Raw genomic sequence first — 230,686 nt, 5'->3', positions numbered from 1 at the left:
AGCTGCAAAACTAGCTAAAAAGGCTGCTGCAAATTAATCTCTACTCAAAAAATAAAGAAACCGTCTCAATAGAGGCGGTTTTTTTATTACATTTATGTTTCATTAGGTAGCAGGTGATAGAAAATAGGCAGCAGATGTCAGAAAATTTCTATTAAGTTTTGGCTGAAGCCCTATGAATATTTATATATTTTGAAGGCGGGGCTAAAGCCCACCCCTATTGAATTTAATAACTGCATTTTTTTAATTTTTAATCTTAAAAATATATGGACACCAATTTCTCAGATGACTTTAAGGTAAACGGAAAATTTTCCATCAAAAAAACATCAACCTCATATAAAGGAAAACTCACCAAAGAAGAAGGGGGACAAATGCTTATTCAGGAGAAAGAAAAGCTTCGTGAGCTTCAGGAAAGATTATATGCAGACGGAAGCCAGTCTCTTCTGGTTGTATTACAGGCTATGGATGCCGCCGGAAAAGACAGTATGATAGAACATGTTTTCGGAGGGGTAAATCCACAAGGGTGTAATGTGACCAGCTTTAAAACACCAAGTTCTAAAGAATATTCCCATGATTTTTTATGGAGACATTATCTCGCATTGCCTCAGAAAGGAATGATTGGAATTTTCAACCGTTCACATTATGAGAGTGTTTTGGTCTGCAAAGTACATCCAGAATATAATTTAAGTGAAAAAACATGGTCTTCTGTAAAAGACTTTGATAATAAGTTCTGGGAAAACAGATATGAAAGTATCCGGAATTTTGAAAAACATCTTGCTCAGAATGGAACAACTGTCGTAAAAATATTTTTAAATGTTTCTAAAGACGAGCAGAAAAAAAGACTTCTGGACAGAATCAATGAACAGGAAAAAAACTGGAAATTCTCTGCGGCCGATCTTCCGGAAAGAGAATTATTTGATCACTACATGGAAGCCTATGAAACCGCGATCAATGAAACATCCAAGGATCATGCCCCATGGTATGTACTTCCTGCTGACAATAAATGGTTTGCAAGAGTTGCTGCTATACAGATCATCATTGATACCCTTGAAAAAATGAATCTTAAATATCCTACCCTTTCTGATAAAGACCAACAGGAATTATTGGAAGCAAAAAAACAATTGGAAAACGAGTAAATTGTGGTGGAAGGTGGAAGCTTGAAGAGTGGAGGTTTAAAAAGCTTCACTCTTCAAGCCTCTAACTTCCTTCTTTTTAAAAAAATCACGAGAAAATCTATAAGCCGGATTCTGTACCTCCGAAGAAGTGCCTGTTATTTATCTACGCCTTACATTGCTACAAGACTTGAGCTGATTACCCCTCGGTTTTCAGGACGAGCCGCCCCTATTTCCATTACTGAAAAGAACCGATATACTTACCATTGCACCGCAAAGAGTTTACCTGGTTTCACTACAGCCGAACTGTACTTGCTTTCTGTTGCACTTGTCCTACCCTCACGGGTGACGGATGTTATCCGCTTTGCTGCTCTATGGTGTCCGGACTTTCCTACCTCCTGCAAAAACAGGAAATCAACAAGCTGATTTTCTCGCGGAGGCAAAGATACATAAATTCTGTGGTAAAAAGGTGAAGAGGCAAAGGAAGCTCAGAACACGGAGAACAGAATTTCGCTCATCCTTCTTTTTTCAATTTTATCTTTTCACGATTTTGAATGATATTTTTCACCAATTACCACTTTATTATTATCTTCGTGCCATTATATATCTATGGATTCCAGAGAAAAAGAATTTGCGCAGCTTATCAAGGATAATCAGGGACTGATTATCAAAGTATCGCGTCTGTACACCAATTCTCTGGAGGATGAAGAGGATCTTTTTCAGGAAATCGTGTTACAGCTCTGGAGAAGTTATGATTCCTTTAAAGGAAATTCCAAAATTTCCACATGGATGTACCGTGTAGCGCTCAATACAGCCATTACCCTCTTTAGAAAAAAAAGCAAAAGTCTTCCTACCAACGAACTGGACATCAACCACAAAGATTTTGTGGAAGATGATGATGAAAAACAGCAACAGGTATCACTTTTGTATACTGTAATCAAGACTCTCCCTAATGTGGAAAGAGCTATTGTCACGATGTATCTTGATGATCTGCCTTACAAGGATATTGCAGAAAACCTCGGAATCACTGAAGTCAATGCACGCGTGAAAATGAACAGATTAAAGAAAACCCTTAAAGAACAGATGGAAAAATATGCCTGAATTTGATTTAGATAGCTTTAAGAAAACCTGGCAGGAACAAGCTGTTCAGCCCAAATATGACAACAAGGAGATCCTCCAGATGTTGAATAGAAAGTCACGCAACTACATCAAGTACATTTTCTGGATCAGCGTTGTAGAATTCCTGTTCTTTTCTGTATTGGGTCTGTTTTACTTTTTTCAGGAAGAGGAATCTGAAAGTTTCCGTAAAATGCTGGAAAGACTGGGAGCACAGGAAGCACCTGAAGTAGAAAACAACTTCGGTCATGTTTATTTGGCGATAAAAGTTTTAAGCTTGTTGATCACCGCTTATTTTGTTCTAAAATTTTATCAGAATTATCGCAGAATAAAGATTGAGGAAAACCTCAAGGGACTTATCACCCGAATTATTAAGTTCAAAACAACCGTCAATGCATTTATCCTCATCAGTATTGTATTATTGATTGCCTTTACCTTCGTATTGTCGGCTTTCATCTTCTATACATTGAATGCTCAGAACATACAGCCTACCAGCTCTAATCTTACCATTATTATCGTAGGCATAGTGGTGAGTACCTTATTGGCTATATCCATGATCTGGTTATATTACCGGCTTGTATATGGTACCATTATTAAAAAGCTTGATAAAAATTTAAAACAACTTAAAGAGATAGATTCTCAGGAAAGTTAATATTCATAGGCATAGTTCGGGATATAATTATTAATTTTAGCCCACCAAATCTTAAACTATGCCCTTATCTTATGTTTATGGAACTTCTGAGGTTCCATTATTAGGACAGACCATTGGAGCCAATCTTAAAAGGACTGTCGAAAAATACCCCCACCAGGAAGCATTAGTCTGTGTTCATCAGAATTACAGAGCTACTTACCAAGAATTTTACAATCAAACAACAGCTGTTGCAAAGGCTTTATTGCTTTTAGGAGCAAAAGCGGGTGACAGAATCGGAATATGGTCTTCCAACCGATATGAATGGGTACTTCTGCAGTATGCCACCGCGAGGATAGGAACTATTTTAGTGAATATCAATCCGGCCTACAGAACCCATGAACTGACGTATGTTCTTAATCAATCTGAAATTCGTTTTATTTTTTCTTCTTTAAGCTTCAAAACCAGTAACTACAAAGAAATGGTGGAGTATGCTAAAGAAGTATGCCCCTCCCTCGAACATGAAATATTTTTTGATGAAAACTGGGAAGAGTTTGTCAATAACGGACAGGATATTTCAGATGAATTCCTTCACAGCTTTGAAGAACATGTACAGTTTGACGATCCTGTCAACATTCAATATACTTCAGGAACTACTGGCTTTCCAAAAGGAGTAACTCTTTCCCACCATAATATTTTAAATAATGGATATTTCATTGGTATCAGACTAAAATATACTGAAAAAGACCGTGTCTGTATTCCTGTTCCTTTTTATCATTGCTTTGGTATGATTATCGGAAATATGTGCTGTACCGCACATGGAGCCTGCATGGTTATTCCCAACGACAGTTTTGATCCCGACATTACCTTAAAAGCCGTTTCGGACGAAAAATGCACCTCTTTGTATGGGGTACCTACTATGTTTATTGCTGAACTGGCGATAAAAGATTTTGAAAAGTATGATTTTTCAAGCTTAAGAACGGGAGTTATGGCTGGCTCAGTATGTCCGCCGGAAATCATGAAAAAGGTGGAGAACCTTATGAATATTAAAGAAATGAGCATTTGCTACGGAATGACGGAAACTTCACCCGTATCTACTCAAACTTTAATAGGAACACCATTGGAAAAGCAGGTGGGCACTGTAGGAACCGTTCAGGATCATCTTGAAATCAAAATCATTGATGAAAATGGCAGAACCCTGAAGCGCGGGGAGCATGGTGAGCTTTGCACAAGAGGTTATTCTGTGATGCTGAAATACTGGAATGATCCTGAAAATACGAAAAAAGTACTGGATGATGCCCGCTGGATGCATACCGGAGACATGGCCGTAATGGACGAAGATGGCTATATTACTATTTCCGGAAGAATAAAAGACCTCATCATCCGCGGTGGAGAAAATATTTCGCCCAAAGAAATTGAAGATTTTTTATATACATATACCAACATCCTGGATGTTCAGATCATTGGAGTCCCGAGTGAAAAATACGGGGAAGAAGTAATGGCCTGGGTAAAAGTGAGAAAAGGATTTACCATCACCGTTGAAGAACTTCATGAATACTGCAAAGGAAGAATAGCCCACTATAAAGTCCCGAAATACTGGAAGTTTGTAGATGAATTCCCAATGACTATTTCCGGAAAAATAAGAAAGGTGGAGATGCGGGAAGTTTCTATGAGAGAATTAGGGATGGAAAATGTAAAAAATCATAGCTAAAACTCCGTTTTTTCGAAAAAAAAATCAATAACTCTAATTTTTTTGGAAAAATTAGAGTTATTAAAACACGAACAAGTGAAAAATATGAAAAACAGACACTCTGTCAAACTTTAGATTAAATATAAATTTGATACATATTTTTCCACTTAAACCACAAATAACCATAAAATACAAACAAAAATGATAAATATGATAAATATTTTATTTCATTTTTTTCCTTATCAGGTGATTAATATGAAATAAAATAATATATTTACAAAAAAGCTGAAACATGAAAATTGTATTGGTACTAAGTACTCTCTTGCTTAGTATAAGTATTTATTCACAAAAAATATCAGGGAAGGTTGTCAATGAAAATAATGAAGTTGTTTCTTACTGCTCAGTAAGCTTGGAGAATATAAATACAAGTACAATTACAGATATCAATGGTAACTATTCAATAGAAATCCCTGAAAATGCAAAAAAAAGTGATTTTATCATTTTTGAATCCAATGGTTATGAAGATAAAAAGGTTACCCTGCAAGGAATAACCACAGATGCCAATATCAAGTTAAGCAAAAAGACCAATGCTATTCAGGAAATTAATATAACCGGAAAAAAAACAAAGAAAGACGTTCTGGGGGCTAAAAGCAGGCCCATGCTCACTTTTTCTAAAATGTTTGATCAAAATGTTCCTACCATTGAACAGGGACAAATATTCAACATTTATAAGTGGACTAAGCTTAACAGCTATAATTTTTTCATTATTCCGAGCTCTAAATTCAAAGAAATTACTTTAAAGCTCAATATATATTCTGTAAAAAATAATTTACCCGATGAATCTCTCCTTCAGGAAAATATAATATTTAAAACCAATACTACAGGCTGGCAAACCATTGATCTGGAAAAATATAAACTCATTTATAACGACCTGGACCAGCTGGCGATTACCTTACAGCTTGTAGAAAATGTACCCCAGGATAATATAGATTTCGTATTTGGAATCTCTGCAAAAAAAACATTGTCCAATGACTTGCTGTTCCGTTATCAAAGTCAGGGAAAATGGGAAGCCGGCGGAGGAAGCTTTATCTCCAATATTGATATTAATTATATGAAGGATAAAAAGGAAAGCGTTTCTAATAATGTAGGCCCAACAGACAACAGCCCTGAGGATAAGATGCTGATGGATTATTATCAAAATAAAGAGAAGGCCAAGAAAACTGTTTATGGAAAAAATAAATCCGGAAAATATATTGACCTCAAGAATGCTAAAATATATTATGAAGAATATGGAAGCGGAGAACCACTTGTCCTGCTTCATGGGAACAATGGCAGTATATCAGATTTCTATAACCAGATTCCTGATTTGGCCAAGCAATTCAAAGTGATTGTATTGGATACAAGAGGACAAGGAAGAAGTACAGATCTTTCCACAGAGGATTATACCTATGAAGAGTTTTCTGAGGATTTATTAGCCGTAACAAAAGAACTTAATATCAACAAATTCAATATCGTAGGATGGAGCGACGGTGGAATTACAGGTTTGTTATTTACCATTAATCATCCTGATTTAGTTAATAAGCTGATCGTTATTGGAGCGAATACCAATCCTGAAGGCATAGAGCCTAAAACCCTGGATATCTTCAAAAAACAGCTAGAAATAAAAGATGCTCCTAACCAAAGATTAATAAAACTGATGGTTCAGCATCCTCATATAGAAACAGAGCAGCTAAAAACAATTAAAAACCCTGTTTTGGTTATCGCAGGAAGCAATGATGTGATCAAGGAAGACCATACAAAATTGATCAATAGCAGTATTCCCAACTCAAAGCTATTGATTGTTCCCGATGCGTCTCATTATGTTCCGTTTGAAAAACCGGACATACTCAATAAGTCGATCATCAACTTTTTAAAAATATAATTTAATTGATAATAAAGCGGAAACCGAAAAGCTAACGAGTAGGTACAAATTAAAATTTTTACACCATGAGCAAAAAGCTTACAAAAAAGTTAACTTTCAAAAAAGAAAAGTTATCTCATTTAAACTCTGAAGAAATGAAATCTGTAAAAGCTGGAAAAGAGCTAGTAACATCTGTTTTTGATTGTTCACACTGGACATGTACAGCTGGAAGCAGCAGATCTACAAACCTTTGCGTTTGTCCTGCTTAGTAAATCAGAAACATTTTACAAAAATTGTAGCTACTCCGTAAGGGGTAGCTGCTTTTAATAGCTCTATTATGGCAAATAAATTAAAAATAGGCCTTTTAGAATTTGGCATAAGAGAAAACTCACTCAACAATTCTAAGAAATCATTATACGATATCATTGACTATGCTACAAGAGCTGATGAACTCGGTTTCTCCAGATTCTGGGTTACTGAAAACTATTTTTCAAAAGCACATGACATGGCCTGGTCTACTCCCGAAATGCTGATTCCCATCTTATTAGGATTAACAGAAAAAATAAAAATAGGAATCGCCGGAGTTATTTTACCCTTACAAAGCCCATTCAGAGTGGCTCACAATTATAAGTTGTTATCCAGTTTATATCCCAAAAGATTAGATTTAGGGTTCGTTAAAGGACTCGTTGGTGAATATGATCTTCAATATTTTAATGTGGATGTAGATAAAGAAAACTACTTTTCGTCATTTCTTCCAAAGCTGGAATCTACATTAAGCTTTCTGAGAGAGGAAAGTGAATTTCTAAAAAAAGATTTAATTATCCCTCCTTACAAAGGAAATATTCCGGATGTATGGTATATGGGATCATCACACTCAGGCTTAAAAGTCGCTTTAGAGCATGATCTTAATTTTGCAAGATCCATCTTTCATGGAGAATCAAACAAAGATTATCTTAAAGAAGAATTACAAAATTTCAGAACAGAATATAAAGCAAAACATGGAAAAGAACCCTCAATGGTACTTACTTTTTCAGGCTGCTGTCATAAAACAAAACAAAAGGCGATCAATGTTGCTAAAAGGAGTACCAACAATGATATAAGCAATATAAGCCTTGTAGGAGACGGAAGTTTCTTTCAGGAAAAACTGCTGGAATTTAAAGAACTCTACGGATATAATGAATTTATGTTTAATAATATCTCGAAATCACACAAAGATTCTTTAACCGCTATAGAAATATTAAGCCAATATGTATAAAGATAAAATTGACTTCTTTTTGACCCAAATTTCAGAAAAATGTAATGAAGACCAAGGTGAAAACATTACATTCAGCCTGGGAAATGGGTATTACTCATTATTTTACAACAATGATGTTGAGATTGAAAAAATAGAGGAACTCATTGACATGGCTTCAGAAGCTTCTTATTCCTCATTTGCTACCGGCAGCTTAGCCATTATCTACTTCATGAGGCTTTTGCATAATGCCAATATTATTACGGATGAAGACATTGAAGATATAGAAGAAGATTCTATTGAGTTTTTCTTAGAATTACTTTCTGCCGCTGCAGACAGGAAGGAGTACGATTTATTTACAGGACTGATCGGATTGGGAATTTATTTTCTTGAAATTAAAAAATTCGATGCTGCGGCCAAAATAGTGTCTTATATAGACCATTTAAAACATGAAAGAAACCAATCCTTTTTCTGGATTGATCATATAGTAAAAGAAGACAATATCATTGACCTTGGTCTTGCCCACGGCCAGCCTTCTATCATCTCCTTTTTAGCTGAATGCTATCATAAAGGCTGTGAGAAAGAAACGTGTGCAAAACTGATAAGAGGAAGTGTCAACTTTCTAAAAGAACTTTACCAAGAAAATAAAGATTCACAATTCATATTTCCTTCAAAACTCAATATCGCCACAGGAGAGAAACAGTTATCCGAAAGGCTGGCATGGTGCTATGGAGACTTAGGCGTTGCAATAAGCATCTGGAAAGCTTATACCGTTTTGCAGGACGAAGATCTGAAAACGATGTGCCTTGCTATTATTCTGAATTTATCAAAAGTAAAAGCAGACAAGTCCGGGGTTTTCTACAGCCAAAAAAATAAGTGCATAGACACCGGAATATGCCACGGAACATCCGGAATCTCTCATATATTCAATAAATTCTACAGAATATTTCAAAATCCAGAACTGAAAGAAGCACACGATTACTGGATGTCCTTAACCTTACAACAGCTGGATAAAGGAGCAAAATTTCCTTATGACCTTAAGAATGACGAATGGGTAGAACACACAGGACTTTTGGAAGGTATTTCCGGAGTAGGAATGGTATTGCTTGACTATCAGTATCCCGATAAAGCCAGAGATTGGGATAAAATTTATTTAATGAACATAGGATGAAATACAACGATATAGAAAAACTGAACTTTTATCTGCTGAGAACACCACTTCTTCCCCAGAAAAATATTGATCAGTGGGAAGAGGACATCAATACAGAAAGCTTCCGTAATACCATTTATTTATCATCACCAGATTTATATGAACAGCTTATCAGCTGGGACGAAAAAAAACTGTCCAAAGAAAAAGCTGATAAGATAAAAAAATCTCTGCTTAAATATTGGCTGAGAACTCATTTCAGAACCATCCCTTTTGGAACCAATGCCGGTGTAAGTATGGGCGAATGGAGTGACAGCACAAGTATTATCCTTGACAAAGAACAGGATAAAATATATGCAAGACTAGATATGCAGCTTTTGCATGATATTACGGTAAAGTTGGAGGAGAATATGCATGTGAGAAAGGTTTGTAAATTCTATACCAACAACACGATATACAGCACTAAAAATAAGTACCGTTATATTGAGCCTACCATAAAGGATTCAGGGTTGAAATATGAAATTATTTCTACAGAAAAAAACAAATATCTGAATTCCATCATAAAAGCCTGTCAGGATGGCTTAAAGCTTTCCGCGATTATAGAAATATTAGTTAATCAGGACATTTCTTACGAAGACAGTTTCGACTATATCAACGAATTGATAGATTCAAAAATTCTTGTCAGTGAACTTTCACCCAAGGTTACTGACAAGAATTTTCAGGATTTTATGTATCAGTTTTTGAAAGATTTGAAAATTCCTTCAGATAAAGAAAATAATGAGGATGCAGAATTGATCCGCAGCCTGATTACCATTTTTGAAATTGTACAAAAAGCCAACAAAACCAATAACACATTTCTTGCTGTTGATCAGATTTCTGAAATATTAACCTCAATCGGGATTAAAAACCACAAAAAAAATATCCTTCAGACCGATTTACTGAAAGGCAAGACTTCCAATACGCTTGATAAGAAGATTTTTAAAGATTTTAAAAAAGTACTTTCGACGGTTTTTCAGATTGGAGCAGCCGACACGATTGATTCTCTGGATAACTTTAAAAAAGAATTTACGGCAAGGTATGACCAGCAGGAAATTCCGATACTATTAGCCCTTGATCCGTTATCAGGCATCAATTACCCTTTACATTCGGATAATGACAGCTCTAATCTGACAGACGGAATCCAGTTTAAGTCTGAAAATACCACCAATATCATTCAGGGATCCCTGAAATGGAACCAGTTTTTAGGAGAAAAACTAATTAATGCTCTGAAAAACAATGAAGATTTAATACAAATTACTCAAGAAGAAGTTCATCCATTTTTAGAAGAAAATAAAAATATTCCTTTCTCAATGTCTTCATTGGTACATATCTATGAAGATCAGGAAGGGCAGCCGGTTATTTTCCATAAATTCAGTGACGGACCTTCATCTTCCACGTATTTGGGACGCTTTTGTCATATGGACGACCTGCTGGAGGAATCAGTAAAAAATGCGCTGTCTGAAGAAGAGTCTTTCTTTGACGGGCAGATCATTGCTGAAGTGGTACACAATCCGCAGCCGAGAGTGGGGAATATTACAATCAGACCGCATTTAAGGAAACATGAAATCCCAATCATTAACCGTCACAATGCAGATAGCGAACCCATCTATCTGAATGACCTTATGATTTCTGTGAAAAATGACAGAATTGTTCTTCGTTCTAAAAAATATAATAAAGAAGTTATTCCAAGTCTTTCATCTGCGCATAATTATAACCTGCATAAAGTACCAATGTATCATTTTCTCTGTGATCTTCAGTACCAGCACATGACACCTTCCTACAACTGGAACTGGGGCATGTTTGTCAATTATGAATATCTACCCAGAATAATGATCCATAACGTGATTCTGTCGAGAGCTTCATGGCTGTTGGATTACGATAAAATATTCAAAGGCAAGAAGGCTTCTATTCAGGTTTTTAAAGAGTATTTAACGGAGAAAAATATTCCTGAAATCTGTGTTTTCACAGAAAAAGACATGGAACTTCCCGTATTTACAAACAATGCGCTGTCACTGGAAATTCTCTTTGACCATCTATTGAAGGAAAAGCAGATCAGGGTGCTGGAAAATATTTCCGGACAATACAATACTGTGACTAAGGATGAGAACGGAAATCAACACAGCAATGAATTTCTTATTCCATGGCATAATTCCAGCAGCAAAAAGAAGGATAAGCTTACCCTTTTCCCTGTAAAAAATACAGTGGTTAGAAATTTTGTTCCCGGAAGTGAGTGGCTTTTCTATAAGATCTACTGCAGTACAAAAGTTTCGGATCAGATTATTAAAGATACCATCTATAAATTCGCCAATGGACTTGTTAAAAAAGGAATTATACAAAAATGGTTCTTTATCCGTTACAGCGATCCGGATATGCACATCAGAATAAGATTCCTGACGACATCGCAGGACCATACTCTTTCCAGCCAGATCTATCAGTTGCTTGACAAATATCTGACCAGAGAAATGATTATCCATAAAATTGTTCTGGATACCTACAACAGAGAGATTGAGCGATATGGCGAAACTACAATAGATCAGATGGAAAGTATTTTTTACTTCGACAGCGAATGTGTCTGCCAGTTACTCAAAGAAGCTGAATACACAGAAACTCCCATCTGGAAAGCTGCCGTTGCAGGAATCAACCGTATTCTTGATGATTTCGGTTACCCTATAACGGAAAAAAGAGACATCCTTCACCAGCTCGCCAACGGATACGGAAACATGCTGGATGATCATTCTAAACAGACATTGAAAGATAAATATAGGGATCACAGACATCAGACACTAGAGCTTCTGACAGGTACAGATGAGTTCTCTAAAATTTTGAATACCAGAACAAAAAAAACAGCTCGTTACATTGCTGAAATTAAGGAACTGCAGTCTCCGCAGATGGTAAAATCATTGGTGGTGAGTTATATCCATATGTTTATCAACAGAACATTTGCTTCGAAACCGAATATCCATGAGTCTATCCTGTATTATTTTTTACATAAAAGCTATGACTCATTGCTGAATATTAAAAAACTGACATAAGATGACCAGAATCGCATTAATAAACTGTTATTTTGGCAAAAGCTGGCCTGAGTATTTCACTCATTTTTTATACAGCTGCAAATACAATCCGGATGTTGATTTTTTATTATTCACCAACCTGGAAGCGCCTTTCCATTTACCGAATGTCCATTTTATAAAGATCAATAATCTTGCTGAATTCAGTACAATGGCAAGCGAAAAACTGAACCTTGCGATCAACATTCTGGATGGATACAAATTGTGTGATTTTAAGCCTACTTATGGATTGATATTTCAGGAATATTTAAAGGAATATGACTTTTGGGGATACTGTGACATTGATATTATTTTCGGGAATATCCGATATTTTATCACAGAGAAATTATTGGAAAAATATGATGTTATTTCACCCCACAAAAACTATCCTGCCGGATTTTTCACCTTATTGAAAAACAATGAGCAGTGCATTAATCTATTCAAACAAAGTAAAGATTACGCCCATGTTCTACAGAATACCCGTCATTTCTGTTTTGACGAATGCAACTTTGAATTTAATCTTGTTCATACCAAAGATATTACAGAAATAACGACCGAAATTGAAAGTTTCACTCTTGTTGTAAGAAGGCTGGAGCTTCAAAAAGAAATCAAATATTATCATAAAAACATTGTTCAGGAGTTTGTTTATTCCAACGTAACCCATCATTGGGTAGAAGGTAATATTTTCAATACCGTAACGGAAAAGCAATACCTGCTGATTCACCTTATCAATCTTAAGGACAATCCGTATTTCTTTATAGATCCTTTTGAAGCAAAGGGCAATTTTTCAATTTCTCCACAAGGGATTCATTATAAATCTAATACAATTTCCTACCCATTAAAAAAGATCAGGAGAAAAATAGAGAAAAGAGTGACCCATGCACGGTACAGATTTTTACTGCTGAAATCTAAGCTTCTCGCTTATACCCAAAAACAGCATGTCAATTTTCTGGAAGAACAGTCCTACAAGATTGGAAAAACACATATTACCTTTTATCCACAGGATAAGAACAAGCTCATCATTATTAACGAAGGCGAAAACGTACTCCATTATAATCAATTTTCTCTTTATAAGCTTAAGGATAACCAATGGATCGGAGTAAGCAAAAAGAATATCAGTACTATTGATTTTCATTATAAAAACCAGGAAGATATTCCTTATAAAATAAGCATAAAGAGTATAAAGAATCGTATCACAGAGAATGCCTACTACATCTATTAAAAAACTTCAGCATTTATGATTGCAAAATATGATTATTTACTGTCCTTTAATTTTTTGTTGAAGAAATTTATACAACAGCATAAAAAGGCAGGAAAAATACAAGACTATACCCTATCGGTAGATGATTATAATTTCCTTAGCTTTTACAATATACTACAGAATGATTTTGATATTGAAGCAATGGTAATAAGGCTGGATGACTGGGAAGATATTGAAGAACTCAGTTTCCCGGCTATTGCTTTCTTAAAAATCAATGGAGGAATCTTTGCATTGATGAATGATTATAAAGATGGAAAAGTATATTGGGAAAGCAAAGAATACGGAAAACAGATCAATACATTCAGTCTCTTCAAAAAGATAAGTGACAATATATTTCTGATCTCTTAGTGGTATCAGATGAATTTAAAACACAAAAAAAGGTGAATATCTCTATTCACCTTTTTTATGTATTACGATTAAAGTTCTTTTCTTAATCTTGCGACCGGAATATTGAGCTGTTCACGATATTTTGCAATCGTTCTTCTTGCAATATTATAGCCCTGTTCTTTTAGAATAACCACTAAAGCATCATCTGTAAGCGGTTTTCTCTTATTTTCTTTGCTGATCACTTCCTGAAGATGGGTTTTGATCTCTTTGGTAGAAACCTCTTCTCCATCATCATTTGTTAAGCTGTCAGAGAATAGATCTTTAAGATATACAATCCCGTTAGGAGTATCTGCATACTTACTTTTTACTACCCTTGAAATTGTTGAGATATCAAATCCTGTGATATCTGCAATATCCTTTAAAATCATTGGTTTCAGCGACTTTTCGTCTCCACTGATAAAATAACCTTTCTGGAATTTTACAATCGCCGTAATCGTTTGTAACAAAGTATTCTGGCGCTGGTTAATCGCATCGATATACCATTTTGCAGCATCCAGTTTTTGCTTGATAAATAATGCAGCCTGCTTATGTTCCGATGAATTTTTATCATGAGAATAAGTCGTCAGAATATCTTTGTATTCTTCAGAAACTCTTAAAGTAGGTGCATTTTTGCTGTTCAGCATAGGAATTACCAGGCCGTCTTTTACCTGAATCACAAAATCCGGAATAATTTCCTGATTAATTGTAATCGTCTGGGTATCAAAGTTCCCTCCTACTTTAGGAGACAGTTTTGAAATTTCATCCAGGGCATCTTTAAGATCTTCTTCTTCAATATCATATTTCTGAATGATCTTATTATAATGCTTATTCGTTAAAGCTTCGAACTGATGTCTTAAGATATTGGCAGCCAAAGAAACGGCTTTATCAGAGCTTACTTTCTTTTCAATCTGCAGGAGTAAACATTCCTGAAGACCTCTTGCTCCTACGCCGGACGGATCCAGTTTCTGAACATAGTTCTCAAGGATATCCTCTACTCTTTCTTTCGTTGTATAAATTCCCTGTGAGAAAGCCAGATCATCCACAATAGACTTGATTTCTCGTCTCAGATATCCGTCTGTATCTAAGTTTCCGATAAGATATTCTGCAATCTTCAGATCTTCATCACTGATGTTCACCAGGTGAATCTGCTCTGTAAGATAGTCATATAAGGACTGTCCTTCTGTCAGAAGACTTTCGTTATCAAATTCCTCATCATCCGGAGAATAGTTACTGGATGCGGTTTTATAGCTTGGTTCGTCGTCATAGATATATTCATTGACGTCGAAATCTGTTTCAATGCTTTCCGTACCCTCATCCTGATAAGCGTCTTCCAGGGAAGAATATTCATCTTCCTTAGAATCTTCTTTTGCAATTTCCAAAGCTGGGTTTTCTTCTAACTCTCTCTCCAACTCCTCTTCAAATTCAAGAGTATGGAGCTGAATAAGCTTCATCAACTGGATCTGCTGAGGGGCCAGCTTCTGTCCTAATTTGAGTTGTAAGTGTTGTTTAAGCATATTCTTATTTGCGTTTTAACATAACATATTCTACGAATTTAATAAATTTATTTGATAAAAAACACATTTAGCATGATTTTTGCATTACTTATCCTAATATAATAAACTATTAAAGAATAAAAAAAGCCTTAACTTGTGATTAAGGCTTTTTTTATTGTGCTAGAATTCAGCGCTTTTCGGTGTTCTAGGGAAAGGAATTACGTCTCTGATATTTGTCATTCCTGTTACGAAAAGAACTAATCTTTCCAATCCTAAACCAAATCCTGCATGCGGTACAGAACCGAATTTTCGGGTATCAAGATACCACCAAAGTTCGTGCTCATCTACGTGCATATCTGCCATTTTCTGTTTTAAAACATCCAATCTCGCTTCTCTTTCTGATCCACCAATGATCTCACCGATACCAGGGAAAAGAACATCCATAGCAGCAACGGTTTTGTTATCATCGTTCAGTTTCATATAGAAAGCTTTGATTTCTTTCGGATAGTCAAATAATACTACCGGGCTTTCAAAATGTTTTTCTACAAGGTATCTCTCATGCTCAGACTGAAGGTCTGTTCCCCATTTTTCAACCGGGTAAGCAAATTTTCCTTTTTTATTTTCTTTAGAGTTCAATAAGATTTCGATAGCTTCTGTATAGCTTACACGCTTGAAACGCTTTGCTATTACATTCTGAAGTTTCTCGATAAGACCTTCTTTCGCTCTTTCTTTTTCTGGTTTTGTTTTCTGCTCTTCTTCAAAACGCTTGTCTAAGAAGTCAAGATCATCCTTACAGTTATCCAATACATACTGGATCACATATTTCAAGAAATCTTCCGCAAGGTCGATATTGTCTTCAAGGTTGTTGAAAGCCACTTCCGGTTCAATCATCCAGAACTCAGCAAGGTGTCTTGTTGTATTAGAATTTTCAGCACGGAAAGTAGGTCCGAAAGTATAAATTCTTCCCAATCCCATTGCTGCAGTTTCTCCTTCCAGCTGTCCTGAAACGGTAAGGTTTGTTTTTTTACCGAAGAAATCCTGTGCAAAATCGATATCTCCTTCTTCAGTTCTCGGCATGTTGTTCAGGTCAAAGTTCGTTACCCCAAACATCTCTCCTGCTCCTTCTGCATCTGCTCCTGTAATAACCGGTGTGTTGATGTAGAAGAACTGGTTTTGGTTGAAGAATGAGTGAACTGCAAAGCTTACTGCATGACGCACTCTGAACACCGCTCCGAAAAGGTTTGTTCTGAATCTTAAGTGTGCCTGCTCACGAAGTTTCTCAAGGCTGTGCTTCTTAGGCTGAAGAATCGTGCTTTGAAGCTCTTCCGTAAAGTTATCTCCTAAAATAATGATTTTTTTAGCGATAATTTCCACAGACTGTCCTGCTCCCTGGCTTTCCACCACTTCACCTACAACTTTCAATGAAGAAGCAGTACTAATATTCTTGATGATTGTTTCATCAAAATTTTCGAAATCAACAACTATCTGCAAATTATTAATCGTAGAACCATCATTAAGCGCAATAAAGCGATTGGCACGGAATGATCTTACCCATCCGTAAACTGTAATGTCATGATGTAATACTTTCTTGTAATCCTTTAGGACTTCTTTGATCGTTTGCTTTTTCATTTGTTGATGATAAATTTTTTATATAAAAATTAATGTCTGCAAAGTTACAAAAAAACAGCGCAACTTGATGGTTGCGCCGTCTTTAAAAATCATTTAACAAGCATTTAAACTTTCAGTTCAGGAAATTTACCTTTTTCTTCTGCAGACTCTTCTTCATTTTTAGGTTACATTTCCACACAATATGATCCTGAACTTCAATAAAAACCCGTATAGACACGGAGTTAACACACTTACACTATCACTTTTAGAAAGAATAAAATTTTATTTTTACTCTAAGTTTTCATGGAATTAGTTTTACTGTATTGAAATGGTTATTAGTTTTTAAGTGATAATTTGATGGTAAACTACCGGTCATTCATCCATTTTTAGACTATACTATACTTTTAAACATTGTGAAGGATTCAACGGGTTTTGTTTTACTTGTTTCATGATTTTCCACAATCACTATACTTTACATTTTTAATTTATGAACATTGCTTCGCTACTTACATCTTTGTTTTTTTTAACTGATTTTCATTTCTCAATAATCAGTTTCGTTAATAATTTCTGCTATACAATTCCTGATTTACTTTTTTACGGATCAGCAATCCGGAATTGATATCTTGTACTGTGCACATACAAAATAAAGGTGTTGTGTTTTTACCTGAAGCAAAGATGCAGCAAGAGAAATAATGATACAAGTGAATGGTTTATAGATTCATAAATTTATATACCTAAAATCATGAATCTATAAATAGTAAATAATTGAAAACAAATACATTAACCCTAAATCTTAGTCATGTTTTCAATTTCTTTCAGATAGATAGAAAGGGGTGTCCCGGTTCGTTTTTTGAAGGCTAAAGTGAATGCCTGTTCGTTATTATATCCTAATTCTTCAGCAATAAAAGGAATTTTATAAGACCTGAATTTTCTGTCATTGGCCAATCTGCTGATGGCATAGTCAATACGGAGATCATTGAGATACGTTGCAAAGTTTTTCCCTTTATAGGTATTGATAATTTCCGACAGATATTTTGAGTTTGTTTTTATTTTTTTGGCAAGACTTCCCAACGTAATTCCTTTATTCAAGAACTGATCTTTGTTTTCAAATATTTCAAGTTCTTTTAAAATGGTTTGGGCAATATCTTCAGAAATTGTTCTGGATATTCTGTCTTCTGCATTTCCTGTATTTTCTATGGAAAGAGATTCAGTCAGAATTTCTTTTTTGATTTCAGATTCATTCCTTTTGCCGAATCTATTTTCATTAACAGACTGAATCAGGTCCTGAGCAATTTTTTTATAGTTCTTTTCAGATTTTTTATACTTAAAATAAACGTTGATAAATAATAAGTGTGATATCAACAACATACTAAGAACAATATAAAAAAGGTTCTTTCTCTTTTGAAGTTCATTGGTAATGGACTCTTTTTCCTGTACCAGTTTCGGCGCATCATACCTTTTGGGAAGTTCTCTGGAAATATACATAAACTGGGAATCCAGTACATGATCTACTTTTAAAAACCTTTCTACAAAGTACAATTGCTGTTCTTTATCATTATTTGCTTTGTAGTGGTCAATCAGATAGGTGTAAACGTCCCTAAGCTCAGGATAAATATAATCTGTTTTAAGAACCATAGAGTCAATTTTTGTAAAACATTCTATTGCCTTATCCGTTTCCTGAAGCCCTGCATAGGATTTTCCTAAATTTAAGAGCGTATAGTTTTCGTTTCTCTTACTTGGATTTTCTGTAGTGAAGAAGAATTTTTTACATTCCAATAAATTATCAATAGCCAGCTGGTATTTTTTTGAATGCAAATGATAATACCCTAACAAACCCAGCCCCTGATGATAAGCATATTCATTTTTACTTTTTTTAGAAGCCTGCAAACCTTCCTGAATCAATATATAGGCGGAGTCCATTTTATTGATTTCTATATAAGCATCCGCCAATTGGAGTCTGATATGATTATGCTCCTCCTCCTGCATATAACTGCCATTATACAGATAATACCTAAGTATTTTTGCTGTTTCAGCGTGTTTCCCGATGTAATTATTCAGGGAAGCAATACTGATATCTGCCATGGCAATCTGCCTTTTATTTTCCTTTTCTTTTGCGTATTTCAGGCCTAAGATATAATTATTCAATGCTGCCTGAAGATTGTCGACTTTGAGATAAAGGTTTCCTCTTAATAAATAGGTTCTGGCCGGGTAATAATTTTCTTTGGAGTTTTTGGTGATCACCTTTAAACTATCCAGGTATTTTAATGCGTTGGGTAAGGTTTCGTCAAAATGAGCCATGACATAGCCTTCAGTAATGAAAGTATTATTTTTTTCCGATTTGGCCTTTTTCAGATAACATTTTGCAATTTTTCGCCTTCTGTTGATATCTGTAGTTTTCACATCATAGAATTCATTTTCCAATTCCTGATAAGTCCATTCTTCCGAAATATTTTTTTCAATTCTGTTTGTTTGGGCATAAAATACGTTACATACAATCAATAACAGTATCAGATATTTTACTTTCATCACTCCTCCTAGGTATCCTACAAAAATATTATTTTTATTCAGTACATTCATTAAACCTTTTTGTTTTTTCATGTATTGATCAATCTATACATTAAGATTAATGCTGATCAATTTACAAAAAAGAGCACAGTAAGATGATTTTACTTACTTCAAAAATCACTTCCACTCTACTTTACCCTCCAGATAATATACTCTTCCATTGTTCTCATAAAGAAGATCATATCCCTGAGAGGTCAGATAAAAGTGGCAGACTTTCATCTCACCATTTCTATCTTTAAAATTAAGAACAGCAGGACATATTCTGGCATGGTCCATTTTCTTTACGATCAGGTCAAAATTCTTCTGAATATTCTTTTTATGGTACAGGGACAGCATCCGGTCATTAATAAAACGGATATATTTCAGAGATGAAAGAGGATAATTAATCAATGTAAAAGGTTTTCCCGCCAGCTTAGCAGCATTTTCATTAAAAAAATTCGTAATTGAAATACTGTCCTGGGTGATGTTCTTCACCACACTTGATTCATATCTTTGTCCATCCGAAAATTCCATGCTGTATATCGCTTCCATTTTAATGGCGAAGCCTTTTTCTGATTTTTTTAAATCTTTAAGGTCTGTAAATTCTTTTCCTTTTTTGATGACAATCAAAACATTTCCTTCCCCATCATCACAGTCATAATATTTTTTATAATCAAAAGGTTCTCCTGTTTGGGTATTCACGGTGTCATTGGTTGTATTTTGTGAAAAAATACGTACTGAAAACAGTAATAAAAATAATACCCGTTTATCATTTTTCATAGGTTAATTATTTAATGGTTTAAAGTCACTTACTTAATTTTTTGAGGTATTGATAATGTGAAATCACTGCATCCACAATGCTTTTCTCATGATAGGGAAAACGGTTTCTGACTGCTGTTTTTTGGATCGCCGGAGTAATAATAGTATAAACTGTATGAGGCAATCCTGGAAAAAGATGATGGGCTGCATGGGAATTGAACCCTCCGAAAATCCAGTTGCCCAACTTGCTGGTTGGATGATAATCAAGCGATACCGCTAGCTGATGTTCATAATAATCATAGGGCAGATACCCTTCATCATCAGCTTTGGGAAAATCTGTTTCAAGGCTTAGGTGAGAAATAATCAGAGTCAGTACAAAAAATAACGAAATGGTCACATGCATAATGATAAAAGATAGGAGAATCGTCAGCATCGGAATATGGGTAAAAAGGATGGGCAAAACCAGCATATACGTGAAGTAAGCTAATTTCAACAGAACTACTTCTGCAACAGACATGAATGAATGATTCTGATTTCTAAGGTTGGCCAGTTCTTTTTTTCTCACATAAATAAAATCTTTGATGACAATCCAATGTAAAGTATAGAAACAATACAGTACAGTTGCATATAAATGCTGGTAGGCATGTATTTTTCTTTTTGGATGATGAGCAGATAGCCGTAAAAAAATATTATCATCAATGTCAGCATCACAGCCATCTACATTCGGGAATACATGATGGGAGGCAATGTGTCTTTTTCTCCAAAGTCTTGCATTCACTCCCTGCAGATTAAATACGATATAATAAATGATCTGGTTGAGTCTTTTATATTTTGAAAATGTATTGTGTACACAGTCATGAGCACAATTAAAAGCCAGTAATATCCCAGTAAGCCCCAGTACAATATAATTCAAAACGACTGCCCATTTCTTATTTTCCATATAAGGATTGAAAAGATTGGCATACAAGAGCAGAAAGGTCAGAGAATAAAACAAAAATTTAATCATCATCAATCTCCTGGCCTTTTTCGTTACTTCATCCGTCAGCAATACATTCACCTCTTCACGCAATTCTGAATAGAAAGGAGAGGTTGCTTTTTTAAATCTGATTTTTGGTTTCATAATTATTGTATTAATCATTTAGAAGACAAGGTTAATTCCCATACCCCATCGGAATCCTTTAATTGGGAACGGTTTATACGTATTATATTCGAAGTTGTATCCGAATTCTGCACAAAAGAAATGGTAAAAACTGATTCCTGCTTTGGGTGAAACCGCATAGGGCGAAACTCCGGCACCGGCATATAAAGATGATACCTCTGCGCCATCCTGAAACGAAACAACTTTTCTGAAATAATCAAACTCCGGAATGACCAGCAGCCTTCTTTCATCCCACCAGTTAAAGTGCCCCCTTAAACTGTAGTAATTCTTATCACCATCTGTCAATTTTGTTCCTATGGATAGAAATGCTTTGTTATCCAATGAAGTTCCTTCAATTCTGGTACTGAGAAGAATGACCAGCCATTTTTTCTCTTTGATTTCTTCAAATTGAGCTTTCAGAAAGCCACAAAGAAATAGTACGGTGATTACAACAAACCTTTTCATAACTTCTTATTTTCTTTCTGTTTCTTAAAATTCCAGTTAATCAAAGGCAGCTTTCTCTTTCCGTTCTCATTCCATCCGCCAATCTGTATTCCTATGAAATCATCACATTTATTGTACAAACCGATCTGTATTCCTCTGCACTTCCGTCCAATATTTGCTAATGGCGCCACAGAAACACCTTTCATCTCATGATGCAGGTTAAAAAATGGAGACACAGACATTCCGTTGATTACCGCATAGGTATTGACATTACTGGAAACATTGATCTCAAGGCCATTGGTAACTGTGGGTTCCATATTGATCAGCGACAATTGAAGTCCGTTGATGGTATTCATCTTTTCACGGGGAATCACTACATAATCATTACTGCCTGGTAATTGTAAGTTGAAAAGCATCAACGGCGGAAGGAAAATACCCAGAAAATTGAATCCCATTCCCAATCCGTTTACTTTTTTAGGCTTAAAATGATCTTCCTCATCATAATATTTAAATAAAACTCCGTTGACATTTCTGACATTCTTTGAGGGTGAAGCTGCGATCAATCTCGGTTTCAAAGAATCAACTTTTAAACTGTCTGATGCATAGGCCAGACTATTGAATAAAAGAACTGCTGCTAATAAAATTCGTGTTTTCATAACTTGTTATTTTAAAATTACAGTTCAAAATTATCAGCAGAAACCAAATTTCCGAATGTGAAAAAAAATTAAAAAAAATGTCCTATTTGCGAAAATCACAAAATGCATGGATGAGGTAATTAAATTTTTCACTTATGTCAGTAGGGGCGGGAAGCGGGAAGAAGGAGGTTGGAAGTTACTTTCAGTGATAAATATCAATAGTCGGTATAATGTCAAATTGTTGTTAAATCGTGATTCATTCTTTCGACCTCCGATACTTCCCTTCTCCCAGCTTCAAGCTTCCGGCCTTCTAAACAGAAATTCAACAGCTCTTTCCACAAAAAACGCTACATTTGTGAAAATCACAAAACTATGCACCAGGAAGCTTTATTGAAGGAAATCCGAAGAAAAATCGGAGACCGGTCTTTGAATGATGAGATCGCCAACATTCTTAATATCAGCTATGATGCAGCCCATAGGAGAACTTCTATGAAAGCCAAATTTAGTTTTGAAGAAGCACTGGAGCTCGCTAAATACTATCAAATATCGTTAGATCAATTCCTGGGAACAGAAAATCAATTGGTTGTCAAAAGAACACAACCCGTAAGAACCACTGAAGATCTTTTAAATTACTTTGAAAACTCTCTGAAGATTCTGAACGTTTTCCAGAATATTACCCATTCTAAAGTATTTTATTCCGCAAAAGATATCCCGTTTTTTTATACCATTACAGATTCTATTCTGTCCCGTTTCAAGTTTTATGTATGGATGAATTTACTTAATCAGGATAAATTTTTAAGCCCATTTCATGAATTCAATATGGAATATCATTCTGTAAAAAATGAAATGCTGAAAGATCTTTACGACAAACAAAATGTAACAGAAATCTGGAATGACACTACTATTATGAGTGCTTTAAGACAGATTTCTTTTTATTATGAAATGGGATTATTAAAGAAAAGTGATGTTGATCTGATCCTTGACGACCTAAGAAAATTAATTGAAGAATTGGAAAGTAAAACACTGGAAAAAACTAATTTTCAGATATATGTCAATGATTTAGTAATTTTAAACAACAGTATTTTATTCAAAAATGAGCAGCAATGTTCCTTTTTTGTTCCTTTCAGCATGTTCGGATATATGATGACCAATGATAAACTCACCTGTGAAGATTCTCTGAGTTATTTTGAACATCAGATCAAGAACTCAAAATCTTTGAATGAATCCGGAAACCGGGAAAGAAAAATGTTTTTTAATAAGATGTATGAACAGATTGACCGCCTAAAACAGAATTTATTATGAATACTCTTCGTAACGGCGAATATTTTGGAGATACCAATCAATTGATCAATTTGGAAGGATTGACGATCACAGACACGGAGTATACGCATCCTTATGTAGACTGGCATTATCATGAAAATGCCTACTTTACTTTTCTTCTTCAAGGCAATATGACAGAGGGAAACAGAAAAGAAACGTATGAATGCTCTGCGGGAACATTATTGTATCATCATTGGGAAGATCCTCATTACAATATCAAACCGGATATTTTTACGCGAGGCTTTCATATCGAAATTTCACAAAGCTGGTTTGACCGGTTCGATATCCAGAAAAATAAAGTGGAGGGCAGTTTTAATATAAAAAATCCAGCCTTTAAATTATTGGTACATCAGATCTTCAAAGAGACTAAAACCAATGATCCTTCTTTTGAGCTGACCGTCAATCAGCTGTTATTACATCTTTTCAGTCAATTAACCTTTCAAAAGGAAAATACCGAAAGAAAACCTTTATGGGTAGGTCAGATTAATGAGATCTTACATGAAAGCTTTACAGAAACATTGAACCTTACGGAGCTTTCTAAAACATTGAACATCCACCCTATTCATTTAAGCAGAGATTTCCATAAATATTTTCATTGTAATTTGGGAGAATACCTGAGAAAATTAAAGGTTAATAAATCAATGGAACTTCTCATTTCACCAGCTTCTTTAACTGATATTGCCCTGGAATGCGGTTTTTCAGACCAGAGTCATTTTACAAGGTGTTTTAAAGAAAACATAGGAATAACCCCACTGAAATATAGAAATCTTCTGAAAATCTATTAAAATTTATTTACAATCAGAGAGGTTGTTTCAAAAATGTCATTCTGAATGAAATGCGATGTCATTCAGAATCTCAAACAATTGATCATCAATAAGATTCTTCCTTCACCAGAAATCGAAGATTTGACAGAATCCATGACAGAATCCCAATAATTTGACTTTTGAAAACATTATTCACGATTTGGATACATCATTCCCCGATTCGGCTACATTTTACCCTCCGTAACTTTCCATCTTTGTACCATCATTTAAACAAAAAAATATTTAAAAATGGAAACAAAAAAAGTATGGTTCGTGACAGGAGCTTCAAAAGGCTTAGGATTCGAGTTGGTAAAAAAATTGCTGTCCGAAGGATTTCAGGTTGCCGCCACTAGCCGTACCGTTGAATCCCTGATTTCTACTATCGGAGATACTTCCGAAAACTTCCTACCACTTAGCGTCAACATCACTGATAATAACGATATAAAGTCTGCTATTACAAAAACAGTTGAGCATTTCGGAAGAATAGATGTGGTTGTGAACAATGCCGGTTATGGACAGATCGGAACACTTGAGGAACTTACTGATGAGGAGGCAAGAGAAAATTATGCCGTGAATGTTTTCGGAACGTTAAACGTGATCAGAAATGCGATGCCTTATCTTCGGGAACAAAGATCAGGAAACATCTTCAATATTTCTTCTGTTGGTGGATATTCAGCCAATTTTCCAGGTTGGGGAATTTACTGCTCAACAAAATTTGCCGTTGCCGGATTTACAGAAGCATTGGCGGAGGAAGTAAAAGATTTCGGAATACATGCTACAGTTGTTTATCCTGGATATTTCCGCACAGACTTTTTGAATAAAGATTCTGTAAAAACTCCTGCTAATCCTATTCAGGCTTACGAAGCGGCAAGAAATTCTGAACAGGCCCACCTTAATGAAATCAATGGAAACCAGCCTAATGATCCTGAAAAAGCAGCTGATGTTTTGATCCAGATCAGTAAAGAGAAAAATCCCCCTGTACATTTATTATTAGGGGTAGGAACCATGGAGTTTCTCAATAATAAGATTGATATTTTAAAGAAAGATGCTGAAAAATGGGAAAAGCTAACGGTTTCTACTGCAATCTAATCTGGTAATAATATTCTTCGGCTCTGTTCAGGTTGACTCTAAACAATATGTTTGAATTATTTGAACATAAAATTTTAGAGATGTCCGTCTGATCAGAGCCGAAGACTTTTTGAATCAATATGTTATACTTTTTACAAAAACAACTAACTTCGCTATTATGAAACAGCCTATTCGTTTTAATTCTATTTCAGATTTTCATGCTTTCTGTAATCTACCGAATCCTGAGCATCCACTGATCAGCCTGATAGACTATAGTAAGGTACATTATGTAGTGGATGATGATGAATTGAAATGGATTCAGAATTTTTATTCGATCGGCTTGAAAAAAAATGTCAATCCGAGATTCAATTATGGACAGCAGCAATATGATTTTGATTCAGGAGTACTGTGTTTTATTTCGCCGCAACAGTATTTAAGCCTGGAAATAAGAAAGGATATCGAAGTGAAACCTACAGGATTTTTGTTGCTGATTCACCCTGATTTTTTATGGAACACGGCATTAACCAAGAAAATAAAATCGTATGATTTTTTTAGCTATCAGGTAAAAGAGGCTCTTTTTCTTTCTGATAAAGAAGAGAAAATCTTAGTTGATGTTTTTAAAAATATTGAACGGGAATATCAGTCAAACACTGATAAATTCACGCAGGAACTCATTATCTCGCAGATAGAATTATTACTGATTTATTCTGAGCGTTTTTATGAACGTCAGTTTTTCACCAGAAAAAAATCAAGTCATGAATTACTTCACAAGTTTGAAGACCTTCTTTCTCAATATTTCGAAAATGGAAACCTTATAGAAAACGGAATTCCATCAGTGAAGTGTATTGCAGACCAAATGAATATTTCCCCTAATTATCTTGGAACATTGCTCCGACTTCATACTCAGCAAAATACACAACAGCATATCCAAAATAAATTAATTGATTCTGCTAAAGAACGTTTGAGTACTACAAGTTTATCCGTGAGTGAAATTGCCTATGAATTGGGATTTGAACATCCACAGTCTTTTAGTAAGCTTTTTAAACAAAAAACAAATCAATCACCAGGAGAATTCAGAAGGCTATTTAATTAGAAAACATCCTTATTCGGTAAGAGATCGATAATATAATAGAAATGTTAATTTCATTCTATTTTACTGTCAGGAAGTTCATTATTTTTGTTGAAATACTTCTTTAAATGAAAGCGATCCTATTATCGATCTTTATTTTTACCTCTTCTCTTTATCAGGGACAAATTAAAAATATAGTTAATCCTGAGAAAATTGAATCTCCTGTTCAAAAAACACATTCCGGAAAAGTGGTTTTCCTTACCCAAAATATTGCTCTGGAGAATTTAAAGGATTCGGATCTTATTTCTTCTTCAATATTTCAGGAAAACGGAGATCTTAACATTCATGCTTTTTTTGAAAATTCACTTATCAACTACCTTCATCAGCTTGAACCCAATTGGACTGTTGATGAACTTCTTAAAAACGGAAATTATCAATTTTCATTCTACGTTGATGGAAAACTGATCTATAAAGAAGATCTCAATACAGGCGCGGGTACTCCGGAAAATAAAAAAATCAAAACAACATTACGAATTCCTCTTATCAGCAGTAAGAACGAAGATTCGTGGGGAAGATATCTATGGATGCGCTTTTATATGGCTCATGATGGCATTGATGCCCTGGCAGCAGGAAATCACGTTTTAAAAATTGAAATACGTCCTTATCTGAAAGCTTCTACCATAAAAACGGGACCTATTATCTCGGAAGGGCAAATCAACCTTACCGTTCCTTCTCAAAATATTTCAGAGAATCAGACTGCTGTTCAACCGATCCAGCCTAACAGCGGATGGAAGACTTCCCAGGAAAAAATCAATACTAAAACGATCAGAACCCTGAATAAGAAAATTGCAGAAAACAGGTTCAAAGATATCACCGGAATTGTTGTTGTAAAAGAGGGAAAATTGCTTCTGGAAGAATATTTTAACGGCTCCCGAAGAGACTCTCTGCAGGATACGCGGTCAGTAGGAAAATCCTTTTCTTCAGCTTTGACCGGGATTGCTATAAAAGAGGGATATTTAAAAAGTGAAAATCAACCGCTGAAGGAATTCTATGATTTAAAACAATTTAAGAATTATTCTTCCCAAAAAGATGATGTTACCATAAAAAGCTTATTGACGATGAGCTCCGGATTTGATGGAAATGACCAAGATTCTGAATCTCCCGGAAATGAAGAAAATATGTATCCTACTGACAATTGGATAAAGTTTGTGTTAGATCTCCCAATGACTGAGAATACAATAGGAAAAAACTGGAGTTATTTCACAGCAGGTGTTGTCGTAACCGGAGATATTCTGGACAAAACGGTTCCCCAGGGATTGGAAAAATATGCAGATAAAAAATTGTTCGGTCCTCTTGGAATCACCAATTACAAATGGCAGTTTACTCCTCAGCAAAAACCTTCTCTGGCCGGAGGATTGCGCATGAAAGCCCTCGATTTTGCAAAATTCGGACAACTGTATAAAAATAACGGAGTCTGGAATGGAAAAACAATTTTGAGTACAGACTGGGTGAAGAAGTCATTGACCAATTATTTTGCAGACAATACTGATTTTGAAGGCTATGGATATTTATTCTGGAGGAAGGTATATACGGTTGGCAATAAAAGCTATGAGGCTTTTCAGTGCAGTGGAAATGGAGGAAACAAAATCATTATGTTCACCAAAATTCCTGTTGTCATAGTCATTACGGCACAGGCGTATAACAAACCTTATGCCCACCAGCAAACCGACAAAATAGTACAGGAATATCTTTTACCCGCCATCATGATGGGTAATGAATAATCAATAATAAAATTTTAGATAGAGATGGAAAGGTGGGTGAAATTATTGCTTATTGCAAAAATTACTCATCTTTCTTAGATGGAACCAGGAATACGTCCATCAAGCCTTCCGGCAGCTGCATTTTAATAATTCTCTCTTCTCTGTCAACCTCCAGAACCCAGTCTTTGATCATGGGAATTACAATTTCTTTTCCTTCAAAATTTAAAATGAAATAAGTCTGCGCCGTCTGATCATTTACAGAACGGATCACGCCACAATCATTATCATTTTCGTCAAGGATGTTATACCCGATGATTTCGTGGTAGTAGAATTGTTTTCCTGAAAGTTTAGGTAGTGTAGCAAGCGGAAGGTAAACACTTTTACCTAAAACCTGATCTACCATTGCCTCAGAAGAGCCTTTGAATGCAAGATTCAGAGCATCAAGTTTGCTCCATGATGATTTTTCAATAAAAAATGGAACCAATAATCCGTTGATTTCAACGAATATTGATTCCAATTTATTGTAAAGCTCGGGTTGGTCGGTATCCAATTTAAGGATCACGTTACCCGCAAGTCCATGTCTGCGTGTGATTTTACCTAAAAAATAGCAATCTTCTTTACGCATAACAGGGTTTGTTTTTAAGCTTCAGTGTTTTCTTCAGTTTCAGCAGCAGGAGCTTCTCCTTCTGTAGCTTCAGCAACAACTTCTTCAGCAGGTGCGTTTGCAGCTTCTTCAGCAGCTTTAGCATCAGCTTCAACTTGTGCAGCAGCAGCAACTCTAGCTTCGTTTACTTTTACTTCAGCATCTAAAGCAGCTTTCTTAGCATCAGCTTTAGCAGTTGCTAAACCTTCTACTTTACCTTGTACTTTAGAGTCTTTAGCGTCTACCCAAGCATTGAATCTTTTTTCAGCTTCAGCTTCATCAAAAGCACCTTTAGCTACACCACCTTGTAAGTGTTTTTTGTAAAGAGCACCTTTGTAAGATAAAATAGCTCTAGCAGTATCAGTAGGCTGAGCACCGTTGTTTAACCACTGTACAGCAGAATCAACGTTCAATTCGATAGTTGCCGGGTTAGTAATTGGGTTGTAAGTTCCTAGTTTTTCGATGAATCTACCATCTCTTCTAGCTCTTGAATCTGCAACCACGATGTGGAAAAAAGGTTTTCCTTTTTTACCGTGTCTTTGTAATCTGATTTTTACTGACATAATGTTTGAATTTTACGGGAACTCGTCCCAGTTAAATATTTAAGAGTGCAAAGATAGTAAAAAAGTTTGAAGTAAAAAGCTTCGGGTAAAAAGTTTTATAAATTCAAATTATTTTTTTAACCAAGCATGGCAAGAGAGAATATTGTTGAAATAATTACAGAAATTAAAATAGCCATAAAAACAGCAAAATTATCCCGTGTCTTTCCTGTAATCCCATAGATCACTACATAATTGATGATATAAACAGGTATCAGCAAAAAAAAGGAAAACTGTCCTGTAAATGAGATTATAGCCTTAAAAAAAAGAAGTCCGGTAACAGAAACTGCTACAATTCCTAAAAGGCTTTTAAAAATTATTTTCTCATCTATTTTATCATTCTCTTTTACCTTTGAAAATTGCTCAAATTTCTCAAGAATAAAAATCTTCAATTCCCCCCTTTCTATAATTTTTGAAGAGATGTCTTCAAGAATAAGAGTTATTTTTTCTCCTTTCTGTACTCTATTATGAACCTCAAAAGAGATTCTCCCTTTTTCTTTAATTAAAATTTTTCTGTACTCGGCTTTTTTTACAAATTCATCATAATTGAATTTCTGACTGATTGCTTCACGCATTTCATCATTGATTTTTCCTGTGTGATCAGTCATATAAAGATAAGCAACCAGCAAATCTTCTTCATTATAATTTCTGTAAATATTCTTCATCCTATACAGTTCCCATATAGAAAAGCCCCAGACACTTCTGATTTTCTTCAATGGTTAAAGAGTCTTTCAGATCATCTACAATTTTAGGGGAACTCCAATAGCAGCCAATATTGTTCGCTGTACAGGTAAGATACATATTCTGAACCGCCATTGAAGTAGCAGCGATCTCTTCCCATTCAGGAAGCATTCCGCTAAAATTGACTACAATAGAGACTACAACATCCGCTTTATTGATTTTAAAACCGATGTCATTATATTTTTTTTCCAGGAAAAGCTGTTCCGGCTGACTCGCTTTATAGATAGCCTGCATTTCTGAAGCCAGTTTTGCTTTTTCTTCTCCTTTGAATATTTTAAAACGCCAAGGTTTTGTACGTTTATGATTGGGAGCCAAAGTCGCTGAATGTAAAATCTCATCAAGAACTTCCTGAGAAATTTCTGCATCTGTATAATCTTTTGGGAAAATACTTCTTCTTTGCTCTATGATTTCTTTTAAAATGGATGCTTTGTTCATACCTGCAAATTTACAACATGAAATTCAATCTGTTTCATTTAAAATGTTAAGTATTTACTGCCAGTTTATGATTTTTATAAGCTTTGTAATTACTGATGGAAAAAGTAGTAAGAATGAGTAAAACGAGTGCCTTAAACAGCCATTTTTCATAAGGTTCCCCTTTCACGGGATCCAGCATATATAAAGCAATACAACTTATCGCATATACCACTCCTGCAATGATCCAGTTGTACCCGGGATCAGGATATTCTTTTACTGTACTTGCTTTATTGTAATTAAAAATCGGACGTAGTTTATGTTGGTCCCAGATCACCAATACAAGAACAGCAACCATCATTAAAGAGGTTATAACCCAGGTCCCTTTAAACGAAAGACTGATGGTAATGATCCATATATTTGTCAGTATGGCAAGAAACATCAATGCACCCAATGTAGCATAGCGCTGCGTCATGAGTAAGATTCCGGCTGTTATCTGAGCCAATCCTAAAAAATTCCAGTAAAAGCCAGACTGATACAATGCTTCAAAAAAATATCCGATCGGTTCATCTGTTGAAATCCGGGTGAATCTTTCCCCCATCAGCTTTACCAGTCCGGACGGGAAAAAAGCAAATCCCACCAGATAGCGAAGATGTATAATAATCCAATGATTGAACCTGCTGGTCCTTAGGCTGTCAAATTTCATGGTTATAGGTTTTGAATCGCAAAGTATTAAATAAAAATAAAACTTCAAATACATTTGAAGCTATATTATATGGAGGTCATTCACTATTGATATTTATAATACTTCCACGATCTTTTGGTGGATCTTATTTAAGGTAAATTCATCCCCTGATTTCATTCCCATCATTTTTTTTGCCATGGGGCTTTCGGGAGAGATGGCATAGAACCGATCTCCTTCAAAAAAGAACTCCCCTAGTGACACGGAAATATAAAACCTTGCTTTATTGGTAATGACCAGAGAGCCAATCTGCACTCTTTCTGTAGCTGTATTCAGTACTTTTGCCATATTCATTTTAAGATCATTCAAAGCTCCCAGCTGTCGCTGCATCTGATAAATCTCCTCCTGCATCTCTTCTCTCATACTGTCATATTTCGGAGTTTTTTTTATGTCACGACTGGCTTCCAAGGTGAATTCGATAAAATTTTTAAGCTTCTCAATTTTTTCTGCGATAGCCATTTTCACGAAGTCTCTGATATCACTTTTTTCAAATACAATCTTCCCCATAGAATCGATTCTTTATATAAAGATAATATTTTTAGAATAATATTTCAATAGCTTACTATAAAATAACTCTTCCAAAATATTTCATCGCTTTTAAATTATTTCCAGACTTAATTTTTTAAAACTAAAGTCAGCGGTACGGCATTATTATTTTATTTTGATGATAATGTGATACTAAAGATAAAGGAAAACTCTATTCAATCAACGAGATTGGTAAAAAGAATTTTAATAAAAAAAGCCTTGTAAACTATACAAGGCCTTCATTTTATTTTTCAGTAAGTTTCTTCAGATCCGTTAGTCCCTGCCCAAACATTTTATCCATATTATTGTCCATCATAGGTTTCATAATCTTCATCATGGTGTTCAGCTCATTATCGATCATCCAGGTTACTTTTGTCCCGTTACCTTCAGGGGTCAGCACAATATTACTTTTGGCAGTTCCTTCAAAAGGTTTTATAAAACGAAGCTGAGTACCCAGTTTTTCATTGGCTGCAATTTCTGTGATGGTTTGTTCTCCTTCACTGTCATCCCCTTTCCAGTGATAAGAATCCCCTATTTGGTCACCTTTTCCTGCGTAAGTAACAGAGAAATTCTTGATTTCTTTAGAAAAAGGATCCCAGGTATTGTATGCTTGTAAAGAATTTGTATGCTGCCACACTTTTTCCTTCGGAGCATTGATGACAATAGATTTTTCGTAATGATAATCGTTACTGAAAGTCAGCATCGCGATTATAGCATAGATAAGAATCAGCACGATGATGGTACCAATAATTTTTAAGAGTGTTTTCATAGTTTATATATTTTATATTAAGGTTATTTATTTTAATGATGACTATTAAATCTGTTCTCAAAATTAAATATTCCCACATCACTCCCTCTTTCCATATGACAAGATTATTTAAAGATAAGTATTTTTGTCATAAGTTTCCGGTAAGGCATTATTTTTGAGCATTTCAGCTGTGATTCCCAATGAATCATTAAATTTACCTTACATAAAAAATCTAAAAATGAATATTTTAACAAAAAAATTTCACACTCCATATCATTCAGCACCATTCAGTGACATCAAAAATGAAGATTATCTTCCGGCATTTAAAGACTTGATTCAAAAATCCGAAGCAGAAATTGATGCTATTGTCAATAATCCTGAGGCACCCACTTTCGAAAATGTGATTGAAGCATTAGCCTATTCAGGGGAACAGCTGGATGTCGTTTCCAACATATTTTTCAATTTAAATTCTGCAGAAACCAGCGATGAAATCCAACAGATTGCTCAGGAAGTTTCTCCGATATTAACAGAATATTCTTCAAAAATCTCTCAAAACGAAGCCCTTTTCAACAAAATCAAAAAAGTATATGATGAAAAGGAGACATATAATCTCAATGAAGAACAGGAAATGCTTTTGAATGAGACCTACAAAGGTTTTGTAAGAAGCGGAGCGTTATTGAATGACGAAGACAAAGAGAAATTAAAGAAAATCAGCATGGATCTTTCTTTAAAATCGTTACAGTTCGGGCAAAATGTACTGGCATCTACGAATGCTTATTTTAAACATATCACGCATAAAGAAGATCTTGCCGGAATTCCGGAGGCTATCATCGATCAGTATGCTGAGGAAGCCAAAGAAAGAAACCTTGAGGGCTGGGTAGTCACTTTACAGTATCCAAGCTACCTTCCATTCATGACGTATGCTGAAAACCGTACATTGAGAAAAGAACTCGCTTTAGCAAATGGTAAAAAATCCTTTGACGGTGGAGAATTTGACAATCAGAATCTTATTAAAGAGCTTCTTCACTTGAAACAGCAGAAAGCCGAGCTTATTGGATATAAAAACTATGCAGATTTTGTTCTGGAAGAAAGAATGGCAAAGTCTCCGGTAAAGGTTTTGGATTTTTTAAATGAGCTTTTGACCAAGGCAAAACCTTATGCTGATAAAGAAATTGAAGAATTAAAATCTTTAGCCAAAGCGGATGGAATTGATGAAATACAGGGCTATGACCACGCTTATTATGCTGAAAAACTTCGTAAGGCAAAATTTGATCTTAATGATGAAGAATTAAAACCTTACTTCCCATTAAACCAGGTGCAGGATGCTGTATTTGGATTGGCTGGAAAACTTTTCGGACTGACTTTTGAGGAAAGAAATGACATTCCGAAATACCATGAGGATGTAAAAGTATATGAAGTAAAAGAGAACGGGACTTATAAATCTCTTTTATACGCTGATTATTTCCCAAGAAAAGGGAAAAGAGCCGGAGCCTGGATGACCAGCTACAAAAATCAGTACAAGCAAGATAGTGAAAATTCACGCCCGCATATTTCAATTGTCTGCAACTTCAGCAAACCGACAAAAGATACCCCTAGCTTACTAACATTCCAGGAAGTAACTACTTTATTCCACGAATTTGGACATGCGCTTCACGGAATGATGGCAGATACCCAATATCCTACGCTATCCGGAACTTCTGTAAAATGGGATTTTGTGGAGCTTCCCTCTCAGTTTCTTGAAAACTTCTGCTATGAGCCAGAGTTCTTACAAACTTTTGCAAAGCATTATAAAACAGGAGAAGTACTTCCTGACGAAAAAATTGAAAGAATTGAGCAGTCTAAAAACTTTATGGAGGGCTACCAAACCCTAAGACAGATAGGTTTCGGACTTCTGGATATGAATTATCATACGAAAGTTGCAGAACTGGAGAATGAAAGTGTAAAGGAATTCGAGGATAAGTATACAAAAGCAACCACTCTTTATCCTTCTAATTCTGAAACCGCCATGAGCCCAAGTTTCTCTCATATTTTCCAGGGTGGATATTCTGCCGGATATTACTCTTACAAATGGGCAGAGGTTTTGGATGCCGATGCATTCCAGTATTTTAAAGAAAACGGAATTTTTAATCCTGAGATTGCCGCTAAGTATAAAGTATTGCTTTCCTCAGGTGGAACTAAAGATCCAATGGAGCTTTATAAAAGTTTCAGAGGCAGTGAGCCGAAAGTGGAGAGCTTGTTGAAAAGAGCGTTTGGATAGGATACATTTAAATTATGACAGAGAAAATAAGCATTTTGGAAGCTGTTTTTAATGAATCTTTAAAAGCTGCCCTTCACAATATGACTTCTGAAAAGATTGATAAAATTCTTGACAACAGAGATTCAGCTGAATTTTCAGAGGCATGGATGAAAACGTATCAGGCTATTGAAGACAAATCTGTGGATGAGGAAACAGAAGATAAAATCAGTGATATCCGAAAGGAGATTTTCATATCGACTTTTAGAACTACCGGGTCTTCAGATTTACCGGCTTATATTTCCGATGATTTCGGTTTGATCTGCTCTTATTATATTCATCAGATTGAAAATACCTGGGTGACTCACTTACTTTTCACTTATCTTAATCATCAGATTCCGCAAGGAGAATTGATGAAAACGGATAAAACAATGAAAGAGCTGATTCAGTAAATCAGGAAAATAAACTATAAAAAGAACAGCAATTGCTGTTCTTTTTTTCATAATTACCTTCCATTCTAGCTTTATGAAAATTTGTAAATTAGTCGCTCAATAACCTCAAACCAATTTCTGATTTCACATGACCATTCAAGAACAAATCCAAGACTATATCAGCAGCCAGCCAGAGCTGAAACGTAATGATATGCAAGAATTGCATGGTATTATTCTGGAGCTCCATCCGGCATGTCAATTATGGTTTCTCGATGGTAAAAACAGCGAAAATAAAACCGTTTCCAATCCCAATATTGGATATGGTTTGTATACCCTGCACTATGCTGGCGGAAAATCCAGAGATTTTTATCAGATTGGAATGAGTGCCAATACAACAGGGATTTCCATCTACATTATGAATATCAGTGATAAAACTTACTTAGCCAAAACCTATGGAGAAAAAATAGGTAAAGCCAGCGTAACTGGATATTGTATTAAATTCAAAACTTTGAAAGATATCAACATTGAAATCCTGAAAGCAGCAATACTGGATGGGTTTAATCATCAATAAAAAACTTTTGGAAGGCTGCAACTGTTATTATATTTTACCCTTTTCTGATTGGGCTCATTGGCTACCTTCTTTGGCTGAAGAAAAAAAATAAAAACCACCTCAGGAATATACTTATTGCAGTATTCTCGACACTTTTCCTTACTTTTGCACCGTGAAATAGCTTCTGCTATAAAAATAAAAACACACAAACTATAACCATGAATAAAAAACTTTTTTCGGCAACGATTGTTGCTTTATTATCACTTACTCCTATAAAAGCTCAAATCAATTTAGTAAAAAAATTTGCCGACATTCAGGTACCCCAAGCATTTTATGTCCATAAAGGGAAATTATATTTCACTGCAAGAGAAGGAGGTATAGCTAATTATGAACTGTGGGCTTACGATGATAATCAACCTATTTCTTCTGACAATCCGAAACAGTTGATAGATCTTGATAACGACCCTAATAACGGTAGTTTTCCAAAGAATTTTACCACCTATAATGGGAAATTATTTTTCAGTAATAATTTTTACAATTATTCATATGATGATACTTTGCCTATATCATCTACAAATCCAAAAAAAATTGGAGCCCGTGGAAATAACTTCAGGATTCTTGACAACAAACTATTCTATGAAGATCCTGCCGCTAGCCCTTTTTCAATCTGGACATTTGATGACAATTTACCCTATAGCTCAAGTAATCCAAAAAGACTTGTTTTACCAAACGTAAACCCTATTATGACTAATTTCAAGTTTTACAATACTATTTTTAACGGGAAATTATATTTTAATGGCAAAACAACTACAGATCAGAATTTTGAACTTTATGTTTATAATCCTGCCTTACCTACATCATACACAAATCCAGGCATAGTATATGATATCAATCCGGGGATTTATGGATCAAATCCTGCCAATTTTATAACTTTCCAGAATAAATTATATTTTTCAGCAAACGACGGAACAGGTGAAGAATTATGGGTATATGATGGAACTAATAACCCGACAAAAGTTCACGATTTCGATACTTCCCCTTATGGAGGTGAAGCGAGACATAAAACAATTTACAACGATAAAATGTATTTTGCAGCGCATAATAATGTGATAGGAACTGAATTATGGAGATATGATGGTACAAACACACCTGAGCTTGTAGCAGATATCTATCCCGGTCCTGAATTTTCAATGCCAAGGAATCTTACTGTCTTCAACAACAAGCTTATTTTTGACGCTATTAATGATGTAAATGGCAGGGAACTTTGGATATATGACAGTACTATTCCCACTTCACCTTCAAACCCGCGCCTAATAGATGTTGCCCCAGGGCCAGGAAACGGTTTTGATTCTGAAAGTTCTTTTGTAATCTACAATAATACTCTTTATTTTGGAGGCAGAACCAGCAGTTCCAATGCCGGATTGTTCTCACTGGAAAACGCTTATTTATCAACCAAAGAAACAGAAGCTATTTCAAAAGCAGATATTAAAATCTATCAAAACCAAACAGGTAATGAAGTAACGGTAGAAAGTGCCGAAAACTTACAAGAAATATAGGTTTTAAATGCTGTGGGTCAGCATATTTTAAAAAAGTCCTCAAACAATAAAAAAGAAACAATTTCTTTAGACAACAAAGGTCTTTATTATCTTGTTATCAAAACAACTAAAAATATGAGAATTGTAAAGAAAATTATGATTAAATAAGTATTCTTACAATCTTTCACACCTCCAAAAGCCTCTGAAATCAGGGGCTTTTATCAGATTGAGATGAGTATCAGCATACCCAGGACTCAATATCAGCGTTAAAACCTATGGAGAAAAATAGGTAAAGCCAGCGTAACCGGATATTGTATTAAATTCAAAACTTTGAAAGATATCAACATTGAAATCCTGAAAGCTGCAATAAACGATGGGTTTCAAGCCTATTAACAACACGTATTCAGATAGATGAAGGCAAACTGTTTTTTCAGTTATAAAAAAATGAACATATCTATTGTAAGAAAGCTAAATTTGTACATTCTAAAAAGCAATCATCCATTCTGTAATTTTAAATCATGAGCACGATAACATTAAGATTAGAAAACGTAAAAAAACTTCAGGCTAAAAGATGGGATAATGAGGACCATTGGGATACTTTAAATGATCTATTGGTAAAAGAATTAGATGAAATTTTACTTATTGAGCCTGAAAATACTTCAGCATTGATCAATATTGGTGCTATTTATTCCGATATGGGAGAAAATGAAAAAGCTTTGGAATACTTAAAGACAGCTCTACGGCTAGGTTCGAATGATAAAAATCTGTTTGTAAACCTATCTATTGTACTTATTTATATGGAAAAACACCAGGAAGAATATTTGGAATACCTTGAGGAAGTTGAAGATAAAATTGAGGACCCTCTCACTTTTAAGGCATATTTTGATCCTCAATCTCATTAAAAATCAGTATTAATTAAAATCTACAATCATGTTACTCGCTATTTTACTTCCGTTCTTATCATTCATCATCCGTGGGAAAGTTATCACAGGAATTGTCTGCCTTATTTTACAAATTACCCTGATCGGGTGGCTTCCTGCAGCAATATGGGCGGTTCTTTCTCTAAATAATGAAAGAGCAGATAAACGAAATGACAAACTCATTAAAGCAATGCGTAAAAATAACGGCTAAACGATTGAAATCTTCCATTGGCTGAAAGATTTTAGGCTAGCATCAAAAAACAATAAATTCCCATCTCATGAAAGAAAATAAATACGACAATCCGTCATTTTTTGACCAGTACGAAAAAATGCTCCGTTCTCAAATAGGATTGGAAGGAGCCGGAGAATGGCACACCCTGAAAAATATGCTGCCCGACTTTCAGGAAAAAAACGTCCTTGATCTGGGTTGCGGTTTCGGGTGGCACTGCCGCTATGCCATAGAAAATGGGGCGAAGTCTGTAATTGGAGTTGATCTTTCAGAAAAAATGCTGACAAAAGCTAAAGAAATCAACAATATGGAAGGAATTCAATATGAAAGGAAAGCCCTTGAAGAAGTTGATTATCCTGCTGAAAAATTTGATCTCATACTCAGCTCACTCACATTCCATTATGTGGAATCATTTGATACCCTTGCTCAGCATATTTATCAATGGCTTTCTCCCGGCGGATCTTTTGTTTTTTCCGTGGAGCATCCTGTTTTCACGGCAGAAGGCAGTCAGGATTGGGTATATGATAAAGACGGTCAGAAAACCTGCTGGCCCGTTGACCGATACTTTGTGGAAGGGAAAAGAAACACCACATTTTTAGGCGAAAATGTTATAAAATACCACCGTACGTTAACTTCTTATCTGAATACATTATTAAAACATGGCTTTAAAATTAAGGAAGTTATAGAACCAAAGCCTAGTCAGGAGATGCTGAAAGAAATTCCGGAGATGAAAGATGAACTCCGCAGACCCATGATGTTGCTTATTTCTGTTGAAAAATAGTGTAAAAGCAACTTCATTTTCAGAGCAGCCACTTTAGCTATACCCACCCGATAAATTATGTTTTTCACTCATATATAATTAGTATTGATAATACACTGATTATTATGAAAATCAGAATCATATTGTAAAAATACAAACAACTATATTGTATAACATAGTAATGAAAATAATTTATATCTTTGCATAACAAATTACATAGTTATGATTATTAAAAAGTTGATAACCGCTCTTTTTTTGCTTCCATTTTTAACTCATACGATGGATGCTCAGATGCAAACAAAAGGATATGAAAATAAAATTGACAGCATTATCCAGACTGAATTTGGGAATACCAATGAGCCCGGAGGCGTTTTTCTGATTACTAAAAACGGAAAAAGCCTGTACCGGAAAGCTTTCGGAAAAGCCAATCTTGAACTCAATGTCAATATGACACCGGATCATGTATTCCAGATTGGATCAATGACTAAACAGTTTACTGCCGTAGCAATTTTGATGCTGGAACAACAAGGCAAACTCAATGTCAATGAGTCGATTTCCAAATACATTAAAGATTATCCTAACGGAGATAAAATTAACATCCATCATTTGTTAACCCATACTTCAGGAATTAAAGATTTTACTAAAATAAAATCCCTGCCTTCCATTGCTCAAAAAGAGATGAAGCCGGAAGAAATGGTTAATTTTTTCAAAAATGAACCTGTAGATTTTGCACCTGGAGAAAAGTTTGACTACAATAATTCAGGATATGTGGTTTTAGGCTATATCATTGAACTGGTTTCCGGAACTTCTTATGAAGACTTTATTAAGAAAAACATCTTTGATAAGGCTGGAATGATCCATTCCTATTACGCTTCCGACAGAAAAGTGATCCCTCAAAGAGCTTACGGCTATCACAAAAAAGAGCAGGGATTTGTTAATAAAACAGTGATCAGTTTCAGTGTTCCATTTTCTTCAGGGTCATTAATGTCTACAGGAGATGATATGCTGAAATGGCAGCAAGCTCTCAATCAAAACCTATTGCTGAATTCTAAAGAAACCCAAAAAGCTTTTCAGAAATATAAACTGAATAGCGGGGAGGAATTTACCTACGGATACGGATGGCATCTGAAGGATATCAATGGAGTTCCTGACCGCGAACATGGAGGAAGTATATTTGGATTTAAAAGCATGGGAGTTTATGTTCCGGGGGAAGATCTTTATGTGATTGGATTCAGTAACTGTGACTGCCACTCTCCTACTGAAGTTACCCGAAATATTGCAAAAGCGACTTTAAGTGATATCAAAACCTCATCAAAGAAGCCTTAAAATACGCTCAATCTTATTTCTTCCTGTCCATCTCTGGAAGAACATGATCAGGCACCTTAAAAATACAGCCCATTACAAAAATCAGGCAGAGAATATTAATAAGTACGGCAACTGAAAATGCCTTGTGATAATGCTGTACCAAAGGTTTTTCTCCAAGAAAATAATAGAAAACACTTCCTACCGCAACAATCCCCAGAATGGCTGCAATCTGCTGAAAAGTATTATAAACACCGGAGGCATTCCCTATCAGTTTTTCTGACATTCCAGACAAAGCAATATTAGCCAGCGAAGGAATGATAGAACCCACTCCCAATCCGTGTAAAAATAACAGCAGGCAGAAAATTGGAAAGCTGGTCTGCATCCTGAATAAAAACAGCTGGAGAAAAAGAATAACAATAATAAAAATCAGCCCTGCAATCAGGGCTTTTTTACCATATTTTAAAACCATTTTTACAGAAATGATGGAGGCCAGAATAAAGCCTAATCCCTGGAAAACAATGATTTCTCCTGCCTTGAGAGCAGTTATTTTTAAACCATCCTGAAAAAAAAGGGACACGATATAAAAATAGGAATCCAGCATAATAAAAAAGAAAGAAACGGCCACAATACCCAGATTGAAATTTTTATAACGAAAAATCTCAAAATCAATAAGATAAGGACGGTCATTTTTTATTCTTCTCTTCTGATTTTTTATAAAACCTAATAAAATTAAAGCGGAAATAATCATCAGAAAAGCATTTTTGAGATGAAAACCTTCATGCTCAAACATTGTCAATGCATAAGTAACACAGAATAATCCCGCGGAGATCATCAAAACGCCTCCCATATTCAAGGACTGCTTTACCGAAATTTTAGATTCATCCAATATTTTTAAACTCAGAAAGACTGCCGGAACACCTATAGGAATATTCATCAGAAAAATAAGTCTCCATGGTTCTTCCATCATTGTTAATGATGAAAAGTATCCTCCGAGAAACTGCCCCAAAACAGTTCCTATCCCAATCGTAATCCCATACCATCCCATGGCTTTTGTACGTTCTTTATGGTCTGGAAATAAAATCTGTATCATTGACAATACCTGCGGGGCCATCATGGCAGCACTCATTCCCTGCACAAATCTTGAAATAACCAGCTGACCTGCTCCCACAGAAACTCCGCAGGCAATAGAACTCAACATGAAAGCAATCAATCCGATCGTATACATTTTCTTCATGCCATATAAATCGCCCAGCCTGCCTCCTGTAATCAGAAAAGAAGCAAAACCAATGAGGTAAGCGGCAATCATAAACTGCATTTCCCCGTTGGAAGCATGAAGATCATTCTGTATAGAAGGAATGGACACATTGATAATGAAAATATCCATAATCGTCAGCAGTTGACCAAATAATACTATGATCAATTTCAAATACTTATAATTCATTTTTATATAGATATATCTATTTTTAATTATTGAAAAAAATTAGGGTATTAAACCCTGAACTATTTTTTTGACCTGATCAAAAGAATCATTTTGTCTATTGATCGTGGAAGTAACGACTGCTCCTTCTATTAAAAGGAAAATAGTATTGGTTAACAAATCTGTATCCGTCAATTCTTTTTCTGCCCCATATTCTTTTATGAGTGTTTTGATCATATCTTTCTGTTTTTCTTTGTGCTGTCTGGCAAAACCGGAAATAGAAGGGTTACCCTCTCCTGTTTCGGAGACAATTTTAATGAAATGACATCCTGCAAATTGGGACGTCTGCTGTAATTTTTTTCTGTAATCAATCAGTGCCAGGAGTTTTTCTCTTGGTTCAGAAATTTTGGATGTACTGCCTTCAAATCCTTCAAACCAATTGAGCTCTTCTTTTATAAGATAAGCCTGAAGAAGATCGTTTTTAGATGAAAAGTGGTTGTACAGTGAGCCAATAGCAATGTCAGCATCGGCAATAATCTGGTTGATTCCTGTAGAATTGAAACCCTGCTTATAAAACAGCTCCGAAGCGACTCTGATAATTCTGTCTCGTACTTTTTCCTTTTTCATTCTGAAAATTTTCACAAATCTAATCAAAAAAAATAGATAAGTCTATCTATTTTTAAAATACAGATAAAATTTTTATTTTAGATCAGAGAAAAAAACCTTATTTATTCAAGCCTCAATCATATGAAATCACTTCCTCTATTTTTGATATTCTTACTGTTAATAGGCGTATCTTGTAATCCGTCACCTCAACTAAACCCTGTAAAAAATATGAACAAGACCAATCCTGTTGTTTATTTTGAAATCCCTGTTCATGATATGAAGCGAGCAGAAAAATTCTATTCTGCTGTTTTCAATTTTAGCTTTGAGAAAGAAATCATTGACAATTATGAAATGGCTTTGTTTCCTTTTGAGGAAAAAAACAGCGGTATTTCAGGAGCATTGGCAAAAGGAGATGTCTACAAACCTTCCAGAAATGGGGTTATCATTTATTTTAAGACGGAAAGTATTGACGAGACATTGAAAAAGGCTGTACAACATGGAGGCTCTGTACTTTATGCTAAAAGGACAGATGAAAAATATGGTTTTGCCGTAGCGGAATTTGAGGACTCGGAAGGGAACAGAATTGCTCTGCATGAAACCGTAAAATAGCTATACCATTTGATGCATATTAATTTTTTAAATAAGGTTAAGACATATTTTGTATCTTTAAATAACCATTTTTAAAAGATTAACTGGTAAATAACTATGGCGGAAGAACTATATTTCATCAAAACCAACCCTATTATTGCCAAAATCAATTTGTACAATAAGCTTAATCGTGACGAGGATAAGATTCTGAGTTTCCTTCAACCTGAAGCAAGAGCCACCCTTGAAACGATTAAAGAAAAAATACAGGACTCTGTTGAAGAGCTTACCCAGGAAGAACTTTTACTTATTTTTCAATGGTTCAGTAGTGTTTATTCTTCAGATCATGAAGAAGCCAAGACTCAGCTTTTCATCAATGGTATTGACCTTTTTTACGAAATTCCGGCTGCGATTCACTCCGAAAATTTCCTCCAGATTCTTTCAGGTTATGAAAAACTCCTGAAACAGGATATGAATTATATTGTGGATTCTCAAAACTTCAACAAGTTTCTGATCTACGGAATTTTTCTCACAGAAATTCTGAATAGAGAGCAAGGGCATGAAAATATACTTTGTGACTATCTGAAACCAGACAATCAGTCTTTGTATCTTCTTGCTGAAAATCAATTGAATTCAAAAGAATTTGATCCTAAAATCGTTCCTGATCTTCAGCATCATTTTACGGATCTTTATGATCTGACTAAGTTTTACAAAGGTCCTATTATCAAACTTGAGAATCAATAGAAAAAGAGGTTTTTCAGACCTCTTTCAGTATTTCAGGGTTTTTCATCAGGTAATCTAATGCCTCTTTCACCGCTTGTTCAGGACTTTTAGGATTAAATCCCAATTCATTTCTGGCTTTAGAAATATCAAAATCCTGCTGTAATCCTGAGAACATGGCAATATCTTTCCGGGTAAGTATCGGAGGTCTTCCACTTAGTTTTGCGGTCAATTCCATAAGGGCAGCAATGGTAAAGAGAATTCCTTTGGGAACGGAACGCGGAATGTTCAGCTTCAGGTCCGGATACAGTGTATTGGCGAGAATGGTTGTATCCTTAATGGTCATACATTTTTCATTGGCAAGAATATAACGCTCACCGGGTCGTCCTTTTTCAGCTGCCAGATAACATCCTTCTGCAACATCTTTTACATCTACCCAGTTCAGGGTAATTTTAGTATCTACAGGAATTTTTTTATTCAAAATTAATTTGAGAACTCCATAGGAAACATTTAACGGTAAAAATGCTTTACTTCCAATCATGGCAGAGGGCATGACGGAAACCAGTTCTACACCTAGTTTTGCAGCCAGATCAAAAGCCAGTTTCTCACCATCATTTTTAGAGTTATAATACATATCTCTACGGTCCGGATTATAACCGTTGCTTTCTCTGGTAGGTAACTTTGTATAATCGAGTGCAGCAATAGAACTTACATACACTATTTTCTTCACACCTGCCTCCGCAGCAGCTTCGATGGTATTCCGGGTACCATTGATATTCACATCATAGATTTCTTTTTTGGGATCTTTAGCCCATAGTTTAAAAGAAGCTCCTACAGCATAGAATGTTTCCACTCCCTGCAGTGCTTTTACAAAAGAAGCTTTGTCGGTAATATCCGCCTGTACCAGTTCACAATCCAACCCTTCAAAAGGTTTTCTGTTCTTTGTATTTCTTACGGCAGCCCGTACCGGAATTCCCTGTTTCAGTAAAAATCTGACTAGATTATTTCCCAGATGTCCATTGGCTCCGGAAACAAGATTGATATGATTCTTTGTCATTGCATTCATTTTAATGCTGCAAAGTTTATCTTCCCGGCACCGGAACCACTTGACTTTTGTTAGTTAATTATTTTCCTTCGGATTCTACTCAGACTTTCGGGTTTCATTCCCAAAAATGAAGCAATATATTGGATAGGAACATTTTGAATGATTTCCGGATAATCTACCATGAGTTTCAGATACCGCTGTTCAGCATTCAGAACAGACAATTCTCTGGAACGTTTTTCATTATAGGCAATCGACTGCTGGAAGACCGAAATACTGAAATCTTTCATCGCCTGACTTTGATTGATCAAATGATTCAGGTTTTCTTTGGAAATTCTCAAAAGCTCAGCATCCGTGATGCACTCTATATTATTTTCAGAAACGGTACCGTTGATAAATTCTGAATAAGACGTAAAAAATCCTGGCGGACAATTGATATGCGTGGTCACTTCATTGCCATTCTCGTCCGTATAAAAAAGCCTAAGGTACCCTGAAACGATATAGTAAAGGTATTGAGGTATTCTTCCAGCCTCTTCTATTATTGTATTTTTAAAAAATGCTACAGGCTCAAAATATTTTCTGACCGCTTCGGTTTCTTCATGGGTAAAAACATGAATGGAGTGAATATATTGTAAAAGTTTGTCGTGCATTGAAATAAATCTGTTTTAATCTTACACAAAAATACCAAAAGAAAATTTCAATATTGATGAGTTTAAAAAAATATTGCCCTCCAATGTAACATCTTGCATTTTATAATTGTCTTGTACATATAACCGGAAGAAAACTACTGCTCAAAATGCAGTAAGAATAATTATTGAACCAGGATAAAAACTATAACACAGCCGGCAGTCTCCTTTACGATGTGGAACTGCTGGCTTTTTTATGAATCTGCCTGACTGCAACAAAATAGTACAAAATACCTCCCACAGAATAAGCCAGCACATCATAAAAATCTCCGGTAAAATGATTGGATAATTTCGGACAAAGCACTTCAAATAAAAAAGAGAGATAAAGCACTGAAGTCAGTACAAATTTCAAATCAGGTTTCCAGTGATAGCCTAATACAGCATTCATGATATACTCTATCAGATAGCAATACATAGGAACAGTGATACAATCTGTAAAATAATCATTAAGAAACGGAATATAAATTCGGTTCTGTCTCAGTACAATAACTGCTCCCCAAACTGCCAGTCCCAGCAGAAACCAAAATGAAATTCTCTTTTTCATCACATATGAAGTACCGCCATAATAATTCCAAGAATTACCTGCAGAATTTTCGAAATCATTTCCTGGAGATCTGTTTTATTTTCCTTCCCGTTTTTCTCTGCTGTTTCGTAATCGAATTTTTGTTTTCCTTCCATTATCACAAAATTTGATAGTGCAAATATATTAAATTAGAACAACTGTTCTAATTTTAAAAATATGATTTATATCCACTTTGATATTCTTATCTTTGAAGTATGAAGACCAAGGATAAAATTCTGTCCAAAGCACTGGAACTATTTAATGATAAAGGCTATAACAATATTACCACAAGGCATATTGCAGCTGAACTCAACATCAGTGCAGGAAATTTGCATTATCATTTCAAACATTCGGAAGACATTATTAAAATCCTTTTTGCTGAGCTTACCCTGAGAATGGATGAACTTTTGAACCAAATGAAAAAGATGGAGAATAAAACTCTGGAAGACCTTTACCAGTTTACTTATTCTACCTGCGAAATTTTTTATTCTTACCGTTTCATATTTATCAATTTCATTGATATTCTCAATAAACTGCCTGATATAAAATCCCGGTATGAAGGCATTAATTTTAGCAGAAAAGAAGAATTTGAACTGATATTTTCCGACCTCCAAAAAAATAATGTATTTCAAAAGGATGTGCCCGGCTTTATTGTCGGGGGTCTTACCGAGCAGATTTTTATCATTGCAGACAACTGGCTTACTCACAACAGACTGATCTTAAAACTCAATCCAAAAGAAGCCATACAGCATTATACCCTTCTTCAGATGAACCTTTTCTATCCACTTCTCAATAAAGAACAGCAACAGCTTTATGAACAGCAATATATCCGATAATCAGAACCTCATCATCAGAAAAGGAGAAATAAATGATCTTCCAGAAATGCAGCAGCTTTTTACAGGAGCTATAGATGAAATCTGTAAAAAAGACTATGATCCTCAACAGCTTGACGCCTGGAAATCTGGTGCTGAAAATGAAGAAAGATGGATGAATGTAATCAGCAATCAATTTGTTTTAATTGTTGTAAGTGGCGGTCACATGGCCGGTTTCTGCACCCTTGATCGAGGAAATTATATAGATCTTCTTTTTGTACACAAAGAGTATCAGCATAAAGGAATAGCATCTTTGCTTTACAGTTTGATTGAACAAGAAGCTCTTCAACATCATGAGAAAGAAATTACTGCTGATGTAAGCAAAACAGCCAGACCTTTTTTTGAAAAAACAGGATTTCAAGTGGTCAAAGAGCAGACGGTTTATGTAAAAGGAATTGCTATGACCAATTATAAAATGATAAAACACCTCCTCGCTTAATTTTCAGGCTTATGGAATTACATCCGGAATATAATGAGTGCAGAATTTCAGTTCCACAGGAATTTGAAAATGTATTCACCCATTTTTATTTTGCTGAAAACACTTCAAAAACTCCGGTTACAAAAACACTTTTACCTACTTATCAGACTATTCTGTTGTTTTGTTTTGGAGAAAGTGCGGCGATGTCTACCCGGGAAAAAACAATTATTGGAGTTGATAAATGTATGGTATTCGGTCCTGTAAGACAAGCTTTTGACTATACACTTCCGGCAGGCTGTTCTATTTTGGTTGCCAATTTTAAAGATGATGCATTTTTCAGATTTTTTGGAAAAGTATCCATTGAACAATCCATAAGGCATCCTGACGAATTGCTGAAAGAAAACTGTTTTACCGATCTGTGGCATCAGTTGGCAGGATTACATTCCACCGCAGAGCAAGTGAGTCATATTCTTGAGTTCTGCAGACCTTATCTACAGCATCAGGACACTACCAGTAAGCTTTTGAGCAGTTTTGAAAACGATTTTTTTAATCCAATCAAAGTGATCGCAGCGCAAACCCATCAGACTGAAAGAAATATCCAGCGCAAGCAGAAAGAACAGTTTGGATATTCTTTAAAAGAACTTACCCGTTATAATCGTTTTTTAAAAGCGATAAAAGCCCTTGAAGAGAGAATCGGAAAACAGGATAAAGTAAAGTGGTTTGATATCATCACTGAGTGTGGTTACTATGATCAAAGCCAGCTTATCCATGATTTCAAGCATTTCATCAACATTTCACCCGCTCAGTATTTAAAATTCCAACAGGAGATCTGTAATCCAAAATCTGAATAGCCCGTTTCGTTTTCTTACAATTTTTGAAGAGTACACCGCCCTACATTTGTCTCATTAATCTTAACAATCAAAACAATGAGACATTTAATCATTTACGCACATCCTAATGAAAACAGTTTAAATCATAATCTTTTAAACACTGTTGTCGAAACACTCCAATCCCGCGATCAGGAGGTTATTGTGAGAGATCTTTATAAAATCGGTTTCGATCCTGTATTTTCTTTGGAGGATATGCAGGGACAATTTCAGGGAAAGCTATCAGATGATGTAAAACTTGAGCAGGAGCATATTTCATGGGCAGAACAGATTACTTTTATTTATCCTATCTGGTGGACAGGGCTGCCAGCCATAATGAAAGGGTATATAGACCGTGTTTTCAGCTATGGTTTTGCGTACCGCTATGACCAGGGCATACAGAAAGGACTTCTGAAAGGTAAAAAGACTGTGATTATCAATACCCACGGAAAATCTCATGAAGAATATGAAAAAACAGGGATGGATAAAGCACTCACTTTAACCTCTGACAATGGTATTTTCATCTATTCCGGGCTCGAAATCATCAGACATTTATTTTTTGACAAAGCAGATAAAGCTTCCTCAGAAAATCTTGAAATATGGAAAGATCAAATTAGAAATCTATACTCTGATTATATATTAAATTATTAATTTTTTTCTATGAAAATACTTACTGAAAAACAAAGCATCAGCCCAGTTGTACGGACTTCTTACCAAGTGACGAAGAAAATAATAAAATACAGTTTTTACATCTTTATCCTGTATTTTGCTTTTAAGGGATTTATGGCATGAAATTGGCTTCAAAAATCGCAAGTAAAATTGTTTTGAACCATTATTTTAAGCCATTAAGATAGATGGATGGTTAAGTTTTTTCTTAAAAACAAATCTTGTTATAACCCTGCAATACGTCTTAATGGTTTAAATATTGGCTCCTCAGGAAATTCCTGTTATATTTGCATCACAATGAAACATTTAAACAGTATACTACGTCTTCCATTCTTCAGTGAATATTACACTCCGGGCTATCGTTCGGGAAGACTTTCTATATCTGTAATCCAATAAAATAATCTAACGTATATATAGAGCCCGGACAGTACCTGTCCGGGTTTTTTCATTTTAAAACTATTCAACATGATTCATCCATTACAAGAAAATGTGGCTATCATCCTGCCGGAAAACGGTCTGGAAGAAAAACTTGCCCAAGCCAAAAAGGAAAATAGAAAGCTTTCTATTAAACTGGGTTTTGATCCCACGGCTCCGGATTTACATCTGGGGCATGCAGTGGTCCTCAAAAAGCTGAAACAGTTTCAGGATCTGGGGCATCAGGTCATTATTATCGTAGGCAGCTTTACCGCAAGAATTGGTGATCCTACCGGAAAAAATAAAGCAAGAAAACCTTTAAGTCCTGAAGAGGTACAGCATAATGCCCAGACGTATATCAATCAACTTTCCAAAGTGATTGATGTTCAGAAAACAAAGATTGTTTTCAATTCTGACTGGCTGGATGCACTTAGCTTTTCAGAGGTTATCCAATTGCTTTCCAAAGTGACCGTTGCCCAATTGATGCAGCGCAATGATTTTAATAAAAGGTTTACAGAAAACACGCCTATAGCGATGCATGAACTGGTATACCCTATTCTTCAGGGTTTTGATTCTGTAAAAATTGAATGTGATATTGAAATGGGAGGTACAGATCAGCTTTTCAACTGTACGATGGGAAGACAGCTTCAGGAAGTTCACCAAATGCCTGCTCAGATTGTCATGTGTATGCCCTTGCTGAGAGGTCTTGACGGAAAGGAAAAAATGAGCAAATCCCTGAATAATATTATCGGGCTGACAGATGAACCCAATGAAATGTTTGGGAAAACAATGTCTATTCCGGATGCACTGATTGAAGAATTTATCAGTCTGACCACCGATTTTTCTACGGAAGATAAGACAGCACTTATTTCCAGGATAGCAGAAGGTGAAAATCCTATGAATATCAAAAAACTGATCGCTAAAAATATCATCAGCCAATACCATGATGCAACTTCAGCAGAAAATGCGGAACAGTTCTTTATCAATCAGTTTCAGAATAAAAATTTTGAAGAGAAAGTGTATGAATCTGTTTTTATCCGTTCTTTGAAACGTATTCAAAACAAAATATCTCTTCTTGAGCTTTGTCATCAGCTTAAAAATGATCTCAGTAAATCGGCGGTTCGAAGATTAATTGAAAATGGAGGCGTTCAAATCAATACCACTAAAATAACGGACCCAAATGAAGAAATGGAACCTACGCCTCGAACTAAAATAAAAATCGGGAAAAGGGGCTTTTTTGAGCTAATATAAAGCTGGAAGATGGGAGCTGGAAGAAGGAGGTTTTGCAAGACGATGAACTGATGAAGTTTTTTGATTGAGATATTTTTTGAAAGTGCTTTTTGAATTAAAAGGCAAAAAGTTCTTTACAACACAAAAACAACTTCCATCTTCTTTCTTCCCGCTTCCCTCCTTCAACTTATTTCAATATCTTCGTTTTCTTAAAAACGATTTCCAATGAGCTATATCATGGTTGACATAGAGTCGGACGGCCCGATTCCCGGCGATTTTTCAATGGTATGTTTCGGGGCAGTACTCGTTGATGAAGAGCTTGACACTACTTTTTATGGAAGACTGAAGCCTGTTTCTGAAAAATTCAATCCTGATGCTTTGGCTATTTCAGGTTTCAGCAGGGAGGAAACAATGAATTTTGATGATCCTGAAGAAGTAATGCTTGCCTTTGAAGACTGGATTAAAACAAATTCCAAAGGGAGACCTATTTTCATCAGTGATAATAATGGTTTCGACTGGATGTTTATCTGTTGGTATTTTCATCATTTTATCGGAAGAAATCCTTTTGGTTTTTCTTCCAGGAGGCTTTCTGACCTTTATTGTGGATTGGAAAAAGATACTTTCGCCCAATGGAAGCACCTTCGCAAAACTGAACATACGCACAATCCGGTAGACGATGCCAGAGGAAATGCTGAGGTTTTGCTGTACATGAAAGAAGAAATGGGACTGAAAATTGCATTAAAGTAGACACTCTAATTTTTATTTTTAAATATGAAACTTGACCTTCACTACAAACAAGCTGATGATACCGATATTGATTTTCTTCTTGATCTCAGAATGAAAACCATGAATCCTCATTATGAAACTTCAGGGCTTTCTACTGACAGAGAAACAACCCTGCAAAGAATTCTGTATCAGTTTGAAAAAGCCCATATTATTCTTTTAGACAATCAGCCCATCGGACTGTTAAAAGTAGACAGAACATTTACCAATATTGAGGTCCTGCAACTTCAGATTGATCCCAGCCAGCAAGGTAAGGGACTTGGAAAAAAAATTTTGTCTGATATTCTGGAAGAAGCTTCACTAGCAGGAAAAACTGTGTCATTAAGTGTTTTAAAGACCAATAAGGCCCAGCATCTTTATACAAGTCTAGGTTTCAGAATCGTGGATGAAGATGAGTATTCTTATTTTATGGAAACTGAAAAGCAGTAAAGTGAGATCATTTAAGTTTGGGCTAAAGCCGTTGAATTTTTCCTTTGATTCAAACACAAATCGCACAAATAAATGGGCACAAATAGCCACAATCATCTGCGAGATCTGAAAAATCTGAGATTGCTTCACTACGCTTGCAATGACCGTTTACTGATTCGCCATGGTTACATAGATCAGTCTTCCGCCTTCTTCTGCGGAAAGCAATATTTTTTTACCATCTGTAAGCTCAACCATGGAACCGGGTGGAATTTCTTTTTGCTCTGTGATATCTTTCATTCCGGATAACCCTTGATTTACCAATACCCATTTTCCCTGATGGAAGGTAAAGTATCCCACCGGCATTTTATCCTGCATGGTAAGATTTTCATTTCTTATCACTTTTCTGGAAACATGCCACTTGAATAAATACTGATTGTGATAGACCATCAATCTGTGATTTTCCGGTTTCCATACCTCATCATCAAATTTAAAATACAGATCCAAAACCGGTAATGTACCTTGATGGGGTGTTCCACAGAAAGGACATTTGGGCTTGCTGGTATTATCAAAGACATACCATTTTTCGGTACAGTTGGAATTATGACAAGGCTGTATCAGGTCTACAGTTTTCAATAAGGCGCTTTCCCATTCGTTGGCTGTAGGACGTCTGATGGGGTCATGCAGTCCGTCTATAAATGTTTTCCTAAACAGATCTGAAAGGTAAGGACCTGTTATGGTATAAGGAATCTTTTGCGGATCGCCCCAGAATGCATCCCATTTTCTGAGATGATCTGCTTTCACATGATTGGAAGAATCTCCCGGATGTTCTACAAACAAGGCTTTTTCTCCCATGGATAAAATTTCATCTTTTTCGGAATCCAGATCCCAGATTTTCCCTCCACGCAATGGGTGCCTTCTCAGGAGATACATATAAATCAAAACAGCAAGAGCATGAAGATCTGTTTTTTGATTGGGCAGGTGCCGTTTGGGATCCTGAAGACTCAGATTTTTTGTTTTTAAAACTTCAGGAGCAATAAAATCTGCGGTTCCTATGACTTCAGGTTGAAACAGTTTTGGAACAACCAAACCGTCTATATCAATGATACAAGCAGATTTTGAAACGGGATCTACCAGAATATTATTATAGGACAGATCAGAATGTGCCAGCCCCATCTGATGCAGTTTTTTTACTCCCCTGCTGATATTGACTGCAATTTGAAAATAGCTCAACCAATCCCCAAGTTCAGACTGATCCAGTCTCAACGGATACTGCTGATTTCTGAACATCGGAGCGGTAAACCATTTCCCTACTTTATCCTGTCCCTGGATATTATCTGAACCGATATATCCTTTGGCAAAATAAAATTTATTGTGATAAACAGGAACCACAATTCCTGTGAGTTTATTTCTTTCAACGATATCGTACGGCCATCTAAAAATTTCGTTCAGAAAGTATTCGGAGGTATTTCCATTCTGTATACTCTGCAGATAGGTAGAAACAATTCTCATGATTCTTTCTTTTTGCCCTTCATCCAACGGATTTCGATAGAAAGCGACTACATAGTCTTTATCAGGCGAAAAGTAAACATCTTTCACCCCGCCCCGGATGGGATTTTCATCTATGTATTCATACGATTTGGCTGTATCCAGAACAGAAACAACTTTAATGGTCTTTTTCATGGTATTAATAGATTATGGCCAATGTACGGTCATCATGGTTTCCTCTGCTCCAGAAATCGCTCCATAGAAGAAGCTGTTCATCAATTTTTTCGTCGTTGACGAAATCTGCTTTCGTCCGGTCATCATTATTTCCGGCCAGATCTTCAAAAAGGGACTTCCAGCTTTGGATATCTTCCAGTTTGTTTTCTGTGGTAAATTTAGGATCATAAATACCATCCGTCATCAGCACGAGATAAGAAAAATCATCCACACAGGTCATTCTAAAACGGGAAGTCATTTTATCATTAAAAATTTCTTTCATGGTGATAAAGCGGGTTCCTCCTCCAAATTCTCCCACATCCATCTGATTTAAGAGTTTCACTTCGGAAAAGTCAGCATTAATAAGATTAATTGGGCAGTCTCCTACTCCAAAGCTCAGAATGACATATCCGAAACTGAATTTTTTAAATAATGTAAAAATAAGGGTTGCATGCAGATCATTTACAGACAACGCATTTTCTGCTGCCGTTTTTTCTAAGGTGTGATAAACATCCAAAACACCTTTTGCCAAAAGATTGGTGATATTGGATTCTGCATCGGAACGTTCCTCATGGGAAGATTCAGAAGCGTACATACGATTGATTTGGTTTTCAATTTGGTTTATTATTTCCTGTGAATTGAAAAACTGATTGATCGTTGCCGTAGCCAATCTTGAACCTTCTCTGGCAGCCTTAGCCGAGCCCGCTCCATCTGAAACAGAAATAATATTCCAGTCTTCAGGAAGCTTATTCACTGCAAAATCATCTTCACGGAATTTTCCTTCATGAGCATGGGAACGCCCTCTTTTGGAAGCCACAACAATTTTTTTGTCTGAAAAGGAACCTTTGAAGGAGTCTTCTTCAGATTTATAAAAAGCAGCATTTTTATCGCTTGGGATATTTTTCCACAAGTCTTTCGGATCTGCGTTTACAAAAAGCTGGATCTTCTTTATTTCAATCTGGTCCTGATCATGAATGTGATAAAACTGAACGTCCAGATGATACATATTATTCGTAACCGGAGTTCCCGAAAGGGTATTATTTTCAAAAGTAAGTCCCGTTTCTTCTAGGTTTCCAATCTTCTGAATCTTTATGTTTGGAAAGTCTTCCATGTCAAGGCTGAATTCATAGAACTGCTTGGCGCTGGCATTCTTCAATACCCAATGGGCATCTTTAAACTCTTCTTTTTCTTTATAAACAACAGCTTGTTCCATAGTTTTTGGCTTAGATTCAGAGGCTGATTTCCTGAAAAATTTACCCATCATTAGCCCAGAGTTCTGTTAATATCAAATCCTCCACCAGAGAATCCGTAATAATCTGAAGTTCCACACCATGGACATTTGCTGTATCCTTCTCCTCTCAGGCAGTGAATACCACCACATGAACAGGTAGCCAATGCAATGGGGTTCGCACAGTGAGGACATGAAGTACCTCCTTCCAATTCTTCTATATTAATTTTAAGATGGGTTTTCTGATTTGAGGAAAGTCTGTAGTAGGCTTTTTCATCAATTTTATAAGCTCCATCCAATCTGTAATATCTCGTAGCCATTCCCGGAATGCTTGATTCGGCGAAGGCTTTTTTAAATTTCATCAGATAAAGCTTTTCCGTTTGCTGACATTTTCCGTTCAACACTACAAAATTATTGTCCGGGAATTTCTGTTCCATTTCGGGATCTACTTTTTCAAGAATAAGAGAATCGATCTTGGATAGATTAATTCCTTCCTTTTTCGCTTCTGTTACACTCTGGCTGGTTGTTTTAATAGAATCCGTTACCCATTTAAAAAATTCTTTGTAAGAGTTTTCATCCGAGTTATTGAACAATAATACATTATCGGCTAAAGAACCGAGAAGTTTATAATTAGTATTTTCACCTATGGATACAGCAATTGTATTGGGTTTTCCGCTGTATTTATGAGTCCATCTTTCAATGGCTTTGGTGGCATCATCAGTAGGAACTCCATCCGTAAACAGGAAAACAATAGGCTTCCAGTCTCCTTTTCGTTCATAGGTTGTTTTCACAATATCCCTGTCGATACAATCCATTATTTTAATCAGCCCCTGTGAAAGTGATGTACCGCTTCCAATAGGAATCTTAGGCGGATAAAAACTGATAATATCCTGCATGGGAGTAATCACTTCTGCTTCTCCTGCAAAACCTACCACGGAAATATAAACGGTTTCCAATGAATAGGGATCTTTTTTCAATTCCCTGATGATATTGGCGATACCTTCCTGTACCTGCTCAATAGGCTCTCCTACCATAGATTCGGAGATATCTACTAAAAAATAAATAGGCAGTCTTCTCATATTGTAAAGACAATTTTTTAAATAATAATAGTAAGCTCCGATGGTGGCGGAGGTAAGGTGACATTTTCTCCCGTATTCTGAGATTGCCCTCCCTGTGTAATGGAAGAACTTACCCACTTGAAAAAGGAAGAAAGAGTAATAGCATCTGTAGTATCTAGTTTCACTACATGATCCGTCAGTTCTTTCAGAAACTGTTCATCTGCTTTCGGACCTGCTGCACACCCTACGATAGCACCAAATTCCAATCCTCTGATTACAGGAATCATCTGCCTGTACTTCTGAATATCCGAAGGCTTTCCATCCGTAAATATAAAAAGTAACGGCTGCCAGTCTCCCTTTGCATCGGCGGATTCTTTTATAATTTCTTTCTGAACCAATTCGGAAACAAGCTCCAGCGCAGCCCCCGTATGAGTGGGTCCGCTATCCGGGCAGGTAATCTCCATTGGGTAAAAACTCGCCAGATCTGTTAATGGTATCATATTCTTAACCTCTCTATCGAAAGTAATGACACTCAAATGCAGGCTGTCCATCGCCTGAGGATCTGCACGAAGCATACTTATAAGGCCGTTGAATCCGTTATTCAATGCCTGAATAGGTTCTCCATTCATGGAACCTGAAGTATCTAATAAAAAATACGCTAATAATCTCCTGCTCATTATAGACAAGTATTAATTCTGAAGCCGGCGGAGGAAGTCGAAGACTTCCAAGCCGGCTTTTATGTGAGTTGAAAAAAATCGAGAATCTAGTTGGAATAAGAGTACTGCTGCCTCAGAATATCTATAAAGTTATCTGTATGATGCGGCTCTCCTACTGCACGGAATTTCCAGTCTCCATTATGACGGTATGCTTCTGCAAAAACCATGGCACACATGCCATTCATACTTGAATCTCCGGAAAGACTATATTTTGTAATTTCTTTTCCTGTAGCATCTACGGCACGGATAAATGCATTTTCGATCATTCCGAAATGCTGATTATTAGTTTTTCCCTGATAAATGGTAACAAGGAACACAATTTTCTGATAACTCTGATCCAGCTGGTCCAGTTTTACAATGATCTGCTCATCATCTCCATCTCCCGCTCCGGTTCTGTTGTCTCCTGTAAGCCATACGTTCCCACTTGGGTGCTGCATAGAATTGAAGAAAACCACATCTCCCTGATAAAGTCCCATTTGTCTTCCGTCATTGGTCTGTACCGTTCTTCCAAGATTGGCTACTTTCCCGTTGCCATCCAGAAGAAAAGCTACTGCATCAAGGTCATATTCAGCTTCTTTACTGAACAGTTTTCCAAAGAATCCACTACCCTGCTTCCTTACATCCCATCCTAAACCAATGGTTACTTTTGAAAGATCATAAATGCTTTCTCCGCGGTCATTCTTTCTTAAATCTATCGTTTGTCCTTTCTGTAAATTAATTGCCATAGTTATCGTTTTGTGTATTTGATGATTTTATTTGATGATTTGCCCTTTGTAGTATTTTTCAAGGAAGAAGCCAAGGTCTGCTCTATATCCAATCCCCGAAGCTTCAAATTTCCAGCTGCCATTTCTTTTGTACAACCTTCCGAATTCTACTCCTGTTTCAATAGAGAAATCTTCATCCAGTTCATATTTTGCAATTTCCTGGTTGGAGTGATTGTCTACCACTCTGATATAAGAGTTTCTTACCTGTCCGAAATTCTGTCTTCTTCTTTCAAAATCTTCTATGGTGACCACAAAAAGGATCTCTTCGACTCTTGAGTCTACTTTATCCAGATCTATAACAATAGCTTCATCATCGTCACCATCACTGTTTTTTCCACTGGGATCATCTCCTGTATGAGTAAGTGCTCCATCCGGAGAATTCAGGTTATTATAAAAAACAAAATACTCTTCGCTTACTAATTTTCTGTCAGAATCAATCATGATTGCAGAAGCATCCAGATCAAAGTCATAACCGGTTCCTTCATTCGGGTCCCACCCCAATCCTATCGTCATTTTAGTCAAGCCTATCTCAATCTTTTGTCCTTTCTGTAGATTAATTGCCATAGTGTTTTATATTATGATTATTTTTTGCATTAAGATAGAAGTGATTTGCGAATTGACCAAATTTATTGACAGAAAAATGATCCTCACAGCCCAATTAAGACTATTTAACTCACAAAATGACCATAAAAAAAGGTCCAATTAAAAAATTGAACCTTGTATTATCTAAAAGTATATTGAATTAATCTTCAAAATTCTTCTCTGAAGCGGCAGCATTTCTTGCTTTTGCCAGCATAGGAATGGAAATCAATCCCATCACCAGCATAATCACAATCTGCAGCGGTAAAGAAATAAAGGAATACGTAAGCCCCATTTCACCTCCAAAATCTGCGCTTTTTCCTACAGCAATAAAAAGAGCCATAAAACCGTATTTCATTGCAAGATTATAAGCTCCAATTCCTCCACTGGCAGGAATAATCATTCCCAATGTTCCCACCACAATAATGAAGAAACCATCAGCAAAGGTAAATGCAGATGTTTCAGGAAGTGCAAAGCAAACCAGATAAGCTGCTAAATAATAGCAAATCCAGATTCCTAATGTATAAAGGATGAATTTTCCTTTTTCTTTTAATTTAAAAATGGAAGTTAATCCTTGAAAAATTCCATCAATAAAATTAACAACTTTTCCTAAAAATGGAATTCCTGAAAGTTTCTTTTTAAATACAAAAAACAAGACTGTTCCTACAATCAGAATTGAAAGGATCAATAAAATCTTATTAGGATTCATATTTATTCCGGAGTTTTTATAGAACGCCAGAATTGCATCATATTTAAATAATAAAGTCAGTCCTAAAAAACCAAGCATACAAACCAAATCAACCACCCTTTCCAGAATGATAGTCCCAAAAGATTTATCCACAGGTACTTTTTCCACTCCATACAAAGCTGTAGCTCTTGCCACTTCACCGCTTCTTGGAATAGTAAGGTTCATCAGATATCCAAATGATATGGACCAAAGAGAATTGGAATTTGAAATTTTGTATCCCATGGGTTCCAGCATCAGGTTCCAGCGAATAGCCCTGAACCAATAAGCCAGAAGTCCAAACACAGAAGCAAACAATACCCAAAGATAATTGGCCTTTGCCAGTGACTTCTGAATGACTTTAAAATCAAGCCCTCTTAAGGCAAGCCATAAAAAAAAGCCTGCAAAAGCAAGCGATATTACTATTGTTAGTATTGATTTTACCGGGTTTTTTGATGTCTTCTCCATGTATTATGTAAGAAGGTTTGTTTTTTCATCCGGGAAAACGATCTTCGGCTGGAAGTCTTTTGCCTCCTCCGGGCTCATCTGTGCATAAGCGATAATGATGATGATATCATCCCTCTGTACTTTTCTTGCAGCAGGCCCATTCAGACATACTTCTCCCGATTTTCTCTTCCCTTTTATAACGTAGGTATCAAAACGTTCTCCGTTGTTTACATTCACGATATAGACCCTTTCTCCTACTACCAGACCGGCAGCTTCTATAAGATCTTCATCTATCGTTATACTCCCTATATAGTTAAGGTCAGAGGCCGTTACTCTCACCCTATGAATCTTAGACTTGAAAACTTCTATTAACATGATGCAAATTTATTAATAAAAATTTATAAAACAGTCCTTTCATCTTATTTTAAAACTCCCACAAACACAGGGGTTTAATTTTAAAAAATACAAGAAATTGGAAAATTGCTTACAAATTTAATAATCATATGGTCAAAAATATTAATTGTTTACACCCAATTTAGGATTTAATAAATGAAGGAAATAATATTAACTTTTTGCTAAAGTCAATAAACATAAGCATTTGGCATGATTTTAGTAACGCGTAACGTAGATTTTCCGTGAAAAGTGGAATTATCATATTTTAACTGTTTTCACCGAAAAGTAAAAATATTTTACAAGTTTTAATAAAAAAATTGCACAATTAGAAAATAGTATTATATTTGCTATAATTACGAACTAACTTTAATATTAAAAATTATGAACAAGTCTGAATTAATCGACGCAATCGCAAAAGATGCAGGTATCACTAAAGTTGCAGCAAAGGCTGCTTTAGAATCTTTCATTGGTAACGTAACTACTACATTAAAGAAAAAAGATGGAAAAGTTTCTTTAGTAGGTTTCGGTACTTTCTCAGTAGCTGAGAGAGCAGCTAGACAAGGGATCAACCCTGCAACTAAAAAACCAATCAAAATCGCTGCTAAAAAAGTTGCTAAATTTAAGGCTGGAGCTGATTTATCAAATGCAGTTTCTGGTGTTAAGAAAAAATAATCATTCAGATTACAAAAATTCAAGGCTGTTTCTTAGAAACGGCCTTTTTTTATTTCAAATAGCAAGAGTAAATTAAACCGTTAAGGAGTTTTTAAGTGGTTAAGAGTTATTAAGTTTTGGCTAAAGCCCCTATCATGGTACATAATAAAATAAGCGGGCTAAAGCCCGCTTCTATTGATAATATAAAGTTTATATTTTTTCAGAGGATCAGTTCTATAAAACTGACATTACTAGCTTCTAATTTCTAGCTTCTAACTTCTAATCTAAGGCGCTAGTCTCGAAATCTTCCAATCCAGATCTTCAAGCTGATAGATTATTCTATCATGAAGACGGTTGGGTCTTCCCTGCCAGAATTCAATTTCATAGGGTCTGGCAAGATATCCACCCCAATTGGCTGGTCTTGGAACTTCAATATCTTCGTATTCTTTTTCCAGGTCTTTCAATTTTTCTTCCAAAAATTCTCTGTTGGGGATAACCTCACTCTGCGGGGAAACGGCAGCACCCAGCTGGCTTCCTTTTGGTCTTGAATGAAAATACCCATCACTCAGGTTTTCTGCCACTTTCTCAAGATCAGCTTTAATGATGATCTGTCTTTCAAGATTAGGCCAGAAAAAATGCAGACAAGCTTTATGGTTGCTTTCTATTGCTTTTCCTTTTTGGCTGTTGTAATTGGTATAAAAAATAAATCCTTCGTGGGTATATGCTTTAAGAAGTACCATTCTTGATCTCGGACAGCCATCTTCCTCTACTGTAGAAACAGCCATAGCATTGGCTTCTGAGATCATTGGGCTCTCACTGGCCTCCAAAAACCAGTCTCTAAACTGCTCAATTGGATTTTGTTTTATCTCACTTTCAATAAGTTGGGATTTCTCGTACACTTTTCTTTTGTCGTGCAGGTTTTCCATAAATATTTTTTATTAAATTTGAGTATGAATCACTCATACAAAGGTAAAATATTAATCTCGACCCCTGACATTTCCGGCGATATTTTTTCAAGATCGGTAGTATTGGTTATTGAACATAATGAAAGTGGTGCATTTGGTTTGATATTGAATAAAAAGAACAGCCAGATGAGTAGCAAATTCAAAGATTTTTTTGACTTTAAAATTGAGGTATATGATGGAGGACCTGTAGAAAATGACAAGGTATTTTTCATCGTAAAGGGTAAAAAAGTTACAGAAATCTATACAGACATCACCGATGAATACTATCTTACAGAGGATATTGAACGTATTATAAATGCAGTTTTGAGCAGCGAACTGAATATTGAAAATATTAAAATATTTTCAGGCTATTCGGGGTGGGCTCCTAACCAGCTAGATACTGAAGTTCAAAGGAAAATGTGGACTGTAGTGGATGTTTACAATCTTGATTATACGCTTCCAAATGATCAGACCCTTTGGAAGTCTATCATGCACAATCTTGGGGGAGAATTCCTTCTTTGGGCTAATTCTCCTGAAGATATCTCGTTGAACTAAAAAGTATATTTTTCATCTCAGTAGCACAATTAACAAACTTTAAGATTCCTTTAACCAATTTTAAAGAAAGTTTTTCCGTTCTTTGAAAAACCAAAAACCACTGATATGAAAGGTATTACATTACTTGCTTTATCAATATTTTCTACTGCATTTTTATCATTCACCCCTATCAACAAAAAATACATTGTCATAGATGCCGGTCATGGCGGAAATGATTTTGGGGCTACACATGGTGAAATTTTAGAGAAAAATATTTCGTTAAGCGTTGCTAAGGAAATTCAGAAGCTCAATAAAAATAAGGACAAATATGAAGTTATTTTAACACGTGATTCTGACAGCTATCCTACTCTTTTTGATAGAACCAATCAAATCAACAAACTGAATCCTGCAATGGTGATCTCCCTTCACGTCAACAGCTCTCCACAAAAGGAAACGCTTGATAACGGATTTGAAGTGTACACTCAGAATTCTGATGTTTCAAAGGAACTGGCCGGAAAGATCTATAAAAAATTTAATGCCCACAAAATAGAGGAAAAAAATCTGCATATTTTAAGGGAGACTAAAGCTCCTGCAGTATTGGTAGAACTTGGGTTTATCAATAATTCTGAAAACAGGAATTATATTACCAGTGAAAAAGGGCAAAAAGAAATCGCACAGAAATTTGTTGATGTCATCAACGAATATTAAATAAAATAAACAATTTCTGATTTACTCAGAATAAAACCCGGTAAAGGACTTCTGGAACTTTGTTGTTTACCGGGTTTGTCAATTTTTATGAATTAAAGCTTTTTTTCCAGCTTTCTACCAATTCTAAGAATCGGACGTTCTCAAAAGTCTTATTTCTTATCTTACCTACAGAAAACACCCCTTTTTCATCAGAAATCATTAAAATCTCTTCTGCCTTCTGAGATTCGAATGCGATGATCTCGTGTTCCTGAATATCTGCAAGGTTGTTTTTATGTAAAAAAGTAACAAAATTTTCCATCACAGGAGAAATGTATGCTCCTTCGGTCTGTTTGGGTACTTTAATAACATCTCCTTCCAAAAAAAGAAGATTACCAGCAGTGGTACGAGCTATTCTCTTATTTGGATTCAGAAGAATCACGTCATCAAGGTCATTTTCCTGCGCATAGATCGCTCCGTAGATATTTTCCGGACAGTGAACTCTAATATTGCTTAAAAGGTTATTATTAACGTTAATTTCCTTAATTAAATCCAGATCTAAAGGTCTTTGATGAACTGCAAGTACATCATCCATTTCCGTCACTTCATAAAAATAGGAAACAGAAGATTTTGCCAACGTCAGTGCGTCATTATTTCTGAACACCTGAAAATTAATAATTCCGTTTTTTATTTCTTTTCCTTCAATAATATCTTTCTGAAAAAGAGTTTGAAAAAATTCCAGGGTGTAAGTGAGAGGGATATTCATTCTCATCTTTCTCATGGAAGCCATCAAGAAAAAATAGCATTCCTCATCCATGATCAAACCACCATTTCTTACAAAGAAAGAAACCTTCACTGAGTCACCTAAAAGAAAGGCTCTGTTCTTTAGATTTAACTCGTCTGATGTAAAATATTGATTTTCCAATTTTTGATGCGATTTATTTACAAAAAAATAATGAACGATAAATCGTTCATCAGTTTTATCATTTAATAAAGTCCGACATTATGCCGCACCTAATTTTATTCTGAGATTTTCAATAAGATTTTCCCAATACATTGCGTTTTCTTCTTCATCCCCTTCCTCACAGAAATCTGTAATATTAAGGGCCAAATCTTCAGTAATATCATCTATTGTGATAGTCATTTCAAAGAAATTCTTAGTTCCTTCATCTTCTTCCCATCTGAAACGCACGAAACCTTCAGGCTTATATCTGATCAAAGTGGCCTTCTCAGCAGGTCCTCCGCCCCAGCTAAAAAAGAAATCATCGCCTTTCTCTGTTACCTCATCCGCAAACCATTCAGATAATCCTTCTGCAGTTGCCAGATATTCGTATAAAATCTCTGATAAACAGTGCATTGGGAATTCGTAATGGACTTTATGTTTCGCCATATAATCTTTGTTTTATCGTCCCGCAATATATAAATTAATTTTTTTATTACGCAAAAAAACAATTACTATTTTATAGAATCTGTATGATATTTATCACCGGATTCAAATCTTTATTACGATAAATTTTAATTCATAAAACTACGATGTGAAGCATAAAAAAATCTCTCCATTTCAGAGAGATTATATCTTTAATTTTCGTTGAGAATATCGAGAATAATCTGGCATCCTTCTTTGATTTCTTCCAGGGATAATGTAAGGGGCGGAGAGATTCTCAGGTACTCATTTCTGTACAGCTGCCAGAAAACAACAAGTCCTCTTTCCATACATTTTTTGGCCACTTCCAGCGTATATTCCGGGGTTCCTAGATTCACGGCAAGCATTAAGCCTTTACCATTGATATTTTTAATTTTCGGGTGAACTAAAAGTTCTCTGAATAGTTTTTCTTTTTCTTCTACTTCATTCATTAAGCCGCTTTCCAGAACTTCTTTTAAAGTAGCGTGGCTTGCAGCGGCGATCAATGGATTTCCTCCAAAAGTAGTGATGTGCCCCAGCTTTGGTGAATGTGAAAGGGTTTCCATAATTTCTCTGGAACTCATAAAAGCACCTACGGGAACTCCTCCACCCATTCCTTTACCCATCACCAGGATATCCGGAACGATTCCAAAATGCTCGAAAGAGAATAATTTCCCTGTTCTTCCAAATCCGGGCTGTATTTCATCCAAAATCAAAAGTGCTCCTACTTCTTCACATCTTCTTTTTAGCTTGATCAGATAGTCATTATCGGGGACCAGAAATCCTGCTGCTCCCTGAATGGTTTCAAGGATAACGCAAGCGGTCTTTTCAGTGATCTTATCGAAATCTTTTTGATTATTAAATTCGATAAAAGAAACCATTGGCAATAAGGGACGGAATTCTCTTTTATGCGTTTCATTTCCTGAAACACTCAAAGCACCGTGTGTATTCCCGTGATAGGAATCTTTAAAGGAAATAATCTCTTCTCTTCCTGTATATCGTTTTGCCAGTTTTAAGCTGCCGTCAATAGCTTCTGCACCACTGTTCACAAGATAGGTAACTTCTAATGGATCCGGAGTAGCTTCTGCAAGCAATCTACACAATGCTATAGGTTTTTCCTGCGCATATTCTCCATATACCATCACGTGAAGGTATTTATCTGCCTGTTCTTTGATGGCATTCACAATCTTAGGATGTGAATGTCCCAGCGTATTGGCAGAAACACCTGCTACAAAGTCAAGATATTTCTTTCCGTCTGTACCATAAATATAGCTTCCTTCTGCTTTTTCAACTTCAAAACCTGCCGCAAATTTTGTAGTTTGAGCCTGATATATAAAAAAATCTTTATGCATTTCCATTGTCTCCAAAAATTTCAGCAAAGCTATAAAAGATTCATTAAACGCTGAAATTAATACATAAAAAAAGACCAGTGTGTACTGGTCTTTTCTTTTATTTTCTGGTCCGTTTAGGTTTTTTAGCTTCTTCTTTGGCTTTTTCGTCATCTATGGTTTTCTGAGCTTTATCGAAGAGCTCGTTATCAGCGGTATACTGTACTTCTTCGTTGTTCGGGCTGTCTACCAATATATCCTGCCATTTTCTTATCCTGTCTTTGGTATTCCAGTTAAAATCCGGAAATTTCCTTCGCGCAGGTTCTATCTTACTCATCGGATAGGTGTCTGAATTTGCACCGATACTGCATGAAATAATCTGTAGAGCTCTTTCTTCAAATAACGCTCCGATAATTCCACAGGTAGAAAGTGTAATTCCTATTCTTTCCTGTTTTTTGGTTTCCTGATCGGTATCATCAACGTATACAATAGACTGGGCATTTCCTACTACTCTTGCTTCTTTAATATCATTCTTCTCATAGTAAACCGTCATGAATTTTCCTTTCACCTGGTTGAACTCATCTTTCAGGCTTAGTGAGTCTACTTTACTGATGGCAAAAGCATTTCCTATTACCTTCAGCGAGTCTATATTTTCACTCTTTGTATTAAAGTAAGCTTCTACTTTATCTCCGGTCACCTGCTTCTCGCCACTCCAAAGAATTGGGTTGGTATACATGTGCATGATTCCGTCTGTTTCATTGAAAGCGATAGAGTCAGCTCTCCCTTGTGCATTAGATTTGTAAACACGGGCTTTTTTATATGCTCTCAGATAACTTTTTTTCACTTTTATATCCAGCGAATCCGGTCTTTGATAAGAGACAATTTTCTCAGCGGCAAAATAAACGGAGTCTTTTTCCATTATTTTTACTGCGTAAGGATTTTTCGTCATCATTGAAGAGTCTTTTTTCTCAAAGATTTCTCCGTAGCCTCCTTTTATATATCTTTTTTCTTTCGGATCATCCAGGGTTACATTTCCTGTTGCTGTACCAAATCCAGTTATCTGATTATAGTACATCTCATCACCGGTAAGGATTTTATCGTTATAAAAGATCCTGGAGTTTTTGGTCAGAAAAGCCTCCTTTGTTTCCATTTTATAAATTCCTTTTTCAGTATAAATTCTGTTTTTAGGATTGGTCTTACTGGTAATGGTTGTAGGACCTAGAAAATCAGCAATTTTTGTATTTTGATTCTGCTTGATGTTGGGCCCTTCTATAGTATATTGAGGGGTTTCAATTTTTACATTTCCTGTAAGGTCTACGACTCTTGTATTGAGGAAATAAGTTCCTACTTTGGCATAGGTCACATTCTGACCATCAGAGATCGTTCCTCCTGTATTAAAATAAGCCTGATTAGCCAGTCTGTCATAATACAGAATATCAGTTTTTATTGTTTGTTTGGGATCGGTAAGGACTACATCTTTTCTGGCAACACCTTTCTGGGTATTGGCATCATATTCCATTTCTCCTGCTGTAATTACAGAACCATCTGTATTCTGAAGTTTTGTATTGCCTATGGCCTTTACAAAGTTCTCTTCATTGTACAAAATGACTTCATCTGCGGTAAGAATGGAGCCTTGATGTTCAATCTGAACATGCCCAACAAAATATTGATTCCCGTCGTATTTTTCAGGATTTTTCTTGATTTCGTCTGCGTGGATGATCTTTACTTTATCTTCCGGTCTCATCTGCACCTGCTTAGGCTGGCCAGATGAGGGAGTCTGCAAATAGGGATCTCTCTTCACAGGGGTTTTATCCTGCGCAAAATTTAGCGTAGAAATAAAGAGTAACAGAAAAAGGATTATTCTCATTAATTAGTCATTCTTAGTGCCATAAAAATATAGCGAATGAGAATCAATATTTACGCCAAATGCTTCTTCAATGGCTTCTTTGATTCCTTGGATTCTTGGGTCACAAAACTCAATAATTTCTTCAATTTCTTTATCAGAGCCTTTTTTGTAGATTACCAGGTGGTCATGTTGTTTGTCAAAATAAGACTTTTCATACGATGAAGAAGTCAATGTTTTTTCTCCGAACTGATGCTTACGGATCAAACCTGCATCAAGGAAAATTTCAATCGTGTTGTAAATCGTTGCTTTGGAAACATGATATTTTTTCTGCATCATTAGAAGATACAGATCATCAACGTTGAAGTGATGATCCATATTATAAATTTCTTCCAATATCGTATATCTCTCAGGTGTGTTTCTGAACCCTTTTTCTAATAAGTAGTTTCTTAAAACATCCTTGATCAAAGCTATATTTTTTTCTTTTTGTATTGTATCCATTAAAAAAATTATCTACAAATTTATTGAATTTTATTTAAATAGATATTATGGTTACATGCCAGAAGTTAAGAGTTGTGACGGAAATACCCCGACTGCTCAATCTTATTATCATAAACTGTTAATTCTGTGATCGGCGCAGATTCCACTTCAACGTTATGAGAAGACACTCCCCAAGCCTTAAAGTCATCACTTCCGATATACTTCACAAAGTTATAAATGTTAAGAATAATCTTCTGTTTAACAGTTAATAGTATATCGTTGATATATGTATTATCTATGATCACATATTTAAGATCCGGTGGTATCTCGTGAGCTCTCAAAGAAGGGTGGCTGCTTCTTGAAGGAATCGTTCCATCAGCCATTAAATCTTTAAGTACCATATTGAAGTAATCATTGATTCTTCGGTCTACTTTAAATCCTAAAAGGAAATTGATTTTATATACGGTCCCGGGAAGAATTTCATCTACCGTATATCTGAAGGTATATGGATCTTCCTGGTTAACGATGCTTAGAATAAAGTAATGATCGGCTCTTTTCGGCTGTTTTTTGATAATGGAATAGATAATTTTGGATTCTACTTCATCATTTCTTTTTGCTCTGCTCAGATAAGCCAGATTGGTAGCATATTTCGGAATGGTTTCATCCAGCTTCATGTCTTTAAGAATAGACACGTATTTTTCTATTTTCACGAACTGGATAAATCTTGTTTTGATCAATCGTCCGTTATACCATGCATACATAGAAATTCCGATAGAACCAGCCAATACAACGGTAATCCATCCTCCTTCCATGAACTTGATGATATTGGCGCTAAAGAAGCCTAATTCGATCGCCATATATACTAATGCGAAGAATAATATCAAAACCTTGCTTACTCTATGTTTCAGTAACCAGAAGACCAGCAGGACGGTTGTCATCAACATTGTCACTGTAATGGAAAGTCCATAGGCCGCTTCCATTTTTCCGGATTCCCTGAAATGCAGAACCACAATAATACATAGAATAAGAAGTCCCCAGTTGATTCTTGGGATATACATTTGTCCTTTAACTCCGGAAGGATAATCAATTTTTTGATTGGGCCACAGGTTGAGAGACATTGCTTCAGAGAAGATTGTAAAAGAACCTGTAATCAATGCCTGGCTGGCAATAATTGCAGCAGCTGTTGCTAAAATTACGCCTGGTATAATCATCCATTCTTCCATAATTCCAAAGAATGGGTTTACTACAGAAAATCCAGGTTTATTATGGTTGGTCAAGAGCCATGCCCCTTGTCCAAGATAGTTCAGAATAAGCATCACCTTAACGAATGCCCAGCTTACTCTTATGTTTTTAGCACCACAATGTCCTAAGTCTGAATAAAGAGCTTCTGCTCCTGTCGTACAAAGGAAAACGGCACCTAAAATAACAATTGCACTCGGAGAGTTCGCAATAAGTTTGTAAGCATAATAAGGATTGAAAGATCTTAGGATCTCAAAGTTCTCGCTCAAATGCATCACTCCCAAACCTCCTAATACTAAAAACCATACCACCATTACAGGGCCAAAAAATTTCCCAATAAAGCTGGTTCCAAATTGCTGCACCACAAAAATGACAATCAGAATTCCAATTGTGATAGGAACAACCGGGGTGTGTGGATTATAGATTTCAAGACCTTCAATGGCTGACATTACTGTAAGCGATGGTGTAATTACTCCGTCCGCAATAAGGGCCGCAGCACCTACGATTGCAATAAGATATAACCACCCTTTCTTAAGGTTTCTTACGAGTGAAAACAAAGCCAGGATACCTCCTTCTCCTTTGTTATCTGCCCTCAAGGCGATGATCACATACTTTATCGTAGTTTGAAGGGTAAGTGTCCAAATAATACAGGAAAGAGCTCCTTCTATGTATTCATTGAATGGCATATTACTCCCCTGCGATCTCGCATTCACAATCGCTTTCATTACGTAAAGCGGTGAGGTACCAATGTCCCCAAAAACAATTCCTAAAGACACTAGAATTCCAATAAAAGAAAGTTTCTTTATATCAAAATGATAACCATCTTCTGTAACTTCTGCCATATCAGCTTATTTATTTTAAAGGCGCAAATTTATACTAATTTTATGACGTCAAGAACTTTTCTTCATGAATATAATAAATGAAAAAACTTCCTTTCGGAAGTTTTTCTCTATAACTATTTTACGTACATCGCTTTTTTAATTTCCTCTTTCACTTTTTCAAGCTTAGGGAACCATTCTGCAAACAATGCTGCAGAGTAAGGTGCAGGTGCATCAGGAGTAGTAATTCTCTTGATAGGAGCATCTAAATAGTCAAATGCTTTTTGCTGTACCATATAAGTAATTTCAGAAGATATAGAAGCAAATGGCCAAGCTTCTTCTAAAATAACCAATCTATTTGTTTTCTTCACTGATTCTAAAATAGTATCAAAATCAAGAGGACGAACAGTTCTAAGATCGATAACTTCTACAGAGATTCCTTCTTTAGCCATATCTTCAGCAGCTTGTAAAGCCAGCTTCATGATCTTACCAAAAGAAACCAAAGTAACGTCTGTACCTGCTCTCTTGATATCTGCTTTTCCTAATGGTAAGTAGTATTCTTCTTCAGGAATTTCCATTTTATCTCCATACATCTGCTCAGATTCCATGAAAATAACAGGGTCATTATCCTGAATTGCAGTTTTCAACAACCCTTTCGCATCGTAAGGATTTGAAGGAACCACTACTTTAAGACCAGGAATGTTTGCAAACCAGTTTTCAAAAGCCTGAGAGTGGGTAGCTCCTAATTGACCTGCAGAAGCCGTAGGGCCACGGAAAACAATTGGGCAATTCCATTGCCCACCACTCATCTGACGGATTTTTGCAGCATTATTGATAATCTGATCAATTCCTACCAATGAGAAATTGAATGTCATATACTCTACAATTGGTCTGTTACCATTCATCGCAGCACCCACAGCAATTCCTGTAAAACCAAGTTCTGCAATTGGGGTATCGATTACTCTTTTAGGACCAAACTCATCCAGCATTCCTTTTGAAGCTTTGTATGCACCATTGTATTCTGCAACTTCCTCCCCCATTAAAAAGATGGATTCGTCTTTACGCATTTCCTCGCTCATTGCCTGTGCAATTACCTCACGAAAAGTATATTCTGCCATATTTATTCGAAAAATTTAGACTACAAAAATAGTGTTTTTTTATTATACACATCATAAAAAGGCTCCACATTTGAATGATGAAGTCATAATATTAATTTTATTTAAAACGGTTTTTCTTCATGACTACTCAATTCTTTATAGTTTTTTCTAAGATCCATTAAAATTTTTCCGTAGGTCATTTTATAGATGATATACAATAAGAATAACCCAATCAACAGAAAAATTCCAAAGGCAATATAATTTCCGGTTACAGGCATCAGTTGATTGGGATCTGTAAGTGCCGCATCCATGTGGCGTCTTGTATTCCATCCATCTTTAAATCCTGCCATAAAATCTCTCGTATTGTGATCAAAATGAATAATACCGTCTACAACAGCCAAAATCAAAGAAATACAGGCATATCCTAAAATAAGTGTTCTCAGATTCAAAATACTTTTCATCAGGGAGATGCTGTTCTGCCCGGTTTTCATTTTTTGGAACAAGGTGATGATGATTGCTATAAAAACTAAAAACATTCCCATTCTTACATAGGGAAATTGTTTGTCCAGATAACTATACAACGTCCATAAGATAACTTCAACTATTCCGATAATGAATAACTTTTTTGTAATGGAAACAGATTTATGTTTTATCATTGTATAAATTTCTTTTTCGGAATATTCCTTGAAATCTCCTGATTCCTTATTCCAGTCTTTTTTCAGTAATTCCAGTTCGTCCATATTTATTTTGCAGTGATTTTGGTTTTTAAGTTATTTTTTGCCCTGTTCATTTTTACTCTTGCATTTCCTTCTGTTATCCCAAGGATTTCTCCTATCTCTCTATAGGGTTTATCTTCAAGATACATCATGATCAAAGCCTTTTCTACATCAGACATTTGGTAGATCGCTTTATACATCTTCTTAAGCTTATGTTCGTCATCTTCATAGTCTTCGTATTCCATTGTAAGAGACGAAACATCAATATCTACAGCTTGCCTCCCAGCTTTCTTCGGTTTCCGGAATAAAGTAATTGCCGTGTTCAATGCTACCCGATACATCCAGGTCGAAAACCTAGCCTCTCCTTTAAATCCCGGAAAAGATTTCCACAGCTGAATGGTAATCTCCTGAAAAAGGTCTTCATGATCTTCGGCATTGTCTGTATATATTTTACATATTTTATGAATCACCCTTTGATTGGGCTTAAAAAATTCGATAAATGTTTTCTCCTGTTCGGTGCTCATATCCTATAAGTGGGACGTTTTTATTTTCGTTACAATATTTTCCAAAAAAAACGGCATTTCATTGCTGAAATGCCGTCTTAAAATTCTATTTAAACTTAAATTAATTAGCTTTCTCCCAAACTTGGGTTCTTCCTAATAAAGATAATCCTAAGTAACCTCTTACGTTCAGTTTGTCACCGCTTCTTGTAATGGTACATTTGTATGTTTTTCCTGTTTTAGGGTCAGTAATTGTTCCTCCGGTAAATTCATCACCGTCTTTTTTCAATCCTCTGATAATTTCCATTCCTAAAATAGGTTTTCCTTTTCTGTCATCCTTACAAGCAGTACAATTAGGATCAGCTGGTTTTATCAGCAATTGAGAAACTTTTCCATAATATTTCCCGTCTGATTTTTTATACACTTCAACAATAGATTTAGCCTGCTTTGTTTCATCATCTATCGTTTTCCACTTTCCTTCTATCTGGGCAAACGTAAGTACACCGAACAGAGAAAGCGCGAATGTTAACAATAATTTTTTCATATTTCTTATAGTTTTAATTTTAATATAATATTCTTATCTACGTATTGATAAAAATATAAATTAATTTTCAACAAACAAAAACTTTTATTATACAAAGCATAAAGAGGTACAGAAAGATAAGATGGGGAATGGCAAAAAACTAATTTACCCGTCACGGTTGTACTCTTTCGCTTTAATTCAGCTTTCTATTAATCACCCTATCCATATAATCCTGATACCATGCTTTTGCCGTTTTCTTTCCTTGCTCTACTTCAGGGGTTTTAACCTCATTAAGAAGATTTTTTTCAAGGCTCAGATCAGATTGATTATATACTCCGATGATTTCTTTTCCGTCAAAACGGTAAATATAGTTTCCGATCATAAACTGATCTGTGCTTCCATCTGAATTGACAACGATGAAAGGATACTTTTTATCACTTACCAAACTTCTTCCCCAGCTTCTGATCGGCTTGTTATACCCTATCAGATCTGCCAGTGTAGGATATATGTCTGCCTGCTGTGCAATTTCCTGACTGACACCTTTTAGCTGATATGCAGGATTTGGAGAGTAGAAAACCAATGGAACAGCATAACGGTTCATGGCTCTTTCATATTCAGGATAATACACCTGGTTGGTGTGATCTCCGGTGAAAACAAAGATCGTATTGTTAAACCAAGGCTGTTTTTTAGCGGTTTCAAAATATTTTTTGATAGAATAATCCGTATACTGCATCGGCTCGTGTATTTCTATTTTCCCTTTTTTAAATTTCCCGTTATATTTTTCAGGTATTTTAAAAGGGTGATGCGAGGAAGCAGTAAATACAGTGGTCATGAAAGGTTGTTTCTTTCCTACATTCTTAGCAAAATACTGAAGAAACGGTTCGTCCCATATCGCCCACATCCCATCAAAATCTTCATCGTGATTGTATTCTGTCTTCCCGAAATAATGTTTAAATCCTAAGATATTACCGAATCCAAGGAATCCCATAGATCCGTTAGGCGCTCCGTGATAAAAAGAAGTATCATATCCCAGATCATTACAAACCGAAACGATAGACTGAATTTTCTGGTTGGAATAGGGAGATCCCGTAAAAGCATCGGTAAGGCTCGGAATGCCGGCCAATACACTACTCATCCCATGAATTGATTGTCTTCCGTTCGCAAAAGTATTGGGAAAAATAAGACTCTGGCCTGCCAGGCTATCCATAAACGGAGTGTAGGAAACGTAATCTTTAATATTTTTATCTTTATTAAAAGCACCGGAATATTCTCTTCCGAAAGATTCCACAATGAAAATAACAATATTAGGACGGTTTTCTATTTTTCTGTCATATACTTTATAAGGCTGTACGTTCTCTTCAATGTATTTTTCATCTACGAAATGAACTTCTTTAAAATTATTGGTATTTAAAGTCCTGAAAAAGGAAAATGTACTGTTAAGCACCATATTTCCCTGCAGAGGATTTGTTACAAAACGGGTAGCATCCACCATATTAATAGGTCTTGTACTGTGTTTAAAATCTCCTCGGATTCCTCCAACCACCAATACCGCTGTGATACACAAAGTAAGAATGGAAGTAATAAAATAAGGCAGAAGTTTCACAGGTTTCGAGTCTTCCACTTTCACCTTTTTGTAAAGGAAAACCCACAGAATCATTAAAACCACATACCAGATCAGGACAAAAGGATGCTGTCTGATAGAGATCATCAGTGTTTGAGAAACATTAGACTCGTGTTCTGCCACCTGAAATACTGCTGAAGTAAGCCTTGCCTGCGAAAATTTATAATAAATAAAATCTCCGAAATTCATGGCATAAGCAATCCCGTTGGTGATAAAATAGAGCCAGAAAAGAATTTTTTGAAAAACTTTCTTTGTATTGATGACCAAAGGCAGTAAACTCAGCAGTATAAATAATGCGTTTACATATAAAATAGCTGTGGTATCGAAAGCCGTACCATGGAAGGCGAGCTTTATATATTCTGAAACAGAGTCAACTTTAATCAGATCTTTATTAAAAACCCAGAATAAAAGTCTGGCAATCTGATAAAAAAAATAGGCCAGAAAAATCCTGTAAACTAATGCCAGAAGTTCCTGTTTTCTAAATCCTTTTAAAAATTTCATGGAGCAAATTTACATCAAAATCATATTAATGCATTTTTTAGTTCAGATTATTTTGAGTTAGAATTTTTAAAAACTGTAATTTTGTGCTTATGGATTTTATAAAGAATAATCTGGCCAATGCTTTAACGCTGGCTAACTTATTTGCAGGCTGTGTAGGTGCAATACATCTAATTTTAGGAGATTATCAGACAACGGCAATCTGCCTTGTTCTCTCTTCGATTTTCGATTTTTTTGACGGCTTTGTAGCCAGAGCAGTAAAATCAAACTCCAATCTGGGACTTCAGCTTGACTCGCTTGCGGATATGGTAAGCTTTGGATTGATTCCGGGACTTACTATGTACAAAGCACTTGAGCCATTTGGAACCGAGCTTTTGGGACTTCATTTCCCATTTGAAATCAAGTATCTCGGATTGATCGTTACCGTATTTTCCTGTCTGAGGCTTGCCATCTTTAACCTTGATGAAGAGCAGCGTTATTATTTTAAAGGATTGAATACGCCAACCAATACCGTTCTACTGTTTGGTCTCTATTATGCGTTTAAAGAAACCGGAACGTTCAGCTTTTTATTTGATAATGAACTGCTATTGATTCTACTGACTCTTCTTACGTCATGGCTGCTGATCAGCCCGATCAAGATGATGGCCATGAAATTCAAATCCAAACAGTTGAAGGACAACTATCCTAAAATAGTATTATTGGTGGGAGGCATTGCTATTCTTGCCTTATTTCAGGTAGTAGGAATCCCGATGCTTGTTATTTATTATATATTGGTGTCTCTTATTTTTCAGGGACAGTTAAAATAGATAGAAATTAAAAAATTATATGAGGCACAAATACGTATAAAGTACGTAAAAAGCTCATTGTAAATAGAACACATTTTCAAATTATTAATGATCAACATGAACTTAAAACTCCATAAACCGCTTTGTATCTTTGACTTGGAAACCACAGGAACCAACATTGGAAAAGACAAAATTGTCGAAATCTGTATTTTAAAAGTAAATCCAGATGCATCCAGAGAGAGCAAAACGTGGCGAGTAAACCCGGAAATGCTTATTCCTAAAGAAAGCAGTGAGATCCACGGAATTTATGATGAGGATGTAAAAGACGCCCCTACTTTCAGAGATATTGCTTCAAAAGTGATGGAAATGATTACCGGAAGCGACCTGGGAGGATTTAATTCCAACAGATTTGATGTCCCACTTTTGGCTGAAGAACTTTTAAGAGTAGGAATGGATTTTGATCTGAGTAAATTCAGATTAGTAGATGCACAGACTATTTTCCACAAAAAAGAACCTAGAAATTTAGGGGCTGCTTACCAGTTTTACTGTGGAAAAACATTGGAAAATGCACACTCTGCAGAAGCTGATGTAATGGCAACGTTCGAGGTTTTGGATGCTCAGGTAGGAAAATATGAGGATATTCCGAATGAAATTGCCCCATTAAGCGAGTTCACTTTTCATAACAAGAATGCGGATCTTGCCGGATTTATCGGATACAATGAAAAGATGGAAGAAGTTTTCAACTTTGGAAAATACAAAGGTCAGGGGGTGAAAACAGTATTCCAAAAAGATTTAGGATATTACGGATGGCTTCAGAATGCTGACTTTCCGTTGTACACTAAGAAAGTTTTTACAAAAATTCAACTATCAAGCAGATTTTAAAAATGTCAGATCTTGTTCGCTTTAAATTTTATGAAACTGCCCTTGAAGCTAACAGGGACAAGCAGATATTGGCTGAAAACAGTATCAATAGCTTTATTGCGAACGAACAGCTGATTCAGTCGGATTGGCTTCTTTCACAGGCTGTTGGCGGTATACAACTTCAGGTTTTTGAAGACGATCTTGAAAAAGCCCAGCAAATCCTGCAGGATTATAAAGATAATGAACAGTATTCTTTGGAAGTAGAACATACCATTGAAGATCCTCAGTTTGATTTTGTATGTCCAAAATGTGGTTCCAATCATATTTACAGGGATGACAGCGCAACCAGTTTCTTTGGGATTTCTTTTCTGACGAGTCATAAGTTCAAATGTTATTATTGCGGGAATGAATTCAGCCAATAAAGCTTACTATGATCAAAAAGATTGGAAAAATTCTCTTCATCATCGTTCTTGGCGTTCTTGTTTTCATAATAGGAAAGTTCTTACTAGTATGGGACAGTGTAGAAGTTGATCATAGCTTAAGCAAAAGGTCTCTTTTTAAAACATTTGATAAACAAAAGCAGGAAACAATTTGGGACAAAGGAGACATTAAATCCAATGATTTCAAAACAAAAATGGAAACAGATAGCTTGAGCCTGGAATATTACAAGTGTTCTATCCAGAAAAATCCAATATTAACCGTAAGACTTTATGTAGGAGACGGTTTTAGCGGTGGTGGTTTCCAAATAGATATTTTACAAAACAGATATAAAATTTCACCGTATTCTTATACAGACAACATCAAGCCTTTTGATTTTCTGGATACAGGAGAATATTATAAAGTTTTGGACAGTAAACTTATTCTGGATAAAGAATCTTATAAAGAGGGAGACAGTATCTTTGGATATACCGAACTTAAAGTTCAAAGAAGATATGGTCCTGAAAAATATACAGTAGAAGGAAAAGGATATTTTAAAGGTATAGTAAATTAATCAATAAAGTTATGAAAATCATCTGCATAGGAAGAAACTACAGTGAGCACGCAAAAGAATTAGGAAACGAAATTCCTGAGAACCCTGTTATTTTTATGAAACCGGATACAGCGGTTTTAAAAGGAAATGATTTTTACATTCCTGAATTTTCAAATGACATTCACTACGAACTGGAAGTGGTATTAAAAATTTCAAAGGGAGGGAAATATATTCAGAAAGAAACAGCGCACAAGCATTATGAAGAAATAGGTCTGGGAATAGATTTCACAGCGAGAGATCTTCAGAGTGAGCTAAAATCAAAAGGACTTCCATGGGAACTTGCCAAAGCTTTTGACGGTTCTGCTGTGGTAAGCAGTTTCTTTAAAAAAGAAAGTTTCAGTCTTGACAGTCTTCAGTTTTCATTATTGAAAAACAAAGAGAAGGTTCAAGATGGTAATACAAAAGATATGATGTTCAACTTTGATGATATCGTTGCTTTTGCTTCTCAGTATTTTACTTTAAGGGTAGGTGACCTTATTTTCACAGGAACTCCAAAAGGGGTTGGAAAAGTAGAAGAAAATGATATTTTGGAAGCTTATCTTGAAGAGGAAAAAATCCTTGATATCCGAATATTATAAGTATTTAACATCAGACTCTGACAAATTTTTCCTATCTTTAGGTAACAAAATGAAAGGTTATGATAAATATTGTATTGCCCGTAGATTTTGGGGACAAGACAGACCAATTGGTAGACGGTGCCATAAAATTTGCAAAACAGCTTAACGGCAGAATTTACCTGATCCATGTAGCGCCATCAGATATTGGCTTTGCCATTGGCGATATGGGATTTCAATATTTTCCGGAAGTGGAAGCCAACGAAATCAGAGAGGAGCTGGTGCAGCTTAATAAGATTGAGCAAAGAATCATCGCTCAGGATATCGATTGCGAGCATCTTTTAAAACAAGGACTTGCCAAAGATATTATTCTGGAACATGCAAAGGACAAAAATGCAGATTATATTGTGATGGGATCACACGGCAGAAGCGGAATTTATGATGTATTCGTGGGAAGCTTAACAAAAGGAATCACGAAAAGCTCAAGTATTCCTGTTCTTGTACTTCCAATTCACGACTAAGAAAAAGAAATTTTAATCGTTAGTAATAAAAAAACCGATCAAAGCATAATGTTTGATCGGTTTTTTACTATATAACCAATTAATTAACCTTCTTTTTTGTAGATCTTTGGATCGTAGTAAGGATTCTTACCTTCCGTTGGAGAATAATAGTCTTTATCTTTGTCACCGCCTAGTGTAACTACCAGTACATAGCACCAATAAGTAAACAATATACAGCAAACCGCAAATAGAATCCAGTTTAAAACATTACCAAATGATTCAAAGAAACCGAAAGTCCATTTGAAAACTTTACTTAAGAATAGAAAGAAAGACGTCATTATTTTCCTTTTTTAAATTAACTTTGTACAAATTTATAAAAAATGTTTAAATTACTTTCAAAAGAAAGCAATATTTTTTCAATTCCTGTTTATATTGGTTTTCTTCTTTTAGTAGTAATAATATTTAACATACTGAATTTCAACACTTATGAAGCTATTGTTGCCGGAATAACTTTTTTGGGAATTGCTTTAGGATATTTTTGTTTTCACAGTATTGCCCTTAATTATCAGACTCATCTGCCATTATTCTTATATACTTTTTTTATTTTTGGGCTGTATCCTGGAAATCTGGATATAGGAATTGCTGTTTCGCTGCTTACTAACTCTTTTCTTATCCTTCTTCTGACAAGTGCGGATGAAGATATCAGAAAGAAGTCCTATGTATTGGTAGGATCTATTGTAGCATTGAACTTTATTTTCCTTCCTACGACCTGGCCGATGGCTTTATTTGTAATCATTCACGTGATTGCTACTTCTGCCAAAATTGCATTGAATCTTTTCAGGTTCCTGCTCGGAATCGCCCTGATTACATTCAGTTATTTTTCTGTGATGTATTTCGTTCAGTTCACATCCTGGAATATTGATTATTTTCCGTTTGGAAAGATGAAACCGATCACAGATTATACCGAGATTCTGCCATTGATCCCTGTGATTCTGATGCTGATCTATGCGGTATATGACCATTTTAAAAATTATAATAAGAAAAGTCCGATAAGCAGGTATAAGTATACTTTCTTGCTGGTCTTTTCGATGGCACAGCTTATTTCCATCATCCTGTATATGAATAAAAGCTACGAATACCTGATGCTTCTGGCATTTCCTTCAAGCATTATTCTGAGCAGAATGATGAGATTTTTGCCTAAATACTGGATGAAAGAGGCCAGCTTATGGCTTATTATTATTAGTTTACTGACCTTCAAAGCAGGTACAGTTTTTGATTTATTTTAAAAAATTATGATTCAGATAGACGATAAATTGATTTCCGAAGATATTTTTTCCGAGGAATTTGTTTGCAACCTTACGAAATGTAAAGGTGCATGTTGTGTGGAGGGAGATGTAGGAGCTCCGTTGGACAAAGACGAGCTTGAAGTATTGGACAGTATTTTTGATAAAATAAAGCCTTACCTTACTCAGGAAGGAATCAAAGCCCTTGAAGAGCAGGGAACATGGACTACTGATCCGCACGACGGAATGTATGTTACTCCAATGGTGGAGGACCGCGAATGTGCTTATGTAACTTTCGATGAAAAAGGAATTACCAAATGTGGTATTGAAAAAGCGTATGAAGACGGTGCTGTAGAATGGCAAAAGCCTATCTCATGCCACCTCTACCCGATCCGTATTACAGAATATTCTTCATTTACCGCTTTGAATTATCACGAATGGAATGTATGCAGTGATGCCTGCACCCTTGGAAAAGAGCTTCAGGTTCCTGTTTATAAGTTTTTGAAGACTCCATTGAAAAGAAAGTATGGTGAAGAATTTTACAATGTTCTGAGCGAAGTCGCTGACGAATGGAAAAAAGAATTTGGTTCTTAACCGATTTACATTAAATAACAAAAACCGCAGATTTCTCTGCGGTTTTTTAATTGAAATAAGAATTTATTGTTTTGTAGCTGCACCTGCTTTAATCTCTTTTGGGCTGTTGGCTTTTTGGATGTTTTCAAACCCGTCTTCCGGCATTAATACCGCGAGACTTCTCCCTTTAGAAAGATATTTTCTGGCAACATCCTGAAGATCCTTTACCGTAAGTGCCTTTACTTTATCCGGATAGTTCAGAATATTATATTGATCACTACCATCTACCTGATTTTGGGAAATCCCCTGTAGCCAGAATCCATTGTCTTTAAGGCTTGTTTTATATTCGTTGTATTCTCCCTCTTTATATTTATCAAGGTCTTTTTGCTCAGGGCCTTTATCTATGAATTTTTGTAATTCGCCCATTGCAATTTTTGTGAGTTTATCTACATTTTCAGGACCACAAGGGAAATTAATACTAAAATCATAGGCACTGTATGGAATTTTACTGAAGCTTCCTCCTGCACCGCCGCCATAAATACCACTTTCCTCTTCTCTTAGTTTTTCAAGAACTTTAATCGTAGCAACTTCACCAAGAGCTGAAAGTGCCATAGCCTCTTTCTCATTATAAGGAGCTTCTCCGCTATACGAGATTGTTACCAGGCTCTTCGGTTCTTTTCCCTTTTTATATACCTTGGTATATCCTCCTTCCACAGGTCTGTAACCTGTATCTTTAAATGTAGATGATTTTCCAGAGGTAGGAAGTGATGCAATATACTGCAGTACTTCCTTTTTAAGCTGCCCTTCATCTATGTTTCCTACAAAATAGAAGTGGAAATTACCTGCATTGGCAAATTTCTGTTTGTAGATATCATATGCTTTTTTATAATCTGTATTCGCCCAATCTTTTTCGGTAGGTTCAAGACCGGTAAATCTCGGATTTTTCTGATTGATAAATTTGGCATATTCATTAGAAAAATAATATTCCGGATCTGAATCTACATTAGCCAGTGCTGCAGACTTCTTTGTCTTATAAGCATTGAATGCATCAGGGTTGTAATTTAAGTCTGTAAAACATGCATAGATCAACTCCATAGCCGTTTTCAGATCCTTTTTCGAACTTGTTCCGGAAACGCCTTCTGTAAGACCTCCGACATAAGAGCTTGCAGAAACCTGTTTTCCAGCAAGATAATGCGTAAGATCTGTCTTGGAAAGCCCGCCAATTCCTGCTTCCAGCAAAGCATCGAAGGCAAATCGTGTTTTATGATAATCAGCATCCGGAATAACTGATACTCCTCCCAGGCTTACTGCTGCAAAAGCAATTTCATCATCTTTAAAATCTGTTTTCTTAAAAGTAACTTGAGCTCCGTTGCTTAATGTCCAGGTTGTAGTCCCCAGCTTAGCATCTGATTCTGTTTTTGCAATTTTACCTTCAGATTTGAATGGTTTTATTAAGCTTTCAGCCTTAGTTTTTTCTTCATAAGGTTTAAGGTCAGCCATTTTCACAGCATCGAATGTATTCAGAACCATTGCCTCTGTTGGCATTTTAATATTATCTTTTTTCGGGCCTGTAATTACGATCACCCTGCTGTCATCCTTTACCAGCTTTTTGATAATTCCATTGGTTTGTTCCAGTACTACGGCTGGAAGTACTTTTTTAATATGTTCATATCCCCAGGTAATTCCAGGGATTGGATCCTGTCTTAGAAAATTACCTACATATCCGTCAATCAGATCCCCACTTTGGTTCTTATCTTTATTGTTGTAAGCCCACTCATAAGAAGAAAGCAACTGTTCTTTTGCTCTATCCAGTTCAGATTGGGTAAATCCGAATCTTTTTGCTCTTTCCACTTCTTCCAAAAGGACTTTCAGTGCATTCAGCTGATCGCCATCTTTTGTAGCAGCTGATCCCTGAAATGCTTCTTTTGTTCTTGCATAAGTTCCTCCGTGGTATACCGAACCATACGTAAAAGGAGGATTTGTTGAGTTAACCAGTTCTGCCAATCTGCTGTTCAGCATAATATTCACAAGACCTTCTACAAGGCTTTGATCGTATTGCTGGACCGTTACATCCGGTTTGTATGTTTCAGAATCTTTGATGATAAACTGTACTCCGGAGCCTGTAGCGTCCGGATCTGTCTCAATAGCAACCAGTGCTTCTTTATGATTTGGAAGGTCAAAAGATTTTCTTTCTCTAGATTTTGAAGGGTTTTTATATTTGCTGAAATTATCCTTAATCTTTTTTTCAATTTCATCCACATTGATATCTCCTACTACGATAATTGCCATCAGATCTGGTCTGTACCAGTCCTGGTGGAATTTTCTGATCACATCAGGTTTGAAGTTTTCAATGATTTCTTTTTTCCCGATTGGGAGTCTCTCTGCATACTGAGATTTGTATAAAAGTTTCGGAAGGTATTTATCCATCATTCTCTTATCTGGTCCAAGACCTAATCTCAGTTCTTCCAGTACGACTCCTCTTTCTTTATCGATCTGTTTGTCAGAAAGTGTTGCATTAAATGCCCAGTCTTCCATCACTTTCAGTCCGGCATCCAGATTTCCCGGCTTATCCAGTGGAACAGGAAGCATGTAAACTGTTTCATCAAAACCGGTAGAAGCATTAAGGTGCTGCCCGAATTTTACTCCAATAGACTGTAAAAAGTCTACTAATTTGTTATCTGGAAAGTTTTTGGTTCCGTTGAAGTTCATGTGCTCCATAAAGTGAGCCAATCCTCTTTGATTCTCGTCTTCAAGAATAGATCCGGCATTGATCGCCAGACGGAATTCTACCTTTTTCTCGGGTAAAACATTTTTTTTGATGTAGTACTTCATTCCGTTGGAAAGAGTACCTATTTTTACAGAAGGATCCACAGGGATATTCTGTCCATAGACATTTACAGACATCAGGAAGATGACTGAAAACGAAGATAATATTTTTTTCATCTGCATTATTTTTTGACCCTCCAAAAATATCAATTCTCCCTACAAGTAGGCCTTTGCCATACGGTTAAATTCAAGTTAAAAAATTTAAATATTACAAAATGAACGCGAATTGTTTATTTTATCTTATTCAAAATAATTTTTCATTAAAAACATTCGTAAATTATTTAAAATAGACTCATTAAAAATAAGCTCATTTTCTTCGTTAAGCTAAAAATGCTATTGATCTACGGTTATATTATCCTTATTCAACAAAAAAAACCGTTGTAAAAAACAACGGCTTTCTTATTTTAAGTAAAAAAAATTAATTTGCTGCTCCTGGTTTTACAATTGCGGCTTCTACTTTTTTAGCTTCATCTTTTTTAGCTTTTTCCCAGCCATCTTCTGGCATTAGTGTCGCTACGATTCTACCTTTTGTAAGGTATTTTTTAGCAACATCCTGAAGATCTTTTACTGTAAGTGCTTTTACTTTATCCTGGTAATTAAGGATATCATATTTATCACTTCCATCCAGCTGGTTTTTAGCGATGGCATTCATCCAGAACATATTGTCTTTAAGTTCTGTTTTGTTGTCATTGTATTCTCCTTCTTTGTACTTATCCAGATCTTTTTGCTCAGGACCCTTGTCAATTAGCTTCTGAAGTTCTGCAATAGCACTTTTAGTCAGCTTATCTGCATTTTCCGGACCACAAGGGAAGTTGATACCAAAACTGTAAGTACCATAAGGTATTTTGTTCATCCCTCCTCTTGCACCTCCACCGTAGATACCGCTTTCATCTTCTCTCAGTTTTTCGAGTACCTTGATGGTAGCCACTTCTCCAAGAGCAGATAATGCTAAAGCATCTTTTTCATTGTAAGGAGCTTCTCCACTGTAAGAAATAGATACCATACTCTTAGGGTCTTTTCCTTTTTTGTAGACTTTTGTATAATCTCCGGTAATTGTTCTGTATCCGGTATCTTTAAACATAGTCGCTTTTCCTGATGACGGAAGGCTTGCAATATACTGAAGGACTTCATTTTTAAATTTCGCCTCGTCAATATTTCCTACGAAATAGAACTGGAAATTTCCTGCATTGGCAAATTTCTCTTTATAGATATCATATGCCTTTTTATAATCTGTATTAGCCCAGTCTTTTTCCATTGGGAATACACCGATAAATCTAGGATTCTTCTGGTTCATGAATTTTGCATGCTCATTAGAGAAATAAGCCTGAGGATTAGACAACAGGTTATTCAGCATGGCAGATTGCTTTTCTTTGTAAGCATTAAAGGATGCCGGGTTGTAATTTAAACTTGTAAAATAAGCATACATCAATTCCAAAGCTGTTCCTAGATCCTTTTGAGTGGTTCTCCCTGAAACACCTTCAAAAAGAGAGGTTACCATAGGATTTACCCCCACCTGCTTACCGGCAAGATAGTTGGTAAGATCTGCTTTAGAAAACCCACCTACTCCTGCTTCCGTTAATGCAGCAAATGCGAACTGAGTCTTATTGTAGTCAGCATCCTGAATAAGAGAACTTCCTCCTAAACTTCTTGCTGTAAATACGATTTCATCATCTTTAAAATCTGTTTTCTTGAATGTGACTTTCGCTCCGTTGCTTAATGTCCAGGTTGTTGTTCCCAGCTTAGCATCAGTTTCCGTTTTAGCAATTTTCCCTTCAGATTTGAAAGGCTTTACTAAATTCTTGATCGTTGCCTTTTCTTCATAAGGTTTAAGATCAGCCATTTTCACAGCGTCGAATGTATTCACAACCATCGCTTCTGTAGGCATGGTTACATTATCTTTTTTAGGACCTGTGATAACAATTACCCTGCTGTCATCTTTCACCATCTTTTTGATGATTTCGTTAGTTTGTGCAAGGGTAACAGACGGCAAGAAAGATTTTGTATCTTCATATTCCCAGGCAATTCCAGGAATTGGCTCCTGCTCCAGGAAGTGTCTTACATACTCCCCTACCAGCATATCACTTTCTGTCTTATCTCTGTTGTTATAAGATCTTTCAAGATTAGAAAGAATCTGAGATTTTGCTCTGTCAAGCTCAGACTGAGTAAATCCGAATCTTTTTGCTCTTTCCACTTCTTCCAGCAAAACTTTCAATGCGCTAAGCTGATTTCCTTCTTTTACCATGGCAAATCCCTGGAAAGCTTCTTTGCTTCTTGCATAAGTTCCTCCGTGATATACAGATCCGAAAGTAAAAGGTGGGTTTGTAGAATTGATCAGTTCTCTTAATCTGTTGTTCAACATTGTCGTTGACAGATTTTCCACTAAACTCTGATTGTATTGTTGAATGGTTACATCCGGTGTATAGGCATCAGCATCTTTCATGATAAACTGCACCATAGAATTGGTCGCATCAGGGTCTGTTTCAATCGCTACCAGAGTTTCTTTATGATTTGGAAGGTCAAAAGATTTTCTCTCTCTAGGTTTTGAAGGGTTTTTATATTTGCTGAAGTTATCTTTGATCTTTTTTTCAATTTCATCCACATTGATATCTCCTACTACGATAATTGCCATCAGATCCGGTCTGTACCAATCCTGGTGGAATTTTCTGATCACATCAGGTTTGAAATTTTCCAGTACGTCTTTTTTCCCGATTGGAAGTCTGTCTGCATACTGAGATTTATATAAAAGTTTCGGAAGGTATTTATCCATCATTCTTTTGTCTGCTCCCAATCCCAGTCTCAGCTCTTCCAATACAACTCCTCTTTCTTTATTGATCTGTTCATCAGAAAGCGTTGCATTAAATGCCCAGTCTTCCATTACTTTCAAACCGGCATCCAGATTTCCCGGCTTATCCAATGGGACAGGAAGCATATAAACCGTTTCGTCAAAGCTGGTGTAAGCATTAAGGTGCTGGCCAAATTTGACTCCGATAGACTGTAAAAAGTCTACTAATTTATTATCTGGAAAGTTTTTGGTTCCATTGAAGTTCATGTGCTCCATAAAGTGAGCCAATCCTCTTTGATTTTCATCTTCAAGAATAGATCCGGCATTGATCGCCAGACGGAAATCTACTTTTTTCTCAGGCAACGTGTTTTTTTTGATATAGTACTTCATTCCGTTGGAAAGGGTACCTATTCTTACAGAAGAATCCACAGGGATATTCTGTCCAAAGGCATTAGCAGACATCAAAAAGATGACCGCAAATGAAGATAATACTTTTTTCATGTTATTTGATTTTATTTACATGCTAAAAGTATCAATTCTTCACAAGGTAAAGAAATACTGCTTAAAAATTTATAGTTAAATTTGAGTTAAAATTATTAAAACACAAAAAAAACCGGGAAATACCCGGTTTTAATATCATAAAAAAGTGATTTTTATTTAAAATCAGCATCCGTAACTCCAGAATTGATTACAATTTTAGAAGTTTTGATAGTCATTTTCTGACCTCCACCTTCAGCATCTACTACCGCTGGAAACTGTAATCCGTCTACGGTCATATAACTTTTGATGGTAGCGTTACCTTCTCCTGCATTGGTTTTATACAAAAGTCCGGTTCCTGCATCAAAATAAAATTTTCCTTTGTCTGAAGACAATACGTTGTAGTCCTTCCCTTCCAGTTTTTCTGTTGATACAGTCTGGAAATTAGAAGCATCAAAAGCTAAAGCATCAATTGGCTTTCCTTTTTTCAGCTCGGCAATCTTATCAGCAGGAATATCCATTTTATTTCCCATCTGATCAAAGTATCCTTTTTCACCGTCAAAAAGCTGAATCATTTCTTTCCCCATCACCGATTGTACAGACCTGAATTTATTCCCTAATTTCTTGGTAGTCATTTGAATTTCCATTCCCTGTACACTCACAGTGTTGTCAATAATGGTAGATTTTACAGCCTCCAATTTATCTTTTCCACCTAATGCTTTGAAATAATTATCAACAACTTCTTTAGATGTCAGTTTAGATTTTGCAGCTTCTGTTTTGGCAGATGCAGCTCCTTTCTTCTGAGCTGCTGCAGGTACTGAAAAAAGTACTGCACAGAAAAACGGAATGATGATCTTTTTCATATTTATAATAAAGTTTAAAAAGTAAATATAGGAATATTGGCGGACATACAAATAAATAATAAGCAATGCGTAATAATTGACAAATGATTGGTGGTGATGATTGATTAATCTTTAGTAGAGATATATAATAAAAAAACCGTCAAAAAATTGACGGTTTTCAAATATTTATATCTGAGTATAATTATTTCTTAAGTTCTTCTAAAAATTCGTCGTGAGAAATTTTAGTTTCTTTTTTAGTGGCTTTTTCAAGAATTACATCTTTCAATTTAGCCATTGCTACTTCAGAAGAAATTTGTCTTACCTGCTCTTGGTCTTTCAACATTTCAACAGCATATTTCTGGATTTCCTCTTCACCTAAGTGGTGGATTCCGTAGATAGCCAATTGATTCTTCACCAACTGCTCAGCCTGTGCCAATACATCAGCATAGTCAAGGTTGATTTCGTTTTCAGTCATCAATTTACCTTCGATGATCTGGTATTTCAATTGGTTTTTCTCAGCTTCAAGAATTTCTTTAGCCTGCTCTTCAGACTGGATGTTCTGGTTAGAGAATAATAACCACTTCACAAGGAAAGATTCAGGAAGTTTTACTTCTTCTGTACCCGTTACTTGCTCTAATACTTTATTTACAAAGTGAACATCAGCATTTTGTTGGAAGTACTCGTCTAATTCAGTTTTCACTTTATCTTTAAGCTCATCTTCAGACTTGATGTTTCCTTCTCCGTATACTTTGTCGAATAAGTCCTGGTTAAGCTCAGCTAAATCTAATGAATAGAAGTCTTTTACTTTTACTTCTAATTCATTGTGGTGTAGGTGCTCAAGCTCTTCTTTGCTGAATCCTATTTCTTTAGCCAATTCTTCGTCACCTGCAAGAGTTTCTTTAGTTACTTTTACAGAACCGTCCATTTTCAAACCTTTTACCAATTTGAAAGCTTCTTTGTTTTCAGCAGTAATAGTAAGGTTTTTTGGGTGGTGGTGGTGCTCTCCTTCAGCATCTTCTTCTACAACCTGAGAAACCTCTAAGGCAATGTAAGAATCTTTAGTGATTTTATCTTGAGGAACCTGCTCAGCGAAACGCTTCTGCATGTTTTCAATACTCTTGCTGATTTCTTTGTCAGAAGCTTCTACTTTGTAGTGAGGAGCTTCATATTTAGCTAAATCTATAGTGAATTCAGGCTCATATCCTACTTCGAAAGCAACTTCTAATTGATCAGCATTGTAATCTAGTTCGTTTACTGGCTGAGGAACAGGCTGACCAACTAATCTTAATTTGTTTTCATTGATATAGTTGTTTAAAGCATCAGAAACTTGTTTGTTGATTTCTTCAAATGCAATACCTGCTTCATATTGTTTTTTAACCATACTCAAAGGCACTTTCCCTTTTCTGAATCCAGGAACTTGCGCATTTTTAGCATAGTTAATCAACTGCTTTTCTACTTTTTCTTTGTAGTCAGATTTTTCCAGTGTTACTGTAAGCAATGCACTTACGTCATCATGGTTTTGTGCGGTAACCTTCATTATTGATTAAAATTTTAGGTTGCAAAAATATGAATTTTTTATGAAAACCACCCACTTAAAATCAACTTATAACGCCAAATATTGTTAAATAAAAAACCACCGGGAATTCCGGTGGCTTTGTTAACAAGATTAAAGGATATATTAATTAATAATATTATAGTTTGCTTGTGCATCTGTTTCACCTCCTGTATGGGTTCCATATACGACTCCGTTTCCACTCACTGAAGAAGTTTCAGAAACTGTTACCGGCTCATGGAATAGTGTAAGAACCAGCTGACTAGCTGCAGAAGTATTTTTTACAGCAGTATTCACAACCCATTTTGTTTTCAATCCCACGCGGTTTCCGTCTGCTCTTGTAGAGCTGGCATCATCAGTACGTGTTAAAGTAATATCTGAGTTTGGAAAGTTATACACCAGGAAATGTTCATTTTTTGCATCTTTAATTTCCTGAGTAGCATCTTCATTACCATTCTTGAAAATTACTTCTACATTATAGGTATGTCCATTGATTAATTTAACATTCGGGTTTGTTGTACTATTAACCTGGTAATCATAAACAACAGGAGTTCCTGTAGCTTGATCCGTTACTCTTAAGAGAACATCTGAAAGTTCTTCCTGAGGAAGGTCATCTGCTTCATCATCACTTCTGTTACATGAAGTTAAGCTTAAAGAAACAGCGAAGAATAAAAGTCCTAAGATAAGAGTTGTATTTTTAAAAATATTTTTCATTTTTTTGATTTTAAGTAATTAAAATTGATATTTAAGAGTTAAAATAAAGTTTCTTCCCATTTCGTTGGAAAAGAAACGAAGTCTGTTCAGATAATCTCTGTAAGACGTGTTGAATACATTTCGAATTGAAAAGTCAACTCCGAAATTTTTAGACAGATTCACCCCTGTCTGAAGGTTCCAAAGCGAATATCCGTTTGGAGGTGTAGAAATATCTACGTCTTCATTGTAAGCATTTCCGTCAGAATCAAATAATCTGATTGGAACGTTATACACCGGAAATCTTGTTTGTTTTAAATAAGTATTGTTACTTACCGTAAAATAAAAGTTTTTCCATTCTTTTTTATTGAACTCCAATGAATTATTAAAATTCGGTGGCATCATTAAAATAAGAGGTACATCATTGGTCATATCCTGACCATACACATAAGATCCGCTTCCTTTATAGGTCAGATTATCCGTGATCTTAAGCTGAACATCCAGATCCAATCCATACATTTTCGCATTGATCTGCTGATAATTGTAAACTACAAAAGCCCCGCCCCATTGTGTATTCTGATATCCTGTAGGAATTTGGTTGATAAAATTCTGAGTATAAAAGAAATAGGGATTTACTGAAACATTCAATCCTTTTAAAATATTTGCTTTTACATCAGCCACTAAGTTAAACTGATTTCCCGTTTCACTTTTCATTCTCATATCTCCTCTTTCAATAATGGCTGCGGAATGGTGAAGTCCGTCTGCAAAAAGTTCTGCAACATTCGGAGATCTGGAAACTCTGGCATAATTGAATTTCAAGTTAAAATATTCAGATGGATGATAGACAAGCCCTCCATTTACAGAAACATTGTTATAGCTTAAAGAAGGGTTTGTAAGAATCCTGTTTTGGTTTATTCTTACTACAAAATCCGAATAATCTGCTGCATACTGTTTATTCCAGTCGCTCAGATCATACCATTTTGTTACGTTATAATGATCAAAATCATATCTTCCTCCCAATTCAAGATCCAGTTCGGGTGCAATTTTATATTTTAATACAGAATAAATTCCTGCATAATATCGGTCATAATTGGGAACAAGTCGTCTCGCCTCAGTCTGAGTATTGGAATAGTTGTTTTGATACCCTGCATTGATACCTGTTTCAAGATTCCATTTTCCTCTTTCTATCAGGTGATTCACATTCAGATCGTTGGTGATCAGCTCAAGATCCAAAGCCGGCTTTTTACTCAGTTCTTCTGTACGTCTGATATCATATTCTTTTCTATGATTGTACTGAAAACTATAAGTAGCTGTGATTTTCCCAAAATTTTCAAATCTTTTGTAAGCAGACACTTTAGCAATATGATGCTCGATTTCCTGTTTAGGATTATCAATATCATAACTAAAATCCCTTTGGTACACTGGTTGTGGCGCTGTAAGAGCATTACGCAAATCTTCAGAATTCCCTACATGAGAGCTTCTAAGAATTCCCACAGTGCTCTTTGTCAGATAATAATCAAATGAAAAACCTTTTTCAAATGTCATCTTCTGAACTCCAAAATTAAATCCGGAACTCTCCAGTCCGGTATTCATCAAGCCATACTCCGGAGCTTCAAGATCTCCCAGTTTTTTATAGCTTCCATTGGTTTTTATTGCCCAACCGTTTTCCCAGGTTTTTGCTAGTTTTACATTAAGATCAGCTCCTCTTCCGTTAGAAATCCCAGAAAGGGAAACACTCCCCATGATGGTATCTTTCTTAGGCAAAACCTGAGGCTGTAAAACAACAACTCCACCTACAGCTCCGCCTCCATATTTCAAGGCAGATGCTCCTTTTATCACATCAATATGTTCAAAATTATTGACATCTACATTGGGTGCATGTTCTACTCCCCATTCCTGTTCGGCCAGTTTTACCCCATCATTAAGAATGGAAACTCTGCTTCCATAAAGCCCATGAATAATAGGTTTTGCGATATTATTTCCTGTCTTAAGAACGTTAACACCGGAAATATTTGTTAAAAGATTTCCCAGGTTTTCGCTGACATTTCTGGAAATCATTGCTTTGTCAATGGTTTTCACAACCATGCTTCCATTGTTCTTATGACTTCCGTGAACCGTTACCGTTTCAATATCCTTGATATGATGCTCCAGGGTAATCACCAGCTGAACATCCTTATCAACTCCTATATTTTCAGTATAGTCATCGCAATCAGGATGCTGCGCAACGAGTGTATACTTCCCTGCAGGAATTTTGTCAAAAGAAAATTTACCATTCTTATTGGTTTTCGCTGTAAAGCTTCCGATTTTAATCACAGCATTTTCCAACATCGTCTTGTCGTGAAAATCCTGAACGGTTCCTTCTACAGTATAAGTTTTTTGTGCACTTGTAAATACTGATCCACAAAAGATCAGCAGCAGGCAATATATCAATTTCATTGTAAATAGATTGATTGCGTACCCTTTCAATAAGGTACATTTTTCGTTAAAATTTGTGGGAAGGGTTGGTTTAATTGTAAAAAGTATAATGTCTAATGAGAAGTTAGAGGTTAGAAGCTAGAAATTAGTAATTGAACATTATTCAAATATCAATTACAGATTAGCCGTTGTTTTTCCTAACAACTTTACACCTTAAGCTTTAAACATCAAATTTGAAGCATTAAACATTGAACTTTAAAGTAAAAAACTTTAAACCCTATAGAATCTAAGAATTATGAAATTGCGGGAGGTCCCCGAAGCTGAAAATTGAATTTGGTCTGAGACCAGATTTTCTCCTGAACGGCGATGATTTGTTTTACTTCATGGCTGTAATGCTCGAAAGTAAAACTGAATTCTTCAGGAGCTAAGGTATGTCCGGTAACCAAAAAGTGGCAGGCCAGACAATCGCCAGCTTTCTCTTTAGTAACAGCTTTCGTCACTGTATTCTCCACTTTTTTAAGATTGAAAGCCTTAAAATAGTCGACAGAATCGTGATGGTGAAAGCTCTGAGAAAGCAGCGCGAGGAAATATACCCCAAACAATAGCTTGGAGATAAAACTCTTTAAATTTCTGCTTTCTTTAAAAATCATGGTTCAAAATTATGAAAATAATTTAATTGTTTCCTTAAACTTTTATTAAATTACTTTGCAACTATTGATAATATGTAGTAATAAATAAGGTTCTGTTACAAAAAATGCTTCATAACTTTTAGTTGATGAAGCATTTTTATTTTATTTTTAATCAAGTTGGGTTCCAAGATATTCCCACTCCTGTAGTGCTGTGTCCAGCTCTTCCTTAGCTTTATTGTATTTCTCTAAGGTTTCATCTGAAGGGTTTTCTTTGGCAAAAGAAGCTTCCATTTCCTCTACTTTTGTTTCAAGCTCAGAAATTTTCTCTTCTACTTTTTTGATTTTATTCTGAATATTTTTCTGCTCTTTACTCACAATATTAGAAGTCTGGCTGCTGCTCACGGCTGGTTTTTCTTCTACTTTCTTGGGTTCTACCTTTACTTCCTGGTGAAGTTTGGCTTTTTCTGCAGAAATCTCTCTAATCGTTTCTTTTTGTCTGTACTCAAGATATTCGTTGATATCTCCAAGGAATTCTTTCATTTTCCCATCACGGAATTCGTAGATCTTATCACAAAGTCCCTGTAGGAATTCCCTGTCGTGAGAAATCACAATCAAAGTTCCTTCAAAATTCTGCAATGCCAGCTTGATAATTTCCTTAGACTGAATATCAAGGTGATTGGTAGGCTCATCCATAATCAACGTATTGAAAGGACGAAGCAATAGTTTACAAAGTGCCAGACGGTTTCTCTCTCCTCCGGAAAGTACTTTTGTTTTCTTAGAAACGGCATCTCCCTGGAATAGGAAAGATCCTAATAGGTCTCTTACCCTAGGTCTTGTCTCTTCTGTTGCAGCATCTTCTGCTTCTTCCAGAACAGTTTTATTAGGGGTTAAGACCTCTTCCTGATTCTGAGCAAAGTACCCGATATTCACATTGTGACCTAGATTCCAGGTTCCTGAATAATCTTTAATATCTCCTGCTAAAATTTTAGCTAAAGTTGTTTTTCCCTGTCCGTTCTGTCCTAAAAGAGCAATTCTGTCTCCTCTCTGAACAATGAAATCTACATCATCAAAAATCTGCTTCTGCCCGTAAGCTTTCCCCATATTTATTGCTTCAAAGATCACTTTCCCCGGAACCATAGATTGTACGAAACGAATGTTGAATTTTGAAACGTCTTCATTGTCAACTTCGATACGTTCTATTTTATCTAATCTTTTAATAAGCGACTGTGCGAAAGATGCTTTTGTAGCACTTGCACGGAACTTATTAATGTTGTCTTCCATCTGCTTGATCTCCGCATCCTGATTCTTTTTAGCCTGAATCAGTTTTTCACGGCGATCCTCTCTCATGACCAAATACTTGGAGTAATTGGCTTTATAATCCTCAACTTTTCTATTGTTGATATCGAAAGTACGGTTACAAACCGCAGTCATAAACTGTTTATCGTGACTTACAAGAACAATAGCTCCCGGATAGTCCTTCAGGAAGTTCTCCAACCAGATGATGGATTCCATATCCAGGTGGTTGGTGGGCTCATCGAGAAGCATAATGTCATTCTTCTGCAGAAGTAATTTTGCCAATTCGATTCTCATTCTCCATCCTCCGGAAAATTCATCGGTGATTTTTTGGAAATCATCGGCTTTAAACCCTAAACCAAATAACACTTTCTCCATGTCACCTTCAAGATTGTAGGCATCATGGTTCATCAAAAGGTCATTCAGTTCGGTCATTTTATTAATCAGATCTGTATAAGAATCACTTTCATAGTCTGTTCTGACAGTCATTTGGTGATTCACCTCCTCAAGCTCGTTTTTCCATGCATTAATCTGTTCGAAAGCCTGCATCGTTTCAGCCCAAACCGTTCTTCCTTTTACGAAATCAAGGTCCTGTTTCAGGAAACCAATGGTAATACTTCCTTCAGTGACCACTTCTCCTTCGTAGAAATTAATTTCTTTGGACAGCATTTTCAATAAAGTGGATTTCCCCGCTCCATTTTTACCTACCAGACCTACTTTATCATCCTTTTTAATGGTGAAATTGACATTTTGAAATAAATAATTTCCTGAATGATGTAATCCTAAACTTTGAACCGAAAGCATTTTAATTGATAATTAGTAGTGAATAATGAATTTTCGCCCGCAAAAATACGTAAAAAGAAATGAATAGCCCAGAAATAAAAAAAGCGACCTATTTTAGATCGCTTTTTCCTTTAATGTCACTGATGTATAAAATTTTTTATCCAGCGGTAAGCGGGGGTGTTTTTCTTCCCGATTCTACCATTGCAATCATCTCTACAAGGGTTTGTGCACCCTCTTTGTAGGTTACCTGCTTGATCCCGTGGTGAGATCCTATTTCATGTTGCAATTCGTTCAAACTAGTAGCCTGAGCCATAGTCATTTTTTTACTGCCATTTTTGATACTGATCTCGTATTCAAAAGTCTCTAAAAGTTTTTTTGCTTTTTTAAGCCATGCTGAAACTGTCATAGTTATTTTGTTTTTGGGGTGATTGAATGATTGGATATAAGGCTTTTCATATTTCGCTTATATTCCTGTTTTTATTTTGAAGCTTCATAAAATGAACAGTTCAAAATAACGAGAATTAAAATCCAAAAACTACAGTATAATGTACCAAATTTAAAACTAAGTAATTCTACTTAATTGATAATCAATATATTCAAAGAAAAGGAGACACCTGAATGATGTCCCCTAACCTAAATTTAAAACTGAGAAGTGATAGCGCTAATTATTAATTCCATTTAACTTGATAGTGGAGGATGTTTTTAAAATTGAACGAATCCAAATATCATTGTTGGGAACGCTTGTTCCATACAGAAAATCTGCTACAAAGCTGTCTTCCGGCAAATGAAGTTCTACGGAAAGCCTGGCTTCACTGGTCTGATCTACAGAGGTACTGCTGGAAACATTTAATCCGTTATTGATCAGTTCAATATTAATTTCCCGAGGCGTTCTATTCTGGAAAATATCATTGTATAAGCCAAAATTGGAAGAAATATGGGTATAATCTGCAAATCTTCCGAAATCATAGATCGGTTTTTTATTGATGGAAAGATCTTGTATATATTCTTTCATTTTGCTATAAAAACGGTTGAGAAAAGAATGTTTATTATAATCTGTTCCAAAATAGGCGTCGCTTTCGGTGCTGAAGATGGACAATATTGTATTGGTCTCATCCATCATGAGCTTTCCGTATACTTTTGAAAGATCATTGTATACTTTATCCCGGCATACATAAGCCTGGGAAAGCCCTTCTTTTGTTTCAACTTCATAGCTGGAAAGCAAAGCGTCCCAGATTTTATTTCCTTCAGCATTCGTTTTTGCATTTCTGATATCTGAAACATAACTATGCAGATCATCAATATTCATGAAATCTGTAGAAATATAAACAGATTGTGGCCCTTCCAGATAGCCGCCTCCTATATCTGCATGATCACCGGGTACAAAGATTTCTTTCCAAACTGATGACTGCTTTTCAGATTTCTGGTCCTGCATTTCTTTTGAATTCTCAAAAAAACCGGTAAGCGGGAAAAAAAACCGACTCTCATTCACTGCACAGATGTGCAACGCATTCTCTACCTGGACAGGAACGCTCAGATTATAAGTATTGAAAGGCTTGGATTCTACAGTATCAAAAGCTCCTAAAAATTTTATCCTGCAATTTTCCAGAGAATAATAAGTTAAAAGATAGTTGCAGAAAGTTCTTGCCAGCATCCCTCCTCTGCCAAATCCATAGATATAAAAATGATATTCCTTTGTCTGATCAAGAGCAATCTGCCGTACAAATTCCTCTGCTTTCTGAAGCTTATCGTCAGAAGAATATCCATTGCCGTACGGTGGGTTTGCACATGTTGCCATTGCAAAATTATTATCTTCACTGCCTGCTACAGTTCCAATTCCTTCGATATATATTTTTTCATCACCAATAAATAAACTGTATAATTTATAGATATTAGTGAAGTTGCCATAGTAGCTTTCATTATTATTCAGCGGTTTGTCCGGTGAAAGAATATTTACCCCATTATTTCCTGTACCGTCGAAGAAAATCCCGACGGAAATCACTCTACTGCCATTCATGTTTTTACTTTAATTTTTATTACAGATCTTGTTTGTGTTTTTTTCAACTAAAATCCCTAAAAGAGACATTTCAAAATAACAGAAGAAAAGCAAGGTTAACTAGAGTGAAAAGTACTAAATAAAAAATTCCGTATTTCTACGGAATCAAGTTATATTTTTTCAAGGGAGTAAATATTGTTGACAATGGCATAAATAACTATCCCTACTGTATTTTTTGCTCCTATCTTCTCCAGAATACGTTGTCTGTGACTTTCTACGGTTCTGGGACTGATAAAGAGTTTTTCTCCTATTTCATTGTTGGTAAACTCCTGACAGATCAGTTTTACAACATCTTTTTCTCTTTCGGAAAGCTCATCTTCTGTCTCAAAAAGGGAATTTTTCTTGGCAGTACTGTTCATGTACGTAAACAGCATTTGATGATCTTCCGCTGTAAAGAAAACTCCGTTTTTGTCAACCATCGTAATGGCGTCAATAAATGTTTTTTTATTTGAGTTTTTTGGAAGAAATGCTGACACTCCCAGTTTCACCATATATCCGAGGATAGAGGTCTTATAATGGGATGATAGAATAATAATTTTAAGATCAGGATGTTTTTCTTTTAAGATTTCTACCAGTTCAAAGCCATTCATAGGTTTCATCTGAACATCTACAAGAGCAATATCAGGAAATTCATCTTCTGAAAGTTTTTCGAGGTCTACTATAAAATCGGGGCCGTTATCTGCGGTAAGGCATACCGATATATTTTTTTCATTGGACAGCAACATTTTTACCCCTTCGAGGATCAGCTGTTCATCATCAATCAGTGCTAGTTTGATTTGGGAACTCATGATGTTTTGGAATTTTTATGATTAAACGACTTCCTTTATTCGAAAAAGTTTTTTTCCATTTGTGTGTTGCATTCATAGATTTGATACGGGATTCAATATTTTTAATTCCCATTCCTTTTTTTACGTCTTCATATTCGAAGCCTTGTCCGTTATCGGAAATAATGACCGCCATATTTTCAGGATAATCTTTAATATAGATCCAAAGGTCTGTTGCATTTGAATGCTTGATCACATTGGTGGTAAATTCCTGAATAATCCTGTACAGCTGTACTTCTACAAAAAGATCTTTTTTTTCATATCCCGGCATTACCTGCAGGGAAATATTAATTTTGTGGGAAAGGTTGGATATTAATTCTTCAACATATAAAACCAGCCCCACCGATTCCAGATTTACAGGATATAATGAATGAGAAATACTTCTGGCAGCATCAATCAGGGAAGACATCTGGCTATAGATATTTTTTTTGATCAGATCATCACCCTGGGTATCAAGATTATTCAGCCATAAGGAAAGAATATTGAGTCGGTTTCCAATGTCGTCATGGATCATTACTGCAATTCTTTTTCTTTCTTCTTCCTGGGCTTTAATGTTTTCCAGTACTAATTTTTTCTGGTGCAGAACTTCCGCTTCATGCTGTACATTTTTCTCCTTAATAATTCTGGTTATAAAAGCTCTGTAAGCAAGCAGAATAAACGATACTATAATTGTTATGGTAACAATTATAAGAATAAGCAAATTGATATTTAAAGTTACTTCTTTAATTTGATAAATGTATATAAAAATGAACAGTACAAAATACTCGAAAGAATATTATTGGCACTGAGAATAATATAATAGTCGTTTTCTGAAAGGTTGGCTATCTGGTGCTGGATGATAAAGATAAACACTGAAACAGAATAATAGAAAAAAATACTGGCATCTACGAGAAGAAAACGGTTCTGTGCAGACGTATTTTTAATCTCACGGATCAGCATAAACCCGGAAAGGCAAATGATTATAATATTGGAAACTACTTTCGCAATATCAGCATTGGAAGGGTAATCAAATCCATATTTCGAGATCATAAAAGCCACCGCTAGTGAACCCATAAGACCAAGAACAAATTTTGGCCCATCCAGTTTTCTGATAAATAATCCTGTCAGCAGAAAAAATTCCCCGGCAATGTAGAAGGGATATAGAAATGAAGTATCATTCAGCCTGAAGACATAGGGCAATACCAGATTCAGGAGTTCAATAAAAAAAAGAAAAGCAATACAATAAAAATACTGCTTTTCTTTAGAATTCAATATGCGATATTTTGCTGCTCCCAAAAGTATAACAGATAGAAGCAGTCCATAATTCAGGAATAAAATTACCTTATAAAGTTCGGCCATTCCTTGAGTATATTATTTTAAAATTCACATCCAACATCTACATCCGGTATACGGCAGATAGGAGGACATGGTTTTGCCCAGTCATAGGTATTTGAAATGGTCTGCGCCCCAGCCACTGTATTGCTCTTAGGGTTTTCAATGAAAGAGATAAAAATAAGGGTTACCAGCATTTTTCCATAAATATCATTGTATTTAAGGCCAAAAGAGCAGGTAATACTTGTTAGGTTTTCATCTGAAAGACAAAGGTCTGCTGTAGGAACATAGAATTTTCTGAAAATTCCGCTTCCTTTATCTTGTCCACATTCTTTGTAAAACCAATCCATACCTTCATTTCTCCAACGCTCAATAGCATTTACTGCAATATCCTGTTCAAGAATCGGCGTACTGGATATAGGAAAAGACATATTGGAATCTTTCTCTGTTTTTTCAAGACTTTTGGAAAGAACTGCATTTTTAACAACAGTATATTCCTGGATTTCCTGAAGCCTCACGTCTTTCTCCAGTTCGGTAAGAAAGCTGTATGGGTATTCTCTTAAGTCTATTTTTGTTCCCTTATCATTCATAGGATAAAGAATCATAATCAAACGCTCTTTATACACCCCTATCGCTGAACAAAATTCTTTATATTCCTCAAAACCTTTCATCCATTCAAGGTGTTCTCTGGAAATTCTAAAAACATAATTGGTGGGAATAAGACTCTGAATTTTGGAAAAATCAGAAAAGCGAGCTTTCCACTCACCTGCTGCAGTTCTACATTCTTCCACAGGAAGCATGTAGTCTACAATGTTTAATGTTGTCATAAGCATAGTTTTTTGGTTGTATAAAAGTATATAAACTAAATATGCTATGCAAGAAGATTTTTATTAATAATTTTTCACCGTAATATGATAACAGCTCTGCTGTCTTTCTTTGATATAATAGATTCTACCGGCCTTTTCATAGTACTTCAATACCTTTTCAAGAGCAGCTTCCATTTTTGGATTGTACTTCAGAACGTTGTTGAATCTTATATAAGAAATATCAAAAGAGTTGCCGTAATTATGAGAACTAATCCCTAGTGAGGCATTAAAGTTTACTCTTCTCAGTCTGCACTGGTCTTCAAGGGTTCTGGTGATGGACGAAACGGTGAATGTACCTCCTTTTGTGTCTTTACTGAACTTTGAACCTATTTTCTCCAAAGTAGCTTTTGCTTTTGAAACCATATAAGCCCTGCTGTAATCAAGTCTCTGGATCTGATATCCTTTACTGGTCTTTTTTATTTTGTGGAATTTCCCATTATTGATATACTTCTGTACTGTTTTGGAATCTTTCAGAAGCTGTATTCCGAAACTCTTTGAGGCATCAAGATGAGGTTTATAAAGTGGTGTAGGCTCCACCTTCAATACAGTAGCAAAATCATAGCAGGGAAAAGATTTCTTTGCCGTCTGCGAATCGTGTAAACTATAAATAAAAGGTACGAAGACCACACAAAAAAACTTTCTCATTCACCATCCTTTAAAATTACAAATGAAAGATAAAACATTTATGTTATCTCTTCCAAAACCGACTATAACACTCTTTAAATAAATCCCAAACAAACTTCACACCAAATTATTGATTTTATAATTTTTGTTCCCACTTTTTTGAAATATTTTTTCAGTTTTAACTTTTTACTTTAAGATTTAAATTTTACATTTGAGATACATTAAACAATAAACAACATGATAAAAAAACTTTTCGCTGAATTTTTCGGCACATTTTGGCTTGTTTTCGGAGGTTGTGGAAGCGCTGTTTTCGCAGCTGGTGTTCCAGACATTGGCATCGGACTTTTAGGAGTTGCCTTGGCCTTCGGTCTTACTGTTCTTACTATGGCTTACGCTGTAGGACATATCTCAGGAGGACATTTTAATCCCGCAGTTTCTTTTGGACTTTTAGCAGGGGGAAGATTTCCTGCCAAAGATCTTATCCCTTACATTGTAGCCCAGTGTCTGGGAGCAATTGTTGCTGCAGGATGTCTGTATACAATCCTTAACGGAGCAGGAGCAGTGGAATTCTCAAAACCCGGAGATTTCGCCACCAACTTCTACGGAGAGGCCGTTTACAACGGAAAGGCTTTCAGCATGGGGGCTGCATTCCTGGCTGAGTTTTTATTAACCGCTTTCTTCCTTATCGTAATCATGGGAGCTACGGATAAGTGGGCCAATGGTAAGTTTGCCGGTCTTGCTATCGGTCTTGCACTTACTTTGATCCACCTGATCTCTATTCCGATTACAAATACTTCTGTAAACCCTGCAAGATCGCTTTCACAAGCAGTCTTCATGGGAGGAATTGCCATGTCACAGCTTTGGCTGTTCTGGGTAGCTCCTATCTTAGGAGGAGTTGTAGGAGGATTGATCTACAAGTTCTTACTTCAGAGAGACACTGCAGAAATCGCAGATTAATTTTAAAAATAATAATCAAGTATAAAATCCTGTCAGGCGGCAGGATTTTTTTATTTTTCTGTTCTTGAGTTTTTTGTAAACACAAAGTTTTTATGAAGAAGGATTTTTATTTAAAGTGGTAACGACTATGCCACTGATGAAACTAGTAATACACCAGCTTAGTAAGAATCATTTTCATTGGTTCCACCTTTGCATTCTCAAAATTTAAAAATAGAAAATCATCTTTATTTTATTTTTTTGATGTCAAAAGGGTTTTTGAAGATGAGTTCTTCTTGTTTTCCTTTTATTTCCATCTTACGCTGGAGGAGATTGAGTGCCATTTTTCTGATAAAAAGGTCTTTATCATTCAGTTTCCAATAAGAATCTTCGTGAAGCTTTTTAGGCTGGCGGATAAGGTAAAATTCAGTTTCCCAGGTATCTACATTATGGTAAAATTCGATAATCCCGCAATGCTCAGGGATAAGAGCAGCATCTACCATTCCCATCGGGAGCAAAAAGCTGAAAGCATTACAGATATAGTCCCCACAGGAAATTTTATCGTGCTTCAGAAATTTTTCTCCGGTATCTTTATTGAGATATGATTTTTTGAAATCATTTTTAAAATCACTTTTTGACAGCTTGATCTCTATTTCATGACTTCCACCTTCTGAATCGATGGTCAGTATATCCGCTTCCCAATCTGCCTGAAAATAATTAGTCAGTACGATCTCTTTTTCAAAATCGCAATGGGCATGGATGTAGGCATGTGTAAGTTCTTCTATTTTGATCATTGATATAATTGTACAATGGTGAATTTTTATTTTATCAAGTCAACAGTGAATTGTGCTAAATGCTATTTTCACTTCACGGATAAAATTCACAAGTGATCTATCCTTTTTCCTAGCTTACCAATAGGCTGCATCCTCTGATATCAGAGTGATCTATCCTTCCTAATACCTGAAACTTATCCCCTTCTATTTTCCCAAGATCCTGTGTTGCAATAAATGAGCAAGAATGGGTATTGGCAAGATCAATGATATTAATAGCCCCCGTTCTTCCTTCTTTTTCATAAGCCAAAGGGTCTTCTGCATTCCGAACCATGATTCTCATCCAGTTTGGACATTTATATTCATTCTTTCCAAGTGAATAAGCCTGTGAAAGCAGTTCCGTCATAGAATATTCAGAATAAATCTTTTCTGTTTTAAGACCATTCTGCAAGATTTTCAGCAATTCATCTTTGGTCATTTCTTCTTTTCGCCCCTTCATTCCTCCGGTTTCAATCACTATTAAATTTTCTGGAAAGTTTAGGGATTCTTCCCTTTGTTCAGAATGACAATAGTCTAAAAAGTCAAGAAGAGCAAAAGAAACTCCAAAGAGAATGACCTTTTTATCCTGTAATGTGTTCAAAAGGTCAAAGAGTTCAGAATGGTTATAAAGGAAATATCCATTTTCCGGCTTAGCCGATTTTTTCATAAGATAATCCACCATATAAATAAGTGATGAGTTCTGTTTTTCCAGATAACTAGGAAGTAATCCCAGGAAAATAAACTCTTCAGGTTTTCCTATAAACTGTTCAAAGCTTTTATAAATACTCTCTTCATAAAGTTCCGGATCTGCAATAAAATGCTTTGAAAGATTCATCTGTGTGGTTCCTGAACTTTGAAAAAACAAATCTGTACTCACATTTTTATCCAGAATCAGATGGTTTTTAAACATTTCTATTGGCAAAAACGGAATTTTCACCAAGCTGTCTACCTCATCAGGATTCACCTTCAGAAAGTCTACAAATTTCCTGTATATTTCAATATTTTCATATTGATATCGAAATGTTTTCAATGATGCATTCAGAAAATCCTGTTCAGTCTGTATGTTGAATATATTTTTCAATTCCATAAACTTTTTGAGCTTATTACTCCCTCACTATGAAGCAATTATAAAGATAAAACAATGTTATTTAATAATTTTTTAATGTATCAAATCTATTTTGGTCGACTTATTGCAAGTATTTATTTGGAATATGGATTAAAAACAAGAATCGGTTTCGGCCCATTCGAAGATTACCTCTTTTTAGGGGTAATTTTTTTTTGCTTTATTTTTCAAAAGTCTTCAGTTCAAAGTCCTTTTCGAAAACCCCATAAGTAAAATAGGAAATCCAGTCTCCAAGATTGATATATTTTGAATTCTGTTCCAGATCCAGCACCATAGGCAGATGTCTGTGCCCATAGATAAAGTAATCGATCTTCTGGGTCTTCAGCTTTTCTTTGGAATAAATAATCAGAAACTCTTTATCTTCTCCCAGGAAAGCTTTGTCTTCTTCTCCGGAAATCATTTTATTTTTTTGAGAAAGGTAGAGTGCAACTTTCATTGCAATATCAGGATGAAGCCATTTGAAAAACCACTGTGCCACAGGATTGGTGAATAATTTCTTCATTCTTTTATATCCTTTGTCTCCAGGTCCCAATCCATCTCCATGTGCCAGCAGAAACTGCTTCCCTCCCATTTCAAAATATTGTTTCTGATAAAAAACAGTACATCCTATCTCCTCTTCCAGATAATCTTTCATCCACAGATCATGGTTTCCAACAAAGAAATAAATATGAATTCCTCTGTCTTTAAGCTCTGCAATTTTCCCAAGCACCCGGACATATCCTTTAGGAATAACATGTTTCCATTCATGCCAGAAATCAAAAAGATCACCCATTAAAAACAAAACCTGAGCATCTTCTTTGATCTCATCCATCCAACGTATAAATTTATCCTCACGCACCTTGCTCTCCTTCGGCGTAGGAGCACCAAAGTGCTGATCTGAAGCAAAATACACTTTTTTTCCAGGTTCTAAATTAATTATCGTCTTTAACACCTTCTGAGTTTTGTGGGATATAATTATTGATTATCTTCTGCAAACCATTCTCCATAAGAGTTTTCTGTCTCATGAAGTTTAAGATAAGCTAAAGAAATTCCATCAGGAAGTTTTGATTTAACTTTCGCAGCAATAGCATACAGCATGTTTTCACAAGTTGGCTGGAAGCTGCAGTAGATTACTTTATGTCCTTTCTGTTCAAGATCATCTCCCAGTTCTTTGTGTGGAGACAGTGCATTGACAAGAACCGAATGGTCCCATACATCTACGATCTCAGATTTTACGATACTTTTGATATCTCCGAAATCTACCACCATTCCATTTTTAGGATTTTCAATATCATTGATCGGTTTTCCTTTCACTGTCACAAACAGCTTGTAGGAGTGTCCATGCATATTTTTACATTTCCCATCGTAGTTGTAAAGCACGTGAGCAGTTTCGAATGTAAAAATTTTTGTAATACGTATCATAGTGCAAAGATATGACAAAACCGCTTAACACAGAAAAGACTGTTTCTATTACGGTGATATTTACCTATTCTTTTTAGTCGATTTTGATGGTTACATTATCATCAACGTTGATTGCGTTGTAAGATAGAATGAATAAGAGGTTGAGCAAACACTTATTCATAATTATTGGTACTATTATGTTAATCTATTATTTTCCGGGACTTAATTCATCTGTTTCAAAGCCCATTTCATTCAAATAGATGAGTCCGTCCTGTATTTCAATTGGATTTGTACCAGACCATCCATTTTTTATGCCCTGCAAAATAAGCTGTCTTATGTATTTGGGTTCATTAAGATTTATTACATCCTCAGAATCAGTTATTTTATTTTTTAGTTTAATCCCTGATTTTAAAGGCTGTCCGATGATATAATACTCAACCGTTACAAACTGAATGATCAAAGGTGTTTTTTTCTGGCCGCTTAAAAAGACTTTCAATGTCAAAGTATTAGTGTCTGTCTCAAAATGAAATTGATCTGTAACGATGTACAGATATTCCTTATTATCAATGACTATTTTTCTTAATTTATTTTTCATTTCGTGCTTTTCAGTCCATCTATTTCAAATCCACTTATAACTTTGCAAATATTATCTGATCGTTTTTTCAAATCTGTTAATAATTTTATACTCTTTATCTTTCATGACAATATCATAATTTCCTTTATCAAGGATTAAAAAACGATTGTCCTTAGAGGTAATAATTTCAATGATGTCTGTGAGGTGACTGGCATTATGAGGAGCTTCATTGATAATGATCACCTTTTCATGATCTGCTTTTTCTAAAATATAGTCCTGGGCATTGACAGGAATAAGTTTTGTAAATTTCAAACTATCCGCAGTACTCAGTTTTTTCACGCTCCCAAAAGTGGTATCCCAACTTTCCAACGCCTGCTTATATTGTCCACTTATTGAATAGTATGTTGCTCCCATCTGGCTTTTCCAGGATTAACTTTGGCTAGAGTCTGTCACCTTTTCATCCGAAAACCAGTAAGGATTTTCCTGACTATAGCCAGTGAATAAAAGAGTTTCATGTTATTTAGTTTTTGATTGAATATTATATCGTTAAAATAAAAACCAAAGCTCTATTCCATACTCTGATTTTAATTATTTTATCTGTTTAAAAAAATTTCTCCAGCCAGTCGCTCTCCAGACGTTTGATCTTCTTGGTTTCCGGATCAAAAAGAATCCAAAGGGTACTTGAATCTACCACCAGCTCATCATTGCAGTAGAATTCTACTTTTCTGGGCTGTTTGGCCCCTTCAGGATTCATGGGACAGGTTCTTACTGTGATGACATCATTCAGATAAACCTGTTTTTTGTATTGTATATGGTGATCCAGAAGCATCCAGGCATCATTCACATATTCGGTTTGATGTTTTAGAAGATCCCAATGTTCTGCTGCTATTTCTTCTACCCAATGTACATATTGTACATTATTCACATGATTGTTCTGATCTATATGCTCTTCTGTTACCTTTATCTGTTTTTCGTACATTAAATTCATTCTCCTGAAAGTTTACTCAAATTTATCATTTTAAAATAAAAAAACGGATTCAGATCCCTGATTCCGTTTACAATATTTAGTATATTGAAGTTCTTATTTAGATTTTCCAGCAGGTTTAGCAGCTGTTGTTGTTCCTCCTAATTTAGTTTTCACAAGACTTGTGATGTCCTCACTTCCGTCAGTGTAAAGAAGATTATTGTTATCCTGTGATGCTGTATCAAATACATAGCTCAGGTTTTTTTCTTTAGCTACCGTAAAAATAGCAGTTCTTACCTTTTGCTGTAATGGACTAAGCAATTCATTCTGTTTATTAGAAATATCCTTAGCAGCCTGTCCTCTTGTTTCTTCAATTTTTTTACCCAGAGTCTGTAATTCCGTCTGTGCAGCAATCAGTTCTTTCGTTACAGCTTCTTTATTAGCCTCACTTAATGTTTTTTCTTTATCCTGTGCTGTTTTCAGTTTAGTCTGATATTCAGCGATCAGTTTTTCAATTTCAGTCTGCTTGGTTTTCGTAAAACTATCAATAGTTGCTCCTATCGTTTTCACTTCAGATAAACTTGCAAAAACTTCTTCCGTGTTCACACTTCCAATTTTCTGTTGAGCATTTGCAGCATTTGCCGATAATGTTAATCCCGCTGCAATAAAAAGTACCTTAGTTAAGTTCATTTTTTTTATATATTTTTTTCAAAAAACTTCTGTTTTTTTCGTTTCCAAATATAATACAAATTTCTATTAATTATCACCTGTGTTTTTTCAGCTTAAATAGGGCGAGAAATAGCTTGATTATCAAGAAAAGGATCATTCCTAATGATATTAAAACCTTCCCCAAAAAGCTGAGAAAGGTTTAATATCAAAAAAAATATGGAAAAAAAATGACTAATGAAATTGTGCGGTTTCCGTAGAATCTTTCATGGCTAAGGCAGCAGAAGGATGTTTATAATAAGAATACTTCTAGTATATAAGTTGAAAACTCTACATATATTTGATTGATAATATCTAAACTTATGGAAAAACAAAATACAGGCACCCCATTGGAATATTCTGATTCAAAATATTTTGTTTATTTTGAAGTATATCCTTCTGAAATAAGTAAACTGAGAAAAATTATTCAGCAAATTGAGGGTGAGAACACATTGATGCTGGAACAGGAATTCGGAATAACTTGTAAAATTAACAATCAGGCAATTCCTGAAATTGTTCGTGAGCTTTCTGCTCATAATATTGCTGTTTATGGAGTTTTGTCGAGTAGTTTATTGAAAAGAAGTAAAAACTACTCAATAGACAATCTATCTTAAATTAATTGGATGAATTATCAGAGTATTACAAAATAAGCTTCTTTATCATTAAACCCTTTCTCAAAAAATTAAGAAAGGGTTTTAATTAACATCAAAAAAATAGAAAAAAAATGACTAATGGAATTGTGCGGTTTCTGTAGAATCCTTCATCGCTACAGTAGCTGAAGAGCCGTTCGTAACAACATTCTGTACTTCATCAAAATATCCCGTTCCTACAAAAGACTGGTGCTTCACCGCTCGAAATCCTTTCTGCTGCAAAGCAAACTCACGCTCCTGCAGTTCTGAATATCCGGCCATTCCTCTTTCTTTATAGGCTAAAGCCAATTCAAACATCGCTGTATTCAAAGCATGGAATCCTGCCAGCGTAATAAACTGGAATTTGTATCCCATTTTAGCCAGCTCTTCTCTGAAAGTAGACATTTCCTCTACGCTCAACCTTGCCGCCCAGTTAAATGAAGGGGAACAGTTATACGCAAGCATTTTACCCGGGAACTTTGCATGAATTCCTTCTGCAAATTTTCTTGCCTGTTCCAGATCAGGATTTGAGGTTTCCATCCAGATCAGGTCTGCATAAGGAGCATACGACAAACCTCTGTCGATCCCCTGTTCTACTCCATTTCTTACCACATAAAATCCTTCAGAAGTTCTTTCTCCTGTTACGAATTTTTTATCTCTGTCATCAATATCAGAAGTCAGTAGATCTGCAGCATCCGCATCCGTTCTTGCAATAATAAGACTCGGAACACCCAATACATCGGCAGCAAGACGTGCTGCAATCAATTTATTAATGGCTTCCTGAGTAGGCACCAATACTTTTCCACCTAGGTGTCCGCATTTTTTTGCAGAAGAAAGCTGATCTTCAAAGTGTACGGCAGCTGCTCCTGCTTCAATCATTTGCTTCATCAGTTCAAAAGCATTCAGATTACCTCCAAAACCAGCTTCTGCATCTGCAATAATTGGCACCAGATATTCTTTATTCCCAGCTCCACTCACAGACTGTACCTGATCTGCTCTCAGTAACGCATTATTAATTTTCTTCACTACAGAAGGCACTGAATTCGCAGGATACAACGACTGATCCGGATACATTTCTCCAGATAAATTGGCATCTGCAGCCACCTGCCATCCTGAAAGATAAATAGCCTCCAGCCCGGCATCTACTTCCTGCACCGCCTGATTGCCTGTGAGAGCGCCAAGCCCTGCTACATAATCCTGGTTATTTAATTTATTCCAGAATTTTTTGGACATTTCTGTAGCAATCGTATAATCTATGGTATACGAACCACGAAGTTTTAAAACTTCTTCTGCTGCATAGGGTCTTTTAATACCATTCCAGCGTGGGTTTGTCAGCCAATCTTGCTCTATAGCCTGGATTTGTTCTTGTCTTGTTTTCATAATATTTGGATTTTGTTTAGATTAGGGTTTTGAGATACGGGTTTCGAGATTCGAGGTAAGGGATGTGACGTTCAAAATTTCAGACACTCCCACTCTCTTACTCTCAGACTAAATAAAAGGATAGGCTTTAAGGGTTAGAAATTCTTCAAAGTTTGCAGAGAAAATCAGTTCATTAAAAAGTTCTTTGGCAAGGTTGAATTTTCCATTTTTGAAGCGGGTTTCTCCTACGTATGTTTCAATATTGTCCATTTCTTCTTTTTCCCACTGCAAAATCATATTGCGGGTTAATGTTCTGTCATCACTTAACACCGCTTCATTTTTCAGCCATTGCCAGATCTGTGTTCTTGAGATCTCTGCAGTCGCGGCATCTTCCATCAGGTTATAAATGGCGGCAGCACCCGTTCCCATCAGCCAGCTTTCAAGGTAAAGAATTCCTACATTGATGTTTTTTCTGACTCCTTTTTCGGTAATATCTCCTTTTGGAATTTCCAGCAGGTCACTTTCCTTTATATGGTATTCGAATTTTTTATCAATTTGATTTTTTGAAGACATGTGCTGGTCAAAAACTTCTTTAGCCACAGCTACTAATGCAGGATGTGCCACCCAGGTTCCGTCATGACCGTTTTTCACTTCACGTTCCTTATCATTTCGTACTTTTTCAAAAGCTTTGTTGTTGGCCTCTTCATCGTCTTTTACCGGGATTTGCGCGGCCATTCCGCCGATAGCATGCACATTTCTTTTATGACATATTTCGATGACTCTTTTTGAATAAGCACTCATGAAAGGAGATGTCATCGTTACCTGATCTCTGTCCGGAACGATAAATTCAGTGAGATTTCTGAATTTTTTGATGTAGGAAAAAATATAATCCCATCTGCCACAGTTGAGCCCGGCACTATGTTCTTGTAATTCAAATAAAATCTCATCAATCTGAAATGAAGCCGTAATGGTTTCTATTAAAACAGTAGCCTTAATGGTTCCCTCCTGAATTCCCAGATAGTTTTGGGCAAAAACAAAAACTTCATTCCACCAACGAGCTTCTTTATAATGTTCCAGTTTCGGAAGATAGAAATAAGGACCACTTCCTTTTTCTAAAAGTTGCTTTGCATTTCTGAAGAAATAAATTCCAAAATCGATTAACGAGCCGGAAGCTTTTTCTCCATTGATTTCTATATGCTTTTCCGGAAGATGAAGCCCTCTTGGCCGAATCTGCAAAACAGCCGTCTTATTATTAAGCGTATAAGCTTTTCCTTTTTCGTTAACAAAATCAATAGTCCGGTTAATCGCATCAGAAAGATTAATTTGTCCCTCAATACAGTTTTCCCATACCGGCGAACTGCTGTCTTCAAAGTCTGCCATGAATGTAGAAGCTCCTGAATTCAAAGCATTAATAATCATCTTACGATCAACAGGTCCGGTAATTTCCACTCTCCTGTCCAGCAAATCTTCAGGCAGCGGTGCGCATATCCAACTTCCATTTCGGATCTCTTCTGTTTCTTTCAAAAACTCAGGAAGATTTCCTGCATCAAATTTCTCCTGTGTTTTTTTCCTTTCTTCTAAAAGTTCAAGTCTCTGATGATTGAAATTCTGATGAAGGGCAATCAGAAAATCTACCAAATCCGGAGTAAAAACTGCTTCAAACTGTTTCTGTGCTTTTATTTTTATTTGAGTCTTAGTTTCCATAACATATTGATTTTGTGATTTGATATTACAAACATATATAAAAACTTTCATAAAATAGCGAACGTTCGCTAAATTTATTTAAAATTTATTATGCGAATAATCGCATCTAATTATTTATATTTGAGTAATGAATTCAGAAAGTGACTTTATCAAAACAGTTTTCGGACTAAAACTGAAACAGCAGAGACAAAAGAAAAACTGGTCTCTGCAAGATCTTGCCGTAAAGACAGGGTTATCAAAATCTTACCTTAATGAAATTGAGAACGGAAAAAAATATCCGAAGCATGATAAGATCATTCAGCTTTCTGAAGCTCTGAACTGTACTTTTGACGATCTTGTTTCTACTAAGCTTGATAAAAGTCTTGCTCCTTTTAATGAAATCCTACAGTCGGATTTCTTTAAAGAAGTTCCGCTGGAACTTTTTGGGATTAATAAGAACAACCTCATCAGCATTATCAGTGATGCTCCCAAAAAGGTAACCGCTTTCATCAATGCGCTGATCGAAATCTCCCAGAATTATAATCTTGGAAAGGAAAGGTTTTATTTCGCCGTTTTAAGATCCTTTCAGGAATTGTATGACAATTATTTCCCTGAAATTGAGGAAAAAGTAAGTCTCTTCACCAAGGAAAATCAGTTACAAATCGGGAAAAATTTAAAGTCTGATATTCTAGAGAAAATTCTTACCGAAAAGTTCAGTTACACCATTCAATCTGAAGATTTTGAAAAATATGGAACTCTGGATAATCTTCGTTCACTTTTTATTCCAGAGAAAAAATTATTACTGCTGAATCAAAAACTGGAAAAGGATCAGAAAACGTTTATCCTTGCTAAAGAAATCGGATTCAATGTTCTGGAACTAAAAATCCGTCCCAATACCTATTCATGGCTTGACTTTGGAAGTTTTGAAGAGATTCTGAATAACTTCTATGCTTCGTATTTTGCAGGTGCTTTATTAATTTCAAAAGAACCCGTCATTGAAAAAGCATCAGAATTTTTTCAGCAAAATACATGGGAACCGGAAAACTTCGAAAATCTCATCAACAGCTTTACCCATTCCCCTGAAACTTTTTATTACCGCCTTACCAATATTCTTTCGGCGGAAATGGGAATTAAGGATTTGTTTTATTTATGTCTGGTAAAAAAGAAAAACTCAGATAAAATCCAGATTTTAAAAGAGCTGCACCTGAACCATCAGCAGGCTCCTCATGCCAACGCCACCAACGAACATTACTGCAGAAGATGGATTGCAGTAAAAAACATTGATTATTTAAAAGAAAATGAAACCCTTACGGATGCTCAGATTTCGCATTACAAAGATCAGGGAATAAGCTATCTTGTTATCTCCACTTCACAGAAGAATCCTTTTTCGGATGGAAGCAACAGAAGCTACTGTCTTGGTATTTTGTTGAATTCACAAACGATCAAGAAAATAAGTTTTATAAAATCACCTTCTTTAAAAACCATCAATGTAGGCGTTACCTGTGAATCCTGCAGTATTGCTGATTGTGAAGTAAGACAAGCACCACCGGTAAGACTAGAAAAGGAACATTTTAACCTAAGTATGAAAAGTTCTGTTGAGAAGATCAGAAAGAGGTTTGAAAATTAATGTGGAAAACGCTTAAAGAGTGAAAGTCAGTACAGTTCATTTGTGAATTTTTTATCCTATTGATATCTATTTGCTATTGATTTTGCAGAGCAAAAATTGACTATTATTTTATATCTTTAGTACAAAACACAATCATGATATTAGACTTATTATTTCCCAATCGTTGCGTTCACTGCAACACCATCATCGGCTCTGAACTTTTGGTATGTGATCTTTGTTTTAACCAGATTCATTTTACACATTATGATTATTTTGAAAATAATCCGATTAAAGAAAAATGCAGATTACTATTCCCTGTTGAGAATACTTTTGCTTTAATACAGTTTGAAGAGGAAAGCCTAAGCCGGCAGATTATTCATGAACTGAAATACAGAAGCCGGAAAAAAACAGGAAAGATTCTTGCAGACTGGACTGTTGAACGGTTAGATTTTAAGGACGAAAAACCTGACCTTTTGGTAAGCGTACCCCTTCATCCCAAGAAATTAAAAGAACGGGGCTACAATCAGCTTCATTTATTCACAGAGACTTTATCTGAGTTTTATAAAATCCCTTTTGATCATCAATTAATCAAGAGAAACCATTATTCAAAAGCACAAGCATTAAAGGATAAGAAACACAGAGTGGAGGCTGTCAATACTTTTTCCGTTACTCAGCCTGTTACCGGAAAGCATATTCTTTTGATTGATGATGTTTTTACCACAGGAAATACGGTTTCATCCATTGCATGGGAGATTTTAAATGCTGGGAATAACAAAGTAAGTGTTTTGGTAATGGCGCTGGATGTTTGATGTGAAGTGCGAGATGCGAGTTTCAGGGTACGGGGTATGAGTTTCGGGGTGCGGGGTGCGGGGATTATATTCAAAAAATATTTTCAAACTCTAGAACTTTCAGACTCTCAAACCCTCCCACACTCTTACACTCCTACCCAATCTATTTTCCCTATTCAATTCTTTTTCCTAATTTTCCGGAAACTAAACCACTATGCCCAATCTGATTTTATTACACGGAGCTTTAGGTCACAGCGATATTTTCACGCCTTATCTGAGCACTCTTTCATCATATTTTACCATACATACTCCTTTATTTTCAGGACACGGAAATATGGAACTTCCTGCAGAAGGCATCAGTATTGAAAAGTATACTCAGGAATTATCTGAATATTGTGAAGTGAATAATTTGACAGATGTTTCCATCTTCGGACACAGTATGGGAGGTTATACTGCCCTTTGCTATGCTATGAAAGCGCCTGAAAATGTAAATTCTATTGTAACGCTGGGAACGAAGTTTGACTGGACTGAAGAACAGGCTTTAAAAGAAAGCAAGATGCTTAATCCTGATGTTATTCTTGAAAAAATTCCGCAGTATGCTCAACTTTTAGAATCTCAGCACGGATCAAAATGGAAGCAGCTTCTTCCGGCTATTGCTGATTTAATGATTGGTCTGGGTAAAAATCCTCCTTTAGAAAATAATCTGACTGCTATTAATGTTCCTGTTCAAATTATGGTTGGGGACAAAGATAATATGGTAACTATCGAAGAGAGCACAAGAGTGTACAAAAGCCTTCCTAATGCAAAATTGGCCGTACTTCCGGATACAAAGCATCCTATGGATAAAGTACGACCTCATTTATTTTTGAATTTAATAAAAGATTTCTGGAATCTTTCTTAAATTATCTTTGAAGTTTTTCTCCGTAGCTAAGATCTCCGGCATCTCCCAGTCCAGGTGTAATATAACCTTTGGACGTTAATTGCTCGTCGATAGCTCCTACCCAGATGTGAGCTTCAGGATAGGCATTCTGAATAGTCTCAACCCCTTGTCTTGATGCAATGGCTGCCACAATATGAAGCTGAGTGGGATTTCCATTGGTCAGCAAATCTTTAATCGCTTCAATTAAAGAAGCACCAGTTGCCAACATAGGATCTGCTACGATCAAAGGTCTTCCTTCGATACTTGGGCATGTAAGATAATCCTGTTTGATGGAAAAATAATCGTTGGCATCATGTTTTCTGTAAGCGGCTACAAAACCACAGTCTGCTCTGTCCAGATAGTTCAGAATCCCTTCAAACAAAGGAACTCCTGCTCTTAAAATAGTTGTAATAACCGGCTGTACAGCAATTTCTCTGCTTTTTATTGTATCTAAGGGAGTTTGAATTTCAACATCTTTATACTCCAGTCCTTTACTGATTTCAAAAGCGGCAATCTCTCCGATTCTTTCCATATTCCTTCTGAATCTCATTCGGTCGTGCTGAATATCAACGTTTCGAAGTTCGTTGATCCATTCGTTGACAAGAGAAAAGTTTTGCGATAAAATAGTAAGCATGAAAATTTTATTTTTTTTTAATTTCAGTTAATTGATATTAATTCTTGCAAAATTACAACTAAAAAACGAATTGAAAGATTGAGCCTGAGGAGAAATCAAGTATATTTATCAAAATATTCCCTCTATGACTATATTGTAATTTTTAAATGATGAAAAGCCTTATTTTAGGAAAGATCAGCCCGGAGTTTATCAAAGAAGAAACTCTACCTGAATTACTGGTTCCCACCTTTGAAAAATATAAAGATAAAACAGCCTTTATATTTAAAGATAAAAAATTATCCTATGCTGAATTAGACAGCTGGAGCAATGCTATTGCCCTTCAACTGCAAGATCAGGGAGTACAACCCGGTGATCGTGTAGGAGTATGGTATCCCAGAAGTCTTGAGCTTCCTGTAGCCATACTTGGAATTTTGAAGGCTGGTGCTGCATACATTCCTTTAGACCGGGAAATGCCAGAGGATAGAATAAAAAAAGTTTTTACAGACATCAATGTTAAGACTTATTTTTCTGATACTGATGCTCATATTCACTGTAAGCCTTTAGAAATTGTTCCTCAGCCCCCAACCCCTGTTTCTTTCACTGTTTTGGATTATACCCCGGACAATTGGGCTTATGTATTATTCACTTCCGGAAGTACCGGAAACCCTAAAGGAATTCCCATTTCGCACCGGAACATCTGTCATCTGATCCGTTCTGAACAGGATTTTATAGGAATAAATGATACAGATATTGTGTATCAGGGTTTCTCCGTATCTTTTGATATGTGGTGCGAGGAAGTATGGATCAGTCTCTTTGCAGGGGCTACTATATGGATTGCCGATGCCACTACTGTAAAAGCGATAGATGAACTCAGCGATGTTTTAATCAAAAATAAAATCACTGTACTTCATGCAGTTCCCAGTATTTTAGCCATTATTGATGAAGTTCCTGCCATCAGACTGATCAATACGGGAGGTGAAGCCTGTACAAAACAGGTACAGGAAAAATGGGCCAAACCTTACAGAGCATTTATCAATAGCTATGGACCTACGGAAACAACGGTTTCCTCCAACATGGCTCAACTGAATAGTCAACAAGAGTTGACAATAGGACCTCCTCTTCCCAATTATCATGTTGCCGTGATTGACGAAAATATGAATATTGTGGCGCGGGGAGAGCGGGGTGAAATGGTTATTTCCGGTCCCGGGATAAGTAATGGATATTTTAATCTTCCTGAACTCACCGAACAGAAATTTTTATCTAATCCATTTCCGGAAGAACTTCCTGGAGACAAAATTTACAAAACCGGAGATGCTGTTATTATACGTGAAGATGGTTTCATCGATTTCCAGGGAAGAATAGACGATCAGATCAAATTACGCGGCTACAGAATTGAGCTTGGCGAAATAGAATCCAGGCTGAACCAGCTCCATGATGTTTCTTCCGCTGCCGTAGCTGTAAAAGAAGATTCCAACGAACAGGGACAACTTGTGGGATACGTTGTGATGAACAATGAGTCTTCTTTTGATGAAAATGAAATGCGGAAGGAACTGGCCAAGTTTCTGGCTCCTTATATGGTTCCGATTTCTATTGTTCTGCTGAAAGAAATGCCAAGGATGCCCAGTGGTAAAATCGACAGAAAACGACTTCCCATTCCTGAAAGTTTCACCAGTCATGAGAAAAACGAAGATATCAACATTGATTCTGAAGCTCCTGTAGAAGAAAAACTTATTCAAACTCTGAAATGGGTATTTCCAGGAAAAGAAATTAACCTGAGTCAGGATTTTTTTACTGATCTGGGTGGACATTCTCTGCTGGCCGCTACCTTAGTTTCCCACCTTCGTCAAAAAGCGGGAATTCCTACTGCTTCATTAAAAGAAATCTATGAGAACCGTCCTTTGTCAGCTTATGCTGAATGTCTCAAAAATAAACACACTCAGGCTGTGTCTCATCAGGAGCCTTTTCATAGGGTTTCAACGTTTCAGTATATTGCCTGTAATATTGCCCAGACGATCAGCTTACTGGTTGTATTCGCTTTATTAAGTATTCAGATCTTTTTCCCGTATTTAAGCTATTATTATTTTCAGATTAATGGATATGGACTGCATTATGCTTTATTGAGTGCCGTTTTATTGTATACGTTGATTCCACCAGTATATTCCATCATTATCGTTCTTACCAAATGGCTGGTGATCGGAAAAATAAAAGAAGGAGACTATCCGCTTTGGGGCTGGTATTATTTCAGATGGTGGCTATGGAAAACAATTAAAAGGTTACTTCCTTCTGAATTTATTGTAGAGACCCCTTTATATCCGAAATATTTAAAATGGCTTGGAGTAAAGGTGCACCCAAGTGCTCAATTGAGCCTGCTTCCTATTTCTGCAGAAGATCTTGTAACCATTGATGAAAATGTGAATACCAGTTCCGGCTGTAGCATTGATAATGCTTCTGTTGAAAACGGTATTTTAAGAATACGAAAAGTACATATTAAAGCGCATGCTTACCTTGGTTCTTCTGTTATTGTGTGTGGAGATACAGTTATTGAGGAATTTGGAGAGCTTCAGGATTTAAGCTGTCTTAATGAAGGTGGAAGAATTGGATTTGGAGAAGTTTGGAATGGGAGTCCTGCTGAAAAAATAAGAGTAAAATCAGGTGAAGAGGTTGAAGTTCCAAAACTGGCGTCAGCAAGAAAGAGAAATCGATTTGCATTGATGTATGCATGTTCGCTATTTTTCTTTCCTCTTCTTATCGTTTTGCCTTTAGCACCTACTCTTTATACCTTATATTATCTGGATGACCGTTCAGCCGATTATAATTTTTATTATTTATGGCAGGCTCCAATACTTTCTACCGTATATATTTTATTATTTATTGGAGTGGTAAGCATACTGACTAGAATTTTACAATACAATATGAAACCGGGAATCTATCCCGTGTACAGTTTTATGTATTATAAAAAATGGATAAAGGATCAGATTTTCAACCTGTCTCTTATTATAGTACATCCACTTTTTGCATCCATTTACATCAGTAAATTTTACAGAATGATGGGCGCAAAAGTAGGGAAAAATGCAGAAATATCGACTGCCAGTGATGTTTCTCACCATCTTCTAGAAATTGGAGAAGGTTCCTTTATTGCGGATGCTGTGATTCTTGGAGAACATGATGTAAGAAATGAAAAATTAATCTTATCAAAAACGACCATAGGAAGCAACAGCTTTGTAGGAAACAGCGGATTGATTCCGCAGGGATATGAGCTTGGAAATAATATGCTGATTGGCGTTCTGAGTAAAGCTCCTTCTGAAGAACAGTTGAAAAATTCTACTGAGAAAGACTGGTTCGGATCTCCTCCGATAGGACTTCCTTCCCGACAAAAATCTGAGATCTTCCAGGATAGCCTTACTTACAATCCTCCATTCCGTCTAAAGCTTGCCAGAGCTATTGTAGAAGGAATCAGGATTATTCTTCCACAAACGGTAGTCATCATTTGCAGTGTACTATTCATTGCGTATACCAGTACTTATCTGGAAGGGAATATTCATTATCTTCTTTTACTGGCTCCGTTTTATTATTTAGGTATTGTTGCGTTACCTTCATTTTTCTTCACTGTATTGCTGAAGTGGATACTGGTCGGAAAGTATAAGAAAACCGAAATGCCTATGTACAGTATGAAAGTATGGTTGAGTGAAGGAATTACTACCATTTATGAGGCACTTCCTGTACAGTTTTTTCTTGATTTTCTGCGGGGTACATTCTGGTTGCCATTCTTTATGAGGTTTCTGGGAGTAAAAATCGGAAAAAGAGTATGGCTTAATACGACTGACATTACAGAATTTGATATGGTATCTATCGGAGATGAAACAATGCTGAACGAAGACTGCGGTCCTCAAACCCATCTTTTTGAAGACAGAATCATGAAAATAGGCAGTGTAAAAATTGGAAGCCAGACAACGATCAATTCAAGAACTATTATCTTATATGATAGTGAGATTGGAAATAATGTCAACATAGATCCTCTTTCTCTGGTTATGAAAGGAGAAGTTCTTTCTGATAACACATCATGGTATGGAAGTCCGTTGAGAGGAAAGTAATTATGTGGGAAGTTGGAGGCTGGATGATGGAGGTGATGAAAGCGAATGAAAGGAATAAATGTCTTTTTATTGAGCTTTTATTTCAAAACAACAGGTATAATATCTGTCACAGCCCCCCCCATCCTCCCTCTTCCAGCTTCTAGCAAATTAAAAAAAACATCATTATGAATTATTCCATCAGAAAAATAAAAATCAATGAGAACCTTCCTATTGTAGATGAGTTGGTAGGTGAACTTCATGTTTCAGAAAAAACAATGAATGATAAAACTGCCGACTGGAGCCAGATCCGGGAAAGCTATCTCCGTTTTATGTCAGAATGTGAGGAAGAAAATGAAGGCACTTTTCTTATTGCAGAAATTGATGGCAACGCTATAGGTTTTCTTTTTGGATATATTGAAGAGAGAGACGACAGTAATTTTGAACTTGGAGAGGGAGATGATTTATATGTTTCTGAAGGGTATGTGAAAAAAGAGTTTAGGAAGCAGGGAATCTACTCTGCTCTCAATAAAGCATTTGAAGAAGAATATAAAGGCTATAAAATCCGGAAAATATACCGTTATACGCTTTGTACCAATGATACCATGCAAATCTGGCTTTCTTCCCAAGGTTACCAGCCTGTAAGATTGGTCTATGAAAAATGGATGTAAGCTAGAAAAGAAATGTATTCTCCTATAAATTTAGATGAAAATAAGAAATCCGGTAAGCAAGCTTACCGGATTTCTTTGTGAACATTGTTCTAATTATTTTTGTCTGAAATATACTTCAATTGGAACTCCAGTAAACCCGAATTCTTTTCTCAGCTGATTTTCAGTAAATCTTTTATACGGTTCCTTCACATATTGAGGAAGGTTACAGAAAAATACAAACTGCGGTGACGGCGTAGGAAGCTGTACACAATATTTGATTTTAATATATTTCCCTTTCAATGCTGGTGGTGGTGTCTGTTCGAAGATAGGAAGCATTACTTCATTCAATTTTGAAGTTTTGATCTTCTTCTTACGGTCTTCATAAACCTCCATTGCCAGTTCTACAGCTTTTAAGATTCTCTGCTTCGTTAAAGCTGAAACGAACAAGATTGGAATATCCTGGAACTGACCGATTTTATCTTTGATTGATTTTTCGAAATCACGTATCGTATTGGTCTGCTTGTCTTCGATCAAATCCCATTTATTAACAAGGATCACAATTCCTTTTCTGTTTTTCTGAGCCAATCCGAAGATGTTCATATCCTGAGATTCCCATCCCTGTGTAGCATCCACCATAATGATAACTACGTCAGAATATTCAATAGAACGGATAGATCTCATTACAGAATAGAATTCTAAGTCTTCATTTACTTTAGACTTTCTTCTCATCCCTGCTGTATCTACCAATACAAACTCGTGTCCGAATTTATTGTATAAAGTCTGGATACTGTCTCTTGTAGTTCCTGCAATATCAGTTACAATATTTCTTTCAACATCCAATAAAGCATTGGTCATGGTTGATTTCCCTACGTTTGGACGACCTGCAATAGTAATTTTAGGCAATCCTTCAAAAGGGTCTTTATATTCTGTAGTCGGGAAGTCTTTAACGATATCATCCAACAAATCTCCTGTTCCTGAACCGGTAGCAGAAGAAAGTGTATAATATTTATCTATTCCTAACTGATAAAATTCTGTTGCTGGAAGTTCTTCTTTAGAAGAATCTACTTTGTTAATAACGATATAAATCGGTTTGTTGGATCTTCTAAGAAGTCTGTAAATTTCGTAATCTGTATCAGTAAGCCCTTCTTCCACATTCATCATAAAGATAATGGAAGTTGCTTCATCAATCGCCAATTGTACCTGCTTACGGATTTCTTCTTCGAAGATATCATCTGTACCTACATCATAACCTCCTGTATCAATTACAGTAAAGTCTACTCCATTCCAGTCTGATTTTCCGTAGTGACGGTCTCTGGTAACACCGGCTGTAGAATCTACAATGGCTTCTCTTCTTTCTAATAAACGGTTAAAAAGCGTTGATTTTCCTACGTTAGGACGTCCAACGATTGCAACAATATTTGACATAAAAAATGTTTAATAATCCTTTTGCTATGCTCAGGATATGTTATTAATGGGTTACTCCAACTTTTGGAGCCCAATTTTTTGCAAAGATAAGATTTTATTATTTAACTATAGTTTTGAGAGCATTAACTGAGAAAAGACTCTCAAAGCAACTATACAAAGGATAATTTATGAAACAGTTTTCAATTAAAATGGGATAAACAACATCCACAACTCTGCTATTTTACGATGAAAGTAGTTTTTTTGAATTTTTTTATTAAAAAATAATGATTTGGCAATCAATAAGTAAAGCAATTACTCTTCTATTATGTTAATTAATCTTTAATTTTGATTTTCATATTTAAAATAAATTCTATAATTTCGCAGCATAGAAACAGACCTATAGTGTAACGGTAGCACTCCGGTTTTTGGTACCGTCAGTCGGGGTTCGAATCCCTGTGGGTCTACATAGCAGGAGAAATGATTATGATTATCGTTTCTCCTGTTTTCTTTTTTTGGCAACTCATTGTTAATCTGGAAAATAAGATTTACAATAGTATTAATTCGGGTGGTTCGATAATGATTTCCGTCAAATTCCAGTTTTTCAGGGAAAATCGAACCGATAATTTGCCGTTTGACCGCAATCCCGCCTTCCGAGTACGTTTTCCAGATATTTGTAAGACTTTCAATAGCCTGATCGATAAGTTTTGGAATGTCAACTTTTGATTGCTCGGGTAGAATATTCAACTGAATTTCCAGCCTTTCAATTTGCTCTTTACAGTCCTTTTTTATCTCAATATATTCATCATCATCAATCGTTTCTGCAAGCAATTTATTTCTTGCTACGGACAATCTGGAATTTAATTTATCTATCTCATCGGAAAGTGTTTTCTTTTCGAGTCTCGGTGTTTTAATGAATCTCTCATAAGAATTTAAGAATACCTTTCTGACCAATTTCTTAACGGTTTCTGTCATTTCCAATGCCTTCAATCCATCCTCAAAAACAGTGTTGACAATCTCAGCCCTTTGGCGAAACCCGCAGGTAGCGTTGCAATGATAATAATAGTATCTGTTATTTCTGCCTTTCGATGCACTTGCCGTAATATTCTTTCCACAATTAGGACAGATCAAAAAGCCTCTCAATGGAAAATATTCATCTGATAATATCTTGGTGTTAGGTCTTTGTATTCTCTTTTTCCCATCTAAAATATCCTGTACCCTATAAAATAGAGACTCTGTGATCAAAGGCTGATGTTGGCCAATAATAAAATAAGCATCTTCTTCTTTAAATTTGGGGATAAAGACCTTTCCACAATAAACAGGATTTCTGATGGCGATATGAAAAGATGTTCGGCTAATCTTCTTCCGAAGTGATTCATTCATTTTTAATCTTATCTGATTAGAAGCATATATTCCCTTCGATATTTCTTCGAATGCCCACTTCATTTTTGATGCCTCTGGTTCGCTGAGTGCAATGTACTTCTTGCCGTTTTCAGTCGTTTTGTTGGCATATCCGAAAGGTGCTTTTCCCATTACACGACCTTCTTTTACAGCTCTTCTCATTCCATAAAATACATTCAATGCTCGTCGGTCATTCTCGACTTCGGGCGCAGCAAGATAGATTGCCAGCATCATTTTGTTTTCCGGAATAGAAAGATCAAGGGGTTGTTCAACCGCTTGCGGATCTATTCCCAATTTGGTAAGGATGCTTATCATCTGATAGGCATCGCCTGCGTTTCTGCTGAACCTGTCCCATTTGGTAAATAAGATCAAATTAGTTTTAGAACCTTTCTTCTTTAGATCAACCAACAATTTTGTCCATTCGGGACGGTTGAAGGATTTTGCAGAATGGTCTTCGTAGACAATTCTTCCAACGGTAATATTATTTTGTGAGCAAAAGCGACGTAGCCGCTCTTCCTGATCTCTTTGGGAATAGCCTTTGTCTGCTTGTTCGTCTGTAGAAACACGAATATATAGGTCTGCTGTTTTCATAATGATAAAGATTTAATTTTATAGTATAATGTTGACTGTATGGTCAAACAAGGGATAAAGGTGGAATTATTTGTATTCCGGTCTTGAAGTGATAATATCCCGAGAAGTATGTCACTCTTCATCGTTGTCAAAATACTTTTTGATAACGATAAATGTAAGACTGTAGAGAAATTCCATTATTGCTTCGGCTTCCTCCTGCGATACTTCCAAACCTTCGCTTTTGAAGTATTCCATTACTTCCTCTATAGGGATCTTCTTGATTTCTTTTGACTGAGACATAAATACAGAATTTCCCTAAATATAATTTAGAGAAATCCCAACATTACACAATTGTAATTCATTGGCTTCAATCGTCTTTGCCAGTCTATGCTATTATCTAGTAACTCATCGATTTTCAATTAAGTTCATATTTATCAAAGTCTTTTTGCCCTAGGTGTTGGTTTTAATTCCCCAGCAAAATCAAACATATTAACTTGACTTCCTTCGAATGGATTGTATGAAGGTTGGTAGTCAAAATAACCTAATGAATGCAGATCCTTAATACATTTATGATAAGTAGCCTTTGAATGTATTTTACTGATTCGCATAACCTCATCCCTAGAGATATGGATCGGATTCTTAAAGCGATTGAAATTCCAGAATTGAAATAAAGCCATATACAGGCTGATATGCGTTGGATTTAATGAGTTTTCTTTTGCTACTTTCCCAAAGAAGGCTGTTAAATGTTTGATGTAATTCATTTGCTTGATAATAATTTGCTGATATCCAATTGAAATATCTCGCAGTGAAAAGCTTGACAAAGATGAAATAATTATGAAGGTTTACTATTTAATAACTGCTCGATATCTTTGTAATTGTAATATAAAGTTCCTCCAATGCGGGTGTAGGACAAAGTTCCATTAACACGAAGGTTTTGTAATGTTCCAGTAGAAATTTTCAGAAGTTCTTTTACCTCAGTTGACCGTAGCCATAATTTCTTTTCTGAATTCTTGATTTGAAGCAGATTCTTAATTTCTTCCAGTAATTCTGTTTTGAATATTTGTAAATCTTCTTTTGTAATAATATCTATTTTCATAAGTGTAAATTTGATTTGATTCATCGATCATCTGAAATTGAGGAAAGTGAGGAATAGAGTCCTGAATTATAAAGAACGTGCATTTCAATTAATAGCTTTTTCATATAAAGAATCTAACTCAAAACTCAGTATTAATTTACCACCGACCACAGTTTCCTTGAGTTCATCCATCAGCTTTTCTACAATCATTTTCAAATGATTTACTTTCTCTGTGTTAACTTTTGCTAAACTGTGATGTATGCTCATATTATAATCAGTAAAGGAAAATATGTTGGCTGAGAATTGCTCGAAAAGATAGTTGTACTTATGAATGTCCTTATCAGCATAGATACATAATTGCCAAAGGGCTTCACTGGTCATATAATTAGGCAGATAAAATACTTTTGCATATATGTAAGTTCTGCAAAAGGACAAGAGAAATAATGCGAAGAGATTATCTACACCTTGATAATTTTCTTCTGTTCCGTCAATCAATTTATAAAACTGCAATGAACTTTCTAATGTGCTCTTGTAATGGAAATGCAAGTCATTGTGCTGTGGATGATGAGGCATCTCCCAATGCGGTTCGGGATGATATTGATCTGAGACATAGACCAAATGTTTGCCTTGCATAATGAAAACAAAGAAGCTCTGGTATTGATAAAGATTCTTTTGAATCCAGTACCGATCGTGACCGACCAATAAAAATCTGTATTTATTTCCAAATATACTCGTCAAAGAATGAGTGATGGATTTTATTTTCTCATTATTGACATTCAAACCGATCAAAAGTAGATAGTAAGTGGTAACTTCTCCATAGGTTGTTTGATGAAAGTAATAGATCTGTTCCAATTCTACAAAAGTCAATATTCTTTCAATAGCCTTTTCAAGTATTTCATCTTTCGGATATCCTTCCATTGGAAACACATCTTGGTCGACCTTATAAATTTCTTCATATTGCTTTTTGATCAGATGTTTCAATTCGTAAAATCTAGCTTCGATATATGTATATAATGAATCCGAAATGATGCGCAACGAATCAAACATTTCTGAATTGTAGATTATATCATCCTCTTCAATTGCCATCTTTGCTTCGTCAAAGAGTTCAGTTATAAAATATTCGTATTGATTCTTTTTAACAAAGTATGACTTAAGTTCTGGAATATAAATTAATAATTTATTTATTCTCTGGTTTAGAACAATATCGCTTGTTCTGTTTCCAGTATATAATTCCTCCAAATATTCAAGCTCGTATTCGATCAGTTTTTCGTAAGAAGTAAAGACACTATTATAGGAATCCTCGGAGATCAATCTTTCAACCTGCAACTGATGAATTTCGCGGTCGTGGTGGAAAGTATCTTCATACTGATTGAACTTTTTGTGATATTTTTTCCAATTTCTGTTTATCAAAAGTGAAGAACGAGAGTCTGCATTTTGATAGACTATTGATGACTGTTTGCAGTGGTATTCTATAAACGGATGACCTTTTGAGAATTGGTATTCAAGTCTTGAATAATCGATGAAATAAATATAGACCTGATATTGTTCTCTGACTTCGGCAACCCATTTTTTTGACTGTAATTTTATAGCATCTGCATTTTTAGAAACGGAGATCAGTAGGTGTGATTTCGTTGAGTTCTTTTCCTGCTTGTAGAATATCTGAACAATTGAATAGTCGTGTACAAGGTGATTCAATGTATTTTCCAAGAACTCGTTGGCGAGAACTGAAAACGGAGATTTATTTGGCGTTTTCATAGCTGATCGTTTTTAGTTTCATAATCACTATCGTAGTATATAAAGATAGACTCAATAAATAAGCGAACCAAGGCAAACCATACCATCATATCGATATGTACACCCATTTCGGGATCGCTGTCAAATCCCAAAGTATGTTTCAAAACAAAATCAGGGTCTTTCATCTTTTCCTGATACTTCTCAAAATAGTCAATTCCAACTACTGATAATATAATAAGAAACAACTCATTGATACACTTCTCGGAAGTGATTGCATTGATTATATATTGTGTACTATTGAAATTATCCAATTCATCACTTTCGGATTTGGATTCGACCAAATGATTTGATTTGTCGTCAAAGTAAAAGTGAATGAGTAATAATATGCAGGACAACAGTCCTGCCGTCTTGACATCCCGCCTGCTTGCATCTTTGATCTCAATCTTTCCTGATAGCAATTTCTCCAATTCGTATTCTTGAATCAAATCAGGATAGCTATCGAGAAGTTCTGTAAGCCTGGGATTATTCAGTTGGTCACGCAGGCAGAATATACCTAATTCAAGATCTACTCCTTGAGAATTCTGAACCAGAATACTTAATGCGATCTCAGCTTGCTCTCTTGTTTGTACAAGCTGTTTCTCTTTACTAAAGGGTGTGTTCTTTTTCATTTCAATAATTTTGCTTTAGTAAAGTTGACGAATGAGTGAAGGATATTCTATTCTGGAAAGGGATATATTATTCAGAATTATCCTTCACGTTATCTTTGATCTTTATGACACCTCTTTCACTCATTACCTGCGCTGCATCCAGCATTTTAACAAAGTAAATATGTGGAGTGATAAGGTCATAATCAAATTCTTCCCTGTAAGGTGAAAGTGACACGTGAACAATTTCATTCAAGAAAAACTCATATTCGTCCAACGTTTTGCATTTGAATGCTTTCTCGAACACAAGAAATGGATTTTGATATTCTTCTTTATTTAAAGATGCCTGACTTATGATCTGCCATTCTTCGGGAACTTCTTTTACCTTCCATCTTTTAGCTTTGAATGTTAGCAGATAAGCTCCCCTTATAAATGATCTGACAGCAGTATGAAAATCGAAGACGTCTCCTGGACGTTCTTTGTTACAGACCTCAGCTTTGTAGACAAACAGCATAACCTCGTTGAGTGTATTTTTATAGCTGTCTACAGTACAGTAGTTAAAAAAAGCGTTAATTAGCTCAAAAGGATCTTCAATTTCATATGTCGCCCAAAAATTGGTTTCCATCGATATTTTTATCTTTTTCATAATAATATAATTTAAAATCGAGAACTAAATTCTGGTCTTCAGTGTGAATAATCTATACTTTTTAGGAATAAAATATCCGACGAAAGGGATATTTTACAGGATAATTTTTTAACTTTACAATTCAGACGAATTAACAGAAATGGCTTTATCTTTAAGCCTTTAAAATTTTGATAACCACTATGGAACAGAAAATACATCAAGGGAGAAATGTGAAACGCTTTAGAGAAATGCTTGGTATCAAGCAGGAAGCTTTAGCTTTTGACTTGGGAGAGGAATGGAATCAAAAGAAAATTTCTATGCTTGAGCAGAAAGATATTATCGAAGATGATTTATTGAAAGCAATTTCTAATGCTCTTAAAATTCCTGTAGAGGCTTTTCAAAACTTTGATGAGGAACTAGCTGTTAATGTTATTGCTAATACGTTCGGGGATCATAGCATTGGATTTCAAAGAAATGACAATCCTACGTTTCATCCAGTTGAGCAAATTTTAAAACTTCACGAGGAAAAGATTGCATTGTACGAAAGAATGTTGAAAGAGAAAGACGAAATGATGGATAGGCTGGAGAAGCTTATCAATAAATAAAAACCATAAAAGTATTTATTCAATATTGAATAAATCATAACTAGATTATAATCCCAACAAAAGTTGGGATTTTGCATTTTAAAAACTTAGATTGGATTGTTAGTAGAAGTCAATTGTATGAAAAAATCAGGAAAAAATTTAGAAAAGCTAGTTCGAATCGTAGAAGAAGTTTATCAAACAGATTCAGACACACAAATTTTGAGTAACCATAAAATTGAAAATCTTGATGAAAATCTGAGGGAGATAGATCTACTTATCAAATCTGTGGTTAATGATTTCGAAATTATAATTGCGATAGAATGTAAAGAATATTCTAGAAAAGTATCTGTAGAAAAAATTGAAGCTTTTAACTCAAAATGTCTTCGTATTCCTAACATTAATAAAAAAATATTAATCTCAGAAAAAGGTTTTCAGAAAGATGCGATTGCTGCTGCAAATGCTTTTGGGATTGAATTGTATTCATTTTCAGAGATCGAAGCCAATTCATTCGAAATACTTGGATTTGCTATTAAACAATTAAAACCGAGACTTGCAAAATATAGCTTGACAGGCATTAAATTTGAAAAGCCTCTAAATCAAGAAACAGTTATTGACAGCAATTCTATTTTTAGAACAGAACTCGATGGTCAGGATTTAGACTTTTTTCAAACCTTTCAGCTGTATGCAAAGCCAAATTGGGGTATGATAATGAAGCACGCAATGTTCAGTTGGATGAAAGAAAAAACGGAAGAAAATGAGATTACTTTGGAGATTAAATATGAAAATCTGTTTTTAATCTATAAAAAAGAAAACATAAAAATTGACAGTATTTCTTGGAGTGCAGTTGTGAAATTTGATTTCGTGGAAGTTAAAACAAATGTGAGAGAAATTTTAAATCTCAAAACAAACAAAACTAAGGCAAAAACATTAAGCTTTATATTAAATGACAAAGCAGAAGGTAGTATTGTAGTTGACAAAAATAATGATTTACACATTTTTGATACTACTGATAACCAATCTCACAAGCTAGGATTGCTATTCAGCTATGATCCTAAAACTGATAAGATTGAATATCCAAAAAAGTAATAAATATTAACTTGCACTGACTTCAAATTATTCTCTGTTCTATCTTCAGCATATATCTATTTTTTATTATAAAAAACTTGGATTTATAATTGTAAATCATCTCCTGAAACGATATCGAAATTAAAATTTTTCGCATAATCCCTTAACCCTGTTTTCCGCTTTTGATCAACATTTATTTCATTGTCGAAACCTAATCCATTAAAATAGTGAGCGTCAAAAATATCCGACATTTTAATATTTGTTGTGATCATTTCTTCTTGAGATGCTAATTTTTTAAACATTAAAGCTGAGGTTAGAAATAAACCACACATTTCAAGTTCATCACTACAAACAAGTCTCTCGTGAAAAGCTTCTCTGTAATCGAGGTAATCAAAAAACACTTTCTCTGCCGATTCTTTTCTAATTTTTAGTAAAGTCAATAAAAATATTTCTAAGTCATCAACACATATTGACCAAGGATATAAATCTGAATGCTCTTTTTCTAACAATTCTTCTAAGTTTGTTTGAATTCCTCCATATTTATGCTGTGTTATAATTATGGAATAAAATGACTTAATTTTTTCAGGTCGTATTTCAAATAACTCTTTTGAAGTTTTTAAATCATATATTTTAAACTCTTTTCCCTCTTCTATTTTACTTTCGAGTCTTTTACATTGATCATAAGCTTTTTGTACTCCATTTTTAAAATCTGATCTGATTTTATCAAAAGCTTTCAGAGGATTTCTTAGCGGAGCTCTAAACTTAAAATCTTTAATCTCAATTATTAAAAATGTACCCTTATAAAAAATAGCTAAATCTTGCTCCGCTTTTGTGGTTTTGTCGAAGTAGAAAGAAGTAAAAATCCTTGCATCTTCTTTGAATAAATGTTTAAAAATTTCTAAACATTTTTTTTCTAACATTTTATTCTTGAATTGAGTGTACTTTTCCTTTTTAAGTTCTGCCAACTTCGAACTGATTCTGTTATAAAAGGCTTCTAATAAGAACTTTCCATTAGGGAAAAGAAATTCATTGTTGCTCAGTGCTATCAATGGCGTATCAAAATATTGTCTCTTATTATCATAATAAATAGTATGATCCTTTATCGTACTATCATCATAAATTAAGAATTTAATCAAGTTAGATATTCTCTCATCAGGTAATTCTATAGATCTAAGATTTTCTTTTTTCAATATAAAAATATATCCTGGTCTAGTCATGAACTCGAACAAATCATTTAATTCAGGTTGAACTGCCCAATCTTTAGGATCCACTAAACCTTTATTAACAAAAGTGGATGTTAACTCTTGCCACTTTTCCGGATGCTGGTGGTAAAAGAAACAGCTATTAGCTTTTTCTTGCAGTATTATATTTACAGATAGTGAAAATTTAATTATATCCTCCGTTTCAAAACCGTATTCTGCGAAAATAACGTCATCAAATCTTGAAAAATTCGTTCTTATTCGGTAGATAGTTTGCTCGTCAAAAGATAATTGTCCATTTGCGTAGTAGTCAAAGAAAGATTTTAATGATACAGTGATTTTATCTAATTGTAAATCTCCTGTATTTTCATCGAAAAAACCAATTTCCCCGAAATAATTCATTTCTACCTCATCAAGAAGCTCTGTTAATTTATTCCATTCTTTTTCATCTGGAGCATCTTCGGTTTCTGTATGATGTTTAGAAAAAAATAAGTCGATTAAATATGCAAACTGCTGAAGCGGAGATTTTAGATTTTTAAAAGCATCCAAAGAATCTCTAAACTGTATAGCATTCATCATTTGCAGTACGAAGGGAAGAAACGTATCTTTCTTTATATTATTTAAGAGCATATAGATATCTTCGATAATCTCTTCCTGAGTTCGTCTGCTTTTACGATATTTTAGCAATGAATCTAAATTATCTTGTAGTTCTTGCTTAATTTTAGGATCTATTGACATTGTAATTAGTTAGATTCTAGATATTTTTCAAATGTTTGTTACGATTGTTCTTTTGTTTTTCTTATACCAATCTGTTTAGCCAGTTGCTCTATTTTGTTATCAGAATCTCTTTTCTCATTAATTATATTTCTAAATCCATCTTTTTGAGATTGTGAAGTCATTTGATAGAGATCTTTTACAAAACTCACATTGTTTAATAAAATTTCTTTAAACTCTGTATCACCTAAAAAGACGTTTTTAATAATAGTTCTGAAGACATCTGTAGACGGTTCTAGCAAATTATATTTAATGAAAAATGGTAAGATTTTTTTAGCGGTTTCAACATTAAGCTCTATATGATTATTTAAAAATTGATCTCTAATATCTTTTAAGGCATTCCCAATTGGAAGTCGAGAATGGTTTGCCTCATATTTATAAAGGATTTTCCACCATTGATTGTCAGCTAAACCATTTAACAATCTCTCTAGCAATTGTGCTGTAAATGCATCAAGCGAAGATTGAGTTAATGATTCATCATTCAAAAATTCAAAATACCTAAAATGGATATTGCTATCCTTTTCAAAAGCTGTCTTAATGCTCTCTTGATCTAAATTTTGAAATTCCATATTAAATTTCGCAATGAAAATTTTTGAAATTTGCAAATCCTTATAGGCGAAACAATCTTGAATAAATTCATCATCTAAATTTTCTAATAACAATTTAGATTGGTCGACTTCCCACTTGTTTAATTCGGTGAGTAGCTGATCATCTTTTAATTCTACCGCAACTTTAATTTTATTATATCTCTTAATAAGGTTGATGATATCTGACCTTTTATCTAGTGTAGAATCTGAAAATACACTTAAAATTACCTGCTTAAATAATAATGAATCTGAAAAATACTCTGAGCTTACCATTAGATCATCATAAGATATATATCTAAGGATTGTATTACTAATATCTTTTGCTCTAGAGACATCATCGCCGTCTAAAACCTCTTGAAAATAATCTCTATATGTAGTGTTGAATTTTTCTCCTTTAGCGATTCTCATAGCTATCAAATCATTTATCAGTGGTAATTTTGAGGATGTATTAGAGTTGTAAAGGGTAGCAATTTTAGCATCTTTAATTATGTCTTTTATAACTTCACCAGATTTTCTTATAGTTTCCTTAATCTTCGAAAGAATGTCGTTGGCTTTTTGTAAATCATCTTCGTCAACTGCAGTACTAAGATTTGTTTTTAAATGTTTAATATAATTAGGTAATTCGAAATTTTCACATAGTATATCGGTGTTTTTTACTTGTAAAATATCATCAATTAAGAGATTAGAAATGTAATTGTCCAAATCTTTTACATCAGTAGTTAATTTATATTGATTAAATTTATCTCCTTTATTTTCAATTAAAGCAATGCTGTTTTTTGCTTCTAAAGTTTTGGCACTAATGAGAGGAAACACTCTTTCTTCTGTTAAATGCTCTGTTAATTTATCAACTAGAGCAACGTATTCCATAGTATTCGAATCATTCAATATTTTAATATATTGATCCGTCAACAATTTTAAGTACTGGTCATCTGCGTAATTTTCTATTAAGATAAGTTGCCAATCCTCTACTTCAAGTTTATCAATTACGGGATCACTATTCAATACTTTATGGTAAAATGTTTTCCAAGCTTGAGCAATTTGTAATTTTGGAATTTTGCTCTCACTTTCAATTTTTGATAAGGTTTTGATAGGATTTTCTAGAACATCAATATCAACAATTGCAGAACTAAAGATAGAATCTGCAAAATCAGACTTGCAAATAGAATTGAATTTTTCAACATCATTTTTGTTTAATGAGTCTTTTAATTCCTGAGTATAAATTAATTCAACTGCTTCATCGACATCAATATGATAAATAACCGCTGTCAAATGCTTAGCAAAATCTGGATCACTGTAATAAATTGATTTTAAACCATCTAAATAATCAAATTCTGTAACTGATTTTAAAGGGTTTGCAAGAATTTCATCTTTCTTTAAAACAAAAATTGCTATATACCTTTCTCTGAAATTTTCATCTAAAAGTTTTATGGTTAAAATCTCGTTCACGAAAGCTATGATTTCCCTAGGTGTAATTCTTTTGCTAAGAAACTCGTAAACCTGTATTACTAACCTTAGTTCATCCTCATCGTAATTTATAAATGCTTTTCTCCACTGATTTTGAAAGAATTGTTTCCAGTCAGACATAATTGGCAATGTAACTCTAAAAACGATATCAAAAGTTTTATTGACATAATCATCTCCAAAGGTTTTGTTGGTTCCATCGCTATTTAGCTCTTTAAATGCATTTTGAATATGTTCTCTATCAAAAGGAAGTATTACTTTAATATTTTTATATTCTTTCTCTGCAAAAAAAATATGAATAGACGACCAAATGTTTAGAATGTGTTTTTTAGGTAATCTATCGAAATTGTCAAACACTAAAACTATTTTTTTATTTAAATCATCATCGATTTCCTTCATCCATTTTTGAAAGTCACGAACCGAAGGTTGATTTTCAGAAATTGTCTCAATTTTAGTTTCCTCCTTTTGTTTATTAGTATACACTTGAAAAGTTTCTTCGGCGGCATATCGGAAAGATTTACTAAATCCCTTCTTATCAATCCAATTTCTAAACAGATTGTAGATGTAAATACCAATTACAATAAACAATGGAAAAGCAACTAATACTAACTTCCAAAACCAGGATTCTATTTCAAAAAAATCTTTAAGAGAATCTTTAAAAACGTTTACTGTTGGAATGTAAATAATTGATAATAAACTAAAAATGAAACCCACACTTAAGTAGGGTTGATTGATTGTGACTGTTTCTTTGGAATTAGCGAGTAATATTTTTAATTTATCGTCCCAAATATCTTTCTCATTCTTCTTTAAAAGGTCTTTTTCATTTTTAATAAACTCTGTTAACTCGACTAAAATTGCTCTTCTTTGTTCATCTTCTTGATGCCCCCACACATCATAAATAAAGAATTTATGCGTTTTTTCTACCTTCTTCTCTATCAAATGTACCAGATTACTTTTTCCCGAACCCCAAGCACCATCTATTCCGATAATTTTAAAATCTTTCTCATTAATAATTTTATCACTTATGACTGTGGCAATTTTATCTTGGGATTTGTTCTTAAATAAATCTTCACCTAAAGGGTGATTAGTTAAAAAATTATATTTTTTTTCTTGGTGTTTTTTAGAATTTTCTTCCATATTTAGTTTTCCATTGGTTTTAGTTTTTGAATGTTTTACGTGCAGCATATTGTTAATATATGCTTTCGTAATATTTCAAAAATACGAAAATGGAATGAGTTTAATGAATAAAATTAAGAGGTGGTAATCTCTTCCTTAAAAATTAATCTAAAAGAAAAAAGGAAAAAAAAAGAAAGCCATTTCATCATTGTTGCAGATTTTAATAAACAAGTTTATTAAGCAAAATACTACCTGAAAGGTGGAGATTTTTCTTAATACCGATAGGCTTGAACTTGTGTTTAATAATCTGCAACAATTCCTTTGTTTTCTTTTTATTATTTTTAATTACCAATTACAATCTTTCTAGCAATAATTACATCTCCAATCAAAATTTTCGACTTCGGAGAAAATTTCAGCCCTCTGCAAGAGCAAGTTGTTTTGAGCATCTCGAAACGTTTCGAGATGCTCAAAACACAACTTGCCGTGTTCCTTCGAACACATAATTTACTGTATATTATTTAGTAATAAAAAACCAATAAAACTAAATTATTTATGTAGCTAATATAGATTGAAACTATGTAGATATGTATTCATGTAATTACCAAAGTAGAGGAATTTTTAAGTCGATATTGTAATAGGAACTTAAATTACTATCGACATATTTGAGGTATTACGACAATCAGTGACAAACACTCTCTTCAGGTACCATTTCAGAGATAGCCATCATTTTCAGAATTAATTTTCTGAAAAACGAAATTATGCTACACAAAGAAACGGTCAGCAAGGAAATGTGGGAACTTCTCCAAAGGCTGATGAAAGATGAAATGCTTAAAGACTTTACTCTGGTAGGTGGTACTGCACTCAGTCTAATGCTGGGTCATCGTCTAAGTATTGACATTGATCTGTTTACAACCAAACCGTTTGAAGAGAATTATATCCTAAACTATCTTGCTAACACCTATCATTCTGTAGAAGTTAAAAATAAGTTTGAAAATACTTTGCTTTTGAAAATATCTCAAATAAAGGTTGATATTATTGCCCATCAGTATCAATGGCAATTGCCTACAATAACAAAAGAAAATGTCAGGTTGGCATCCCTTGAAGACATAGGCGCAATGAAACTTCACGCTATATTTCAAGATGGAAGTAGAATAAAAGATTTTGCTGATATGTATTTTCTCTTAGAACACAATTCTCTTAAAACTTATCTCGATTTTTATCAAAAAAAGTACGGAGGAAATTCCTCACTTGCAGCCTTAAGTTTATTACATTATAACAGTATTGATAGGAATGTGCAAATTAAGATGATGAAAGGTAAAGATGTAAACTGGCAAAAGATAGAAGATAGATTAAAAAAATCAGTACATAATCCATTATTAAAGTTTACTGAAATCAAGGAGCAAAATAACAAACAAAAAGGACGTGGATTCAAGCGTTGAACTTTCATATATCACTAATATTCAGTAAATTTATATTATGAAAACAGGAAATAAAAATAGCCGATCTTTTGATCTAGATCCTGCATTTTTTTGGGATTATGATTTAGATGCTATGGATCTTGATAAAGCCTATAAGTCAATTATCGGTCGTATTGTCGAACGTGGCAATCAAAACGACATTGATAAAATTATAGAATTTTACAGTTACGAAAAAGTAGTCAAAGCAATTCGTGACGAAATCCATTTCTTGCCTAATTATGCAATTGATAAAGCTTTAGAATTTTTCCCGGAACTTAAAAAAGAGGAGATGCACTGCTATATTAATAGGAAAGATAAACCTTACCATTGGATATAGTTTGAAACTTTTCTTCGAAGATAAACCCAAAGTCAATAATATTTATGAGAAAATAATTTCTCATATAAAAAATTAAAAGGTGCTAATTTTCTTGAGGCATTGCGTGGTAAAAATTAGCTTCTTTATCCTTTTGACAAAAATAATGTAAGTTGTCCGCTTTTTAGCGGACTTCTTGCATTATCAAGTCTTGCAAGAAACATATCAAATCATCGTTTTTCCAGACCTGGTTTATAGGGTTTTTAAATTGGCGGCTTAGCGAAGGCGGGAATTTTTTCCAACAAACTTTTCTAAGCCGAGCAATTCAGATTTTCAGAAAACTGTTTATCGGAAAACTTCGACCCCGCTTTTGCCAAACCACTTTCAGTATTAGTTTTTATATTTTCTCAAATAAATCGCATGCAATTGGGTATTTAAAGGATTTTTCGTTGTATTTTAAATGATTAATTATATAACCAGAATACCCAATATGTTTCAAAATTAATTTGTTCAATAGATTATTTAGTCTTAAAGTGATTTCAAATATTTTGACATAGTCTTCAATATTTTCATCTGTTTGGATTTTTCTTCCGTGTAAAAAATTATTTCGGTTGTCAATTGCTTCTTCGTCTTCTTTACTAATGCTTATTTTGAGGATTTCAAAAGGTTTTAGTAGTTTATCTCTGTTAGTCGGACTGTTTATATTATCTATGTTCTTTCCTAAGATTGTAACTGAATCTTCATTTCCGACCTTATTTATGTCGTCTTTATACTGTTCTAATACAGCTGAAAGCTCTTTTCTAAATTTCTTTGATAATTCTTTGTTAGGAATTGGTTTTAGTCCTTTATTTTCTTCAACAATAATATTTGTGATTTTTTCCAATGCAACAGCATAACCAGCGGGGCGAAGAATTAAACTTGATGCGTTAGCTTCAAGAATAAGCAAAATTAGAATTGCATAGTCTTCTTGTTTGTGAATTTTAGTACAAAGGTCTGAGAAAATTTTATCATCAAAAACATCAAGCTTTTCACCAACTTTATTGATGATGGCCTCATCGCTCGTGTAGCCATAAGGATTAGAATATATTGGATTGCAAGTGCCGTGAGAATTAATTGAAGGTCTTAATTGCGAATACGAAAAGTCTGTTATAGTATCAAAGTCTGCGTTATCTGATTTAAAATAATAGGCTTCATTTTGTATAAAGTTTGCAGATAAAAAACCAAAACTAACCATTAAGGAGTAGCAGATGTCGGCAAATTTTTCAAATTCAATTTTATTTTTTGAATCAATAATAAAGTAGTACTTCCCATTTTTTAGTTTTTCATAGATAGTGAAATTTTCTCCTTCTATATTTACTACTATTCTTCCAAATGAGTAGATTCCAGATTCGTCTCTGTACATTGAAGTTTTTAAATAGCAGTCAAGTTGTGAACTACCAACTGGAATAATAAACCTATTAAATGCCTTTTCTCTTTTACCTTCTTTTAATAAAAGTTTATGTATTTTTCCTGTAAAAACTAATCTCCCTGAAAAAAAGTCATCGTGCATATTCTTTGTGAATGTTGTTCCTCGCATTGAAATAAATAAATCTTCAATGCGATATGTCTTTTCATTGATTTGCAGCTCTATTTCATAGGACTCGGACATATCGCTTAAGATTGCTTCAATGTCAAGAACAAAACCTCCATTTTCATTTTTGGATAATAAAGCAGGTTTGTCTTTTATGTTGTATTTAGGGACAGATATAAGAACTTCGTGATTCTCAGTCAAGTTAGTAATATAGTCAAATGCAGATTCAAACTTTGCTTTTGGCAAAGAGTCTTCCCATTGTTTGATTTCTTCAATTTTTTGTTTGAGTTGTTCGTCCATAAAATTATTAAAAACATCTAATTTACACATTGAGTTAATAGTAATTATATAAATATTCATTAATACTTTATAATAAAAATGCAATTGAGTAAAATTATTACCCTTACTAATATAATCACTTAGGTATACGCATTGATTACTGAGAGGACTTCTCACACTCTTATCGTAATAATCTTGAACTTAATTTCGCGAAAATATTCGTTTTAATCCAAATCGTTTTTTTAGAATTAGTTTTAACAATAGTTACAGGAAAAATTATTGGCAAAGTGAAGGTTTTCGAAACTTTATTTTTAGTAAAAACAGAACGTAATGAATGCTTTTGTAACCCTGCATTCTGCTAATATAATGTCAGTTTCAGTTTTTTATTTAATTAGTTGAGCCTCAGGTTTAATCCATTGAATATGTAGGTCGTAGTTGGGGGATGGAAATTGTTTTATCAGTTCCTTTTCTAAGTTTGATTTTAACAAACTATAATCTTTGATTTTTACTGCACTGTGAACGGATGTAGCTTTTTTAAAATTTGGGTCATAAAATAAGTCATCACATAATCTTAAAGCATAAAAAATTTGCCAAAAATAAGGCATTATACCTTTATGAACACTATCGTTACAAAATTCAAAAATTTTATTTATTAATTTAATATCAATATTTAACTCTAATAAATTCTTATTTCTTTTTATAAAATCAAAAATAAAATTATGCTTAGTAAAAATTTTTTGCCCATTTTTATCGAATAAATCTCCTAGACCAACGATTCGATTCATTTTTAGCTCAATTGTTTGTCTCAATGCAACAGGTGTTAGTATTAAGGCAAATTTATTATCTAATCTCTTATCTTTAAAAATGCTGTAATAAGCTAATTGGAAAGTGCCTAAATTATGCCATCTGGAATCTTCAATTGTTGCTTTCCATCCATTAAAAAAAGAATATTGTGAATCATTTTTTTGTCCTATATGATTAGCAAAAATCATTATATCATATAATAATTCATTTATTATAAAACCATATTTTCTGATACCAACATAATTGAAACAGTTTTCTTTTATCATCTTTTCTTTAAGATCTAAGAAAGAATAATAACCAGCAGCGAAGTGAGTTTTTGCAAAGATTTCAATCTCTTGCTCGGCTATTTCGCCTCTAAGCTTATTAAATATGACATTAGCAATTGCGTTATCGGATAATTTATTTTTATTTACGATAGAATTTAATCTCCTTAACTCCTTTTCAGTTAGAAGGAATGCGTCTTTTGCAGATAGGTGAGCATTATTTTTTATATATTTAGTGGCTCTACCTTTATCCATTAATATATGTATAAATTCATGTTGTTTCTTCATAAAATTGCGTCTAGCTTTCAAATTTACGCATTTTGTCAATTTTGATATATATAATTTTAGTAATGCTATTAATGCTGCTAATATAAAGAAAACGCTTTTTTAATGATTAGTCTATCGGGTATTAAGGTTTACCCTATATTTTAAATTCTGAGGTGTACACTTTTTCAGTGGACTTCTCAGAATTTCTATTGTACGGTGAATGTAATATTTGGTATGTAGTCAATTGAAGGATGACTTATATCAAATGAGTTTGGCTTTGAAAGTCTTTAAAATCAAAAGACTATTATTAACAAGTAATTTTATTTAATGTCAAGAATAAAATGCTAACATTTTCAAAAAAAAGGAATAAAATATCATGGAAAATTGATTATTAAATAAGCCTCGCAGAGCGTATTAGAAACTTTGTTGGGAGGCACGCCCATCAAAGTTGCGAATGCGCTCCTAACTTCTCCGTATAGTTATTAAGCATACAGTAAAAAAATTCTACATAATTTTAATGTTGTAGATAATTTATATTACAATTTTAAATCTATGGTATGTCAGGTATTATCAACCTGAAAAATGAGAAGAAAGAATTTAACTTTAATGATAACATGAAGTTCGTTAAGATGCAAATATCGTTTATATAGAAGTAATATTATGAATAGTTAATAAAAAATAATTATATTTGAATTACCATGAAAATTCAAAATGACAGACTCCGCAGTAGGTTCTATATCAGGCTATTTATTTCAATTTGAAAGAGCACTTTTTCTTCTCTGTAATTTAGAGGAAAAAGGACAATTCATCTCAATAGAAAAAATAGATGATATTGCTGCACATTCTGAAGAAGGTTCTATACTACTTTTAGAACAGGATAAACACTCAATATTAGAAAGTGGGTCAACTTTTAAAGATACAGAGTTTGCCTTATGGAGGACAATTCAACTATGGATTCAAAAACTTCAAACAGGAATAGTAACTTCTAAGACAAAATTGTATTGCTCAACTAATAAAGAAATCTCTGATAGTTCATTATTAAAGTTTATTGTAAAAAATAATTTTGAAGATGTAAAAAAGAAAATTCAGGATTTAAGAAACTCTCAGCAAAAAAAATTAGATGGCTACAAAACAAAGAGTGGTAAGAAGGGTAATACTATATCACAAATCTTGACCCTGATAGATTTTGCTCTAGCAAATGAAAAAGAATTGGAAAACATTTGTAAAAATATTGAAATCAAGGAGAGTACTGATGTAAAAAAGTCAATAATTACTAAACTACATATTGATTCATATACTGACCAACAGCAAAATAAAATATATGAAGAATTATTTGGCTGGTTAACAACTACATGCTTTTATAATTGGAAAAGTAGTCAACACGCAGAATTTACAAAACTTCAATTTAGTGAAAGATTAAAGCTTTGTCTAGGTTCATCTTCCATTGTCAATGCAATTTTTAGAGCAAAAAAGGATATTAATATATTACCGACAGATGTCGAATCTAAAAAAGATGAGATTTTTGTACAGCAAATTAATTTGTTGAATATAAATAGTAAATCAAAAGAACATTTTATTACAAAGTCTATAGAAGACTTTATTAGATATGAAATTGAGCATACTCACATTATAAGTACAGGAAACCTAACCAGGGAGGATTTTATTGATTTTTTACAGAATTGTAAAACTGAATGGGAAAATCATTTCTATTCAACTATAACCAAAGAGATAGATAAATATGATGAGGATGAACTAAGTCAATTAGGATTCCAAATATATACTTACATAATTAAGGACTTAGAGATGAAATTTAAGTTTGATATAGGTTTCGATATTGAAAATATTTATGTGAAAAATGGTAGTTTTTTAAAATTGTCAAATATCCCTGAAATTGGATGGCATCCAAATTGGGAAAAATTATTAGAAGATGATAAAAAATCTTAAACAAGAATTTAATCTTTATGACATTATTCAAAACGTTGGAATAGGAGCTTTAGCATGTTATAGTTTCGTGCAAGGCTATTGTGTTTTGGCTGTAAATAAGAAGAATAAGAATAATTTTCCCAAGCTTGAATATTTATTCTATGTATTACCAATAGTATATCATCAAGATACTATGAGAACATTTAAGTCATCAACAGAATTATATACTGCTCTAGTAAAAAATAAATCTATTCTTTTAGGATTACAAGAAAGAGCAAATAAAATGTCCCCCCAAACATTTGATGCCTTAAACCTTGCATTCAATAGAGAATTATTATCAATTAATGAAAATAATGAAATCACTATTAAACCTGAAGACTTAAGAAATAAAATTTCTATCCCATCGTTTTCCGGTAGAGAAAATACAATCAAAAATATACAAGATACAGCAAGGAGGCTGGGTAATATGTTTGCAAAAACTGATGATAAAAATATACAAATAGAATTAAATATAAGATTTTAATGAATTTTCAAATACTTAATGTCATTCTATACCCTAAAAATAAAGAACTAAAACCTAGATTTTTAACTTTTAAAGAAGGGAAAATTAATATTATAACAGGCACTAGTCAAAAAGGAAAATCAGCCATAATAAGTATAATTGATTACTGCTTGGGTAGTGGTGAATGTAACATTCCTATTGGACTTATTAGAGAAACTACAGAAGTTTTTGCAATCTACGTAAAAATCAATAATGAGTTTTTTTTCTTTGGAAGAGAAAATTTTGATAACCATAAATCCAAAATGTATTTCTATAAAGAAGAATCAAATAGTGATAAGAAAATTGAGCTTAGAAGTAATAAATGGTTAAGAAATAAAGAAGATTACGCAATTAATACTTTTTATTTTAAATCTTTTATGAATGATATTGCTGGGTTTAAAAATATTGAGACAGGAGATAATCAAAGTTCTTTTGACTATGCTGCAAGCTTTAGAGATACGGCAGCTTTTCAGTTTCAAACCCAAAATATTATTGCAAATCCAACAACAATGTTCTATAAAACTGATTCTTGGGAACATTTGCAAAAGTTGAAAACAATTTTCCCCTTAATATTAGGATATAAGTCATATGAAATAATTGATTTAGAAAGAGAAATAAACGAATTGGAAAGAGTAAAAAATAGAAAAGTAACAACTTTCGAACAGATCAAAGCTCAGTATGAAAATTGGCAAGCAAATATTTATAAATACTATACGCAGGCTATTTCTTTAGGTTTAACAATTTCTGATATTAATATTCAAAACTCAACTGTAGATGAAATTAAAAATGAGTTAGTAAGCATCGTTAAGAGAGTGAATTCTGGCGAATTGTATAAAAATGGTAGTGTAAATAGATTTTCTGAAAAAGTAATTGAGCTTAATAATGATAGAAATTCAAAAGTAAGAATACTGGAAGATTTAAAATTTAAATATAACAAAATAGTCCAATTAGACAACTCAAGAGCCTCTTATGTTGATGATGTAGCAAGAGAAAAGGAACAAAGATTACAACCAATAGAATGGTTTTTACAAAGGAAAGGAAATGACACTTGCCCATTTTGTGGTGAGAATTCAAAAAAGGCTGTTAATGAACTAATTTATTTAAATGAAGAAAAACAAAAGAATTTAGAAGTTCTAAAAAAAGCAAAATCAAATGAACTTAGTTTTGAAAAGGAAAAGACTTTTTTAAAGCTAGAAGTTTTCGAAAATGAAAGTGCTATTTCTGACATTGATGAAAATTTACATCTTTTATTATCTAAAGAAAAAGAAGAAAATGATTCTCTACAAAAAATTTATGAATTTTCAGGAAAGATAGAGCACGTTATTGATAATCTAAATAAAATATCACCTTCAAGCGAACTTTTTTTAGAAATTAAGAAATTAGAAGAACATATTGCAACAGAAAAATTAAAGTTAGATGGTCTTTATAAAAGATTTAACAAAAAGGCTTCACTTGAAAAGCTAAGCAATATTATTTCAGAATATTCAAAACTCTTACCTATTGAAGATAAGTACAATAGGATAGTACATTTTGATCCTTCAGAAAGTCTTAATATCAAAATTGAAGATACAAAAACTAGAAATAAGTATTTTCTTTCAAGAATTGGCAGTGGAGCTAATTATATGGGGTATCATTTAGCTACATTATTTGGAATACATGAATACCTTAATAGTCTAACTATTAGTGGAAAAATAAATTATATTCCAACATTTTTAATTCTTGACCAACCTAGTCAAGTATATTATCCTAAAGAATTTACTGAAGGCTCAAAAGATATTACTGACACAAAAAAAATATTTGAAACTGCAGATGAATTCATGAAGAGAACTGATAATAAAATACAAATAATCATCCTAGAGCATGTGCCTACATCTATGTGGGAGGATATAAATACAGACTCTTTTAATCTAGTAGAAAATTGGGACAGTGAAGGGGATTCATTAATCCCTGCAGAATGGTATTAATATAATTAAAAATTAATAATGGCTAAATCATTTTTTCCCTTTTCTTCATCTGAAATAGAAAGAATTAATAACATCTGTGTCAAATTGGGCAATTCCAAACAACAGTTAGATATTATTAATTGGTTAGCTAATTTTGAAAAGCATGAATGGGAAGAGGCATTAAAGGTTTCCGAAAAAATCAAATATTTTTCTCATGAAGAAATTATTTCTGAGCTTAATGACTTTTTGGAAAAGATACTTATTAAATATCCTGAAAAGATCATTTACCTAAGTTTTTTAGGTGAGTTTGGTAAAAGTGGAAGTCATTTAATGTACTATATAAAAAAAACTCCGTGTTTTAAATTAAACGAGAAATATATTAAAATCTTAGATAGTCTAAAGACTCTACGAAGTAAATTAAGGGAAGATGATATATTATTGCTTATTGATGATATTATTGGTACAGGAGAATCAACTGTTACGTTCTATAATTATGTGGTTAAGCAACAGCTGAGAAAAAATAGAAGCGTGATTAATATTAACGTTATTCTTTTATGTATTGCTTATATGTCTGATTCTATCAAATTAATCGCTAAAAATATTAAGAAATTTGAAATTTATGGCACCCCTTACCAAAAAGCATTTGTATCATCTAATTCGGTTTTTGGATATAGAAGAAAAAGGATTTTAATTAAAAAATTTTGTATTAAATATGGTGAAAGTTTATTTTCAATAGAAGATAAAGTAACAAGAGTTACTTCTAATTATCCTCTCGGATATGGCAATTCTCAATCGTTAATAGTTTTTGAACATTCTGCGCCTAATAATACCCTTCCCATAATTTGGTCGACAAAAAATTCTTGGATTCCTCTATTTCCTAGAAGTACAGAATTTAAAATATCAAAATTTAAAGAATTTCGAAATAATAATGTTATATGGTTTAATATAGCAAAGGAGCTAGGAATAATTAGAGAGACTGAAGATTTCGAATCGAGTAACTTTAAAAATATTAATTTTAAAATTTTAGCAGTTTTAAGACTTAAAATCAAGAAGATGAACGATATGTTAATATGTCAAAACTTGAATATAACCTTGAATGCATTAGAAGAAATTTATAAAGAAGGGAAATTATTAGGATATTTTGATGATAATAATAAAGTCTCGAAAAAAGGAATGCAAAATTATAATTTAGTCCTTAGTAAGAGACAGCAAAATAAAACAAAAATAGTATCTTTGGAAAATAAAGGATTATATATTCCTGAAAAATTCTTTAATAGGTCATAAAATATTTTAGTTGTTTCTCTGTGGTAAGAGAAGATTTGCTTCTTGAGCAAAGTAATAAATAAAGCTACTTTATATTATCTTGATGAAAAACCTTTCCACTTCTTTCCTTTCCTGTTTTTCATCAACACAACATAAATATATTAGAATATTCAACCACGGGTATATATCCAAAAAAGAGTAAATATTTTATGACCTTTAACAAAGATCTGTTTATTAAAGTTTCTAGACTTAGAAATCATTCAAATGAGTTTATTAAAGAAACGGTTGATTATGCAAATAATCTATTAGAGAAGGATTTACCTGTTATATTTTCATTGAAGCATTTTTCGTTATTAGCAAATGTAGATTATGATGAACTTGTTAAAATAATTAACATTAGAAGTTCATTATACAAATTTTATCAAATAAAGAAAAAAAATGGGAAAGGATTCAGACAAATTGTTGTGCCATATAACAATCTTCGTTGTATTCAGGATTACATAAAAACTGAGATACTTGACAAGGTTCAAATACATGATAATGCCACTGGATTTGTAAAAGGAAAATCGATTTATGATAATGCTAAAAAACATTCTAATCAACAAGAGATACTAAATATTGATCTGTTTAAATTTTTTGACTCAATAACAGAAAGAAGAATTTATGGTATTTTTAAATCATTAGGATATGCAAAAAACTTAGCATTAGATTTTGCGAAGCTTACAACTGTAGCCTTACCGGAGGAATATTTAAGTTCATTTAAATTTGATGAACGAAGGTTATATGATGAGATTGTAAGAAAAGGTGAATGTGTCTTACCACAAGGAGCTCCTACAAGTCCAATATTATCAAATTTAATTACCAGAAGATTAGATTTAAGAATGTCAAGTTTAGCGGATAAGCTGAAAGTGAACTATTCTAGATATGCTGATGACCTAACTTTTTCTGGTAACTACGGTACTGTTCCAACTTTTACTTTATTAGATAAAATAATTAATGATGAAGGTTTCAGAATTAATTGGAGCAAAGCAAAAATCAGTAAAAAAGGGCGGTTGCAAATGGTTACTGGTCTTACAGTTTCAAATGATATACACGTCCATAGAAAATTTAAAAAGGAAGTAAAAAAGCATATATACGGATGTTTAAATTTTGGAGTAAATAATCATCTAGCACATATACAGAAAGATGATATAGGTTATTATAAAGAATGGCTGGCTGGAAAAATATACTTCATTTATTCCGTTGAACCTGACTATGCAAAAAAACTTCTTGATGATTATAATAAAATAATTTGGCCATTATGATTCCAAGTAAACCTAATTCCAATGCCTTAAACAAATTCAATGTCAATTCCTAAATGACTACTAATCTGCTCTTATTTAAATTAAAAAATCTTCACTCACTACAGCCAATAGGTGTACTTTCATCTATTTTAAAGAAAAATTTATAGATATATTTTCACAAAAAATAATAGTTATACGTTTGCACTTAACTCTGAATCGCAAGCTGGCTTGGTGTTCGTCAGAAATAAGGATCAATTATTAAAACTTGTAGATTACTCAAATTATATTCAATTAAAATTTATTTGAGCTCTACTCGATATAATTTTATCTTATAAATTTATTTTGAAAAGATTATAGATATTTGTAAATTGATTGATTAATTTATAAACACAATAACCATACGTAATGAATAAATTTGACGAGCTAATTCTCTCAGAATCTATAATATTAAAATCGCTGAAAAAGAAAGCGATGGGTAAGACAGTTCATAACGATTACTTAGATATTTTTTTTGAATTCAAGAAAGTTGTTAGTCTAGAAGCTAAATTTATAGTACAAAATTTTCCAGAATATACACCTCATGATGAAGAACATCACCTTAGACGATTACTTAATTTAGCTGATGAGATTCTTGGACCAAAAATAATCAAATCATTAAATGCCACTGAACTTTTAATATTATCCCTCTCAATTTTTGGGCATGATTGGGGAATGGCAGTCTCTGAAGCTGAAAAAAAAGAAATTTTGACTAAAGATGATCTACAAAAATCAGAATTTTCGCTTTTAAGATTTGATAATCAAGATTTCTTAAAACACTTGAAAAGATTAAACGAGAATTTGGATAACATAAGCAATTTTGCTTGGCAAGAATATATAAGATTAACTCATGCTAAAAGAAGCGCAGAGCGAGTAAAAAGGTATTTTAAAAAGATAGATAATGGTATTGGAGAAGCTACTGCAAGAACCTGTGAAGGGCACTGGTTAGATTTTAAAGAGATTAAAAATAGTGTAATTTATCCATCCAATTACATGGTGCGTGGTGAAAATGTTAATTTACGTGCTATAACTCTGTACCTTAGGTTAATTGATCTATTTGATATTTCAAACGAAAGAACGCCGTATACGATTTACAAATATACAGCACCTCAGTCAATCCGCTCCAAAATGGAATGGTCTAAACATTATGCAATAAATTCTCTAGCAACTTTAGATTTTAATAATGGGAGAATAATTCAAGTCGATGGCCAAACAGATGATTTTAGAGTTTTTGCAGCTCTAGAAGACCTTCATACGTTTTGTAAGGAGCAATTGTCAGGCTGTAACGATCTTTTACAAGAAATGAACGATAAGAAGTATTACCTAAACATTTTTGAAATAAAGTGGAATATAGTTCCTATTGATTTTGACCCAATTTCAATTAAGTTTGAGTTTGATAGAAAAAGAATGTTTGAAGTTCTAAGCGATGAAATTTACAAGGGCGATAAATATGTATTTATCAGAGAACTACTACAAAATAGTATTGATGCAATTAAACTTCGTAAAGAATGGATAGAAAAGAAACACAATATATCCTTGTCATCTTTTGGAGAGATAAATATTGAAGTAAAGAAGGATGAGGAGAAAAATACAGAAATAATATTCACAGATGATGGGATAGGAATGGACAGATATATTGTTGAAAATTATTTGAGTGTTGCAGGAAAAAGCTACTATCATAGTGATGAGTTCAAAAGATTAGGTTTAGAACTAGATCCCATTTCAAGATTCGGTGTAGGAATTTTAAGTTGCTTCATGATAGCGAATAAAGTAAATATAGTTACATTAAAAGATCCGTTAATTGAACCAAACTCTGAAGTTCTTGATATTGACATTCCCGACGTAGATAAACAGTTTAGAATTTCAAAGCATATTCCAAGCAACGATAAAGTAGGTACAACAATTTCCATTTTTATTAGTAATGATGAAATTACAAGTCAATTAAATAAAACTCTAGAACTAGACATAACTACTTATTTAAAGAATTTAGTAGGGGTTGTAGAATTTCCTATTATCATAAACGAAAATCAAAAGAAAACTGTTATAATCAATCCTTACGAAAATATCGATTCTTATAAAAGTAAGTATCCTGAGTCTGACATTTTTTCAGTGCAAACTTCTGTAGATATCAGCAAAGTTTTCCTACCACAAAGCTTAAAAACTGCGAAAGAGATTTTTAAAATAGATCAATATATTATAGAAGATAACCTTTCTTCTAAGGGAGAACAAGGTGTTATTAACTTCATAGTGCCAAAAGATCCATCAATAAAAATTAGACAGGCTGGTAATAGCTGGCCCAACGCTGAGTTTCATATTATTCATGGGAAATACAGACAAAAAGTAAAGATTGACGAGGAGTGGATGGGTTATAATATTGCTACTATGCCATATGATTACAAGTATGGAGCAAGTTCTTATTCAGATATTGCTTATAAAGTTTTATTGGATGGAATTTTACTTCCTAAAGCTAAGCCGCCATCGAAAATTGAAGGTTCTCCTTATAGTGCACAGTTAGCTAGATTTCAATCTTATTTTCCATCCGAACGGTTCGCCGTACCTTTTGTATTTATTAACTTTCAAAAGGGTGATTTTATGAATACTGATCTTTCACGTACAGAGATTAGAAGCAAAGAAAAATACTGGGATAGTGATATATCGCAAAAATTATTTTCTCATATTGTCGATCTCAATCGCCAGCAGTTGCTTGATAAAAATATCAAAGCCCGTATAATATATTTCACTTATTTAATCTTTTTTTATAGAATTCCTTTGGATTTAATCATTAAAAATATTGGATTAGAAAATTGTCCATTCCTATTAATGACAAGTGATGGTCACATAAAATTTGATGTTTGGAATAATTGGAAAGATAGAACAGTTTATTTCCAACCAAAATACAGCTACTGGTTTAAAGATGCAATACTAAGAGAATTTAATGAAACTAATATAGAATTAAATGATTTACATATTTGGAACAATGAGGATTTCGTATTACAAAACATTATGTTTCCAGAAAAAAATCTAGAACATACTTCGTCTGCTCAAGTGATTTTGTCCAGTCAACTGGCACCATTTTACATTGAAAGAACTCATAAATTCCATTCATACAGGTTCATTTCATCTCCTAACATAGGTTCTCCAGCTCTCATCCAATCGATTTTTGTTCCAAGCGAACAAAATGTACTAATGCATGACATCGATGTTGTTTATCTTGCTGCAACTGAAATTGATGCTATTACAGATAGTAATACAGAGTTATTATTTAATACACTTTCATATGAGATAACTGCTATATTCCAAATTGATAAACTTCCTGAAATTGGCTTATTTCAAGCTCCATATAATGAATGCATAGCATATGGAGTTACTGTATTAAATTCTTCACATAATTTCACAAAGAAAATATTAAGAATTTTAGCATGTATATTAATTTATGAAGAAAATAAAGATGAAATAATAGTTGAATGGGCTAGACTAATAGATCAGTTGTTTGAATTGCCATTTTTTAATTCTGACGACTATTTTTACGAGAAATTTTCTTTAAAAGAAATTAATAAAAACATTGAAGAAATTAATGAAATTATAATTTCTAATAACCTAATAAAAAATTATCAAAAATTACAATGTCTAACATTTGATAATTTTGTTGAAAATACAGTTATAGATATTGGAGATGATGATTACTGTCAATTTTTTAATTTTTATGATATTGATGATTCTGAATTAAATGACGATTACCCTACAGTTTTGAGTTAAATAACATTCCTCATTACCCAATTATGACTAAAACTATTTATCAGACTGACAAACCGCTAAATCAATAATAACTTTTATTATTATATTGGCGAAAATCCTAACCAAGTCTCTAAATCTACCAGAAGATGGTTCGACATTTGCTCTATATTGACTACAATTAACCATCTAACAATTAGATGGTTAATTTATTTTTAATCAATTAGTTTTTTTTGTTATATATATCGATGGAAATTCCCCATCAATTCACAAACAAAAATAATAACGAGCTAGTTAAAAAAATTCTACCTTTCCTGTGTCATACGATACTCAGTACAAGCAATTATGATTTCTCTGTTTGGTTTCATTTCTTTTAAGATTATATTAACCAATTTCTAATATTCAGAACTGCTTAGTAAATATCTCATTATAAATAAATTATTCCTTTACAAAAAAGAATTTCTTCCATTTAGTAATGGTATTACGGCTTAATTTAAAATGCATTGCAGTTTGTATATTATTTAATTTATTTTTCTTCTGATAACTAAGAATCTCCAAGACAGTTTTTTCATCATATGATCTCAATTTTTGATTAGTGATTTCGTTATCCGTTTCGAATAAAATTTTATTTAGAGTAATAACATCAAGAATACTCATATATTTTTTATTTAAAATATTACCACACACCTCAATTTTATTTGGATATTTAGCATGCACCATGTCTGTATATATTTTTTTATAGTTGGGGCCTTTTATCATAATTTACATATTTATATTTTCTAAAACTTAATTCGTCCAAATCGTTTTACCATCTTCACACTATCTACTATCTCATTATTGAAATAGATGATTAAATATGTTTTCATACCTATACAATTTGAATTCAAATAATACGTCCATACATCAGCAGGATAATGATTAAACTCACTTCCAAATCCTAATACTATTTCTTTTTTACACAATCCTATTAAATTTTGAAACTCATTACCCTTCATATTTTGATATTTTTAAACTTCTCAGTTTTGGCGAAAATGAAGCCCGGATAAAATTACCGGGCTTATCATCTTTGAATGTATAGTAATAGATTAAAGAATAAGATTTACTTAACATACCACTGTAAGTATCTGCCTTCTCCACTATTAAAAGAATGTGGTCTCAAACTACCTGAAGCACAAGTGACTGTTGTAAAGCTATTATCGTCAGTAGTACACTTCCCGAAATGATGGTTACCTTGAACTTCACCAAAATATCCGAACATATTGTTATAAGTATTTGCGTTTATAGAAGTGCCGTCAGGCGCAACTATCATACCAGAGATACGTCCTCCTGCATCCCAGTGAGAAGTATAGCCACTATTAATATAAGGACACGATCTTCCTGCTGTAGCAACATTATTATAAGTAGCATTATTGGTACGGCCATCATAAACATATCCAAAAATCTTACCCATAGTAGGAACATATGGATGCTCACAAGTTGATGAATTATTAACTATATAATCATACCCAGATATTGGTTTTGCATTGAAAAAGTTATTATTACCCCAGCTATCATTCATATTGGTTGGATTATTGGTAATTTGAACTCTATAATCCCCCAAAGTAGCACTCTTGGAATTTTGCATTGCTGTAAGAGGTATTCTGTAGCTGGCATAATTCATTACTCCAGCTAAAGCTGTAACAAGATTTTGCGGTGAGTTAGTAAATAAGGCAGCACCAGTAGAATTACCAGAAATATCCATAGAATTAGCAGCGCCATAAATTCCGCCGCCTGTATAAGCAGTCTTTTCAGAGAATGACCAAAGGAGGGTGTAACCACCATGAGTCATATCACAATAGGTTTTGATGGGTGTAACATCTGAAGAACCAGTCTTGATCCAATACTCCCCATCTGTTCTTTTACCAAGATTGTAAATATCTAAGCATCTGTCTGCAGGATCTGCGAAAGTACCTTTGGTAGTATCAAATGTTACAGAAAATGTACAGGTTTGTGAATTGGCACCATTAGTCGTAAAAGTATAAGTAAATACACCTGCGCTTGTTGGAGTTCCGGAACCATGAAGGGTTATTGAAGAGCTTCCTGTTGTGATCGTTTCTGTATCTGTGAAATTAACACCGTTATTAGATGAACTAATGATAGTTACCTGCCCTCCTGTATCTACATTAGACAAAGGTATAGTCACTGTATTGGTAGCATAATCCAAAACAGTTTGTGCATTATAGGTTCCGTTTACAGTTGCACTGCCACAGGTAATGCCATAACTGATTTGTGAACCGTTTACCGCTACAGTTACTGACGTACATGAAGTAGAAATAATTCCATCATATTCAAAAGATATAGTATCTGTCTGAGGCCCTGCGCTAGGAGCTCCGGAACCAGCTAATGAAATGGTAAAAGTTCCGGCATTCGGAAATACTCCTGACTTTTCAAAATAGTAACCGTTGGTTGTTTTTGCAATGATATGGTAAGTTCCGGCTGTTGTAACCGTAACCGGCATCGTGATATAATTACTAACATTAAGGGAAGTACCTTGAGTATAAGTTCCAAAAACCTTTATTTTACTACAGTCTACAGTATAAACAGCCGGTTTGTAAGTACCACAAAGGCTTAGCCATGTTGCGTTAACCGCCTGATAATAGTTATAACATTTTTCATCGGTATTGTAGATCGTCAATCCATCTTCTGTAGTTGTCAATCCAGTGATAGCATTTCTTTCAGCAGATGTTAAACGAGTTAACAAAGTTCCTGTATTTTTATCTTTAGAAACAACTTCAAGTGCAGATTTACTATTTGGGCTAGTTGTATTAATTCCCACTTGAGCAACCAATTGAAAGGGAACCATCATCATTACGAAAACGAGTAATATATATTTTTTCATTTTTTGTTTTTTTTTAATTTAAATTAATTTCTTATAGTCCGAAGAAAGACTATTAAATACTATTTTATTAGTAAAGGGAGGGGGCCTTAATAATGACATTTCTTTTTTGTCAAATGGATTTTGCATTTTATTATAGTGTATTTTCTTATTAAAATTTAGAAATCTATGACAGTGGTGTTTTCTTAAATACTGAATTTATAATCTCCTTTATTTTTCCAGATATACCACCAGATATGAAACCCAAGAAACGAATTACAATAATCACATTGAAATAAATTTAAATATGATTATTTATTAATTATTTAAACTTAAAATCAAATTAATCATAATAAAATGATGATAAACAAATAATTTAATTAAAACAATTTTTAAAATAATTTTTAATGTTTATATCTTTGCATTGCAATTTTTCCAAATAGAGTTTTTTTTTGAAAGACATATACAGGTGCAAATGTAGGCTGAAAAACAAATCAAATAAATAGAGTACAAGTCAAAAACAGCAAAATAACTTAAAGTATTTAAAACTCTATTATTCAGCTTATTAACAAAATCATTTACCAGTAAATAACTTTCAAAATAACAAAATGACTGCAAAAAAAAATATAATTGATAACATTGACAGATTGAAAAGAGAATTATTAGATAAATATGTATTGTTAATGATAACCTTATTAATTGTCTATGTTTCCATTTTCTATTTATATATGTATAATAAAACAGTTATTATATATTTAGTAAGCGGAATATTCTTTCTATCTTATGGTTATATTATTGTAAGAAAAAGATATCCAATAAAATTAATTGTACATATCTATTTAATAACAGCTCCTTTATATAACCTTTATATTACTCTTTTTTTTTGGAAGAGCTCTGTTGCAAGTTTATGCTGGCTAATACCAATCCCTTTAGGCGCTCATATTTTCTTTCAAAAAAAACAAACAATAATCTATACTGGATATTTAATATTATTAGTCATTATCATTTATCTTATTGCAGAAAATTTTTCATTTAATTTTCAAAAATATTCACAGTCACAAATACTTGTTACAGATGTCCTTCTTTTTATATCAAATATTTTGATCGTATGTCTATTAGTATATTATAAGGATTTAATAAGAAAACAGGAAATAAGATTAGAACTGGAAGGAAGTAAAATAAAGATCTCCCCTTATAAAGCAAAAAAAAGGGAAAAGCAATTGATAAACAACGATATAGATAATGATTTTTTGGAAAATATTTTCAATAGAATTGATGAAAGCATGAAAAAAAACTCATACTTCAAGGATAGCAAATTTAACCTTTCTTCATTAAGTGCCGCTTTACATATTAATCATCACTATATTTCAAAAGCAATTCACAATAAGGGATACTCTAATTTTAATAGCTATATCAACAATTACAGGGTTAACTACATTAAAAAATTATTAGACGAAGTTGACTTACAAAAGACAACATTGATGTATATTTATACTGAAGCAGGTTTCTCTAATCAATCCACATTTAATCGTGTCTTTAAACAAATTGAAGGTGTTACCCCTTCTGATTATATTCAAAAGAAGATCAATGAAATCAGAAAATAATTACTATTCATTACAAACACCACATAAATAATTACTAAAAACTTATCTAAATAATTAATAAACAGATCAATATAAGTTTAAATGATTTTATTGAATTTGATTTATATACCTATTTTCTGATTTATCAGGGAACATATCTTTGCAAGTAGAAATAAGTTAATTTCTAGTAGTACATCCGTAAACTACTAGCATTTTCAGATTTTATTATTATATTTTTTCGGAAAGAGCTATATTGAGTATCAGTTCTTTCCGTTTTCATAAATGAGACAAGATATGGATCCAAAAGAAATAATTAATGCATATACAACTTCTACTTTAGAATACATTTTTATAGCAAGTACTTTCTATATAATTTGCTATAAAATATTCAGTAATGCACTAAAAGAGTCTAAGATTCAAAAAAAAAATTTAAATAGTCGTGACATTAAGAGAGAGATAGCAAATTCACTACTATCTACATTTGTTATGTCCTTAATAATTGTTACAGTTATTAATACTGATTTGGTAAAATACACCAAATGGTATACAGATATTAACCAACATACACTATGGTGGATTCCAGGGGCTTTTATAATAGGTTTAGTAATTCATGATACTTATTTTTATTGGCTACACAGATTACTTCATATAAAAAGTATTTTTAAATATGCCCATCTAACACACCATAAATCAACCAATCCGACTCCATACGCATCATATTCGTTCCATTTCTTAGAAGCAATTGGAGAAGCGCTTATTGTACCAATAATCATAATTCTACTCCCATTTCATCCAATAAGTTTATTACTCTTTCTTGTCTCCTCTTTAATTATTAATGCATATGGACATCTAGGTTATGAAATTGCTCCAAAGTGGTTTAGAAATTCTTTTTTATTTAATATAATAACTACATCTACCTATCATAATTTGCACCATTCTAAATTTACAGGAAATTATGGGTTATATTTCAGATTTTGGGACAAAATGTTAGGTACAGAATATGCAAACTATGAAAATGTATACAATGAAATTCAAAATAGAAGATTTCAATGAATGCATTTGTAGATGCTTTACTCATTTATCTACACTTATACTTTTGCACTATCAAATCATTCCGCAGAAACACATTACATATAATATTTAAACTCAGAAAAGCTTTCAGATATTAATGAATGGAATTCAATATAAAAAAATGATGAAAACTATACATATAACTTTTAGACAATAATTAGATAAACGATTCTACAAACACAATTCTGTTCTAGTAAAGATTCTCATTTCATAGATGTGCAGTTTTATCTTTATTAATTTTTCGGTGCAGGATCCCTCCCTCAAAAATTAATTAAAACCCTGCATCGGAGACAAAATATAAACACAATTATCTACATTTTACACATCAATTCATAATTAGTTAATAATGGAATATAAAAATATTAATATCGGTGAATTAATAAAAAAAAGAGTTCAATATTTAGGTATTAATCCAGACCGGATATGTTCTTTCATGAAAATAAATGAAAAAGAAATTGAAGATATATATAATGATAAAAATATAGATACTGAGATACTTTTAAAATGGAGTAAATTACTTGAATATGATTTTTTCAGACTATATAGTCAACACTTAATTCTATATGCCCCTCAAACCCATGTCAAAAAAAATACCTTAAAAAAAGGGCTTCCTCAATTTCGTAAAAATATATACACTAAAGAATTAATAGATTTTATTTTAGACTTGATAAAAAGTAAAAAAAAGACAAGAAGCGAAGTTATAGATGAATATCACATACCTAAGACAACTCTATACAAATGGATTACGAAAGATGGCGAACTTAACAATGATATTTAATTGATATCATTTTAAATTAAAATAAAAAAGACAGCATCACTGCTGTCTTTTCCATTTTTCATTTTTGTTTATTAAACCAGATCAAACCTGTCCAGATTCATCACTTTCGTCCATGCAGCTACAAAGTCTTTCACAAACTTCCCTTGTGCATCGGCGCTTCCGTATACTTCTGCAATCGCTCTCAATTCAGAATTGGATCCGAAAACAAGATCAGCACGGGTTGCTGTCCATTTTGGCTGACCTGTTGAGCGGTCGCTTCCCATATATAATTCTTTATCGTCTGACATAGCCTTCCATTGGATTCCCATATCTAAAAGATTGACGAAGAAGTCGTTGGTAAGAGCTCCCGGACGGCTGGTAAAGACCCCATGTTTAGAACCGTCAAAGTTCGTATCCAAAGCACGCATTCCTCCTACTAATACACTAAGCTCAGGAGAAGTAAGCGTTAATAACTGTGCTTTATCGATCAATAAAGATTCTGTAGATACTGTATATTTTCTTTTCAGATAATTACGGAATCCATCAGCTGCCGGTTCAAGATATCCCATGGATTCTACATCGGTTTGTTCCTGAGAAGCATCCATTCTTCCTGGTGAAAAAGGAACTTTTACATCCTGACCTGCATTTCTTGCTGCCACCTCAACAGCGGCATTCCCTGCCAAGACAATCAGATCGGCTAATGATATTTTTTTACCTCCACTCTGAGAATCGTTGAATTCTTTTTGAATTCCTTCCAATACACTTACTACTTTATTCAGTTGTGCAGGGTTATTCACTTCCCAATTTCTTTGAGGCTCCAATCTAATTCTGGCTCCGTTGGCACCACCACGCTTATCACTTCCTCTAAACGTAGAAGCAGAAGCCCATGCTGTAGATATAAGCTCAGAATTATTTAATCCAGAATTTAAAACTTTTGATTTCAATCCTTCTACATCATTCTCGTCAACCAATTCGTGGTTTACTTCGGGAATAGGATCTTGCCAGATCAGTTCTTCCTGTGGTACATCCGGTCCTAAGTAACGGGCACGTGGTCCCATATCTCTGTGCGTCAGTTTAAACCATGCTCTTGCAAATGCATCTGCAAATGCATCAGGATTTTCGTAAAAGTGTCTTGATATTTTTTCGTAAACAGGATCCAATCTCAATGAAAGGTCTGTTGTAAGCATTGTTGGTTTATGTTTTTTAGAAGAATCAAATGCATCAGGAATAATATCTGCTCCATCCTTTGCTACCCATTGGTGAGCTCCGGCAGGGCTTTTTGTCAGTTCCCACTCATTTTCAAAAAGGTTTTTAAAGAAATAATTGCTCCATTGAGTTGGAGTTTCTGTCCATGTCACTTCCAGACCACTGGAAATGGCATCTCTTCCACTTCCTGATTTATAAGTACTTGACCATCCTAATCCCTGCTGCTCAATTCCTGCTCCTTCAGGTTCTTTACCTACATGATCTGCAGGACCAGCCCCGTGAGTCTTACCAAAAGTATGTCCTCCGGCGATCAAGGCTACAGTTTCTTCATCATTCATTGCCATACGGCCGAAAGTATCACGGATATCTTTAGCGGCTGCAATCGGATCAGGATTTCCGTCCGGGCCTTCAGGATTTACATAAATAAGCCCCATCTGTACAGCGGCCAATGGATTTTCAAGATTTCTTGAATGAACATCTCCGTCTGCATTATCATCGGTAGGGAGAACAGCCGAATGTCCTTCAACTACTCCTTCTGAACCATGAGCATAACGAACATCGCCTCCCAGCCATGTTTTTTCTGATCCCCAATATATATCGGAATCTGGTTCCCAAACATCTGCACGGCCTCCTGCAAATCCGAATGTTTTAAAGCCCATTGATTCTAAAGCAATGTTTCCGGTAAGGATCAAAAGGTCTGCCCAGGAAATATTTCTACCATATTTTTGCTTGATTGGCCATAATAGCCTTCTTGCTTTATCAAGACTTACGTTATCCGGCCAGCTGTTTAAAGGCGCAAAACGCTGCTGTCCAGCTCCTGCTCCCCCTCTACCGTCTCCTACACGATAAGTTCCTGCGCTGTGCCAGGCCATACGAATAAAAAGAGGTCCATAATGGCCAAAGTCTGCCGGCCACCAATCCTGTGAATCTGTCATCAATGCATGAAGGTCTTGTTTTACCGCTTCCAGATCCAGGCTTTCAAATGCTTTGGCATAGTCAAAATCCTTATCCATAGGGTCAGAAAGGGAAGAATGCTGGCGCAGAAGATCTACTCTAAGCTGATCAGGCCACCAGTCAGAATTCTGAGTACCGCCCCCAGCTACATTCTTCTTCATTGTTCCGTTGTGAAACGGGCATTTACTGATGTCATTCAAATCTTTTTCCATTGTCGTTTATTTTATATTGATTAATACAGTTTAAATTCTTTATTGTAAGAACATGACAAACCTACAATGTTTGAATGATAAATACAATCTATTAATTTTTATTTCAACGATAGTTAAAAACTATAAATAAATATTTCCTACCTCATGAAAACCAAGACATAATTGTGGTATTAAATTAGTGATTTTTTAGATTAACTTAAATAAAAACAGCAGTATACAGCGCAATTTAGAATTACTCAACGTAAGCATTAATGAAAAAGGGAAGAGCAAAACTGGAAAACGGAATTTTATTGATAGCCGAAAAAATAGCTTATCACTTTGCATACAAATTAGTAAAAGAATATTATTTCCGGAACTTCATTCTGTAGAACTCACCTTCTTCAAATCAATCTATATTAAAAAATAATTTTAGCTACCTTTATCATGACCAACATGAACATCTGCTATGAAAAAAATAATTGTTATCATTCTCGTTGCCTTTATCCTTATTCAGTTTTTCCCCATCGACAAGACGAATCCACCTCCTACACCCGGTATGGATTTTCTGAAAATTAAAAATACTCCGGACAAAATTGCCCGTATCATCAGAACTTCATGCTACGACTGTCATTCCAATGAAACCACATATCCATGGTATGCCAATATCTCCCCAGCTTCATGGTGGGTAAAAAATCACATCAATGAAGGAAGGAAACATCTTAATTTTTCTACCTTTGCAGTATATGAACCTCAAAGACAGCTTCATAAACTGGAAGAATGTATAGAAATGGTTGAAAAAAAAGAAATGCCGCTTGAGTCTTATTATCTGGGGCATCAGAACGCCAAGTTATCGGATGAACAGCGTACAAGTCTTATTCAATATTTCAAAAAAGTAAAAGAAGATACTGAAAGAGGAATCATGTTTAATAAATAAAGTCGTGGAAAACTGGGAAAATAAACATATTGTATTTTTTGACGGAGATTGCGGAGTCTGTAATTTCTGGGTGCAATGGATTTTGGAGAGAGATAAGAAAGATAAATTCATGTTTGCGTCCCTTCAATCTGACTTCGGGCAGCAGTTTTTATCTGAAAGAGGATTGGAAACAAATGTATTCAATACAATGTATCTATGGAAACCCGGCAGATATTATCAGATCAAATCAAGAGCTATACTGGAAATCGCTAACTTGTTGGGAGGAGTGTATACCCTTTCCTTCATTGGAAAAATTATTCCCCGATTTCTAAGTGATAAAATGTATGATGTTATTTCCAGAAACAGAATGAAGCTGGCTAATCAGAAATGTTATTTACCGGATCAGCATCAGAAGAAAAAATTTATCCAGGTCTAATTTTCTTTGTTTCGAAGAAGGATTTCCTTACTATTAATAATCTCGTATAAAATATCATCCCGTAAGAAGCTCAACTAACTTAGCTTTAAAAAGCCATTTGTGAATTCCTACGGAATGATAAAATTGATGCATCAATGAACAGATTGGAGTTTATTCAATTCACTCATGGCTCATCATTGATTGCTCATTGCTTATAAATTCAGTGACCAAACAGAATAAGAATTTGGCGCACATTGGATTTTCACCCATTTATCGCCTTGTGTTGTTGGATACCAGCCTGAACTTCCTGTAAAGTCTTTGATCTGCTGGCTGCTCCAATTGGTTTCCACCCATCTCTCCTGCCAGCTTGATGAAGTATTAATATAAACAACTAACCCGGGATTGCCGTTGTATCCGTTACGTCTTGCAATATATTCATCGTTATCGGTATATAAAATAGAAGTGGTTCCGGTGGCTTTATTATTATGAATCCAGATCAGATTGTTCAATCTTTCTTTATTCAGCCATTCTTCATAATCTCTATAAAAAATGGTAGGATACCCTTCATGTGTTAAGATATAAGCATAGGCCGGCATTTTATTGTTAATAATATCCGTGTCATGATTGGCTACAAAAGTGACTGCTTTATATGGGTTTCTTTTCCACATCATGTCATCATTCAAAGCATTTAAATTTCCGTTATCAAAAGCTTCATCCATTTTATAGTAGGCTGCAAAATCAAAAACGGAACTGTTGGCATTATTCGCCCACCACTCCAGCGTATTCACATTGGAATCCCATAATTCTCCGACAGAAAACCCTCCTACTTTTGAATTCCAGGTATTGACCACCCAAGGACCAAAACCTTTAACATAATCGAATCTCCAGCCATCGAATTTCATTACATTTTTATAATATTTGGCGACAGAATCATCTCTTCCCCAAAGCCAGTCCTGAACATGTGGATTGGAGTGGCACATATCCGGAAAGCCTCCAAAAGCTCCTTCATCATTATTTCCGTAGGCATTTTTATAAAAATCATTGTAGTTTCTCTGGAATTTCCCTGAAGCAACTCCTGAAAAATCAGTCCACGTATTGGTTCCTGTAAAAGGATTGGCTTCCGATTGACCGCCGCTGTTGTGATTGATCACAATATCTGCATACACCTGCATATTTTCTGAGTGCGCCTTGGTAATCAATGCTTCCAGTTCGGTTCTTGATCCGAAACGGGTTTCGGTGCTTCCATTTTGATTAAAATTTCCGAAATCATAGTAATCTGTAGGATCATATCCCATTGAGTAGGCTCCGTTTTGTGCTTTTGAAGCTGGAGGAAGCCATACGGCACCAATTCCTGCATTGGACCAGGCAGTTAGTTTATCTTTAACGGTATTCCACCAGTTACCTCCTTCAGGAACGTCCCAATAAAAGCCCTGCATCATCACTCCGCCACCGGGACCGGCTACGAATTTACTCTGTGCAGATGCTGAACTGGTTCCTGTACTGAAAGGACGTCCGTCATGGTGGGTTACATTTACCGTTTTGTTATGAACCTCTTCCTGCTTGGAAGATTCCATAATAAATTCATCACTGTTCTGGCATGAGTTAGCTAATGCTAAAGCCAGTAGGGAAAGGAAAAAATGTGTTTTTTTCATCGTAATAATTAATTATCAATCTATTAAACAAGATACAATTTTATTGAAAACAAATTCAAATGAATGGGATATATTTTAATTTTTAATAATAAATCAAGAAGAAAGTCATTTGAAGTTTTCATTAAAAAATCATAATTTTTTCAGATTCTCGAAGCAATTTTTCTTTTAATCCATATATTTGCATACTATGGAATACAATACCCAAAAAACTCAGCTTAATATGCCAGAATATGGCAGAATAATACAACAGTTGGTTGAGCGCTGCAAAGAACTTCCTACCAAAGAGGAAAGGAACGAAATGGCTATGGCAATCATCGATTTTATGGGTCAGAGAAACCCACAACTTCGCGACGAGGAAAATTATAAACATAAACTTTGGGACCATCTTTTTATTCTTGCTAATCATGATCTGGATGTAGATTCTCCTTATCCGTTCCCTACAATGGAACAATTGGCAGAAAAACCTAAAAGAATGGAATATCCAAAACTTCAAGGTGACTTTAAGTTTTACGGAAAAAGTATTCTTCAATTGATAGAAAAAGCAATCGAACTGGAAGCGGGTGACGAAAAAGAAGCCCTTATCGAAGTGATTGCCAACAATATGAAGAAATCTTATAATGTCTATAATAAAGAACATGTGACGGACGATGTTATTTTCCGCCACCTGAAAGAACTGTCTGAAAACAGGTTGGATCTGACGGGAATAGAATCTCTTGAAAAAAGTAAAATCTATTACACCAGCAATAACAACAACCGAAATAATAACAATAACAACAATAGGAACAGCAACAACAGCAATAATAAAAACAATAACAACAGCAACCAGCCTAATAAAAGAAGGCATAATAACAATCATAAAAACAGAAAGTAATGAGTGGAACATTTCAGATAAGAGGAGGAAAAAGATTGCAGGGCGAAATAACTCCACAAGGAGCCAAGAATGAGGCTCTACAAATTTTATGTGCGGTTCTCCTTACGGACGAAGAAGTAAGAATCAAAAATATTCCTGATATTCATGACGTCAACAGACTGATTGAAATTCTGGGAGATTTTGGAGTAAAAATTACTAAAAACGGACAGGGAGATTATACTTTCAAGGCTAATCAGGTTAATTTCGATTACGTAAAATCCAACGAGTTCAAAAAGGACGGAGCAAAATTACGTGGATCTATTATGCTGATGGGACCAATGCTGGCTCGTTATGGAGAAGCGTATATGCCTACTCCAGGAGGTGATAAAATCGGAAGAAGAAGATTGGACACTCACTTTCAGGGACTTGTTGAATTAGGTGCTGAATTCAAATATGATGAAGAGGAATATTTTTATTCTTTAAAGGCTAAAGAATTAAGAGGGAAATTCATTCTTTTGGAAGAAGCTTCCGTAACTGGAACTGCCAATATTGTAATGGCAGCTGCTTTGGCAAAAGGAAAAACAAGAATCTACAACGCGGCATGTGAGCCATATCTTCAGCAATTATGTAAAATGCTGAACAGAATGGGGGCTAATATCTCAGGAATCGGTTCTAACCTTGTTACGATTGAAGGTGTTGAACACCTTAGAGGAACTGAGCACACTATGCTTCCGGATATGGTAGAAATTGGGTCTTGGATTGGTCTTGCAGCCATGACAAAATCTGAAATCACCATTAAAAATGTAAACTGGAACCAGCTTGGAGTAATCCCGAATACATTCAGAAAATTAGGAATCGAGCTTGAGCAAAGTGGTGATGACATCTACATTCCTGCTCAGGAACATTATAAAATTCAGAAATTTATTGACGGTTCTATCCTTACGATTTCAGATGCGCCTTGGCCTGGATTTACGCCGGATCTATTATCTATTATTTTAGTGGTAGCGACTCAGGCAAAAGGAAGTATTCTGGTACATCAGAAAATGTTTGAATCCAGATTATTCTTTGTTGATAAATTGATTGACATGGGAGCTCAGATTATTTTGTGTGATCCACACAGAGCTACAGTAATCGGGTTGAATCAGGAAGCTCCATTAAGAGGAACTACCATGGTTTCCCCAGATATCAGAGCTGGAAATGCACTTCTTATTGCTGCTCTTTCTGCAGAAGGAAAATCTATTATCCACAATATCGAACAAATCGACAGAGGATACGAAAATATCGATGGAAGATTGAAAGCTATTGGTGCTGATATCGAAAGAATTTAAAATTATTTATTTAATATAGAAGCGTTCAGAGTAATCTGAGCGCTTTTTTTATTTAACCACCCCGTCAAAAATTTTTTGAATTTTCGCCACCCCTCCGGGGGGAGGGAAATTTTCTCCCGATTAATAAGTTTTTTTTTAATTTGCTTTAGTATAAAATAAAAAGTGCCTGGTAAAAGAACCAGACACTTTGGGTAATTAAAACTATATGAATCTCACTTAAAAATAGGTTCTGCAGGTATATTCTACTGTCGTATTGATAAGTTTATTTTTATTCAGATAGACTTCAAGCTGATGGAAATCTTCTGAATTGACATTAATATATAATTGTACTGAACCAAAACTATATCCGTTCATATACTCTATGTTTGCTGATAACACTCTATGGCAGATGCCCAATTGATTATAGATGGTATTCATCAAATGTTCAAATTTCATTTTGCCATTCAACTCTATTTCTAATAACAATTCTTTTTTAGGCAGGTTTATTTTGTTTTGTAAAACCTGCAGGCCAGGATTAGGTGTAATCATCGCTAAACATTTTTGGGTTAAACATTATCAGATCATATTGCTCTCTGCATGTAAATCTGTGACAAAAATATAAAAAAATATTAGTCCACCAAATTAGTAGACTAATATTTTTTAAAATTTAATATAAAAAAAAAGAAGCCTCATCAGCTTCTCTTCTATTTTAAAGTTTCTCTATTCTTTCCAGCTTGTCTGAACCCGCAAGTCCATTAGGGTTGCAACCCGGCTCTCCTTCTGGTATTTTCAGATTTTTCTTAGTATAAAATTCTTCCCAGAATGCATTTGTCTTTCCTGTTTTGGGATCTATAAACGTCATCGGCTCCAATTTGAAAATATGTTCTTCTCGAAATGCTCTTTCTACAAAATCTGAACAGTAATAGGAATTTTCATCCAGAATATAATTGAAGTTATAAGGTTTCCCCACCATAGAATTCGCTTTTTTAATAGCTTTAGGAATTGTTTTCTGATATTGTTCCTTCAAACGATAAACGATCACCTCCTGCTCGTCTTCTTTCTGATCTTTGATAAAATCTTTTAAGCTCTGTTTCTGTGAACCGCCTTTAGGAGCTGCATGCAGGACAAACATCCCGTTCCCCTCTTTTTCCAGAATTCCTATATGATCGAATGAAGCTGTCTTTTGTTTTTGAGTAACATTATTGATCGCACCGGAAAGCCCCGATTCTTTTGCCGTTACAAAAAGTAGATCTCCATTTTTGAGCTGCACTTTTCCGGGAGAATTACGATTACACTGAGTCAACAGTAATAATAAACAGGACAAAAACCCTGCAGCAATAATTTCTTTAATTTTTCTGTTAAAAACCATTTTAAATTCCGGTATCTGATTATACTTTCGGGACCAAAATTACAAAATAGAATTCATTACATTTGTGAGAATATTGATCTATTCTTCATACCAACCCAAACATTTTCAAGATTCTTATGCCACATATTTTATTAGTTGAAGACGACGACAGACTTTCAAAATTGATTGCAAAGGGATTTCAGGAAGCTGAATTTGAGGTAACTGTGGCTTATGACGGAACCACGGGTTTGAAACTGGCTTTACAGACGAATTTTGATCTGGTGGTGACAGATATTGTCCTTCCTAAAAAAAATGGCCTTGAATTTTGTAATGAAATTAAAGCCTTAAAACCCAATCTTCCTGTAATTATGCTTACGGCACTCGGAACCACAGATGATAAACTGGAAGGATTTGATGCCGGAGCTGATGATTATCTGACCAAACCTTTTGAAATGCGGGAACTGGTAGCAAGAATCAGAGTTCTTCTGAAACGTTTTTCACAACAGCGGCAGCAAAAGGTTTTCGTCCTCAAATATGAAGGGATAGAAATGAATCTGGAGCAGAAAACGGTAAGCAGGGATCATAGTCCGATCAAATTAACCCCAAAAGAATTTAATCTCTTAAAATTCATGCTGGAAAATTCAGAAAGGGTTCTTTCCAGAAGTGAAATTGCAGAGAAAGTATGGGAAACCCATTTTGATACCGGAACCAATTTTATCGATGTATACATCAATTATCTCCGAAAGAAAATTGATAAAGATTTTGAAACCAAACTTATCCACACCAAAGCCGGTATGGGGTTTATTCTAAAAAAAGATTACGAATCAGGCATTGTATAATAATGAAGATCTACTAAAAATATCCGGATGAAAATAAGAACCAGACTTACCCTGCTTTTTACCTTAATCACCGCTATGCTTTTAGGGGTTTACAGCTTTTCGATTTATTATTCATCAAAAGAAGCCAGAGAGAAATCTTTTTACAGCGAACTTCAGAACGAAGCCATTGCCAAGGCGGATTTATTTTTCCGCAGTTCACTGCCTGAGCAGGAAATGCATAAGCTTTATAAAAATAATACCAGAACTCTGAATGAAGTTCAGGTCGCCATTTATGATATCAATAAACAACTGATTTATCATGATGATGCCAAAGTAGATTATGTAAAAGAAACTCCGGACATGCTTTCGCAGATATTCCAGAAAAAGAGGATTAATTTCTTTTTGAACGATTTGCAGGTGATCGGAATGGTGTATCATTATGAAGGAAAAACGTATGCGGTAACCGCTGCATCTTATGACAAATACGGATATGACTATCTTACTCATCTTCTCACCATCAGCATTATCTCATTCTTTAGTATTCTAATCCTTATTTATCTGGCTGGAATATTTCTTTCCAAAAAAGCACTGAGCCCACTCAGTGAAATGGTAAGTCAGATTAAAAATATTACCGCCGGAAAACTACAGTTGCGATTAAAAACAACAAAAGAAAAAGACGAACTTAATGAACTGGCTCAAAACTTCAACGGAATGCTGGAACGTCTTGAGAATTCTTTTGATTCACAGAAGCATTTTGTATCTAATATTTCACATGAGCTGAGAACTCCCCTGGCGGCTATTATTACCGAACTGGAACTGGCTTCTGAGAAGGATAAAACCCAGCAAGAATATCAGGAAACCATCCAATATGCATTGGAAGACGCCCGAAATATGGTTAAACTCTCCAATAGTTTAATGGACCTCGCCAAAGCAAGCTACGATCCCAATGAGATCAGTTTTTCTGAAGTCCGTCTTGATGAAGTTCTCCTGGAATCTTACACCAAAATAATCAAAGAAAATTCCGGCTATAAAGTTTCACTGAATATTGAAGACATGGTGGAAGAACATCAGCTTATTATTCAGGGAAATGAATATCTTTTGCAGGTTGCTTTTAATAATCTTATTGATAATGCCTGTAAATATTCACCGGAACATACATGTTTAATAGATGTCAGAACTGATTCCAAAATCCTTAGGATCAGTTTTACCAATACGGGAAATGGCATTCCTCAGGAAGATGTACACCATATTTTTGAACCTTTTTACAGAAGCGAAACCTCCAGACAAAAAAAAGGACATGGAATAGGACTTTTCCTTACCGAAAAAATTATTCTGCTCCACAATGCAAAGATTACTGTGGTATCAGATCATAATGAGACTATTTTTACAGTCGAGTTTATGATCTGATAACGTAGCAAAAAACTTCATTTAAATTTATTGGAATCTTAACCCTTAATGAGCTTACTGGTTTAAAATTTCACACCTTTACTCATGAGAAAGAGATTTCTTATTGAAAACCGTAGTTCCTATGCTGGCACCAATCACGCAAGCAATAGAAATCCACTGTAAAAAAGATAATTCTTCAGCAAGAAAAACTAATCCCGAAAGCGCTGCAAATGCCGGTTCCAGACTCATCAGAATACTGAAAGTCTTTGCTGGAAGTTTTTTCAAAGCCATCATTTCCAATGAAAAAGGCAAAGCACTTGAAAGGATAGCGACTCCAAGCCCTTTTACAAAAATGCTTGGGGTGATATTAAAAACAGCCCCATCCCACAATGTAAAAGGAATAATCACAAGACTCGCGAAGATCATCCCGGTAGTCACAGCATCCTTTCCATCCATTATTTTTGAAACTTTACCTCCCATGATAATATAAACAGCCCAGAATATCCCGGCTAGAAATGCAAGCCCAAGTCCTACCAAATCAATATGATCACTCTTCCATGGAACAATAAGTAAAATTCCTACACACGCCAGCAATGCCCAGATAACATCCAATAGTTTACGGGACAAAGCTAGTGCAAGAAATAAAGGTCCTGCAAATTCTACAGTAACCGCCAATCCTAAGGGGATCCTTTGAATCGCCATATAGAAAATAAGATTCATAGCTGCTAACCCAATTCCATATATTGCGCAGTACTTCCATTTCTGTCTGTTAAATTGTAAAAATTTCGGACGATTAATCAAAGTAAGCAAAACAGCAGAAAGTACAATTCTTAAAGTAACCGTACCAATAGCTCCAATGGCAGGGAAAAGCTGTTTTGCAATGGAGGCTCCTCCCTGCACACAGATGATCGCTAAAAGCGTAGCCGGTATAGCTAAGTTTGATTTTTTCATTTCTAAAATATATAATTCAAAAGATGTTGGAAGGAAGTTTCCGGGACTAAACACACTCTTATTTCATATGATAAATCGTAAAATTCATCATACAAGAAACCTGCCCCAAATGTATTGAAATTTTATCTCTTACAATGGGTACAGTTTATAACTATTAATAAGATTTAATCAATAAGTCTGTTTAAACTTAACCACAAAAGTTTTTATTCTTTGAACACTTTAGTACACTTTAGAAAGTGTAAGGAAATACCACACAGTTAAGTTCACATAAGATGAAAGTCTCTGATTTTCAACAAAGCTTTAGTGTATTTCTTATACACAAAGTATATAACTTAAAATAGCTTAAGTGTTTAAAAAGCTTTTGTGTCTTTTGTGGTTTAATAAAAAAGGTTAAACAGCTTTAATAATTATTTCTTGTAGTATCAAGCTCAAAAAATAAGATAATATTTTCTCTAATCATTTTCTAATAATATTCTAAAGCTTCTCTAACGGCCTCTTTCTATAATGAGGAATACCTTTGCAGCAAATAAAAACCCCTATGGATACCGATCCGTCACATTACATCAACTAAGCATTCAGTCATATCACTTTCTGTATATCGGCTGTATGCTAAAAACAGAAAAGTTATGAACACATTAGAATTTACTTTCCGTCTTCTTATCGCATTTACCCTGGGTGCCAGCATTGGTTTTGAAAGACAATGGCGCCAAAAAAGTGCAGGTCTGCGTACCAATACCCTGGTATGTCTTGGTTCTGCAGCATTTGTACTTCTATCCATCCGTATTGGTGGGGATGCTACAGGGAGAATAGCCTCATATATCGTAAGTGGTATTGGCTTTTTAGGAGGAGGAGTTATTATGAAAGATGGGCTTACTGTAAGAGGACTCAATACGGCAGCGACCATTTGGTGTTCAGCATCTGTAGGAGCTCTCAGTGCTCTGGGATTGCCTTTTGAAGCAGCTATTACCAGCGGTTTTATTATCCTCACTCATATTATCCTTCGGCCTTTAGGCGTAAAACTGGGCAATACCATCAACAACAGAAATCATTATACAGAATACCTTCTCAGCATTAAGTGTAAAAGTGAAGTAGAAAATCATGTCCGCGTACAGCTCATGCAGTCTTTAAGCGGAAACGATAAAGTACTGCTGAAATCTCTTACCAGCGATGACAATGGTGTGCCTGAAAATGCCATCATTACAGCAGAAGTTCACGCTTCCACTCCACAGGACAGTTTCATGGAAAAAACAGCCAGTAGATTGACCATTGAAGACAAAGTCATCAAGGTAAGCTGGGAAATTATAGGTACTGAAAACGATTTATAACATTAAAAACATTGAAGCAATGTTAAAAAAATCTTCCAACAAAAATCTCAATTCAGCAGCTCTTGTAAAATTAAAAGAAGCCGCAGCAGAGAACGAAAAAATGATTTACGCCATGCTGGAAACTTCAGAAGAAGGGCTCAGCGAAAACACCGTAAAAGACCGTCTGAAAATTTATGGTAAGAACGAAATTGCCACTCAAAAAGCCCCTTCATGGCTGAAACAGTTTACCCACTCATTTTTTAATCCATTTAATTATATCCTGGCCTGTATTGCATTAATTTCATTATTCATTGATGGTATTCTTGTGCCCGCTGGTGAAAAGGATTTTAGTACCACGATTATTATTTCTGTGATGCTTTTGTTCAGTACGGTTTTAAGATTTATTCAGGAATTCCGGAGCAACAAAGCAGCAGAAGCATTAAAGAAAATGGTAAAAACAAGCTGTCTTACCAAAAGAAAATTTAATGAAAGTAAAGAAATAGAAATTACAGAAATTGTTCCCGGAGATATTGTTATTCTATCTGCCGGTGACATGGTTCCTGCCGACTGCAGGATTCTTAAAAGCAAAGACCTTTTCATTAGCGAGTCCATCCTGACCGGAGAAGCGCTGCCTGTAGAAAAAAATGCTCTTCCCATCAAAGATGCCAAAGACCGGAATCCTCTTAGTCTTCAAAATATATGCTTTATGGGAACCAATGTGGTAAGCGGATCAGCGGCAGTAGTTGTAGTAAATACGGGGATTTTCACCTATTTCGGAAGCATCAGCAGAAGCCTGGCCAGTAAAAGACCGGAAACAGCTTTTGATATTGGAGTCAATAAAGTGAGCTACCTGTTGATCCGGTTTATGCTGGTCATGACCCCTGTTATTTTTCTTATCAATGGATTCGTAAAAGGAGACTGGATGCAGGCCCTATTATTTGCCATTGCCGTAGCGGTGGGGCTTACCCCTGAAATGCTGCCCATGATTGTTACGGCTAATCTGGCAAAAGGAGCCGTCAATATGAGCAAAAAGAAAGTGATTGTCAAAAGATTGAATGCCATCCAGAATATCGGAGCTATGGATATTCTTTGTACTGATAAAACAGGAACTCTTACTCTCGATAAAATTGTATTGGAAACTCACCTCAACGTTCGTGGTATTGAAGATGATGAAGTATTGAAATGGGGCTACCTCAACAGCTTTCATCAAACTGGACTCAAAAACCTTCTGGATCAAGCAGTTTTGGATCATGCTGAGGTTCATAACCTGATGAGAGCTGATGAACTTTATCAGAAAGTAGACGAAATTCCTTTTGATTTTGAAAGAAGAAGAATGTCTGTGATCCTGAATACTTCCACAGGTAAGCACCTGATGATTTGTAAAGGTGCAGTAGAGGAAATGCTTCCCTTGTGTAAGTATGCTCTGGATCCCGGAGAAGATCATAGCCTGCATATTGAGAATGATAATATTGTTCCACTGGATGACTTCATGAAACAACGAATTATCAGAATGTCCGAAAAGCTCAACGCTGAAGGACAACGGGTACTATTGATTGCTATCCGGGAATTTGATGGTGACCATCCATTAAATTACTCTGTTGCTGATGAGAACCATCTTACCCTTACAGGATTCATGGGATTTCTTGATCCTGCAAAACCCTCTGCAGAGCCAAGTATCAAAGCTTTACACAAATTGGGTGTAGAAGTAAAAGTAGTCACCGGAGACAATGATATTGTTGCTAAAAAAATATGCCATGATGTAGGAATTTCCATCAATACCATTATGCTCGGTGATGAACTGGAGAATATGAGCGATGATGAACTTCGTAAGGATATGGATCTCTATTCTGTTTTTGCTAAAGTAAGCCCTTTACAGAAACAGCGTATTGTAAAAATATTAAGATCTAAAGGTCACACCGTAGGATTTATGGGCGACGGAATCAATGATGCAGCAGCCATTAAGGAAGCTGATGTCGGAATTTCTGTTGATACGGGAGCAGATATTGCTAAAGAAAGTGCCGATATCATTCTGCTGGAAAAAGATCTGATGGTACTACGCAGCGGAGTGATCTATGGAAGAAGAACTTTCGGGAACATTGTCAAATATATAAAGATGACGGCCAGCAGCAATTTTGGAAACATGTTCAGTATGATTGGAGCCAGTGCATTGCTTCCGTTTCTGCCCATGCTTCCGCTGCAGATTTTAACCCAAAATTTACTGTATGACGTATCGCAGTCTTCCATTCCGTGGGATACTATGGATAAAGATTTTCTTGAAAAACCGAAAAAATGGGAAGCCGGAAGTATCAAAAAATTCATGCTGTATATAGGTCCTTTGAGCTCCATTTTTGATTACGTGACTTTTGCCGTGATGTTCTTCATTTTTAAAGCCAATACTCCGGAACAGCAAGGTTTATTTCAGACAGGTTGGTTTGTGGAAGGTTTATTATCCCAAACCTTGATTGTTCATATTATCAGAACGAAAAAAATACCCTTTATACAAAGTTGGGCAGCCACCCCTGTAGTCGCTTTGACAAGTTTGATCATGCTGATTGGAATTCTGATTCCTTTCACACCAATGGCCGTGTATCTGAAAATGCAGCCACTACCTCTGAGCTACTTCCCTTATTTAATAGGAATTCTTACAGGGTATTGTATCCTGACTCAGTTCGTCAAACAATGGTTTATCAAAAAATTCGGACAGTGGCTGTAATGCTAAAGTCAGCACAGACAGATCAATAAAAAAGAAATTAAAATAATGGTTATAAATAACTTATATGAGAAAAACAGTCTTAACAATGGTACTTTTGACATTTGTTACCTCTTGTAAAAATTCCAAAAGTGAACCCCCTCAAGATCAGGATCTCCAGATAAGAGGTGATCAGGTCACGGTTCCGGAAAACAATCCTGTTTTCAAAAAAATTAAAACAGAAGTTGTTACCGAACAGGAACATAGTGATGGTGTAATTTCGGCAGGAACAATTCAGGCAATTCCTAATCATTATGCAGAAATTGCCAGTCCTTTTTCCGGAAGGATAACAAAATCGTTTATTCAGCTTGGACAAAACGTATCGGCCGGAAGTCCTCTCTTTGAGATCCTTTCTTCAGATTATTTTTCGGTTCAAAAGGATTATACGGATGCTCTGAACGATGTACAGCTTGCCGAGAAAAATTACAGACGCCAGCAGGATCTTGTAAAACATGGGGTGGGTATTCAGAAAGAACTGGATGAAGCGGAAACAGATTTTAAAAATAAAAAAACATCCCTTTCCAATGCCTCTTCTGCCTTGAAAGTATACAACAGCAAAGGAGGAGGTATAGGAAGTCCTCTTGTTGTAAGAGCCCCCATTAACGGAGAAATTATTTCCAACAAAATTGTAAATGGTCAATATCTGAAAGGAGATGCTGATCCGGTAATGATCATCGCAGAATTATCCAAAGTCTGGATTTCCGGTGATGTAAAAGAAAAAGACATCCGCTTTGTCAATGCCGGAGATCAGGTTTCTGTAAAGGTAGGTGCCTATCCCGACAAAAATATTACAGGAAAAGTCTATCATATCAATGAAATTGTAGACGAAGATACCCGAAGTATAAAAGTCCTTATTGAATGTGATAATCCGGACAGAAAACTAAAACCGGGAATGTACGCTACAGTCAACTTCTCAACAACTCCTGAAAAGGCAGTGATGATTCCCGTGACCGCTTTGATGCAGCAGGACAGCTCCCAATATGTGTGGATAAAGGCAGGTAAGAATCAATTCATCAAACGCCCAGTGGTAACTGGAGAAACCGATCAGAAAACAGTAAGAATTACATCAGGCTTAAAGCCTGGGGAAACCATCATGACTGAAGGGGGAATTTATATGCTGGATGCGAAATAATGTAAAATGATGCGAAATCAAAAACTATGAAGAAATTACTTACAATCTCTATACAGAAAAGATGGCTGATGCTTGCCCTCTTCCTTTTATTGGGGTTCTTCGGGTATTATTCCTGGACCAGATTATCCATAGAAGCCTATCCTGATATTGCCGATGTCACCTCACAGGTTGTCACACAGGTTCCGGGGCTGGCCGCTGAAGAAGTAGAACAGCAAATCACAATCCCTTTGGAAAGATCTCTGAACGGACTTCCGGGAATGCATGTGATGCGAAGCAAAAGTACCTTCGGGCTTTCCATTATCACCATGGTTTTCGATGACGGTATAGACGATTACTGGGCCCGGCAGCGTATTCAGGAAAGATTGACTGATGTAGATCTTCCTTATGGTGCGCAGCCAGGACTGGATCCCCTTACCTCCCCTATTGGCGAAGTATATCGCTATATTATTGAAAGCAACAACCACAGTCTGCGGGAACTTACCGACTTACAAAAATTTGTGATTATTCCACGTATCAAACAGGTTTCAGGAATTGCTGATGTTACGAATTTTGGAGGAATTACCACTCAGTTTCAGATCGAACTGGATCCGCATAAGCTTGAACAGTACGGACTTTCCTTATCTGAAGTTACTGAAACTATTTCCAAAAACAATGTGAGTGCCGGAGGAAGTATGCTTCCACGGGGAAACCTTGCCTACGTAATCCGCGGAATTGGTTTGGTAAAAGATTTAAATGACCTTGGAAAGATTGTGGTGAAAACCCAAAATGGGGTTCCTGTTTTTTTGAATGATGTAGGAACACTGAAATACGGAAACCTGGAAAGAAAAGGAGTTCTTGGCTATACCGACAGAAAACGTAATTATTCTGAAAGTGTAGAAGGAATTGTACTTTTATTAAGAGGTCAAAATCCTTCACAAGTGCTGGATGGAGTCCATGAAGCTATTGAAGAGCTGAATAATGAAACGCTTCCTCCCGGTGTAAAAATTCATCCTTTCCTCGACAGAACAGATCTTGTAAAAACAACACTTACCACAGTTTCCCACACCCTTACCGAAGGCATTGTATTAGTTATTATTGTTCTGATTATATTTCTTGGAAGCTGGCGCGGAGCATTATTGGTGGCTATTACGATTCCGCTCTCTTTGTTATTTGCTTTTATATTAATGCATTTTACCAATATCCCGGCCAACCTTCTTTCACTCGGAGCGATTGATTTTGGGATTATTGTAGATGGAGCCATCGTCATGCTGGAAACCATTCTGAAGAAAAGAGAAGAAAATTCGGAAGAAACACTGGAAGAAAAAACAATTACCCAAAGAGTGATTGAAGTAGCCAAGCCTATTTTCTTTTCAACGATTATCATTATTACCGCCTATCTGCCCTTATTCGCTTTTGAAAGAGTAGAGAAAAAATTATTCACACCAATGGCTTTCACTGTAGGATATGCACTGCTGGGTGCACTCGCTGTAGCATTATTGCTAATCCCCGGATTGGCTTATGTGATCTATCGTAAACCCCAAAAGATCTACCACAATAAATGGCTGGAAAAAATAGCTGCAGCCTATGGAAAAAAAATCGAAAAGATACTGCAGGCTCCCAAGAGGGTTATTATACCTATCGTTATCGTTTTGGTATCCTCAGGAATTCTGTCTTATACAGTAGGAAAAGACTTCCTTCCCGAGCTGGATGAAGGTTCTATATGGCTGCAGGTACAGCTACCTCCGGGAATTTCTTTAGCCAAATCAAAAGAGATGAGCGATACGCTACGTACCCGTACCCTGAAACACCCTGAAATTACCTATATGATGATTCAGGCAGGACGTAATGACGATGGTACCGATCCATGGACGGCTTCTCACTTTGAAGTCTCTATTGGAATAAAACCTTACAGCGAATGGCCTGCCGGGAAAACAAAAGCAGACCTCATCAAAGAGCTCGCAGCAGATTATAAAAACATGCCGGGATTCACCGTAGGTTTTTCACAGCCTATGATTGACGGAGTAATGGACAAAATCTCCGGAGCACACAGCGAGCTGGTTGTAAAGGTATATGGGGAAGATTTCAAAGAAACCAGACGAATTGCTGAAAACATACTGTCTACTTTGAATACAATCCCGGGGTCTGCCGATCTCGCTATTGATCAGGAGCCACCTTTACCCCAGCTTCAGATTATTGCCGACAGAGATAAGATTGCTCAGTATGGATTGAACGTAGCCGATGTAGCCGACCTGATTGAAGTTGCATTGGGGGGAAAAGCAATTTCCCAGATCTTTATTGGTAACAAAGTATATGATATTTCCTGCCGTTATACCGAAGACAGCCGGGACACTCCGGACAAAATCGGAAATCTGATGCTCACCTCAGCTTCAGGAGCGAAAATTCCGCTGTCTCAGGTAGCAGAAGTAAAATTAAGTACGGGTGAAAGTACCATTACCCGCGAAATGAACAAACGCCATCTTACGGTAAAACTGAATTTAAGAGGTACCGATCTTTCTTCTTTCCTGAAAGAAGCACAGGATAAAATTGAAAAGGACATAAAATACGACCACGAAAAATATCAGGTCAAATGGGGTGGACAGTTTGAAAATCAAAACAGAGCTTATTCCAGATTAGCATTTATTGTTCCGCTGGCATTGGCGATAATGTTCCTTTTATTATATGGTGCATTTGGGGATTTCAAACAAGCTTTGGTTCTGATGTCTATTGTTCCGTTGGCTTTGTTTGGGGGAATGCTGGCACTCAATATCCGTGGAATGTCTCTGAATGTCTCTTCCGCTGTAGGATTTATCGCACTATTTGGGGTTGCGATCCAGAACGGAGTCATCATGATTTCGCATATCAATGACCTCCGTAAAAAAGGATATGAACTGAAACAGGCGGCCATCAAAGGGGCAAAGGACCGTTTCAGACCGGTACTGATGACGGCAACGGTTGCAGTAATCGGATTATTCCCGGCTTCATTGGCAACAGGAATTGGTTCGGATGTACAACGCCCACTGGCAACAGTAATCGTTTACGGGTTGATGTTCTCTACTATTTTAACACTATTTGTTCTGCCGGCTATTTATTTTATGGCTGAACGTCGCAACGAAAAACAAAATTTAGAATCAGATGAAAATTAGAGTTCATGTTATCATATTATCTGTCGTATTGCTCAGCATCACAGGTATAAAGGCACAGGAAAAAGAGCTTTTACATTTTGAAGAATACCTGAGTCTTGTTGGAAATAAAAATCTCGGCTACGCCTCCCAGAAATACAACGTAAGTATGGCTGAAGCAGCAATTCAAACCGCCAACATGTTCCCAGACCCTCAATTGGAAATGGAGACTACCAATAACGGAGTGAAGAAAGATATGGGCTATGTCTATGGAACATCTATCGGCTGGACTCTTGAGCTTGGCGGCAAAAGAAAAGCCCGGGTTAATCTGGCCAGAAACCAATCGGAACTGAGCAAAATACAATTGCAGGATTTTTTCAGAAATCTCCGGGCAGATGCTAGTTTAGGATATATAGAAGCTTTAAAATCCAAAGCTTTGCTTGAAGTACAGCAGGATTCTTATAAAAATATGGAGCAGCTGGCAAAATCTGACAGTATCCGGTACCGTTTAGGAACAATATCGTTGGTAAGCTCAAAGCAGACCAAGCTGGAAGCCTCCTCTCTGCTCAATGAAGTATATCAGGCTGAAAGTGCAGAACAACAAGCGCTCACCGGTCTGTCGGTATTTCTTGGAGACAACAAAATAACAGATAGAGATGTTGCCGGAGATTTCAATTCCTTCAACAGAGATTTCAGTATTGATGATTTGATCCTGCAGTCCCTCAATGAAAGAGCAGATTTACTGGCTGCCAGACAAAATACAGCAGTAACCAAAAGCCAGATCAGTCTGGAAAAAGCCAATCGTGTGATAGATCTGGGCATCAGTGCCGGAGCTGAACATCATACCGAAGCCACCAACGAGATTGCCCCCTCACCTACTGTTAATGCAGTAAAAATTGGTCTTAGTATACCTCTGAAATTTTCCAACAGAAGAAATGCAGGATTAAAAATAGCCGAAATGGCGCATTCCCAGGCAGAAGTTGAATATAAACAAATTGAACAAGGGATAAGGGCTGAAGTGATGCAGGCGTATCAACAGTATTCAGCAACTCAGAAACAGCTCAGACAATTCCATAATGGAATGCTTACAGAAGCGAAAAGTATACTGGAAGGTATTGTTTACAGCTACAAAAGAGGAGAAAGTTCTATCCTGGAAGTTCTGAATGCTCAAAGAACCTATAACAACGTAAGAAAAGATTATTATCAGGCCCTTGCAGATAATGCAGCTGCTTTGATTGATCTTGAACGTAAAACAGGGATCTGGGATATTCATTTTTAGAAAGGAAGAGGGAAGCTGGAGGATGGAGGTTTTTGGAAGTCCGTGGATACATGAAAATTATTTTATTAATTTTTAAAAGCTCAAAAAATTATCATCAAATGGCAATCAATAATTCTAAAATAGAAATATTACCTCCATCTTCATTCTTCCCGCTTCCCGCCCTATCAAATAACAATCATTTATTCTAAAAACACAAATATTACTTCCAGCTTCAATCCTTCGGCTTCCTCCATAAAAAAAGCTCTGAAATCTATTTGATTTCAGAGCTTTTTTTATCTTTTATACTGTGATTCATAAATTCCGATCCAGTCATCAGGAGTCATTTTCTGACTCAGTTCAGCAATCAGTTCAAAAGGAATATCTTCTACTTTTTTGAAACGGATACAGGATTTCCCCATGTCCAGTTTCTTCTTAGAATGTTTTGGATATTCTGCGACAAAACAATCGAGAAGCTCCGGTCTGGAATACAGCCCCATATGATAGAGTGCTATAAAATTCTTTTGGGATGCCAGATTGATGAAAGGCAGCGGCGTTCCGGGTGCACAGTGATATCCGGCAGGAAAGGTTGCCAAAGGAACCACCCAGCCTATCATCCCGTAATTGGTAGCTTCTTCAAAACCTTTCGGAAGATTGTCATTCACCGTATCAAAAAGCTTTTTAAAAGCTTCCTGCCTTTCTTCAGGAATCTTTGAAAGATAATCTTGTATGGAAACTGACTGAATCTGCATATTTTATTTTTTTCTAAAATACAATTATTTTATAAAATTGTACACATTGAACATCTGAACATCTTTGCTGCTCTTTTGAAGGAACATCATTTTGTTGACATTTGGAACATACTGGATCATATTTCCGTCTGCAAAACCGTAGTTCTGGAAGAAGTTTCTTCCTTTATAATCAAGGCTTACTTCCTGAGGCTTCAGGTTGGCAAAATCAAAAACTTTCATAGAAAACCCTGTATTCCCGAATGCTCCCTTAGGATAAAATGCAGAAATATAAAGCTTATCTCCAGCTTCAACAATATTGATTCTCTTTCCTGTAGAAGTTCCGGCAGCCACAAATTGCTTTACCTCTCCTTCTTTATTAAACTTGATCAACATTCCGGCATCCAAAGAATAAACAGGATCTGGGAAACGGTTCATTGTTGTAGGCATTGGCCTTGTCACAGTTTCCTGCTGAACAGCCATTAAAGTCTCATCCCCTTTTACAATTGTTTTGATCACTTTCACATCGTTCATGTCTTTGCTTCCTGCTAAATTGGTATTGCTGATCACCGCTTTTCCAGACTTCATATCATAGAACATTACCGTTCCGAAAGTACTTGCTCCAATCGTAACTGCAGCATTTTTTCTTCCAAAAGTTACCAGATAATCATTGTCATTTTTACTGAACGCATATAATTTTTCAGGAATATATTTGTCATCGAAAGAAAGGTCTTTATCTTCAGTATTGGAAACCAGTTCCAGCTTATAAGATTCTTTCCATCCCGCAGCTTTACGCAGTACAACTATCTTTGCTGAATTCGTTAATGTTAAAGACTTTTCAACATAATCATTGCTCAATGTAATTTCTTTATTCCAAACCGGAGTAAGTGTTCTCAGATCCAATACCAGAACATCATTCACATTATCCGTTTTTTTGTTGGCAAATCTGTCGTTAAAGATCGCAGCATATTTCCCGTTTTCTGAGAAAAGAACATACGTTGTTCCTGATCTATTGGTAGATTCAATGCTGTATTTTGCAATGCTCTTTGTGGTAAAAGTTCCTTCCTTTCTGCTGAAAACATGTTGAAAAACTTCCTTTCTGTTTTCCTTTCCGAAATACTCTTCCGTAAATGCTATGAATTTATCATCATCTATCTGCTGAGATCCCAGATAATTGTGAAGTACGCCGTTTGTTTTATTGGCGTAATCTTTTACATAAGTGTCTACAAGACTTCCGTTTTGATCCAGTTTTCTCATCAGTAATTTCTTGTGAGGGAAAACATTTCTCATTAGCCCGTCTATATTGATAGCGCTGAACATATAAGAATTGTAATCATCTGCCAATACCAGTTTGTCATCGGTTTCAAGATTGGCATCCACCGTGAATTTTGTTCCTTCAGTCACCTTCGTCTGTGCATAAGAATACACCGAAGCCGTAATTAATGCCGAAGCAATAATCTGTTTAATCATATTGTTTTTCTTTAGTTATTATAAATTTTTTCTTCTAATCTTTTCAATTCAAGATTAGCATCATAGGATAGTTTAATATCTACCAAATGTTCCTGTAATTCATTTAAATATTTCTCAGCTTCCTGGTAATTACCCAAAGCAATATTTAATCTGATCAGGTTAAAATAAAGGTATTCTCCAATCTTTTGATTGTAAGGAGCTTTTTTGTCGTTGTAATTCACTTTTGTCAAAGCACTTTTCCAAATGTCAATTCCTTTCTGCATATTTTCCATGGCTACTTTATTTGGCGCATAGTCCGTTTTTGCCTGAAGTTTTTTCAGATTCGTCGTCACGTAGATATATGCTTTTTCCAGATCGTCATACTCTCCTTTATTTTTTACCGTTGATAAGGTCACCGTAGAATTGATGGTCTGATAACCGAAGTTTTCATTAATAATATTCCGTGTACGATCCATCGTTCTCTGCAGGTATCTTTTCTCCTGGGCATTCAGATTGATTTCATTGGTTGGAACACTTGCTATTTCCGCAAAATCTGAGAAATAGGCTTTGTCCAGTTTTACAGCGCCACCCTGTTTTGCGATGATCCTTGTTGGCTGATTGGCAAAAGTTTTCCCCTGGTTGTCCTGAAAGTTTGTTCTTTCCATTTCAATGACGATGTCAAGATAATTTCCACCTTTTGAAAACCCCAACACGTCCATTTGAGAAGCCAGAATTTTATTATCCACAATTAAGGCATCTCTCAGATCCGGTTGCTGATAAACCGGCATCGGAGGAATATTAATTATAGGTCTTGAAGGTAATCTCAATACCGGAGCTCCATTGGTTGCCGCAATTTTTTCAACCGCTGATAATTTGCTGTATTCTGCAGATTCAAGTTTATATTTTTCCTGAAGTTTTTTTACCTCAGCATCATAGTCTTTTAATCTTTCCTGATGTTCATATTTGGCATTTTCAACGTTCGTCTGATAGTTGTCTACCTTTCCTTGATAGTCTTCTTTTGACAATCTTACAACATCTTCCTTTGTAATATTATAGGGAGATTTTACGGTAATCGTATAATTTCTGTTGGAAAGTTCCGTAGGAAAAACCGGCTCTTTCAGAAGCTGAAAACTGATAATCTCTTTATCAATTCTTTGAGCCTGTGAAAATTCAGAATAGAATAATGGTATTAAAAAAAGGAGTTTAAGTTTATTCATAGATAGTATAGTTTTCAGCGCAAATTTATAATAATTTTAGCAACATTTTTGAAGAATAATTTTTCCAGTTATTATTAAATCAACAATAAAAAAGGCAGCCACACGAATGCAACTGCCTACAGAAATTATTAACTCAAAAAATTTTATTTCTTAATGGCTTTTACTGTTGATTTTGAGCCATCTTTAAAGTTCATTGTCACTAAGTATAATCCGGCATTCAATTCACCTAACTGAAGTTCATTGGTAGGTTGATCAATAGTTTTCACTACTCTTCCCGCCACATCCGTGATCGTTACAGATTTCACATCTTTGATATCAGCGATATGCAGAACATCTTTGAATGGATTAGGATATACACTGATTTCTTTTTTCTTCGCACCTGTTTCTAAAGTTGACAAAGAGGTCGCTACTTCAAATACAAAATCAATAAATTCTCCTCTTGAAATGGCTGTACAAGGGCTTGCAGGTGCTGTACTGTTATAATCCGTTACCACTCTCATTCTGTAATTTCCTACTGGTGTTCCCGCAGGTGCAGTAATAGATCCCGTAGTAGTTGTTACATAATTTGACGTAACAAACATTCTTTCTGAAGTTTCAAACGTTAAATTGTTATTCCAGTCTACCCAAACTGCAATTCCACATGTAGGACCTCCTGCTGTGAAAGAAATATTGGTACTGGATCCTGGAGCATTTGTTATTCTATTATTAGTTGTAGTTAAGTTTTGATATCCTCCCGCTACACTGGAACCGGATGCATAAGTCATGTCTATAAGTGCTCCTGTAGAATTGAAGGCAGAAAGCCATGAAGCCTGACCGCTAGATGAAGGCTGACAATAGCCTGTTCTAAAGGCTATAACATCACTCCAAATACTCTTATCTGTAGCGCTGCATGAAGATCTTACCCACGCATAATAGTTCGTATCAGCAGATAGCGAATTCAAAGGGGCAGAAGTTGTAGCAGAAGTTGCAGAGTTCGAAGCGTTTAAAACTGTAGTAGCATCAGGTGCTGTATTGGTTGTACTGTAATATACTTCGTATCCGTTTGCAGGTGTTGAAGCAGGTGCTGTCCAACCGATCACTGCAGAGTTCATCGTTACGTTGGGTGTTGTAACTGCAGTAGGTTCAAGACAAGAAGGAATATTCTGAACGGTAATATTATCAATATAAATGGCACGATTTGAACCACCTAAACCATGTTTAAATGCTAATTGCAAATCAGACCCCGCAGGAATATTAACAGTATATTGTGTATGGGTAGTTGTTAAAGCAATAGGAGAACCAATTTGCGTAAAAGAAGCTGGATCTGCAGGGTTTGATAAAGTACCCATTAATAGTGTTGTACCCGCTGTTCCCGTTCTTGCATAGAATCTCACACGCTTAGTACCATCTGAAAGATTTATAGTTGGAGGTGAAACTAACATTTGACTCCCTGTACTAGCGGTAGAATTATATAAATAATAAGCATTAGGTGCTGAATAATTATTGGTTGTCGTTACATACCCATACCCAGTAAATGAAGCACTTTCTAAATATGCCCAACAGCTTGGCGCATTGGTATTTGTTGAAGACCCTACACTTGTAGTATCAAAATTTTCTGTATACGGAACCGTGAACGTAGAACAAGCTGTTTTAAATGTCCCTGCAAAAGACCATGCACTTTGGCTGGTTGCAGAACTACAATTGGTTCTCACCCAATAATAATAGGTTGTATTGGAATTAAGACTTCCTATCGTTTTACTCGTACCAGATACTGCCGGGTAAGTAGGTGTTACTGTACTTGCAGGTATTGTACTGGAAGTGCTGTGATACACATCATAGCTGGCAGCACTGCTTGGAGCCGTCCATGAAACTAAAGCAGAATTAGCCGTTACTCCTGAAACCGCCTGCAATACTGGAGGTGCACAATCTGAATAGGCATCTGCTGAAAAAGCAAAAACGTTAGGTAAACCAGAGCCACTTACTTTGGTTACTGTTACACTTTGTATCGGCTTCGCCTGATTTGCAGCATCTATTGCCAGTTCATTTTGATATAATCTTGGGTTTGTTCCCCCCTCAGGAGAAGGAACATCATCACCACTGGCAGGAATCGCACCAGGTTTTTTTATTCTTCCTATTCCCTGTACGGCAAAGTTGGTACCCCCATACCAGTCTGGAAGACTGATTCCTGAAAATGTTTGTGAGCTGCCATCTGTAAAGTTTACCACTACGTTTATTGTAGAAGTACCACTCCCACTTACGGCAAGCATATACAGCTTGATGACTGCTTTTGGTGTTGTAAATGCCAAAGTTCCGGCATCATTTACCGCAGCCAGCCTTAGAGAGTTATTTGCATTCAAACTTGCTAGCTGAAAGCTCAGTCCGGGAGTTGTTGCTATTACAGAATTAATAATTCCGTCAATAGGAATACCATACGAAATCGCTGCACTTGTGGATGTCAGCTGGAAATCTTTAGCTACAAAAGCATAAGAAACTCCGTCTACGTCATTATTTGTAGTAATTGTTGAAGATCCTATCCCGTTTGCAATTACGTCAGCTGTAAAGCCCGAAGCAACCGGCATAGTTTGATAATTTTGAGCCATCATTACAGAGGCAGAAAACAGAGCGATAGCAGGTATCACCCTAGAAAATAAATTTATTGCCATTTTGTTCACATTTGTGGCGAAATTTAGTAAAAATAACAATACAAAAAAGATATTTTTAAAGAAAAAGTAAAATAATTACAATCAGAGTCAAATATTAGCATTTTGATACCTGAAAATTATGAGAGCTTAAAAAAAGATTAAAGAAAATTGAGCCATTTCTTATTGATCCTTAATTTTATTATTGAGAAATTAAATCCTATTTTTGTCATACAAATTTTTTGAACAATGCCGAATATTTCAAACAGAGCACTGCATATGCCGCCATCGCCGGTAAGAAAACTGGTTCCCTTTGCGTTACAAGCAAAACAAAAAGGAATAAAAGTATATCACCTTAATATCGGACAGCCTGATATTGAAACTCCGGAAACAGCTTTAAATGCTTTAAAAAACATCGATTTAAAAGTATTGGAATATGCGCTTTCTGAAGGGAATATAGAATACAGAAAAGCCCTTACAGAATATTATCATTCATTAGGTTTTTCAGATATTACTCCCGATAACTTCATTGTTACCAATGGGGGGTCTGAAGCCCTTAACTTTGCTATCTCTACTTTATGTGATGAGGGTGATGAGGTGATTATTCCTGAGCCTTACTATGCTAACTATAACGGTTTCACCAGCACATTCGATGTGAATATTGTAGCAGTACCTTCTACTATTGACACTGGTTTTGCTTTGCCTCCTATTGAGGAATTCGAGAAAAAAATCACAGAAAAAACAAGAGCAATTATCATCTGTAACCCTGGAAACCCTACCGGATATCTGTATACCCGCGAAGAGCTTCAAAAACTTGCAGAAATTGCTTTAAAATATGATATCGTTATCATCTCTGATGAAGTATACAGAGAATATGTATACGATGGAAAGCAGCAGATCTCAATGCTAGACTTCCCTGAATTAGCTGAAAACTGTATCATCATAGACTCTGAATCTAAACGTTACTCTATGTGTGGAGTAAGAATCGGATGTCTGCTTACACGTTCCAACAAGATCCGTAATGCTGCTATGCTTTTTGCACAGGCGAGATTAAGCCCTGTTCTTTTGGGACAGATTGCTGCAACAGCTGCACACCAGAACGATGGTCCTTACATCAGAGCAGTAAGAGAAGAGTATACTCACAGAAGAAATGTATTGGTAGATCTTTTGAACGCCATCCCTGGTGTTATCTGCCCTAAACCTAGAGGTGCTTTCTACTGTGTCGCTGAACTTCCGGTAGATGATACTGAAAAATTTGCACAGTGGCTGCTTGAAAAATATTCTCTGAATAATGAGACGATCATGGTTGCTCCTGCAGGAGGATTCTACAGTAACCCGGAATTGGGCAAGAAGCAGGTAAGAATTGCTTACGTGCTGAAAGAAGAAGATTTAATAAGAAGTGCTGAAATCCTTAAAGAAGCTTTAAAGAAGTACAGAGAAGAATTTAGCCTGTAAAATATACCCTATGCCGACAACAAAAAATATATATCTGAAAATACTGTTTTCGATTCTTTTGCTGTCGGCATTTTTTTCATGTGACTCAAAAAAAACCGAAAAGGCAGCTTCCTCCAAAAATCCGCATGAGATTACTTTCATCAGTGTATCTCATATTGAAGGAAACCTTGGAAATTACAGGATCATTAAAGTCACCAAAGATTCCGTTTTTGCAGAAAAAGGAATAACGGCTAATCAAACCCATAAAGCATGGGCTTCTGCCATCAATTCCAGCACCTGGAAACAGCTTGTATCATCAGTCAATATTGTTGATCTTGACCACATAAAAAGTTCTCCCAGCCAGCAATCGGTAGACGGTATAGATGAAACATTTCAGATCCGTACTCCGAAAAAATCACATATCTATGTGAATGCATATGCGGATACTTTACATTACAAGCAGCTACAACAACTTAAAGAACAACTAGACAAGATTCTTCCTAAAGAATACCAATAAAAAACATGCAAGAAAATTTTTCATTGAAGCCTTATAACACCTTCGGTGTTGAAGCTAAAGCCCAATATTTCACTGAAGTCAATACTATTGATGAATTAAAGGAAGCACTTGTTTTCTCGAAGACTCAATCTCTTCAGGTTCTGTTTTTGGGAGGCGGAAGCAATATTCTTCTTACCAAAGATTTTGAAGGCCTTGCCATCAAGCTTAATTTAAATGGAATTTCCGAAGAGAGCATCAATGAAAATGAAGTCCTGGTCACAGCAAAAGCAGGTGAAAACTGGCATGAATTTGTGATGTACTGCTTACAAAAAAATTATGGCGGACTGGAAAATCTTTCTTTAATTCCCGGAAATGTAGGAACTTCTCCTATGCAGAATATTGGGGCTTACGGAACAGAGATCAAAGATATTTTTGTCAGTTGTCTGGTATTGGATTTAGAAGATCTTGAACTTGCAACATTCAACCTAGAGCAATGCAGGTTCGGTTACAGAGATTCTATTTTCAAACAGGAAGGAAAAGGAAGATATGTTATTCTGGAAGTCACTTTTAAGCTTACCCAAAAAGACCACCATATCAAAACAGAGTACGGAGCGATTCAATCTGAACTGGAGAATCTTGGTATTAAAGACCCAACTATTCAGGATATTTCAAAAGCAGTCATCAATATCAGACAAAGCAAATTGCCGGATCCTAAAGAAATCGGAAACGCCGGAAGCTTTTTCAAAAACCCAACGATTCCTTTGGCTCAATTTGAAGCGTTGAAACAACAATTTGAAAATATCCAGGGCTATCCCAATGGAGATAGGGTAAAAGTTCCTGCAGGATGGCTGATTGAACAATGTGGATGGAAAGGGAAGCAGATCGGGAATGTCGGTTCACACAAATTACAATCCCTGGTGATCATCAATGCTACCGGAAATGCTACCGGAAAAGAAATTTTTGATTTTTCTACGGAGATTATCAATTCTGTGAAAGAAAAGTTCGGTATAGAGCTTGAGCGGGAAGTAAATATTTTATAAAATAGATAAAAGCTGTATTCATGATGAGTGCAGCTTTTTTATTATCGCTTAAAATAGATCAGTTGGATAAACGCTAAGGCGCAAGGATTTTTAATTTACTTTGTTGTTTTAGGACGCAAAGATTTTATCTGTGATAAAACTGAATTCTGTATATTTTATATAATATGATCTCTCGCTGATTTTACAGATCACACGGATGTTTATGGAAAAATCTGCCTAATCTCCTAAATCTGCGAGAATATTTTGTTTTAATGAAACTTTAGGAATATCATTATTATTCAAAATCTTTGCGCCTTAACGTTTTCTAATGGCATTACAACGTATTCAATAACAATACATCCCCAAAAAATCATTATTTTAGCTTAAAATTACAATTCTAGATGAAAATAGCTATTCTTGGAGCCGGAAATATGGGACTCTCTTTTTCAAAATCATTTTTGAAATACGAACTGATCAAACCTGAGCATCTGCACCTTATTATCAGAAGTGAATCCAAAATTTCCAAAATAGCTGAAGAATTTCCCAAGTCTAAAATTTCCACATTTGCAGACGTGAAAGATGTTGATGCTGATTTGGTTATTATCGCTGTAAAACCTCAGGATTTCCAGGCGGTTGTTCAAAACATTCAATTTACTTTTAAAGAAAACCAGATGGTATTATCCATCATGGCCGGAATCAATATTGAAAAAATTCAAAAATCACTGAATCATCCGCTTGTTGTAAGAGCAATGCCGAACTCTCCTACTCTTTTAGGAATGGGAATCACGGGTTATACTGCTGCCAACGGAATTTCTTTCAGTCAGCTCATTAATATCGAAAGATTACTGAACAGCACCGGAAGATCTGTTTATTTGGAAGATGAAAACCTTTTGGATGGTGTCACTGCCCTTTCCGGAAGTGGTCCCGCTTATTTCTACTATATCATTGATGCGATGATCAAGGCAGGAATTGAAATGGGAATTGAAGAAAATCTTTCTAAACTCTTTGTAAAGCAGACAATGCTTGGGGCTTATCATTTGATCAATAACTCAGAAAAAAATCTTGAGGAACTGATTAAAGATGTTGCTTCTAAAGGAGGAACAACTGAAGCAGCCTTAAGAACATTTGAAGAAAGCAGTCTCAAAGAAATTCTGAAACAAGGAATTCTGAATGCTGAAAAACGCGCCAAGGAACTTAATAATTAAATTTTCTTTCAATAGCTCTACAAAATATCCATCCTAAATACACCCCGAAAGTATTCAGGATGATATCGTCTACTTCAAATATGCCCATTCTTGTAAAGTATTGAAGAGCTTCGGCAATAACGATGCATGAGATAAAACTATATAGTAATGGCTTCAGCTTTTTCAGGTCAGAGAAAACCCAGCCCAAAAATCCAAAAGGAATAAACATGATAACATTTCCTAAAACAATCTTTACAATATCTATCGTTTTATTTGTACCCTGGATAAATTTTATCGTCGAAAAAACAGGTTCTACAGTAATGAGATTTTCTTCGTACTGAAATCTGCCCATTCCCCAAAACATCAGATAGAGCAGAAACAGAGTATACGGAACAATAATAATTTTATATATTTTCTTCATCATTGAACTGCTAATATATTCATTTTCAATTCTGCTTACAATATATTCTAAAAATTTATGCCCATAAAAAAAGAGCCAATACGACTCTCTTTTCAGATTATATCATTATGATTTTCTTTTCATTGGGATCTGCAGGTTTGTCGGGCGGTTTTCTTCTGTGTCAAAACCTCTGCCGTCAATATTTCTTGCTCCCCAGAACATCATATCATTGAAAATATAGATCAGGTCATACTCCTTAAAAACCTGTCCTTCCACCAATCCAAACGGCAAAAACTTTTTTCTAAATATACTTTGAGATTTTCCGGTCTCCCACACTTCAAAATTCTCTTTGGCAAGGGTATTTAAAACAACGGTAAAATTTGGAATTAAAGGGGTTACTTCATAAGCCTCATCGGCCGTAAAATCTACTTTTTGTGCTCCTTCTGCAATATCGTGACTTCCTTTCCATTCTACGTGTCCTTTAAGAGCAATTTTAGCTAAAGGTATTTCTCCGTAAGCATCGGCATAATTAATAATTTCCAATTCAAATTTATCTTCGGGAAGAAATGTAAATGATCTTTTCAAATAAAAGGGTTTCAGACTTCCATCTGCATTTTTTAATGCACTTGGACGGATTTCTGTTGAAATACTCTCCCATTCTCCCAAAGCCTTTTTTCTTATCTGCTCTACCATACTGCTGTTGAATTTTTTAATTAATTATATGGGAAACATTCCATTTCCATTAACAGAATTTTCGGCGGTCACTTCTTCCTGCAATACATCCCAATGCTCCACTATTTTATGATCATTTATCCTAAAGATATCCACTCCAATCATATTTTTCCCATTCCAGTTTTGGTATCGTCCATGGATCATTATAATATCTCCATTTTCTGTAATGGTTCCCGGCTCATATTTGAAATCTTCAGGTAAAGCTGGCACAAACTGCTTCAGAGCTTCTGTTCCGTTGGGAATTGAAGGGTTATGCTGAATATAATGATCTCCAAAATAGGTATCGAATGCTGTAATATCTCTATCAACAAAAACAGCGGTGATTGCTTTTAATACTAATTCTTTATTATCCATACTTTATTGTCTTTATATCCACGAAGTTATTACCTTTGTACTACTTATTAATACTAGTCTCAATTATTATTTATAGTATATTTTTTTAGACCAATGGAAAATAAAAGGAAAAACAAAGATTTCAATCCCAATAATTGTCCGGTAACTCATTTTTACAATAAAGTAGGAGGCAAATGGAAAACCGTAATCATGTATGGAATAAGCATGAATGTGAACCGTTTCAGCATGCTTCAAAAAGCCATTCCCATGATCAGTAAACAAATGCTGGTGAATCAGCTCAGAGAAATGGAAGAGGATCATATTATTGCAAGAACAATCTATGCAGAAATCCCGCCAAGAGTAGAATATCAGCTTACAGAATATGGAAAAACCTTTATGCCGATCCTTATGACCATTCAGGATTGGGGAATTAAAGATATGGCTTTAAAAAATTAATTTTTTAATAATCTATTTTGACTTTGAGTTTCTTATTACAAACCTTATTTTTACATTATATTTTATTTCAATGAAATACGTTTTACTTACACTTATTTCAGCAATGCTGCTGTCGGTTTCATGGCCAACTTATGGGGTCCCGTTTTTTATATTTTTTGCCCTTGTCCCTCTTCTGATGATGGAACATGGGGTTTCAAAATTTTCTGATTACAAAAGAAAGAGCTGGGTGGTCTTTGGATTGTCATACCTCTGCTTTATAATCTGGAATGTAGTCACTACAGGATGGCTGTATGGCGCAAAGAATCCGGATGGAAGCCACTCTCTACTGGCTGTTTTATTCCCCGTCCTGGTAAATTCTTTTTTATATTCTTTGGTATTTCAATGCTATCACTGGTATAAAAATGCTCAGGGAACCTATTGGGGACTTGGGTTTCTGATCGCAATCTGGATGAGTTTTGAAAAGTTTCATATGGGCTGGGAATTGACATGGCCCTGGCTGAATCTGGGAAATGTATTTTCAGATTACCCGAAGCTGATCCAATGGTATGATACACTGGGAGCTACAGGAGGAAGCTTCTGGATCCTTCTGATCAATGTTCTGATCTTTTATACAATAAGAACATGGGAAGCGGGAAGAAAGAGAAAGGATCTGATTAAAAATTCTTCTATTGTAGGAGCTTTAATTGTTCTTCCTATGATTATTTCCGTGATCAAATACAATAATTTTGATGAAAAACCAACTGGACAGGTCAACGTACTGATGTTACAACCGGACCTTGATCCTTATGCTGAAAAATATTCAAAAGACAGTTTAATTATAGAGCAGGATCTTTTAGCACTCGCTGAAAAAAACTCAACAGGTAAAATAGATTATTATATAGCTCCGGAAACAGCCCTTCCCGGAAGAGGATCTATTTCTGAAACTGCTTTTGAAAAAAGTTTACTTTTAAACAATATCAAAGGATTTTTATCCAAACATCCGGGATCTGTTTTTGCAACAGGAATTTCTTCACACCGTTTTTATTATAATCCTGCTGACTTGCCTAAAGAAGCGTACCCCATCAATAGTGGTGTCTGGGTGAGCAGCTATAATACAGCGATTCAGCTTGTACCTAATCAAAAAGTTCAGGCCTACCACAAAGGGAAATTGGTACCGGGTGTTGAAATATTCCCTTATATGAATGTTTTAAAACCACTTTTAGGAGATGCTATGCTCAATCTTGGAGGTACTGTGGCTTCTTTAGGAACAGACAAAGAAAGGGTTGCTTTCTCAAATCCTTACAACAAAGGAAAATTAGCTCCTATCATTTGCTATGAAAGTATTTATGGTGAGTTTGTAACAGACTATGTGAAAAAGGGTGCTAATTTCTTGGGGATTATGACCAATGACTCCTGGTGGGGGGTTACAGAAGGACACAAACAGCTTTTATCTTACGCAAAACTGAGAGCCATTGAAACCAGAAGAGAAATTGCCCGTGCTGCCAATAGTGGTATTTCAGCGCATATCAATGCTAAAGGTGAGATTACTGCTGATACTTTTTATGGAGATCAGACCGCTTTATTTGCAAAAGTGAATCTTTATGATACCATGACGTTCTATACAAGAGCCGGTGATCTTCTTTCAAGGTTTTCAATCTTTGCCTTAGGATTTTTACTGTTTTATTATCTGATTGAATGGTTTAAAAAGAAAACAAAGAAAGCGTAATTTTTTAAACACAAATTGCACAAGTTTCCACACGAATAACACAAAAACTGTGTAACCTGAAAGATTTGCGAGCCTTATATTTTCTCGCTGATTTTGCTGATTACACAGTTTTTTATTGTATGAAGTTTTACTTTTACTTAAATATGTAAAATATTTAGAACAAAAAAAAGAGAAAAGCCAGCTGGACGTCTGGCTTTTCTCATTGATAGAAGATAGAATTGATTCAATTACTTAATCGTAAGCTTCTTGGTGGTTATTTCGTTTTTTATCTTCAGTTTTAATAGATATACTCCTTTGGGTAAATGAGAAACATCAATAGACTGATCTCCATTTACCGTAATATTAAGTTTTCTTCCGTCCATTGAATACATTTCAGCTTCCGAAACTTTTTCTCCTTTGATATATACTTTATCCGATACTGGGTTGGGATAAATGACAAGCTGTTTGTCAGATTTAATTTCTGCTGTTCCCAGTACACTTTGCACAGAAGCATCAGAATATACTTTTGAGGCATCAATAGACTTTACACTCCAATACACATGCTGAATAGCTGGATCAAGATCCAAAAACCAGGAAGGAGTTGTCACAACATATTTAGCAATGTCATGTGCTCCCTGTGTAGATCCCACCGTAATTTCATAACGCAGAGCATTCACCGGAGTTTTATCATCCGAGGCGCCACTCCATGTAAAATTAAAGTGGTTCCCGTTTTTGGTCATATTCAGCTGAGTGGGAGGAGTCGGCTTTGCGTTTTCTGCTGTAGAATTATTTTTAAAGACCTTAGTCAGTGAAGGCAGATCAGTCGTTGCCCAGTCAAACCCTCCCAGCAGGATATCCAGATGATGATCATTATTAAAATCAAAAAGATGTACGAGCCCGGGGCCTCCCAATTGAGTAATACCCGTTATTGTTCCTTCATTAAACTTATGATCGGAAGTATTGTATATATAGGTTTTTACAACCGCATTATAATTTTCGTTTCCAGCAATGATAAAGTCATAATATCCGTCATTATTAAGATCACCAATGCTTATTGATGCATCCGAAATATCATTTACAGCAATCACCTGGGGAGTCAATGTACCGGTACCGTCATTCATTAAAACAGCAAAATACCCATCATCATTTCCGTCTTTTCCTATCACAACAATATCCTGAAATCCATCTGCATTAAAGTCTGCAAAATCTATTTTCCCACCGGATAACGGAGCAAGATCCTGTGTATGTGTAAGTACACCTGCCTGGTTCATGTATACCTTAGAAACCGGAGCTCCATTGATATCCGATCCGATAATCACAAGATCCAGAAGATGGTCATTATTTAAATCTACAATTTTGAAACTTCCGTTTTGGGTTCCGTCAACCCAATTCTCTGTCATATCAAAATCATTCCCTGTATTTTTATAATAATCTAATGTATTTCTGAAACCACCTCCATGGGCATATTGAGTTCCATTGATGGCATAGTCTGGTTTTCCATCATGGTTAAAATCAAAAACTTCCATCGATCCATAGATTTTCCCCGGAAGTTCAGTTTCTTTTACAAACCCTGTCCCTGTATTTTTGAATCGATAGTGTTTATAATTAACAATATCCATATAGCTGAGTCCGGTGGAAATAATATCCATCAGCCCGTCATTATTATAATCAATGAACTTAATATCCCCCAAATGGTTGGCATCAATTCCCAATCCTGCATAAGGCAACAATGTCGTTCCATTATTCTGATATACTTCATTATAAGTACTATCTACGTTTCCGTCGCCATCAGAATCTATAGCTCCGTTCAGTACAATATCCATTGTACCATTGTTGTCTATATCCGCAATATCAGCTGCCGAATAGTAAAAATTATTCATGCTGGTCTGTATCTCAGTAAAGTTTTGAGCCATCAGGCCAACAGGCAGCATAGACAATAGAATAGAAATCCTCCTCATGATTATTTTTATTTAGATTAATTAAAAACAAAGATAGATTATTAAATTCTTTGCTTAAAAAAAAGCCTGTATGAAATATATCAGGACCCATTATCTGCTGTATCCCAAGGATTCTACTATTTTAAAAATTCAATATTATTAATCAGTCACTTATTTACAAATATTTTCCAAAAGATTTGTCTATCTAAAAAATTCTTCGTTATTTTGCACTCTCAAATATTATACAAATAAGAACATCGAGATATGTCAAGAATTTGCCAAATAACAGGAAAGCGTGCAATGGTTGGTAACAACGTTTCTCACGCTAATAACAAAACGAAGCGTCGTTTTGAAATTAACTTATTAGAGAAGAAGTTTTACCTTCCAGAGCAAGATAAGCACGTTACACTGAAAGTATCAGCTCATGGATTGAGAGTGATTAACAAGATTGGAATCGAAGAAGCTATTGAAAGAGCTACTAGAAACGGATTGATTAAAAAGAATTAATAAATCATGGCAAAAAAAGGAAATAGAGTTCAAGTAATCCTTGAATGTACAGAGCACAAAGAAAGCGGTATGCCAGGAATGTCTAGATACATTTCTACAAAAAATAAAAAGAACACTACAGAGAGATTGGAATTGAAAAAATACAATCCTGTTCTTAAGAGATCTACCCTTCACAAAGAAATTAAGTAATTTATAAATAATATCTTACCATGGCAAAGAAAGTAGTAGCAACCCTACAAAGCGGTCAGTCTAAAAAGATGACTAAAGTGGTGAAAATGACTAAGTCTTCTAAATCAGGAGCTTACGTTTTCGAAGAAAAAGTAATGAACGCTGACGAAGTAGACGGTTATTTGAAAAAATAATCAGTACTTTGTTTACAATATAAAAAACTACTCATATTTTGGGTAGTTTTTTTGTTATCTTTGTTCACCAGATTATTAATCAGCAAAATATGAAAAAGATTCTTGTTCTGGCATGCACAGTAACTTCTCTATTTTCATTCAGTCAGAAAACGATGAGCTCTATAGAATATAAAAATTCTCCAAAAGTTTTCAACATAAAAGGACTGTCACAATCAGTAAGTATTGACTGTGGAAGTTCCAAAATGATCTTATTGTCTGGGCAGGTGCCTCTGGACAACGAAGGTAACTTAGTGGGAAGTACTATAGAGGAACAAACCCATCAGGTTTTCAAAAACATTGAAAACATATTGAAAGAATATGGAGGTACCGGGAAAGATATTATTAAATTGGGAATCTTCACCACAGACATCCAAAAAACGCCTGATTTTAGAAAAGTCAGGGATTTGTATGTTAATACTCAGAACCCTCCCGTAAGCAGCCTTGTAGAGGTGAGCAGACTCTTCAGAGACGATGTGCTTATAGAAGTAGAAGCTACAGCAGTGATTAAAAATAAATAAGAATAAACTAAAACTATGAGTTGGTTTAAAAATATTTTCAAAAAAGAAGAAAAAGAAACCTTAGACAAAGGATTGGAAAAATCCAGTCAGGGATTCTTTGAAAAAATGACGAAAGCCGTAGTCGGCAAAAGTAAAGTAGATGATGAAGTACTGGATGATCTGGAAGAAATACTGATTGCTTCTGATGTAGGTGCCTCTACCACTATCAAAATCATAGAAAGAATTGAAGAACGTGTTTCAAGAGATAAATATGTAGGAGTAAACGAGCTGGATAGTATTCTTCGTGAAGAAATCTCAGGACTGCTTCTTGAAAACCCTCATGCCAGTACGGGAAACATCGATACTTCAAAAAAACCATATGTCATTATGGTAGTAGGGGTAAATGGTGTTGGAAAAACAACAACTATTGGAAAACTGGCTCACCAGTTCAAATCAGAAGGTAAGAAAGTAGTTCTTGGAGCTGCTGATACCTTTAGAGCTGCTGCGGTAGATCAACTTGTTATCTGGAGTGAAAGAGTGGGTGTTCCTATTGTAAAACAGGAAATGGGATCTGATCCTGCTTCTGTAGCATTTGACACCGTGCAGAGTGCTGTAGCACAAAATGCAGATGTGGTCATCATTGATACAGCAGGAAGACTTCACAACAAAATCAACCTGATGAACGAACTTTCCAAGATCAAAAGAGTCATGCAGAAAGTTATTCCTGATGCCCCTCATGAGATCCTACTGGTTCTTGATGGTTCTACAGGACAGAATGCCTTCGAGCAGGCAAAACAATTTACAGCGGCAACGGAAGTGAATGCTTTAGCAGTAACAAAATTGGACGGAACAGCAAAAGGAGGTGTTGTGATTGGGATCTCTGATCAGTTCCAAATTCCAGTTAAATATATTGGTGTAGGCGAAAAAATGCAGGATCTACAGCTCTTTAATGGTACGGAATTTGTAGACTCATTCTTCAAGAAAAGATGATTTATATCATGTTTTCCCTTATATTAGCAAACTAATCATTTTTAAATATTAACAATAAAAAAATTTGCAACTATGGGAATACTAACATGGATCTTATTCGGTCTTATTGCTGGTGCAATCGCTAAAATGATCATGCCCGGAACTCAGGGAGGAGGATGGCTAATCACTATTATCCTGGGAATCCTGGGAGCCTTTGTAGGAGGAGCTATTGGAGTTTACGTTCTACACTGGGGGGATGTCTCTTCATTCTGGAATCCGAGAAGCTGGATTCTTTCAATTGGAGGAGCTTTAATCATCCTCTGGATTTACGGAATGGCTACCAAAAAAAGCTGATATCAAATATCAATGTTGATAAAAAAATAAAATCCCGGATCTGAAATTCAGATCCGGGATTTTCGTGTACAATATAAATTTAGTTAGTTGTTGATTCTAATCTGATAAGGCATTTCCATTTTCACCTCAGACTGTAATTTTTTGTCTGTGATTTGCTGTAAAATCTCGTAGTTGGATTTACCTATTTTATTTTTAATAATTCTGGCAGAAACATCTTCTTCGTTCAGATCCTTGAAGATTTGCTCGAAAGGTGACATTCTCTTAGGAAAAGCATCTACCTGGTAAGATTTCAATCCTGCCTTCTGTGCAGCAAACTTCACAGCATCGTTCAGCGTACCTAATTCGTCTACCAAACCAATCTGCTTGGCACGAACTCCGCTCCATACTCTACCTCCTCCTACATTGTCGATCTGCTCAAAAGTTTTCTTTCTGTTCTGAGTCACAAAGTGTACAAATCTCTTATAGGTTCCTTCTACACTTCTGGTCATCATATTCACCCCATAAGGAGTCACTCCGTTTAGCCCTGAATAATACATAGAGTTCGCATTGGTAGCAACAATATCTGCACGAATTCCGTTTTTACTTGCGATATCTTTATAATAAGGCATTACCCCAAATACTCCGATAGAACCGGTAAGCGTGTTAGGCTCTGAATAAATTTTATCTGCTGCCATTGCCACATAATATCCACCTGAAGCAGCATAGTCTCCAAAAGAAACTACCAATGGCTTTTTCTTTTTCAGCTGCTGCAATTCAAATAAAATTTCATCCGAAGCATTAGCACTTCCCCCTGGAGAGTTGATTCTGAAAACTACCGCTTTCACCTTATCATCGTCCTGAAGTTTTTTGATATAATTCACATACTTTTCAGAATGAATATCATTATACTCATCTCCATTGTTGATGGATCCTGAAGCATACAATACAGCTACCTTTTCACCCGATTTATCTTCGTCAGCATATGAGCTGATATAACCTGACAGAGAAATTTTATTAAGCTTTTCTTTTTCTTTTAAACTCAATTTCGACTTAATAAGATCTTCATATTCGGATTTCTGAATAAGCTTATCTGCAAGTCTGTATTTTAAGCCCTGCTCAGGAATCATTCCATATAAGCTGTCTGTAATTGTTCTGAACTGAGCGGTATCAATTTTTCTTGAAGCCGCTATTTTATTCGATGTATTTTTCCAAAGATCATTCAAAAGAGTACTTAGCTGCTCTTTATTTTCCGGGGAAATATCATTTCTTAAAAAAGGTTCTACCGCAGACTTGAATTTACCGTGACGGATCACTTCAATCCCGATACCATATTTATCAGCAAAATCCTTAAAGAATGTAACCTCAGTAGAAAGACCTTTCAATTCGATTCCTCCTGCCGGATGAAGATAATATTTATCAGCTACAGATCCTAAATAATAAGCTGATTGTGATACTCCGTTTCCGTAAGCATACACAAACTTTCCACTTTTCTTAAAATCTGCAATGGCATTTCTAAGATCATCGATCTGAGTAAGCCCGGCATTCAAATTATCCGCCTCAATACTAATCCCTTTAATATTATCATCGGTTTTAGCTTTATTAATAGCTTCCAATGCATCATATAAAAGAATACTTTTATTTTGGGAACTTATACCAAACAACCCCATCTGCTCTTCAGTAGGACTATCGATTATATTTGTTTTTAAATTAATCGTAAGAACCGAGTTCTTTTTCACTACTACCGACTTGTCATTTCCCATAGAACTGAATACAAGCACCGTAATGAAAAAGATGAAAAATAGAGCGCAAAGTATGATAATTGCTACTATATTTGCCAAAACATTTTTAAAGAAACTTCTCATAAATCAATCAATTTTCTAATATGTCGCAGCATAAGGTCGTTTTGTTACTAGGAAGTAACTTAGGAGAGCAAAAAAAAAATATAGAGCTTGCATTAAAGAAGATCAATGAGGCAGGAAATAACATTTCACAAATCAGCGAATATTTAATGTCTGACCCCGTAGAATTTGCCAGTTCCAATATTTTTTGTAATATTGCAGCAATAATATTCACACATCTTTCACCAATTCAACTGCTTGATTGTATTAAGAATATAGAAGTTGAGATGGGAAGAATTAATGATTCAAAAGTCTCTGGAGGGTATACCGACAGGATCATAGACATTGATATCATTAAGTATAATGAATTAGTTTTTAAATCAGAAAGATTAGAAGTCCCTCATAAAAAACATCTTTTTGAACGGGATTTTTCCAGAATATTATTAAAAGATTTTATTTAAAACATAAAACATATTGTATGAAATTAGGTTTATTATTATTGGCTACGACATTGCCAATTGCAGCTTTCGCACAGAACAGCAGCACTACAGTAAACTCTTCCACAGAGTATCCTAATACATTCTCCTCAGGCTCCGCTAATGTACAAACCTTTGACAATAAAGCCAGACGTTTCAGAGACTGGTCTATTTCTGTCGGAGGAGGTCCTGCATTTATGGTTCACTCCGATTTAAAATCTATCCGCAAGGATAAGATCAATTGGGGGTACAATGCTTACGTAAGCGTAGATAAGCAAATCACACATGCATTCGCTCTAAGCGTTATGTATATGAGAGGAGAAACGAAACAAACAGCACAACTTCCCGGTGCTGCAGGAGTAAAATCAGGAATTGCTACAGCAACTACCCAGTTTGATAATATCTCTTTATTAGGAGATATCAACTTCTCAAACTTATTCAGAAGAGTAGATAATCATTCTCCATACAGATGGGCACTCCATGGGTATATGGGAATTGGTGTTCAGGGATTCAGAACGTCATTACATGACAATGATGAATTCAGATGGAGTACAACTCCTAGAAGAACTCCTTTATTCATTAAGCAGGATATCGATATCAACTCTATCTTCTATCAGGGAGGTTTAGGAATCAAATACAATGTTTCTAAACTTATTGATGTTGAAGCAAGAACGATGTACATTATCAGTGGTGATGATGAATTCGATGGTGGCGGATGGGCAGGCCCTAATGACTATGATCCTTCTACTCCAGGTTCAAAATATAATATGCTAAATCCTAGAAGATCAGATAATGCATGGACAGTAAGTTTAGGTGTATCTTTCAAGTTAGGAAAGCAGCTATCTCACCTTGCATGGCATGATCCGCTTCAGGAAGCTTACTACAGAACCAGCGTTCTTGAAAATGCATCTACAGACCTTGTCGTTTGTGAAAAAGGTGATGCAGACAATGATGGAGTATGTGATGATTGGGACAGACAGCTTGATACTCCTGCAGGAGCAAGAGTAGATGGTGCCGGAGTTGCTTTGGATATGGACCTTGACGGGGTTATTGATCTTTATGATAAATGCGTAACCGTTCCAGGACCTGTTGAAAATAACGGTTGTCCTATCAAATAATTAAAAACTTAAGACTCTTTTTCAAAAGAAATCAAATAATAATACACGATGAAATTAAGTTTAGCAATTGTTGCATTTGCTTTGGCTATTCCTTCTGCCACTTATGCACAAGACTCAACTGCAGATTCTGGTGGAAAGTATCCTAATACATTTTCTTCAGGATCTGCGAATGTTTCCCCATTTAATAATCAATCTAAAAGATTTAATGACTGGTCTGTTTCAGTGGGAGCGGGTGTTCCGCTTCTTCAATCAGCAGATTTAACTTCTATCAAGAATGGTAACGGTAAAAATCTTTTTGGATATTCTGCTTATGTAAGTATTGATAAAGCAATTACACATGCTTTCGGAATCAACTTACAGTACGACAGAGGTGAAACCAGACAAGGATGGTTCAATAGTAAAGATGCAGCACCTGATGGAACTGCAGTAGCTGGAAGAACTCAATATGATGCGATCTCCATTTTAGGAGACATCAACTTCTCTAATTTATTAAGAAGAGTGGACAACCACTCTACTTACAGATGGGCTCTGCATGGATATGCAGGTATTGGTACTATCGCTTTCAGAGCATACCAGAAAGACAGCAAAGGACAGAGATTGATGACTGAAGTAAAACCTTTCCAATTAGGTTCAATGTTTATGCAGGCTGGTACAGGTCTGAAGTTTAAAGTAAACAGAAGAATCGATATCGAAGGTAGATTAATGTATGTAATAACAGGTGATGATGAATTTGATGGAGGTGGTGACGCTTACAGTGCGATCAACAAACGTTCTGAGCAGGTTTCTGACAACTTCTTCAATGCAACTTTAGGACTTTCTTTCAAACTAGGAAAACACGAGTCTCACGTAATGTGGCATGATCCGCTTCAGGAAATCTATTACAAACTGGATGTATTGGCTAATAAAAACCAGGATATCGAAGTATGTAAAAAAGGAGATGCTGATAACGACGGAGTATGCGACGATTGGGACAGACAACTTGATACTCCTGCAGGAGCAAGAGTGGATGGTGCCGGAGTTGCACTTGATGTTGACCTGGATGGTGTCATCGATCTTTACGATAAGTGTGTAACAGTTCCTGGACCTGTTGAAAACAACGGATGCCCTATCATTAAAAAAGATAACAAAGAGACTGCTGTAGAAGTAGAAAAAACTCTTAAGGATATTTACTTCAATTTTAATAAAGCGACTATCAGACCTGAGTCTAACGAAAAATTGGATCTGGCTGCTTCAATTATTAAAGAAAACGGAGGTAACTATCTGTTAACTGGACATACTGATATCAAAGGAAATGCTGCTTACAACTTAAGACTATCTAAAGAAAGAGCTGCTGCTGTAGTAGGAGCTTTAGAAAGCAGAGGAATCAATGAAAATATACTGAAGTCAAGAGGGGTAGGTTCTGCAGAAGCAACGGTCCCTGCATCAGCTTCAGATGCTGAAAGATTGGCAGACAGAAAAGTTACGGTAAAATTTATAGAAAGCTCAGAATGGGATTCGATCAAAAAGAAAGACTATGAAGATGCGCCTGTAAAAAAATCAGTAAAAAAGGTTCCGGCTAAGAAAAAGAAGAAATAATTCTTACAAATACATCCTAAACCGAAAGGAAATGCTCTTTTCGGTTTATTTTTTTTCTACTCCGAATTTTTTTACATATCTTTAACATTATTTTTGGGATGCCCTTTAGAAACACATTAAGAATCAGCGAGTTCATCTTGAAAAAAATTAACACAAAATCGTTTTTTAACGTAAAAATTCATTTAAAATAACTTAACTTAAAAAAATAACACTATGAAATTAAGTTTAGCAATTGTAGCATTTGCTTTGGCAATTCCTTCTGCCACTTATGCACAAGACTCAACGGCAGTTTCAAAAGGACAGTACCCTAATACATTTTCTTCAGGATCTGCTAATGTTTCCCCATTTACCAATCAGTCTAAGAGATTCAACGACTGGGCTATTTCCGCAGGGGTTGGAGTTCCACTTCTTCAATCGGCAGATTTAACTTCTATCAAGAATGGTAATGGTAAAAATCTTTTTGGATATTCTGCTTATGTAAGTATTGATAAAGCAATTACACATGCTTTTGGAATCAATTTACAGTACGACAGAGGTGAAACCAGACAAGGATGGTTCAATAGTAAAGATGCTGCACCTGATGGGACTGCAGTAGCTGGAAGAACTCAATATGACGCAATCTCCATTTTAGGAGACATCAACTTCTCTAATTTATTAAGAAGAGTTGACAACCACTCTACTTACAGATGGGCTCTGCATGGATATGCAGGTATTGGTACTATCGCTTTCAGAGCATACCAGAAAGACATCAAAGGACAGAGATTGATGACTGAAGTAAAACCTTTCCAATTAGGTTCAATGTTCATGCAGGCTGGTACAGGTCTGAAGTTCAAAGTGAACAGAAGAATCGATATCGAAGGTAGATTAATGTATGTGGTAACCGGTGATGATGAATTTGATGGTGGTGGTGATGCTTACAGCGCGATCAACAAACGTTCTGAGCAGGTTTCTGACAACTTCTTCAATGCGACTTTAGGGGTTTCCCTAAAACTAGGAAAACATGAATCACACGTAATGTGGCATGATCCGCTTCAGGAAATCTATTACAAACTGGATGTATTGGCTAATAAAAACCAGGATATCGAAGTATGTAAAAAAGGAGATGCTGATAACGACGGAGTATGTGACGATTGGGACAGACAGCTTGATACTCCTGCAGGAGCAAGAGTGGATGGAGCCGGAGTTGCACTTGATACTGACTTAGATGGTGTAATCGATCTTTACGATAAGTGTGTAACAGTTCCTGGACCTGTTGAAAATAACGGATGTCCTATAGCTACAACAGGACCTGTAGTAGAAACAGAAACTAAATTGGAAGGAATAGAGTTTGACTTAAATTCTGACAGAATTTTACCTTCAAATACTCCAATCCTAAACAATGCTGTAAACTATATTAATTCTTCAAATGGTTCTTATAATGTAATTGGTGCTACTGATACAAGAGGTACTGATGCTTACAACCAGAAACTATCTGAAAGAAGAGCAAACAACGTTAAGAGCTACCTGATCAAAAATGGTGTTCAGAACGGTAAACTACAGGCAGTAGGAAAAGGTGAAAAAGACCTTAAATACCCTGAATGTGAACCAGCAACGAAGTGCCCTGAATGGAAAAACAGAGCCAACAGAAGAGTATACTTCGAAGCTAAATAATAAGCTTATTAATTTATTATATAAAAGTCACGCACTGCGTGGCTTTTTTTGTCATCATACTTTTCTTATTTTTACAACATGATTTCTCCACAGGATTTTCAAAAGCTAAAATATGATACCCTTAAGTATTTCTGGGGGTATACCGAATTCCGAGACTCTCAGGAGGAAATCATCAATGCTGTTATCAATGAAAAAGATACGCTGGTGCTTCTACCCACAGGAGCAGGAAAGTCCTTATGCTATCAGCTTCCCGCTTTACTGAAAGAAGGAACCTGCCTTGTAATTTCTCCCTTGCTGGCATTGATGAAAGATCAGGTAAATCAGCTTAAATTCCGTGGAATAGAAGCAGAATACCTTTCATCTGAGCTTGATGAATATGATGCTGAAACCATCTATGCCCGTTGCAAGGAAGGGCTCACAAAACTACTGTATGTTTCTCCTGAGAGACTTACCAATAGTCAGTTCATCCAAAACATGGAGGAAATTCAGCTATCCTTTATTGCGGTAGATGAAGCTCACTGTATTTCAGAATGGGGTCAGGATTTCAGGCCAAGTTATCAGAATATTAAAAGATTCAGAAGTAATAATCCTGAAATACCATGCCTTGCTTTGACAGCGACTGCAACGCCAAAAGTTCTGGAAGAAATCAAAAATAAACTGGAGCTGAAGAAGCCTTTTGTCTTTCAGAAAAGTTTCAAAAGAGAGAATATCAAAATCTTTACTGATGAGGTATCTGATAAATTCCAACGTGTTTTTGATATTTTAAAATACAGCAATGATTCCGGTATCGTATATGCGAGAACCAGAAAAGAAACTGAACTGCTGGCAGAATTCCTGAAGAAAAATCAAGTGAAAAATGTGGATTATTTTCATGCAGGTTTAACAACGAAAGAAAAAAATGCTAAACAGAATCTTTGGAACAAGAGTGACAATCATGTTCTTATTTCTACCAATGCCTTTGGAATGGGTATTGACAAAGATAATGTACGGTTTGTCATCCACTATTCACCTGCGGCCTCTATAGAAAACTACTATCAGGAAATAGGAAGAGCCGGAAGGGATGGAAAAGACAGTTTCGCCTTTATGCTTTGGAACAAGCAGGAACTTCTGAATTTTGATCAGGTTTTAAAAAACCAAACTCCGAATAAAGCAGAGTTTTTAAAGATCATCAGCTACCTCTACTCTATATTTCAGGTTGCAGAATTTGAGCTTCCTGAAAAAACCTTTCAGCTTAATACCATTGGTATACAGAATTTCACCAAACTTTCGAAAGCTAAAATCAATAATATCCTCAATTTTCTGCACAATCAGGAAATCATTTATTACAATGAAAATAAAAGCTTGTCTTCACTGGAGCTTTTTATCAAATCTGATGAGATAGATCAATTACCACAAAAGGACGCTTATTTCTTAGAGCTTCTTTTCCGTACTATATCTGGAATCACTACCCATAAAGTAATGTTCAGTGAACAGCAGGTAAGCAATAAAATCAATGTCAGTGTACCTTTGATTAAGGAACGTCTGAAAGAACTGCAGCAAAAAAATTACCTCGAATATATTGATGGGGCACTTTCAAGCATAAAATTCCTGAAACCCCGCGATGAAAGGGCTGTGAGCAGTGTTTACTGGAAATTATTTGAACATATTCAGAGAAATAAAATCCTCAAATGGGAAGAGATGAAATTTTACGCAGAAAATAATGACTATTGTAAAATGAAACTTATTCTTGCCTATTTTGGCGAAAAAAATTCAAAAAACTGTGGTCAGTGTTCTGTTTGTGAAAAAAATAAACAGTCTATGTTTGGTAAGAATATTTCTCTGCAAATTATTAATTTATTGACGAAAAAGGCGGCAACCATTGAGGAGCTCTCTATACAGCTGAGCTATCATTCTAAAGAAAACATCTTAGAAAACCTTATTTTTCTTCTCGATTCAGGAAAGGTAAAAATGCTCAATTTCAGGACATATGCAATTAATCATGAATAATAAATAATGAGTATAAGTTTGTTGATATAATGTTACATCTTATCACCGATTATTGATCACATGTATCTCGAATCCTATACCTCGGAATCACTCCCCTATTCATAATTGAAAAGCTGCTTTCTGGTGTTTTCAGCTATTAACGAAAACCCTATCTTTGCAGTATGAAATCATTGAAAGTCGTTTTTTTAGGGACTCCAGAGTTTGCAAAAACTTCTTTGGAGGCCATCCATCAATCTCACCATCAGGTGGTAGGAGTGGTGACTGTAGCTGATAAAGCAAGTGGCCGCGGACAAAAGATTAACCAATCACAGGTGAAAGTTTATGCAGACGAAAACAATATTCCCGTGTTCCAGCCGGAAAAACTTAGAAATCCCCAATTTTTGGAAGAACTAAGAAAACTGGATGCTGATGTTTTTGTAGTAGTTGCATTCAGAATGATGCCTAAAGTTCTTTTTGAAATGCCTAAAATGGGTACATTCAATCTTCACGCTTCTTTATTGCCGGATTACAGAGGCGCTGCACCTATCAACTATGCCGTAATCAATGGAGAGGAAAAAACAGGAGCAACAACCTTCTTTATAAATGAAAAAATTGACGAAGGGAATATCCTTCTTCAGCAGGAACTGGAAATTTTACCCGATGAAAACGCAGGAAGTCTTCACGACAGATTGATGGAAACGGGATCAGGATTGGTCGTTAGAACATTAAATGGTCTTGCTGAAAATACGATTGATGAGAAACATCAGCCGGAAGTAGAGCACCCTAAAAACGCTTATAAAATCTTTAAGGAAGATACCAAAATCAATTGGCATGCCCCTTCAAAAACTGTTCATCAGTTTATCCTGGGAATGTCACCTTATCCTGCCGCTTTCACGACTTTAAAAATAGAGAACGAAGAAAAAGGATTAAAAATATTCAATGGTAAGTTTGAACTTTCTGATCACGGAAAACCAGCTGGAACCTTGGATATTTCAAAGAACGAATTTAAAATCTATACTGAAGATGGAATTTATTATCCCCTGGAACTTCAGTTGGAAGGTAAAAAAAGAATGATGGTAAAAGATTTTCTGAATGGTTTCCGAAACTTTGATGAAATAACGTTAAAAAATTAAGGAGAACTTATATAGTCTACAAAAGTCACAAAAGGTTTATTATAAACAGTTTGTGACTTTTTTTATTTATAAAACACATTGATTTTCTCTAGCTTTTACTTACCATTTTCTTCCTGATCCTACTGATAAATTCAGGAGTTACACCTAGGTAGGCTGCAATCTGAATATTGGTCAGCCGATGTGCTGTTTTCGGATAAGCCTTCAAAAATTCAACATACCTTTCCTCTGACGATTTACTTAAATTATCAATGATTCTTCTTTGTAATGCTATGATTGACATCTGAAACTTAAACCTCATCAGTCTTTCTATCTCAGGCATTTCAGAATAAAGCTTTTCTTTATCTGCTTTCGAAATCAGAAGAATCTCACTATCCTCAAGAGCCTGAATAGTAAGTTTTGAGGGGATATTGTTGATAAAACTGTCAATATCGGAGATCCACCAGTTTTCAGTTCCAAAATATAATATCTGTTCGGATGCATTATGATTGGTATGAAAGACTTTAAAGCAGCCACTGACTACAAATCCTTCGAAGTCACCAATCTCTCCTTCTTTCAAAAGGAACTCTTTTTTCTTTAGTTTCTTAAGGGTAAAAGCATTGCAATAACTATCGAGCTTTTCATCTGAAATTTCAATGTATTCTCTAATATGCTTTTTTAAAGACTCTATCATAATTTAAAAATAAAAAAAGGTTTAGAAAAATCCTAAACCTTTTATTTTATATTGTAAACAGCCATTTTTGTGAGCCAAACTCACAGCTGACTATTCATTGATTACAATTGTACCAACTCTGTAACCTCTACATCATATCCTCCAACCTGAGGCTTGATATTTGGGTTTTGAGTGATTACTTTGAACTTATTGATTCCTAAATTCTTTAAGATCTGCGTTCCAATTCCATAATCTCTGTAATTGTATGCTAACGTAGGATGTTGCTCCTGCCCGTCCTGATAATTCAGGAACTGCTGAAGTTTTCTCAAAGTATTTTCAGAGTTAGAAACATTGTTGATAAAAATAATAGCTCCTTTCCCAGCTTCATTTACCATTCCTGTTACTTTTTCCAATAATGGTTTTTCACCGTTATTCAATCTTGTCAATACATCGAAATAAGAATCTGAAGACTGTACTCTTACCAAAACAGCCTCATCCACTGTCCATGAACCTTTTGTAAGGGCAAAGTGGATCTGGTCATTGGAAGTTTCTCTGAAAGCATAAAAATCAAACTCACCGTAGTGCGTTTTTACTTTTTTCTCTTCAAGTCTCTCCACAAGATTTCCTTTTTTAAGCTGATAATGGATCAGATCTTCAATAGATACAATTTTCATATCATGCTTTTGAGCGAATGCATGCAATTCAGGCAGACGTGACATCGTACCATCTTCATTCATGATCTCACAGATCACTCCTCCTTCTTTCAAACCTGCTAAATGCGTAAGGTCAATTGCTGCTTCTGTATGTCCAGCTCTTTTCAATACTCCTCCCTTTCTTGCACGAAGCGGGAAAATATGGCCAGGTCTCATAAAATCTGTAGGCTTGGATTCTTCATCCATCAGCGCTAAAATTGTTTTTGCTCTGTCTCCAGCAGAAATTCCGGTAGATGTTCCGTTTCCTAAAAGGTCAACTGATACGGTGAAAGCTGTTTCTTTAGGATCGCTGCTTCTGCTTACCATCACTTCAAGTCCAAGCTCATCACATCTTTTTTCAGGAAGCGGCATACAGATCAATCCTCTTCCATAAAGTGCCATAAAATTGATAATTTCCGGCGTTGTCAGTTCTGCTGCGCAAAGAAAATCTCCTTCATTTTCTCTGTCTTCATCATCTACTACTATGATTATTTTACCATTTCTAAGGTCTTCTATAGCCTCTGGAATAGTATTTAATTTAATATCGGACATTTTTACTTTTTATTTTTGCAAAGATACTCATAAAAATAAGCATCTGCCAATTAATTCTGAATGGTTTATTACGCTTTAGATAATGAGTTTGCTGCCTCTCTGAATATCTCGTAAGACCTCAATCTTTTCTGATGATCGTAAATATGCGAATTGATCATCAGCTCATCCACCTGGAATCTTTCCTGGAAATCTTTAAGTTTTTCCTTTACTTCTTCCTCATTTCCGATAAAAGTATATCTTAATTTTTGTAAAACCATCGACTTTTCCATGGGTGACCAGATTTCATCCATATCATCAACCGGCGGAGCAAAAGGCTTTCTGTCATTTCTTACGATATTGATGAATGCCTGAAATAAAGTAGTGGAGATTCTATGAGCTTCTTCTGAAGTTTCAGCAGCCACACCATTTATACAAGCAATGATATAAGGTTTATCTAAATATTTTGACGGTCCAAAATGCTCTCTGTATATTTTAAAAGCCATTTCCATCTGCTCCGGAGCAAAATGTCCGGCAAAAGCATATGGCAAACCGAGTTCTGCAGCAAGCCACGCACTGTCTGTACTTGATCCCAGAATATAAATCGGGACATCCAGCCCTTCCCCCGGAATAGCACGAACCATGGCATCTGAATTTTCTTTTGAGAAATATCTTTGTAGTTCGAGGATCTGTCTTGGAAACTGTTCATTGATAATAGCAGGATTTCTTCCTAATGCCTGAGCGGTCAGTCCGTCTGTTCCGGGAGCTCTTCCTACTCCAAGATCAATTCTTCCAGGGAAAAGAGATTCCAGGGTACCGAACTGCTCTGCAATAATCAGAGAGCTGTGGTTGGGAAGCATAATCCCTCCTGAGCCTACTCTTATTTTTTTTGTTCCATTGGCGATAAAACCGATTAAAACCGAGGTCGCTGAACTCGCAATACTTTCCATATTATGGTGCTCTGCCAGCCAGAATCTTTTATAATCTAAATTTTCAGCGTGATTAGCTAGTGATAAGCTGTCCTGAAAGGTATCATGAATGCTTTTATCCTGCTTTACCGGTGCAAGATCTAAAACAGAAATTTCAAAATTTTTCATATTGAGAGGTTAATTTTTCTTTAATCTAAAAAACCAAACAAATTTAAAACATAAAATCTGCATTAGTTACTTTTTGTAATTAATAAAACCGATCGATCAGTTCAGGGAAAAACTATGGAAATAAAATTTTTGTTTACCTGATTTTACTTATAAGATTTTGAGTAAATTGCAGTATTATTCAAGGACATGAAAACAAAAATAATGTATCTCGAAAACAAATCCTTCGGTCATCATGGTCCTGCATGGATGAGCTGTGCAACATTTTCAAAATCCGGGCAAACAGTTTATTTTGAAGGCAAGGCGCTCAAAAAACTAATATACATTGTATTACGAACACAAACTCACAATTGCTGCAAGCTAATGATAATCTATTTTACGCTTTATCTTTGTGCCAATACTTCCTGCAAAGAAGCGGTTCTCAGGATAATTTTTCCTGTTTTATCTAATAAAAACATTGTGGGCGTACCTGCCACTGCGTAATGCATAAAGTTGGTTCCTTTTATCCCTTCATAATCACAAAATGCATCTTTCTTCCATGGGAAATGATCTGATTTACTTTTAAACACAGCTACTTCTTTATCGGCAGATACAGATACAATACGAATCCCTTGCTTTTGTAAAAGCTCATAGTTACCCGGGAGCTGCTGCAGAAGATTTTCGCAGGGCCCGCATCCGGATTCATAAAAAATAAGAAGCGTTTTTTGATACTCATTTCCTGCCAGCTCGCTGCTTTTGAGCGTGGTGGTTTCATGGTTATGATCCCCGGGATTCCCTATATGCTTTGTAAATACGAGATCCGGAGCCTGGCTGCCCACTGCTCCTTTGAGGTACACGGCGAGAGATCCTTCGTAATGGGTCATTTTTCCGGAAGAAAGAACCCAGGGGGTAATCCCGGCAATATACTGGTCTTTTCCCTGCTCATTGAGGTAATGCGTGGTGCGCCCTACAAAATCTGTGTATTTTTTCTTATCTGTAATCTTGCTGCTGAGCCTGGAGAAATCTTCCACAAAGCGGTAGGGATCCTGCAAAACCTGAGTGTGCATACCTACCCATGCGGAGATTACATTCGTCCAGTATCCGGAGGTATAAAGGACTTCAGGATCCATCTCACTTGCGATATACCGGGCGATATTATCTGCTTTCTGAGATTCGTTATCAAAGAGTTCTGTGCCTATTCCCTGGGTGGCATTAATAATGCGGATAAGCGCTTTGGCATAATCCGGATCTTTGCCCAGAGAGGCCTGAAACATTTTGTAATCTTTTTTCTGGGTTTCATATTCCTGCTGAAAAGCGGGATAGCTTTTGTCTGTTTTGGGATAAGACCGTGTGGCCTGAAGCATGGCATCATGACGGGCAAAAATGTCCTGTTGCTGCTTATACAGCTCATTAAGCTGTTGGTTTTGCGTATTCCCCTGATAGATAATGTTTTTTTCGGAAGGCATAGCCTCCTGGCAGCTTACAGAAAAATCTTTTCCGGGGATAAGCATATCCAGCCCTCCGCCCTCTTTGGAATTGGTAATAAGCCAGCGGCTCATTCCTGTATAGGGTGCATACTCTTTGGGAATACTAAGGGTAAATTTTCCGTCTTCCGGGATGGTTCCCTGCACAAGGGTTTGCTGCTTATCTCCCTGAAAGATGATAAAGTCATACGTTTTGCCTGCAAAATGCGGAAAATACAGGTCTATTTTCTGGGCATAAGACCAGCAGCAAAGGCTGCACAGCATGAAAGATACTATTTTGTTCATTTGTTTTTTTATTTAGAATTGGGTATCATACGACCCATTACAACAATGGCAAGAAAGCCCTGTTGGCTATAGGCATCTGAAGCCTTTGATAAATTATTTCCGGCGGCGGCTTTGCCGCCGGAAATAGATCAATCATAAAATCAATATAATAATTATTCTGAAATACAACGAATACTGAATGCGAAAGAACGATTGGCATTTTTAATTGTTACACTACTCCTATTGAATTCCATAGTGAACGAAGACGGACTGCTATTCTGAGTACTACTCCAATAGAGACCGTAGTCACCACGATGCTCAAGTGTCATGTCGCGGAAGCCCGCAGCAGGCAGAAGTAAAGTGCTGCCAAACTTAATAGCTGCAGTATAATTCGTAGGACTATTACTCCAGGTCCCCGTTCGGGTGGGTGTATTGTTACTCATAACACCCTGCCACTGGGTTCGAGTAGGCACACGATAACCGGAAGGACATGGATCTGAAGCGGTCTTTACAGCATCCTGCCACGTATCATTAGGTAAGATGGTAGTATCCCACCCGGCAATGGCTCCTGCGTTGGCTTGGTCAGTAGCCTGGTCTACGTATTTGCCTGCCATCCCCGTCGTAGCGCCCCACTGGTATTTTGCTCCATGAATAGCTGCAGAAGGGGTAAAGGGGTCTGCGGAGGCATCTGCACCCAGGTTCTGGCACATAAACTCTTTCCATTCACCAGGGGCCACATAAGCGCCACAGCACGAGCAGTCCTGTACATTCACCGTTAAGGTCAGCTGATGGTCAGTACCATTGTTTGAAGCACCATCATTATAGATCACCATGATATTCGCCGTTAAAGCATCACTTCTTATTTTACCGGAAGCAAGACTGTTGAGAGCTGTATTATAGCTCACTGTAGCAGTCTGTGCACCCGTAATACTATTCCCGGGGTTATCACCACTGATGCTGTTAATGACCTGGCCATTGGTGTTTACATATACAAAACGTACATTACTCACCGTACCACTAGGGGTAAAGGTATAGGTCTGGGTGTTGGTGGCAGTCTGGCTGAAGTCTGCCTTCTGAGACAATCGGCTGGAAAGCGTACCGCAATCTCCTCCGTCATTTACTTCCACCACATCAAAACAGGTTTTCCCGGACCAACTTCCACTGCCAGGGGCCAATGCTGCGCCTACAGAAATGTCGAAGCTGCAGTTCTGGCCCCCTAAAGTAATGGCAAAGCTTGCCGTTCCGGAAGAGGAAGCGGTTCCTGTGATGGTATAGGTAAGGGTTCCGTTTCCGTTGGCTAAAGTGCCTGCGGAAAGATTAGCCGTAAGCCCCGTAACGCCTGTAGAAGATACACTCTGTGCATTGTAAGCTTCCCCATTACCTCCCGTATAAGGAACCGTACGGCTCACTCCCGACGAAGGAACACCGCTCGCTGCACTCCCCGTAGTTGTACCACCGGCACAGTCTAGCGTGCTTACGACAGGAGCGCCGCCGCCTACAGCAATGTCAAAGCTGCAGTTCTGGCCCCCTAAAGTAATGGCAAAGCTTGCCGTTCCGGAAGAGGAAGCCGTTCCTGTGATGGTATAGGTAAGGGTTCCGTTTCCATTGGCTAAAGAGCCTGCGGATAGATTAGCCGTAAGACCCGTAACCCCCGTGGAAGATACACTCTGCGCACTGTAAGCTTCACCATTACCTCCCGTATAAGGAACCGTACGGCTCACTCCCGACGAAGGAACACCGCTCGCTACACTCCCCGTAGTCGTACCACCGGCACAGTCTAGCGTGCTTACGACTGGAGCGCCCGGAGAGGAATAAAGCATTTTAATCCATTTATTCTCAGGAAAATCATAATAATAATACCCACGGGCATCAATATCTATCGTCTGCCCTACCCTGTTGGCCACAGAAGGAGGCGCCGTAATAAATGCCAGGGTGCCGTCCTGTTTTTCCCCATACACATGATTGCCATCTGCAGTATGGAGCGCCTCACCCGTAAGGCGGGGTGCAATAATCCCTTCTGAAGTGCTGCCATCGGTGTTCTTTGCCATAACATCCATCGTTGCCCGGGGAGTAGCGGTGTTAATACCGATCTGTCCGTAAGAGAAAACAGAAAAGAGTAATACCACCCCTACTCCGAAATACTTTTTTTTCATCATAAAGTTACTTTTATATAATTGTTTTACATATTGTTTCCTAAAAACCAGGATAATTCCTCTTTTTTCATGAAGTCATCCTGACTTCCTTTCCTGAAATTTTCTATATACAATAGCAATGCTGCTGTCTATGATAGAACCCTTTCCATAAAGTCTTGTATCAAAATATTTTATTCAGGTAGCATGCGCTATTATTCCCTGTTATAGAATTTTGAACGTAAATTTCAGCATCAGATCCGGTGGCAAAATTCAAAAAATCATTGGGGTTCCTGTAGACAGGTACCGATATCGCTAAATTCTGATTCTATTGTATTTTTACTCAGCATGAAAGCAGAAGGGATGAGCTATTTTTGGATAAACAACCCTGATGTCCAACTCTCATTTTTATTCAAAATAAAAAGCACACTTTGCTGAAAATCAGATCAATTCATTATTAGAGACGCAAGCTAATCATTTAAAATTTAATTGAAAATGAAATAAAATTAACCTCATTATCTTGTATCTACTGAAAATATCCTAAACTAATAATGGATAGATTAAGCTACATCAACACTAATAATTCATTACTTTAATATTATTAATTTTATAAAAAATTAATAAAATAACCGTTTTATACAATTTATTTTTTCATTTGAACACCATACCTATCAGGTAATCTTTTATTTTTGATAAGGAGATGGATCCAAACCTTTTTAAGACGACCATCTCTGCTCCGTTTATTGAAATAATAGCAGATACTTTACCGGCTTACTTTCTCTCTGAAAAAATATTCTTTAAGATTTAATGCTCTCCATTGACAATCTGTTTTTACATGTTGTATGTTCAATAGAAATACATTCAATCCATTTAAGCGGTTGGGAAATCCACTTTTCCCGTTACTCAGGTATGGGCTTATCAGCTTTTCTATTCTACCGCTGTTTGATCGTTCCGGAATCTTAGATTTTCGTTTTGCAACACTCATTTTCTTTTTTTTTTCCGGAACTTTTTTTATGCCAATACGTTGAAACAGGTTTACCGTTTTCAATGTCTGTTTTTTTTAATTATTCTTCTTTTCAAGTGAAATATAAGGCTGTAAAATCATGACGAACAGGCAGCCAACATAACAAAAAAGCCTGTCACTATTCGTAAATAATGACAGAGCTCATATATATAGGATTTTGTGTTTGCATTTTTGAACATGAGTATCAGGTACATTCTCCTTAGAGTTTAAAAACTCCTTAAGGGTTTTAGTAACCCCTAAGAAGTAAACCAATAACATAATAACGATGAAAAAGTTAGTTATCATTGGGCAAAATTATAACCAACAGGTAACCACTGCAAGAAAAAGGCTGTCATTATTCGCGAATAATGACAGCCTTAAGCACATACAGGAACACGTGTTTGTCATTTTTGAACACGAGTATCAAGCACATTCTCTTAGAGTTTAAAAGTCCTTAAGGGGCTCTGACAACCCCTAAGAAGTTAACCAATACAATACAAAGATGAAAAAGCGAGTTCTCAATAAATAAAATGATGACCAGCAGGTAACCACTGTAAGAAAAGGCCTATCATTATTCGATAATAATGATAGGCCTCATATATAGGAATTTGTGTTTGTCATTTTTTAACATGAGTATCAAGTACATTCTCTTAAAGTTTAAAAACTCCTTAAGGGGGCCTCTACACCCCCCTAAGAAGTTCACCAATACAATATAAAGATGAAAAAGCTAGTACTTAATAGATAAAATTATGACTAACAAGCAACTACTGCAAGAAAATGTCTGTCATTATTCGCGAATAATGACAGACTTAGGCAGATAAAAATATATTTAATGAATTAGAAAATATAGAAACTGAATTCAGAGACGAAAGTTATCGGGCTACTTTTTACGATAACAATCGAAGAAAATTAATTTTAGATATTTAAATTCTAATTTCTTAAAAAGTACAAGGTTTTGACTCACCATAGTCAAAACCTTTTTTTATAATCAAGTTCTCCTTTTTTCAAATTTCTCCTTTCTATAGTTTGATTAATGAGGTAGAAAATGTCACTAACTTATTCTTACTGCCATTCAATTTTCCCCGATTTCTTACTTTATTAAAAATCATATATTTTAACTATAATAATTCAATAGAAAGAGAAATATTTATTATATTCGTATACCAAATCTTAAAAAAATTTAATATGAACAAAAAGCCAAACAGTCTGCTTTACCGGCAGATCCTGACAGGAAAAACTGTCTTTATGAGTTTTATTATTGCTGCAACAGTCGTGTCGTGTAGTAAAAATAATGAAGAAATCACTTCTGAAGCTCAAGCCAATGCTTCCCATGTTGAAAACGTTAAAAAAGGGCAATTGAACGGCCAGGAAATTACTTATGAACGAAAAGACGGACTGAATTTCTTTCAGGGAGACATGGTCATTTCTGACAAACAGCTGTCGGAAGGCAGCGAGCTCAGTAAAGGGGGTGCCAGTTTTTCAAGGTGGCCTGGAGGAAAAATTTATTATACAGTTGCCAGTAATATGGGTTCTATTAATGCCAACAAAATCACAAGCGCCGTTAATGAATATAATTCCAAGACGAATGCTCAATGGATTCCCCGTACCAATCAGTCGAATTATGTAGAATTTATTTTCGGAAGTTCATCCGGATCAGATGGCTGGGCTCATATCGGGTATCAGGGAGGAAAGCAGAATGTTTCTCTGGATCAGTATATTTCTGTAGGATCAGTCATTCATGAAATGGGGCATAGTGTAGGACTTTATCATGAGCATACCCGAAAAGACAGGGATCAGTATGTAAAAATCCTGTGGAACAATATTCAAGATGGGCAGGCTTATAATTTCAACATTTATAATTCCGGAACGGATATAGGTCCGTTTAATATCAATTCTGTGATGATGTATTGGCCGACTTCTTATTCCAAAAACGGACAAGCTACTATTACAAGAGCCAACAACACCAGCTTCACTTATAATAGAACCGGCTTTACAACTGGAGATACCAACACGATCAATGCAATGTATCCTTAGTTTTTAAGTCTAAGAACAACCATATAAAAAAGAAAAGAACTCTTATGAGTTCTTTTCTTTTTTATAATTATAGTGATTGATCAAAATCCTTATTTCATTAAATTCAAAATGACTTGGCAAGGCATTCTTCCACTCTGTAAGGGTTTCGCGCGGGTTTTTGTAGAATTTATCTTCAAAAGCTTTGATCTTATCTGAAGTAATGACTCTTGAAATATCCAGCAATCCCTGTTCTGCAAATTTGGCAAGATGTCCAATGACCGTTTCTTTCACCAACCCTCTTTCCAAAGCTATTTCTCCAATGGTTTTTCCTTGTTCAAATAACTGAAAAGTTAAAACCTGAGACGGAACTTTAGCAATTTTCAGATTGATTTCTTTATCATTTTTCTCCTCTAAAAGTTTAGTTTCAAGAAGATAAATATCTCTTAAACTGTTCAGATATTCTTCAATATCTTCCAGCCAGTTTTTGAATTCTTCGTTGTATTGTTTTAACCCTTTTGCTCCTTTTATTTCAGCATAAAATTCTTTCAAAGGATCGAAAATTTTATTTCTGGTTTCTGTAAAAAAGAAATTAACAGCTCCTTTTGATTTGCTTTCAATTTCAGACCATTCTTCTTTTTGCTCAATAAAATTATTGACTTTTTGAAAAATGATACGCTCAAGCTTTTCAAATATTTTCCCGAGGTTTACAGCTTCATGTTTCAATTGCTGGTAAAGCTGTTTGGTTTTAACATGATCAATATTCTTGGTCACAATTGAAAGATTATTCCACTCTTCCACTTCTTTTAAAAACCATACACAATCCAGCGTACGAAGTACTTTTCGGATACTGTAATCATATTTTTCCTGATTCAGAATAGCTTCAACATGGTCGTTGGCAATGGTATCTGTATGAAAATGTAAAATTCTATTGTCTTTGAAAATAACTTCAGGAGTAATTTTTGATTTTAAAACAATTCCTTCTAACGTTCTGCAACGGGATAGAGCTACATATACCTGACCGGCAGTGAAACTTTTTCCAGCGTCAATAATAACTTTATCAAACGTCAATCCCTGGCTTTTGTGGATCGTAACTGCCCAAGCCAGTTTTATTGGAAACTGTTCAAAGCTTCCAAGAACTTCTTCCTGAATATTTTTATCTGTGTCCAGAAAATATTTTTTCTGTTCCCAGGTTTCTCTTTTGACAACAATTTCATTCTCGCTTTCATCCAATACTACACGGATTTCATTTTCATCCAATCCGATGACCTCCCCTAGTTTTCCGTTAAAATATTTCTTTTCCCCGGAAATATCATTTCGGATAAACATCACCTGAGCTCCTATTTTCAATTCCAGAAACTGTTCGTTGGGAAACTGATTTTCTTTAAAGTCTCCTACAAGTTTAGCTTCATAGGTCTGAGCATCTACTTTTATCTCCGTCAATTTTTCCTGATTGATCTCATCTGCCATTTTGTTATGAGAACAGAGATAGACATAAGACTCCTTCCCCATATTAAAGTTAGGATCATACCTTTCATTAAGATGGTTAAAATCTATATTATTCACGTCTCCGTCACGGATGGCATTCAGAATTTCCAGAAATTGTTCGTCAGACTGTCTGTAGACTTTCGTCAATTCAATCGTAACAATTGGAATCTCCTTAATGGCATGGCTGTCAAAAAAGAAGGGTGAATTGTAATACATTTTCAGAATATGCTCATCTCTCACCACGGGTGGAAGCTGATATAAATCTCCGATAAACAGCATCTGTACGCCGCCAAATCTTTGATTATTCCTTCTGATAAATCTCAAAGAAAAATCCATCATATCAAGAACATCAGCTCTCAACATCGAAACCTCATCGATGATAATAATCTCAACCTCTCTAAGAAGTTTGAGTTTATCCTTACGGTATTTGAAATGGGGCATCAGATCGGCAATATTATTAGCCAAACTGGTATCTATCCTTTCTGTAGTAGGAAGAAAGGTTCTCAACGGCAGTCCAAACATGGAATGAATCGTAACTCCTCCCGCATTGATTGCAGCAATTCCTGTGGGAGCTACTACAATATGTTTTTTCTTCGTGCGTCTTACAAAATCATTAAGAAATGTCGTTTTTCCTGTTCCAGCTTTCCCGGTTAAAAAAACGCTTCTGTTGGTATATTCTATTAAGTCAAAAAAATGATTGTTCATCGTCGTCAAAAATACGGAAATGAATTTGAATTTCTTACCTTGGCATAAGTTTTGAAAATTCTTAAAAAGAAATAAAGTTTATTGTGAAAAAATTATTACTACTTTTCCCTGCAATAGTATTATGTACTACACTATCTCTGATTTCCTGCAATACATCAAAGAACGCCAACACCAATCTTCCAATTGATATCGCCGATAGACCTGCAGATGAAGATAGCCAGAAATATGATCAGGCACAGCTCGATAAATTAAAAGCTTCTATCGAGTCTGAGGTATCAGGAGAAAAATGTACGGATGCTGGTGAATGGACATTTGCCCCTATGGGTGCGAAATCCTGCGGCGGACCTCAGCAATATATTGCGTATCCCAAAAAAATAGAAGCTACATTCTTACCGAGAGTCAACGACTATACGGATAAAATAAAGGCTTTCAATCAAAAATATAATATTATGTCTGATTGTGTAATGATTACCCCTCCAACCTCTTTAAAATGTATCAATGGAAAGATAAAACTTATCACACCAGACCCTGACTAACAATACAGCAAAGGTTCTCTATCAAATCGAAAAAAGCTCTGTCTCAGGACGGAGCTTTTTATATGGATTAAAGCCAATTTTGAATTTTGCTTAGAAAGCATAAAAAATTGACAAGTGAATTAACTATTCAATGGAAGACTACAATTGATGGTCTTTTACATTTTCCTTATACCATGACGAATATTTCACATAGTTATCCGCAATTCTGTTCACTTCTCCTTCTAATAGCTGTGCATTGATATCTTTGATCTTTTTTGCAGGAACTCCGCCCCAGACTTCACCGGATTTGATATGAGTTCCCTGAGTGACTACCGAGCCTGCTCCTACAATAGAATTTTCTTCTACTAAACAATCGTCCATTACAATAGCTCCCATCCCGATCAGTACATTATCTTTAATGGTACATCCATGAACAATCGCGTTATGCCCGATAGAAACATTATTCCCGATATTCAAAGGGTATTTCTGGTAGGTACAGTGCAGCATCGCATTATCCTGAACGTTTACCTTATCACCCATTTTGATATAATTAACATCGCCTCTGATCACTGCATTATACCAAACGCTGCAATCTTTTCCCATTACAACATCACCAATAATGGTTGCTGTTTCTGCTAAAAAGGTGTTCTCTCCAATCTGTGGTGCTTTTCCTAAAAGTTCTTTTATAAGTGCCATAATATTAATTTGAAAATTTGAAAATATGCCAATTTGAAAATGATGATTGCTGCCTTATAATTTCTAGTATCTACCTTCTAAATTACAGCGATAGCAAAAATCTAACTCTCAATTCTCAGCTTCTAACTTCTAATGCGTATTTTTGTATCTCAAATTTAACGAAAAAATGCGTACCGTACTTATAGAACCAACCGAAAACCCGAAAGTGATGAAATTTGTTACTGATTACAATCTCATCCCAGGCTCTTTGGAGTTGGACAGAAATTCAGATGTTTCAGAAATTCCTTTGGCACAGGAGCTTTTCAATTATCCGTTTGTGGAAAGAATTTTCATTACGGCTAATTTTATAGCTGTTGCAAAACAAGATACCATAGAATGGGAACATGTTGCTCAAAGTCTGAAAAATGTGATCGAAGACGAATTATTGGCCAACCCAAGAATTTATCTTCAAAAGAAAAAAGAAATGTATCAGATCTATGCTGAGATGACACCCAATCCAAATGTAATGAAGTTTGTTTCAAGCAAGTTGCTAATGGAAGGTTTCGTGGAGGTAAAATCGAGAGATGCAGCTGAGGAAGTTCCTTTAGCACAAGCTATTTTTAAAGAGTTTGATTTTGCAACGGAAGTTTTCATTTCTGATAATTTTGTAGCAGTTTCAAGAAATAATTCTGTAGAATGGCACCAGGTCATGATGGCTGTTCGTGGTCTTATTGCGGAATATCTTCAAAACGGAGGTGAAATTTCAAAAGCAGAACCTCAGAAACATGAAAACCCTGTTGAAAAGATTATCAACAGAGATTATACGGATGATGAGCAGAAGATTTCTGACATTTTAAATGAATATGTGGCTCCTGCCGTGGAAAATGATGGAGGAAAAATTTCTCTGATGGAATATGATCAGGAAAGCAAAACTGCAAGAATGCTTCTACAGGGTGCATGCTCAGGCTGCCCAAGCTCTACAGCTACTTTGAAAAACGGAATTGAAAATATTTTAAAGCAATTCGTTCCTGATTTAGTAGAAAGAGTGGAAGCTGTAAACGGATAAAACAGTTGAAATGCCTCCCGAAAAAAAAAGTTGTGGTCATTATTGGAAGTGCTTCAGAGAATTCCAGTAATCAGAAACTGATAGAGCAGGTACTGGAAAAGATGAATACTATAGATTTTCAGCTGTATGAAGATCTTTCTGTTCTTCCCCATTTTGATACTGCTTTCACTGATTGTAATACTCCGGATGAGGTTCTGAAGATCAGAGAAGACATTCAAAATTCATCGGGAGTTATATTCTCCACTCCGGAATATATTTTTAGTATTCCGAGCAGGTTGAAAAATCTTTTAGAATGGTGTGTTTCCACAACAATTTTTTCTGAAAAGCCTGTGGCTGTGATTACCGCCTCGGCCAATGGAGAAAAAGGACACGAAGAGTTGTTATTAATTTTAAAAACTCTGGGAGCTGTAACGGATGATAAACATCAGGCATTAATAAAAGGGATAAAAGGCAAATTTGATAGCAATGGCTTACTGGAAAGTAATACCTTTGCTAAAGTTTCAAAATTAGTAACAGATTTTACAACTTCTGTTCATAATTAAAAATTAGAATATTGAATAAGAAAGGAATTTTACTGGTAAACCTCGGATCACCGAGATCTACTGCTGTAAACGACGTAAAGGAATATCTTGATGAATTTTTGATGGACGAAAAAGTGATTGATTACCGTTGGATCTTTCGCGCTCTTCTTGTACAGGGAATTATCCTGAAGACAAGACCTGCAAAATCTGCAGAAGCCTATAAAACGGTTTGGACAGATGAAGGTTCTCCACTGATTGTCATCACTGAAAAAATTCAGAAAAAACTTCAGAAACTGGTAGACGTTCCCGTAGAAATCGGAATGAGATATGCACAGCCCAGTATTGAAGCTGGTATTCAGAAACTGGTAGATCAAGGGGTTACTGAGATCGTTCTTTTTCCTTTATATCCTCAATATGCCATGAGCACAACGGAAACGGTGATTGAAAAGGCAGAAGAAGTAAGAAAAAAGAAGTTTCCAAAGGTAAAGATCAATTATATACAGCCTTTCTACAACAGAGATATTTATATCAATTGTCTGGCAGAAAGCATTAAGGAAAAACTTCCTGAAAATTTTGATGCCCTTCAGTTTTCTTATCATGGAGTTCCGGAAAGACATATTTATAAGACAGATCCTACAAAGACTTGTAATCTTAATGACTGCTGTTCCAGAGATGACAATCCGAGCCATCAGTTCTGCTATCGTCATCAATGTTATAAAACCACACAGCGTGTGATTGAAAAGTTGAATTTACCTAAAGAAAAAACAATTGTTTCTTTCCAGTCAAGATTAGGAAAAGATAAATGGATTGAACCTTATACTGACGAAACATTGGAATCAATTGGTAAAAATGGGGTAAAAAATCTGGCGATTGTATGCCCGGCATTCGTTTCTGACTGTCTTGAGACTTTAGAAGAAATTTCTGTGGAAGGAAAAGAGCAGTTTATGCATGGTGGTGGGGAAAGTTTCCACTATATTCCATGTCTGAATGATGAAGATAGATGGATTGATGTTGTAAAAATACTGTGTGAAGAAAAACTGAATGATTTCTATTTGGTTTAATTCATATTAGTCAAAAATATACAAAAGGCCACAAGTAATTCTTGTGGCCTTTTTACTGAAATATATTAAGATTTGGTTTACTTTTTAATCAGGTTTCCTGCTTTTTCTCCATTTACCATTACAATATATACTCCCGGAAGGATATTGGAAGGAAGTTGTATATTCAGTTTATTGATCCCATCTGTAAGTTCTACTTTTTCAGAAATTTCTTTCTTACCTGTCAGACTTATCAATTCTACAATTCCTCTTCCAGCTTTACCTTCGAAGTTTACAGTAAATCTGTCGGTTGCAGGGTTTGGACTTATTGTATAAAGCTGAGCATCTACAGCTGCCACTTTTCCTGCCACAGAAGTTCCGCCTCCTACACCTACTGCGTTCCATGCATTTTTAACCTGAGTTACTTCATTGCTGGTTGCTCCGTACAAATCGGTAGCTGCCTGGATAGAATACGTTCTTGCATTCGCATAATTGGATGATGAAGTCAGGTAAGTTGTTAATGTTCTGTAAGCAATGGCTCCCGCCTTATCCAGTCCTATTCCGGTAACGTTATAAGCAAAGCTGTTATCGTTAGTACCAGAACCTCCTGTTACCAATAAATAATACCAGAAGTTAAGCACTCCCGAATTGGTATGAACCCAGCAAGAATCATTATATCCAGGTAGATTAGGATTTCCCTGAGGAGTACAAGAACTGCTTGCATCTTTCCAGTATTTTCCTTTATAGGTATCCGGTTGGCTATAAGCATTAGGATTTGCCATATCTCTGATCACATAACTGAAATCTTCACCCAGCGTCCAGCTTGCCTGAGTAGGTCTTGCCCAACGCTCTATTGAGTTTCCAAAAACATCAGAGAAACCTTCGTTCAATGCTCCGGACTCTCTCTGATAAGCAAGATTTGCAGTTTTAGAAGTCATTCCATGAGTAATTTCGTGGCCGCAAACATCAAGTGCAGTCAATGGTTTTCCTCCGTTTGTTGTGGAACTTCCATCTCCATAGGTCATTCTGGAACCATCCCAAAATGCATTGAAATAATTAGTAGAATAATGTACGTAAGATTTGATGGCAAAATTATTGTTGTCTATACTTTTTCTACCGAATTTTGTATAGTAATAATCCAGAGTCATTTCTGCCCCCCAATGAGCATCGGTAGCATACTGATCTTTGTTGGTGTTCACATTATTCCATACATTATCTGTGTCTGTAAAATCTACTGCAGATGAGTAATTAGTTCCTTTTTTCAGGTTGTATGTTTCTACGGAGGTACCTCCATTTCTTCCTGTTTCTCTTAATCTATAACTGCCGTTATAAGAATCAGCAACAATAGATCTGCTTCCACTGTACCCTGTTGTAGCTGTACCCGGAGTATTCACTTCGTGGATGATTGCATCAGTTCCCAATACTTTTCCGTTTTTAGCATCTACAAAAACATATTGTCTGCTCAATGGTTTTTCAGCATAAATATCAAATTTATAAGCTAATGTTAAGTCATTCAGATTTTCATCTGTAGGATCTGAGTAATACACCAATTCACCTTTAGGAACAAAGCTTGCATCGGCATTATTAGAGTCTTTTTTAAGAAAATCTTCTTCTTCTCTATTCTGCCATTTGTAGGTTTCTGCTCCTATGAATGATAAAGCATTATCTAGAGCTATTTTTTCAGAAATATTGGCTTTCTTTCCAATTCCTTTCGGAACATTCAGAACCCATTTTCCTGATTGTCCTACGATTTTCCCTTCTTTTGTCTGTACGGCCATCATTCCGTATTCTACAGGAATGTCATTTACGGTCTGTTGGAATCTGTGGGTTTCAAAGCCCAAAGCATCTCTTTCTAATCCCAATTTTAACCCTTGTCCTTGAGAAATTCTCTGTGAAGTTTCGTCAAATAAGACAGGGCTTCCCTGGAAAGAAGGTGCATTTTTTTCGAATCGCATGAATTCAGCGTGTAATCCGCTTTTACCCGGAATTAATTTTGATGGTGTGTTTTGTGCAAAAACAAAAGAGCAGGCGGCAACGCTTGCCACTAAGATAAATTTCGTTTTCATAATAATATTTGGTTGGTTGATTGTGTTGACGAATTTATAAACTTTTCACAATAAAATGATATAAACAATGAGTAAAATTCAATTGATATTATAAATCAATAAACAAAACACAATGATGATTTTAAAACAAAGAAAAATATTTAACAATATTTTTAAAATAAAAGGGATTTTACATTGATATATTTAACAGAAATCAAAGTTTTGTGAATTATTTTTTTTCACTATGTTGTGCATTACAATGCGTACAATAATAAAAAGATTCTAAAATGGGACAAGATATAGGTCTTCAAGATCAAAAAAAGGGACCATCTTAAGAGACAGTCCCATTTTATATGGTATATTTTTATGTAAATTGATATATCAAGTCATGATTATCTTTTATTCGCAATCGGAGTTCTGAATTCTCCATAGCCCATGAGCCCATCATAGTTTCTTCCGAATGGGGCATAATAAAGAAATGCCTGATACAGGTTTTCTGTCTGCCAGAAATTACCATTCACCTCTCCGAAATTCAATGGCCCTTCTCCTTCTTTTGTTACCAAAACATAGTTGTAAAAGCCTTGTTTCAGGAATATTTTAGCCACATATTGTTTAGTAGCTGCATCGTACTGCATCTGATTTTCTTTGCCTGGCTTAAAATTATTAAACCCACCCAAAACATAAATCTCTTTATCTACAGGATCCGACTCCAGATAGAAGTGTACCCATGAATAGTCCCCTTCTCTATCGGCATCTCTTTCTCTTCCCAAATCATTTCTTCGGTAATACCACGCTCCGTTGACATCCGGCTGATATTGATAATTTAAAGGAAAGGCCCATACAGGATGAAGATAAGTCTGGTTGACATCATCTTTTATTTCAGTGGAACGTACCATATCCGCAGCCATGTTCATATTTTTATTATCGAAATAATAAAACTCATTGTCTCCGGGAAAAGTAAGGTTCATCTGCTGAAAAAGCACCTGGTTTCCTAAAACAGCACTTGGCTTCTGATTGGAAATCACCATATTCGGGTTGTTATTCTGCATCACATTCATCGTGATTGAATTCACATTGGAAGAAATATCTCCTCCTTTCGGAGAAACATTTACCTCTACCCTTTGGTTGATATTGGGATTCTTTGCATCTGCAATTCTAGAAATATTCAAAGCCAGAGCCGTCATATCTTCTACCAGATAAAATCTTTTTTTGAAAAGAGGCTGATCTGCGGAATCTTTGTAAACAATCAATTCATAATTCCCCGAAACCTTCAGCTGGATTTTATCGTTTGGAAAAACCAGTTTATAATGGGTATAAGCCTGTAACGTGTTGAAAGAATACTGAAACTGATCCAGAAGCGCATTCATACTTCCGGTAGCAAATTCTGTAAAAAACAGATTATCTTCATTCCAGTTTCTGTCATAATGCTTGAATGTATATCTGTAAATCTGACTGCCGTTTGTAAGATCATCAAAGCCTAGAACCAATTGTTCTCCAATTTTAATTACCGGAGTCTCATCATTGGTCTGAGGATTAAACAACTGAACACTTTGGATGTTTTGTCCAAAGACCAGTCCGCCTAAAGAAAGTAAGAATATTCGCAAAGTTTTCATTAAGACGAAGATAGCCATTTCCTTAATAATATTGTATTTTTGAATAAAAAATATTCAGATATGCTTCAGATTCAAGGTTTCGTATTCAACTTTGCAAGCGAAAATACTTACATCATCTATAACGACAATAAAAATGCGTGGTTAATTGATCCGGGAAATATGAGCGGACAGGAAACTCAGGCTATTGATAACTTCATCAAAGAAAACGGACTGAACATTCAGAAAATCCTTCTTACCCATGCTCATATCGATCATGTATTTGGGCTTCAATGGGCTTTTGATACATTCAAAGTTCCTGTGAATATGCATCAGGAAGATCAGGAAGTACTGGATATGCTTCAGGCGAGCGGCGTAAGATTCGGAATGCAGATAGATCCTGTAAAAGTGGAGGTAGAATATATCAATGAGGGTGATGAACTGGATTTAGATGGTGAAAAATTTAAAATCTATCACGTTCCGGGACATTCTCCGGGAAGTGTGGTGTATCATAATGAAAACCAAAAGTTCATGATTTCCGGGGATGTGCTTTTTGAAGGCAGCATCGGAAGAACAGATCTTTATAAAGGAAATTATGATCAGCTGATTGAGGGTATAAAATCGAAACTTTTCATTCTGGATAATGATACTCAGGTTTTCTCAGGACATGGAAATCCTACTTCTATAGGATTTGAAAAACAGTATAATCCGTTTTTGAAGTAAGAGGGTCGGAGAGTTTGAGAGTCATATAAATGTCTTGAATCAACCTTAGATGTGACACTTTATATAAAAAATCATTCTTGTTCGATAAAATTTAAGCATAATTAACAGGTCGCTCCTCCGGAGCTATATTTTATGGGGACTCCATTTTTTCTACTAACAGTAGATCCCGATGGGATCAAATCCAGCTCCAATGGGAGCTAACTGTTAATAGAAAGTATTTGTTTTAAAATTATAGCTCCGGAGGAGCGACCTGTTAATTTATACCATAAATATTGATATTTTCAATGTATTTATAGTTTTTATCGGGCAGTAATAGTAAAAAACACAAAACCGTCAGAAATTCTGACGGTTTTGTTGTTATAAAGAAATAGAATTTAGAAATCCAGTGTGATGGATGCTCTGGCAGCAGCCCCCATAATAGGTCTTGCCATGATTGTTCCATCTCCGTTTGGTGATCCTGCTCTTGGATCTCCTTCTGTGATACCAATGGTATTAAAGATATTGGTTCCATCCACTGCAAAGCGTATTTTTCCTAATTGATAAGACATTCCTGCACCAAATTCTGTGAAAGCAGGTAACGTCTGTACATTTTTCTCATCCTGGAAACGTTTTCCATAGTAATTCATACTTGCATAGGCTCTCCATGCTTTTGTAATATTGACTGCCGGTGAAATATTGAAGAAAAACTTCGGCATTCTTCGTACTACATTTCCTTCAAGAACACTTCCAGCTTCCAGGTTTTTATATTTAGGGCTCTGAACTGTTCCATTGAATGAAACTTCTAAAATATTATTGAACAGACGGGCATATCCTTCAAATTCAACCCCGTAGTTTTGTGTATTGGCAAATGTATTTTCAGATTTTCCATTAGAGAAAATATCTGTGAAAGAAAGATTCTTCAATGTAGAATAGAACGGAATCACTGCGATATCAAAGGTACGCGAGTAATATTTATATCCAACTTCCAACTGATTGGTCGTTACAGATTTTAACGGTTTATCAGGAGTTGGATTGGAGAAATAATTGTAGTATGCTTCTTCATTCGGAGATCTGAAACCGTTAGAAAAACGGGCATATACCGCATTTTCTCTGTTGATTTTATAATTAGCTGCTACGGTGAAAGATACTTTATCGATGTTATAATTCCAGTACGTGTATTTATTTCCCAATACGCTCATATTATCATCAGCAGTGGTCGTGTTGAAACCGTGAGTTCCATCCGTTGTCAACCCAGAATTATTTAAATTGCCAGTCGTTGTATTAGCAAAATTTCCTTTATAATAATCGTGGCTGTAACGAAGACCTCCGTTCACACTTAAAGCATCGGTGATGTTATAGTCTAAGTTTACATAAAGATCATTCAAACTTCCCTGAGTCTGAGTGTCTCTCTGCAGAAAAGTCATGCTGGTAACTCCGTTATACGTTTTTGAATACCCGGTATCCAAAGGGGTAAGAGAAGTATCTACAAGGTTTAGCAATTCAGGTTTGTCTGTAGCTGTTGCCAGAATATTACTCCAGTTCCAGTACTGATGAGACTTCCAGTTAGATTTGTAGAAACCTGCTGTAACGTTTCCTTTATCAAATTTATAATTGAACTGTAAGTCGTTCACAAAATTATTCATCTGTTTGTCAATAGCCCAGAATCCAAGTTCCTGTACGAATTGTGGATTAACAATTCCGCCATTGCTTACCATTGAATATTGATAATTACTTCCGGTAATTCCACTGCGTTTCGCAAAATCTGCTGCTGTATATGGAGCTCCGGCAGGGAAAATCCCTGTATAATTCATATTGATATTGGTATATCTTGTTTTGTTTAAAACACTGAAATTGTTTCCAAGATCATATTTAAACTCAGCGCCTAATACATCTACTTTCGGATGAATTCCATCTTCAAGATTTCTTTTGAAAAACCCGCCTCCTGCTTGTGGAATATTCAACTGACTGATTGATCGGTAGCTGTATGTTCCATAGTTAGGATCAAAACCTGGAAATTCTTTCAGATCATTCCCATTTTGGGTCAAAGGAATCGGAAGGAAGAACGTATTTCTGTCGTCCAGTTTTTTATAATACACTTTTACATAGCCTTTATCAAAGACATATTTCAGATTCATTCTGATCTGACCTCCGTCATTGGCTTTGAAGCCAGTCTTTCTGATTCCGTTGTCTGTTCTGTAAAAACCACCGATATTAAAGAATAATTTATCCTGAACCAATGCTCCCCCTACATTAAGGTCCGTACGCATCAATCCATAGGTACTGGTTTCCACTTTTGCAGTTCCTCTGAAATCATTGGTTCCTTCTCTGGTAATAAAGTTGATAAGCCCTCCCGGAGAATTCGTAGCAAAAATAGACCCTGAACCTCCTCTCAAAGCTTCCAGACGATTGACCGAATTATCTACACGGAAAAAGTTATCAGCATTGGCAAACTGTAATGCTCCATCTTCAAAAACCGGAAGACCATCTTCCTGTACCTGTACAAATTCATAGGCACCTGCAGAAGGAATCCCCCTTGCAAAAAGGTTGTTCCCTACTTCACCTCCTGAAGTTTCCACAGCAAATCCAGGAACCCTCTGTAGTAATGCCGCGGCACTGATTGGGTTCTGTTTCTGAATTTCTTTGGCACTAAATGTAGAAATCGCAGTACTGGATTCTATTTTTTTCTTAGGACCGGAATTTCCGGTAATGACAATCTGATCTATAGAAGAAACTTTTGCCGAATCTTTCGGAGTTTCCTGGGCATAAGCATTATTAAAGTATAACGTAGCTGTTGCGGCGATTAAAAAGATCGATTTTTTTTTCATAGCCATATCTTTTATTGTTAGTTTCAGTTTTGTTGTAATTGTAAATACACTCCATTGGTCCAACCGAATCCGTCCTGATTGGGGTATTCCCCGCCGCCTGCTATTGTTTCTGTGTCTAATGCATTGTATTTTTCCATCAGTTTCCCAGTGTTTTTGTAGACCCTTTCTACATTGGAACACCAGTTGTTTTTAATTTTTTCTGCCAGTTCATCAAAGCCGTAATTTTTCATTGCTTTAAAGCCCAGCCATTGATAAGGAGCCCATGCATTGGGAAGATCCCACTGCTGACCTGAGTTTTTGGTGGTTGTCACCAAGCCTCCCTGATAAAGAAACTTCTCAGCAACTGCTTTGGCAACTGCTTCCGCCTGCTCCTGATCTGCAATTCCAAGGAATAAAGGGTAAAGAGCAGCAATATGTTCAGACGGTGTTTTTGTGTTTTTTTTAGTGTGATAATCTTTATAATTGTTAGTATTTCCATCCCAGAAATATTTATTGATCATCTGTCTTCGGCTTGCTGCTCTTTCTGAAAAATAATTGTTTTTTTCACTCAGATTTTGAAGTGCTGAAGATTTTGCCAAAGTCTTTTCCAAATGCCATAAAAGGCAGTTCAGATCAACCTGTGCAAGGTTCAGCGTTTCTATCGTCTGTATATGTTCTCCGTCTGCAAACCATCTGCTGGAAAAATCCCAGCCTGACTCGCAGCCGCTTCTTATGTTTCTGTAAAATTCATCTCCTGCACCTTTTTCGTGATCTTCAATATCGATCAGGTAACTTTCAGGACGTGGTGCATTCTCTGCATCATAGTAACGGTTCAGGATATCTCCATCCTGTGTTCTTACCACTCTTTTTACACTTGAATTATTCTCAAGTGACTCTTCGCCATTCATCCAGAAAGCATATTCTTTCTCCAGCGTTTCGTGGTATTGGGTATAAATTCCTTCATCGCCTTGGGTTTCAAAAAGAAGATCCAGCATCAGCGAAAAATAAGGAGGCTGCGATCTGCTCAGGAAATGAGTTCTGCTCGCATTCGGGACGAAGCCTACATTTTGAATCAGGTAAGAGCAGTTTTCAATAATGTTTTCCATCATTTCTACTCTTCCGGAAGCTTTTAATCCCAACATAATAAAATAGCTGTCCCAATAGAAAAACTCATTAAAACGACCTCCCGGAACGATATAGGGTTTCGGCAATTTTAAAAGTGTTCCTTTTTCTTCATAGGCTGTACGCGTCAGTTCATCCCATAACTTTTCAATATGCTCTCCAATGGGAAGCTGCTTGTCTCTGTGAACAGAAACTCTTGCTCCCAAAAAGTCAAAATGGGTCATTACAAATTCTTTCAGATCAAAATCTTCAGTATTTTTTAATCTTTCATAATCCTCATTGATCTTCGCAATTGGAAATAGCGGAACTGCATCTGTCATCATTTTCTGATCTTCAAAAATTTCAGACCTCTGTACCTCATCAAACAGACTTTGAATTTCGTTTATGTAAAGCTGATTACTCATTGTTATTTTTTAGGATTAATTTTTAATTTATTCATGAAAACGGCAGACGTGATCAGTAATGAAAGCGGAATCAGAGAAAGATAAAATGCCTGCTGTCCGCTGAACTCCTGAAATACAAAACCTGTAATTATAGAGCCTATGGTACCTCCGATTGCTGAGAAAACAACAATCAATCCTGACATCGCGCTGTGCAGATATTTGGGAATCGAAGCAAGAATTACAGAATTAATGCTTGGATAGATCGGTGCCAGCAAACCTCCCATCAAAGGAAATAAATACACGGCCAAAGGCGCATTCATCCAGGTTGTATTTGTATCAATATGAATATTATGGGTCAAGGGTAAAACCAGCAGTAAACTAATGGCAAAACCTACCACACAAAAAGAAACTACATAGATCCAGCTGAATTTTTTAGAGAAAAACCCGGACAAAAATCTTCCCAAAGCGAAAGCTCCTGCCAAAACGGCTCCTGCCTGAATGCTCATGGATGTTGGCATTTTTAAAATTTCCTTGTAAAAAGTAGGAGTCCATGTTTGGAAACTCTGTTCTACCAATACAAAAAGAAAGGCACACAATAAAAAGCACAGTACTTTTTTATAACTGAATAAGCTTACACTATTTTTCAGGTCTCCCAACAGGTCTGTTTTCTCACTTTTAGCTTCCTGCTCATTCAGTTTTGAAAAGAACAGAAATAGAAAAGATAAGGTTGAAAGTCCTCCCAGGATCCAATACACATTCAGCCATTCTGTAGATTTCGGATTATGATCATCAATATATAGACTGAATAAAAGATTTCCTGCCAATACTCCGATCATAAAAAAACCTTCCAGAAATCCCATAAAACTGGAATGTTCTTTGTCTGTTTCTGTAACCAGTCCTATAGAGGTAAAAACTGAGATTTTTATCAATGCAAAGGAAATTCCTACAATGGCAAATAATAATTTGAATACCCAGAACTCATTGGTAAAAGGCATTACAAAACACATACAGCTTACCAGGAATAAGGCGATTAGCATTGAGTTTTTAATCCCGATTTTCGGAAGAAATGATGCCAGAATGAAAGAACATATCGCAATCGGAAGATCTTTGAAACCTTCCAGAATGCTGGCCGAAGATTTTGAAATTCCAAAATTCTGCTGTACCTGCAGGATCACTGTTCCCACAGAATTCAGAAGAATTGCGAAGACAAAATAGTTTAAAAATAAAACGGCCTTGATGTTAAGATTTTTCATTCAGGTTATTTCTTGTCGGCTAAGATAGAAGCATTTCTGTTAACGATAATTTAACACAGTAAATGAATATTTGAACTATATTAATATAATTAGTATTTTTAGTAAATAAATATGATTAATTAAATGAAAGTTACTTTTGAAAGAGTGATCCCCAATGAGAAGAGCTCATTCCGTACGATTCATAATAACTCTCCTATTTCAGAATTCAAATGGGAGTATCATTATCATCCGGAAATTGAGCTGGTCTGTGTCATTTCCGGGAGCGGAACCCGTCACGTAGGTTACCATAAAAGTAATTATACGAATGGAGATCTGGTTTTAATAGGGTCCAATATTCCCCACTCCGGATTTGGGCTCAACTCTATTGATCCACATGAGGAGATTGTCCTTCAGTTCAAAGAAGAAATTCTTCAGTTTCCCCAACAGGAAGTTGA

At 35.4% G+C, this 230,686-nt stretch carries 210 protein-coding genes, 1 tRNA gene, 1 other RNA gene and 1 pseudogene (2 of these 213 cut by a window edge); 104 read left to right on the top strand and 109 right to left on the bottom strand.

The genetic code is table 11. The features are described 5' to 3' along the window. A protein-coding gene (locus C1634_RS11185; protein WP_103231659.1) for a DUF1573 domain-containing protein crosses the window boundary here: on the top strand, nucleotides 1-37 show its 3' portion. It extends 428 nt beyond the left edge of the window; 37 of the gene's 465 nt are visible here — the last part of the coding sequence; the start codon falls outside the window, past its left edge; the stop codon is at nucleotides 35-37. A gap of 226 nt (nucleotides 38-263) precedes the next feature. Continuing rightward, nucleotides 264-1,133, top strand: coding sequence for a polyphosphate kinase 2 family protein (locus C1634_RS11180; protein WP_103231658.1), 870 nt, complete (start codon nucleotides 264-266; stop codon nucleotides 1,131-1,133). A gap of 84 nt (nucleotides 1,134-1,217) precedes the next feature. Here C1634_RS11180 and rnpB read toward each other — a convergent pair. Beyond that, an RNA gene (rnpB, locus tag C1634_RS11175) (RNase P RNA component class A) lies at nucleotides 1,218-1,543 on the bottom strand. 175 nt (nucleotides 1,544-1,718) lie between these two features. Between rnpB and C1634_RS11170 the strand changes: the two genes are divergently transcribed. The 10 genes from C1634_RS11170 to C1634_RS11125 all read left to right on the top strand — a co-directional run bounded on the left by C1634_RS11170 (nucleotide 1,719) and on the right by C1634_RS11125 (nucleotide 13,516). Then, entirely contained in the window at nucleotides 1,719-2,210 is a 492-nt protein-coding gene (locus tag C1634_RS11170; RefSeq protein WP_103231657.1) for an RNA polymerase sigma factor, read from the top strand. After that, on the top strand, nucleotides 2,203-2,877 hold the full coding sequence (locus C1634_RS11165; RefSeq protein WP_103231656.1) for an MFS transporter: 675 nt from the start codon (nucleotides 2,203-2,205) through the stop codon (nucleotides 2,875-2,877). Before C1634_RS11170 ends, C1634_RS11165 begins: the two co-directional genes overlap by 8 nt. 58 nt (nucleotides 2,878-2,935) lie before the next feature. Further along, a complete protein-coding gene (locus C1634_RS11160) occupies nucleotides 2,936-4,564 on the top strand; it encodes an AMP-binding protein (protein ID WP_103231655.1) in 1,629 nt (542 codons plus the stop codon). Between the two features lie 271 nt (nucleotides 4,565-4,835). Next, a complete protein-coding gene (locus tag C1634_RS11155; RefSeq protein ID WP_109738412.1) occupies nucleotides 4,836-6,464 on the top strand; it encodes an alpha/beta fold hydrolase in 1,629 nt (542 codons plus the stop codon). Nucleotides 6,465-6,529: 65 nt separating this feature from the next. After that, the gene (locus C1634_RS26525; RefSeq protein ID WP_103231653.1) at nucleotides 6,530-6,712 is read left to right on the top strand and encodes a class I lanthipeptide; all 183 of its coding nucleotides are present in this window, start codon (nucleotides 6,530-6,532) and stop codon (nucleotides 6,710-6,712) included. A gap of 68 nt (nucleotides 6,713-6,780) precedes the next feature. Beyond that, a complete protein-coding gene (locus C1634_RS11145; RefSeq protein ID WP_103231652.1) occupies nucleotides 6,781-7,698 on the top strand; it encodes an LLM class flavin-dependent oxidoreductase in 918 nt (305 codons plus the stop codon). Between the two features lie 19 nt (nucleotides 7,699-7,717). Next, nucleotides 7,718-8,845, top strand: a complete 1,128-nt coding sequence (locus C1634_RS11140; RefSeq protein ID WP_228410059.1) for a lanthionine synthetase LanC family protein — start codon at nucleotides 7,718-7,720, stop codon at nucleotides 8,843-8,845. Then, nucleotides 8,842-11,892 carry a lantibiotic dehydratase gene (locus C1634_RS11135; protein WP_109738411.1) on the top strand — a complete coding sequence of 1,017 codons (3,051 nt, stop codon included), beginning with the start codon at nucleotides 8,842-8,844 and terminating at the stop codon, nucleotides 11,890-11,892. The genes C1634_RS11140 and C1634_RS11135 overlap by 4 nt, the downstream gene beginning before the upstream one ends. A gap of 1 nt (nucleotide 11,893) precedes the next feature. Then, nucleotides 11,894-13,129 (top strand): DUF6625 family protein, encoded by a 1,236-nt coding sequence (locus C1634_RS11130; RefSeq protein WP_103231649.1) that lies wholly within the window; start codon nucleotides 11,894-11,896, stop codon nucleotides 13,127-13,129. Nucleotides 13,130-13,144: 15 nt separating this feature from the next. After that, nucleotides 13,145-13,516, top strand: coding sequence for a hypothetical protein (locus tag C1634_RS11125; protein ID WP_103231648.1), 372 nt, complete (start codon nucleotides 13,145-13,147; stop codon nucleotides 13,514-13,516). A 68-nt stretch (nucleotides 13,517-13,584) separates the two neighbouring features. On the opposite strand, the gene rpoN is transcribed toward C1634_RS11125, so the two are convergent. The 7 genes from rpoN to C1634_RS11090 all read right to left on the bottom strand — a co-directional run bounded on the left by rpoN (nucleotide 13,585) and on the right by C1634_RS11090 (nucleotide 22,176). Beyond that, nucleotides 13,585-15,048 (bottom strand): RNA polymerase factor sigma-54, encoded by a 1,464-nt coding sequence (gene rpoN, locus C1634_RS11120; protein ID WP_103231647.1) that lies wholly within the window; start codon nucleotides 15,046-15,048, stop codon nucleotides 13,585-13,587. 159 nt (nucleotides 15,049-15,207) lie between these two features. Further along, nucleotides 15,208-16,656 (bottom strand): asparagine--tRNA ligase, encoded by a 1,449-nt coding sequence (gene asnS / locus C1634_RS11115; RefSeq protein ID WP_103231646.1) that lies wholly within the window; start codon nucleotides 16,654-16,656, stop codon nucleotides 15,208-15,210. Between the two features lie 765 nt (nucleotides 16,657-17,421). Further along, nucleotides 17,422-19,233, bottom strand: a complete 1,812-nt coding sequence (locus C1634_RS11110; protein ID WP_103231645.1) for a helix-turn-helix domain-containing protein — start codon at nucleotides 19,231-19,233, stop codon at nucleotides 17,422-17,424. Nucleotides 19,234-19,317: 84 nt separating this feature from the next. After that, entirely contained in the window at nucleotides 19,318-19,959 is a 642-nt protein-coding gene (locus C1634_RS11105; RefSeq protein ID WP_109738410.1) for a hypothetical protein, read from the bottom strand. Nucleotides 19,960-19,984: 25 nt separating this feature from the next. After that, on the bottom strand, nucleotides 19,985-21,058 hold the full coding sequence (locus C1634_RS11100) for a fatty acid desaturase family protein (protein WP_165835310.1): 1,074 nt from the start codon (nucleotides 21,056-21,058) through the stop codon (nucleotides 19,985-19,987). An 18-nt stretch (nucleotides 21,059-21,076) separates the two neighbouring features. Next, a complete protein-coding gene (locus tag C1634_RS11095) occupies nucleotides 21,077-21,541 on the bottom strand; it encodes a hypothetical protein (RefSeq protein WP_103231642.1) in 465 nt (154 codons plus the stop codon). After that, a complete protein-coding gene (locus C1634_RS11090; RefSeq protein WP_103231641.1) occupies nucleotides 21,538-22,176 on the bottom strand; it encodes an LA_2272 family surface repeat-containing protein in 639 nt (212 codons plus the stop codon). Before C1634_RS11090 ends, C1634_RS11095 begins: the two co-directional genes overlap by 4 nt. A gap of 351 nt (nucleotides 22,177-22,527) precedes the next feature. On the opposite strand from C1634_RS11090, the gene C1634_RS11080 reads away from it, so the two are divergent. The 5 genes from C1634_RS11080 to C1634_RS11060 all read left to right on the top strand — a co-directional run bounded on the left by C1634_RS11080 (nucleotide 22,528) and on the right by C1634_RS11060 (nucleotide 28,196). Beyond that, nucleotides 22,528-23,457, top strand: a complete 930-nt coding sequence (locus C1634_RS11080) for a helix-turn-helix domain-containing protein (protein WP_103231639.1) — start codon at nucleotides 22,528-22,530, stop codon at nucleotides 23,455-23,457. Then, nucleotides 23,454-24,260, top strand: coding sequence for a helix-turn-helix domain-containing protein (locus C1634_RS11075; RefSeq protein WP_109738408.1), 807 nt, complete (start codon nucleotides 23,454-23,456; stop codon nucleotides 24,258-24,260). The genes C1634_RS11080 and C1634_RS11075 overlap by 4 nt, the downstream gene beginning before the upstream one ends. 267 nt (nucleotides 24,261-24,527) lie before the next feature. Next, on the top strand, nucleotides 24,528-25,367 hold the full coding sequence (locus C1634_RS11070) for an SDR family NAD(P)-dependent oxidoreductase (protein ID WP_109738407.1): 840 nt from the start codon (nucleotides 24,528-24,530) through the stop codon (nucleotides 25,365-25,367). A gap of 157 nt (nucleotides 25,368-25,524) precedes the next feature. Continuing rightward, entirely contained in the window at nucleotides 25,525-26,439 is a 915-nt protein-coding gene (locus C1634_RS11065) for a helix-turn-helix domain-containing protein (RefSeq protein ID WP_109738406.1), read from the top strand. A 104-nt stretch (nucleotides 26,440-26,543) separates the two neighbouring features. Then, nucleotides 26,544-28,196 (top strand): serine hydrolase domain-containing protein, encoded by a 1,653-nt coding sequence (locus C1634_RS11060; protein ID WP_103232974.1) that lies wholly within the window; start codon nucleotides 26,544-26,546, stop codon nucleotides 28,194-28,196. Nucleotides 28,197-28,257: 61 nt separating this feature from the next. Here C1634_RS11060 and rimM read toward each other — a convergent pair whose 3' ends face one another. The 7 genes from rimM to C1634_RS11025 form a co-directional block, all read right to left on the bottom strand. After that, a complete protein-coding gene (gene rimM, locus C1634_RS11055; protein ID WP_103232973.1) occupies nucleotides 28,258-28,800 on the bottom strand; it encodes a ribosome maturation factor RimM in 543 nt (180 codons plus the stop codon). Nucleotides 28,801-28,814: 14 nt separating this feature from the next. Then, nucleotides 28,815-29,381: a 30S ribosomal protein S16 gene (locus C1634_RS11050; protein WP_103232972.1), complete on the bottom strand. Its 567-nt coding sequence runs from the start codon at nucleotides 29,379-29,381 to the stop codon at nucleotides 28,815-28,817. A gap of 116 nt (nucleotides 29,382-29,497) precedes the next feature. Beyond that, nucleotides 29,498-30,082 (bottom strand): hypothetical protein, encoded by a 585-nt coding sequence (locus C1634_RS11045; protein ID WP_109738405.1) that lies wholly within the window; start codon nucleotides 30,080-30,082, stop codon nucleotides 29,498-29,500. 1 nt (nucleotide 30,083) lies between these two features. Then, the gene (locus C1634_RS11040; RefSeq protein ID WP_103232970.1) at nucleotides 30,084-30,593 is read right to left on the bottom strand and encodes a nitroreductase family protein; all 510 of its coding nucleotides are present in this window, start codon (nucleotides 30,591-30,593) and stop codon (nucleotides 30,084-30,086) included. A gap of 46 nt (nucleotides 30,594-30,639) precedes the next feature. After that, nucleotides 30,640-31,275 carry a DoxX family membrane protein gene (locus C1634_RS11035; protein WP_103232969.1) on the bottom strand — a complete coding sequence of 212 codons (636 nt, stop codon included), beginning with the start codon at nucleotides 31,273-31,275 and terminating at the stop codon, nucleotides 30,640-30,642. Nucleotides 31,276-31,368: 93 nt separating this feature from the next. Next, on the bottom strand, nucleotides 31,369-31,818 hold the full coding sequence (locus C1634_RS11030; RefSeq protein ID WP_103232968.1) for a hypothetical protein: 450 nt from the start codon (nucleotides 31,816-31,818) through the stop codon (nucleotides 31,369-31,371). Between the two features lie 262 nt (nucleotides 31,819-32,080). Next, complete coding sequence (locus C1634_RS11025; RefSeq protein WP_103232967.1) at nucleotides 32,081-32,605, bottom strand: SRPBCC family protein; 525 nt, start codon at nucleotides 32,603-32,605, stop codon at nucleotides 32,081-32,083. 217 nt (nucleotides 32,606-32,822) lie between these two features. On the opposite strand from C1634_RS11025, the gene C1634_RS11020 reads away from it, so the two are divergent. The 9 genes from C1634_RS11020 (at nucleotide 32,823) to C1634_RS10980 (ending at nucleotide 40,568) form a co-directional block, all read left to right on the top strand. Then, entirely contained in the window at nucleotides 32,823-34,841 is a 2,019-nt protein-coding gene (locus C1634_RS11020; protein ID WP_109738404.1) for a M3 family metallopeptidase, read from the top strand. Between the two features lie 14 nt (nucleotides 34,842-34,855). Beyond that, nucleotides 34,856-35,269 (top strand): hypothetical protein, encoded by a 414-nt coding sequence (locus C1634_RS11015; protein ID WP_103232966.1) that lies wholly within the window; start codon nucleotides 34,856-34,858, stop codon nucleotides 35,267-35,269. 127 nt (nucleotides 35,270-35,396) lie between these two features. After that, a complete protein-coding gene (locus tag C1634_RS11010) occupies nucleotides 35,397-35,819 on the top strand; it encodes a DUF1801 domain-containing protein (RefSeq protein ID WP_103232965.1) in 423 nt (140 codons plus the stop codon). Nucleotides 35,820-36,016: 197 nt separating this feature from the next. After that, nucleotides 36,017-37,354, top strand: coding sequence for a hypothetical protein (locus tag C1634_RS11005; RefSeq protein WP_103232964.1), 1,338 nt, complete (start codon nucleotides 36,017-36,019; stop codon nucleotides 37,352-37,354). Nucleotides 37,355-37,366: 12 nt separating this feature from the next. Continuing rightward, nucleotides 37,367-37,501 carry a hypothetical protein gene (locus C1634_RS26520; RefSeq protein WP_109738403.1) on the top strand — a complete coding sequence of 45 codons (135 nt, stop codon included), beginning with the start codon at nucleotides 37,367-37,369 and terminating at the stop codon, nucleotides 37,499-37,501. A gap of 350 nt (nucleotides 37,502-37,851) precedes the next feature. Then, on the top strand, nucleotides 37,852-38,235 hold the full coding sequence (locus C1634_RS10995; RefSeq protein ID WP_103232963.1) for a tetratricopeptide repeat protein: 384 nt from the start codon (nucleotides 37,852-37,854) through the stop codon (nucleotides 38,233-38,235). Between the two features lie 28 nt (nucleotides 38,236-38,263). Continuing rightward, on the top strand, nucleotides 38,264-38,464 hold the full coding sequence (locus C1634_RS10990; protein ID WP_202980645.1) for a YqaE/Pmp3 family membrane protein: 201 nt from the start codon (nucleotides 38,264-38,266) through the stop codon (nucleotides 38,462-38,464). Nucleotides 38,465-38,531: 67 nt separating this feature from the next. Continuing rightward, the gene (locus C1634_RS10985) at nucleotides 38,532-39,263 is read left to right on the top strand and encodes a class I SAM-dependent methyltransferase (protein ID WP_109738402.1); all 732 of its coding nucleotides are present in this window, start codon (nucleotides 38,532-38,534) and stop codon (nucleotides 39,261-39,263) included. A gap of 201 nt (nucleotides 39,264-39,464) precedes the next feature. Continuing rightward, nucleotides 39,465-40,568 (top strand): serine hydrolase domain-containing protein, encoded by a 1,104-nt coding sequence (locus C1634_RS10980; RefSeq protein ID WP_228410058.1) that lies wholly within the window; start codon nucleotides 39,465-39,467, stop codon nucleotides 40,566-40,568. Nucleotides 40,569-40,581: 13 nt separating this feature from the next. Here the strand turns inward: C1634_RS10980 and C1634_RS10975 are convergent, their stop codons facing one another. Both C1634_RS10975 and C1634_RS10970 read right to left on the bottom strand, forming a co-directional pair. Further along, nucleotides 40,582-41,988: an MFS transporter gene (locus C1634_RS10975; protein WP_109738401.1), complete on the bottom strand. Its 1,407-nt coding sequence runs from the start codon at nucleotides 41,986-41,988 to the stop codon at nucleotides 40,582-40,584. Nucleotides 41,989-42,027: 39 nt separating this feature from the next. After that, nucleotides 42,028-42,591 carry a TetR/AcrR family transcriptional regulator gene (locus C1634_RS10970; RefSeq protein WP_109738400.1) on the bottom strand — a complete coding sequence of 188 codons (564 nt, stop codon included), beginning with the start codon at nucleotides 42,589-42,591 and terminating at the stop codon, nucleotides 42,028-42,030. A gap of 207 nt (nucleotides 42,592-42,798) precedes the next feature. Here C1634_RS10970 and C1634_RS10965 point away from each other — a divergent pair, with 207 nt between their 5' ends. After that, on the top strand, nucleotides 42,799-43,179 hold the full coding sequence (locus tag C1634_RS10965) for a VOC family protein (RefSeq protein ID WP_103232432.1): 381 nt from the start codon (nucleotides 42,799-42,801) through the stop codon (nucleotides 43,177-43,179). 96 nt (nucleotides 43,180-43,275) lie between these two features. Then, entirely contained in the window at nucleotides 43,276-43,899 is a 624-nt protein-coding gene (locus C1634_RS10960; protein ID WP_103232433.1) for a hypothetical protein, read from the top strand. A gap of 13 nt (nucleotides 43,900-43,912) precedes the next feature. Here C1634_RS10960 and C1634_RS10955 read toward each other — a convergent pair whose 3' ends face one another. From C1634_RS10955 to C1634_RS26410, 4 genes are all read right to left on the bottom strand, one after another. Further along, the gene (locus C1634_RS10955; protein ID WP_103232453.1) at nucleotides 43,913-44,932 is read right to left on the bottom strand and encodes an NAD-dependent epimerase/dehydratase family protein; all 1,020 of its coding nucleotides are present in this window, start codon (nucleotides 44,930-44,932) and stop codon (nucleotides 43,913-43,915) included. A 59-nt stretch (nucleotides 44,933-44,991) separates the two neighbouring features. Continuing rightward, entirely contained in the window at nucleotides 44,992-45,567 is a 576-nt protein-coding gene (locus C1634_RS10950; protein WP_103232434.1) for a Crp/Fnr family transcriptional regulator, read from the bottom strand. A gap of 205 nt (nucleotides 45,568-45,772) precedes the next feature. Next, nucleotides 45,773-46,147, bottom strand: coding sequence for a hypothetical protein (locus tag C1634_RS10945; RefSeq protein WP_103232435.1), 375 nt, complete (start codon nucleotides 46,145-46,147; stop codon nucleotides 45,773-45,775). Further along, a complete protein-coding gene (locus C1634_RS26410) occupies nucleotides 46,147-46,281 on the bottom strand; it encodes a hypothetical protein (protein ID WP_262509916.1) in 135 nt (44 codons plus the stop codon). Before C1634_RS26410 ends, C1634_RS10945 begins: the two co-directional genes overlap by 1 nt. A 99-nt stretch (nucleotides 46,282-46,380) precedes the next feature. On the opposite strand from C1634_RS26410, the gene C1634_RS10940 reads away from it, so the two are divergent. The 7 genes from C1634_RS10940 to C1634_RS10910 all read left to right on the top strand — a co-directional run bounded on the left by C1634_RS10940 (nucleotide 46,381) and on the right by C1634_RS10910 (nucleotide 51,843). Then, a complete protein-coding gene (locus C1634_RS10940; protein WP_103232436.1) occupies nucleotides 46,381-47,001 on the top strand; it encodes a TetR/AcrR family transcriptional regulator in 621 nt (206 codons plus the stop codon). Then, a complete protein-coding gene (locus C1634_RS10935; RefSeq protein WP_109738399.1) occupies nucleotides 46,979-47,476 on the top strand; it encodes a GNAT family N-acetyltransferase in 498 nt (165 codons plus the stop codon). The genes C1634_RS10940 and C1634_RS10935 overlap by 23 nt, the downstream gene beginning before the upstream one ends. A gap of 11 nt (nucleotides 47,477-47,487) precedes the next feature. Then, nucleotides 47,488-48,306: a helix-turn-helix domain-containing protein gene (locus tag C1634_RS10930; protein ID WP_109738398.1), complete on the top strand. Its 819-nt coding sequence runs from the start codon at nucleotides 47,488-47,490 to the stop codon at nucleotides 48,304-48,306. A gap of 75 nt (nucleotides 48,307-48,381) precedes the next feature. Continuing rightward, on the top strand, nucleotides 48,382-48,972 hold the full coding sequence (locus C1634_RS10925; RefSeq protein ID WP_103232438.1) for an NAD(P)H-dependent oxidoreductase: 591 nt from the start codon (nucleotides 48,382-48,384) through the stop codon (nucleotides 48,970-48,972). Nucleotides 48,973-49,452: 480 nt separating this feature from the next. Beyond that, complete coding sequence (tyrS, locus tag C1634_RS10920; RefSeq protein ID WP_103232439.1) at nucleotides 49,453-50,652, top strand: tyrosine--tRNA ligase; 1,200 nt, start codon at nucleotides 49,453-49,455, stop codon at nucleotides 50,650-50,652. Between the two features lie 204 nt (nucleotides 50,653-50,856). After that, nucleotides 50,857-51,378: a 3'-5' exonuclease gene (locus tag C1634_RS10915; RefSeq protein WP_109738397.1), complete on the top strand. Its 522-nt coding sequence runs from the start codon at nucleotides 50,857-50,859 to the stop codon at nucleotides 51,376-51,378. Between the two features lie 24 nt (nucleotides 51,379-51,402). After that, a complete protein-coding gene (locus tag C1634_RS10910; protein WP_103232441.1) occupies nucleotides 51,403-51,843 on the top strand; it encodes a GNAT family N-acetyltransferase in 441 nt (146 codons plus the stop codon). A 147-nt stretch (nucleotides 51,844-51,990) separates the two neighbouring features. On the opposite strand, the gene C1634_RS10905 is transcribed toward C1634_RS10910, so the two are convergent. The 8 genes from C1634_RS10905 to panD all read right to left on the bottom strand — a co-directional run bounded on the left by C1634_RS10905 (nucleotide 51,991) and on the right by panD (nucleotide 59,411). Further along, on the bottom strand, nucleotides 51,991-53,502 hold the full coding sequence (locus tag C1634_RS10905; RefSeq protein WP_103232442.1) for a helix-hairpin-helix domain-containing protein: 1,512 nt from the start codon (nucleotides 53,500-53,502) through the stop codon (nucleotides 51,991-51,993). A gap of 4 nt (nucleotides 53,503-53,506) precedes the next feature. After that, nucleotides 53,507-54,733 (bottom strand): PP2C family serine/threonine-protein phosphatase, encoded by a 1,227-nt coding sequence (locus C1634_RS10900; protein ID WP_165835309.1) that lies wholly within the window; start codon nucleotides 54,731-54,733, stop codon nucleotides 53,507-53,509. Nucleotides 54,734-54,783: 50 nt separating this feature from the next. Beyond that, nucleotides 54,784-55,827: a TerY-C metal binding domain-containing protein gene (locus C1634_RS10895; RefSeq protein ID WP_103232444.1), complete on the bottom strand. Its 1,044-nt coding sequence runs from the start codon at nucleotides 55,825-55,827 to the stop codon at nucleotides 54,784-54,786. Nucleotides 55,828-55,844: 17 nt separating this feature from the next. Further along, on the bottom strand, nucleotides 55,845-56,483 hold the full coding sequence (locus tag C1634_RS10890; protein WP_103232445.1) for a vWA domain-containing protein: 639 nt from the start codon (nucleotides 56,481-56,483) through the stop codon (nucleotides 55,845-55,847). An 86-nt stretch (nucleotides 56,484-56,569) separates the two neighbouring features. Beyond that, nucleotides 56,570-57,247 carry a TerD family protein gene (locus C1634_RS10885; protein ID WP_103232446.1) on the bottom strand — a complete coding sequence of 226 codons (678 nt, stop codon included), beginning with the start codon at nucleotides 57,245-57,247 and terminating at the stop codon, nucleotides 56,570-56,572. A 27-nt stretch (nucleotides 57,248-57,274) separates the two neighbouring features. Beyond that, on the bottom strand, nucleotides 57,275-57,850 hold the full coding sequence (locus tag C1634_RS10880) for a TerD family protein (protein WP_103232447.1): 576 nt from the start codon (nucleotides 57,848-57,850) through the stop codon (nucleotides 57,275-57,277). Between the two features lie 178 nt (nucleotides 57,851-58,028). Then, a complete protein-coding gene (locus tag C1634_RS10875; protein WP_103232448.1) occupies nucleotides 58,029-59,057 on the bottom strand; it encodes a lysylphosphatidylglycerol synthase transmembrane domain-containing protein in 1,029 nt (342 codons plus the stop codon). A gap of 3 nt (nucleotides 59,058-59,060) precedes the next feature. Further along, the gene (panD, locus tag C1634_RS10870; RefSeq protein ID WP_072407884.1) at nucleotides 59,061-59,411 is read right to left on the bottom strand and encodes an aspartate 1-decarboxylase; all 351 of its coding nucleotides are present in this window, start codon (nucleotides 59,409-59,411) and stop codon (nucleotides 59,061-59,063) included. A 399-nt stretch (nucleotides 59,412-59,810) separates the two neighbouring features. On the opposite strand from panD, the gene C1634_RS10865 reads away from it, so the two are divergent. Further along, on the top strand, nucleotides 59,811-60,101 hold the full coding sequence (locus C1634_RS10865; protein WP_034748416.1) for an HU family DNA-binding protein: 291 nt from the start codon (nucleotides 59,811-59,813) through the stop codon (nucleotides 60,099-60,101). 263 nt (nucleotides 60,102-60,364) lie between these two features. On the opposite strand, the gene pdxH is transcribed toward C1634_RS10865, so the two are convergent. Beyond that, on the bottom strand, nucleotides 60,365-61,006 hold the full coding sequence (gene pdxH / locus C1634_RS10860; RefSeq protein WP_103232449.1) for a pyridoxamine 5'-phosphate oxidase: 642 nt from the start codon (nucleotides 61,004-61,006) through the stop codon (nucleotides 60,365-60,367). Nucleotides 61,007-61,030: 24 nt separating this feature from the next. On the opposite strand from pdxH, the gene C1634_RS10855 reads away from it, so the two are divergent. Continuing rightward, nucleotides 61,031-61,579 carry a YqgE/AlgH family protein gene (locus C1634_RS10855; protein ID WP_103232450.1) on the top strand — a complete coding sequence of 183 codons (549 nt, stop codon included), beginning with the start codon at nucleotides 61,031-61,033 and terminating at the stop codon, nucleotides 61,577-61,579. A gap of 105 nt (nucleotides 61,580-61,684) precedes the next feature. Next, the gene (locus tag C1634_RS10850) at nucleotides 61,685-62,266 is read left to right on the top strand and encodes an N-acetylmuramoyl-L-alanine amidase family protein (protein WP_109738395.1); all 582 of its coding nucleotides are present in this window, start codon (nucleotides 61,685-61,687) and stop codon (nucleotides 62,264-62,266) included. Between the two features lie 85 nt (nucleotides 62,267-62,351). Here C1634_RS10850 and C1634_RS10845 read toward each other — a convergent pair whose 3' ends face one another. From C1634_RS10845 to C1634_RS10795, 11 genes are all read right to left on the bottom strand, one after another. Then, complete coding sequence (locus C1634_RS10845) at nucleotides 62,352-63,167, bottom strand: aminotransferase class IV (RefSeq protein ID WP_109738394.1); 816 nt, start codon at nucleotides 63,165-63,167, stop codon at nucleotides 62,352-62,354. A gap of 78 nt (nucleotides 63,168-63,245) precedes the next feature. Continuing rightward, complete coding sequence (locus C1634_RS10840; RefSeq protein WP_034696870.1) at nucleotides 63,246-63,632, bottom strand: START-like domain-containing protein; 387 nt, start codon at nucleotides 63,630-63,632, stop codon at nucleotides 63,246-63,248. Between the two features lie 188 nt (nucleotides 63,633-63,820). Then, nucleotides 63,821-64,996, bottom strand: coding sequence for an aspartate aminotransferase family protein (locus tag C1634_RS10835; protein ID WP_103233431.1), 1,176 nt, complete (start codon nucleotides 64,994-64,996; stop codon nucleotides 63,821-63,823). Between the two features lie 97 nt (nucleotides 64,997-65,093). Then, the gene (locus tag C1634_RS10830) at nucleotides 65,094-66,839 is read right to left on the bottom strand and encodes an OstA-like protein (protein WP_103233419.1); all 1,746 of its coding nucleotides are present in this window, start codon (nucleotides 66,837-66,839) and stop codon (nucleotides 65,094-65,096) included. Between the two features lie 3 nt (nucleotides 66,840-66,842). Beyond that, the gene (locus tag C1634_RS10825; RefSeq protein ID WP_034731532.1) at nucleotides 66,843-67,316 is read right to left on the bottom strand and encodes a Fur family transcriptional regulator; all 474 of its coding nucleotides are present in this window, start codon (nucleotides 67,314-67,316) and stop codon (nucleotides 66,843-66,845) included. A gap of 65 nt (nucleotides 67,317-67,381) precedes the next feature. Continuing rightward, nucleotides 67,382-69,376, bottom strand: coding sequence for a KUP/HAK/KT family potassium transporter (locus tag C1634_RS10820; protein WP_103233420.1), 1,995 nt, complete (start codon nucleotides 69,374-69,376; stop codon nucleotides 67,382-67,384). Nucleotides 69,377-69,489: 113 nt separating this feature from the next. Then, nucleotides 69,490-70,470, bottom strand: coding sequence for a pyruvate dehydrogenase complex E1 component subunit beta (locus tag C1634_RS10815; RefSeq protein ID WP_103233421.1), 981 nt, complete (start codon nucleotides 70,468-70,470; stop codon nucleotides 69,490-69,492). A gap of 101 nt (nucleotides 70,471-70,571) precedes the next feature. After that, nucleotides 70,572-71,189, bottom strand: a complete 618-nt coding sequence (locus tag C1634_RS10810) for a hypothetical protein (RefSeq protein WP_103233422.1) — start codon at nucleotides 71,187-71,189, stop codon at nucleotides 70,572-70,574. 2 nt (nucleotides 71,190-71,191) lie between these two features. Beyond that, entirely contained in the window at nucleotides 71,192-71,689 is a 498-nt protein-coding gene (locus C1634_RS10805) for an RNA polymerase sigma factor (protein WP_103233423.1), read from the bottom strand. Between the two features lie 100 nt (nucleotides 71,690-71,789). After that, nucleotides 71,790-72,209 (bottom strand): DUF2147 domain-containing protein, encoded by a 420-nt coding sequence (locus C1634_RS10800; RefSeq protein WP_103233424.1) that lies wholly within the window; start codon nucleotides 72,207-72,209, stop codon nucleotides 71,790-71,792. 172 nt (nucleotides 72,210-72,381) lie between these two features. Continuing rightward, nucleotides 72,382-74,310 (bottom strand): LTA synthase family protein, encoded by a 1,929-nt coding sequence (locus C1634_RS10795; RefSeq protein ID WP_109738393.1) that lies wholly within the window; start codon nucleotides 74,308-74,310, stop codon nucleotides 72,382-72,384. 89 nt (nucleotides 74,311-74,399) lie between these two features. Between C1634_RS10795 and C1634_RS10790 the strand changes: the two genes are divergently transcribed. The 6 genes from C1634_RS10790 (at nucleotide 74,400) to C1634_RS10765 (ending at nucleotide 78,058) form a co-directional block, all read left to right on the top strand. Then, entirely contained in the window at nucleotides 74,400-75,113 is a 714-nt protein-coding gene (locus C1634_RS10790; RefSeq protein WP_103233426.1) for a CDP-alcohol phosphatidyltransferase family protein, read from the top strand. A 96-nt stretch (nucleotides 75,114-75,209) separates the two neighbouring features. Next, nucleotides 75,210-75,974 carry a 3'-5' exonuclease gene (locus C1634_RS10785; RefSeq protein WP_103233427.1) on the top strand — a complete coding sequence of 255 codons (765 nt, stop codon included), beginning with the start codon at nucleotides 75,210-75,212 and terminating at the stop codon, nucleotides 75,972-75,974. Nucleotides 75,975-75,976: 2 nt separating this feature from the next. After that, a complete protein-coding gene (locus tag C1634_RS10780) occupies nucleotides 75,977-76,375 on the top strand; it encodes a putative signal transducing protein (RefSeq protein ID WP_103233428.1) in 399 nt (132 codons plus the stop codon). An 8-nt stretch (nucleotides 76,376-76,383) separates the two neighbouring features. Next, on the top strand, nucleotides 76,384-76,944 hold the full coding sequence (locus tag C1634_RS10775) for a hypothetical protein (RefSeq protein ID WP_103233429.1): 561 nt from the start codon (nucleotides 76,384-76,386) through the stop codon (nucleotides 76,942-76,944). A gap of 11 nt (nucleotides 76,945-76,955) precedes the next feature. Next, nucleotides 76,956-77,561: a fumarylacetoacetate hydrolase family protein gene (locus C1634_RS10770; protein WP_109738392.1), complete on the top strand. Its 606-nt coding sequence runs from the start codon at nucleotides 76,956-76,958 to the stop codon at nucleotides 77,559-77,561. 59 nt (nucleotides 77,562-77,620) lie between these two features. After that, nucleotides 77,621-78,058 carry a universal stress protein gene (locus C1634_RS10765; RefSeq protein ID WP_103231796.1) on the top strand — a complete coding sequence of 146 codons (438 nt, stop codon included), beginning with the start codon at nucleotides 77,621-77,623 and terminating at the stop codon, nucleotides 78,056-78,058. An 83-nt stretch (nucleotides 78,059-78,141) separates the two neighbouring features. Here the strand turns inward: C1634_RS10765 and C1634_RS10760 are convergent, their stop codons facing one another. Beyond that, the gene (locus C1634_RS10760; protein ID WP_103231797.1) at nucleotides 78,142-78,375 is read right to left on the bottom strand and encodes a DUF6341 family protein; all 234 of its coding nucleotides are present in this window, start codon (nucleotides 78,373-78,375) and stop codon (nucleotides 78,142-78,144) included. A gap of 42 nt (nucleotides 78,376-78,417) precedes the next feature. On the opposite strand from C1634_RS10760, the gene C1634_RS10755 reads away from it, so the two are divergent. Both C1634_RS10755 and C1634_RS10750 read left to right on the top strand, forming a co-directional pair. After that, nucleotides 78,418-79,323 carry a DUF6427 family protein gene (locus C1634_RS10755; RefSeq protein ID WP_103231798.1) on the top strand — a complete coding sequence of 302 codons (906 nt, stop codon included), beginning with the start codon at nucleotides 78,418-78,420 and terminating at the stop codon, nucleotides 79,321-79,323. Nucleotides 79,324-79,329: 6 nt separating this feature from the next. Then, nucleotides 79,330-79,914 (top strand): DUF3109 family protein, encoded by a 585-nt coding sequence (locus C1634_RS10750; protein WP_103231799.1) that lies wholly within the window; start codon nucleotides 79,330-79,332, stop codon nucleotides 79,912-79,914. A 63-nt stretch (nucleotides 79,915-79,977) separates the two neighbouring features. On the opposite strand, the gene C1634_RS10745 is transcribed toward C1634_RS10750, so the two are convergent. From C1634_RS10745 to C1634_RS10675, 15 genes are all read right to left on the bottom strand, one after another. After that, nucleotides 79,978-82,836: a M16 family metallopeptidase gene (locus tag C1634_RS10745; RefSeq protein ID WP_109738454.1), complete on the bottom strand. Its 2,859-nt coding sequence runs from the start codon at nucleotides 82,834-82,836 to the stop codon at nucleotides 79,978-79,980. A 301-nt stretch (nucleotides 82,837-83,137) separates the two neighbouring features. Further along, a complete protein-coding gene (locus tag C1634_RS10740; protein ID WP_109738391.1) occupies nucleotides 83,138-86,002 on the bottom strand; it encodes a M16 family metallopeptidase in 2,865 nt (954 codons plus the stop codon). Between the two features lie 152 nt (nucleotides 86,003-86,154). Beyond that, nucleotides 86,155-86,841, bottom strand: coding sequence for a hypothetical protein (locus tag C1634_RS10735; protein WP_103231801.1), 687 nt, complete (start codon nucleotides 86,839-86,841; stop codon nucleotides 86,155-86,157). Between the two features lie 181 nt (nucleotides 86,842-87,022). Then, nucleotides 87,023-88,357 carry a trigger factor gene (locus tag C1634_RS10730; protein WP_103231802.1) on the bottom strand — a complete coding sequence of 445 codons (1,335 nt, stop codon included), beginning with the start codon at nucleotides 88,355-88,357 and terminating at the stop codon, nucleotides 87,023-87,025. 141 nt (nucleotides 88,358-88,498) lie between these two features. After that, complete coding sequence (locus tag C1634_RS10725) at nucleotides 88,499-89,086, bottom strand: hypothetical protein (protein ID WP_103231803.1); 588 nt, start codon at nucleotides 89,084-89,086, stop codon at nucleotides 88,499-88,501. An 18-nt stretch (nucleotides 89,087-89,104) separates the two neighbouring features. Further along, nucleotides 89,105-91,498, bottom strand: coding sequence for a TonB-dependent receptor (locus C1634_RS10720; protein ID WP_103231804.1), 2,394 nt, complete (start codon nucleotides 91,496-91,498; stop codon nucleotides 89,105-89,107). A 272-nt stretch (nucleotides 91,499-91,770) separates the two neighbouring features. Next, entirely contained in the window at nucleotides 91,771-92,127 is a 357-nt protein-coding gene (locus C1634_RS10715) for a hypothetical protein (protein ID WP_165835308.1), read from the bottom strand. 147 nt (nucleotides 92,128-92,274) lie between these two features. Beyond that, a complete protein-coding gene (locus tag C1634_RS10710; RefSeq protein ID WP_109738390.1) occupies nucleotides 92,275-94,203 on the bottom strand; it encodes an ABC-F family ATP-binding cassette domain-containing protein in 1,929 nt (642 codons plus the stop codon). A 136-nt stretch (nucleotides 94,204-94,339) separates the two neighbouring features. After that, on the bottom strand, nucleotides 94,340-94,588 hold the full coding sequence (locus C1634_RS10705; RefSeq protein WP_103231806.1) for a hypothetical protein: 249 nt from the start codon (nucleotides 94,586-94,588) through the stop codon (nucleotides 94,340-94,342). Between the two features lie 255 nt (nucleotides 94,589-94,843). Then, nucleotides 94,844-96,196, bottom strand: coding sequence for a T6SS phospholipase effector Tle1-like catalytic domain-containing protein (locus tag C1634_RS10700; protein WP_103231807.1), 1,353 nt, complete (start codon nucleotides 96,194-96,196; stop codon nucleotides 94,844-94,846). A gap of 149 nt (nucleotides 96,197-96,345) precedes the next feature. Further along, nucleotides 96,346-97,023 carry a response regulator transcription factor gene (locus C1634_RS10695; RefSeq protein WP_103231808.1) on the bottom strand — a complete coding sequence of 226 codons (678 nt, stop codon included), beginning with the start codon at nucleotides 97,021-97,023 and terminating at the stop codon, nucleotides 96,346-96,348. Continuing rightward, the gene (locus C1634_RS10690; RefSeq protein ID WP_228410057.1) at nucleotides 96,992-97,759 is read right to left on the bottom strand and encodes a sensor histidine kinase; all 768 of its coding nucleotides are present in this window, start codon (nucleotides 97,757-97,759) and stop codon (nucleotides 96,992-96,994) included. Before C1634_RS10690 ends, C1634_RS10695 begins: the two co-directional genes overlap by 32 nt. A gap of 14 nt (nucleotides 97,760-97,773) precedes the next feature. Next, on the bottom strand, nucleotides 97,774-98,397 hold the full coding sequence (locus C1634_RS10685) for a hypothetical protein (RefSeq protein ID WP_109738389.1): 624 nt from the start codon (nucleotides 98,395-98,397) through the stop codon (nucleotides 97,774-97,776). A 17-nt stretch (nucleotides 98,398-98,414) separates the two neighbouring features. Continuing rightward, entirely contained in the window at nucleotides 98,415-99,197 is a 783-nt protein-coding gene (locus C1634_RS10680; RefSeq protein WP_228410056.1) for a hypothetical protein, read from the bottom strand. Nucleotides 99,198-99,260: 63 nt separating this feature from the next. Beyond that, nucleotides 99,261-99,881 carry a DUF5715 family protein gene (locus C1634_RS10675; protein ID WP_103231811.1) on the bottom strand — a complete coding sequence of 207 codons (621 nt, stop codon included), beginning with the start codon at nucleotides 99,879-99,881 and terminating at the stop codon, nucleotides 99,261-99,263. Between the two features lie 219 nt (nucleotides 99,882-100,100). Here C1634_RS10675 and aqpZ point away from each other — a divergent pair, with 219 nt between their 5' ends. Further along, on the top strand, nucleotides 100,101-100,817 hold the full coding sequence (aqpZ, locus tag C1634_RS10670) for an aquaporin Z (RefSeq protein WP_034696881.1): 717 nt from the start codon (nucleotides 100,101-100,103) through the stop codon (nucleotides 100,815-100,817). 224 nt (nucleotides 100,818-101,041) lie between these two features. Here the strand turns inward: aqpZ and C1634_RS10665 are convergent, their stop codons facing one another. The 8 genes from C1634_RS10665 to C1634_RS10630 form a co-directional block, all read right to left on the bottom strand. Then, complete coding sequence (locus C1634_RS10665) at nucleotides 101,042-101,587, bottom strand: hypothetical protein (protein WP_103231812.1); 546 nt, start codon at nucleotides 101,585-101,587, stop codon at nucleotides 101,042-101,044. Between the two features lie 109 nt (nucleotides 101,588-101,696). Beyond that, on the bottom strand, nucleotides 101,697-102,689 hold the full coding sequence (locus C1634_RS10660; RefSeq protein WP_185145126.1) for a LuxE/PaaK family acyltransferase: 993 nt from the start codon (nucleotides 102,687-102,689) through the stop codon (nucleotides 101,697-101,699). A 196-nt stretch (nucleotides 102,690-102,885) separates the two neighbouring features. Then, on the bottom strand, nucleotides 102,886-103,656 hold the full coding sequence (locus C1634_RS10655; protein WP_103231813.1) for a UDP-2,3-diacylglucosamine diphosphatase: 771 nt from the start codon (nucleotides 103,654-103,656) through the stop codon (nucleotides 102,886-102,888). A gap of 23 nt (nucleotides 103,657-103,679) precedes the next feature. Next, complete coding sequence (locus C1634_RS10650; protein ID WP_103231814.1) at nucleotides 103,680-104,126, bottom strand: 6-pyruvoyl trahydropterin synthase family protein; 447 nt, start codon at nucleotides 104,124-104,126, stop codon at nucleotides 103,680-103,682. Nucleotides 104,127-104,313: 187 nt separating this feature from the next. After that, entirely contained in the window at nucleotides 104,314-104,700 is a 387-nt protein-coding gene (locus C1634_RS10645; RefSeq protein ID WP_103231815.1) for a hypothetical protein, read from the bottom strand. Between the two features lie 51 nt (nucleotides 104,701-104,751). Then, entirely contained in the window at nucleotides 104,752-105,093 is a 342-nt protein-coding gene (locus C1634_RS10640; protein WP_103231816.1) for a hypothetical protein, read from the bottom strand. Between the two features lie 187 nt (nucleotides 105,094-105,280). Continuing rightward, on the bottom strand, nucleotides 105,281-105,667 hold the full coding sequence (locus C1634_RS10635; RefSeq protein WP_103231817.1) for an acyl-CoA thioesterase: 387 nt from the start codon (nucleotides 105,665-105,667) through the stop codon (nucleotides 105,281-105,283). Nucleotides 105,668-105,760: 93 nt separating this feature from the next. Beyond that, complete coding sequence (locus C1634_RS10630) at nucleotides 105,761-106,333, bottom strand: OmpH family outer membrane protein (protein WP_103231818.1); 573 nt, start codon at nucleotides 106,331-106,333, stop codon at nucleotides 105,761-105,763. 338 nt (nucleotides 106,334-106,671) lie between these two features. Between C1634_RS10630 and C1634_RS10625 the strand changes: the two genes are divergently transcribed. Then, on the top strand, nucleotides 106,672-106,962 hold the full coding sequence (locus C1634_RS10625; protein WP_103231819.1) for a hypothetical protein: 291 nt from the start codon (nucleotides 106,672-106,674) through the stop codon (nucleotides 106,960-106,962). Between the two features lie 114 nt (nucleotides 106,963-107,076). Here C1634_RS10625 and aceA read toward each other — a convergent pair whose 3' ends face one another. Then, entirely contained in the window at nucleotides 107,077-108,357 is a 1,281-nt protein-coding gene (gene aceA / locus C1634_RS10620; RefSeq protein WP_103231820.1) for an isocitrate lyase, read from the bottom strand. Nucleotides 108,358-108,465: 108 nt separating this feature from the next. Next, nucleotides 108,466-110,040: a malate synthase A gene (gene aceB / locus C1634_RS10615; protein WP_103231821.1), complete on the bottom strand. Its 1,575-nt coding sequence runs from the start codon at nucleotides 110,038-110,040 to the stop codon at nucleotides 108,466-108,468. A 127-nt stretch (nucleotides 110,041-110,167) separates the two neighbouring features. Between aceB and C1634_RS10610 the strand changes: the two genes are divergently transcribed. The 3 genes from C1634_RS10610 to C1634_RS10600 all read left to right on the top strand — a co-directional run bounded on the left by C1634_RS10610 (nucleotide 110,168) and on the right by C1634_RS10600 (nucleotide 113,314). After that, nucleotides 110,168-111,646: a helix-turn-helix domain-containing protein gene (locus C1634_RS10610; protein WP_109738388.1), complete on the top strand. Its 1,479-nt coding sequence runs from the start codon at nucleotides 110,168-110,170 to the stop codon at nucleotides 111,644-111,646. A 134-nt stretch (nucleotides 111,647-111,780) separates the two neighbouring features. Further along, nucleotides 111,781-112,434 carry a ComF family protein gene (locus tag C1634_RS10605; protein ID WP_103234444.1) on the top strand — a complete coding sequence of 218 codons (654 nt, stop codon included), beginning with the start codon at nucleotides 111,781-111,783 and terminating at the stop codon, nucleotides 112,432-112,434. Between the two features lie 193 nt (nucleotides 112,435-112,627). Continuing rightward, the gene (locus tag C1634_RS10600) at nucleotides 112,628-113,314 is read left to right on the top strand and encodes an alpha/beta fold hydrolase (RefSeq protein ID WP_103234443.1); all 687 of its coding nucleotides are present in this window, start codon (nucleotides 112,628-112,630) and stop codon (nucleotides 113,312-113,314) included. A 1-nt stretch (nucleotide 113,315) separates the two neighbouring features. Here C1634_RS10600 and upp read toward each other — a convergent pair whose 3' ends face one another. Further along, entirely contained in the window at nucleotides 113,316-113,966 is a 651-nt protein-coding gene (gene upp / locus C1634_RS10595; RefSeq protein WP_103234442.1) for a uracil phosphoribosyltransferase, read from the bottom strand. A gap of 149 nt (nucleotides 113,967-114,115) precedes the next feature. Here upp and C1634_RS10590 point away from each other — a divergent pair, with 149 nt between their 5' ends. After that, complete coding sequence (locus C1634_RS10590) at nucleotides 114,116-118,036, top strand: Pls/PosA family non-ribosomal peptide synthetase (RefSeq protein ID WP_228410055.1); 3,921 nt, start codon at nucleotides 114,116-114,118, stop codon at nucleotides 118,034-118,036. 164 nt (nucleotides 118,037-118,200) lie between these two features. Next, nucleotides 118,201-118,683 carry a GNAT family N-acetyltransferase gene (locus C1634_RS10585; RefSeq protein WP_109738387.1) on the top strand — a complete coding sequence of 161 codons (483 nt, stop codon included), beginning with the start codon at nucleotides 118,201-118,203 and terminating at the stop codon, nucleotides 118,681-118,683. A 93-nt stretch (nucleotides 118,684-118,776) separates the two neighbouring features. Here C1634_RS10585 and der read toward each other — a convergent pair whose 3' ends face one another. Further along, nucleotides 118,777-120,087 (bottom strand): ribosome biogenesis GTPase Der, encoded by a 1,311-nt coding sequence (gene der, locus C1634_RS10580; protein ID WP_103234439.1) that lies wholly within the window; start codon nucleotides 120,085-120,087, stop codon nucleotides 118,777-118,779. A 372-nt stretch (nucleotides 120,088-120,459) separates the two neighbouring features. On the opposite strand from der, the gene C1634_RS10575 reads away from it, so the two are divergent. Then, nucleotides 120,460-120,530: transfer RNA gene (locus tag C1634_RS10575), tRNA-Gln, on the top strand. 589 nt (nucleotides 120,531-121,119) lie between these two features. On the opposite strand, the pseudogene C1634_RS26300 reads toward C1634_RS10575, so the two are convergent. From C1634_RS26300 to C1634_RS10540, 7 genes and pseudogenes are all read right to left on the bottom strand, one after another. Next, nucleotides 121,120-122,055: pseudogene (locus tag C1634_RS26300) on the bottom strand (recombinase family protein); the annotation flags it as partial. A gap of 111 nt (nucleotides 122,056-122,166) precedes the next feature. Then, nucleotides 122,167-122,334 carry a DUF2624 family protein gene (locus C1634_RS10565; protein WP_109738386.1) on the bottom strand — a complete coding sequence of 56 codons (168 nt, stop codon included), beginning with the start codon at nucleotides 122,332-122,334 and terminating at the stop codon, nucleotides 122,167-122,169. A gap of 134 nt (nucleotides 122,335-122,468) precedes the next feature. Next, complete coding sequence (locus C1634_RS10560; protein WP_228410054.1) at nucleotides 122,469-122,795, bottom strand: hypothetical protein; 327 nt, start codon at nucleotides 122,793-122,795, stop codon at nucleotides 122,469-122,471. A gap of 71 nt (nucleotides 122,796-122,866) precedes the next feature. Next, nucleotides 122,867-123,130, bottom strand: coding sequence for a helix-turn-helix domain-containing protein (locus C1634_RS10555; protein WP_103235415.1), 264 nt, complete (start codon nucleotides 123,128-123,130; stop codon nucleotides 122,867-122,869). An 84-nt stretch (nucleotides 123,131-123,214) separates the two neighbouring features. Continuing rightward, entirely contained in the window at nucleotides 123,215-124,864 is a 1,650-nt protein-coding gene (locus C1634_RS10550; protein WP_109738385.1) for a hypothetical protein, read from the bottom strand. Beyond that, the gene (locus C1634_RS10545) at nucleotides 124,861-125,511 is read right to left on the bottom strand and encodes a hypothetical protein (protein ID WP_103235474.1); all 651 of its coding nucleotides are present in this window, start codon (nucleotides 125,509-125,511) and stop codon (nucleotides 124,861-124,863) included. The genes C1634_RS10550 and C1634_RS10545 overlap by 4 nt, the downstream gene beginning before the upstream one ends. Before the next feature lie 67 nt (nucleotides 125,512-125,578). Next, entirely contained in the window at nucleotides 125,579-126,133 is a 555-nt protein-coding gene (locus tag C1634_RS10540) for a hypothetical protein (protein WP_123921436.1), read from the bottom strand. Between the two features lie 179 nt (nucleotides 126,134-126,312). Here C1634_RS10540 and C1634_RS10535 point away from each other — a divergent pair, with 179 nt between their 5' ends. Continuing rightward, a complete protein-coding gene (locus tag C1634_RS10535) occupies nucleotides 126,313-126,717 on the top strand; it encodes a helix-turn-helix domain-containing protein (RefSeq protein WP_109738384.1) in 405 nt (134 codons plus the stop codon). 117 nt (nucleotides 126,718-126,834) lie between these two features. Next, entirely contained in the window at nucleotides 126,835-127,782 is a 948-nt protein-coding gene (locus tag C1634_RS10530) for a restriction endonuclease (protein ID WP_103235189.1), read from the top strand. 83 nt (nucleotides 127,783-127,865) lie between these two features. Here C1634_RS10530 and C1634_RS10525 read toward each other — a convergent pair whose 3' ends face one another. Together C1634_RS10525 and C1634_RS10520 are read right to left on the bottom strand one after the other, a co-directional pair. Beyond that, nucleotides 127,866-129,698, bottom strand: coding sequence for an NERD domain-containing protein (locus C1634_RS10525; protein ID WP_103235188.1), 1,833 nt, complete (start codon nucleotides 129,696-129,698; stop codon nucleotides 127,866-127,868). A 38-nt stretch (nucleotides 129,699-129,736) separates the two neighbouring features. Next, nucleotides 129,737-132,919 carry a P-loop NTPase fold protein gene (locus C1634_RS10520; RefSeq protein ID WP_165835307.1) on the bottom strand — a complete coding sequence of 1,061 codons (3,183 nt, stop codon included), beginning with the start codon at nucleotides 132,917-132,919 and terminating at the stop codon, nucleotides 129,737-129,739. A 737-nt stretch (nucleotides 132,920-133,656) separates the two neighbouring features. Here C1634_RS10520 and C1634_RS10515 point away from each other — a divergent pair. Then, complete coding sequence (locus C1634_RS10515; RefSeq protein ID WP_103235378.1) at nucleotides 133,657-134,337, top strand: nucleotidyl transferase AbiEii/AbiGii toxin family protein; 681 nt, start codon at nucleotides 133,657-133,659, stop codon at nucleotides 134,335-134,337. Nucleotides 134,338-134,374: 37 nt separating this feature from the next. Continuing rightward, complete coding sequence (locus tag C1634_RS10510; RefSeq protein WP_109738382.1) at nucleotides 134,375-134,692, top strand: DUF6922 domain-containing protein; 318 nt, start codon at nucleotides 134,375-134,377, stop codon at nucleotides 134,690-134,692. Nucleotides 134,693-135,065: 373 nt separating this feature from the next. Here C1634_RS10510 and C1634_RS10505 read toward each other — a convergent pair whose 3' ends face one another. Then, nucleotides 135,066-136,538, bottom strand: coding sequence for a hypothetical protein (locus tag C1634_RS10505; RefSeq protein WP_123921434.1), 1,473 nt, complete (start codon nucleotides 136,536-136,538; stop codon nucleotides 135,066-135,068). A gap of 362 nt (nucleotides 136,539-136,900) precedes the next feature. Then, on the bottom strand, nucleotides 136,901-137,872 hold the full coding sequence (locus tag C1634_RS10500) for a hypothetical protein (RefSeq protein ID WP_109738381.1): 972 nt from the start codon (nucleotides 137,870-137,872) through the stop codon (nucleotides 136,901-136,903). Between the two features lie 690 nt (nucleotides 137,873-138,562). Between C1634_RS10500 and C1634_RS10495 the strand changes: the two genes are divergently transcribed. From C1634_RS10495 to C1634_RS10470, 6 genes are all read left to right on the top strand, one after another. Next, a complete protein-coding gene (locus C1634_RS10495; protein WP_103234106.1) occupies nucleotides 138,563-139,795 on the top strand; it encodes an ABC-three component system protein in 1,233 nt (410 codons plus the stop codon). Next, a complete protein-coding gene (locus C1634_RS10490; RefSeq protein ID WP_103234105.1) occupies nucleotides 139,779-140,297 on the top strand; it encodes a three component ABC system middle component in 519 nt (172 codons plus the stop codon). Before C1634_RS10495 ends, C1634_RS10490 begins: the two co-directional genes overlap by 17 nt. Beyond that, nucleotides 140,297-142,279, top strand: coding sequence for a DUF3732 domain-containing protein (locus C1634_RS10485; RefSeq protein WP_109738380.1), 1,983 nt, complete (start codon nucleotides 140,297-140,299; stop codon nucleotides 142,277-142,279). The genes C1634_RS10490 and C1634_RS10485 overlap by 1 nt, the downstream gene beginning before the upstream one ends. 18 nt (nucleotides 142,280-142,297) lie before the next feature. Further along, entirely contained in the window at nucleotides 142,298-143,542 is a 1,245-nt protein-coding gene (locus tag C1634_RS10480; protein ID WP_103234102.1) for a phosphoribosyltransferase-like protein, read from the top strand. Nucleotides 143,543-143,730: 188 nt separating this feature from the next. Further along, the gene (locus C1634_RS10475) at nucleotides 143,731-144,825 is read left to right on the top strand and encodes a reverse transcriptase domain-containing protein (protein ID WP_103234101.1); all 1,095 of its coding nucleotides are present in this window, start codon (nucleotides 143,731-143,733) and stop codon (nucleotides 144,823-144,825) included. Between the two features lie 384 nt (nucleotides 144,826-145,209). Next, complete coding sequence (locus tag C1634_RS10470) at nucleotides 145,210-148,596, top strand: HD domain-containing protein (protein ID WP_109738379.1); 3,387 nt, start codon at nucleotides 145,210-145,212, stop codon at nucleotides 148,594-148,596. A gap of 414 nt (nucleotides 148,597-149,010) precedes the next feature. On the opposite strand, the gene C1634_RS10465 is transcribed toward C1634_RS10470, so the two are convergent. Both C1634_RS10465 and C1634_RS10455 read right to left on the bottom strand, forming a co-directional pair. After that, nucleotides 149,011-149,331 (bottom strand): transposase, encoded by a 321-nt coding sequence (locus C1634_RS10465; protein WP_103233916.1) that lies wholly within the window; start codon nucleotides 149,329-149,331, stop codon nucleotides 149,011-149,013. Nucleotides 149,332-149,671: 340 nt separating this feature from the next. After that, a complete protein-coding gene (locus tag C1634_RS10455; protein ID WP_109738378.1) occupies nucleotides 149,672-151,450 on the bottom strand; it encodes a fibrinogen-like YCDxxxxGGGW domain-containing protein in 1,779 nt (592 codons plus the stop codon). Between the two features lie 584 nt (nucleotides 151,451-152,034). Here C1634_RS10455 and C1634_RS10450 point away from each other — a divergent pair. The 3 genes from C1634_RS10450 (at nucleotide 152,035) to C1634_RS10440 (ending at nucleotide 154,858) form a co-directional block, all read left to right on the top strand. Then, entirely contained in the window at nucleotides 152,035-153,030 is a 996-nt protein-coding gene (locus C1634_RS10450; protein ID WP_103233919.1) for a helix-turn-helix domain-containing protein, read from the top strand. 273 nt (nucleotides 153,031-153,303) lie between these two features. Next, a complete protein-coding gene (locus C1634_RS10445; protein ID WP_103233924.1) occupies nucleotides 153,304-154,062 on the top strand; it encodes a sterol desaturase family protein in 759 nt (252 codons plus the stop codon). Between the two features lie 364 nt (nucleotides 154,063-154,426). Continuing rightward, nucleotides 154,427-154,858, top strand: coding sequence for a transposase (locus C1634_RS10440; protein ID WP_103233920.1), 432 nt, complete (start codon nucleotides 154,427-154,429; stop codon nucleotides 154,856-154,858). A 71-nt stretch (nucleotides 154,859-154,929) separates the two neighbouring features. On the opposite strand, the gene katG is transcribed toward C1634_RS10440, so the two are convergent. Continuing rightward, entirely contained in the window at nucleotides 154,930-157,209 is a 2,280-nt protein-coding gene (gene katG / locus C1634_RS10435; protein WP_103233921.1) for a catalase/peroxidase HPI, read from the bottom strand. 445 nt (nucleotides 157,210-157,654) lie between these two features. Between katG and C1634_RS10430 the strand changes: the two genes are divergently transcribed. Then, complete coding sequence (locus C1634_RS10430; RefSeq protein WP_103233922.1) at nucleotides 157,655-158,122, top strand: heme-binding domain-containing protein; 468 nt, start codon at nucleotides 157,655-157,657, stop codon at nucleotides 158,120-158,122. 4 nt (nucleotides 158,123-158,126) lie between these two features. Beyond that, nucleotides 158,127-158,537: a thiol-disulfide oxidoreductase DCC family protein gene (locus C1634_RS10425; RefSeq protein ID WP_103233923.1), complete on the top strand. Its 411-nt coding sequence runs from the start codon at nucleotides 158,127-158,129 to the stop codon at nucleotides 158,535-158,537. Nucleotides 158,538-158,728: 191 nt separating this feature from the next. Here C1634_RS10425 and C1634_RS10420 read toward each other — a convergent pair whose 3' ends face one another. Beyond that, nucleotides 158,729-160,168, bottom strand: coding sequence for an alpha-amylase (locus tag C1634_RS10420; protein WP_109738377.1), 1,440 nt, complete (start codon nucleotides 160,166-160,168; stop codon nucleotides 158,729-158,731). A gap of 187 nt (nucleotides 160,169-160,355) precedes the next feature. Here C1634_RS10420 and C1634_RS10415 point away from each other — a divergent pair, with 187 nt between their 5' ends. Next, entirely contained in the window at nucleotides 160,356-161,039 is a 684-nt protein-coding gene (locus C1634_RS10415) for a DUF4290 domain-containing protein (protein ID WP_103233704.1), read from the top strand. After that, nucleotides 161,039-162,346 (top strand): UDP-N-acetylglucosamine 1-carboxyvinyltransferase, encoded by a 1,308-nt coding sequence (gene murA, locus C1634_RS10410; protein ID WP_109738376.1) that lies wholly within the window; start codon nucleotides 161,039-161,041, stop codon nucleotides 162,344-162,346. Before C1634_RS10415 ends, murA begins: the two co-directional genes overlap by 1 nt. A 216-nt stretch (nucleotides 162,347-162,562) precedes the next feature. On the opposite strand, the gene C1634_RS10405 is transcribed toward murA, so the two are convergent. After that, the gene (locus C1634_RS10405; RefSeq protein ID WP_103233705.1) at nucleotides 162,563-162,874 is read right to left on the bottom strand and encodes an NIL domain-containing protein; all 312 of its coding nucleotides are present in this window, start codon (nucleotides 162,872-162,874) and stop codon (nucleotides 162,563-162,565) included. Nucleotides 162,875-163,034: 160 nt separating this feature from the next. Next, the gene (locus C1634_RS10400; RefSeq protein ID WP_185145125.1) at nucleotides 163,035-163,694 is read right to left on the bottom strand and encodes a YiiX/YebB-like N1pC/P60 family cysteine hydrolase; all 660 of its coding nucleotides are present in this window, start codon (nucleotides 163,692-163,694) and stop codon (nucleotides 163,035-163,037) included. Nucleotides 163,695-163,810: 116 nt separating this feature from the next. On the opposite strand from C1634_RS10400, the gene C1634_RS10395 reads away from it, so the two are divergent. Beyond that, the gene (locus tag C1634_RS10395) at nucleotides 163,811-164,512 is read left to right on the top strand and encodes a response regulator transcription factor (RefSeq protein ID WP_109738375.1); all 702 of its coding nucleotides are present in this window, start codon (nucleotides 163,811-163,813) and stop codon (nucleotides 164,510-164,512) included. 27 nt (nucleotides 164,513-164,539) lie between these two features. Next, on the top strand, nucleotides 164,540-165,898 hold the full coding sequence (locus C1634_RS10390; RefSeq protein ID WP_103233707.1) for an ATP-binding protein: 1,359 nt from the start codon (nucleotides 164,540-164,542) through the stop codon (nucleotides 165,896-165,898). Nucleotides 165,899-165,976: 78 nt separating this feature from the next. Here the strand turns inward: C1634_RS10390 and C1634_RS10385 are convergent, their stop codons facing one another. Beyond that, nucleotides 165,977-166,828 carry an EamA family transporter gene (locus C1634_RS10385; RefSeq protein ID WP_103233708.1) on the bottom strand — a complete coding sequence of 284 codons (852 nt, stop codon included), beginning with the start codon at nucleotides 166,826-166,828 and terminating at the stop codon, nucleotides 165,977-165,979. A gap of 626 nt (nucleotides 166,829-167,454) precedes the next feature. Here C1634_RS10385 and C1634_RS10380 point away from each other — a divergent pair. From C1634_RS10380 to C1634_RS10360, 5 genes are all read left to right on the top strand, one after another. Then, entirely contained in the window at nucleotides 167,455-168,153 is a 699-nt protein-coding gene (locus tag C1634_RS10380) for an MgtC/SapB family protein (RefSeq protein WP_103233709.1), read from the top strand. 19 nt (nucleotides 168,154-168,172) lie between these two features. Beyond that, nucleotides 168,173-170,845, top strand: a complete 2,673-nt coding sequence (gene mgtA / locus C1634_RS10375) for a magnesium-translocating P-type ATPase (RefSeq protein WP_109738374.1) — start codon at nucleotides 168,173-168,175, stop codon at nucleotides 170,843-170,845. A 64-nt stretch (nucleotides 170,846-170,909) separates the two neighbouring features. Then, nucleotides 170,910-172,013, top strand: a complete 1,104-nt coding sequence (locus C1634_RS10370; protein WP_109738373.1) for an efflux RND transporter periplasmic adaptor subunit — start codon at nucleotides 170,910-170,912, stop codon at nucleotides 172,011-172,013. 26 nt (nucleotides 172,014-172,039) lie between these two features. Further along, complete coding sequence (locus C1634_RS10365) at nucleotides 172,040-175,135, top strand: efflux RND transporter permease subunit (protein ID WP_109738372.1); 3,096 nt, start codon at nucleotides 172,040-172,042, stop codon at nucleotides 175,133-175,135. Continuing rightward, entirely contained in the window at nucleotides 175,125-176,390 is a 1,266-nt protein-coding gene (locus tag C1634_RS10360; protein WP_103235330.1) for a TolC family protein, read from the top strand. Before C1634_RS10365 ends, C1634_RS10360 begins: the two co-directional genes overlap by 11 nt. Before the next feature lie 272 nt (nucleotides 176,391-176,662). On the opposite strand, the gene C1634_RS10355 is transcribed toward C1634_RS10360, so the two are convergent. The 4 genes from C1634_RS10355 to C1634_RS10340 form a co-directional block, all read right to left on the bottom strand. Further along, a complete protein-coding gene (locus C1634_RS10355; protein WP_109738371.1) occupies nucleotides 176,663-177,118 on the bottom strand; it encodes a DUF1801 domain-containing protein in 456 nt (151 codons plus the stop codon). A gap of 24 nt (nucleotides 177,119-177,142) precedes the next feature. Continuing rightward, a complete protein-coding gene (locus C1634_RS10350) occupies nucleotides 177,143-178,564 on the bottom strand; it encodes a hypothetical protein (RefSeq protein WP_103234588.1) in 1,422 nt (473 codons plus the stop codon). 11 nt (nucleotides 178,565-178,575) lie between these two features. Next, nucleotides 178,576-179,760 (bottom strand): hypothetical protein, encoded by a 1,185-nt coding sequence (locus C1634_RS10345; protein WP_103234589.1) that lies wholly within the window; start codon nucleotides 179,758-179,760, stop codon nucleotides 178,576-178,578. A 143-nt stretch (nucleotides 179,761-179,903) separates the two neighbouring features. Further along, complete coding sequence (locus C1634_RS10340) at nucleotides 179,904-182,402, bottom strand: GEVED domain-containing protein (protein ID WP_103234590.1); 2,499 nt, start codon at nucleotides 182,400-182,402, stop codon at nucleotides 179,904-179,906. A gap of 225 nt (nucleotides 182,403-182,627) precedes the next feature. Here C1634_RS10340 and C1634_RS10335 point away from each other — a divergent pair, with 225 nt between their 5' ends. The 4 genes from C1634_RS10335 (at nucleotide 182,628) to proC (ending at nucleotide 186,532) form a co-directional block, all read left to right on the top strand. Then, nucleotides 182,628-183,833 carry a pyridoxal phosphate-dependent aminotransferase gene (locus C1634_RS10335; protein WP_103234591.1) on the top strand — a complete coding sequence of 402 codons (1,206 nt, stop codon included), beginning with the start codon at nucleotides 182,628-182,630 and terminating at the stop codon, nucleotides 183,831-183,833. Between the two features lie 10 nt (nucleotides 183,834-183,843). Next, complete coding sequence (locus C1634_RS10330) at nucleotides 183,844-184,329, top strand: hypothetical protein (RefSeq protein WP_103234592.1); 486 nt, start codon at nucleotides 183,844-183,846, stop codon at nucleotides 184,327-184,329. 5 nt (nucleotides 184,330-184,334) lie between these two features. Next, nucleotides 184,335-185,348, top strand: coding sequence for a UDP-N-acetylmuramate dehydrogenase (murB, locus tag C1634_RS10325; RefSeq protein ID WP_109738370.1), 1,014 nt, complete (start codon nucleotides 184,335-184,337; stop codon nucleotides 185,346-185,348). 380 nt (nucleotides 185,349-185,728) lie between these two features. Then, the gene (gene proC, locus C1634_RS10320) at nucleotides 185,729-186,532 is read left to right on the top strand and encodes a pyrroline-5-carboxylate reductase (RefSeq protein WP_103235624.1); all 804 of its coding nucleotides are present in this window, start codon (nucleotides 185,729-185,731) and stop codon (nucleotides 186,530-186,532) included. Here proC and C1634_RS10315 read toward each other — a convergent pair. From C1634_RS10315 to C1634_RS10305, 3 genes are all read right to left on the bottom strand, one after another. Next, complete coding sequence (locus C1634_RS10315) at nucleotides 186,522-186,935, bottom strand: VanZ family protein (protein ID WP_109738369.1); 414 nt, start codon at nucleotides 186,933-186,935, stop codon at nucleotides 186,522-186,524. The two genes, proC and C1634_RS10315, sit on opposite strands and share 11 nt — an antisense overlap. Before the next feature lie 102 nt (nucleotides 186,936-187,037). Further along, complete coding sequence (locus tag C1634_RS10310) at nucleotides 187,038-187,604, bottom strand: hypothetical protein (RefSeq protein WP_109738368.1); 567 nt, start codon at nucleotides 187,602-187,604, stop codon at nucleotides 187,038-187,040. Between the two features lie 24 nt (nucleotides 187,605-187,628). Beyond that, nucleotides 187,629-187,997, bottom strand: a complete 369-nt coding sequence (locus C1634_RS10305; RefSeq protein ID WP_103234360.1) for a nuclear transport factor 2 family protein — start codon at nucleotides 187,995-187,997, stop codon at nucleotides 187,629-187,631. Nucleotides 187,998-188,090: 93 nt separating this feature from the next. Here C1634_RS10305 and C1634_RS10300 point away from each other — a divergent pair, with 93 nt between their 5' ends. Both C1634_RS10300 and lnt read left to right on the top strand, forming a co-directional pair. Beyond that, the gene (locus tag C1634_RS10300; RefSeq protein WP_103234359.1) at nucleotides 188,091-188,432 is read left to right on the top strand and encodes a winged helix-turn-helix transcriptional regulator; all 342 of its coding nucleotides are present in this window, start codon (nucleotides 188,091-188,093) and stop codon (nucleotides 188,430-188,432) included. 70 nt (nucleotides 188,433-188,502) lie between these two features. Further along, nucleotides 188,503-190,137 carry an apolipoprotein N-acyltransferase gene (gene lnt, locus C1634_RS10295; protein WP_103234358.1) on the top strand — a complete coding sequence of 545 codons (1,635 nt, stop codon included), beginning with the start codon at nucleotides 188,503-188,505 and terminating at the stop codon, nucleotides 190,135-190,137. A 227-nt stretch (nucleotides 190,138-190,364) separates the two neighbouring features. Here the strand turns inward: lnt and C1634_RS10290 are convergent, their stop codons facing one another. Continuing rightward, nucleotides 190,365-192,074 (bottom strand): T9SS type A sorting domain-containing protein, encoded by a 1,710-nt coding sequence (locus C1634_RS10290; protein ID WP_228410053.1) that lies wholly within the window; start codon nucleotides 192,072-192,074, stop codon nucleotides 190,365-190,367. 243 nt (nucleotides 192,075-192,317) lie between these two features. Here C1634_RS10290 and rpmB point away from each other — a divergent pair, with 243 nt between their 5' ends. The 6 genes from rpmB to C1634_RS10260 all read left to right on the top strand — a co-directional run bounded on the left by rpmB (nucleotide 192,318) and on the right by C1634_RS10260 (nucleotide 194,781). Further along, the gene (gene rpmB / locus C1634_RS10285; protein ID WP_002976757.1) at nucleotides 192,318-192,560 is read left to right on the top strand and encodes a 50S ribosomal protein L28; all 243 of its coding nucleotides are present in this window, start codon (nucleotides 192,318-192,320) and stop codon (nucleotides 192,558-192,560) included. Between the two features lie 6 nt (nucleotides 192,561-192,566). Then, complete coding sequence (gene rpmG / locus C1634_RS10280; protein ID WP_027373683.1) at nucleotides 192,567-192,749, top strand: 50S ribosomal protein L33; 183 nt, start codon at nucleotides 192,567-192,569, stop codon at nucleotides 192,747-192,749. 20 nt (nucleotides 192,750-192,769) lie between these two features. Next, nucleotides 192,770-192,922: a DUF4295 family protein gene (locus tag C1634_RS10275; protein ID WP_081989060.1), complete on the top strand. Its 153-nt coding sequence runs from the start codon at nucleotides 192,770-192,772 to the stop codon at nucleotides 192,920-192,922. Nucleotides 192,923-193,011: 89 nt separating this feature from the next. After that, nucleotides 193,012-193,479: a RidA family protein gene (locus C1634_RS10270; RefSeq protein ID WP_109738367.1), complete on the top strand. Its 468-nt coding sequence runs from the start codon at nucleotides 193,012-193,014 to the stop codon at nucleotides 193,477-193,479. 15 nt (nucleotides 193,480-193,494) lie between these two features. Beyond that, complete coding sequence (ftsY, locus tag C1634_RS10265) at nucleotides 193,495-194,448, top strand: signal recognition particle-docking protein FtsY (protein ID WP_103234354.1); 954 nt, start codon at nucleotides 193,495-193,497, stop codon at nucleotides 194,446-194,448. A 72-nt stretch (nucleotides 194,449-194,520) separates the two neighbouring features. Then, nucleotides 194,521-194,781 (top strand): GlsB/YeaQ/YmgE family stress response membrane protein, encoded by a 261-nt coding sequence (locus C1634_RS10260; protein ID WP_103234353.1) that lies wholly within the window; start codon nucleotides 194,521-194,523, stop codon nucleotides 194,779-194,781. A gap of 83 nt (nucleotides 194,782-194,864) precedes the next feature. On the opposite strand, the gene sppA is transcribed toward C1634_RS10260, so the two are convergent. Then, nucleotides 194,865-196,622 carry a signal peptide peptidase SppA gene (gene sppA, locus C1634_RS10255; protein WP_109738366.1) on the bottom strand — a complete coding sequence of 586 codons (1,758 nt, stop codon included), beginning with the start codon at nucleotides 196,620-196,622 and terminating at the stop codon, nucleotides 194,865-194,867. Nucleotides 196,623-196,642: 20 nt separating this feature from the next. Here sppA and folK point away from each other — a divergent pair, with 20 nt between their 5' ends. The 6 genes from folK to fmt all read left to right on the top strand — a co-directional run bounded on the left by folK (nucleotide 196,643) and on the right by fmt (nucleotide 204,515). Further along, nucleotides 196,643-197,059, top strand: coding sequence for a 2-amino-4-hydroxy-6-hydroxymethyldihydropteridine diphosphokinase (folK, locus tag C1634_RS10250; RefSeq protein ID WP_109738365.1), 417 nt, complete (start codon nucleotides 196,643-196,645; stop codon nucleotides 197,057-197,059). A gap of 17 nt (nucleotides 197,060-197,076) precedes the next feature. Continuing rightward, nucleotides 197,077-198,192 (top strand): flagellar motor protein MotB, encoded by a 1,116-nt coding sequence (locus C1634_RS10245; protein WP_103234767.1) that lies wholly within the window; start codon nucleotides 197,077-197,079, stop codon nucleotides 198,190-198,192. Nucleotides 198,193-198,240: 48 nt separating this feature from the next. Continuing rightward, a complete protein-coding gene (locus C1634_RS10240; protein WP_109738364.1) occupies nucleotides 198,241-199,767 on the top strand; it encodes an OmpA family protein in 1,527 nt (508 codons plus the stop codon). 213 nt (nucleotides 199,768-199,980) lie between these two features. After that, nucleotides 199,981-201,417, top strand: coding sequence for an OmpA family protein (locus tag C1634_RS10235; RefSeq protein ID WP_109738363.1), 1,437 nt, complete (start codon nucleotides 199,981-199,983; stop codon nucleotides 201,415-201,417). Nucleotides 201,418-201,495: 78 nt separating this feature from the next. After that, nucleotides 201,496-203,403: a RecQ family ATP-dependent DNA helicase gene (locus C1634_RS10230; RefSeq protein ID WP_103234765.1), complete on the top strand. Its 1,908-nt coding sequence runs from the start codon at nucleotides 201,496-201,498 to the stop codon at nucleotides 203,401-203,403. A 161-nt stretch (nucleotides 203,404-203,564) separates the two neighbouring features. Further along, complete coding sequence (fmt, locus tag C1634_RS10225; protein WP_103234764.1) at nucleotides 203,565-204,515, top strand: methionyl-tRNA formyltransferase; 951 nt, start codon at nucleotides 203,565-203,567, stop codon at nucleotides 204,513-204,515. 88 nt (nucleotides 204,516-204,603) lie between these two features. Here the strand turns inward: fmt and C1634_RS10220 are convergent, their stop codons facing one another. From C1634_RS10220 to C1634_RS10195, 6 genes are all read right to left on the bottom strand, one after another. After that, nucleotides 204,604-205,185, bottom strand: coding sequence for a Crp/Fnr family transcriptional regulator (locus tag C1634_RS10220; RefSeq protein ID WP_103234763.1), 582 nt, complete (start codon nucleotides 205,183-205,185; stop codon nucleotides 204,604-204,606). A 101-nt stretch (nucleotides 205,186-205,286) separates the two neighbouring features. Next, on the bottom strand, nucleotides 205,287-206,408 hold the full coding sequence (gene ribB / locus C1634_RS10215; RefSeq protein ID WP_109738362.1) for a 3,4-dihydroxy-2-butanone-4-phosphate synthase: 1,122 nt from the start codon (nucleotides 206,406-206,408) through the stop codon (nucleotides 205,287-205,289). Nucleotides 206,409-206,476: 68 nt separating this feature from the next. After that, nucleotides 206,477-207,481 carry an LLM class flavin-dependent oxidoreductase gene (locus tag C1634_RS10210; protein ID WP_109738361.1) on the bottom strand — a complete coding sequence of 335 codons (1,005 nt, stop codon included), beginning with the start codon at nucleotides 207,479-207,481 and terminating at the stop codon, nucleotides 206,477-206,479. Nucleotides 207,482-207,861: 380 nt separating this feature from the next. Then, the gene (locus C1634_RS10205; protein WP_165835306.1) at nucleotides 207,862-209,226 is read right to left on the bottom strand and encodes a peroxiredoxin family protein; all 1,365 of its coding nucleotides are present in this window, start codon (nucleotides 209,224-209,226) and stop codon (nucleotides 207,862-207,864) included. A gap of 152 nt (nucleotides 209,227-209,378) precedes the next feature. After that, complete coding sequence (locus tag C1634_RS10200; RefSeq protein WP_123921432.1) at nucleotides 209,379-211,361, bottom strand: fibrobacter succinogenes major paralogous domain-containing protein; 1,983 nt, start codon at nucleotides 211,359-211,361, stop codon at nucleotides 209,379-209,381. Nucleotides 211,362-212,097: 736 nt separating this feature from the next. Then, a complete protein-coding gene (locus C1634_RS10195; RefSeq protein ID WP_123921430.1) occupies nucleotides 212,098-212,319 on the bottom strand; it encodes a hypothetical protein in 222 nt (73 codons plus the stop codon). Between the two features lie 304 nt (nucleotides 212,320-212,623). On the opposite strand from C1634_RS10195, the gene C1634_RS25995 reads away from it, so the two are divergent. Both C1634_RS25995 and C1634_RS10190 read left to right on the top strand, forming a co-directional pair. Further along, nucleotides 212,624-212,785, top strand: a complete 162-nt coding sequence (locus C1634_RS25995; protein ID WP_165835305.1) for a hypothetical protein — start codon at nucleotides 212,624-212,626, stop codon at nucleotides 212,783-212,785. A gap of 737 nt (nucleotides 212,786-213,522) precedes the next feature. Continuing rightward, the gene (locus C1634_RS10190; RefSeq protein ID WP_109738359.1) at nucleotides 213,523-214,371 is read left to right on the top strand and encodes a M12 family metallopeptidase; all 849 of its coding nucleotides are present in this window, start codon (nucleotides 213,523-213,525) and stop codon (nucleotides 214,369-214,371) included. A gap of 42 nt (nucleotides 214,372-214,413) precedes the next feature. Here the strand turns inward: C1634_RS10190 and C1634_RS10185 are convergent, their stop codons facing one another. Beyond that, nucleotides 214,414-216,540, bottom strand: coding sequence for a helix-turn-helix domain-containing protein (locus tag C1634_RS10185; protein ID WP_109738358.1), 2,127 nt, complete (start codon nucleotides 216,538-216,540; stop codon nucleotides 214,414-214,416). 83 nt (nucleotides 216,541-216,623) lie between these two features. Here C1634_RS10185 and C1634_RS10180 point away from each other — a divergent pair, with 83 nt between their 5' ends. Further along, nucleotides 216,624-217,076 carry a hypothetical protein gene (locus C1634_RS10180; protein WP_103233478.1) on the top strand — a complete coding sequence of 151 codons (453 nt, stop codon included), beginning with the start codon at nucleotides 216,624-216,626 and terminating at the stop codon, nucleotides 217,074-217,076. A gap of 138 nt (nucleotides 217,077-217,214) precedes the next feature. On the opposite strand, the gene C1634_RS10175 is transcribed toward C1634_RS10180, so the two are convergent. Then, nucleotides 217,215-217,751, bottom strand: a complete 537-nt coding sequence (locus C1634_RS10175; protein WP_103233477.1) for a gamma carbonic anhydrase family protein — start codon at nucleotides 217,749-217,751, stop codon at nucleotides 217,215-217,217. A 166-nt stretch (nucleotides 217,752-217,917) separates the two neighbouring features. Here C1634_RS10175 and C1634_RS10170 point away from each other — a divergent pair, with 166 nt between their 5' ends. Genes C1634_RS10170 through hemH form a run of 3 tightly spaced genes read left to right on the top strand, consistent with a single transcriptional unit; the run spans nucleotide 217,918 to nucleotide 220,378 of the window. Further along, complete coding sequence (locus C1634_RS10170; RefSeq protein ID WP_103233476.1) at nucleotides 217,918-218,796, top strand: NifU family protein; 879 nt, start codon at nucleotides 217,918-217,920, stop codon at nucleotides 218,794-218,796. A 32-nt stretch (nucleotides 218,797-218,828) separates the two neighbouring features. Further along, on the top strand, nucleotides 218,829-219,338 hold the full coding sequence (locus tag C1634_RS10165; protein WP_228410052.1) for an NADPH-dependent FMN reductase: 510 nt from the start codon (nucleotides 218,829-218,831) through the stop codon (nucleotides 219,336-219,338). A gap of 11 nt (nucleotides 219,339-219,349) precedes the next feature. Then, nucleotides 219,350-220,378 carry a ferrochelatase gene (hemH, locus tag C1634_RS10160; RefSeq protein ID WP_103233474.1) on the top strand — a complete coding sequence of 343 codons (1,029 nt, stop codon included), beginning with the start codon at nucleotides 219,350-219,352 and terminating at the stop codon, nucleotides 220,376-220,378. Between the two features lie 77 nt (nucleotides 220,379-220,455). Here hemH and C1634_RS10155 read toward each other — a convergent pair whose 3' ends face one another. Together C1634_RS10155 and C1634_RS10150 are read right to left on the bottom strand one after the other, a co-directional pair. Then, a complete protein-coding gene (locus C1634_RS10155) occupies nucleotides 220,456-222,420 on the bottom strand; it encodes a M4 family metallopeptidase (protein ID WP_103233473.1) in 1,965 nt (654 codons plus the stop codon). A 371-nt stretch (nucleotides 222,421-222,791) separates the two neighbouring features. Further along, on the bottom strand, nucleotides 222,792-224,012 hold the full coding sequence (locus tag C1634_RS10150) for a type IX secretion system plug protein (protein WP_185145124.1): 1,221 nt from the start codon (nucleotides 224,010-224,012) through the stop codon (nucleotides 222,792-222,794). 60 nt (nucleotides 224,013-224,072) lie between these two features. On the opposite strand from C1634_RS10150, the gene C1634_RS10145 reads away from it, so the two are divergent. Continuing rightward, a complete protein-coding gene (locus C1634_RS10145) occupies nucleotides 224,073-224,711 on the top strand; it encodes an MBL fold metallo-hydrolase (protein WP_103233471.1) in 639 nt (212 codons plus the stop codon). A 374-nt stretch (nucleotides 224,712-225,085) separates the two neighbouring features. Here the strand turns inward: C1634_RS10145 and C1634_RS10140 are convergent, their stop codons facing one another. From C1634_RS10140 to C1634_RS10130, 3 genes are read right to left on the bottom strand one after another with little or no spacing between them, the layout of a single operon-like run. Then, on the bottom strand, nucleotides 225,086-227,515 hold the full coding sequence (locus C1634_RS10140) for a TonB-dependent receptor (RefSeq protein WP_103233479.1): 2,430 nt from the start codon (nucleotides 227,513-227,515) through the stop codon (nucleotides 225,086-225,088). Nucleotides 227,516-227,538: 23 nt separating this feature from the next. Next, entirely contained in the window at nucleotides 227,539-229,020 is a 1,482-nt protein-coding gene (locus C1634_RS10135) for a trehalase family glycosidase (protein ID WP_109738357.1), read from the bottom strand. A gap of 2 nt (nucleotides 229,021-229,022) precedes the next feature. Further along, nucleotides 229,023-230,252 (bottom strand): MFS transporter, encoded by a 1,230-nt coding sequence (locus tag C1634_RS10130; RefSeq protein WP_109738356.1) that lies wholly within the window; start codon nucleotides 230,250-230,252, stop codon nucleotides 229,023-229,025. 123 nt (nucleotides 230,253-230,375) lie between these two features. Between C1634_RS10130 and C1634_RS10125 the strand changes: the two genes are divergently transcribed. After that, nucleotides 230,376-230,686, top strand: partial view of an AraC family transcriptional regulator gene (locus C1634_RS10125; protein WP_109738355.1) — the start only. 595 nt of this gene lie beyond the right edge of the window; the window shows 311 of its 906 coding nt (coding positions 1-311); the start codon lies at nucleotides 230,376-230,378; its stop codon lies beyond the right edge, outside the window.

It is taken from the genome of Chryseobacterium viscerum, assembly GCF_002899945.2.
Classification (GTDB): domain Bacteria; phylum Bacteroidota; class Bacteroidia; order Flavobacteriales; family Weeksellaceae; genus Chryseobacterium; species Chryseobacterium viscerum.
Note: the sequence above shows the minus strand (reverse complement) of the source record. Positions and strands in the feature narration are given on the sequence as shown.

Excerpts from the sequence above, each read along its gene's own strand:
- C1634_RS11180 (WP_103231658.1), top strand. The coding sequence starts at position 264 with ATGGACACCAATTTCTCAGATGACTTTAAGGTAAACGGAAAATTTTCC.
- C1634_RS11170 (WP_103231657.1), top strand. The coding sequence starts at position 1,719 with ATGGATTCCAGAGAAAAAGAATTTGCGCAGCTTATCAAGGATAATCAG.
- C1634_RS11165 (WP_103231656.1), top strand. The coding sequence starts at position 2,203 with ATGCCTGAATTTGATTTAGATAGCTTTAAGAAAACCTGGCAGGAACAA.
- C1634_RS11160 (WP_103231655.1), top strand. The coding sequence starts at position 2,936 with ATGCCCTTATCTTATGTTTATGGAACTTCTGAGGTTCCATTATTAGGA.
- C1634_RS11155 (WP_109738412.1), top strand. The coding sequence starts at position 4,836 with ATGAAAATTGTATTGGTACTAAGTACTCTCTTGCTTAGTATAAGTATT.
- C1634_RS26525 (WP_103231653.1), top strand. The coding sequence starts at position 6,530 with ATGAGCAAAAAGCTTACAAAAAAGTTAACTTTCAAAAAAGAAAAGTTA.
- C1634_RS11145 (WP_103231652.1), top strand. The coding sequence starts at position 6,781 with ATGGCAAATAAATTAAAAATAGGCCTTTTAGAATTTGGCATAAGAGAA.
- C1634_RS11135 (WP_109738411.1), top strand. The coding sequence starts at position 8,842 with ATGAAATACAACGATATAGAAAAACTGAACTTTTATCTGCTGAGAACA.
- C1634_RS11130 (WP_103231649.1), top strand. The coding sequence starts at position 11,894 with ATGACCAGAATCGCATTAATAAACTGTTATTTTGGCAAAAGCTGGCCT.
- C1634_RS11125 (WP_103231648.1), top strand. The coding sequence starts at position 13,145 with ATGATTGCAAAATATGATTATTTACTGTCCTTTAATTTTTTGTTGAAG.
- rpoN (WP_103231647.1), bottom strand. The coding sequence starts at position 15,048 with ATGCTTAAACAACACTTACAACTCAAATTAGGACAGAAGCTGGCCCCT.
- asnS (WP_103231646.1), bottom strand. The coding sequence starts at position 16,656 with ATGAAAAAGCAAACGATCAAAGAAGTCCTAAAGGATTACAAGAAAGTA.
- C1634_RS11110 (WP_103231645.1), bottom strand. The coding sequence starts at position 19,233 with ATGAAAAAACAAAAAGGTTTAATGAATGTACTGAATAAAAATAATATT.
- C1634_RS11105 (WP_109738410.1), bottom strand. The coding sequence starts at position 19,959 with ATGAAAAATGATAAACGGGTATTATTTTTATTACTGTTTTCAGTACGT.
- C1634_RS11100 (WP_165835310.1), bottom strand. The coding sequence starts at position 21,058 with ATGAAACCAAAAATCAGATTTAAAAAAGCAACCTCTCCTTTCTATTCA.
- C1634_RS11095 (WP_103231642.1), bottom strand. The coding sequence starts at position 21,541 with ATGAAAAGGTTTGTTGTAATCACCGTACTATTTCTTTGTGGCTTTCTG.
- C1634_RS11090 (WP_103231641.1), bottom strand. The coding sequence starts at position 22,176 with ATGAAAACACGAATTTTATTAGCAGCAGTTCTTTTATTCAATAGTCTG.
- C1634_RS11080 (WP_103231639.1), top strand. The coding sequence starts at position 22,528 with ATGCACCAGGAAGCTTTATTGAAGGAAATCCGAAGAAAAATCGGAGAC.
- C1634_RS11075 (WP_109738408.1), top strand. The coding sequence starts at position 23,454 with ATGAATACTCTTCGTAACGGCGAATATTTTGGAGATACCAATCAATTG.
- C1634_RS11070 (WP_109738407.1), top strand. The coding sequence starts at position 24,528 with ATGGAAACAAAAAAAGTATGGTTCGTGACAGGAGCTTCAAAAGGCTTA.
- C1634_RS11065 (WP_109738406.1), top strand. The coding sequence starts at position 25,525 with ATGAAACAGCCTATTCGTTTTAATTCTATTTCAGATTTTCATGCTTTC.
- C1634_RS11060 (WP_103232974.1), top strand. The coding sequence starts at position 26,544 with ATGAAAGCGATCCTATTATCGATCTTTATTTTTACCTCTTCTCTTTAT.
- rimM (WP_103232973.1), bottom strand. The coding sequence starts at position 28,800 with ATGCGTAAAGAAGATTGCTATTTTTTAGGTAAAATCACACGCAGACAT.
- C1634_RS11050 (WP_103232972.1), bottom strand. The coding sequence starts at position 29,381 with ATGTCAGTAAAAATCAGATTACAAAGACACGGTAAAAAAGGAAAACCT.
- C1634_RS11045 (WP_109738405.1), bottom strand. The coding sequence starts at position 30,082 with ATGAAGAATATTTACAGAAATTATAATGAAGAAGATTTGCTGGTTGCT.
- C1634_RS11040 (WP_103232970.1), bottom strand. The coding sequence starts at position 30,593 with ATGAACAAAGCATCCATTTTAAAAGAAATCATAGAGCAAAGAAGAAGT.
- C1634_RS11035 (WP_103232969.1), bottom strand. The coding sequence starts at position 31,275 with ATGAAATTTGACAGCCTAAGGACCAGCAGGTTCAATCATTGGATTATT.
- C1634_RS11030 (WP_103232968.1), bottom strand. The coding sequence starts at position 31,818 with ATGGGGAAGATTGTATTTGAAAAAAGTGATATCAGAGACTTCGTGAAA.
- C1634_RS11025 (WP_103232967.1), bottom strand. The coding sequence starts at position 32,605 with ATGAAAACACTCTTAAAAATTATTGGTACCATCATCGTGCTGATTCTT.
- C1634_RS11020 (WP_109738404.1), top strand. The coding sequence starts at position 32,823 with ATGAATATTTTAACAAAAAAATTTCACACTCCATATCATTCAGCACCA.
- C1634_RS11015 (WP_103232966.1), top strand. The coding sequence starts at position 34,856 with ATGACAGAGAAAATAAGCATTTTGGAAGCTGTTTTTAATGAATCTTTA.
- C1634_RS11010 (WP_103232965.1), top strand. The coding sequence starts at position 35,397 with ATGACCATTCAAGAACAAATCCAAGACTATATCAGCAGCCAGCCAGAG.
- C1634_RS11005 (WP_103232964.1), top strand. The coding sequence starts at position 36,017 with ATGAATAAAAAACTTTTTTCGGCAACGATTGTTGCTTTATTATCACTT.
- C1634_RS10995 (WP_103232963.1), top strand. The coding sequence starts at position 37,852 with ATGAGCACGATAACATTAAGATTAGAAAACGTAAAAAAACTTCAGGCT.
- C1634_RS10990 (WP_202980645.1), top strand. The coding sequence starts at position 38,264 with ATGTTACTCGCTATTTTACTTCCGTTCTTATCATTCATCATCCGTGGG.
- C1634_RS10985 (WP_109738402.1), top strand. The coding sequence starts at position 38,532 with ATGAAAGAAAATAAATACGACAATCCGTCATTTTTTGACCAGTACGAA.
- C1634_RS10980 (WP_228410058.1), top strand. The coding sequence starts at position 39,465 with ATGATTATTAAAAAGTTGATAACCGCTCTTTTTTTGCTTCCATTTTTA.
- C1634_RS10975 (WP_109738401.1), bottom strand. The coding sequence starts at position 41,988 with ATGAATTATAAGTATTTGAAATTGATCATAGTATTATTTGGTCAACTG.
- C1634_RS10970 (WP_109738400.1), bottom strand. The coding sequence starts at position 42,591 with ATGAAAAAGGAAAAAGTACGAGACAGAATTATCAGAGTCGCTTCGGAG.
- C1634_RS10965 (WP_103232432.1), top strand. The coding sequence starts at position 42,799 with ATGAACAAGACCAATCCTGTTGTTTATTTTGAAATCCCTGTTCATGAT.
- C1634_RS10960 (WP_103232433.1), top strand. The coding sequence starts at position 43,276 with ATGGCGGAAGAACTATATTTCATCAAAACCAACCCTATTATTGCCAAA.
- C1634_RS10955 (WP_103232453.1), bottom strand. The coding sequence starts at position 44,932 with ATGACAAAGAATCATATCAATCTTGTTTCCGGAGCCAATGGACATCTG.
- C1634_RS10950 (WP_103232434.1), bottom strand. The coding sequence starts at position 45,567 with ATGCACGACAAACTTTTACAATATATTCACTCCATTCATGTTTTTACC.
- C1634_RS10945 (WP_103232435.1), bottom strand. The coding sequence starts at position 46,147 with ATGAAAAAGAGAATTTCATTTTGGTTTCTGCTGGGACTGGCAGTTTGG.
- C1634_RS26410 (WP_262509916.1), bottom strand. The coding sequence starts at position 46,281 with ATGGAAGGAAAACAAAAATTCGATTACGAAACAGCAGAGAAAAACGGG.
- C1634_RS10940 (WP_103232436.1), top strand. The coding sequence starts at position 46,381 with ATGAAGACCAAGGATAAAATTCTGTCCAAAGCACTGGAACTATTTAAT.
- C1634_RS10935 (WP_109738399.1), top strand. The coding sequence starts at position 46,979 with ATGAACAGCAATATATCCGATAATCAGAACCTCATCATCAGAAAAGGA.
- C1634_RS10930 (WP_109738398.1), top strand. The coding sequence starts at position 47,488 with ATGGAATTACATCCGGAATATAATGAGTGCAGAATTTCAGTTCCACAG.
- C1634_RS10925 (WP_103232438.1), top strand. The coding sequence starts at position 48,382 with ATGAGACATTTAATCATTTACGCACATCCTAATGAAAACAGTTTAAAT.
- tyrS (WP_103232439.1), top strand. The coding sequence starts at position 49,453 with ATGATTCATCCATTACAAGAAAATGTGGCTATCATCCTGCCGGAAAAC.
- C1634_RS10915 (WP_109738397.1), top strand. The coding sequence starts at position 50,857 with ATGAGCTATATCATGGTTGACATAGAGTCGGACGGCCCGATTCCCGGC.
- C1634_RS10910 (WP_103232441.1), top strand. The coding sequence starts at position 51,403 with ATGAAACTTGACCTTCACTACAAACAAGCTGATGATACCGATATTGAT.
- C1634_RS10905 (WP_103232442.1), bottom strand. The coding sequence starts at position 53,502 with ATGAAAAAGACCATTAAAGTTGTTTCTGTTCTGGATACAGCCAAATCG.
- C1634_RS10900 (WP_165835309.1), bottom strand. The coding sequence starts at position 54,733 with ATGGAACAAGCTGTTGTTTATAAAGAAAAAGAAGAGTTTAAAGATGCC.
- C1634_RS10895 (WP_103232444.1), bottom strand. The coding sequence starts at position 55,827 with ATGAGAAGACTGCCTATTTATTTTTTAGTAGATATCTCCGAATCTATG.
- C1634_RS10890 (WP_103232445.1), bottom strand. The coding sequence starts at position 56,483 with ATGAGCAGGAGATTATTAGCGTATTTTTTATTAGATACTTCAGGTTCC.
- C1634_RS10885 (WP_103232446.1), bottom strand. The coding sequence starts at position 57,247 with ATGGCAATTAATTTACAGAAAGGACAAACGATAGATTTAAGAAAGAAT.
- C1634_RS10880 (WP_103232447.1), bottom strand. The coding sequence starts at position 57,850 with ATGGCAATTAATCTACAGAAAGGACAAAAGATTGAGATAGGCTTGACT.
- C1634_RS10875 (WP_103232448.1), bottom strand. The coding sequence starts at position 59,057 with ATGGAGAAGACATCAAAAAACCCGGTAAAATCAATACTAACAATAGTA.
- panD (WP_072407884.1), bottom strand. The coding sequence starts at position 59,411 with ATGTTAATAGAAGTTTTCAAGTCTAAGATTCATAGGGTGAGAGTAACG.
- C1634_RS10865 (WP_034748416.1), top strand. The coding sequence starts at position 59,811 with ATGAACAAGTCTGAATTAATCGACGCAATCGCAAAAGATGCAGGTATC.
- pdxH (WP_103232449.1), bottom strand. The coding sequence starts at position 61,006 with ATGGAAAACCTGCACGACAAAAGAAAAGTGTACGAGAAATCCCAACTT.
- C1634_RS10855 (WP_103232450.1), top strand. The coding sequence starts at position 61,031 with ATGAATCACTCATACAAAGGTAAAATATTAATCTCGACCCCTGACATT.
- C1634_RS10850 (WP_109738395.1), top strand. The coding sequence starts at position 61,685 with ATGAAAGGTATTACATTACTTGCTTTATCAATATTTTCTACTGCATTT.
- C1634_RS10840 (WP_034696870.1), bottom strand. The coding sequence starts at position 63,632 with ATGGCGAAACATAAAGTCCATTACGAATTCCCAATGCACTGTTTATCA.
- C1634_RS10835 (WP_103233431.1), bottom strand. The coding sequence starts at position 64,996 with ATGCATAAAGATTTTTTTATATATCAGGCTCAAACTACAAAATTTGCG.
- C1634_RS10830 (WP_103233419.1), bottom strand. The coding sequence starts at position 66,839 with ATGAGAATAATCCTTTTTCTGTTACTCTTTATTTCTACGCTAAATTTT.
- C1634_RS10825 (WP_034731532.1), bottom strand. The coding sequence starts at position 67,316 with ATGGATACAATACAAAAAGAAAAAAATATAGCTTTGATCAAGGATGTT.
- C1634_RS10820 (WP_103233420.1), bottom strand. The coding sequence starts at position 69,376 with ATGGCAGAAGTTACAGAAGATGGTTATCATTTTGATATAAAGAAACTT.
- C1634_RS10815 (WP_103233421.1), bottom strand. The coding sequence starts at position 70,470 with ATGGCAGAATATACTTTTCGTGAGGTAATTGCACAGGCAATGAGCGAG.
- C1634_RS10810 (WP_103233422.1), bottom strand. The coding sequence starts at position 71,189 with ATGGACGAACTGGAATTACTGAAAAAAGACTGGAATAAGGAATCAGGA.
- C1634_RS10805 (WP_103233423.1), bottom strand. The coding sequence starts at position 71,689 with ATGAGCACCGAACAGGAGAAAACATTTATCGAATTTTTTAAGCCCAAT.
- C1634_RS10800 (WP_103233424.1), bottom strand. The coding sequence starts at position 72,209 with ATGAAAAAATTATTGTTAACATTCGCGCTTTCTCTGTTCGGTGTACTT.
- C1634_RS10795 (WP_109738393.1), bottom strand. The coding sequence starts at position 74,310 with ATGAAATTTTTAAAAGGATTTAGAAAACAGGAACTTCTGGCATTAGTT.
- C1634_RS10790 (WP_103233426.1), top strand. The coding sequence starts at position 74,400 with ATGGATTTTATAAAGAATAATCTGGCCAATGCTTTAACGCTGGCTAAC.
- C1634_RS10785 (WP_103233427.1), top strand. The coding sequence starts at position 75,210 with ATGAACTTAAAACTCCATAAACCGCTTTGTATCTTTGACTTGGAAACC.
- C1634_RS10780 (WP_103233428.1), top strand. The coding sequence starts at position 75,977 with ATGTCAGATCTTGTTCGCTTTAAATTTTATGAAACTGCCCTTGAAGCT.
- C1634_RS10775 (WP_103233429.1), top strand. The coding sequence starts at position 76,384 with ATGATCAAAAAGATTGGAAAAATTCTCTTCATCATCGTTCTTGGCGTT.
- C1634_RS10770 (WP_109738392.1), top strand. The coding sequence starts at position 76,956 with ATGAAAATCATCTGCATAGGAAGAAACTACAGTGAGCACGCAAAAGAA.
- C1634_RS10765 (WP_103231796.1), top strand. The coding sequence starts at position 77,621 with ATGATAAATATTGTATTGCCCGTAGATTTTGGGGACAAGACAGACCAA.
- C1634_RS10760 (WP_103231797.1), bottom strand. The coding sequence starts at position 78,375 with ATGACGTCTTTCTTTCTATTCTTAAGTAAAGTTTTCAAATGGACTTTC.
- C1634_RS10755 (WP_103231798.1), top strand. The coding sequence starts at position 78,418 with ATGTTTAAATTACTTTCAAAAGAAAGCAATATTTTTTCAATTCCTGTT.
- C1634_RS10750 (WP_103231799.1), top strand. The coding sequence starts at position 79,330 with ATGATTCAGATAGACGATAAATTGATTTCCGAAGATATTTTTTCCGAG.
- C1634_RS10745 (WP_109738454.1), bottom strand. The coding sequence starts at position 82,836 with ATGAAAAAAATATTATCTTCGTTTTCAGTCATCTTCCTGATGTCTGTA.
- C1634_RS10740 (WP_109738391.1), bottom strand. The coding sequence starts at position 86,002 with ATGAAAAAAGTATTATCTTCATTTGCGGTCATCTTTTTGATGTCTGCT.
- C1634_RS10735 (WP_103231801.1), bottom strand. The coding sequence starts at position 86,841 with ATGAAAAAGATCATCATTCCGTTTTTCTGTGCAGTACTTTTTTCAGTA.
- C1634_RS10730 (WP_103231802.1), bottom strand. The coding sequence starts at position 88,357 with ATGAAGGTTACCGCACAAAACCATGATGACGTAAGTGCATTGCTTACA.
- C1634_RS10725 (WP_103231803.1), bottom strand. The coding sequence starts at position 89,086 with ATGAAAAATATTTTTAAAAATACAACTCTTATCTTAGGACTTTTATTC.
- C1634_RS10720 (WP_103231804.1), bottom strand. The coding sequence starts at position 91,498 with ATGAAATTGATATATTGCCTGCTGCTGATCTTTTGTGGATCAGTATTT.
- C1634_RS10715 (WP_165835308.1), bottom strand. The coding sequence starts at position 92,127 with ATGATTTTTAAAGAAAGCAGAAATTTAAAGAGTTTTATCTCCAAGCTA.
- C1634_RS10710 (WP_109738390.1), bottom strand. The coding sequence starts at position 94,203 with ATGCTTTCGGTTCAAAGTTTAGGATTACATCATTCAGGAAATTATTTA.
- C1634_RS10705 (WP_103231806.1), bottom strand. The coding sequence starts at position 94,588 with ATGACAGTTTCAGCATGGCTTAAAAAAGCAAAAAAACTTTTAGAGACT.
- C1634_RS10700 (WP_103231807.1), bottom strand. The coding sequence starts at position 96,196 with ATGAATGGCAGTAGAGTGATTTCCGTCGGGATTTTCTTCGACGGTACA.
- C1634_RS10695 (WP_103231808.1), bottom strand. The coding sequence starts at position 97,023 with ATGAGTTCCCAAATCAAACTAGCACTGATTGATGATGAACAGCTGATC.
- C1634_RS10685 (WP_109738389.1), bottom strand. The coding sequence starts at position 98,397 with ATGGCCGAACTTTATAAGGTAATTTTATTCCTGAATTATGGACTGCTT.
- C1634_RS10680 (WP_228410056.1), bottom strand. The coding sequence starts at position 99,197 with ATGACAACATTAAACATTGTAGACTACATGCTTCCTGTGGAAGAATGT.
- C1634_RS10675 (WP_103231811.1), bottom strand. The coding sequence starts at position 99,881 with ATGAGAAAGTTTTTTTGTGTGGTCTTCGTACCTTTTATTTATAGTTTA.
- C1634_RS10665 (WP_103231812.1), bottom strand. The coding sequence starts at position 101,587 with ATGATCAAAATAGAAGAACTTACACATGCCTACATCCATGCCCATTGC.
- C1634_RS10660 (WP_185145126.1), bottom strand. The coding sequence starts at position 102,689 with ATGGAATTGAAAAATATATTCAACATACAGACTGAACAGGATTTTCTG.
- C1634_RS10650 (WP_103231814.1), bottom strand. The coding sequence starts at position 104,126 with ATGATACGTATTACAAAAATTTTTACATTCGAAACTGCTCACGTGCTT.
- C1634_RS10645 (WP_103231815.1), bottom strand. The coding sequence starts at position 104,700 with ATGAAAAATAAATTAAGAAAAATAGTCATTGATAATAAGGAATATCTG.
- C1634_RS10640 (WP_103231816.1), bottom strand. The coding sequence starts at position 105,093 with ATGGGAGCAACATACTATTCAATAAGTGGACAATATAAGCAGGCGTTG.
- C1634_RS10635 (WP_103231817.1), bottom strand. The coding sequence starts at position 105,667 with ATGAATTTAATGTACGAAAAACAGATAAAGGTAACAGAAGAGCATATA.
- C1634_RS10630 (WP_103231818.1), bottom strand. The coding sequence starts at position 106,333 with ATGAACTTAACTAAGGTACTTTTTATTGCAGCGGGATTAACATTATCG.
- C1634_RS10625 (WP_103231819.1), top strand. The coding sequence starts at position 106,672 with ATGGAAAAACAAAATACAGGCACCCCATTGGAATATTCTGATTCAAAA.
- aceA (WP_103231820.1), bottom strand. The coding sequence starts at position 108,357 with ATGAAAACAAGACAAGAACAAATCCAGGCTATAGAGCAAGATTGGCTG.
- aceB (WP_103231821.1), bottom strand. The coding sequence starts at position 110,040 with ATGGAAACTAAGACTCAAATAAAAATAAAAGCACAGAAACAGTTTGAA.
- C1634_RS10610 (WP_109738388.1), top strand. The coding sequence starts at position 110,168 with ATGAATTCAGAAAGTGACTTTATCAAAACAGTTTTCGGACTAAAACTG.
- C1634_RS10605 (WP_103234444.1), top strand. The coding sequence starts at position 111,781 with ATGATATTAGACTTATTATTTCCCAATCGTTGCGTTCACTGCAACACC.
- C1634_RS10600 (WP_103234443.1), top strand. The coding sequence starts at position 112,628 with ATGCCCAATCTGATTTTATTACACGGAGCTTTAGGTCACAGCGATATT.
- upp (WP_103234442.1), bottom strand. The coding sequence starts at position 113,966 with ATGCTTACTATTTTATCGCAAAACTTTTCTCTTGTCAACGAATGGATC.
- C1634_RS10590 (WP_228410055.1), top strand. The coding sequence starts at position 114,116 with ATGAAAAGCCTTATTTTAGGAAAGATCAGCCCGGAGTTTATCAAAGAA.
- C1634_RS10585 (WP_109738387.1), top strand. The coding sequence starts at position 118,201 with ATGAATTATTCCATCAGAAAAATAAAAATCAATGAGAACCTTCCTATT.
- der (WP_103234439.1), bottom strand. The coding sequence starts at position 120,087 with ATGTCAAATATTGTTGCAATCGTTGGACGTCCTAACGTAGGAAAATCA.
- C1634_RS10565 (WP_109738386.1), bottom strand. The coding sequence starts at position 122,334 with ATGTCTCAGTCAAAAGAAATCAAGAAGATCCCTATAGAGGAAGTAATG.
- C1634_RS10560 (WP_228410054.1), bottom strand. The coding sequence starts at position 122,795 with ATGAATTACATCAAACATTTAACAGCCTTCTTTGGGAAAGTAGCAAAA.
- C1634_RS10555 (WP_103235415.1), bottom strand. The coding sequence starts at position 123,130 with ATGAAAATAGATATTATTACAAAAGAAGATTTACAAATATTCAAAACA.
- C1634_RS10550 (WP_109738385.1), bottom strand. The coding sequence starts at position 124,864 with ATGAAAACGCCAAATAAATCTCCGTTTTCAGTTCTCGCCAACGAGTTC.
- C1634_RS10545 (WP_103235474.1), bottom strand. The coding sequence starts at position 125,511 with ATGAAAAAGAACACACCCTTTAGTAAAGAGAAACAGCTTGTACAAACA.
- C1634_RS10540 (WP_123921436.1), bottom strand. The coding sequence starts at position 126,133 with ATGAAAAAGATAAAAATATCGATGGAAACCAATTTTTGGGCGACATAT.
- C1634_RS10535 (WP_109738384.1), top strand. The coding sequence starts at position 126,313 with ATGGAACAGAAAATACATCAAGGGAGAAATGTGAAACGCTTTAGAGAA.
- C1634_RS10530 (WP_103235189.1), top strand. The coding sequence starts at position 126,835 with ATGAAAAAATCAGGAAAAAATTTAGAAAAGCTAGTTCGAATCGTAGAA.
- C1634_RS10525 (WP_103235188.1), bottom strand. The coding sequence starts at position 129,698 with ATGTCAATAGATCCTAAAATTAAGCAAGAACTACAAGATAATTTAGAT.
- C1634_RS10520 (WP_165835307.1), bottom strand. The coding sequence starts at position 132,919 with ATGGAAGAAAATTCTAAAAAACACCAAGAAAAAAAATATAATTTTTTA.
- C1634_RS10515 (WP_103235378.1), top strand. The coding sequence starts at position 133,657 with ATGCTACACAAAGAAACGGTCAGCAAGGAAATGTGGGAACTTCTCCAA.
- C1634_RS10510 (WP_109738382.1), top strand. The coding sequence starts at position 134,375 with ATGAAAACAGGAAATAAAAATAGCCGATCTTTTGATCTAGATCCTGCA.
- C1634_RS10505 (WP_123921434.1), bottom strand. The coding sequence starts at position 136,538 with ATGGACGAACAACTCAAACAAAAAATTGAAGAAATCAAACAATGGGAA.
- C1634_RS10500 (WP_109738381.1), bottom strand. The coding sequence starts at position 137,872 with ATGAAGAAACAACATGAATTTATACATATATTAATGGATAAAGGTAGA.
- C1634_RS10495 (WP_103234106.1), top strand. The coding sequence starts at position 138,563 with ATGACAGACTCCGCAGTAGGTTCTATATCAGGCTATTTATTTCAATTT.
- C1634_RS10490 (WP_103234105.1), top strand. The coding sequence starts at position 139,779 with ATGATAAAAAATCTTAAACAAGAATTTAATCTTTATGACATTATTCAA.
- C1634_RS10485 (WP_109738380.1), top strand. The coding sequence starts at position 140,297 with ATGAATTTTCAAATACTTAATGTCATTCTATACCCTAAAAATAAAGAA.
- C1634_RS10480 (WP_103234102.1), top strand. The coding sequence starts at position 142,298 with ATGGCTAAATCATTTTTTCCCTTTTCTTCATCTGAAATAGAAAGAATT.
- C1634_RS10475 (WP_103234101.1), top strand. The coding sequence starts at position 143,731 with ATGACCTTTAACAAAGATCTGTTTATTAAAGTTTCTAGACTTAGAAAT.
- C1634_RS10470 (WP_109738379.1), top strand. The coding sequence starts at position 145,210 with ATGAATAAATTTGACGAGCTAATTCTCTCAGAATCTATAATATTAAAA.
- C1634_RS10465 (WP_103233916.1), bottom strand. The coding sequence starts at position 149,331 with ATGATAAAAGGCCCCAACTATAAAAAAATATATACAGACATGGTGCAT.
- C1634_RS10455 (WP_109738378.1), bottom strand. The coding sequence starts at position 151,450 with ATGAAAAAATATATATTACTCGTTTTCGTAATGATGATGGTTCCCTTT.
- C1634_RS10450 (WP_103233919.1), top strand. The coding sequence starts at position 152,035 with ATGACTGCAAAAAAAAATATAATTGATAACATTGACAGATTGAAAAGA.
- C1634_RS10445 (WP_103233924.1), top strand. The coding sequence starts at position 153,304 with ATGGATCCAAAAGAAATAATTAATGCATATACAACTTCTACTTTAGAA.
- C1634_RS10440 (WP_103233920.1), top strand. The coding sequence starts at position 154,427 with ATGGAATATAAAAATATTAATATCGGTGAATTAATAAAAAAAAGAGTT.
- katG (WP_103233921.1), bottom strand. The coding sequence starts at position 157,209 with ATGGAAAAAGATTTGAATGACATCAGTAAATGCCCGTTTCACAACGGA.
- C1634_RS10430 (WP_103233922.1), top strand. The coding sequence starts at position 157,655 with ATGAAAAAAATAATTGTTATCATTCTCGTTGCCTTTATCCTTATTCAG.
- C1634_RS10420 (WP_109738377.1), bottom strand. The coding sequence starts at position 160,168 with ATGAAAAAAACACATTTTTTCCTTTCCCTACTGGCTTTAGCATTAGCT.
- C1634_RS10415 (WP_103233704.1), top strand. The coding sequence starts at position 160,356 with ATGGAATACAATACCCAAAAAACTCAGCTTAATATGCCAGAATATGGC.
- murA (WP_109738376.1), top strand. The coding sequence starts at position 161,039 with ATGAGTGGAACATTTCAGATAAGAGGAGGAAAAAGATTGCAGGGCGAA.
- C1634_RS10405 (WP_103233705.1), bottom strand. The coding sequence starts at position 162,874 with ATGATTACACCTAATCCTGGCCTGCAGGTTTTACAAAACAAAATAAAC.
- C1634_RS10400 (WP_185145125.1), bottom strand. The coding sequence starts at position 163,694 with ATGGTTTTTAACAGAAAAATTAAAGAAATTATTGCTGCAGGGTTTTTG.
- C1634_RS10395 (WP_109738375.1), top strand. The coding sequence starts at position 163,811 with ATGCCACATATTTTATTAGTTGAAGACGACGACAGACTTTCAAAATTG.
- C1634_RS10390 (WP_103233707.1), top strand. The coding sequence starts at position 164,540 with ATGAAAATAAGAACCAGACTTACCCTGCTTTTTACCTTAATCACCGCT.
- C1634_RS10385 (WP_103233708.1), bottom strand. The coding sequence starts at position 166,828 with ATGAAAAAATCAAACTTAGCTATACCGGCTACGCTTTTAGCGATCATC.
- C1634_RS10380 (WP_103233709.1), top strand. The coding sequence starts at position 167,455 with ATGAACACATTAGAATTTACTTTCCGTCTTCTTATCGCATTTACCCTG.
- mgtA (WP_109738374.1), top strand. The coding sequence starts at position 168,173 with ATGTTAAAAAAATCTTCCAACAAAAATCTCAATTCAGCAGCTCTTGTA.
- C1634_RS10370 (WP_109738373.1), top strand. The coding sequence starts at position 170,910 with ATGAGAAAAACAGTCTTAACAATGGTACTTTTGACATTTGTTACCTCT.
- C1634_RS10365 (WP_109738372.1), top strand. The coding sequence starts at position 172,040 with ATGAAGAAATTACTTACAATCTCTATACAGAAAAGATGGCTGATGCTT.
- C1634_RS10360 (WP_103235330.1), top strand. The coding sequence starts at position 175,125 with ATGAAAATTAGAGTTCATGTTATCATATTATCTGTCGTATTGCTCAGC.
- C1634_RS10355 (WP_109738371.1), bottom strand. The coding sequence starts at position 177,118 with ATGCAGATTCAGTCAGTTTCCATACAAGATTATCTTTCAAAGATTCCT.
- C1634_RS10350 (WP_103234588.1), bottom strand. The coding sequence starts at position 178,564 with ATGATTAAACAGATTATTGCTTCGGCATTAATTACGGCTTCGGTGTAT.
- C1634_RS10345 (WP_103234589.1), bottom strand. The coding sequence starts at position 179,760 with ATGAATAAACTTAAACTCCTTTTTTTAATACCATTATTCTATTCTGAA.
- C1634_RS10340 (WP_103234590.1), bottom strand. The coding sequence starts at position 182,402 with ATGGCAATAAATTTATTTTCTAGGGTGATACCTGCTATCGCTCTGTTT.
- C1634_RS10335 (WP_103234591.1), top strand. The coding sequence starts at position 182,628 with ATGCCGAATATTTCAAACAGAGCACTGCATATGCCGCCATCGCCGGTA.
- C1634_RS10330 (WP_103234592.1), top strand. The coding sequence starts at position 183,844 with ATGCCGACAACAAAAAATATATATCTGAAAATACTGTTTTCGATTCTT.
- murB (WP_109738370.1), top strand. The coding sequence starts at position 184,335 with ATGCAAGAAAATTTTTCATTGAAGCCTTATAACACCTTCGGTGTTGAA.
- proC (WP_103235624.1), top strand. The coding sequence starts at position 185,729 with ATGAAAATAGCTATTCTTGGAGCCGGAAATATGGGACTCTCTTTTTCA.
- C1634_RS10315 (WP_109738369.1), bottom strand. The coding sequence starts at position 186,935 with ATGATGAAGAAAATATATAAAATTATTATTGTTCCGTATACTCTGTTT.
- C1634_RS10310 (WP_109738368.1), bottom strand. The coding sequence starts at position 187,604 with ATGGTAGAGCAGATAAGAAAAAAGGCTTTGGGAGAATGGGAGAGTATT.
- C1634_RS10305 (WP_103234360.1), bottom strand. The coding sequence starts at position 187,997 with ATGGATAATAAAGAATTAGTATTAAAAGCAATCACCGCTGTTTTTGTT.
- C1634_RS10300 (WP_103234359.1), top strand. The coding sequence starts at position 188,091 with ATGGAAAATAAAAGGAAAAACAAAGATTTCAATCCCAATAATTGTCCG.
- lnt (WP_103234358.1), top strand. The coding sequence starts at position 188,503 with ATGAAATACGTTTTACTTACACTTATTTCAGCAATGCTGCTGTCGGTT.
- C1634_RS10290 (WP_228410053.1), bottom strand. The coding sequence starts at position 192,074 with ATGAGGAGGATTTCTATTCTATTGTCTATGCTGCCTGTTGGCCTGATG.
- rpmB (WP_002976757.1), top strand. The coding sequence starts at position 192,318 with ATGTCAAGAATTTGCCAAATAACAGGAAAGCGTGCAATGGTTGGTAAC.
- rpmG (WP_027373683.1), top strand. The coding sequence starts at position 192,567 with ATGGCAAAAAAAGGAAATAGAGTTCAAGTAATCCTTGAATGTACAGAG.
- C1634_RS10275 (WP_081989060.1), top strand. The coding sequence starts at position 192,770 with ATGGCAAAGAAAGTAGTAGCAACCCTACAAAGCGGTCAGTCTAAAAAG.
- C1634_RS10270 (WP_109738367.1), top strand. The coding sequence starts at position 193,012 with ATGAAAAAGATTCTTGTTCTGGCATGCACAGTAACTTCTCTATTTTCA.
- ftsY (WP_103234354.1), top strand. The coding sequence starts at position 193,495 with ATGAGTTGGTTTAAAAATATTTTCAAAAAAGAAGAAAAAGAAACCTTA.
- C1634_RS10260 (WP_103234353.1), top strand. The coding sequence starts at position 194,521 with ATGGGAATACTAACATGGATCTTATTCGGTCTTATTGCTGGTGCAATC.
- sppA (WP_109738366.1), bottom strand. The coding sequence starts at position 196,622 with ATGAGAAGTTTCTTTAAAAATGTTTTGGCAAATATAGTAGCAATTATC.
- folK (WP_109738365.1), top strand. The coding sequence starts at position 196,643 with ATGTCGCAGCATAAGGTCGTTTTGTTACTAGGAAGTAACTTAGGAGAG.
- C1634_RS10245 (WP_103234767.1), top strand. The coding sequence starts at position 197,077 with ATGAAATTAGGTTTATTATTATTGGCTACGACATTGCCAATTGCAGCT.
- C1634_RS10240 (WP_109738364.1), top strand. The coding sequence starts at position 198,241 with ATGAAATTAAGTTTAGCAATTGTTGCATTTGCTTTGGCTATTCCTTCT.
- C1634_RS10235 (WP_109738363.1), top strand. The coding sequence starts at position 199,981 with ATGAAATTAAGTTTAGCAATTGTAGCATTTGCTTTGGCAATTCCTTCT.
- C1634_RS10230 (WP_103234765.1), top strand. The coding sequence starts at position 201,496 with ATGATTTCTCCACAGGATTTTCAAAAGCTAAAATATGATACCCTTAAG.
- fmt (WP_103234764.1), top strand. The coding sequence starts at position 203,565 with ATGAAATCATTGAAAGTCGTTTTTTTAGGGACTCCAGAGTTTGCAAAA.
- C1634_RS10220 (WP_103234763.1), bottom strand. The coding sequence starts at position 205,185 with ATGATAGAGTCTTTAAAAAAGCATATTAGAGAATACATTGAAATTTCA.
- ribB (WP_109738362.1), bottom strand. The coding sequence starts at position 206,408 with ATGTCCGATATTAAATTAAATACTATTCCAGAGGCTATAGAAGACCTT.
- C1634_RS10210 (WP_109738361.1), bottom strand. The coding sequence starts at position 207,481 with ATGAAAAATTTTGAAATTTCTGTTTTAGATCTTGCACCGGTAAAGCAG.
- C1634_RS10205 (WP_165835306.1), bottom strand. The coding sequence starts at position 209,226 with ATGAACAAAATAGTATCTTTCATGCTGTGCAGCCTTTGCTGCTGGTCT.
- C1634_RS10200 (WP_123921432.1), bottom strand. The coding sequence starts at position 211,361 with ATGATGAAAAAAAAGTATTTCGGAGTAGGGGTGGTATTACTCTTTTCT.
- C1634_RS10195 (WP_123921430.1), bottom strand. The coding sequence starts at position 212,319 with ATGAGTGTTGCAAAACGAAAATCTAAGATTCCGGAACGATCAAACAGC.
- C1634_RS25995 (WP_165835305.1), top strand. The coding sequence starts at position 212,624 with ATGAAAAAGTTAGTTATCATTGGGCAAAATTATAACCAACAGGTAACC.
- C1634_RS10190 (WP_109738359.1), top strand. The coding sequence starts at position 213,523 with ATGAACAAAAAGCCAAACAGTCTGCTTTACCGGCAGATCCTGACAGGA.
- C1634_RS10185 (WP_109738358.1), bottom strand. The coding sequence starts at position 216,540 with ATGAACAATCATTTTTTTGACTTAATAGAATATACCAACAGAAGCGTT.
- C1634_RS10175 (WP_103233477.1), bottom strand. The coding sequence starts at position 217,751 with ATGGCACTTATAAAAGAACTTTTAGGAAAAGCACCACAGATTGGAGAG.
- C1634_RS10170 (WP_103233476.1), top strand. The coding sequence starts at position 217,918 with ATGCGTACCGTACTTATAGAACCAACCGAAAACCCGAAAGTGATGAAA.
- C1634_RS10155 (WP_103233473.1), bottom strand. The coding sequence starts at position 222,420 with ATGAAAACGAAATTTATCTTAGTGGCAAGCGTTGCCGCCTGCTCTTTT.
- C1634_RS10150 (WP_185145124.1), bottom strand. The coding sequence starts at position 224,012 with ATGAAAACTTTGCGAATATTCTTACTTTCTTTAGGCGGACTGGTCTTT.
- C1634_RS10145 (WP_103233471.1), top strand. The coding sequence starts at position 224,073 with ATGCTTCAGATTCAAGGTTTCGTATTCAACTTTGCAAGCGAAAATACT.
- C1634_RS10140 (WP_103233479.1), bottom strand. The coding sequence starts at position 227,515 with ATGAAAAAAAAATCGATCTTTTTAATCGCCGCAACAGCTACGTTATAC.
- C1634_RS10135 (WP_109738357.1), bottom strand. The coding sequence starts at position 229,020 with ATGAGTAATCAGCTTTACATAAACGAAATTCAAAGTCTGTTTGATGAG.
- C1634_RS10130 (WP_109738356.1), bottom strand. The coding sequence starts at position 230,252 with ATGAAAAATCTTAACATCAAGGCCGTTTTATTTTTAAACTATTTTGTC.